This window comes from Shewanella phaeophyticola (assembly GCF_025398315.1).
Lineage (GTDB): Bacteria > Pseudomonadota > Gammaproteobacteria > Enterobacterales > Shewanellaceae > Shewanella > Shewanella phaeophyticola.
The window spans coordinates 865,071-1,095,756 of sequence record NZ_JAODOQ010000001.1; the positions used below are offsets into that span (position 1 = coordinate 865,071).

The following is a 230,686-nucleotide window of genomic DNA, read 5'->3' on the forward strand; positions in this document are numbered from 1 at the left end:
GTGGTGGTGATCTCGTCTTTAATATTGTCTTTTTCTTTTTTAGTGACTTTGCGGCTTTCTTGATCTTCTATTTCGGCCACTTTTTCATCTAGCGCTTCTTTAATGACTTGGCTTGGTAGAATCTTTTCTTCTTTGGTAACACAAATCAAATGGCGATTTTCAGCGCTATGAACTAATGCTTGGCCTTTTTTACCGAGGGCATTTGAAAAGCCAAACTTACTGATGTCTTGGCTTGAGCAAGGGGAGAACGTGAAGTCAGCTAAGGCCGTTTCTAATGTTTCGGTGTCGGTGGTGAACGGCTTATTGAAACGGTATAGAGTGAGATTTTTAAACCACATAGAAGACTCTCATTAATTATCAGGAAAATTCAGTTAACGCAGTTTACGGGATAGATGCAAAGCGGTAAACCTACAAAAAGCACCTATCAACATCTTGATAAAAACCATTCACCGTAGAATTCATCAAACTGTCACATTTGGTTTATGTCACGTCAAACCTTTATCACAACTGTATTTCAAGCGATGTTAATCACTTGTATCAAGCAAATATCAGCAAATCGTTAACTAATGAAATATTTCTGAAACATTCTCAGGGCAGAATTCCGCTCGTTCCGATACAACACTCCGTAATAACCATGACGATTAATTCGTCAAAAGGATGAAATGATGAATGCTTTTTGTAAAACTCTTTTAGCCTCTGCAATGGCAGCAACGCTTGTTTCAACGGCTTACGCAGCAGAACCCCTAAAGGTTTACGGCAAATTAAATGTTACCGCGCAGTCTAATGATGTTTCAGGTGAAACTGAAACGACTATTGAAAGTAATGCATCACGTTTTGGTGTCACTGGTGAGTTCGAATTAAGCACGTCTTTAGAGGCTTTTTACACCATCGAGTATGAGGTTAATACTGGCGACGAGGACAAAGAAAACTTCTTAGCTCGTAATCAGTTTGTGGGTTTAAAAGGTGATTTTGGTGCGGTTTCTGTGGGTCGCAATGACACTATGCTTAAGGTCTCTCAAGGTAAAGTTGACCAGTTTAATGATCTATCTGGTGATTTGAAAACCATGTTTAAAGGCGATAACCGCATGGCACAAACCGCAACTTACTACACACCTAAATTTGGTGATTTTCAAGCGGGTGTAACCTATGTTGCTTCAGGCGATTCAGACCAAATTGTTGGAGATAACAGCTCAGGTGAAGACGGTGTAAGTATGGCAGTTATGTATGGCGATGCTGGACTTAAAACGTCTTCAATCTATGCCGCAATTGCCTATGATTCAAAAGTAAAAGGTTACGATACTGCTCGTGCGACAGTGCAAGGTAAAGTAGCAGGATTAGTGCTGGGTGCGATGTACCAACAACAAGAAGCACTCGATAGTGGTATAAAAGATGATGGTTTCTTATTAAGCACGGCTTATGGCATCAATGATGTCACGTTAAAAGCTCAGTACTTAGACATGGAAAACAAAGGTGATTCATGGTCTGTGGGTGCCGATTACAAACTCGGTAAACCAACGAAGTTATTTGCTTTTTACACTGAAAATACATTTGATTCAAATGACCAAGATGATGCTTATGTTGGTATCGGTATCGAACATAAATTTTAAGGTTATCGGCTTTATTTTAAGCCACTAAATTAACCTACTTTTAAAAGGGCTTCGGCTTTTTTTGTTACTCTGCGTTAACAGCAATTAAGCTTTTATGACAAAAACTGTTTTTTAGTACCAATATTAGCGTTGGGGTCATGAAAGTGTAATAAAAGTGTCTAATAATACCCTTGTGGCAAATTAATATAGAAACTCAACATGACAGCTAGGATTTTAATAGTAGAAGATGAATCAGCAATTCGTGAGATGCTGACATTTGTGATGGATCAACATGGTTTTACGACAGCTGCTGCTGAAGATTTCGATTCAGCTATTGAGTTGCTTCAAGAACCGTACCCAGATTTAATTTTACTGGATTGGATGTTCCCTGGTGGCAGTGGTATCCAATTGGCAAAACGTTTAAAGCAAGACGAGTTTACCCGTCAAATCCCCATCATTATGCTTACCGCGCGTGGCGAAGAAGAAGATAAAGTTAAAGGCCTAGAAGTTGGCGCTGATGACTATATTACTAAACCTTTTTCGCCTAAAGAATTAGTGGCAAGGATAAAAGCCGTGTTGCGCAGAAGCGCACCCACACGCTTAGAAGAAACCATTGATGTGCAAGGACTACAGCTTGATCCCGTCAGTCATAGAGTGACGGTAGGCGAGGCTGTGCTTGAAATGGGACTGACTGAGTTTAGATTATTGCACTTTTTTATGACTCACCCAGAGCGTGTGTATAGCCGTGAGCAGTTACTCGATAATGTTTGGGGCACAAATGTCTATGTGGAAGATCGTACTGTTGATGTGCACATTAGGCGTTTACGCAAAGCGGTAGAACAAGGTGGGCACGATAAGTTAATTCAAACTGTTCGTGGTGCTGGTTACCGTTTCTCAACCAGAATGTAATACGTTTTGGCAATCATGAAGCTCTGTTTGTATAAACAGAGCTTTGCTCGTTGTTTGTTGCCTAGCCACAATAGTTAAATTAGGCTATCTTGTGGTTCCTCGTTATTCCTAATAATCAGTAACGACACTTAAGGTGTTGGCTGCGTTACTTTTCGCAATTAGGTTGCTTATGCTTAACTCGTATTCTGGATTCCGGTTATTTTTTCGTTTAGCGCTATTACTGACTTTATTTATGTGTGTGGGTGCTTTATTAGGTCATATTGCCGTCGTCACTTTATTGGGAATCATTGGTTTACTTGCTTGGCATTATCGTCAAATTACCCGGTTAAACTTTTGGTTGTGGAAAGACAAAAAGTTAACCCCGCCGCAAGGTCAGGGCAGTTGGGAAGGCGTTTTTAATGGTATTTATCGTTTGCAAGGTAAAAACCGGCGGCGTGTAGGACAGTTAGCGACGTTACTTGCTCGTTTTCGCCAAGGTGCAGAGGCATTGCCAGATGCTGCTGTCGTGCTCGATTCTGAACTTAACATTTTGTGGTGTAACAAACTGGCTCAACTCGTTTTAGGGTTTGTGTGGCCGCAAGATAGTGGGCAGCGAATTGATAACCTTATTCGACACCCAGACTTTTCTGATTATCTTAAAAGAGCCGATTTTAAAGAACCGCTTGAAATGCCGTCTCCTGTTTCAGATAAGCGCTTACTCGAAATTCGTTTGATGATTTATGGTGATAGGCAATTGTTAATGATTGCCCGTGATATTACTCGTATCCATCAATTAGAGGGGATGCGCAAAGACTTTGTGGCTAACGTATCGCATGAACTTAAAACACCTTTAACTGTGTTACAAGGTTATTTAGAGATTATGCAAAGCATGGAAGAAGACGACTCTCCAAATCAAAAGCCGTTGTCGTTAATGCAACAACAAACCCTCAGAATGCAATCGATGGTAGAGCAACTATTAGCCTTGTCGCGGATTGAAGATGCCGTTGATATTGATTTATCGAAAACCGTCAACATGAAGTTGATGATGGATATCTTAAAAGAAGAAGCTAAAGCCCTTGCTGGTGATGAATATACCTTAGCGTTTAATTGTGAGGCAGGCTTAAATGTCCATGGCAGTGAAATTCAGTTGAGAAGTGCATGTTCTAATTTAATCTCCAATGCACTGCGTTACACCGCTCCTGGCGGGGTGATTACAGTGATGTGGCGAAGTGTTGCGACCGGAGGGTTATTTTCAGTTAAAGATACTGGTGTTGGCATTGCGCCCCAGCATATTAACCGACTAACCGAGCGTTTTTATCGAGTTGACGATGCGCGCTCAAGTAAAACCGGTGGTACAGGATTAGGATTGGCGATAGCTAAACATGCGCTAAGCCATCATCACAGTGAGCTTAATGTGACCAGTGAGTATGGCAAGGGCAGTACATTCAGCTTTATTATTCCGCACCACTTACTTGATAGACAATAGTGATATCTAAAAAAAGCAGCTTGGCTGCTTTTTTTATTTCTGTGTTATTTTAAGTTTGTTTTATTTTTTCCCAAATAGGCATACCTTAAATTGTCATAAATGGATATTTACTGTCATAAAACACGGCATATTTTAGTCATTATCGAGATAAATAGTGCGTACTGGATAAGCTTTAAGCTCAAAGGTGTAATATTTTTTTGTTTAAGTTGTTGATTAATATGGTTGTAAGTGTGTTGTTTACTAATGAGACAGTTTTATTGCTGGTGTAATATAACTGTCATGTTCGCGTCATAGACTTGTCATCAATGAGGTCGATACTGACTACGTTTTAAAAACATTAGTAAGCATAATACTGGAGCAATACAATGAAACTGAAAAAACTTGTCGGCGCGATTACCCTAACAGCCGCTGGTGTATTCTCAGCAGCATCTATGGCTGCTATTGACCCAACTTTACCAGTGTACGAAAAAACAAGTGGTGTTTCTGGTAACTTGTCTTCTGTTGGTTCAGATACTTTAGCAAACATGATGACGTTATGGGCTGAAGAGTTTAAGCACATCTACCCTAACGTGAACATCCAAATTCAAGCCGCTGGTTCTTCAACTGCGCCTCCAGCACTTACTGAAGGTACTTCTCAGTTTGACTTCAATGAGCCGCAAAATGAAGCCTAACGAAATTGAAGCATTTGAAAAGCATTATGGCTACAAACCAACACCTGTTCGTGTTGCAATCGACGCATTAGCTGTTTTTGTTCATAAAGATAACCCTATCGATGGCTTAAGCCTTGAACAAGTTGACGGTATTTTCTCTTCTACACTTAAGTGTGGTGGTGATGATGTTTCACGTTGGGGTGATGTTGGTTTAGACGGTAACTGGAGTGCGAAAGATGTTCAGTTATACGGTCGTAACTCAGTTTCTGGTACTTATGGATACTTTAAAAAAGTAGCTCTTTGTAAAGGTGATTTCCGCTCTAACGTTAACGAGCAACCAGGTTCAGCTTCGGTTGTTCAGTCTGTATCACAATCTTTAAATGCTATTGGTTACTCAGGTATTGGTTACAAAACTGCTGGTGTTAAAGCGGTAGCTATCTCTAAGAAAGGTGATAAGTTTATTGCAGCAAACGCTGAAAATGCAGCTAACGGTACTTACCCATTATCACGTTACCTATATGTTTACGTGAACAAGCACCCAAATAAAGATCTAGCGCCTATGGACCGTGAATTTTTACGTTACATTCTTTCTCAGCAAGGTCAGCAGGTTGTGTTAAAAGATGGTTATGTTTCACTACCAACGACAGTGGTTAAAAAAGATTTAGAAAAATTAGGCGTTAAACTTTAACTCTCTAGTTTGTATAAGTTTTGTAAATCGTTTTCAAATTAAAAAGGCCTCTTTTGAGGCCTTTTTTGTGTCTGTTTTATACTGAAAAAAAGACAAAAAAAAGCAACCTAACATTGAGGTTGCTGCTATTGCTAAGGGCAATACTGTTGATAGATTATCTTTACTATCCAATAGGAGAATGATGATGAACAAAAAAACGCTACTAGCTACAAAAAATAAGTAATGCAAATTTGGTTCATATATTCAGACTAGGGTATTTGAATTAAGTTCAATATTATTTAAAAAAATATCAGTTATTTTTAAATAAATTTCTTTAGCGTGCTAATTTTGCTCTATGAATATCATGTTTTATTATACGATGATGTTGAAAAAGGCTAATTTATTCAAATTACTAAGAGGTGTATGTGGCAATTTCGTGGGATGTAAATCAAGATTATCATTCGAGCGCTAACACTGACTCATTATGTGTGTATCATCTGGATATTCAGTTAAAAGTTGATTTTGACTCTCAACAATTAACTGGAGAAGTGAGCTTGTCTTTCACTCGTAAGCAGAAGCAATCGACATTGATACTTGATTGCCGTGACTTGCTCATTGATAGCATTACTGATCTTGAAGGCAAGTTACTGGCATACCAATGTCGTGAGGTAAACCCTATTGTTGGGCAGCAATGTCTTATTGAGGTTGGGCTAACAATCACAGATGTAGTGGTTCATTATCGAACATCCTCTTCAGCTCAAGGCCTGCAATGGTTAACTCCAGAGCAAACATTAGGGAAGCAATGCCCTTATTTATTCAGTCAATCTCAGCCCATTAATGCCCGCAGTTGGCTACCGCTGCAAGACAGCCCCAAAGCGCGAGTTACCTTTAATGCAACTGTAAATGTACCACAGGGCTTCCGGGCAGTAATGAGTGCCAGCAATAATCCGCAAATGCCTGATGATGGGGTATTTTTGTTTTGTATGGACAAACCTATCCCAACTCATTTACTTGCCATAGCCGTGGGTGATTTAGCTTTTAAGGCAACAGATCCAAGAAGTGGTATATATACCGAGCCCGCGTTACTTGATGCCGCAGTACGTGAGTTTGAAGATACAGAAGCAATGATCCTGGTGGCTGAGTTTATGCATGGAGCCGTTACGACATGATTGTGTTGCCACCCAGTTTCCCGTTTGGCGGCATGGAGAACCCCATGCTAGCGTTTATGACACCAACCTTAATTGCAGGGGATAAAAGTTTAGTGTCGACGGTGGCGCACGAACTCGCACATTCCTGGACAGGTAATCTTGTCAGTAATGCAACTTGGCGAGATTTATGGCTAAACGAAGGGTTTACCACTTATTTTACCAATCGAATTGTTGAAGCGGTTTACGGTAAAGAACAGGCTGAATTAGAATGGGTGATTGAATATGGCCGACTTGTTGAAGAAATGCAGTCAATGCCTCTTGCTGAACAAACGTTACCTGCTAATGTGCAAGATCGCGATCCAAACTTAGCCTTTAATCGTTTCACTTACGACAAAGCTTCTATGTTTGTCCATGAGCTTGAAAGCCGATTAGGGCGAGCTGCCTTTGATATATTTTTACGCCAGTATGTTGAGCACTTTGCATTTAGTGCCATTACAACCGAATCATTTGTAAAATATGCTCAGCAAACCTTGTTAGTCGAACATGGGGATAAGCTCAGTGAAAATGAGCTTAATGAATGGATTTATGGACAAGGATTACCTGATTGGTTTGTGGCTCCAACCTCCACAAGTTTCGATAAAGTGGATGCTGCCTTGGAAGCATTTATTGGAGGCGCTCCCGCACATACGTTAGCGGTTACGCAATGGCGAGTGCATCATTGGCAATATTTTTTAAGCAAGCTTCCTTTAGTTGTCAGTCAATCGATGTTGCTAGATTTAGATGAGGCATTTCAATTAACGGGTCATCAAAATGCTGAAATTGCATGTGATTGGTACCGGGTAGCTATCCGCAATCATTTTGATCTGATTTTACCAGCGTTATCAATCTATTTATGCAAAATCGGCCGAGGGAAATTTGTTAGACCATTGTTTACTGAGCTACAAGTTGCAGGATATAAACAAGAGCTTGTCACGATTTACAATCAAGCCCGTCCCGGTTATCACCCATCATTACAAGTTAAATTAGATGCATTGTTACGGGTTGAGATTGGGTTAATAGGATAAAAACGAGATAAAAAAATGGCAGCCTATTGGCTGCCAAAATAACTCTTTACGGGTTGTTATCAACAGTGCGCTAGCGTGTTAATACTTCCCAATGGGGATGATGAACAATAAACATTAAAAACAGTAGCTGTAACTCAATCCTAACCTTAGTTGAAGTGAACCGTTGAGTTGCATAAAGTTAAGCTACGGGGGAGAAGCTTACTTATATCAACTCGCACTCACATCAACTGAATATAATCCGTTACACATTAAGCGTTACATATATTCAGACTGGGCTTTATTGGAAAAGTTCACCGTTGTGATTAAATTTTTTTAAATGATTAAAAAAAACGTTATTTTTGCTTTGAATTTAATCAATGAATGACGTTTGCTTCGCTTTTTATGCATTACTTTTTTGTGATTTAGCAAAGTTATATGATGATTATTAGATTAAATATTTGGTCGTTAATACCTGCAGAACTTTAGGGGCTGTTGATCTTTTAAGGTTATTTTTGCAGCGAATTGTTGGACATTTGTACAAGGCAGAGGCTTTGAGGTGTAGTTATTCTACATAAAAAGTCGATAACGCAGTAAAAGTGGCCAACAAACGCTGCCCGAAGGGGTCGGCTAAAAACGTTTTACTCTTTGTTGAATGATTCTTTGCAAATAAAGAGTTGCTTAGATTGCTAGGCATCAATCCATTCGCCTCGATTAACACGTTTTTAACTCGAACGAAATTCAACCAGCAAAGCTCAACAGGCTCTCGTGTTGATGAGTCATTTTGTGATGAAAAGCAAAAAAAAGGGCAACCTAATAGGTTGCCTAAGTCGTTCTTTACGGGATGTGATGAACAGTGCGCTAGCGTGTTAACACTCCCAAATAGGGATGATGAACAATGAATCTAAAACTGTGTAACAAGAGCAAAGATGGAGATGATATCTTTGTGTCTACAGGTGAATAACGTTGGATGAAAACGTTACAATCAACTGTGTCTTTCATGCTACATAAATTAAGACTCAGGTTTTTTTAAAAGTTCACGCAAATTGAAATTTTTTTAAAAATATAATCGAGTGGAGTAGCAACGCACTTTTAGGCATAAAAAAAGGCAACCAACTGATTGCCTATCGATCGACTTAGCGATCAAGGGGACTGCGCTAGAAGTCCCAGGGAGATGATGAACAATAAAAGTAATTTCACTGTTATATATTTTGAGTGCTGTTACGTAAAAAAGTTCAATATTTAGGATCTTTTTATGCATTTAATTTAAATTAATTGTTTATTCCTATTAAATTAATAGCTTACTTTTTCATGTTTTCAAGCTGGCTGCATACCTTCACAACCCTAAACCTAAGTGTAAAGACTAGCAGCCAAGCAGCTTTTCTATGGTAGCGCTCAACTCTTCAGGTTTGGTTGTTGATGCATATCGCTCAATAACATGGCCTTGCTTATCAACTAAAAATTTAGTGAAGTTCCATTTAATCGATTCGCTGCCTAATAATCCTTTTGCTGATTGCTTAAGGTGTTGGTATAGAGGATGACTATTGGCACCGTTCACTTCAATTTTGCTAAACAATGGGAAGGTCACACCGAAGTTAAGTTCACAAAATTGGCTGATTTCAGCGTCATCACCTTGTTCTTGCTTACCGAACTGATTGCACGGAAAGCCTAAAACGACCAAGCCTCGGTCTTTGTATTGTTGGTAAAGAGACTCTAGTGCTTGGTATTGCGGGGTAAATCCACACTTACTGGCAGTGTTAACAATCAACATGACCTTACCTTTGAACGTTTCCATGGCAACGTCATTGCCTTTAATATCTTTTACTGTGATTGGATAAATAGCATTGCTCATCAACGAACTCCTTAGTGTAAAATATTGACTATAATATAGATCTTAATAGTTGGCAATTAAGTTGCGTGCAATTTAATTTATCTATTTGCTTATCAATAACAATTTCAATATAGTTTGCGCTTATTTGGCTATAGAGAATTAGGGGCGGGCTTATGAATGATTTAAAGAACGAACTTAACTCTGATGAAATCGACTTAAACTCATCCCCACAAGCTGATGTTAGTCAAGTGGTGCTTCAACTCACTGAAGTTGAAGGAGAAGAGCAGGCCGAAGTGTTTAGCGAAATCCTTATCGATGCTGAACCCGGCACCATTGCACTATTACTCGAATCGTTACCACTTGATGAACGTTATGAACGTTGGCAACAAGTTGACGTAGAAGAGCGTGTCGATGTCCTTAACTTAATGCGTGCAGATCCTCGTTTAGGCATTTTAAAGAAAATGCCCGACGAGGAACTGGATTTACTCTTTTCGCAATTAAGCCCAGAAGATCTCATTGAGTGGAGTGACTCGTTACCCGACAATATCACCGATCGTGCTTTGGCACAGATGGGTGAGCGTCAACGTAAACACTTTGAGTTATATGATCAATATACTGAAAATGAAATTGGTCGTTATGCTGATCACCAAATGCTAGCATTGAATCCAACCTCTACGGTGGCGCAAGGGCAGCGATTTTTTAGACGTATCGATTTAGATTGTAATGACCACTTATTTTTAGTGGACAACAATGATAAATATTTAGGAACAGTGCGTCGTTACGATGTATTTAAGACTGCCGACATAAGCACTATTTTGCAATCATTAAAGTGGGATGACAGCCGTGTTATCTCCGCTGACTCGTCATTGATTGAAGCCGCAGAGGCTATTGAGCACAGTCGTGAACTTGAATTGCCCGTGGTCGATGAAGAGGGCATTTTGATTGGCCGTATGACACTTCGTACCGCGACGGCCTTAGTGCGTGAACATTATGAAGCGCAGTTAATGGCAACCGCCGGTATGGATGAGCATGATGACTTGTTCGCACCGATTATTGTTGGTGCCAAGCGCCGCGCAGTATGGCTAGGAATTAACTTACTCACGGCCTTTTTAGCGTCTGCTACGATTGGTATGTTTGAAAATGTATTATCTCAAGTGGTTGCGTTGGCGGTGTTGATGCCTATTGTCGCTTCGATGGGTGGTATTGCAGGGAGTCAATCATTAACGTTAATGATCCGTGGTATGGCGATGGGTCAAATCACTGCGGGTAACGTTATGTCGCTAATGAAAAACGAACTGGGTATTGGTGCGTTAAATGGCACGTTATGAGCTATAATTATCGGGATCATTGCAGGCTGGTGGTTTGGAGATAATGTGATGGGGATTGTGATTGCCTGCGCGATTTTGATCAACATGGCTGTTGCTGCTATTGCAGGGGTAATGGTGCCGATGATTTTGCAGCGTTTTAATCAGGATGCCGCATTATCGGGTTCTGTGATTTTAACCACGGTTACCGATGTTGTTGGTTTTTTCACTTTTTTAGGCTTAGCTTCAATACTTTATCTGTAAAAAGTGTCTTAGGCTTTACACTCAATTAACCATAACATGTGTTTTGATATAAAGAGGGTCTTGAATTACTCAAGGCCATTTTTTTGCAACAAAAAAGCAAGTTGCGAGCAACTTGCTTTTTAAACTTGATGAGAAAATCCTATTAGTTTATTTCCACTTAGCAGGTGCAAACTCCACTTCAGCGTTATCGTCAAAGTAACGGCGTTTAATATCACGACGACGTTGTTTTACTTTTTTCGATTTTGGTTTTCCCTTGATGTTATCGCCCCATGGCGCATCATCTTCATCAAATTCAAATGAGTGTGACATTTTCAACATTCCAGATAACTGTACCGCTGTTGGTACAACTTCTTTTTACCTAAAGTTAATAATAAGCTAAAGCAAAATATTTCATATTTGACGGTAAAAATTATTGCACGTTGTAATGACATTGATATGACAGCTCAATTTACGCCTTAGTATTTAATTCTTGTTCGTGTTGAAATTGTTTAAGGCACAAAGAAAGCTGTTGTTGCCATGGTTTACTCGATGCTATCGACTGAGATAAGATCGTGTCTAACACACTGAATTTAGGCCTGTTTACAGGCGATGGATATTGCTCTGACATGATTGATGGGGATTAAAGCAGAGCCGATATTGTGTTATTGCGAAGGAGAATGGGTGTTAACCTTAGTTTGGTTTGTCACTTTATCGACTCGATATCGCTCGGCATCGGGTCCGGTAATTCGGTTAAATTGAACGTCGAGTAGGTATAAATGTTCGGGGTAAACTTGATAAATATGGCCTCGGTCTAAAATGATGATATTACCCGTTTTATCCCACTTAAAGGTACCGCTACCGCTATATGGATGCGGGTCACTGCCTAGCCGAACTGTATGAATAATATAATGATTTGGCGATGTCAGCTCTATTGTGGTATCCATACCATCACAGCTAGGGCAAGGAAAGACGCCGTGATACACCCCTTGCCACTGCAACGTATTTCTACTGCTGGTGGCAATATCTTCAGCAGATGGGGCTGGTTGGCCGCATCCTAGTAATAACAAAATCACTATAAACGATACATTTTTCATCTAAATTCCCTTTAGATATAAAATTGTCGTGACGATTAGGGAGTCCGTTCAAATGCAGTTTATGGTTTTTACACTGTCATGATAAATTGCACTTTGTATTACCCGTAGCCTAGGTAGGACTGATAGTGTTTTCAAACTCTATCTAATAGATAGAGTTAAGCACAACTTTAGTTATATCACACATATTAAATGTGGGTAGTTATACTTTAGTTTGGATATTGAAAAACTGTTTTATTTCTTCAATTTGATCCATTGCATCTTGATAGCCCAAGTCGATTAATGTCGTGGTGTAGCTTTTTTCAAAGAGTAAATAAGACACGATACTTGAATCTGATTGTCTATTAATACCAAAAAACTTTAACAGGGTTTTGATTGCAAAAGGCATATCGTCATAAAACCGTGCGGCTATACGGCTTAAATCTTGACTAGGCTTAATCACTAACGTGTCTATGTGACGTAAATTTAATGAGTCTCTGTCTTCAGGGGTTATTTTAGATAATGTGTTATTCACTCTTTGTAGGCGTTCTAAATCGCTATTAAGCGTATCAGAGAAGATGGTATCTAATAAGTGGCCTGCAATGGTTGCTGTTTTTGGATGGTATTCAAACTCAATGGGAAAGTGTTTATGTGGGCTATCCAAATTAATCACAAATATTTTGCTAGCCCCTAAATGTATTGGGCTAGAAAGTGGAGACAATTGATGAACCGAGCCATCACCATAATAAGCCTGATTTAATTTAATCGATGGAAATACCATCGGAATTGCAGAGCTTGCGAGTAAGTGCTCTGTATTAAGGTGGCTACGAGAACCGATTCTTCTTGCTCGTTGCCAATCTTCAATTTGCTGGTTACCCTGAAAAAAACTGTACGAGCGTGAATTGTTGTAGCACGAGGCATCAACGCTAATCGCTTTTAGTGCATTGTTACTAATGTTTCGGTCAATTCGTTCAAAATCGATAAGATTATTAAGCAAATTTCGAAGGGGTTGGTTATCCAGTAGGCTACCGGCATCAGTATTGACTTTGTCATCTTGTAAGCCTTTAATAGCCATCCTGCCTAAATGTCTAAGCACTTGAGGTATATTGGCGTTATATACTTGTCTGGTTTCAAAGTGACGCCACACCCAATCAAGCTTTTTGACGGCTAAATGAAAACACGAAGCGTGGGTTGCTAAAGATGTGGCATTTATTGCCCCTGCTGAAGTGCCGCAAATGATATCAAAAGGAATATGATGGTTGCGTGGGTAAAATTGCACTAATGCCTTAAGCACACCAATTTGATATGCCGCTCGCGCGCCGCCCCCACCTAATACTAATGCTGTAGACACTGGTAATCTATATCCTTTATGTGTAGATAAGAAACCATATTAATATGAATTCTTTTTTTATTACACACCAGTAAGCAAAAAGTCCAATCGAACAATACTATATTACAGAGATATTTCATTTAAAGGGTAATACCAATTCCACTAATTATCTGGTCATTCAGCGGGAATTCTGTACCTTCTAGGCAAGTAATAGGATTGTAGGCATAGTTGCTCTCGGCAACTGCTCCTGCGTTGCTCTACCTCCTGCGTCCATGTAGTCGTCGGCAACTGCTCCTGCGTTGCTCTACCTCCTGCATCCATGCAGTCGTACGTCAAAATACTATTAAGCAGTATAGAAGGCACAGAAACCCGCCTTGCAGGAGACGCTCAGACAGTCCATTTCTTTGTTGCATTGCCTTAGAAGGGAATAACCATTATTTCAACAATGCGCCTCAAACTGAACAGTCTGAGCGACTCTGATTGGTCACATAATTAATGGAAATGGTATAATAAAAAACGCACTATAAAGTGCGTATTTTGGAGGTTTGTGAGCGCTGCTAAGGGGGATTAACCCTTGGCTGCAGTTGTTAAAAATTCAACAATCTGGTCGAATGGGATATCTTGTTTTTCACCGGTACGGCGGTTTTTATATTCAAATACCCCCGCATCGATATTACGATCGCCAATGACCACTACATGCGGTAAACCAACTAATTCCATATCAGCAAACATCACGCCTGGACGTTCTTTACGATCATCCAATAGTACTTCAACACCCGCTTCTGCTAAGTCTTGATATAGTTTTTCAGCAATGTCGGCAACGCGATGTGATTTGTGCATATTCATCGGTAAAATACCGACTGTGAACGGTGCGATTGCTTCTGGCCAAATAATGCCTCGGTCATCGTTGTTTTGCTCAATCGCAGCAGCAACAATACGGCTCACACCGACACCATAACAACCCATCAATAACACCTGAGCTTTACCGTTTTCATCTAACACAGTGGCATTCATGGCTTCTGAATAGTTGGTACCAAGCTGGAAGATATGACCCACTTCAATGCCACGCGCCATGGCATAAGTGCCTTGGCCGTCAGGTGTAGGTTCACCTTCTACAACATTACGAATGTCTGCAGCCGTCGCTAATGGTAAGTCACGTTCCCAATTAATGCCGAAATAATGTTTATCTTCAGTGTTCGCGCCAGCGACAAAGTCGCTCATTACTGCAACGCTATGATCGATAATAATTGGCATATTTAAGCCAACAGAGTACCTAATGAGCCAGAGCCTGCACCAACGGCATCACGAATTTCTGCTTCTGAAGCAAACTCGAGTGGTGAGGCAACAAAAGCAACTTTTTCAGCTTTGATTTCGTTTAGCTCATGATCGCCACGAACAACCACTGCCACTAAAGGTGCATCTTCTGTTGCACCTTTAACAATTAATGTTTTAACCGTTTGGGTAATCGCAACATCGAATTGTGTTACTAATTCGGCAATCGTTTTTGCATTAGGGGTATCCACTAACGTCATCTCTTGCGTTGCAGCTGCACGAGTTTGTGTTGGGATTGGCGCTTCAGCTTTTTCAATGTTAGCGGCGTAATCACTGCCTGTTGAATAAGCAATTAAATCTTCTCCACTGTTTGCTAGTACATGGAACTCATGCGACATGCTGCCACCAATTGAGCCGGTGTCTGCAAGAACAGGGCGGAACTCTAAACCCATGCGAGTTAGAATATTGCTGTATGCGGTATGCATCGCATGATAAGTGCTGTCCATGGTTTCTTGATCTAAATGGAAAGAGTAGGCATCTTTCATTAAGAATTCACGGGCACGCATCACCCCAAAACGTGGACGAACTTCGTCACGGAATTTGGTTTGTACTTGATAAAGGGTCAGCGGTAACTGTTTGTATGAGCTAAGTTCTTTACGCACCAAGTCAGTGATCACTTCTTCGTGGGTTGGCTCCAAAACGAAATCACGGTTATGACGGTCTTGAAAACGCAGTAATTCAGAGCCAAACTTTTCCCAACGACCCGTTTCAACCCACAAGTCAGCAGGTTGAACTAATGGCATAAGAATTTCAATGGCACCAGTTTTGTTCATTTCTTCACGAACAATAGCTTCTACTTTACGCAAAACACGTAAACCAGAGGGCAACCAGCTGTAAAGACCTGATGCGTTACGACGGATCATACCCGCGCGAAGCATTAACTGATGACTAACCACCTCTGCGTTTGCAGGGGTTTCTTTTTGTGTTGAAAGCAGGTACTTACTAACTCGCATTACCAATGTCCAAAATAGTAGCTATGAATGAGCGTCATTTTAGCACCTGCATCAATGATGTCACCTGCTAATTCGGTTCAAAATAAGGCTTTAGAGACTTTAATTGCACAGCGGGACTTATTTATCTCGTCTATCACCGATGACTCGAGCTGGATTCCCTGCAACAATGGCATATTCCGCTACATTTTTGGTGACAATGCAACCCATGCCGATGACGGCATGGTTGCCAATGGTGACACCGTCAACAATCCCTGCTTGTGCACCAATCCAAACATCCTCTCCAATAACCACCCCTTTAGAGTGTGAAGCTTGTTGATATATCGGAGTATCAGGAGACATACCATGATTAAACGCGTAGATAGTGACATTATTGGCGATACGCGTTTGATGACCAATGTGTATGCCATGACGACCGCCATCTAAGCTACAACCGTGATTTATAGCCACTTCATTGCCGAGTGTAATAGAGCCATGCATAAATACATCGGCACTGATCATGCATTGATTACCCATGGTGATGTCTCGACCTGGTTCGGCAAACAATCGCGCCTGCGGAGCGATGAAACACTGCTCACCGATGTGAATAGTCTCAAGAAGACGAAGTTGTTGTTGAATGTCATCTTGCCAAGGTTTTGCCCATTGCAGGTGTTTAGGCTTGAGAGAGAAATACAGCCAAGGCATCCAAGATAGTCGTTTTTTGTGCTGAGTTTGGTAATCGATTTCAGCCATTAAACTAATCCTTTAGCAATGCAACTGAAGTGGGCTTTAGATTCTATTACTTCAATGACGTTATCAGTAACGTGCCAAAAGATGTCTAAATCGTATAACGCAACTTGATATAGCTTAGGATCATCCTTGGCTTTTTTATAAGCAGGGCGTGGGTCTTGTGATAATACTCCTTTAATAAGCTCGGCTAACCCTTGATAGTGTTCTTGAACTTGATATTGGGCAATTTTTTCGGCTGCCAGTTTTGTGTAATTCACCGGTATCAGTATTGGCGCATCTTGGGCGATACCGCCTTTAGCATCGGTAATGGCATCAGAGAAAGGGATATAGGGTTTGATATCAATAATGGGAGTGCCATCTAACAAGTCCATACCAGAGATCTTTAAGCAGACTTTACCGTGGCGTTGCACAACACCATGAAGTTTGACCACAGATTGGCCAATACCGTTTGGTCTAAATGTTGAACGTGTAGCAAACACGCCTAGTTTTTCATTACCACCTAGACGAGGCGGGCGCACTGTGGTTTTCCAGCCTTGAGATAGGTTTTCATGAAAACAAAATAGCAACCATAAATGCGAATATTGTTCGATGCCTCTGACTGCATCGATATGATTAAATGCTGGCTCAAATTCAATATACCCAGTTGCATTGACAAGCCCTGGTTGGCGTGGGATACCAAATTTTTGCTTGTAAGGGGTTCTACAAATGGCGACCGCGTTTATTGTGTTGCTAAAAGACGCGTTAAGTGCAGGTTTTTCGTTATGAGTTTGAGCGGCATCTTGAGTCATGCAATACCTGAAAGAAGCTAACCAAAATTAAGAGAAGTCAATAATAACAGATGAGCCAAACGTAAGACTCACCTGTTTGGCAATCAGCTTACTGGTTATTGATTTTGTGCGGTTTTAATGGCTTGCCCAACACAAAGTGCACGGCTGTAGCAGCTGTTGTCTGGCTCGTTAATCATAAAGCAGCTTTTAACCACAAAACCATTAGCACCGAGGTCAGCTGCGGCTCGTCTTGCATTACTGCGCGCATCAGACATGTGAGGAGGTGCGTCTTTTTCTGTTTCTTGGCAAGCTTCGCCTTCAACTAAACCTAACACTTCAATATGACCTTTTGGTTGTACGTCGCCGTCGTATAACACCACATCACTTACTTTAAAGTATTCATTAATGGCTTTGCCGTCTAAATTACTTTTGAATACATAATCACTGGCACAAGCGCTCAATAGTAGTGCAATACTTGAAACAACCCATGCTTGTTTTACTGAAAAAGTCATAGCCGTAGCCTTTATATAATAAGTATTAATCTGCAAGTTGAGTTTACCTTGTATGATGACGATGATAAAGCGTTCAAATAACATAAAAAAAAGGGCTTACCTAAGTAAGCCCTTTGTTATTAATATTTGATTACATTGTTACCAATATTGTTATTCCATACCAGGAATTAAAAACTGGTCCATGCTTTTACCACTATCAACTTGGTTTTTGAATACCGTTGGCATGCGGCCTTGACCAGTCCATTGGATTAATTCACCGTCAACAGTGATTTGATATTTTGGTGGACGCGGTGCGCGTTTTGTCTTTGTTGCTTTAGGTGAAGATGTCACGTCACCTAAATCTTCAATAGATAAACCACTGTTTTCGATTTGAGCTAGAATTTCAGCAATGCGAGCATTACGTTCAGCATTAGCTTCAAGTTCTAATTTTTCTTCCTCTTCGCGGTCAGCAATAATTTTTTCTAACTTAGCTGCGGTGTCTCGTAAATCATCAAGAGATAATTCCTTAACTGCAGCTTTAAAGCGACGACCGTGGGTTAAAATATCTAAAAAGTCACTCATGTTGTTTAGTTTCCTAATGATTTTTTTTCATAAAATGAAAAGTGATAAAAGTTAAAATGTCCAACGTACAAGGTTAATTTCAGTATTGCATGTGGTTTATTTAGGTCGTTATTATATATTTTTCTGAGATTTAATCTCAATCGAATACCAATATAGCTTTAATTAATACTGAATATAAGCGTAATAATAGAAACTATTGCGCAATGGATCAAATTAAATTAACGATATAATAGATTATTTTAAATAATTGAGCGTATATTTCGTTATCTGCTTTATGACATGTTTAGTTAAATTGCCACAAACAAAGCTAAAAAAATCTAAACAAGCGTTTGAATGTGATTGACGTTAACGTTAACAGGCCGTAAAGTGAACCCATCTTGCATTGGCTATAGCCAGTGTGTTGTCCACATACATTGAAGGTGTAGGAAGGAAAACCTATGAAAGTATTGGTACCTGTTAAACGCGTAGTCGATGCCAATGTGAAAGTCAGGGTAAAAGCTGATAACACAAATGTTGATACGACAAACCTTAAAATGGCGTTAAACCCATTTTGTGAGATTGCAGTAGAAGAAGCCGTTCGTTTAAAAGAAGCTGGCATCGCGGCTGAAGTTGTTGTGGTGAGTGTGGGCGCTAAAGCGGTGCAAGAGCAATTAAGAACCGCGATGGCATTGGGAGCCGACCGCGCAATACATATCGAAACCGACGAGGATTTAGTTCCGTTGTCGATTGCCAAGCTATTAAAAGCGGTACAAGAAAAAGAGCAAGCACAACTGATTTTGTTTGGTAAGCAATCCATTGATGGCGATAACAACCAAACCGGCCAAATGCTTGCGGCATTAACCGATATGCCACAAGCAACATTTGCTTCAGAAGTGAAGTTAGATGGTGACAAGGCAACGGTAACACGTGAGATCGATGGTGGTTTACAAACGTTAAGCATGCCTTTACCGGCTATTGTTACTGTTGATTTACGCTTAAATGAGCCACGTTATGCATCATTGCCAAATATTATGAAAGCGAAACGTAAACCACTCGAAACCATAGCTGTAGCCGATTTAGGTGTGAGCTTAAAAGCACATCAAACCGTGTTAAAAGTGACTCCACCTGTGGATCGTAAAGCGGGCATTTTAGTGTCTTCAGTTGAAGAATTGGTTGAGAAGTTAAAAAACGAAGCGAAGGTGATCTAATATGGCCATTTTAGTATTAGCAGAACACGATAATGTCAGCTTAAAAACTGATACGGCAAAAGTGGTGAGTGCAGCAACAGCCATTGGTGGTGATGTACATGTACTGGTCGCCGGTCATGATTGCGCTGCCGCGGTAACTGCCGCACAAAGTCTAGCAGGTGTGAGTAAAGTGTTGGTTGCTGACAGCGCAGAATATAGCGCACAACTGGCCGAAAATGTATCAAAATTAGTTGTTGAACTTGCCGCGGATTATGAACATGTATTGGCCGCTGCGACCAGTGTAGGTAAAGATACTTTACCGCGCGTTGCTGCATTATTAGATGTATCACAAATTTCTGAAGTGATTGAAGTGCTGAGCAGCGACACTTTCGTTCGTCCAATTTACGCGGGTAACGCATTGGCAACTGTGCAAAGTTTAGATGCTAAAAAAGTCATGACAGTGCGCTCTAGTGCATTTGATGCTGCAGCTTCAACGGGCAGTGCAGAAGCCGTTAACCTTACTCTGTCTATTGCTGCGCGCACAGATTTTGTTTCACAAGCCTTAACTGAATCGGCTCGTCCCGAGCTAGGTAATGCGGGTATTATCGTATCAGGCGGCCGTGGTATGGGTAGCGGTGAGAACTTTGCTATTTTAGAACAGCTTGCCGATAAGTTAGGCGCAGCTGTGGGGGCATCTCGCGCGGCTGTTGATGCTGGCTTTGTACCCAACGATTTACAAGTCGGACAAACGGGTAAAATCGTTGCGCCAGACTTGTACATTGCGGTCGGTATTTCTGGTGCTATTCAGCATCTTGCGGGTATGAAGGACTCTAAGGTAATTGTTGCTATTAACAAAGATCCTGAAGCACCAATATTCCAGGTGGCTGACTATGGCTTAGTGGCTGATTTATTTGAGGCGGTTCCTGCATTAAACGGCCTAGTTTAAGGGCAGGTGTCTTGAAGGCTAAAACCCTTTGAGATAATTTGCTCACTCACTTGAAGGTTTCTACTTTGCTTAAGTAGAAACCTTTTTTATGGGCTATCACTTTGTGGAATGGCGCGTTTGCTGTTTTGGCCTCTTGGTTAGTGCCTATTTGATTTAAAATGTTAAACTAATGCAATGGAATTGTGGTTAACGTGGTGCTTTTGTTATTGAGACAGCATTTTTGCGTTTTTTTACTAGCACTGGATGCATCCATTTATGATTTTATATTGGCGCTTTTTGTGATGTGGTTTTTACAACAAGCAAAAGTAGAGGTGCATTGCATAAGAGTAAGGTTGAGTTGGGTGATGCCGATAATTCAACATTAAAGGATGCAATGCCGAAATAAATGAGCTTATCAACCTCATTTGTTGGGGCAGTTCTCGAAAGGGACTGCACTGTCATGGTGTTTTTATCGACATGATAAAAAATGATATTCATATAAAATGGGTATGACTGTGGAGTGCTACTAGTAATGTTAATGCATACATTTCCTGTGTATGTTTAGCCTTATTTCTAGTTTTTCTCCATTCGTATCCCACGAAGAAATAATTAAATTATGATAATAAGTTATGCCGATTCGGCACTGTCTGTTTTGCCACCTGTTGTGGCGATTACACTGGCCATATTAACCCGTAAAGTCCTGCTTTCTTTAGGGGTAGGCATTATTTTTGGGGCGTTACTATTGACCGATTTTTCATTGCTTAGCAGTGGTGAATATATTGCGACAACGGTGAGTCAGTTAGTGTGGAAAGATGCTGCACTGAATAGTTGGAACGTCTACATTTTGGGCTTTTTAATTGTATTAGGGATGATCACTGCATTAATTACCGTAAGTGGTTCTGCCCGTGCTTTTGCTGATTGGGCTAAATTGCGTATTCGCAATAAGCGCGACGCTAAGTTAATGACCATGTTTTTAGGCTGCGTGGTATTTATTGACGATTACTTTAATAGTTTGGTTGTGGGTTCTATTTCTCGTCCTATTACTGACCGTTACCATGTTTCTCGTGCAAAGCTTGCCTATATTCTTGATTCTACCGCAGCGCCAATATGCGTTATTTCTCCAGTATCGAGCTGGGGCGCTTACATTATTGCGTTAATTGGCGGTATTTTAACGGCGCACGGTTTTGCTGATACAGGTCATTTGAGCGTGTTTATACAAATGATCCCCATGAACTTTTACGCACTTATTTCGTTACTGTTACTTTTATGCGTGGCAACATTTAGCTTAGACGTTGCCACTTTACGTCAGCATGAGTTAAATGCGCTTCGTGGCGATTTATTTGACGAATCTAAAGGTCAACCGCCAGGGGCGACTTCTGACTTGCCTGAAGCTGATACAGGTAAAGTGGTTGGATTATTCTTACCTATCGCGATATTAGTGTTTGCGACTGTGTATTTTATGGTATCTAGCGGCGCAGATGCATTAGCGACAAGTGAGTTACCTTTTAGCGTATTAGGTGCATTTGAAAATACCGATGTCAGCTCATCACTCTTTTTGGGTTCTATTGTTGGTTTCATTGCTACTGTAGTGCTTGCTATTAAGCAGAAAGTGGCATGGTCGATGTTATTGCAAGGCATGAAGGTAGGGGCCTTTCGATGTTACCTGCGGTTTATATCTTATTGTTTGCTTGGACCATTGCTGGTGTGATTGGAGAGCTTGAAACTGGTAAGTATATGGCGAGTTTAGCCACTGATAATATTCCCTTTGCGCTATTACCCGCAGGGCTATTTTTATTAGCTGGCATAACGGCATTTTCGACCGGCACCAGCTGGGGGACGTTTGGGATTATGCTACCCATTGCCGCCGATATGGCAATGGGCAGTGACAGCACCATGATGTTACCTATGTTGGCCGCGGTTTTGTCTGGTGCGGTGTTTGGCGATCATTGTTCACCGATATCAGACACCACCATTTTGTCATCAACTGGCGCGAGTTGTCATCATATTGACCATGTTGTGACGCAATTACCTTATGCGCTAATCGCTGCGACTATCAGCCTAGTGGGTTATACCGTTTTAGGGTATACCGCATCGTTAGTGGCTGGACTAATAAGTTGTGCCGTGTTGTTTGTGTTGAGTATTGTGATACTGCATTTTTGGGCAAAAAAATAATCTAAAGCTTAGAGGCAAACCTCATAAACGTTACGTATTAAAAAATGCCGTATTCATAACGAATACGGCATTTTTGTTTGTTGTTAGCATGTTAAACCAGTTACTATAAGCTGTATAAAATGACCAACGATTAGGACACTAGATTTTGGCGCAACTGTACTTTTACTATTCGGCAATGAATGCCGGTAAATCGACTTCATTGCTGCAGTCTTCTTATAATTACCGTGAGCGCGGAATGCATACCTTGGTGATGACGGCGTCGATAGACAATCGTTATGGTGTCGGCAAAGTGTCATCACGTATTGGTATTGAAACGGATGCGCAGGTCTTTGGGAGTGATGATAATTTAATTAAACTCATTTCGACTTCTCATGATGAGCAAAAAATTCATTGCGTACTGGTCGATGAAAGTCAGTTTTTAAGTAAAGAGCAAGTGCGTCAGTTAACACATGTGGTCGATAACATGGATATTCCCGTGTTGTGTTATGGGCTGCGCAATGATTTCCAAGGCGAACTGTTCCCCGGCAGCCAATATTTATTGGCCTGGGCTGACAAATTAGTTGAGCTAAAAACAATTTGTCATTGTGGCCGTAAAGCTAACATGGTGGTAAGACTGGACTATGAAGGTAAGCCGATGCGAGAAGGTGAGCAGGTCGCCATTGGCGGTAATGAAAGTTATGAGTCAGTGTGTCGTAAGCATTTTAGAGAGTTTTTGTGGGATTAGGTCAACCTAACCTGATTGAATAAAAAAGCCGCGTCATGAAAGTGACGCGGCTTTTTGTTTGCATTTACCGATTAAAAATCAGCGTCTGCGAAATCAACAATATCAGCACTGCTAGATTCAATCTGTTTGCGTAAGCTGCGAGTTTGACTGCCCCAATAGCACATAAAGAACTGTGCTGTTTTAAGTTTAGCCTGGTAAAAGCCCACTTCTTCGGTTCCTGCTTTTAATGCGGCTAATGACGTTGCAGCAACACGAGTCCACATCCAGGCAAGGGCACAAATACCGAATAACTGCATATAAGCCATCGATGCCGCGCCAATTAAGTCGGGATTTTTACTGGCAGCTTGAACAATAAAGCCAGTGGCTTTTTCAAGATCGCCCGCCGCATCCATTAACCCCGCTAAATAAGGTTTCATCGCATCATTAGTTGCATGTTGCTGCACGAGCTCTTTGACCATATCGGACCATAGCGTTAATGCCGCGCCTTTATCTGCCAGCAATTTACGACCGACCAAATCAAGTGCTTGTACACCATTAGTGCCTTCATAAATCATCGCAATACGGATATCACGGACAAACTGCTCCATACCCCATTCATTAATATAACCATGGCCACCGTATACTTGCTGTGCATCGACACAGGCTTTAAAGCCCTGGTCAGTAACAAAACCTTTTACAATGGGAGTGAACAGTGCGGCAAGTGCAGAGGCTTGTTTCGCTCTAGCTGGATCGGTATGGCGCTCAGCTTCATCAAGCCATAATGCTTGTTGGCTGCATTAGCGCGCGGGTACCCTCGTTAAACGATTTTTGTGACAACAACATACGGCGAACATCACCATGCACAAGTAATGAGTCAGCAGCTTGCTCAGGCTGTTTTACACCGCTTAATGCACGGCCTTGAATGCGCTCTTTGGCATAGACTAATGCGTTTTGGTAAGCAATGTCTGACACACCTAAGCCTTGAATACCGACGCCTAAACGAGCCTGGTTCATCATAGTAAACATGGCTTTTAGGCCTTGATGTGGCGCGCCAACGAGCTCACCTATTGCACTGTCAAAATGCATCACACAGGTCGAGTTACCGTGAATGCCCATTTTGTGCTCTAAACCGGTAGCACTTAATGTGTTGGCTTCACCTAAGCTGCCATCGGCATTGACTAAAAACTTAGGTACGGCAAATAACGAAATCCCTTTCACGCCTTCAGGCGCATCAGGTAGGCGTGCTAATACTAAATGAATGATATTTTCTGCGAGATCGTGATCGCCAGATGAAATAAAGATTTTTTCACCACTGATGGCATACAGATCATCACCCGCAGGAACGGCTTTAGTGCGCAGTAGCGCTAAATCCGTCCCCGCATGAGATTCGGTTAAGTTCATGGTGCCAGTCCATTCACCGCTCACTAATTTGGCGAGGTACTTTTGTTTTAGTTCATCGCTACCATGTACGTGAATTGCCGAATATGCGCCATGGGTAAGCCCTGGGTACATGGCAAACGCCATGTTGGTTGCCGTTTTCATTTCGGTAGCAAACGTGCCAATCACTTCTGGTAAACCTTGGCCGCCGTACTCAGGGTCGCATGTTAATGTGGCGCAACCATCTTCTACATATTGTTTGTAAGCTTGCTTAAAGCCTTTGGGTGTAATAACTTTTCCGTCAACCAGTTTGCAGCCCTCTAAATCACCGCTGGCATTGAGTGGCAGCATAATGTCGGTGGTAAAGTCGGCAACGCCTTGCAAAATCGCGTCAGTGAGATCGGCATCTATTTCATCAAAACCACGTAAATCAGTTTGTTGATAGATGTTCAGCAATTCAGACAAAATGAATTGGTAATCACGCAGAGGAGCTTGGTAAATAGGCATAAGTCATTCCTTGGTTGGTTATTACTTTTACGGTTTGAGTGACCGAGGTAAACGTCACTGGTGCGATGTTTGTTTTGTTAGTCACCTAACATACCCAATTTCGAGTAAAAACTCAGTATTATTTTTACGTAAGCGTAAACTTATTTGTTGGGTGTTAATCTCACGATGGATTGACTGTGAACATTGATACCCATATTTAGTTGTAAAAGATCATATGTAAGTGAAAAATAAACTGTTTAAGTCGTGTCTAAATAACTTAAATGCGGCATAAAATAAGTGCGCAAGTTGGTTTATAAACTGGGGGGAGATATGAAGGTTAGGGGATATACTGCAGATTAAAATGATGCCATTTAGACAAAGCACTGCAATATATTCTTAAATAACGGCGCTATTTACTTGGATTGTCGACGTAAGGTTAATTTTAACATCAGCGGCTTCAATAAGTGTCGTTAAGGCGATTACCATGACTAAAATCGCAAATTCTTTCGCGTGAATCACCCCAAGCTGGCGGCCATTTCTGCAAACACGAGTCCTACCTCGCCACGAGGTACCATTGCTGAACCGACAATACACCTTTCTTGCCAATCAGAACTGGCTGTGAGTCCTGCTACAAACTTGGCTGACACGGCAATTAACGTTAATCCAAACAATAACAGTATCCCCATTAAGCTCAAATCTAACTGACTAATATCAAGACTAATTCCCACATAGACAAAAAAGATAGGGCTGAATAATTGCACTAATGGTTTAGCTGATTCTTCGAGTTTATGAGTAAAAGCAAAAGGGTTTTTGAGATACCGATTAAAGGGCGAGGTGAATTGTCTTGATAAGCCCATGCCTACGGCAAATCCACCTAAAATGGCTGGTGTGCCAAACCAGTGGGCTAACCAGGCAAATAGACAAATTAATGCCATAACGACCATGACTTCATAGCCCGGAATACTGGCTTTAAGGTGTAACCAACGGGTTAAATAAATAATGGTTCTCACTAACGGCGGACTTAACATAATAAAAGCAGCAATCATGGCAAATAACATCAAGGTTGAGCTAATAGAAAACTCACCTGATGAAGCAAAATTAAACAACACACTGAGTAAAATTACCCCGACGATATCGTCGATAACGGCAGCGCCAAGAATAATATGCCCAGCAACACTTTGTGTTTGATTATTTAAACTTAATACTCGCATTGAAATACCAATGCTGGTGGCCGTGAGAGCGCAGCCAAAAAATAGTGCGGTAAAGGGAGGGATAGCAAGCCAATACATGCTGGCAATACCGCAAGCCAATAACGGAATACCAATGCCTAATAACGCAACACGCATTGCTTTACGGCCAGAATGTGCCAAACGTTTGATTGAGGTTTCACAGCCGATATCAAACAGCAGTAATATTACACCTAGTTCGGCAATGATGGCTAAGGTGCTGTGCGGGGGCACCCAATTGAGCAATGACGAGTACAATAATAATCCCCGCGGTGACTTCTCCCACCACGCTCGGAAATCCTAATCTAGCACTCAACTCACCTAATAAACGGCTACGCAACAAGCATGGCGAAGAGTGACAGGACAAAGCTATCAATTGCCATCAAATTTCCTCTGAGTAGGGCAATATCTATTTGATTGCTTTGATCTAACAAAGTTGATGTTGATCAATTTTTGTATCGATACTTATGGATAAAGTTACGCTATTGGCTAAGCTAAAGATAGTTGTTAGCTCACGTTTTATTGAGAATGCTATTGCGTATGTTGCAGTCGTTAATGTTGAGGTTGTGGGTTATTTTTCCTTATATCGCGACGATATTGATATGTGAAAAAACTTTGGTTACAACATAAATCATTAACACGCCCATAAGGAGATTTAAATGAACAAATTGTTTGTTATTGCTCAAATGGAAAGAGCCCACACAGATGCTATTGCTCATGGGTTAACCTTAGCGAAGCAATTAAATAAACAAGCCGAAGTGTTTGCTTATACTTATGCTTATTTAAACGGTGCCGATCGAGATAACCCAAAAGTAGCGGGACTTGCTCAAAAAGCCTTGATGACTCAACGAGAAAAACAATTACATACCCATTTAGATACGCTCGATGCTGACAATGTACCGCTACATGTTATTTGGAGTAAATACCTTTTCGAGCATGCTTGCAGTCATGCCCATCGTCATGGCTTTGATTTAATGGTTAAAGCAGTACATCACGCAGACCATTATTTACCCACCGACTGGCAACTTATTCGTCATACTAAAATACCGTTATTATTACTCACAAACAATCCGCTCAATAATGGACAAACGACCTTAATCTCAATTGACCTTGGCACCAGTAACCCTGCGAAACAACGTCTTAATGATGCCGTTATCGCCCATGGAAAGCAGTTTGCTAAAGCGACGGGAACAAAGCTACATGTGGCTTATGTACTCAGAATTCCGCAAATTGTGCGCGATATGGATTTACTTGATATCAATGCTTTAGTGAAAAAGGCGTATGCGGAGCATAAACAAAAAATTGCTGAGATAGGTGTTGATGCAGATTGCATGCACATCATTACCGGTGAGCCTGAATTATGTTTATTTGAATTAGCCTGCCGCTTAAAAAGCCAATACTTTGTGGTCGGTGCAAGGCAGCGCCAAGGCTTGTTAGGGCGAATTATTGGTAATACTGCAGAAGCCATTTTAAGCCGGATGCGCAGTAATGTTTTGGTTATCCCAACAGAAGAATAACACTCATAAAGCCAGTAACAAAAAGCCCGGTAAAAACCGGGCTTATTGATCATAACTATTTATTCTTAAAACGTCATTTCGGGTACGTGTTCTGGCACCACTAATTTACCAGCTGTTTTTGTGACGATCTCTTCAACAGATACGCCAGGTGCGCGCTCTAAAAGATGGAATGCGCCGTCTTTAATTTCCATAAAGGCTAAATCGGTCATTACGCGTTTAATGCAACCATAACCAGTTAATGGCAGTTCACATTTGGGCAGTAATTTTGAATTACCATGCTTGTCTGCATGCATCATGGTGACAATAATATTGTCAGCGCCAGCGACTAAATCCATTGCGCCGCCCATACCTTTAATCAGTTTACCTGGGATCATCCATGAGGCGATAGAGCCGTTAACATCAACTTCAAATGCACCTAATACGGTGAGGTCTACGTGGCCGCCACGGATCATCGCAAAGCTTTCTGCAGATGAAAAGAATGACGCGCCAGCAACTGCGGTAACCGTTTGTTTGCCGGCGTTGATAAGGTCTGCATCAATTGTCTCTTCGGTAGGAAACTCGCCCATGCCGAGTAAACCGTTTTCAGATTGCAGCATCACTTGCATGCCTTGTGGAATATAGTTAGCCACAAGCGTAGGAATGCCGATACCTAAATTAACGTAAAAACCGTCTTGTAATTCTTTTGCTACGCGCTGGGCGAGTTGTTCTCTGGTCAGTGCCATGGTGTTGTCTCCCTTATTTCGCAGCTTTGACGGTACGTTGCTCGATACGTTTTTCAAAGCTGGCTTTGATAACGCGATCAACATAAATACCGGGTGTGTGGATGTGGTCTGGGTCGAGCTCGCCTGGCTCAACAATCTCTTCAGCCTCTACCACGGTGATTTTACCTGCGGTGGCCATCATTGGATTGAAGTTAGCGGCAGTTTTTCGAAACACCAAATTGCCCATAGTGTCGGCTTTCCAGGCGCGAACTAAGGCAAAATCTGCCGTTAATGATTCTTCTAATACGTAATGACGACCTTTAATTTCACGGGTTTCTTTGCCGTCAGCAATCGGGGTACCGTAACCTGTCGCGGTAAAAAAGGCTGGAATACCGGCACCGCCAGCACGAATTTTTTCAGCCAATGTGCCTTGTGGCGTGAGTATCACATTAAGCTCACCAGACAACATTTGTTGTTCAAAGGTGGCATTTTCGCCAACATAAGAGGCTATCATGGTCGAAATTTGATGTTGCTTAAGTAATAAACCTAAACCAAAATCATCAACACCAGCGTTGTTTGAAATGGCGGTTAAGCCTTTTACACCCAATTTTACCATGTGGTTAATTAAGCCTTCAGGAATACCACATAAACCAAATCCGCCGACCATAATGGTCATGTCGTCACTCAGTCCTGCTAGCGCTTCGTCATAGCTGTGGACGACTTTATTGAATCCTGCCATCTTGTTGTCCTTATTGTTATGTTCACAAGGAGGAGTGTTTTACCTCACCCCTGTGAGTATATGTGATTATGTTCTGATTGCATTTGCCACTTTAGACCCATTAGCGCGCCCCAACACGCGGCTAATGGTGTCGCCTGCAAGCGCAAGCTTTGTGAGATCAATACCGGTATCAATGCCCATGCCATGGAGCATGTAAACTAAATCTTCTGTGGCAAGATTGCCTGACGCACCTTTGGCATAGGGGCAGCCGCCTAAGCCTGCAACCGAGGTATCAAACACGCTGACACCGGTTTCAAGGCAGGCAAGTATGTTGGCTAACGCTTGGCCGTAGGTGTCGTGAAAATGTAAAGCTAACTTGTCTATGGGCACTACTTTAGCGACAGCTTCAAGCATTTGCCGTGCTTTAGTGGGCGTACCCACACCGATGGTGTCGCCTAATGAGATTTCGTAGCAGCCCATTTTATAAAGGATCTCAGAGACTCTGGCGACGTTACTCACCGAAATATCGCCTTCATATGGGCAACCGAGCACACAAGATACATACCCGCGCACTGCAAGCCCATGTTGTTTGGCGGCTTCCATTAACGGAGCAAAGCGCTCGATTGACTCATCAATTGAGCAGTTAATATTTTTCTGGCTAAAACTCTCTGATGCGGCGCCAAAAATAGCCACTTCATCGGCGCCAGCCGCTAATGCCAGTTCAAACCCTTTTAGGTTGGGGGTTAAGGCACTGTAAACCACACCCGCTTGGCGTTTAAGTTGCTGCAGTACCTCATGGGAGTCTGCCATTTGTGGCACCCATTTAGGTGACACGAAGCTGCCTGCTTCAATACGCTTAATGCCTGCATCGGCAAGTTGGGTGATTAGCGTGAGTTTGTCTGCAGTGGTCACCGGCACTTCGTTTTGTAAACCGTCACGGGCGCCGACTTCAAAAATGCTCACTTTAGTCGGTAACATTTACGCTTCCTCGACGTTAGCTTCAGAGGCTAATGGTTCAACGTTTAATAGTTGTGCACCGTCACTGACAAGCTCACCGCTTTGGAAGTAAAACTCGCTCACCACGCCATCAAACGGCGCTTCGATGGTGTATTCCATTTTCATGGCTTCCATCACTAATAAACCTTGGCTCGCCTTAACTTGTTCGCCTACTTCAACTAAATGGGTTACCACTGTGCCGTTCATTGGTGCTTTAAGCTTATCTGCATGGTTTACCACCTCTTCAGTCACTTGAGCCAATATGGCTTTAAAGTGATAACTGCCAGAAGGTAAAAATAGCGTAAAGTCGTCACCTTGGTGGCTCACAGGTACTTTGCTTTTGTGGCCATTAATTTCGGCTAAAAGTAAGTCTGCTTTGAGATCACCTGCTAGGTTTAGCACTTGCTCATGTATGCATAATTGATATTGCTCACCCACGGCGGTAATAACGAGATCGTGCTGTTGAGTGGCCGTTGCGGTATCAGTTAACAGCGACACATGGTGTACGCTTGAACTATTGAGTCTAAAGCCGCTCACGAGGCCTCAAGGTGAATATGGGTCGGCGCTGTTTATGGCCAGCGCTTTTGCCGCTTGTTTGCGAGACAACACTTGAAACAGTCCTGCTAGTGCTAATGCGGTATCGGCTTCAATGGCGGCATCACCAATTAAGGTGTCGCCATATCGTTCAATAAAGTCGGTGCAGAAGTCGGCAGCTGCAAAGGCTGGGTGCTCGGCAATATTGGCTAAAAACTCGATGTTATGTTTAAGGCCACTGATTTGGTATGACTCAAGCGCATGCACTAAACGTTGCAGGGCGCGAGGGCGTGACTCGTCCCATACAATCAGCTTGGCGATCATTGGGTCGTAAAAATTACTGATAACATCGTTTTCACGAATGCCTGAATCTATTCGTACGTGACGATTTTGCTCTGGTTCACGCAAAAAGTTTAGCTTACCGCTGGCGGGTAAAAATTCGTTTTGCGGATCTTCAGCGTAAATGCGTACTTCAAAAGAATGCCCATGGATACGCACTTCATCTTGGCGTAGCGGCAATTCGCCACCACTGGCGACCACTAACTGCCATTTCACCAAGTCTTGGCCAGTTACCATTTCGGTTACAGGGTGTTCGACCTGTAATCGGGTATTCATTTCCATAAAGTAAAAGCTGTTGTCGGTATCCAGTAAAAACTCAACCGTGCCTGCGCCAACATAATCAATGGCTTTAGCTGCTGCTACTGCGGCATTACCCATTTGGGCACGCAGTTCGTCTGATAAACCGGGTGCTGGCGCTTCTTCAACCACTTTTTGATGGCGACGTTGAATAGAGCAGTCACGGTCAGATAAATAAATGGCGTTGCTATGTGTGTCGGCAAATATTTGTAATTCGACATGGCGCGGTTGGCGTAAATAGCGCTCCATGAGTAGTTTGTCATTACCAAATGACGAGATGGCTTCACGGCGTGCAGACTTAATGGCTTCAAGTATTTCGCCTTCGTTTTCAACGATACGCATCCCTTTGCCACCGCCGCCGTAGGCCGCTTTAATTAACAAAGGAAAACCAACGGCTTTTGCTTCGGCAATTAAGGTTGCATCGGTTTGATCGTCACCGTGATAGCCAGGCACCAAGGGGACATTGGCTTTTGACATGATCTTTTTGGCGGCACTTTTACTGCCCATGGCATCAATGGCATCGCTACTTGGGCCAACAAAGGCAATACCATTTTGCTCACATTTGCGGGCGAATTCGGCATTTTCTGACAAAAAACCATAACCTGGGTGAATAGCTTCTGCGCCAGACTTTTTGGCTATTTCAATAATCAAGTCAGCTTTTAGGTATGAGTCAGCAGGGGCGCTGCCGCCTAGGTAATATGACTCATCAGCCATGGCGACATGACGGGCATCTTTGTCGGCATCAGAATAAAGGGCGATGGTGCGTACGCCCATGGTTTGGGCGGTTTTAATAATACGGCACGCAATTTCACCACGGTTAGCAATCAGTAATTTGGTAAACATTATTGGGCTCCTTGTGGATCAGATTTAGCGGTTTGCCATGCTGGCGGTCGTTTTTCAAAGAAGGCGTTAAGGCCTTCTTGACCTTCATCTGATACACGAATACGAGCAATTTGCTCGCTGGTAAAGTTGAGCGTTTCGTGGTCAATTACGCCGTTTTCTAAATACGCCACAAGATTTTTTGCCCATGCCATGCCTTGAGGGCTGTTGGCATTCAATGCAGCAATAAAAGGCGCTGCTGCGGCATCTAGGTCGTCGTTAATGGCGTGAATGACTTGATGGGTTAAGGCAACATCAGCACTAAAACGTTCAGCGGTGAGCATAAAGCGGCGTGATTGACGATTACCCATGGCACGAACCACATAAGGGCTGATTACAGCTGGGATCAGCCCGAGTTTGACTTCACTTAAGCAAAAACTGGCGCGAGTGGTGGCAATGGCAATATCGCAGCAGCAAATTAAGCCTAATGCACCACCAAACGCGGCACCTTGCACAAGGGCGATGGTCGGTTTGGGAAATTTGTCGAGTACGTGCATTAGCTTAGCAAGCTCATGGGCATCAGTGAGGTTTTGTTCAAAGTCCATTTGTGCTTGTTTGCGCATCCAATTGAGGTCGGCGCCAGCACTAAAGTTTTTGCCATTAGCACGTAATATCAACATATTACATTGATTGTTACTGGCAAAGCTTTCGATAGCTTGGATCATCTCGCTGATCATCACTTCATCAAAGGCATTGTGGACGTCAACGCGATTTAAAATAAGCTCTGCCACCCCTTGTTCAAGGCGGCATTCAATAAATTTATATGGGTTTGATAACATGATTTATGACTCCTTATTTGTTGAATTAACCGCACAATTACATGCGGAACACCCCAAAGTGGGTGTCTTCAATAGGAGCATTTAATGCTGCCGATAAGGCGAGCCCAACCACGTCGCGTGTTTGAGGCCGGATCAATAATGCCATCATCCCAAAGACGGGCACTGGCATGATACGGATGCCCCTCTTTTTCGTATTGCTCAACAATCGGCTTACGGAAAGCTTGTTCATCTTCTGCAGACCATTCAACGCCTTTACGGGCTAAACCATCGCGGCGCACTGTGGCTAATACACCCGCGGCCTGCTCACCACCCATGACCGAAATACGCGCATTTGGCCACATCCACATCATGGTGGGTTCAAACGCTCGGCCGCACATGCCGTAGTTGCCTGCACCATAACTGCCGCCAATAATCACGGTAAATTTAGGTACTTTAGCGCAAGACACCGCAGTCACCATTTTGGCGCCGTGTTTGGCAATGCCTTCGTGTTCATACTTTTTACCCACCATAAAGCCGGTGATATTTTGTAAAAACAGTAATGGAATTTTACGTTGGCAACACAGTTCAATAAAGTGAGCGCCTTTTTGCGCCGACTCAGAAAATAAAATACCGTTATTGGCGACAATGCCGACGGGGTAGCCATGAATGCGAGCAAAACCACACACGAGGGTTGCGCCATAGTTGGCTTTAAATTCGTCAAAGTCAGAGTCATCTACCACACGGGCAATGACTTCTTTTACATCAAACGGCTTTTTAAGATCGGTACCGACAATGCCATACAACTCATGGATGTCGAATTTTGGTGGTTTAACTGGGCTTAATAAGCTTTTGATTTCTTTTTGGTGATTAAGACGCAGTACTGCACGGCGAGCAAGCTCAAGGGCGTGTTCATCATTTTGGGCTAAATGATCGGCGACACCGGATATTTTGGTGTGTACTTCAGCGCCGCCAAGCTCTTCTGCACTGACTTCTTCACCCGTTGCGGCTTTGACAAGCGGTGAGTCAGCTAAAAAGATGGTGCCTTGTTCTTTAACAATAATTGACTCATCGGCCATAGCCGGTACATAGGCTCCGCCAGCGGTACATAAGCCCATTACCACGGCAATTTGCGGAATACCTTTGGCAGACATTTGGGCTTGGTTGTAAAAAATACGCCCGAAATGATCGCGGTCTGGAAAGACTTCATCTTGGCGAGGTAAGTTGGCTCCACCTGAGTCGACAAGGTAGATGCAGGGTAAATGACAACGGCTGGCAATGTCTTGTGCCCGTAAATGCTTTTTAACCGTAATAGGGTAGTAGGTGCCGCCTTTTACGGTGGCATCGTTGGCGATAATCATGCACTCAACGCCTCTGACGCGGCCAATACCAGCAACAACGCCCGCGGCGGGGACTTCTTCGTCATACACTTCAAAAGCGGCAAATTGCGATATTTCTAAAAAGGGTGAACCTGGATCAAGTAACTTTTCGACACGCTGACGTGGTAATAATTTGCCGCGCGACAGATGACGTTGAAGTGCAACATATCCGCCACCTTGCTCGATTTTTGCGAGCTTTTGTTGAAGGTCGTCGACGAGTAACGCCATGCTGTCTGACTTGGCTTTAAATTCGTCACTGCGAGGATTGATACGGCTGCTAAGTTGCGTCATTTCTATATCCTTGATGAAGCAAAAAATAGGGACGTGATTAGGGCGTCATAACATGCTGATATGCCGCCCTAAGGGGCAGGGTAGAGTTACTTTGACTCGTTAAAGAGTCTCGCGGCCAATGAGCATGCGGCGAATTTCTGAGGTACCTGCACCAATTTCGTAAAGCTTAGCGTCACGCAATAAACGGCCGGTGGCGTATTCGTTCACATAACCATTGCCGCCGAGTAATTGAATCGCATCTAAAGCCATTTTGGTGGCCAGCTCTGCACTGTATAAAATGGCGCCAGCAGCATCTTTGCGGGTGGTTTCGCCGCGATCACAAGATTTAGCTACGCTGTAAACATATGAGCGAGCAGCGTTCATACCTGTGTACATATCAGCCAGTTTGCCTTGTACTAATTGGAACTGGCCAATGGATTGCCCAAACTGTTCGCGCTCGTGAATATAAGGCACAACGATGTCCATGCAAGCAGACATAATGCCTAATGGCCACCAGACAACACTACACGTTCATAATCTAGCCCACTCATTAACACTTTTACGCCATTATTTAGGCCGCCTAAGATGTTTTCTTCTGGCACTTCACAGTCTTCAAATACTAACTCGCAGGTATTTGAGCCGCGCATCCCGAGTTTGTCGAGTTTTTGTGCCTGGCTAAATCCTTTAAATCCGCGCTCGACAATAAACGCCGTAATACCATGAGTGCCTTTTTCAAGATCGGTTTTGGCGTAAATCACATAGGTGTGTGCATCTGGCCATTGGTGATCCACATTTTATTGCCGTTAAGAATGTAGCGGTCGCCTTCTTTTCGGGCATGCAATTTCATAGATACAACGTCTGAACCCGCATTAGGCTCGCTCATGGCTAATGCACCAATGTGTTCACCACTCACAAGCTTAGGCAGGTATTTTGCCTTTTGCACGTCATTACCATTGCGGTTAATTTGGTTAACACATAGGTTTGAGTGCGCGCCGTAACTTAATCCAATAGACGCTGATGCGCGGGAGATTTCTTCCATTGCCACTACATGGGCTAGGTAGCCCATGTTAGCGCCGCCATATTGTTCATCCACGGTGACGCCGAGTAATCCCATTTCGCCAAGTGCTGGCCATAAGTGATTTGGAAACGCATTGTCGATATCGACCTGGGCAGCAATTGGGGCAATTTCGTTGGTGGAAAAACCACGAACGGCATCACGTAACATATCTACATCTTCACCTAAACCAAAGTTTAAGCTGGTATATAAGTCGCTCATTAGCTTGTGTCCTGTTGAATTTTTATTATTGTCTGTCAATCATGACTGCCAACGTTATAGGGTACGTTTTGGGCAGTGGGGTAACGCTCTGGCTGAATTGAGTCAGCCATGTTGTGATTACTTAATCTTTTTACTGTTATTATCTTCTAGTGCTGCTTTGCATTGCTGTTCGGCGGAATTGAGCTCCATTAACACCACTTTAATGTCGTCCATTTGTTGTTGAAGTGCTGATTTCTTCTCGTTAACTAAATCAAGCATGGTGTTGAGCTGAGTCGAACTGCTTTTATCGGCATCGTAAAGCTCAAACAACCGGCGGGTTTCTGCTAGTGAAAATCCAAGGCGCTTACCTCGTAAAATAAGCTTTAATCGAACGCGATCTTTTAAACTGTATATGCGGGTTTGTCCGCGACGCTTAGGTTTGATTAAGCCTTGGTCTTCGTAAAAACGAATGCTGCGGGTGGTGATATCAAATTCTTTTGATAAGTCACTAATTGAATATGTGGATTGTGGGCTATGGATTGCGCTCATCATGTCACCAAAATGGTTTCTTTTGATGCAAGATATATGAAGTTTACGTAAAGGTAAAGTTTGCGGGGCGTAATTTGACCATTAATTGCTGTTTGGAGTATGACATTACCTTGTCGAATGAAGACATATTATACCTTAACCAACTGTTATAGCGTACTTTTTTGTGTAAATGAATAAGGCCGCTTTTAAGCTTGTCAGGCAGTTGAAACCTAAGGTTTTTTTGAATATCTCATCGTCTATTATCCCTTTGTCTAATAGGGCTATTTAATTAATTCTGCTCATAATCATTGCAATACACGCTAATTAATGGAGAGCAATATGGCTGACTTAGGACTATCAATGCACGCACAATCGATAGCCGAGCCCGAAGTATTTTGGCAAAAAGCTGCAGAGGCCATCAGTTGGGACATTGCACCGAACACGGTGTTAGATGACAGTAACAAGCCTTTTTATCGCTGGTTTGCAGATGGCAAAATGAACACTTGTTTTAACGCTGTTGATCGTCATGTGCTTGCTGGTCGAGGTGAACAAACGGCTATCCATTATATTAGCCCAGTGACTCAAAATGAATATTCTATTAGCTATGACTCTGTATTAGCTCAAGTTAAACGTCTAGCGGGTTTAATGACATCATTGGGTGTGACGAAAGGCGACCGCGTCGTCATTTACATGCCTATGGTACCAGAAACCGCTTATGCCATGTTAGCGTGCGCGCGCATTGGCGCGATTCATTCTGTGGTATTTGGTGGCTTTGCCGCTAATGAATTATCAACCCGGATAAATGATGCAAAACCTAAGTTAATTTTATCTGCTTCTTGTGGTATTGAACCGTCGGGTGTGGTGCCGTACAAGCCTTTATTAGACGACGCATTATCTCAAGCTCAACATAAAGTGGATCATTGCATTATTTTAAATCGCACAGAGTATCAGGCCGAATTATATGCCCCAAGGGATCTTGATTGGTACAGTGCATTGGTTGATGCTCAGGATGTTGATTGTGTGTCATTAGATGCGACAGACCCTTTATACGTGCTGTATACCTCGGGTACAACAGGGCAGCCTAAAGGCGTTGTTCGAGATAATGGTGGTCATGCTGTTGCTTTAACATGGTCAATGAAACACATCTATGACGTTGGTGTAGGTGATGTGTTTTGGGCTGCATCCGATGTTGGGTGGGTAGTTGGGCATTCTTATATTGTCTACGAGCCATTGCTTGTGGGCGCAACCACAATTATGTATGAGGGGAAACCGATAGGTACTCCAGATGCAGGCGCTTTTTGGCGCATTATCGAACAAAAACAAGTGCGTAGCTTCTTTACTGCACCTACGGCTATCCGTGCGATTAAGCGAGAAGATCCTGAAGGTGAATTTATTAAACAGTTTGACCTATCGTGCCTTAAGCAAATGTATTTAGCGGGTGAGCGCTGCGATCCTGAAACGCTCAAATGGAGTCAGCAACAATTAGGTAAACCTGTTGTTGACCATTGGTGGCAAACCGAAACCGGCTGGCCTGTAGCAGCCAACTTGATGGGAACTAATCCTATTGAAATTAAAGCTGGTTCACCTGCTAGGGCGGTACCGGGTTATCAGGTAGAAATTTTAGATGCGATGGGCGAGCAAGTGGCCACAAATGAAAGTGGCAATGTGGTGATTAAGCAGCCCTTGCCACCAGGCACGCTCACGACACTATGGCAAAATGACAAACGTTATATTGACAGTTATTTATCTATGTACCCCGGTTATTATTTAACAGGGGATGCGGGTTACATCGATGAAGATGGCTATTTGTACATCATGAGCCGCATTGACGATATTATTAATGTCGCCGGTCATCGTCTATCAACGGGGCGCTTTGAAGAAGTATTGTGTCAGCATGACGCTGTTGCTGAAGCAGCGGTTATTGGCGTGCAAGATAAGCTTAAAGGCCAGGTACCACTAGGGTTAGTGGTGCTTAAAAACGGAGTAACGTTATCTGATGAAGTGCTTTATAAAGAGTTGCTTGCATTAGTGCGTCATGAAATCGATCCGGTAGCGTCGTTTAGATTAGTCAGTGCTATACAAAAACTGCCTAAAACACGTTCGGGTAAAATTTTGCGGGCGACCATGCGTAAAATTGCTGACAATCAAGATTACACCATGCCTGCCACGATTGAAGATCCGCAAACCTTGGATATTGTTTGCAATGCGCTGACTAAAATGGGTTACGCCAATGCGTTAACGTCGGAGTTAACCAAGTTATAAATCATTTTGTAACACAATAGAGCCACTGTTTATGTTAAAAAAAACCATAAAATCCTAGTGTTTTTATGGTTTTTTCAATTGTGACAAGATGTTATCTCAAATGAAATAGATTGAGCTTACTTTGTTAAAAACAGCGTTTCCGCATTTTGTTACTGGTAATTTAGTTACAAGAATCGTTATAATTGCCAACCAAATGGTTTCGCATTACGCGATTAATCTCTGTGACCTGTGGAAAAAATGCTATGAATAACCACACCCAACAATCTCACGTCGGCGTTATTGGCCTTGGTGTGATGGGCAAGAACCTTGCACTAAATATCGCAGATAACGGCTATCATGTAGCTGTTTTTGATTTAGATACTCAAAAAGTCAATGCTGCGGTATCTCAAGAAAAAAGTGAGCGTAAAGCCGATGCAACAGAACGCATGCAAGCTTGTAATAATCTTACAGAAATGCTCGCCAATTTAGTTGAACCTCGAGTCATCGTATTATCTGTTCCTGCAGGTGCCCCGGTTGATGGTGTATGTAAATCATTAATCGAAGCCGGTATCGAAGCACAAGACATTGTGATTGATACGGGTAACAGCTTATGGACTGACACCGTAGAACGTGAAGCCAAATACAAAGGGCAATTTACCTTTTTTAGTTCAGCGGTATCGGGTGGAGAAGTTGGAGCTCGCTTTGGGCCTTCATTAATGCCAAGTGGCGATGAAAATGCCTGGCGTTATGTTGAGCCGATTTGGAAAGCCATTGCCGCGAAAGTTGATCCGCAAACGGGTTTACCTATTGAGCGTTTTGAGCCGGGTAACCCGGTGACTGAAGGCGAACCTTGTACCACTTACATTGACTCTGCGGGTTCTGGTCACTATGTTAAAATGGTTCATAACGGCATTGAATATGCGGATATGCAGCTTATTTGTGAAGCCTATCATTTACTTAGCGAGGGTTTAGGTCTATCTGAACATGAGGTTGGTGCAATTTTCCAAGAATGGGATAAAGGCATACTCAACAGCTATTTAATGGGGATTAGTGCTGAAGTCTTGCAACAAGCCGACCCATTAACGGGTAAACCGTTAGTTAAAATGATTTTAGATAAAGCAGGCCAAAAAGGCACTGGTTTATGGACGGCGGTGAGCAGTTTACAAATTGGTTGCCCGGCGCCGACGATTGCTGAAGCCGTGTATGCGCGTGCAGTCAGTACCCAGAAAAACCTGCGTATGCAATTAAGTTCAAAGTTAGCTGGAATCCGCTCAAATGACCTTGAGCGATGCAGAAAAAGCGGAATTTATTGCAAACCTTGAAGATGCCCTCTATTGCGCCAAAGTGTGTTGTTATGCCCAAGGCTTCCAGCTAATGGCGATGACTGCAAAAGAGCAAAATTGGACGTTAGACTTTGCTGAAATCGCTAAGATTTGGCGTGCAGGTTGTATTATTAGAGCAACCTTCTTACAGTCAATCACTCAGGCTTATCAAGAAGATGCAAATCTTGCTAACTTGTTAATGGCAGATACCTTTAGCCAAGCTTTGTCGCAAAAGCACCTTCATTGGCGTAAAACCGTTGCGGCCTCTGTTATGCAAGGTATTCCTGCACCGTGCATTAGTTCGGCGATTGCTTATTATGATAGTTATCGCTGCGAGACATTACCGGCAAACTTGTTGCAAGGTCAACGAGACTTTTTTGGTTCGCACACCTTTGAGCGCACCGATAAGCCCGCAGGTGAGAAATACCATTTAGATTGGAGCGCCAAACAGCGCACATTATCTAAAGTGTAGGTGTTTTAGGTTTGAAAAAGGCGTCTCATTATTCATGAGACGCCTTTTTTTATTAATTTGATTCATTAGATGTAAAGCAGAGCCACATCAACGTAATGAAAAGAATAAGCCAATACTAAATAATACGCTGAATATCATGGTGAGCTTGGCTGTTTGACCTAGAATAGGGTTAAGTGCTTCGCCTGAGTTGTTATGAAACTCGCGGCTTAAGTTCCGCGCAATCACCAACGATACGCCAGACAACAATACCGGTAATCCATCGAGAGAACCTAATAAAAAGCCTGCGATGATGATACCGAAAGGCAAGTATACAAAGCTTTGATACAAGACTTTCGCTTGTTCTTCGCCTATTCGAACTGCAAGGGTATTTTTACCTGCTTTAGTGTCAGTTGAAATATCTCGGGTATTGTTAACCAGCATGATTGCCGCGTTAAAAAATCCAATCGCGCAGCCCAGTAACCAAGCAGTTAGGTTGGTAGTACCTGCTTGTAAATAGTAACTGCCTACTACGGCAACTAAGCCAAAGAAGACAAATGCGGCTATTTCACCCAAACCATGTGATGCCAGAGGGTAAGAGCCACCGCTATAACACAAGGCTCCTAGTATTGATGCGGCCGCGAGTATTGCAATTGGCCAACCACCATGGACGATAAGCAGCGAGCCCACAACTAACGCCGTGACTAGACAACCCAACATAGCATTGCGAACTTGATGTGGCGCTATCATGCCACTTTGGGTGACACGGGTTGGACCGATGCGCTCGGCGGTATCGATGCCATTTTTAAAATCAAAATAGTCGTTGGCTAAATTAACCGCAATTTGTAGCAAGACAGCACATAACATTGAAGTAAAAGCGATAACAAAACTAAATTGGTTTAAGCCAATCGCAAGCATGTTGCCTACCAGCAAAGGATCGATTGCTGCAGGTAGTGTTCGTGGACGAATAGCAAGAAACCAAGATTGCATTGAACTAGGTTGCATAATATTTTGATATAAAGTGTCGATTAGCCATGGCTAATATCATACCAAAAATTCAAAATAGCTGCTGATATGAATTTTTGCGTTGTATCACTATTTTATAAATTAATATCAGATGATGTTAATTCAAAACTTTATCAACGAATAAGCTAGAAAACCTCTAGTTAACTAGGGTAACCTTAAGTGTTAATTTATGCGTTCGAGAAGGTTATATGAGTCAGGTATTAAACGATTTATTGTCATTATTATCACTTGAAAAACTTGAGGATGGTCTGTTTCGTGGTCAAAGCCAAGATCTTGGTTTTGGTCATGTGTTTGGCGGTCAAGTGATGGGGCAAGCGTTAAGTGCCGCTAAGCAAACTGTCAGCGAAGATAGACATGTGCATTCTTTACACTCTTATTTCTTACGCGCTGGAGATGAAAAGTTACCGATTATTTATGATGTAGAAAATATGCGTGACGGTGGCAGTTTTAGCGCACGCCGCGTCAAGGCGATTCAAAAAGGCCGACCTATTTTTTATATGACTTGTTCGTTTCAAAAGCACGAAGAAGGTTTTGAGCATCAAGCTCAAATGCCTGATGTACCAGATCCTGATGGGTTATTGAATCAGCAAGAGTTAGCCGTAACCATGCGTGATAAAGTACCTAAGAAAATACTCGAAAAGTTTATGGCAGATTCGCCGATAGAAATGCGTCTTGTTAATCCTATTAACCCACTTGCACCCGGAACAAATGAACCAAAGCGATATGTTTGGATTCGGGCTAATGGTCAGTTACCAAACGATCATTGTATTCATGAATACTTATTAGCATACGCCTCTGATTTTAATTTTTTAGTGACCGCAGCTCAGCCGCATAGTGTTTCATTCCTAACCCCTGGGATGAAAATGGCAACGATTGACCATGCTATGTGGTTTCACCGCCAGTTTAATATGGACGAGTGGTTACTCTATAGCATTGAAAGCCCTAATGCGGGTGGCGGACGAGGCTTTGTTACTGGGCAGTTTTTTGATACGCAAGGACGTTTGGTTGCTTCGGCAACACAAGAAGGTTTGTTACGAATGACAGCTCAATGAGTATGAGGAAGTAAGGATACTATTATGATGTTATCAACATGGGTTAAAGTCAGTTTATTTGCACTCGTAAGCTTAGTGCTAAGTGCGTGTGTTACCGTTGAGGCGCCCAAGCCTGTGATTGTGAATGGTTACGCCGGTTATTTAGAAAAAATTGCTCTGCCACAAGGGTGTAAAATTAATATTTCGATTATCGATTTTAAAACACCTGGGCGTATTATTTCTCAAAAAAACTTTGATATTGCCCGTGCCCCAGTGCCGTTTAAATTCATTTTACCTGCTGAACTTATCGATAGTAGTGTAGATTATGGCGTGGTGGCGATGATCACTTTCAATGGCAAAGTCATTTTTCAGACTTACGATAAATACCGTGTGATCAATAATGGCAAATTCACCACTGAAGTATTGATGAAACGCGCTAAATAAGCACTTCCTCAATCTAGCTCACAAACTGGTATGCCCGTCATTGACCTATTCTTTTGGCGGGTAATAATCTGTTTTCTATCCTAATTTGCTGTTTAGGTTGTCCATGACAGAATTAACCCCGAGTTACCGTTCTCATGCGCAAACCCGTTTAATTTGGGCATTGTGTATTGCTTCTGTAGTGGTCTACATTAATTTGTACACCGTACAGGGGATGTTGCCGTCTATTGCTGAGCATTTTGATGTTTCGGGCGCTCAAGCCACATTGGTACTTTCTGTTACCAGTTTCACGCTTGCCTTCTCTTTATTGTTTTATGCCGTATTATCAGATCGAATTGGCCGTTTAGCGCCGATTGTGGTGAGCTTATGGCTATTGGCCGCGTCCAATGTGTTATTAATTTTTGCGCAAACATTTGATGAATTAGTTTGGGTTCGTTTGCTACAAGTAGCCTTACTTGCCGCCGTACCAGCGATTTCTATGGCGTATTTTAAAGAGCAATTAGCGCCTAGCTTTATGTTAAAAGCCGCTGCAGTGTATATTATGGCTAACAGTATGGGCGGCATTGCCGGACGGATTTTTGGCGGCTTAATGGCGCAAAATTTATCGTGGCAAACGTCGATGGGATTAGTATTTTTGGTGACATTAATTGGTGTCGCGTTGGTGACTTACTTATTGCCACGCAAAGAAATCAAACCTGCGGTGATAAAACAAAAGGTGTCGTTATTACGTAAAATAAAACAAGATTTTGATGGGTTTGTATTTCATTTCTCTGACCCACAAATGCGCTTAGCCTACATTGTGGGTGGTTTAGCGTTTATGATGATGGTGAATCAATTTAGTTTTATTCAGCTGCACATTATGGCCGAGCCATATGGATTAAGTCGATTTAATGCTACCTTGATTTTTTTATGTTATTCAAGCGGTACCTTTGCGTCATATTTGTCTGCTAAGTGGATTTTACGCTATGGTTCATTGCCATTGTTTAGAGTCGCTTTGTGTTTAATGCTCTGTGGAACTTTGCTGACATTAGTCGATACTTTGGTTGCGATTGTTATCGGTTTTTTAATCACCGCATGTGGTTTCTTCTTAACTCACAGTTGCTGTAACTCGTTTGTTGCTATGCGGGCAACCAGTCACCGTGCTAAAGCGACATCATTGTATTTATGCTGTTATTACCTAGGGGCTTCTTTAGGCGGCTCTTACCTTATGTTGTTTTGGCATGAGGCCGAGTGGAATGGCGTTGTGGTTGGTTCAATGAGTCTGTTGGCATTGTTGTTGGTGGCAATTTGGCGGTTAGGGATACATCAAAAGAGTACCGAAGCACTCATATTTGAAGACTGATGCATGGCTAATTATCGATAAATTGTTTACGGTCTAGGTCGTATTTGCGCATTTTGTCATACAAGGTTTTGCGCGGTAACTCGAGGTGTTCCATGGTCAATTTTATACTGCCTTTATTGTGATTTAACGCATCTTCTATTAATAAACGTTCAAAAAACTCTACTCTTTGCTGCAATGACATGCTGGTATGCATGGTGGTGTGGTTCTCTAAGTTACCGGCGAATGCAGCCTCTGCACCTAGTAATACGTAGCGTTCCGCTAAGTTGCGTAACTCTCGTACATTACCAGGCCAGTCGTGGGATGTGAGCACCATTGTTTGTTGGGCGGTTAAGGCAATTAATGCTTTGTGGTAGCGAGTAGAAGCAATTCGAGCAAAATGTAAAAATAGTATAGGAATATCTTCAAGGCGCTCTCTAAGTGGTGGGATTGCTATTGTCACTAAGTTTAAGCGGTAGAGTAAATCTTGCCTAAATAGGCCTTGTTCACATAACTGTTGCAGGTTTAACTTGGTGGCCGCAATGACACGAATGTCTAAATCAATAGGGGTGTTAGAGCCTAAGCGCTCTACTTTTCGGTCTTCGAGTACTCTTAGTAACTTAACTTGCAAAGACATCGGCGTGCTTTCGATTTCATCTAAAAACAGTGTCCCACCATTGGCGTATTCGAACTTACCAATGCGGCGTTTATCGATACCGGTAAATGCCCCTGATTCAGCCCCAAACAATTCACTTTCGATTAAATTCTCAGGAATAGCGCCACAATTTATGGCGACAAAATTGGCTTTATTTCGGTAGCTGTGATCATGTAAATAACGGGCAACAAGCTCTTTGCCTACGCCGGTTTCACCTTCTATCATGATGTCGGCAGGGGTGTCGAGTACTTGGTCGATTAGGTGGCGCATCTTTTTCACGCCTGGACTACTGCCAAGAATGCGAGATCCGGGGGCAATATGGGACTCAAGCTCACGCTTTAATTTACGGTTTTCTAAGGTTAATGCTCGTTTGTCTAGGGCGCGTTTTGTAACATCAAGAATGTGCTCATTATTAAAGGGCTTTTCAATAAAGTCATAAGCGCCTTTTTTTAGTGCATCAACGGCCATTGCGATGTCGCCAAAACCGGTTAACAGTACAACGGGTAAATCGTTATCTTTGTGCTTGAGTTGTTGTAATAGGCTTAATCCATCGAGTTGAGGCATATTTACGTCAGAAATAATGATGCCTGCCCAGCCTTGGGTAATGTGGCTTGCAATGACTTGTGGGTCGGTTATCGCTAATGCATTAATACTTTCTAGCTTAAATAATTGTTGTAATACTGTGCCGATATGCGGTTCATCATCAACAATAATGACTTGATAGTCATTGATGTCTTGTATTTGGGTCACGTTTACACTTCCTCACGTAAATAAAGCGGTAAAATAATATGGAAAATAGCGCCGCCTTGTTGTGCATTTTCAACCGTAATTGAGCCTTGCATCGATTCAATTATGCGTTGAGAGATTGATAACCCTAGCCCTAATCCTTGGCGTTCGCTGGTGGTGTAGTAGGGTTCAAAAATTTTACTCATTTGGCTTTGTCTCACGCCCGGACCACTGTCTTGAATACTAATGTTAACTTTAGTGTCGCAATACACTTCAATATGTAAGCGTCGGTCTTTTGATTGTTGCATAGCCACAATAGCATTACTCATCAAGTTAACCAGCACTTGTTGCAACCTCACACTGTCTCCCCATATTTGGCAGCTATCTTTAAGTAGAGCAAGTGACAGTTTAACGCCTTGTTTGTCCATTTCGGGCTGAACAATAGTCAGTGCTTGTTCAATGGATTGATTGATATCTGTTGCGTTATCTTTGCCCTGAGATTTGCGAGTAAAACTTTTAAATTGAGCAATAATATCGGCAAGCCTGTCGGTGAGTTCTATCATGATATTAATATTACTGCGGGCATCTTCAATCATATTACGCCCTATAAACGTTTGAGTGTTTTGGGCGTAACTTCTTAATGCCGCAAGTGGCTGATTCAGTTCATGGTTAATACTGGCTGATAAGCTACCAATCACGGTGAGCTTTGCCGCTTGAATTAACTCATCTTGGGTATCTTTGAGTTGGTTATTTGCCTGCTCTAACTCTAATGTTCTCTCTTTGACCCTTTGCTCTAGTTGATTTTGTGCCTGACGCATTCTGATAAAGTTGCGTCTTCGCTCCAAACTATACAATACAAATAATGCGAGCAAAGAATATAGTGTGGTTGCTAATAACAATATGGGGGGCAATGACTCATAAAGAGGAGTCATAGGTGCCAAAATATGCACATTCCAATTGGCATTAGGCATATTTTGATGGTGTTCTAGGTATTGTTCTTGGCCATCTATGGATGAAATTTGGTATACCTGTGGCTTATTTGACCCAGTTGATGCAAATTGCGGCACGAGATCAAGTTCACCAATGGGTCTATTGGCATAGCGTTTTGAGGCGTTGAGTGCGAAGCGTTTGGATTGTGACAGCGGGGTGAGTGAATTAAATCGCCAACTGCTCATACTCGATAAAAAAACAATGTTATCTGGGTCGCTGATCATAAATTCATATTGGCTAGCAATAGCAATGCCGCTGCTTTGCTGCTCAATTAAACTAATATCGACTTTGACAACAATAACACCTAATACCACGCCTTTATGATAAACCGGATTCGCAAAATAAAAACCACGTTTATTGGATGATGTACCTATTGCATAGTAGCGACCGAATCGAGCCCGATATAGCCTCGATAAAATAAGGTCTAAACGAATAGTCTTGATTGATAAATGAGTTTGGTTTATCCCAATTACTGGCAGCAATTGCCACTCCCATCGCATCCGTTAAGTAAATATCAGACGATTCGGTGACTTGCTGTAATTCTGATAAGTATAGATTCAGTTTATTGATTGCTTGCGGGTTTTGCTGGTCTAGCAAACTGTGTTCAAAAATGGGGTTTTGAGCCAGTACGGCCGGGATATTTTCGTAATGACCTAGAGCATCGTCAATAAAAATAACTAACTCATTTATTTGCTTTTCAGATTGATGGGCTATTGATTCGGTGCCTTGTTCAAGCCAGTACCAATGGGTCACTTTTAAGGTCAGTAATAAACCAATAATGACCATAACGCTAACAACAATTTTGCGCTTTTTGATAGTCGAGAATGAAAGCATGCATATTCCCAAGTGGCGATGTAATTATAAAGTAGAATTAAAACGAGCCTTAATATGTTAAGGCTCGTTTATAATACGCAAATTATCAAGCTAGTAGCCGTTTAATTTGTCGATGTATTCAGGTAAAAACAATGAAATTTGCGGAATATAAGTAATTAATATCAAGAAACCAAGCAATAAAACTAACCATGGTAAACATGACTGAATAACCCACCCCATGCTTTTCCCTGTAATCCCTGCTGTGACAAAAAGGTTGAGTCCTACGGGGGGCGTGAGCATGCCTATCTCCATATTAACCACCATAATGATGCCTAAATGGATTGGGTCAATGCCTAATTGGGTCGCGATAGGGAACAAAATAGGTGCCATGATGAGCAAAATCGCTGATGGCTCCATAAAGTTACCTGCAGCTAACAGCAATAAGTTAACAATGATTAAAAAGCCCCATGCAGGTAAGCCTAAGCTGACAATGGCTTCGGCAATGATGTGTGGAATACGTTCTGTGGTCAGTACGTGGGCAAACAACATTGCATTGGCAATGATGAATAACAACATAATGCTGACTTTAGCGCCATCACGCACCACATTACGAATTTCTTTGTCTGCTGGGGTTTTGATGACTGCAAGCAACATATAACCAATGTTACGCACAGAAGCCGCAATAATTGATTCACGCTGATTACGCCAAGCCACATTCTTAAGAGTGCCTATATCGCGATAACCAAATACCGCAATAAAATACGCGTACACACAAGCCACTGCAGCAGCTTCGGTAGGGCTCGCCACACCACCGTAGATTGACCCAAGCACAATGAGAATGAGCGCTAATCCACCCATTGCTTTGGCGCTTGATATTGACAGCGCTTTTATGCCCGGGAACGGCCGTGAAGGTAGCTTTTTAATGCGAGCAACGATATAAATCGCTAGCATCAAAATTAAGCCCATCATTAAGCCAGGAATAAGCCCTGCCATAAACATTCTCGCTGCCGATACTTCTGTGGCGGCGGCATAAACCAGCATCACAATAGAAGGCGGGATCAAAATACCTAAGGTGCCTGAGGTGGTAATCACGCCAGCAGCAAACTTTTCTGGGTAACCTGCTCTAACCATACCTACAATCACGATCGATCCAATGGCCGCCACTGTGGCTGGCGATGAACCCGAGACCGCTGCAAATAGCATGCAAGCCATGACTGATGCCATGGCTAAACCACCACGAATATGGCCGACACTGTCCATGGCAAAATCAATGATCCGCCTTGCGACGCCGCCTGTAGACAAAAATGCCGAAGACAGAATAAAAAATGGAATAGCCAGTAAGGTGTAATGCTCTGATGTTGATTCGTATAATTTTAATGCAATAGAAGCAAGTGAGTCATTAGAGAAGAGTAAGATTGTCAGCATGCTTGAAAAACCCAATGCAATAGCAATAGGCATACCGATCATCATGCAGATAAGTAGAGTGATAAATAATGTAGCAATAGTCATTATTTGGCGTCCTTATCATTTTCTTGTTTTTCTGATGATGTTGATTGTGCAGCTTCATCGATTAAGTGCATGCTATCTTTGGCTTCATCAGCAAGTTGAAAACCAACAGCTTGATTTTTTAATATGGCGATAAATAATTCTATAAAACGCCAAGTTAACATTGAAAAACCAATCAATAAGATGCTTTGAGATAACCAAATGGGTACCGCGCCATCTTCAACATCGATACGCCATGTTTCCCACGCATAATCAGGGTCTAACTGATGCACAAGCCATCCTGGTAAATCGATATCTTCCATTGGAATACCAATTTGGTACATTTGGCTTAAGTACTCCCAAGCGCCTTTTAAAAACAGTCCGCAGTAAACAAGGCAGCAAAGGCATGCAAAGATAGCGACTATTTTTTGCGGCTTACCTGATAGCTTTGATACAAAGGCATCCACGCCGATATGCGCACCTACTTTTACCCCATAAGACATACCAAACAACACAAACCAACCACATAGCGTAAGTGTTAACTCTTGGATCCATAAAAAGCCGGTGTTAAAGAAAAAACGCGCAATGACTTCGCCAAATACCAGCAAGGTCATCATCGTGATGAGTAAATTGAGAAGGCCTTCTTCAAAATAACCAAATAGTCTGGAAATCACGGTCATACTCCTTGTATAAGAAAGAGAGGGTACTGAACCCAATTGGACTCAGTACCGGATTAAGGATTAAGACTATTTAGTATTTGCAGCTTGTGCTGCATCAATCATATCTTTACCAATTTGATCTTCAAACTTCGCCCATACAGGTTTCATTGCGTTAACCCATTGCTGACGAGCTTCTGGTGTTAAGGTCACAAGCTGTGAACGGTTTGAGTCAAGAATGGCTTGTTTGTCTTCATTGCCTTTTTCTGCAGCAATTTTATTGCCAAGGGCAATCGCTTCATCAAGTGACGATTTAAAGACAGCACGTTTGTCTGCCGGTAAGCCTTTCCAGAAGGTATTTGATGTCACAACCATATAATCTAATACACCATGGTTACTTTCAGTGATGTGGCTTTGCACCTCGTAGAATTTCATCGAATAAGTATTTGACCAGGTGTTCTCTTGACCATCAATGGCGCGAGTTTGTAGCAAGGTAAATACTTCTGAAAATGGCTTCTTAACAGGGATAGCACCTACAGCATCAAATTGAGCGGCAATGACATCTGATGCCATGATGCGGAATTTTTTGCCGTTAGCATCTTTAGGTACATTAAGCGGGTCGTTAGCAGAGAACTGTTTCATACCATTATGAAGATAACCTAAACCCACAACACCTTTACGGTTCATTGCATTTAATAACTTTTGGCCAGATTTTGATTGTTGAAAACGGTCAACCGCATCCATGTCTTCGAACAAGAAAGGTAAATCAAAAATTTGCAGTTTTTTGGTGTAACGTTCAAATTTTGATAGTGATGGCGCAACAAACTGTACGTCGTTTAAAAGCAATGCCGCCAGTTCATTGTTGTCGCCAAATAATTGCGAGTTAGGGAATACGTTAACAACATATTCACCCGGTAAACGTTGTTCAATGAGTTCTTTGAATTTAAGTGCCATTTGACCTTTTGGGGTGTTTTCTGCAACAACGTGTGAAAATTTAATTTCTACAGGCTCAGCAAATACATTCAAGCTTGCTGTCAGTATTGAAGCTGCCGTGGCGAACTTTGCAATTGATTTTAATGTCTGTGTAAGGGTAGGGGTCGATTTTTTCATGAGGTTTAGCTTCCTTTTTTTAGTGTTATATATTCCTCACGGTGAAGACTCGTTCCAGAACAAGTACTTCATAAACGCGTTATGAGGATATATAGACTTAGCAAGCGGCGAGCTATAATGTTAATATTTGGTAACCTTATGATAGTTGTCAACTTTAATTTAAGTGTTCATATGTAGGCACCGTACTTTGTGTGAGATATCACACAAAGCAAATGTGCCTATGGGTGGAATGTCACACATTTATTGTTGGTGTTATGATGCTCTCATTTTGTAGGTATATTGCTTTTGTGAATTGATTTACTCGATAGGTGAGCCGTGCGAGATGTTGTTGAGCGAAATTGAGATGATATCGCGTAAAATCATTTTCTAATAGGTACAAAAAAACCACCAAGAGGTGGTTTTTTGTTTCGAATACATATCAATATGTACGAATACCAATTTAATGGTGGAGCTACACGGGATCGAACCGTGGACTCTCTTCACTGCCAGCGAAGCGCTCTCCCAGCTGAGCTATAGCCCCAAATTCTAGCTAATAAAAACTAAAACTTGAATAATATGGTATCCCATAGGGGATTCGAACCCCTGTTACCGCCGTGAAAGGGCGGTGTCCTAGGCCTCTAGACGAATGGGACACTTTTGATACGTTATACTCTGTATCGAGTGAATACTCATCAATGCCTGTAGGCTAAACATTAATGCTATCGAATCGTTAACTTTACAGTCAACCACTCAAGAAAAGTGGTATCCCATAGGGGATTCGAACCCCTGTTACCGCCGTGAAAGGGCGGTGTCCTAGGCCTCTAGACGAATGGGACGCCGGTCTTACGTTTAGACTCCGTAAGTGAGTGAATACTCATCAATGCCTGTAGGCTAAACATTGATGCTATCGAATCGTTAACTTTACAGTCAACCACTCAAGAAAAAGTGGTATCCCATAGGGGATTCGAACCCCTGTTACCGCCGTGAAAGGGCGGTGTCCTAGGCCTCTAGACGAATGGGACACTTTTGATACGTTATACTCTGTATCGAGTGAATACTCATCAATGCCTGTAGGCTAAACATTGGTGCTAATTGCTACAAACAACAAGGATTCGAACCCCTGTTACCGCCGACTCTTTATAAACCAAAGTGGGCGATGTCCTAAGCTCTATTTCTAGACGAATGGGACACTTTTGATACGTTATACTCTGTATCGAGTGAATACTCATCAATGCCTGTAAGCTAAACATTAATGCTATCGAATCGTTAACTTTACAGTCAACCACTCAAGAAAAAAGTGGTATCCCATAGGGGATTCGAACCCCTGTTACCGCCGTGAAAGGGCGGTGTCCTAGGCCTCTAGACGAATGGGACACTTTTGATACGTTATACTCTGTATCGAGTGAATACTCATCAATGCCTGTAGGCTAAACATTAATGCTATCGAATCGTTAACTTTACAGTCAACCACTCAAGAAAAGTGGTATCCCATAGGGGATTCGAACCCCTGTTACCGCCGTGAAAGGGCGGTGTCCTAGGCCTCTAGACGAATGGGACACTTTTGATACGTTATACTCTGTATCGAGTGAATACTCATCAATGCCTGTAGGCTAAACATTAATGCTATCGAATCGCTAACTTTACAGTCAACCACTCAAGAAAGTGGTATCCCATAGGGGATTCGAACCCCTGTTACCGCCGTGAAAGGGCGGTGTCCTAGGCCTCTAGACGAATGGGACGCCGGTCTTACGTTTAGACTCCGTAAGGGAGTGAATACTCATCAATGCCTGTAGGCTAAACATTGGTGCTAAATATCTAATTAAAGATAGTTAAGTAAGTGGTGGAGCTACACGGGATCGAACCGTGGACCTCTTCACTGCCAGCGAAGCGCTCTCCCAGCTGAGCTATAACCCCTTTCTTACTTAATGCTTTTGGATATGCAACCAGAATGAACTGATGTCATGTCTCAACTGCGAGGCGCATTCTATGCAGCATACCCAAAAGTGTCAACTCGTTTTTTAGGAATTTATTCTATCTGCTACAAAATCAATCGCTTTGGATATTCTTTGTGCAGATCTTTCTTTTCCAATTAGGAATAAGGTTAAATCTAATGCAGGAGACTGACCTGCACCAGTAACCGCGACGCGTAAAGGCATACCGACTTTACCCATACCTACATCAAGTTCAGTTGCCGTAGCCTCGATCACTTGGTGAATGCCTTCAACACTCCAGTCATTCAGCCCAGCTAATTTCTGATTGAACAGTGTTAATGGTTCTAATGCGACACCACGAAGATGTTTTTTCGCTTGAGCTTCATCAAACTGATCAAAGTCTTCATAGAAGTAACGACTAGAAGCGGCTAACTCTTTTAAAGTTTTAGCGCGTTCAGATAATGCAGTGACGATATCAGCAAGAGCAGGTAGCCATTGCTGGTATCAATTTTTTGATCATCCATATGCCACTGTAAGTGTGATGCAACATAAACTGGATCAAGTGATTTAATATAGTGTTGGTTCAACCAAACTAGCTTATCAGTATTAAATGCAGAAGCGGCTTTGTTAATATCATCTAATTTGAACAGTGTTTTTAACTCTTCCATTGAAAACACTTCTTGATCGCCATGTGACCAACCTAAACGCACAAGATAGTTTAGTAGTGCTTCTGGTAAATAACCGTCATCACGGTATTGCATTACCCCAACAGCACCATGGCGTTTAGATAATTTGGCACCATCATCACCTAAAATCATCGATACATGAGCGTATTCAGGAATTGGCGCGCCTAATGCTTTAAGAATATTGATTTGGCGTGGCGTGTTGTTGATATGATCTTCGCCACGTACAACACAAGTAATCCCCATATCCCAGTCATCAACAACCACACAGAAATTATAGGTTGGCACACCATCGGTACGCTTAATGATTAAATCGTCAAGCATATCATTTGAAATTTCGATACGGCCGCGGACGTGATCGTCAAATACTACGCTGCCTTCGATAGGATTTTTGAAACGAACAACAAAGGGTTCGTCAGTATCGCGTGGCGCCAAGTTGCGACAGCAGCCATCATACTTTTGTTGTAAACCCTGCGCCGCTTGTTCTTCACGCATGCTTTCTATGCGCTCACGTGAGCAATAACATTTATAGGCATTACCATTATTCAGCATTTGCTCAATGATTTCATTGTAACGATCAAAGCGTTTTGTTTGGTAATACGGGCCTTCGTCCCAGGTTAGTCCTAACCAGTTCATACCATCAAGAATGGCATCGCACGCTTCTTGAGTTGAGCGTTCAATGTCGGTGTCTTCAATGCGAAGCACAAACTCACCATTGTTAGCACGAGCGTGTAACCATGAATAAAGTGCAGTACGTGCACCACCTACATGAAGAAAACCAGTTGGACTTGGAGCAAAACGCGTCTTAGTAGTCATAATCGGACACTAACCTATTTATAAACGTCTAAATAAAGACAAACAAAAAAATGTGGTGCTATTCTAACAGCCAAACTCGGTAGTTGAAATGGTGCGCACTCAAACCTGAGACAGATTTTATTTTTTCTGTGCGGATAAACGTCAAAAATGACTTGTTGTAACTATCACTGCGATTAAACATTGTGATGTACAGTGAGGCGTAATAATGTCAGCAAATATTGTGTAAACGATGAAACTGAACTGGTTTTTATTTTTGATTATGATTAGGTCAATCTGTTGATTAACAAAGCGTCAAAGCGAACAATTTTAGGGCGACTAGCATTTTTTTAATTAAAAAGCGTTGACAGGTTTTACTTGCCCCCTATAATACGGCCCCACACAGCATGAGGTCGCTTAGCTCAGCTGGGAGAGCACCTCCCTTACAAGGAGGGGGGTCACTGGTTCGAGCCCAGTAGCGACCACCATATCTTCATTGATGAAGATATTCTTATGTTGATTACATCCCAGGTCGCTTAGCTCAGCTGGGAGAGCACCTCCCTTACAAGGAGGGGGTCACTGGTTCGAGCCCAGTAGCGACCACCATGTAATCTGATAAAATGATGTGTAGAGTCCCAGGTCGCTTAGCTCAGCTGGGAGAGCACCTCCCTTACAAGGAGGGGGTCACTGGTTCGAGCCCAGTAGCGACCACCATTTCTCATAAATGTATTGGACTCAATAGTAAAATATCCCAGGTCGCTTAGCTCAGCTGGGAGAGCACCTCCCTTACAAGGAGGGGGTCACTGGTTCGAGCCCAGTAGCGACCACCATATTTTACTGCTTTATAGATTGATATTCCCAGGTCGCTTAGCTCAGCTGGGAGAGCACCTCCCTTACAAGGAGGGGGTCACTGGTTCGAGCCCAGTAGCGACCACCATATCAATTTAATCTATCTGCGTTATATCCCAGGTCGCTTAGCTCAGCTGGGAGAGCACCTCCCTTACAAGGAGGGGGTCACTGGTTCGAGCCCAGTAGCGACCACCATATTCCTCGTTATAATATCTAATTTAATCCAACTGCAATCTTTCTTAGGCAACTGCAATCTTATTTGATTACTCAATTTTATTTAGAATGTTCTAATGTTTATTCTTGCAATCTCACTTTTTAACTTTCTTGATGTTCGGCCATAAAAAAGCCACTCAAATTGAATGGCTTGTATTAAAATCTGTAAATTACGGCATCAATCTAACCCTAAAAAACCACCGGTTTGATGAGCCCAAAGCTGTGAGTAAATGCCATTGGCTTTAATCAACTCCTGATGAGTGCCTTGTTCTACAATTTTACCCTGATCTAATACTATTAAGCGGTCCATTGCCGCAATCGTTGAGAGTCTATGCGCAATGGCAATAACGGTTTTACCTTCCATTAGCTCGTACAACGACTCTTGAATTGCCGCCTCTACTTCAGAATCGAGTGCTGATGTGGCCTCATCGAGTAACAATATTGGCGCGTTTTTAAGTAACACTCTGGCAATTGCGATACGTTGACGCTGACCACCAGACAGCTTAACACCACGCTCGCCGACCTGTGCATCTAAGCCCTTGTTACCAAAGGGATCGGTTAACGTATCGATAAAATCAAATGCCTGTGCTTGAGTGATAGCTGCCATTAAGCGTTCTTCGCTAGCGTGAGGGTCGCCATAGAGAATATTTTCGCGAATAGAGCGGTGCAATAACGATGTGTCTTGAGTGACCATACCGATATTGGCACGCAGAGAGTCTTGGGTGACATCGGTTAGGGGTTGATCATCAATAAGAATTTGCCCTTGTTCAACATCATGAAAACGCATTAGTAAATTAACTAATGTTGATTTGCCTGCGCCTGAGCGGCCGACTAATCCCACTTTTTCTCCAGGCTTAATGTGCAGATCTAATGAATCAATAACGCCTTTTTTCTCACCGTAATGAAAACTCACTTGGTTAAAGTCTATTTTACCTTGATCAACCACAATATCTTGGGCGTCTGGTTTATCTTCAATTGCAATGGGTTTTGATAAGGTATTCATCCCATCGGTAACGGTACCAATGTTTTCAAACAGTGAGCTAATTTCCCACATTATCCATTGAGACATACCGTTTAAACGCAATGCTAAACTCACGGCAATGGCAATAGCGCCAACGGTAATCGCGTTATCTGCCCAAAGCCAAATTGATACAGCAGCAATAGTGAATGCCAATAGATAATTAATGATTTGCACGGCAACGTTAATCACGGTCACTAAACGCATTTGGCCGTAAACCGTGTTTAAAAATAAACTCATACTGTCGCGGGCATAATCTGCTTCTTGCTTAGTGTGAGAGAATAATTTCACGGTAGAAATATTGGTATAGCTGTCGACAATTCGGCCTGTCATGCTTGAGCGGGCGTCTGCTTGTTTAGCAGAAATAGCCTTTAATTTAGGCACTAACTTCCACTGGATAGCAATGTAGGCGATAAGCCAAACTAGCATGGGTAACATTAAGCGTAAGTCGGCGCTGGCAATCATTATTAGCATTGAGGTGAAGTAGATTAAGATGTACATCAATACATCTAATAGCTTCATGACCGTTTCACGCACGGCTAATGAGGTTTGCATCACTTTTGTGGCAACTCGTCCTGCAAAGTCATCTTGATAAAAACTAATACTTTGTTTAAGCAGATAGCGATGCGCTTGCCAGCGAATGGCCATGGGATAATTTCCCAATAATGTTTGATGCACGATCGAAGCATGTAACCAAACAATAAACGGGATCACAACTAACACAATCACCGACATGCCAATAAGGGTAACGTGTTCGTCTTGCCATAAAGTTTGTGGATTTTTAGTGACTAACCAGTCGACTAACTTACCCATAAAGCCAAATAGTGACACCTCTAATATCGCCAACGTAGCCGTTAATATCGACATTACAATTAAAGGTTTGCCAAAGCCGCGAGTATAATGACGACAAAATGCGTACAAGGTTTTAGGTGGTTGCGTCGGCTCTTCTGGCGGCAAGGGTTGGGTTAAGGATTCAAAAAATTTAAACATCTAATACTCTAACATCAATAGTGAGATTTCTGCTTACTAGGATAACGTATATCAGTAAAATGTAATGCGTTAAATTGTTACTATTAATCTGCTGGTTGGCTCATCACGATTAGGTTCCGTTTTCCGCTAGTCGCAACGCAGTCATTTAGGTAGAGTTTGTTGGTACGTAAAAACGCACTTTTTAGCGCATATTGATTTTATGCTAAATGTTAACCTGTAAAGATACTGTCCTGAGGAGAACGAATGACGAGTGAGCAAATGTCAGTAGACTGCCACATAGCACCACAAGTGTGTCAGCAAGCTCGTTTGAGCCGCGACGCTCGTTTTGATGGCCAATTTTTTACTGGCGTACTGACTACCGGTATTTATTGCCGTTCAATTTGCCCCGCGCCAGCACCGCATGAAAAAAACGTCCGTTATTTTGACTCCGCGATTAAAGCCGCGAATGCCGGGTTGAGACCGTGTTTACGGTGTCGACCCGATAGCGCACCAAGCTCCAATGCTTGGCGAGGCACGCAGACCACTCTTAACCGAGCGTTAAGGTTAATTGAGCAAGGGTACCTTAATGGTGATAACGCGGCATCAGTGACCGATCTTGCTGAAAAATTAGGTATAACGAGCCGTTATTTGAGTCAATTGTTTAATCAACAATTAGGAACGTCGCCAAAACGTTTTGCTCAGTATCAGCAATTGATGTTTGCAAAACAGTTACTGCATCAAAGCTCACTTTCTGTAACCGACATCGCAATGGCAGCGGGTTTTAATAGTATTAGGCGGTTTAATGAGGTGTTTCAACAACACTTACAACTCTCGCCATCGGCTCTTCGTAAGCAGAGTCATACTGCTCAATCATCACAAGTTAACAGAGATAATCAATCCATGGCAGTGAATCCTATCACCTTGAGCCTAGCGTACCGGCCTCCTTTCAACTGGATAAAAATGCTACAGTTTTATGCGTTTCGTCAAGTGGAGCATATGGAGGTGATTAGTGATGACAGCTATATGCGTAGCTTTGCATTTGATGGTATTAATGGTGTTTTTGCTGCTAAGCACAATCACAAAAAGCCTCAATTAGATGTGAGCATTTATTTTGTGAATGCTCAAGACATTAAGCACTTGCATAACGTTGTAATAAAAATCCGTGCAATGTTCGACCTTGACGCGGATATGCAGGTCATTGAACAGGCTCTCACCTCAATAACGTCACTTGGGGCTAATATCGATGTCGGCCTTAGGATCCCAGGAACAGGCAACGTGTTTGAAGCGGCGTGCCGGGCTGTATTAGGCCAACAAGTGAGCGTGCAACAAGCTACTAAACTACTGAATACGCTTGTACAACATTATGGTGAACCGCTTAGTCTGAATGGTAAAACCTGGCGACTTTTTCCGACACCCACGGCGATTGCCCAAGCATCACTGGATGAATTAAAAATGCCTGGCGCACGTAAATTAGCTTTAAACGCGCTTGGTAAGTATGCTTCCCAATACCCTGAGTCAACTCCGCAAGATTGGCTGTCGGTTAAAGGGATTGGCTATGGATCGTGGCTTATGCACAAATGCGAGGACTCAGCGAGCCAGACGTGTTTTTAACTACAGATTTAGTGATAAAAAATAGGCTACACGCATTGCATCAATTGGCACAGCGTCCGATTGAGTCAACCAAGTCGTATCGCCAAATAGCCAAACACATTAGCCAGCAAGTTAGCCCTTGGGGCAGCTATTTAACGTTTCAGTTGTGGGATGAAAATCCCCTTACTTCAATACAAGAATAACACTATGTCTATACCTCAATTACAATCGTTTGTGTCCAGCCCTGTGGGATTATTGTCACTAAAAGCCTCTGAGCATGGCCTGACGCATTTGCAAGTTGAAGATTTAGCTCAACTTAACCCTGTTGTTTTGATTGAATCTTCAGTCAATCTCATGCCTGCGAAAAATGATGTGTGCTTACAGGCTACAACAACACATCAATGACGCTGCGGTGCAATTAACAGAGTATTTTGCCGGGATTAGGCAAACATTTGATATACCGTTAGCACCAAAAGGAACCGAATTTCAGCAACAAGTGTGGCAAGCTTTGCGCGAACTACCGTTTGGTCAGCATTGCAGCTATAGCGACATCGCCAATACGATTGGTAGGCCTAAAGCTGTGCGTGCGGTTGGGGCGGCCAATGGCGCCAATCCTATTGCGATTATCGTTCCATGTCATCGGGTGATAGGTAAAGGCGGTAAGCTCACGGGTTATGCTTATGGATTAGACATGAAACAATGGTTACTTAACTTAGAGACTACACAATAAAGTTAGGTAATTTATCTGACTGATGCGCTAAAGTGCGGTAAAATGTCCGATTGTTATCCCTTGTTGAGCGCATCTGATCCATGACACAAGCTTCATTAGCTACCACCTTTGCTGAATTTGGTCTGCACACTCCGTTGCTGACTAGATTGACCGAGCTTCAATATTTACAGCCTACTCCAGTACAAGCCCATACCATCCCAAGTATTTTATCTGGCCAAGATTTGCTGGCGGGTGCCAATACGGGCTCGGGTAAAACTGCGGCGTTTGCTTTACCTATATTGCAGCAGCTAATGGAGAGTAACCGTGGTTCAACTACTAAAGGCAACGTTGTTAGCGCCTTAGTATTAGTGCCTACGCGTGAGTTGGCTAAACAAGTTGCTGATAGTTTCAAATCTTATGCAGTGCATTTAAATGGTGGTATCAAAGTTGTAGCAGCTTTTGGTGGCGTGTCTGTTAACACTCAAATGCTGGCTTTACGTGGCGGTGCTGATGTTGTTGTTGCAACGCCAGGGCGTTTACTCGATTTAATATCATCCAATGCTGTTAAATTGTCTGCTGTTTCAACACTGGTTCTCGACGAAGCAGACAGAATGCTTAGCTTAGGGTTTACTGAAGAGCTCGCGCAGCTGATAGCCTTGTTACCGAAGAAAAAACAAACCTTATTGTTCTCTGCTACCTTCCCTGAAGAAGTGCGCCAACTAACTGAGACCTTACTCAATAACCCATTAGAAGTGCAGTTACAAAGCGCTGAGGCTAGCACGTTAGTGCAACGAGTCATGACGGTTAATCGAGAGAGAAAAACGGCGTTATTAACTCACTTACTTCAACAGTATCAATGGCGTCAGGTGTTGATTTTTGTGAGTGCAAAAAATGGCTGTAATCATTTAGCGCAAAAATTAGCTAAACGGGGTATTACAGCAGAGGTATTTCATGGTGATAAAGCACAAGGTGCTCGAAGCCGGGTACTTGAAAGCTTTAAAGCGGGTGAAATACAGGTGCTGATTGCCACCGACATTGCCGCCCGTGGTTTGGACATTGAAAAACTGCCTGTTGTAATTAATTTTGACTTACCACGCAGTCCAGCAGATTATATGCACCGCATTGGCCGAAGTGGCCGTGCAGGTGAGGTAGGTTTAGCATTGACCTTGTTATCACATGATGAGTATCATCACTTCTCTGTTATTGAGAAAAAGAATAAAATTCGTCTTGAACGTGAACAAGTTAGCGGATTTGAAGCCGATGACATTATGCCAGATAATGTCCTGGAACAGCCAAAGCCAATCGCGAAACCTGAAGGAATGGGAAAAAAAGCGTAAGAAATTACCCCCAGTTAATGTAGATATTTGGGCTAAAAAACCAGAGTAGTAGGTATTATGAAACATATTTTTTGGTTAGTAGATGGACAAATCGCAGGGCGAAGTGAGTCCAAATAAAGATGCATGGGACTTAGCTGAGTTAAAGCAAGCCGGATTTGGCGCTATAGCCTCATTAAATAATGGTGAAGGTTGTGACACTGTTGCCATGGCAGAATTGGGTTTTAAACATAAAGTCTTTAATTTACCTGATAATATCCCCCCTAAGCCGCAAGACCTAACCGTATGCGCCGAAATCTTACCGCAAGTATTAGCCTTTATTCGTGAGTGCGAAAGTGCCAATGTTCCTGTCTTATTACACTGTCGTTCAGGCATAAACCGAACTGAAATGGTCATGGCTTACTATATGATGGAAAACGGTGCAGCTCCGGTTCATGCCGTTAGCCAGGTACGAAATGCCAGTGGATTAGCATTTGATGCAGATGGTTGGGACCAATTTGTTTATGATGTACTTTACGAGTTACAGTCTGCTTCAAACTAAACCTGTATCTCGACAAGTAGATCTATAAAGGGAAACATCAAGATAGATAAATCAATTTTATCTATCTTGATGTTTCCCTTTATTTTTGTGTATTTTTATACTGGGCAGATATCTTCAATAGGCAATTGCTTATATTGTGATCTGCACAGGCTAAAGGCTCACTAAAGTTTGACGATAAATGCTATAGTAAAAAAATGACATCTTGTAAGGGGAAACGATGAGCCCGAAAATGAGCAAAGCGAATCAATCGCAAGGTTTATTGCTTTTTAGGTTGAACCACACTCAACAGTTTGCGCTTGGTACCTTAAAGATCCGTGAATTAGTTCCGTTTACACCGCTCACTAAAATCCCTCATTCTCATCCTGCTATTTTGGGGGCTTCGACCATTCGAGGCATGACCATTCCTGTTATTGATATGGCAGCCGCTATCGGCTTTAAGCCTGTTACAGAACAAGAACGCCAAGACTGTTACATTATCATTACTGACTGCCAACGTATGGTGATTGGTTTTTTGGTGCGTGCAATCGATAAAATCATTGAGTGTAATTGGCGTAATATTGAGGCGCCTTCAGATAATTTGGGCAAAAACGCTTTTTTAACCGGTGTGACTCGATTTGATGATCGTTTAGTACAATTGCTGGATGTGGAATTGTTGTTATCGAAAATATTCCCTGATGACCCAGTGACCAATCGTGCCATTTTGACCGATGTTCAACGCGAAATACTCAAGCCACTGCGAATATTACTGGTTGATGACTCGAAAGTGGCGCGTAAGCAGTTGTCTGACGCATTAGACTCGATCAATATCGGTTATCAAGTCACATCAGATGGCCGTGACGCCCTACAAATAATGCAAGATGCAGCACAACGAGGTGAGCCGATAGAGTTGCTGGTGAGCGACATTGAAATGCCTGGCTTAGATGGTTATGAGTTGGCATTTGAAGTGAAAAATAACCCTCAACTCGCCAATGCTTATATTATTTTGCATACCTCATTATCGAGCGAGATCAGTGTTAGCCAGGCTAAGCAAGTTGGAGCAAATGAAGCATTAACTAAGTTTGATGCCAAAGAGTTGATTGAAGCCATGTTGCGCGGCGCCCAACTTAACCACTAATGATGTTGTTTGAACGCCAGTAAAAAAGACAATACTTTCTGATGGTTTTTACTCTCAGCATGTTTAACAAGTTCTTTTCATCTTCTTAAGAAAGTCTCATTTGATGTGTATTAAAGCAGCAATAGCTGATTTTTTTTATTCATTTGAGTTCAGTACTAGACTTCTTATGTTCCATCCTGATATATAGCTACAATGCTTTTTTGTGCATCGCACTAAGTGATTACCTTGGCGTTATGCAGTAACGTTACTCTGAAAACAGATTATTTACCTTATGTTGAGTTACATTGTTAACAAGGATGCCAACAACATAAGTGTTTTGAGTAATATTGGTTAATTTGTATCTCTTTTATATTATGACGATAGTTGTTTTATAACGTATTACAGTTTTAACTACGGCATGACGTTAGAACATCACTAACAAACAAAAAGCCATTAATATAATAATCATAGGTTAAAAAATGAATCAAAAAACATCACTGCTAGCTCGAATCGCTAGTGGAAGCTTAGTGCTACAAATTATTGGCGGGATCATCTTGGGTGTGATTTTAGCCAGCGTTTCAACAACCGGTGCACACAGTGTGGCATTTTTAGGGTCGCTATTTGTCGGTGCGCTAAAAGCCATTGCACCTGTGCTGGTATTTGTATTGGTCGCATCATCAATTGCTAATCAAAAGAAAGACAGCCACACCAATATGCGTCCTATTATTGCTTTGTATCTTTTTGGTACATTTGCAGCGGCATTGACGGCAGTTATTTTCAGTTTCGCCTTCCCAACAACCTTATTGTTGGCAACCGGTATTGAAGGATCTAATCCGCCTCAAGGTATTACAGATAGTCCTTAATACCTTATTGTTTAAAATCGTTGATAATCCAGTTAATGCATTATTAACAGGAAATTACATTGGTATTTTAGTTTGGGGGGCAGGTTTAGGTATTACCATGCATCATGCTAGTGACAGCACTAAACAAATGTTGGCAGATTTAAGTGAGGCTGTATCTAACATTGTACGTTTTGTTATTCGCTTAGCACCAATCGGTATTTTTGGTTTAGTTGCTGCAACCTTTGCAGAAACCGGCTTTGAAGCACTTGCAGGATATGCTCAATTACTTGCCGTGTTAGTGGGCGCAATGTTGTTTATCGCCTTGGTGGTGAACCCAGTTATTGTTTATGTAAAAATTAAACGTAACCCATATCCGCTAGTACTTAAATGTCTACGCGAAAGCGGGGTAACGGCATTTTTTACTCGCTCAAGTGCGGCTAATATTCCGGTAAACATGGCGTTGTGTGAAGAGCTTAAGTTACACAAAGACACTTACTCTGTGTCTATTCCATTAGGTGCGACTATCAACATGGGTGGTGCAGCGATTACCATCACCATATTGACACTTGCAGCGGCTCATACCCTTAATATCCCCATCGATTTTATGACAGCACTGTTACTGAGTGTGGTTGCTTCTGTATCGGCTTGTGGTGCTTCGGGGGTCGCGGGTGGCTCATTATTATTAATCCCATTAGCCTGTAGTCTATTTGGTATTTCTAATGATGTTGCAATGCAAGTTGTGGCTGTTGGTTTCATTATTGGTGTGATTCAAGACTCAGCTGAAACAGCATTAAACAGTTCAACTGACGTTATCTTTACCGCTGCAGCATGTGAAGCGGCTGAGGCAAAAGAGGCGGCTCAAGCAAGTTAAATTGTGCGTCGCACAAAAAATGCCGACTTCATAGGATAACTATTTATGGTGCCGGCATTTTGGTTATTGGCTTATTGCTGTCTTGATTAGAATGGATGCTGACTAAAAAAAGTCATTTCTGCTTGGGTATATGGGTGTGTAATAGTTAATGATTGCGCGTGTAAATTGAGTCGTTTACTGGCATTAATTGTTGCTCCATCAGCATAAAATGCATCGCCTAAAATAGGGTGACCAAGTGCAAGCATGTGTACTCTGAGTTGATGAGTGCGGCCTGTATGCGGTTTGAGCTCCATCAGCGTTGTGCTGGCACGTTGTTCAAGTACACGGAAATAAGTCAGTGCCGCTTTACCTGTCTCGCTGAGCATTTGAAAAGGGGGTGTCAGGGTTTGACCCTAACGCAAAGTTTACTTTACCTTCTAATGCTTGCAGATGCCCTTGCACCTCAGCGATATAGACCTTTTTTGCCTGGCGATTTTGAAACTGAGTTTTTAGATGCGACTCCGCTTTTTTGGTGCGAGCAAAAATCATGATGCCTGACGTATCACAATCTAAGCGATGAATTAAAATGGCTTCAGGATAACGTTGCTGTAAACGAGTGATGGCGGTGTCGTGGGTGTCTGGTGAGCGTCCTGGATTTGATAATAATCCAGAAGGTTTATTCATCACAATAATATCACGGTCTTTATAACGGATGTCCAACCAAGGAATTGACGGCGGCTGATAAGTAAAGATGTGCATGGTGAGGTTGTCTCTTTAATAAACGCAGTTTTGCTTGATTGGTTACGCGCGCATACTAACAAAATTTTTTCAGTAACGAAAATAAGATAACGCCAACTCGGTCAATCCGCTGGGATAGCTAAGCGGAAACGACAATATGCGGCTTGCTTGCTCGCCTCAGCTTAACTTAAACGCTGGTTAGCCACAGGCGCAATGACATGCCCCAACTGCTGGTGGCTCCTGATGTCACAAAGCGGATTTGATTATGGCTATCAATGATGTATATCGAAGGTAATGCGGTTGCCCCCCATTGTTGGCTTAAATTGTGCTCATCTGTGGATTGATTGATAACTGCAAACTGGTAATCATTATGCTGCATAAACGCGTTTATGTCGTCATTTGAACCAGAGGCAACGGCCACCGAAATAACGCGATAATCTTGAGTGTTAGCTACGCTGTTGACCATAGGCGAGGTGACTTTGCATACCGGGCACCAAGTACCCCAAAAATACACTAAGGTGGCTTTATTGGTGTCAGTGTGTTGCCGAGCATTAAATAAAGACACCTCGCTCCCATTGACTAACTGGCTATTGATTGGAAACGCTAACCCAGTGTGCATGTCTCGCTGTAGATAGCTGGCAACGGCAAACAGTACTGCCGTTAATAGCAATACATCACGCAGTGTTATTAACCAAAAGCGAACCGACGTCAATTTTGCTGTAGCGATTTTTATAAACCCAGTTACCCAGATTGGCATACTATGCGCTGGCTTACCTTTGTTCATGTGGTAAGTATTGGCTGGGTGTTTTACGGCTGTATATTTTACTGTAAGCCATTAGCTGTGGGTAAAATGTTCTAAAGGCAATTTCGATTTCAACGTAAAGTTTATCCACATCACGGATCGCATGGTCAAATAGTTCTGGTTTAGATAATCGGCGGCTGACCCCTTGAATCGCCTGCTCTAAACCTTGTCGTGTTTGGTAACTGCTTAACCAATCTTGTTGAATGATTTTTGGGGCGATAGCTTGCAAGGTGGCGGGTAATTCTTCGGTAGTGTTAAGTTCTTGATACGCTTTTTGGCAAAAGATATTGAGATCTTGATGATGATACTCTTCCCAATAAAACGCTAAATAATGGTCAAACACTAAATCGATGAGTACAGGCGCGACTCGGCGAGATGATTTTGGAAACTGTTTAAGCAAATCAATAATAATTTCATGGCTATCGGTAATTTGATCGATTTGACGATGTAACCAAATGCCTTGTTGAAGGTGCTGAGGGTGATCTTCTATTTTGCCTTTGGCAAAATCACCGCACAAATTAGCCACTAAATGAGTATCACTAATATCTGCTAAATGTAAGTGTGCTAAAAAGTTCATATTTTGTGCTTCTAATTTTATTATTTTACAGTATGATACTAGCCGTTTGTAACAAAGCGTTACAAGCTGACAAGTTGTTAGGTTCAATCATAACGCTTTATACACAAATGTCATGGAGTAATGTGTGTAGTGTCGATTGTAGATACTTATCTGTATGAAATTGTGAATAATAAATGCTTAACTTAGGGATCAAGGATGATGAAAGATTGGCTAAAAAAATTATTGGGTAGGCCTATCGCAACCAAAAGAAACAAAGTGCAAATCGACATGCGCTATGAAGTTCATTCGTTTAAATCTGACGACGCACCAGTGCAAAATAGGGTGAACGAAGTCGATCACACCGACAGTTATAATCAAACTCACATAGAAAAGCCGACAAAGTAATCAGTAAACTTGATCTTAACCTGCGCTCGCCATAGACTAGCGGCCGTTTTTACTGTTGAGATTTTACTATGCGCGTTGCAGACTTTTCGTTCGACCTTCCTGATGAGCTTATTGCTCGCTATCCGACTGCACAACGTAATGCGTCGCGTCTACTGACCCTTAATGGTGTAGATGGACAGTTAGCCGATAAGCAGTTTACTGACTTACTCGAACTCATTAACCCAGGTGACTTGATGGTGTTTAATAACACCCGTGTGATCCCTGCGCGTTTATTTGGCCAAAAACCCACCGGTGGTAAGCTTGAAATTTTAGTTGAGCGTATGCTTGATGAGAAGCGTATTTTAGCTCACGTTCGCAGTTCAAAGTCACCTAAAGTGGATGCGTTAATCAATTTAGATGCCGGATATCAAATGAAGATGCTAGCGCGTCATGATGCCTTATTCGAGCTCGAGCTATTGAGTGATAACACGATTTTAGAAGTGTTAGAACAAGTCGGCCATATGCCACTGCCACCCTACATTGACCGTCCGGACGAGGATACTGATAAAGAACGTTATCAAACTGTCTATAACCAGACACCAGGTGCAGTAGCAGCCCCAACGGCAGGATTGCACTTTGACGATGAAATGTTAGCGGCCTTAAAAGATAAAGGCGTCAATGTTGCTTTTGTGACCTTACATGTAGGGGCAGGGACATTTCAGCCAGTACGTGTTGATAATGTACTTGAGCATAAAATGCATTCTGAATGGGCTGATGTTCCTCAAGATGTCGTTGACCTTATTGCGCAAACTAAAGCCAATGGTCACCGCGTTGTCGCTGTGGGTACTACGTCAGTTCGCTCACTAGAAAGTGCAGCACGCGCCTGTGGTGATTCGCCGTTAAGTGGTTTTAGCGGCGATACCGATATCTTCATTTATCCTGGATATCAGTTTAAGGTTGTTGATGCAATGGTCACTAATTTTCATTTACCGGAATCAACCTTAATCATGCTATTAAGTGCGTTTGCTGGCTATGACGAGGTCATGGCGGCATATCAACACGCGATTGCACAAAAATACCGCTTTTTTAGTTATGGCGATGCCATGTTTGTGACGAAAAAAGCCCCCTAATAGCCGAAATTGATTTACAATACCCGCCAACAAACGCCCGCAAACCGTGGGCGTTTTGATGTTTTAATGTGTTCTTAACCTTGAAGCATTAAAATTCGCCCTCATTACTATATAAACTAGACAAGTCAGACTGTTTATCTGGCAAGGTGATTTATGAAATTTGAATTAGACACAACAGATGGTCGTGCCCGTCGCGGACGTTTGATATTTGACCGTGGTACGGTAGAAACGCCAGCATTTATGCCCGTGGGAACCTACGGTACTGTAAAAGGGATGACCCCTGAAGAAGTGCGTGCTACAGGTGCAGACATTTTATTGGGTAATACTTTCCATTTATGGTTACGCCCAGGTGAAGAAATCATGCGTAAGCATGGTGACTTGCATGACTTTATGAATTGGCAACGTCCGATTTTAACTGATTCAGGTGGATTTCAGGTGTTTAGTTTAGGTGATATTCGTAAAATCACCGAAGAAGGGGTGCATTTCCGTTCACCCATCAATGGCGAAAAAATCTTTTTAGATCCAGAAAAGTCGATGCAAATTCAACACTCTCTTGGTTCTGATGTAGTGATGATTTTTGACGAATGCACGCCTTACCCTGCAACGCATGACGAAGCGCGTAAATCGATGCAAATGTCATTGCGTTGAGCCAAGCGCTCACGTGATGAGTTTGACCGCCTAGAAAATGCGAATTCGCTATTTGGTATTATTCAAGGTGGAGTTTACGAAGATTTGCGCGATGAAAGCGTAAAAGGGTTAGTAGACATTGGCTTTGATGGTTATGCCGTAGGTGGTTTAGCTGTTGGCGAGCCTAAAGAAGATATGCACCGCATTTTAGAACATGTTTGTCCTCAAATTCCTGCGGATAAACCGCGTTATTTAATGGGTGTGGGTAAACCAGAAGACTTAGTTGAAGGTGTACGTCGTGGCGTTGATATGTTCGACTGTGTCATGCCAACACGTAACGCTCGTAACGGCCATTTATTTACCAGCGAAGGGGTAATTAAAATCCGTAATGCTCGTCATCGTGATGACACTTCGCCATTAGATGCTAAGTGTGATTGTTATACCTGTAAAAACTATTCACGCGCTTATTTATACCATTTAGATCGTTGTAATGAGATTCTAGGTGCGCGTTTAAACACCATTCACAACCTACGTTACTACCAAATGTTAATGGAAGGTTTGCGCGGCGCAATTCAGACAGGTACATTAGACGCCTTTGTGAAGGAGTTCTATACCAGTCTTGGTCGTGAAGTACCTGAGTTAGTCGATTAATTTTAGCAAATAAGAAGAGAGAACTATGTTAATTTCAAATGCTTATGCAAGCCCAATGGGTGGCGCTGCCGGTGGCGAAACCATGCAGTTAATTTTTATGCTTGTCATGTTCGGGTTAATTTTTTACTTCATGATTTTTCGTCCTCAGTCAAAGCGTGTTAAAGAACACAAAAACTTGATGGCATCGATTTCAAAAGGTGATGAAGTATTAACCAGTGGTGGTATTTTAGGTAAAGTGACCAAAATCAGTGAAGAAAGTGATTACGTGTTACTTGCTATCAACGATAACAACCAAATTACCATTAAAAAGGACTACATCGCCGCGGTATTACCTAAAGGTTCTATCCAGTCGTTATAAGCCAAGAGGGCTATGGTGTGTTAAATAAATACCCAATGTGGAAAAACATCATGGTGGTGCTTATCATCGCCATTGGTGGTTTTTATGCCATACCGAACCTGTTTGGTGAAGACCATGCAGTGCAGATTGTGGCAACTCGTGGTGCTGAAGTAAATGCGTCAACTCAAGCCAATGTAGTGCAAATGTTAGAAGGCAAAGGTATTGCGATTAAGCGTGCTGAGCTTGAAAACGGACAATTGTTAGTTCGGGTACAAGATGCCGAACAACAATTATTGGCTAAAGAAGCCATTGCAGAACAACTTGGGCAAAAATTTACGGTAGCACTTAACCTTGCGCCTGCAACCCCTGAATGGCTTGAAGCTGTTGGTGGGTCGCCAATGAAGTTAGGTTTAGATTTACGTGGTGGTGTGCATTTCTTAATGGAAGTGGACATGGGCGAAGCGATCCGCAAAATGGAAGAAGCCAAAGTGGCTGATTTTCGTAGCCAACTGCGTGAAGAAAAAATCCGTTATGCAGGTGTTCGCAAAACCCCTAAAGGAATTGCGATTAAGTTTCGTGATGCTGACACGGTTAGCCAAGCTGAAAACTACTTAAAAACGCGCAGTAATGACATGGTCTATACCGATGCCAGCACTGATACCGAGTTTGTGTTATTAGCGACGATGAGTGATGTATACCTTAAGCAGATTAAGGAAGAAGCTTTACAGCAAAACATCACGACCATTCGTAATCGTGTGAACGAATTAGGTGTTGCCGAACCAGTAGTACAACGTCAAGGCGCAGAGCGCATTATTGTTGAACTACCAGGTGTGCAAGATACTGCTCGTGCAAAAGAGATTCTAGGTGCAACTGCATCAATTGAGTTTCGTATGGTTGACGATAAAGCTGACGTCAGTGCAGCTGCCGGTGGCCGTGTACCTGCTGGTGCTGAAGTTTACCAACGCCGTGAAGGTGGTATTGCGGTATTGAAAAAAGAAGTGATGTTAACCGGTGATCATATCACTGGCGCGCAACCTACTTTTGACGAATACAGCCGACCACAGGTAGCGATTAATCTTGACGCGAAAGGCGGCACGATTTTTTCGAACGTAACCAAAGACAATATTGGTAAACCAATGGCAACATTGTTTATCGAATATAAAGACAGCGGCCAACGTAATCCTGATGGCACCGTTAAAATGACCAAGATTGAAGAGGTTATTTCGGTTGCAACCATTCAAGCTCGTTTAGGCCGTAATTTTGTGATTACTGGTCTTGAGCATAGCGAAGCACAAAGCCTTGCGTTATTACTTCGTGCTGGTGCGCTTATTGCGCCGGTAACGATTGTAGAAGAACGCACAATTGTGTCCTAGCCTTGGTAAAGAGAACATTGAAAACGGTGTTCAAGCCATGGTTTGGGGCATGGTTGTTGTGCTTATCTTCATGATGATTTACTACCGTGCATTTGGCTTTATTGCCAACCTGGCATTGTTAGCAAACTTAATCATGGTTGTTGGCGTAATGTCGATGATCCCTGGCGCGGTGTTAACCTTGCCTGGTATTGCTGGAATGGTGTTAACTGTGGGTATGGCTGTTGACGGTAACGTACTTATTTTTGAACGTATTCGTGAAGAAATTTTAGGCGGGCGTAGCGTACAACAAGCGATTCATGAAGGTTATGGTAATGCGTTCTCAACCATTGCCGATGCTAACATCACCACCTTTATGACTGCGTTAATCCTGTTTGCTGTGGGTACCGGTGCGGTGAAAGGTTTTGCTGTTACCTTAATGATAGGTATCGCGACTTCGATGTTTACAGCCATTGTTGGCACACGCTCTATCGTGAATGCGATATGGGGTGGTAAGCGCGTTAAGTCATTGTCTATCTAAGGGAGAAGTTGGATATGTTTCAGATATTTTCAGTAAAGAAGACCGTCAACTTCCTTCGTCATGCAATGCCTATCAGTATTTTGTCGATGGTCTTGGTCATTGCCTCTTTTGTGTCGCTAGGCGTGCAGGGCATTAACTGGGGTCTAGACTTTACTGGTGGCACGGTTGTTGAAATGGAGTTTTCAGCTCCTGTCGACTTAAATGCATTACGTGCAACCATGACCGCTGACGAAGCCGATGGCGCAGTGGTACAGAACTTTGGTTCGAGCCGCGATGTGCTAGTGCGTTTACCTGTAAGAAGCGAGCTAAAAAGTGACGATCAAGTTGAGGCTGTATTAGCTGCGGCGCAGTCAATTGATGCTGGCGTTGTGCAAAAGCGTGTTGAATTTGTTGTACCACAGGTAGGGAAAGAATTAGCAGAGCAAGGCGGCCTCGCGGTTATTGTTGCCTTAATTTGTATTCTTATCTACGTGTCATTTCGTTTTGAATGGCGTTTGGCTGCAGGTTCCGTAGCGGCACTTGCTCACGACGTGATTGTGACATTAGGGGTGTTCTCGGTTTTACAGTTAGAGTTTGACTTAACTGTTTTAGCCGGGTTGTTAACGGTTGTCGGTTACTCACTTAACGATACCATCGTTGTGTATGACCGTATTCGTGAAAACTTCCTTAAAATGCGTAAAGGTACACCTGAAGAAATTGTGAATACCTCAATTACTCAAACCATGAGCCGTACGGTGATTACTACCGGTACGACCTTGATTACCGTGATTGCGTTGTTCCTGAAAGGTGGCACCATGATCCATGGCTTTGCAACAGCATTGTTACTGGGTATTTTTGTAGGTACATACTCATCGATTTATGTGGCCAGTTATTTAGCTGTTAAATTGGGTATTAACCGCGAGCATATGCTACCTGTAGAGATTGAAAAAGAAGGCGCAGATCAACCTTCAATGATGCCTTAAAACGCATTGTAGATAGCCTTAATAATAACCCCTAGCAACGCTGGGGGTTATTGTTTGGGAGATAGGCGTTTATTGAAACTATTGCTGTTGTTGCTGCTGTTGGATGTGTCGCTCACACGCATTAAGTACTATTGGGTACCATGGTGCATCGACATCAATAATCAATGCTTCCCAGCCATCAGTGCTGAGTATGTCTATTGAGGTGATTGTCAGTATCTTGGACATCTTAGCCTCAGCGTTAACCCTAAACGTGCCAATATCGGTATCAATACGGCTGATGTTAATACTCATTGCCAATGAATGATTGTTCATCTGTTGCAAATGCAGCCCTTTAGTTAACCCGCTTTTATTTGTACGACAGGAGCGGCTTTGTCAGCTTGAGGGGCATATACCCCAGTCCCCGTCATCGCGATATAGTTAATATTTTGGCTTATCATTTTACTGCCCACATCTTTTGAGGTTTCTGGGCGGCTAATTAAATAACCTTGAATGCAATCAATACCGAGTTTTTTAACTAGCTCAAATTGCGGTGCGATTTCGACACCTTCAGCCACAATTTTAAGATCGAGTGTTTTTCCTAAACTACTAATAGAATTTAAAATCTTTTCATATTTGGGGTTAATATTAGCTTGATCGATAAACAGCTTATCGATTTTAATGACATCAACAGGCAAATTGGCTAGGGTTGATAAAGAACTAAAACCAGTCCCAAAATCGTCGATGGCAATTAGCACACCTGACTCGCGAAGCTTTTCTAAGTCTGCAATTACTTTTTCTGAGGCTTCAATGAAACACGTTTCGGTGATTTCGAGTAATAAGGCTTTGGCAGGTAATCCCACTTTATTGATAGTATCCATCACCCAGTCATACAGTGGTATATGCGATAACTGTATTCCAGAGATATTGACTGAGATCCGCACTTTGTTCATACCAGCGTTGTACCAAGCCGCCATTTGACGACAAGCTTCTAATAAAATCCAATTTCCTAACTCTAAAATTAAGTTTGAATCTTCTGCAATAGGAATAAATTCGGCAGGAGGAATAGAACCTTCAATCGGATGGTGCCAACGTACGAGGCATTCAAAATAATCGATACTAAAATCGTTAACATTCACGATGGGTTGAAACGACAAACTAAAACTTTGACTTGCCATTGCTAGGCGCATTTCTTCGAGTAAATAATGATAGCGACGCATTTTATTGCCCATTTCAGGCGAATAAACGCGGTAAATACCTCTGCCATCGGTTTTCGCTCGGTACATAGCCACATCGGCCATTTGCAATAATGTATTAGGGTTTGCGGCACTGTCGGGATAAACTGCAATGCCAATACTGGCACCAATTTTAATTAATTTGTTGCCGAGTACAAAATCTCCTTCAATTTCTTGCAATACATTTTGTGCGACTTCGATAGCTAAATTGTCATCGTTAAGATTTTCAATAAAAATGGAAAACTCATCACCCCCAAGTCGCGACAAGTTTAACTCTAATCCTAACGAAGCAGCCAAGTGACTGAGTTTACGATTACGGACCACCGTTGTAAGGCGCTGGGCTACTTGAATCAATACTTCATCGCCAAAACTGTGGCCAAACGAGTCATTAACTTGTTTAAAGCCATCAAGATCAATAAATAACAGGGCTTGTCTTTTCTTTAATGCTTGTGCTTGCGCTAACTGTGATTGTAAATGATGCAAATAGGCATGGCGGTCAATCAGCCCAGTGAGTTTGTCTTGGTGTTGGCTAATAAAGTTTTTATGTTGTTGGTCATTTATTTGCTTGTTGAGCTCTATCAGTGCCAAGCTCAGTTTCGAAACGGTATTTTGTTGTTCAACATTAGGCTGGGTGATATTAAAGGCTGCTAATAGCTTATTAGTTTCGTTGTTGACCACTTCAAGTGAAGCATCTAGGTTTTTCTTTTGTCTGCGGGTGATATAAAAAGGCATGCCAATGGCAAATCCGCCTAATAACAATAATGGCAAATTACTAAATAACATCACGTTGCTAAGGATGTGATTTAGGCTAACCGCATTTAATTGAAACCCAGCTTTTGATAGTACGGCATAGGTGTTTTGCTCATCTTCGACAATATCGTAATTTAGTAGCCAATTAGCCCAATGGTTGTCTAATTGCACCACATCTCGTTGATCTAGTTGTTGTAAATTAACGTTGCTGTTGTCGCGATTAAACGCATGTAGGCTCTGACTCAGTGTTAATATCACTAAAAGGTATAATCCGACTAATAAACCGCAAGCAACTAAGATGACTTTGGATATTCGCATTATGTAAGCTCTTCATAGTCAGTAGATTAGTCGGAGGGTGAGAGCTGTATTGCCATGTTCTTAGCGATATTAAGCCTCAGTTTTATTGTGCAGTGTAGTGTAAATATTGTTGTTAAACAATTCTCTATACAATTGTTTAACAGAAATTATTGTTTTTCAAATAACCATATTTGATGATTTTAGAATGAGTATTGAGGTACCTTGTAGTATCACTTTGCTCATTTACAGGCTCTAGTTGCGGACATTTGCAATGCATATCACCGTTTGGGAAATCCCTACTTAGCGTGTTTATGCTAAGTTTAATGTAATGACATAATCTGCCTGGCCATTTTCTGTTGAAGTAAATTCTCCGTGTCCAATATAGCCTAGCAAGTTGTTTGTTCCTGATCCTTCTACAACTGTAAATTGACTTTGTGCGACACCATGAGCAAATGTGCCATTATGCAATAACACAATGGTGCCCGCGATTTCAGGCGTAGTGATTGTTAAGTGTTCAATACCCGTGAATGCAGCTTTAGTGTCTTGTTGGTGCGACATAATATATCTAATGTCTGCAGCACCAGAAACATCCCCCGAGTAGCTTTGGCTAATCTCAGCAATGGTTTGCTTACTACCGTCATTATGTTCAGCATAGGTTGACTCATTCCACGCTGTAATTTGAAATACACCTTTTAAGACAATTTTACTCATTTAGGATCCTGTTATTTATAAATAATCGTTAACTAAGGTAATCATTATTTATTAAAAATGTCCAATTTATAAACAGTGCTCGACAGATTTTGGTTGAGGCAGTAGGATGAAACAAATTTGCCAGCAAGAGCAATGCAGTAGGATAACGCATGCAACAACGAAAAGTATTACTAGCCGGTGGTAATTTATTACAGGCTCACACATGGAAAGGACTGCTGGAAACCAGCGGAATTGATGTTGATCTTAAAGGCGAAGCGTTGATTGGTGGCGTGGGCGGGCTGCCAATAGAAATGCAGACCGTTGAGCTGTGGGTTATGGACAGTCAGCTAGCTGCCGCTCAAGCCTTACTAGACTCTCTCGATATAGAACAACCTCAATGGCAATGTGTACAGTGCCATGAAATGAATGAAGGTAGTTTTGAATTATGCTGGCATTGCAGTGCACAAAAAAGTGAAATGCATAACGCGTAATGTGTCGTAAAACTGAATAATATCTCGAGAATAATCTCTTTAAACACTTGTATAAGTTTATTATTTTCTTAAACTATTTGATAAATATTTTTATCGGTTATGGCGTATTTACTTGCCACAACACCGTGGCGTTATCTCACTTTAAGGACTCGTTATGCAAGCATCCCCAGCCTTTGCCAGTCTCGTCGAATCTGTCATACCTCATATTAGGCTGTTGACCATCGAACAATATCAACAACAAGACCACTGGCAACTTATTGATGTACGTGAAGATAATGAGTGGCTACAAGGTCATTTACCCAACGCTAAGCATTTGAGCCGAGGCATTATTGAACGTGATATCGAGCAACGTTTTCCAGACAAAAGCGTACCTATTTTACTCTATTGTGGCGCAGGTCAGCGTGCAGCATTAGCCGCGTATAATTTACAAGTTATGGGCTACACCCAGGTTGCATCTATGATCGGTGGTTATCGCGCTTGGATCCAACATCAATTTCCTATTGTGCAAGACTGAGAAATCAATGCAATATTTTCCGCTGTTTGTTGATACCCAAGGGTTACGGGTTTTACTCGTAGGCGCTGGTGAGGTTGCTACACGTAAGCTCGATTTACTGGCACGTACCGATGCTGTTATCCATGTCATTGCCCCAGATATTGCCGCCGATATTGACACTTATTACCAACAAGGGCGCATTCGCTTATCACGTCGTGCAGTGACTCAAGATGATATTGCTGATATTGATCTTGTGTATTTAGCCACTGCAAATGAGCAGCTGAATATAGACTTTGCTGATATCGCCAATGAGCGTGGTATTTGGGTTAATGTTGTTGATAATCCTGGATATTGCCGGTTTATCACTCCATCGATTGTAGATCGTGGCCGTTTAGTTGTGGCAATTAGTACCGCTGGAGTCGCTCCAGTATTTGCTAGAACCATTCGCTCTCGATTAGAAACCATGTTGCCGGCATCGTTAGCACCATTGTTTGATTTTGTTGCCAGTAAACGCGAAGACGTTCAACAAACTCTGGCCAACGGTAAAGATCGTCGGCTGTTTTGGGAGCGTTTTTTTTACAGTAACCAAGACCGATTCGATAACCTCACCGAACAACGTTATGTTGATGCTTTTCAAGAAATGACTCGTCAAGGTGAAATACTGTTACTGACGGAGCATACACCTGCCAATTTATTACCGATTGCAGCAATGCCGTTACTGCAAAAGCTTGATGTTATTTTCAGTGATGATCCACTTAATAGTGAGACAAATGAGTTATTGCGCCGAGATGCTAATCGAACTCAGATCCCTAAACTCAGTGATATTGCGCATCAATATGAACAAGGCAATCGCATGTTAATAGTGGCTGCCCCAGATAAAATTGCTCAACTCATTGCCTATTTTCCAATGGCAAAGCATTTACGTCCAGGGGCGTTATAACTCATATCCGCTCTAGCAACTAACACGCCGAGTGTACTTTGTAGTAGACTCGGCTTTTTTATGTCTATCGAGATCCCTAATGGCCGCTAAAGCTACTGTATTTAAAGTTGCACTCCAAATTGCCGACATGGATCGTCACTATTACGCGGATCATGCGTTGACTCTGGCGCAACACCCTTCTGAAACAGATACACGTATGATGGTTCGTTTATTGGCTTTTGCATTGAATGCATCGGATACCTTGGTTTTTAGTAAAGGTTTGTGTGTTGATGATGAAGCTGAGCTGTGGGACAAAAGTTTAAGTGATGAAATTAACTTGTGGATTGAGTTTGGCCAGGCGGACGAAAAATGGTTACGTAAAGCCAGTGGTCGAGCTAAGCAAGTTATTTTATATACCTATGGTGGGCGTAGCGTGCCAATTTGGTGGCAGCAAAATCAGCAAGCATTAAGTCGGTATGATAACTTGTCGGTGGTTAACTTTCCTGAAGACGCCGTAAAGCAACTTGCGGTATTTGTGACTCGTAATATGGCGCTTCAAGTCAGTATCAGTGAAGGACAAGTGTGGCTATCTGACAATGAGAATAGTGTGTTAATAGAGCCAGAAAGCTTAAAGTTAGTGTAGCTAAATATTCATTCGTAGGGGTATTGAATATAAAGGTATGCCTGCGAGCGAAATGCTTATCATGTGAAAGTTAATTTAACCTTAACTTAGTAATTGTGAATAAATTTTAATCTTAAGGGTATTGTACTAATAAAATCTCAGGCAGATAATCGAAGCATGTTTTAAATAATGTAATTAAAATAACACATTGATAATTATCTTATTTTGTTTTGCAATGGTTGTGTGTTAAGGATGTTATTGTGAAAAAACTTACCCTTTATCCAGTAGAAAAAATTGATGAGTTAACCTCTCCAGAAGAACATGAAGATATCTCTTTGTTATCTTCTGCTATCAATATCTTTACCGATTTTAAAAAAGTCACCCCGTTGGTTATTGAATCAAACTCGTCCGCAGTTGAAGTGGAAAGTTTGATGCAAAAATCTCATGTGCGACTTAAATTAGTGATTAATAATAAGCATGAGTTTATAGGGTTAATCAGCTTTGAGTCGTTACATGATCAAGAGATTTTAAAACGCGTTGCCGAAGGTCATCAACGTGAACAGCTTAAAGTCACAGACTTTATGATTGCAAAAGACCAGTTAAAAGCCATTGATTATGAAGATTTAACTTATGCCAGAATTGGCGATGTGATTGAAACGTTAAAGTCTGCAGGCCAACAGCATTGCTTAGTGCTCGACAGAAAAAATCATGCGATTCGTGGGGTATTATCTGCTAATGATATTGCGCGCCGATTAAAGTTAGCGGTCGATGTGAGTACACCAAACTCATTTGCATCAATTTTTGAGGTGATCAGTAAAATTCAACAACCTGCGGTATTAAATACTGTTCAGCCACATTTTTAATATTCTCACTGAATGCGATATATAAAAATAGCCACATAATGTGGCTATTTTTCATTCAACGGTCATTGTTAACGGACAATTACTGGAAGCTTAAGCTCCAGGTATCAATATAACCTGTATCTCGGTTCGCATTATCAACCGCTTTGAGTGTCCACACGCCGCTAGACTCAACCCCCGTCATGTTTGCGCTGTAAGTTTGGTTAATATTGTCGGCTGAGCCTCCGGTATTGTTATGCAGCACCACTGTTTGACCACTTGGGCTGATCAATTGGACTTTCAAATCACCGATATAGGTGTGAATGACTCCGAGTGACACCGACACTGTGCCTGAATCACCTGTACGCGAGACAGTGATTGGGCTAGTGATCCCTGTGGTATTGTTATCTGGGATAGAGTAGTTATTAGTGTTGGTGTAGGTTGCTGCGCCGCCAGTGCCTGTACCACTTCCAGAGCCCGAAGCGGTATAGTTGGCCACTAAACTCACGCCACTAAATGCACTGTAACCTTGTACCATCACATAATAGGTTCCTGATTGGGCGGTAGTGATTGGGCATGATTCAGCGTTACCACTCTTCCATGGACGGCAATCGTAGCTACTGGTCGTCGGAGAGGCGCCATATTGCACGTATAAGTCTGCATCACCCGTACCGCCACTCATGGTAAAACTTAAGTTTGTGGCACCTGCTGGTACGTCTAATGAATAGTAAAGTTCATCATTTCTAGCACCTGCGAGGCCTGTCTTCGCGACTCCATTTTCAAGGTCGCTATCACCACTGCCGCTTCCTGGATCTGTTGAAGTCATGAACAAGACTCATCTAAGTAGGCTTTAGCCGCAGTTGCGTTTACCATACCAAAGCCTGTTTGATTATCACGTCCTGCCACATTTAAATCATCGGCAGTTGCATTAAGCGCAGCACGTACTTCTGCGGCACTACATTCAGGGTGATAACTCCACACTAATGTTGCTACACCCGACACGTGCGGCGTCGCCATTGACGTGCCGTTATAGTATTCATAATCTTGGTTGCCCAAGTTACTCACAGTGGCAGATTGGCCTATTTTAGCCTGAAGGGCTAAACCGGTTGCACGGTCTACCGACATTGATGGAATCGTGATTTCACTATTGGCATCGACTAAAAATGGGTTTTGTAAACCAGGTAAGGCACTATTACTGTACACAATGACTCCGCTTGCACCAGCAGTATTACAGGCTTTAACGGCGTTAATTTCTGGGTAGCTTGAACCTTGGTTTCCGACACGTTCCACTAAACAGATTTTATTGCTCATGTTGCCACAATTAAAGCTGGTGCCATTAACCGTACATTCAGCCAATGCTGCAGTCGCTGATGTATTGATAGGGTCGGCGGCGTAACTACTGCCAGATGGCGTTAAGCGGTTATGAGGTACGACGCCGCTGCTAAAATACGATTGCCCTGCAATGGTAATATCTGCAGTGCGGCCTTCGCCCACGGTCACTGTCGATAAAATAGCTTCACCAGGACCTGAAATTTCAACTTGATCGGTATATTGCGAAAAAGCAGCATGGTCGCGATTACTGTCGACAGCTGCTACAGACATGACGCTGTCGTATGATGCTGGGTAACTATAACTACTGTCGCCAGCATTACCAGCAGCAGCAATTAATAAGACGCCATTGTTATAATGACTATTTAATGCATTACGCTCGGTGGTAGTTGAGCCACTGCCGCCTAAGCTCATGGTGACGACATTTGCGTTGCCAGAGTTGACACAAGTATCGATAGCCGCAACCAGTGATGAAGAGTAACCCCAGCCAGCTTCATTAAACACTTTAACGACATGAATATTGGCATTTTGGTTTGGCATTACACCCACAACGCCTTCATTGTTAGCAATTGCCGCAATGGTGCCTGCCACGTGCGTTCCATGGGCATTATTATTGCCCGGCTGATACCAATTACCTGTGCCAGAATTGTTGGTTCCGGTGACATTGTTACCGCTTAAGTCGTTGTGACTGCGATCGTAGCCTGAGTCAATGATACAAATGCTGCGATTACCTGTTTGGCTGTCGCTAAGCACGGTTGCACCAACATAGGTTTGACCCCAAGGCGTCGTTTCAGCCATGAGTCGACGGGGTAAGTCTTCTTCAACGTATTCGACATCTTGACGAAGGCGCAGTGCTCTAATTGAGCTGCTATCTAGTTTAGTTGAATAACTATTGCTGCGGCCAATGCGTTTCATTTCACGTGCTTGAACACTATTAAGTGCTCTAAAGTGGCTATACACTTCATTAGTGCGCGGTTGGTAATCCATGCTGCTCGCTTCGCTAGCCTGGTTAACACTTTGGTTTGCCGCCAGATCATTGATGACTTGAGCGGCATTGTCGTTTCTAAACTTAACGATATAACGTTTGGGTAAGGGGGATTGTTGTTCAACTTGTTGATTAGTTGAAGAGAGTGACATTGGAGCAGGTGTTGCATTGACCTGAGTTGAAATCGCAAATGCGAGGACTGTCATGCTAAGCACGACAGTTTTATTCTGATTATTTTTCATTTTATCTTCCATGTTATCAGGGTTAATTTTTGTCTTTCTAATTATGTTTTAGCGCTAAACTCTGTTGTTTAGCAGAACAAAATGTAATCAAAAAATAACCATATGTAAATAAATTGTTAATAATTGTTGTTTTTGAACAAGTGATACAACCTATTGATTTTGAATTTACATTAGCCATTAGTGAATTAATATTCTTGCTTGGTTGGGTGTTTATTGTTCAAAAGTAGAGGGTTTTAAAGTGTTTTTTTGATGAAAGCGCTTTATGCTTGCGAGGAGGTTAAGCAAGGTTTATGCGGCCAAAAAATAATCATCTTAGTTTTGGGGTTTGTTAAGGATTATTGGCGGGTTTTGATAAAACTGATGCTCAGGAAGAGTTATCTGAGCAACAGTTTAGGAAATAAGCTGACTTAATACACTGAAATTTAACGCGCTGACATAAGGGTATTCAAACCACCTGCATCGTATGTATTGTTGTAACCTTGTTCAATTAATGAGGCTTGTGCGATGCTGCTACGACGACCGCTACGACAATACAGCACGACTTCAGTATCTTTACTTAGGTTAAGTTTGGCTAATTGCGGCACTATGGTGTCAAACGGAATATTAATCGCGCCTTTAATATGACCTGCGGCGAACTCTTCTGCGGTACGCACATCAATTAGCGTCGCGTTAGCATTTATTTTTTGCCATGCGATATCGGGTTGTTGCTCTCTTGCCATTGAAGGCATAGCGTACAAGGCTGACAACAGCATTAAGCACGTTAATATGGATTTTATGATGTTAATTAACACATTGAGTTCCTTTTTAATTTGGGCTCCAGCTAATGCTTATTTACTTAAGGCTATTTCTGCCGCAGTTTTAATGCCCATCTTTTTCATTATTATGGCAGCAGGACAAAAGCCTGTAAATGCGCTTTGTAATAGGTTAGCGCCAACAAATACAGTTAGCCAGATAAAATGTTGACTTACGGTTGCCATAAGCACTAAAGACAACAAAATCATAAAGCCTGCAAAGGCCATAATGCTTCTTTCTAATGACATATCGAGCTCCTTTGGGCTTGTGCCCAGTAAAATAACAATCATTGATTAATGTGTTTTAGCTGTCATCTTGGTCTTCATGACCGTGTAGTACAGCACTGGAATAACGATTAACGTTAAAATTGTTGAGATAAAAATCCCGAAAATTAAGCTGATGGCTAAGCCATTAAAAATGGGATCATCAATAATAAACATTGCACCTATCATGGCAGCTAAAGCCGTTAACATGATGGGTTTAGCACGAACAGCCCCAGAGTGAATGACGGCTTGTTCAAATGGCACGCCCGCTGCGGTTTGCTGGTTAATAAAATCGACCAGTAATATCGAGTTTCGGACAATAATCCCGGCAAGTGCAATCATCCCAATCATCGACGGCGCGGTAAATTGTGCTCCCAGTAATGCATGCCCTGGCATAACACCAATGATCGTTAATGGGATAGGCGCCATAATGATTAAGGGCACGATGTAGGATTTAAATTGCCCGACAACAAGAAGGTAAATGGCGATCATGCCAACGGCATAAGCGATGCCCATATCTCTAAAGGTTTCGTAGGTTATCTTCCATTCGCCATCCCATAAAATTGCCACATCGGTTAACCCGTCAGGCTGTTCTACAAAACGTTGAACGATAGGGTAGGCTAATTCGCCTTGTTCGGTTTCATGGTTAATTTGGCTGACCATGTCGAACATGCCATATAAAGGACTCCCGGTTGAGGCCGCCATATCCGCAACAACCATGATCATAGGTACCATGTTTTTATGCACTATTGGCGCATTGATGGTTTGTTGCTTCACTTGCACTAATTCTGTCAGGGCAATTTGTGCTCCGGTTTGGCTTGGTAAACGTAATTGCAGTACCTGTTGTAAATTGATCTTTGCCGCTTCTGCAGCTTGTAAACGGATTGGTGTTGGGTATTTACGCTCTTCAAGGTGCAAATAACTGGCATCGCTGCCATTTACGGCACTATTGATGGCATTAATGATGCTGCTATAAGACACGCCAAGTAAGCGAGCCTTATTGCGGTCAATAATCACTTGCCATTGCTGTTGTTGTGCCGGTAAAAAGATATCTACATCAACAACGTAATCGGTATTTTTAAAACGCTGTTGTAAATCGTTTGCGGCTTGTTCGCGCAAAGTTGTTGTTGGAGCATAGACTTCGGCAACAATTGGTGACCACACTGGTGAGTCAGGTGGCACCTCAACAATTTTAACGTTGGCTTTGTATTGCAAGGCAATACGTTGCAGAGGCTCTCGCACCGATGATGCTATCGAGTGGCTGTCGCGGTCACGGTGTTTTTTATCGACTAAGTTAACTTGAATGTCGCCTAATTCTTGGCTGCTTCTTAAAAAGTAATGTCTTACCAGGCCATTAAAGTTCATTGGAGCATGGGTGCCCGCATAGAGTTGAATATGTTCAATTTCTTCAACGGTTGTAAGGTATTGACTTAAATCTTCTAGTACACGCTGGGTTTGCTCAATGGGTGTGCCTTCAGGCATGTCTACCATCACCTGAAACTCAGATTTATTATCAAAGGGCAGCATTTTTAGCACTACCGCTTGAAATACTGGTAAGGCTACGGCGAATGCAATAAGCAACATAATGCCAAGCGCTAAGCCTTTACGTGCTTTTGATGCATGATCACCGATTAAAAATGGGCTCATTAATGTTGTAAAAAAGCGAGTTAGCGCTGTTTCTGGTTCGGTATGAGGTTCGCGATTACTGTGATGTTTATGCTCTTTGAGTAAATGGCCGCTTAACCAAGGCGTCATAATAAAGGCAATTAACAGCGAAATTAACATCCCCATGCTGGCATTAATGGGAATAGGGCTCATGTAAGGCCCCATTAGCCCGGATACAAATGCCATCGGCAACAATGCAGCAATAACCGTAAAGGTTGCTAAAATGGTGGAGCCGCCCACTTCATCAACTGCACCAGGAATAAGCTCAATCATGGGTTTATTGCTCAACGCCATATGTCGATGGATATTTTCAACCACCACAATGGCATCGTCGACCAAAATACCAATCGAAAAGATCAGCGCAAACAATGAAATTCGATTTAAGGTAAAACCCCACGCCCATGAGGCAAATAATGTAATTGCCAGTGTAATGATAATGGCGATACCCACTACCGCCGATTCGCGTACTCCCATTGTAAACAGCACTAACAGCACCACGGCAGAGGTAGCAAAGATCAATTTGAAAATGAGGGTATTAGATTTATCGCCGGCAGTTTGGCCATAGTTGCGTGAAATCGCGACATTAACATTGTCTGGGATCAGCACATTGTTGGACGCTGCAACTTTAGCCAATACGGCATCGGCTATATCAACTGCATTTTTACCCGCTTGCTTGCCTATCGCAATCGTCACCGCAGGGTAACTACCTTGTTGATTAACATGCCAAACGCTTTGTTTAGGTATATCGCTTTGTAATTGAATATCGGCAATGTCTGATAAATACACTACACCAGCAGCGCCTGTGGTGGTGTCCGAGTTAACTTTGATTAATAGGTTTTTGACATCATCAAGATTACGTAAAAATTGCCCAGTTTGCAGTTTGATTTCTTGATTGTATTGAGTCATTGACCCTAAGGCCGAGGTTTGATTATTGTCTTGCAATGCATCACTGATATCCGTAAATGTTATCGAATAACTGTTCATTTTGATTGGATCTAAACGCACGTTGAGCACTAACTCATGGCCACCTTGGCTATAAATCTCTCGAGTACCAGGAATGCGCTTTAATTCGGTTTCGAGTACTGATGAAACAGAGGTTAATTGCTCAGCTGTCATACTCGGGTCGTTTGACCATAAAGTCAGCCCTACAATTGGTACATCATCAATGCCACGAGGTTTGATCAGTGGTTCGCCTATTCCGGCAGCGTAGTTAAATTTATCGCTATTTGAATACAGCTGGTTATAGAGATTAACGACCGCTTCATCACGTGGAACGCCGACATCAAAAATAGCAATAATTAATGCCCCGTCAGGTTGCGAAAATGAGTACAGTGTATCAATGCCTTTAATTTCAGAAATAATTTGTTCAGCAGGTAAAGTGACTTGGTTTTCGACTTCTGTTGGTGTCGCACCAGGGTAAGGAATAAACACGTCGGCAAAAGTCACATCAATTTGTGGCTCTTCTTCTTTTGGGGTAATAATCACCGCAAAAATACCGAGTAGTAAGCCTAATATGGCTAATAACGGTGTGATCGCACTATTTTGAAAGGCACTGGCTATACGGCCCGAAATCCCTAAACGAGTTGAGCGTTCTGCAGGAGACATAAGTTACTCCCTCGCTTTAGCTGCACGGCTATGTATTAAATACTGCGCGGCGTCTAAGATTACTTCATCACCTGGCATTAAGCCTGATAATACTTCTACTTGTTGTTTTTGTTTGTCGATAAAACCAAGGCGAACTTGACTAAGTACGATTTTGTCAGCACTTTTTCGGTATATTGAACTGAGGTCGCCAACTTGATGAACCGTAGATAATGGGACAAATAAACTCGGCTGGCTGGTTTGTTCAACGATGACTTTTACCCATTGGCCAACCTGTACGTCAGTGTTATTAGGGTAAGTAAAATTAACCCGAACAGTATGGCTGTGGGTTAGCGGGTCAGCAAAGTTAAACGGATTAATGTCTGTCGCTGAAATCATCTGGCCGTTGGCCAGTAAAATGTTGACTTTGTCTAGCTGTTGCAAGGTGAATAAATCTTGCTGGGGTATTTGAAATACCACTCGAAGATGTTCAGTGTCGTAGCCAGAAAACAACGCCTGGCCATAAGAAATGGTTTCACCTTGTTCAACAAAACGTTGGGTCATTCGGCCACTAAAAGGGGCGCTTACAATGGTATAGTTTAGGTTTTCTTTAGCTTTAACGAGTTGCGCTTTAGCTGCGCTAACCGCTTGTGTCGATGTTTTGGCTTCGGCAGTTGCTTCATCCATCGCCCCTTTTGAAATAGCCCCTTTGGGAAACAATTCTTTATAACGAATAAATTGCGCCTGAGCTTCATTATTAATCGCTTCTGCTCTGGCGAGTTCAGCTTCTGCCCCTGCAAGCTCAGCGCCTTGTTCTTTATTGGTGATTTCCAATAGCGCACTACCTTGAGGAACTAAGTCATTAACGTCGTGATTGATATTGATGATACGCCCAGAGGTTTGTGCTGACACGGTCGCGGCTTTTGTTGCCTCCACTTTTGCGTCAAATACCCGCGGTTGAGCATAAGTGGTATATGCCAGTGTGACAGTGTCAAATTCAGGTTCGGCGGCAAACAGCGGTACTGAGGTTAAAGTACAAAATGCACAAAATAATAATACAGAAGCGAATAAGCGAGACATAATAACAGCACCTATAAAAAGTCTATAAGAAAATTCTAATGGACTTTGGTTTTTTACGCAATAGCGCTGTAGAAAAAACTTTATAAATTATAACTTTTAGGTATAAAAAAACCGCCCAAAGCAAGGCGGTTTTGTTAAAACAGGCTAACGTCATAAGATGACGTTTTGTGTACGACTTTTAACGCTATGAAGTTAAAGTTTAAAAGCTGTAGTTATACTGTAGTGAGTAATAAACTGCATTAGAGCGAGTTTGTGCTGAAATTTCACTGTCTAACCCGGTGACCATAGGTAAGATTGAGCTGTCTTCTAATACGGTTACATCTTCACCGCGAGACGAATGCAATACCAAAATCAACACTAGATTTACTGGTTAAATCGTAAGTTGCACCAGCGGTATACCAAGTACGATCTGAATCTGGAATTGATAACGAAGAGTGCTCATCTACAACACCTTCATCGCTGGCAATACCAGCTCGCAAAGTCCAATCTTCTGATAAGTTATAAGTCGCTCCTAAACTTAAGAACCAAGAGTCTTTCCAGTGGTATTCTTTTAAGTCAGCTTTTGCCACACCATTATCACCGTCAACAACTTCGATTCGGTCAAACTTACTCCAGTTGATCCACTGTGCAGTGTAGTGCAGAGCGAAGGAATCAGTTAGCTGGTGGAAACCGGCAAACTGAGCAATATCTGCAATAGGGATATCAATTTCGTTGTATTCAGAATAAGCATAATTTACATCACCTTTAGCGGTTAATGTAGGGCTTAAACGGTAACTTAAGCCAAAACGATTATCTTTATTCATTTCATATACAACACCCGCAATACCACCCAGTGCCCAACCATCGGCTTCAACATCAACAATACTGCCGATTTGTGAGTTTTCGGTTGTACGGGTTAAGGTGCCGCTGCCATAAACAGCATCAATGCCTAGACCTAAACTCCATTGCTCGTTAATACGATACGACACACTGGTGTTTAAGTTCACGGTAATGACTTCGGTGTTACCCAATAAGTCTACCGGCGTTGGTAATGCAACGTCGTTGCCACCCACAGTAGGGGTTCTGTCAGCCAATGACGTTAAATCTGTGCCGGTGCCATAGTTGCTGAATGCGGCAACACCAAAGGCTCCATTTATCATCGATTGGGTTAATATAATAAAAGTTGGGGATCACTTTTGATTCTGCGGCATCGTGCTCGCTGCCATAGTCAACATCCTGGCCACCGTATGAGCCAGTGACATCAGAAACTGACACATCGATGTCGGCATAAACCACACCTAAAGATAATGATGTTTCATCAAATAGAGCCATTGCAGCTGGGTTACGTGACAATACCGATGCATTGTCGGCAATCACAGCTTCACCAGCCATTGCACGCCCAATACCAGTAGCTGATTGGCTATTTAATTGAAAACCCGCAGCAGATGCTTGTGTACTGGCAAGTAATACCGCAGATGCTAATAAAGTCTTGTTGAACTTGTTCATTATATTTTCCCATTTATTATGCTCATGACGTACAAGTGTTAACTCATAGGATCACTCATGGCTTATAGTCTGGGGCATCTTAGGTAAGTGACCATCATGTAACAACTCCGACCAGATGTTAGTTCTTGTTAGTATTACGTTAATTTAGGTTTGCGTGAATGATGTAGGTGTTTGAAAGCATAGTGGTATATGTGATTTTTTATCAGTGTTAGCTCACTAAGCTCAATGAGTTAATGTTTATTAATAAGTTGTTTTTTAACCATAAGGCACGGAAAAGTCACGTAATGTGATATTAGGTCAAGAGCTGAGAATATCGTGATAAATAGCGCACATAACCTCATTTATTTTGAGGTTATGTGACAGTTGTAAGCTGAAGTTGTGTTTTCAGCTTACTCAAGGGTTCAGGTTTTATGACTTTAATGATTGACTAAAATCATCAAAGTCAGCCATTGTTTTAGTCGCTGGTGGTGATAACTTACTGACAACCACACCCACAACCGTGGCAAGAATAAAACCGGGGACGATTTCGTATAAATCAAAAATGCCACCACTTAATTGCTTCCACACCACAACCGTAATCGCACCGACAATAATGGTTAGCACTGCACCATTTCGGCTAAATCCACGCCAAAACAATGACATTAATACCACAGGACCAAATGCTGCTCCAAAACCAGCCCATGCATAGCTTACTAAGCCAAGTACGCTACTGTCTGGATTTAGCGCCACAATACCTGCAACTAATGCGATAGCGATAACACCAAAACGTCCAACAAGCATTAATTCTTTGTCGGTCGCTTTAGGGCGTAACCATTTAAGGTAAAAGTCTTCAGTAATCACGCTTGAGCAAACCAGTAATTGAGAGTCGATTGTACTCATAATGGCTGAGAGAATTGCCGCAATCAATATGCCACCAATCCATGGGTTGAATGCTACGTGCGCTAAGTTGATAAATACTGTTTCTGAGTTTTCGAGCGGCTCTGCGGCAAAATATAAACTGCCAGCGATGCCGGTTGCTAATGCACCTATTAATGCTAACACCATCCAACTCATGGCGATGCGACGTGACAATACAAGATCTTTTGGATTACCTATCGCCATAAAACGCGACAGAATATGCGGTTGACCAAAATAACCTAAGCCCCAAGCGAGCAAAGATACCAAGCCTAAGGTTGTGGTGTTCTCATTAATAAAAGACAGCATTGCAGGGTCTATTTGCTCTAACCCTGTTTGCGTGTCGGGTTGGCTGAAAATGGCGACTGGCACAATTAATAATGCCACTAGCATTAAACAACCTTGGAAAAAATCGATCCAGCTTACAGCAAAAAAGCCACCAACAAAGGTGTATGACACAATAATAAATGAACCAATGAGTAAGGCTAAGGTGTAATCAAGGCCAAAGACTTTCTCAAATAAAATGGCGCCACCGACCATGCCTGAAGAAGCGTAAAACGTGAAGAAGATGAGAATCGTGACCGCCGACACGAGTCTTAATAACCCATGGCTGTCGTTAAAACGATTTTCAAAGAAGTCAGGTAGTGTAAGAGCATTATCCGCCATTTGGGTATAAATACGCAAACGTTTGGCCACAAATAACCAGTTAAGCCACGCACCAAAAATGAGGCCAAAACCAATCCAAGCTTCACCTAAGCCACTGAGGTAAACCGCACCTGGCAGACCTAATAATAGCCATCCTGACATATCCGATGCACCCACACTTAGTGCCGTCACTGCAGGGCCCATTTTACGACCGCCAAGAATATAATCATCTACGGTGTCAGTTTTGCGGTAAGCCCAGTAACCTATGCCCATCATTAAAACGAGATAACCTACAAAAGTAATGATGATCGGTGTTTGAATTTCCATATCATGTCCTGTGAATTGTTTTTATGTCGCAATCCTAGCAGAACTTTGCGCTGGTTCACACTTTGATTTTTTTCATGATCAAAAAATCCGCTAATCAATGAAATAGCGGATTTCTGTAAATAACAGGTTTGATTAAATAAAGGTGTTTTCGACTTCTTTTTTGACAAAATCTAGATCAGAAGCGGGTTCGCCAACAAGTACCATATACGCATCTGCTGTTTGAAAACTCTTGCCTTTGTATTGGTTGTCAGCAAAAGCTTCTTCCAATACGACGCGGCTTTCTGCTGGTACAATAAACAATGTCACTTTATTACCTAATTCATCAGCCATCACCAAATGCAGTGACTTAACCCCTTGAAAATCACAATAAGAGGTATAAAACACGCGTCCTGGTTGCTTGATGAATTTTGAATCACTTAAGCCTTTTATGCTCGCAAGCTTAAAATTGACATCATTAAAGCCAATATCTTGCTCCATCACCAATGCTTTAGTTTCATGGTGTACGTGGGCTAATGAGTTTTCAGACAAATTAACCGGAGTAAAGCGCAGCAAGCTGAAACTAATCCCAACTACAAAGGCCACCGAGGCCGCCATGGCCATCATGTAGCGCCCACGTTTTTTGGTCTGCTGGTGCAGATTTAATTGCTGTCGTAATAATAATTTGTCTGCTAAATCTTCTGGTACATCAATATTTAATGCTTGAGTCAGCTTCTGGTCAAATACTTTTAGGTCTTTGACAAATTTAGCATCGTCTTCATTTTCAGCGAGGTGCGCTAAAAACTCGTCGGATTGATTATTGGGGTCGCCGTATGCTTGACGACGAAATTGTAGATCATCCATTTGATTGACCTCTTACCTCTGGTGTTTCTAATGCTTCTTTTAATTGGTTGCGAGCTCTAAACAAACGCGTCATGACCGTATTGCGGTTCAATTCGAGCATGTCGGCGATTTCATCGCCACTAAAGCCCCCAATCAGTTGCAATAACAACGGTTCTCGATATTCGATATCGAGTTTACCTATTTGGCGACGAAGCCAATATTGTTCTGTTTCATCTTCATTGCTTGAAGAATAAACATCTTCAAGTAAATCTTGTTCAACATCACTGTAGTCAAATTGTTTGCGCTCAAAACGTCTGGCATTTTCCCGTCGTAAGATGGTAATGAGCCACGCTTTTGCGGCTTTATCATCTTTTAAAGAGTCTAAAGCACGCCACGCTCGTAAGAACGTTTCTTGAGTGATATCTTCTGCAACATGTTTATCTCCGCATAGCCAAAAAGCGTAACGGAAAATGTCTGTATGAAGTGCCCTGACAAGGCTATCGTATCGTCGTTGTTTTGTTACCATGTCAGATAAGACCGCGACATCAGCCTTTTTCTTTCGTAGGGATCCAAGCATTTTTTAACTTTTTTGGTTAAACATGCTCAATAGCTTAAAAAGCCCTAGTGGTAATAGCAAGATAAATCACCCCAGCGGTCAATCTGAGCTGGGGTGATTGAGGTAAACCCTTTCAAAGATGGCGGGTTAAGGGTTTAACTCTGCGATAAGCGATTTCTTGTGGGATAGTGGTTGCTCTTTGTAAGCTAGAATGGCATCCATGAGTGATTTTTTATCCATAGCTTGCGGCTTACGACTGTATTTATCGGCTTGCAGCTTATGAATCGCGCTAGCCAGCGGGTCTGATAAGTCGCTAATTTGCCTGAGCGTCATAGGTTGGCCTAAACGCTCACTAAAATAGGCTTGTACAGCTGTCATTGCCGCGCTGCTGTCATTTCTATCACAAGCATGAATAATGGCATTTAAGCCTGTGGTGGCGGTTTTACGCGGTGTATTAGGCTTTGGTTGTGGATTGTATGAGTAACTTGCTGCTACTGCACGGCGCCATAGCACTATTGTCATTAGCCATAGTGTGGCAAATACTGCAGCGATGATAGGCCAATATTGCTGATTGCTAGCAGGGCTAAAACTATCCGCTGTGGGGATATTCGTTGTTGTTGCACTGCTACCCACAACGCTAATAGTACGTTCTGGTAATGTGGCAAATTGCTGCTTTTTAAGATGTGGGTTCCACCAGGGCACGCGGATTTCAGGTAAGGTGTAAGTGCCTGGTTTTGTAGGTACTATCGCCGTTGTTAAGCTGTATTGCGACACCACTTGATTGTCGCGCACAAAGGTTTGTCTTGTGGGCTTTTCAGGGTAAGCTTTTAGTCCTTCTGTTAACGGAATGTCAATGTCAGGTAAGCTTGTGTCATCAGTATTTGAAGCAATAAGGCTGATAGCGCGGGTAATTGGGCTGCCCACTTCAAATTCGCTAACATCTTCTGGCCAGGTTTCTTTTAACATCACAATGTCGCTGACCAGCCATTTGCCTTGATAACTTGGTGGTATGGAGTTGATTTGAATCACTTCACGTTCAGCTTCTGTTTGCATTGGGCGGCTTTCATTAAAACCAAACATGCCACCACGTCTTTGAGTTTCAATTAATACGTCACCGGAGAAACTTGCTCCGTTGATCACTAACTCGCCAGGTAAGTCAGCAATAATGCCGTAAGTCCGTTCTATTACCCGAAAGCGTCGACCATCTAGTATTTCTGTGCCGTCTTTATCTTCACCAATTTGTTTAATCTGCGCACCTTCAATGTCAGGCGCACTTAATACACCACGTTGCAGTTCGACTGCGAGGTACAGCTTAACTTTATAGGTAATGAGTTGGCCGACGTAAGCTTCAGATGCGTTAGTTTGCACTTTAATAAACACATTTTGTAGCTCATCAGCCTTAGTGCCTTGTGGTATCACATTTAAGTTAATGGGATTTGAGCTAACGCCTTTTATGTTAAAGGCTGGAATGGTCACCATGCCCATACTTTTAGGCGACAGTAATACCTGCCAACGGGTTTCACGTGTGGTATCAAAGTTAACCATTTTGGTGCTGCGACCAACACTGGTTCGGCCAACGATAAAATCTTGTAATAACACTGAAGTATCAAGGGCGCCGGCATTGAGGTCATCATCAGCCACAATATCGAGTACGAAGTATTCGCCTGCAACCACGGGGTTACGATCGACCGTTGCTTGCACTTGGCTAAGTGCAAAAGCGGGTGAGGCAATAATAAATAGCAATAGGCTACATAAAGTTCTGATTACCACTGTTCATTATCCTTAGTCGGTTGACTATTTTGACGACGTTTTTGATATTCAAGTTGCATTTTATTACGGATGAGCACCTGCGGATCTTCACTGACGGCGCGTAATGCCCGCTGCATGTCAGCAGGTAAATCATCTTGATTGACTTGTGTTGCTGAAACCACCTCAGAAGGCTCGCCTTGAGGTTGCTCTTCTGGCGTTGGTGAAGCTTTACTCGCACTCATTTGTTGCTGTTGATTAGCTTGTTCTTCTGCTGCTTCTGCCGCCGCTTGCATGCTTGCTTCATTACTTAATGGCTCATCGTTGTCATTTGGGGATTGCCCTGATTGCGATGATTGTTGTTCTGTATCAGCGTTCTCGTCAGTATTTGATGCAGATGGCTGTTGATCTTGCGGCGCATCGTCTTGTTGAGAGCCTGATTGTTGTTCTTGTTGTTCTTGTTGTTCTTGTTGTGCCTGCTCAGGTTCGCGATTGGGCGAACTATTTTGCTCACTGGTTTGATCTTGCCCCGATGATTGTTGGTTTTGCTGATCACTTTGGGGATTGTCTTGTGATTGTTGTCCGCTTTGCTGGTTATCTTGTTGCTCACTGCCTTGTTCTGATTGCGATTGATCAGAAGATGATGAGTTATTGTCCTGATTAGATTGGTCAGCATTAGTGTTTGAATCGTTTGATTGCTCACCGTCGCCAGACTGATCTTGATTTGACGAGGGTGACTGCTGCTGTTGCTCAAGGAGCTCTTTGGCTAACTCAAGGTTTTGCTCGGCACCAGCAAAGGGCGATTGCAATTCAATGGCTTGCTGATAGCGCTTAATCGCCTCTTGGTAATCTTTGAGCTGCATTAATGCATTACCTTGGTTGTAAAAGCCGTTGGCGCTGTTATCTTGCTCAAAACCTTCAAGTGCTTGCTGATAATCACCCGCTTTATAGTGTGCAGAGGCTTGCCATTGTGGATCTTTAAAAGTGTCAGCAGCTTGAGTAAAGTTGCCTTGTTCAAAGGCCGATTGTGCTTGTTGATCTTGAGTTTGCCATAAATCTTGCCAAAGCGATGCGTGTGCAGGTTGGCTATTTATTGCGTTTAGGCTCATCAACGCGCCAAGTAGAAAGAGTGGATTTAACACTAATGTTATTAAGCCCTGGCGAAAACTAACCAGCATAGGTAACACCAGCAATATGGCTAGGTATGGATCTAAATCTTGCCATGATTCACCCGCAAGCTCAGTTTCAGTGGCTTCGCCGTCGATGGCTAACCATTCGGTGAGCGTGCTTACATCACTGCCGTCAGTTTGAGTCGGAACCAGTATACCCTGATGTTGTTGAGCTAACTCTTGCAATAACGCGTAATCTGTTTTGGCGACCACGACTTCGTTGCTGTTGTCACGTAGCAATTGGCCATCACCTAAGCGAATAGGGGCACCTTGTTGGCTGCCAAATGCCATAATGGATAAGCGATAACGACTGTCTTTTAAGGTTTTAATAGCCTGATTAAATTGGCTATCTGACACTCCGTCGGTCATTAAAATAATATCACCACCAACATGTCCACCTTGTGCCAATAAATCTTCAGCCAGAGCGAGAGCAGAAGCCAGATTAGACCCTTTGGTCGGCATTATGTCTGGTGACAGTGTGGGCAGCAAATTTAAAATTGTTGCGCTGTCACGTGTCAGTGGGCTAATGGTATAGGCATCACCCGCGTAGGCAATGAGGCCGGTTTCACCTTCTTTTAGCTCTGACAATAAGTCTGTGGCTCTAAACCGGGCGTATGACAAACGGTTAGGGCTTAAATCGGTGGCGTACATCGACAATGACATGTCCATGATCAACACTCGGCCTTGCTCGGTGGCAAACACGGGTAAATTTTGCTTATTAACCGCAGGATCGGCTAAGGCTATCACCGCGATAATCCAGCACACAATTAACAACCATTTAGGTTGGCTTTTGTTGTCTGAATTTTGGTTGATCAATAACTGACTTAAATGCGGTGCTATGTATTGTTTCCAAGCTGATTGCTGGCTGTGTTTGCGCCAAAAAAACAAGCTGACTAACGCGACTGGCAGTAGGGCGAAAAGCCACTCTGGGCGAATAAAATGTAACATGATTAGTTAACTCCTTTGGTGATGCTTTTAGGAGCAAACAAGGTTGGCCATTGTAGCTGTAATACAATGAGTAAACTGATAAGCAGAGACATTAACAAAGGCCAGTAAAATAATTCACTTTTAGGGCGATAACTGAGCTGGTCGCGACTGACGGGTTCAAGCTTATCGATTTGTTGATAAATGCTGTCTAACTCTTCGGTGTTGCGCGCTCTAAAGTAATAGCCGTTAGTCATTTCAGCCAGTTTTTTCAATTGGGCTTCGTCTAAGTCCATTGACGGATTAACGCGTTCTTTACCAAATATTGTGCGTCGCTCAAATACTTCAGCACCAACGCCTATGGTGTATATGGTGATGTTACGCTTGGCGGCGATTTGCGCTGCCACTTCTGGTTCAATACTGCCAGCATTGTTTGAACCGTCAGTTAATAAAATTAATACACGGTTACTTTCGTCCACTTGATCGAAGCGTTTTACTGCCAAGGCAATTGCTTCACCAATGGCGGTTTGTTTGCCCACGAGACCAATTTGTGCGTCCGCTAGAAAAGTGGCTACAGAACGGCGGTCTTGGGTTAATGGGGCTTGCAGATAGGCGTGGTCGGCAAACAAAATTAGCCCAAGTCTGTCGCCTTTTCGGCGCTCAATAAAGTTGCTAAGCACATGCTGAATAAGGGTGAAACGATTGACTGTCTGCCCATTTATAACCATGTCTTCAATTTGCATACTGCCGGATAAGTCAACGGCCATCATTAAGTCGCGACCTTTAGAGGGCAACTCAATAGGCTCACCTAACCATTGGGGTCTGGCTATGGCGATTAATAAAAAGGTCCACATTAACCAATAACGCTTTCGGCTTTGTTTGTTTTTACGGGTATGCATTACCGTAGTGGCCGTCGCAATTCCCGGTATTTGCAAGTGTCCACCGACATTGCTAGTTTTGGTTTGTTTAATGAATAGTGGTAAAGGCAGTAATAGCAATAACCATGGCCAATATAAAGCTAACATTAGGCCTCCTGCACTTTGGTGGTGATTAATGTGTGGTCGCTAAAGGCTTGCGTGCTGGTTAACCAAGCCCTGGCTAACAATAATAATTGTTGTTTATCTTGAATGCTTAAGCCACTGGCCTGGTGGCGCTTAACCAACAACTTACCAATTTGTTGTTGGTGTCTGCTTGGTAAGCGCTCGTCTAACCAATCAAACCAAGGCTGACCATTTAATTTTGCCAGGTGTTGCCTCGGCAGGTAAGTCATTGCTGTGCGTTTGAGCAAGCTATTTATGTTTGCTGCAAAATCATCATCATTAATGTCGTATTGATTTAACAGGGCAAGCGCCATTCTTCTTGGCGCATGATGTTGATATTTTTTATACAGTTTAAAACTAAGCCAAGCCAGTAAGGTGATTACTAACGCAGCTATAATCCAATAACCCGGTGCAATGGGCATCGCACTAATGGGATCAGGCAATTTTATGTCTTGTAGCTGTGCTAATGGCTACAGCATTAACATCGGTTGTTATTGGCGGCATTGGCGAATTTGAGGTTGTCATTTAACGTAAAATATCCAATTGGGCACTGAGGGGTTTAGCGGCATCAATTAATCTTGGCTGCACTTTAATCAAATTCATTAAGTTAATAAATTGCTGTTGTTGTGATTGCTGATTGGCTAGCCATGCATCATAACTTTGGCGCGTTAACGTCAGTTGTTGTTGACCGTCTCGCACCGGTAGGGTGAACTGCTTAGGTAAGGCTAATGTACCTTGTCTAAGAGGGTCGGTGATCACAAAGGCGCCGATATCACAATGGCGTGACAGCTCAGTAAGCGGTGGCAGACATTGTTGGTTAATGTGTTGACCATCGCTAATAATCCAAATCATTGACCCCGGCTTAGCAATACGTTGTAAGCGTTGGCAGGCCTTAAACATGTGCTCAGGGTTTGACATCAATTGGTTTATTTGGCTTAGTTGCTGCTGGTGAACGTCAATTAACCCCGAGGTTAACTGCAAAATCCCTTGACGGCGGCTACGCGGCTTTAACTCTAAGTGATTGGTTTCACTGGCGATGAGTGCACCTAAACGGTCACCATGATTGATGGAATTCCAACCGAGCGTGGTAGCTAAGTGGGCAATTTGTACCGATTGCAATAATAATTGTGAGCCAAAATAAGCGCTGTGGCTCAAGTCAATAAGTAGCAAAATAGGGCGTTCGCGTTCTTCGACAAACAATTTTGTGTGTGCCACACCAGTGCGAGTCGTTACTCGCCAGTCAATGGTACGTACGTCATCGCCATTTTGGTAGTGACGTACTTCGGCAAACTCCATGCCGCGTCCTTTAATTAGGCTGCTTCTATGGCTCGATAAAGCCGCTTTAGCGCGAGATTGGCGGTCAGGCATCGCTCGCGACAAGCTTTGACAAGCAATGAGTTCTTGCTCGGTTAAATTCATACCATCGCTATAGAGTGGCAGTGACAGAGTATCGTGCATCATAGCGTTATCATACTTACTAATATCAACATGCAACTGCGCCTTTAAGGTACGGCAACTTGGCTAAGAATATGGTCGATAACCTGATCGGCGGTGACACCCTCTGCTTGTGCTTGATAACTCAGCAATAAACGATGGCGAAGCACATTTGGCGCTACGGCCTGGATATCTTCAGGTGACACAAAATCGCGTTCATATAACCATGCTCGGGCACGTGCGCATCGTTCTAATGAAATGGTTGCACGTGGGCTAACGCCATATTCTAACCATTTTGCAAGCTCGCTACTGTATCGAGCGGGCTGGCGAGTAGCCATAACGATTTCGACGATGTATTTTTCAAGAGGGTCGGCCAGGTATATTTCTAACGCTTGATCACGCGCTGCAAATACATCTGCTTGAGCTACTGGGTCAATGGTTGGTAATTGATGGGTTTGGGCTTCTTTTCGTGATTGACGCAAAATTTCGCATTCAGTTTCTGCACTGGGATAATCAAGATTTAAGTGCATCAAAAAACGATCTAGCTGCGCTTCTGGTAGCGGGTAAGTCCCTTCGTTTTCTAATGGGTTTTGTGTTGCCATCACTAAAAAGAGTTCCGGTAGTGGATAGCTGTTTTTTCCCACAGTGACTTGGCCTTCTGCCATTGCTTCTAATAGTGCTGATTGCACTTTAGCTGGTGCACGGTTGATTTCGTCTGCCAAAATAAGGTTATGGAAAATTGGTTCCGCTTCAAATTCAAATGTCCCTGTCTGCTGACGGTAAATATCAGTTCCGGTTAAATCGGCGGGCAACAAGTCTGGCGTAAATTGGATACGATGAAACTCGCCTTCAACACCATCACAAAGTGCTTTGACAGCACGGGTTTTGGCTAATCCTGGTGAGCCTTCAACTAATAAATGACCATTGGCGATAAGTGCAATTAATAGGTTTTCGGTTAATACGGGCTGACCTAATACAACAGTATCTAAATAGGCGCGCAGTGAGTGGAAACGACTTAACGGCATAGCTGTACTCAATTTATTTTGTTTGCATTGGGGTTATTGAAGCCTATGTTATGAATTCTATGGGTTTTTGGCTAGTAGGATTAACATATTTTAACTATTAATGAATCAGATAGTTGTAAACGCCTGTTTAAAACTATTCAATAAAAAGTTAGAATCAGATCACACTTTGATGGTCTGACCAGATAATCTGGCCAAAATAGAATACTTATCGGCTCTGCCTTGATGAGCTAACAATAATAGAAGGGTGACATATGAGTGATAGACAACAGGTAACGAATGCCCGGGGCGATCGTATTGCGATTGTGGCTGGTTTACGAACCCCATTTGCGAAACAAGCAACGGCTTTTCATGGCGTGAATGCATTGGATATGGGCAAAATGGTGGTAAATGAGTTACTGTCTCGCTCTGAAATTGATCCTAAACTAATTGAACAACTTGTATTTGGTAAAGTAGTACAAATAACTGCGGCGCCTAATATCGCGCGTGAAATTGTGTTAGGAACTGGGATGGACGTCAATACAGATGCTTATTCTGTCACTCGAGCTTGTGCTACTAGCTTCCAGTCTACCGTTAATGTTGCAGAATCAATTATGACCGGCAATATTGAAATTGGTTTAGCGGGTGGTTCTGATTCGTCTTCAGTCTTACCCATTGGAGTCTCGAGAAAACTGGCTCATGCCTTAGTCGATTTAAATAAAGCCCGCACCTTTAAAGATAAATTTGCGATTGCACGACGCTTAGGTCTAAAAGATTTATTGCCTGTACCGCCAGCCGTTGCAGAATACTCTACAGGTTTGTCTATGGGACAAACTGCTGAGCAGATGGCGAAGACTTACCATATTAGTCGTGCAGATCAAGATGCATTAGCTCATCGCTCACACACTTTGGCAACAGACGCTTGGAATGCTGGTTTCCTTCACGATGAAGTGATGACAGCCCATATTCCACCTTATAAGCAGTTTATCGATCGTGATAATAATATTCGTGAAAACTCCGTTTTAGAGTCTTATGCCAAATTACGTCCTGCCTTTGATCGTAAACACGGCACAGTAACCGCAGCCAACAGTACGCCGTTAACCGATGGGGCATCTGCGATTATTTTAATGAGCGAAAGCCGTGCAAAGGCATTAGGTTATCAACCTATTGGTTATATTAAGAGTTATGCCTTTACCGCCATTGATGTGTGGCAAGACATGCTGATGGGCACCTTCTTATGCGACTCCGTTAGCCCTTAAGCGCGCCGGTATGGAGTTAGAGGATTTAACTCTAATTGAAATGCATGAAGCATTTGCAGCGCAAACATTAGCGAACATGCAAATGTTTGGTTCGAAAAAGTTTGCTGAAGAAAAGTTGGGGCGTAACCGCGCGATTGGCGAAATTGATATGAGTAAGTTTAACGTGCTAGGTGGCTCGTTAGCTTATGGTCATCCATTTGCTGCAACCGGTACGCGTTTAATTACACAAGTGTGTCGTGAATTAAAACGTCGTGGCGGTGGTACTGGTTTGGCAACAGCTTGTGCCGCGGGTGGTTTAGGCGCAGCAATGATTTTAGAGGTGGAGTAATGAGCATGGAAAAAACATTTAATTTATCGCGCCGTGAAGATGGTATTGCCATTTTAACAATGGATGTTCCTGGCGAAACTATGAACACCTTAAAAGCCGAATTTGACCCAGAAATCACTGAGATTTTAACTGAGATTAAAGCTGACAATAGCATTAAAGGCTTAGTGATCACCTCTGGTAAGACGGACTCTTTTGTTGCTGGTGCGGATATTACCATGTTGGCAGCATGCAAAAGCGAAGCAGATGCGAAAACCCTGTCTCAACAAGGGCATGTGGTATTTTCCGAACTTGAAGGTTTGTCTATTCCCGTTGTCGCGGCGATTAATGGTGCGTGTTTAGGTGGCGGTTTAGAATTAGCATTGGCGTGTCATTTACGTGTATGCAGTGACGATAAAAAAACCATGCTTGGTGTGCCAGAAGTACAATTAGGTTTATTACCTGGTAGTGGTGGTACACAACGTCTTCCTCGTTTGGTAGGGATTGCAACAGCACTTGACATGATGCTCACAGGTAAGCAAGTCCGCCCTAAACAAGCGTTAAAAATGGGCTTGGTAAATGATGTGGTACCAAATTCAATTTTAATTGAAACCGCAGTTGAGTTAGCTAAAAAAGGCAAGCAAGCAGCTAAGCCTGTAAAGCAATCTAAAATTAATCAATTTTTAGAGTCTAGTTCATTTACCCGCGATATTATGTTCGACCAAGCTCGTAAGCAGGTGATGAAGAAAACCCAAGGTAATTATCCCGCACCGGCCAAGATTATTGATTGTGTTCGTCAAGGTATGAACAAAGGCATGATTAAAGGGCTCGAAGTGGAAGCTACTCATTTTGCTAACTTGGTGATGTCAAAAGAATCTGCTGCACTACGTAGCTTGTTCTTTGCTACCACAGAAATGAAGAAAGAAACCGGCGCGGAAGGGGCTTCACCGCGCAAGGTGAAAAAAGTGATGGTATTGGGCGGCGGTTTAATGGGCGGCGGTATTGCCTCTGTTACAACAACTAAGGCAAAAATTCCTGCCCGCGTTAAAGATATTTCAGAGCAAGGCTTAAGCAACGCATTATCGTACGCTTATAAGTTGTTAGATAAAGGTGTTAAGCGCCGTCATATGACGCCAGCGGCACGTGACAATATTATGTCTTTGATGACCACAACCACTGAATACACCGGCATTAAAGATGCTGATATTGTCGTTGAAGCAGTATTTGAAGATTTAGCACTTAAACATCAAATGGTGAAAGATGTTGAGCGTGAATGTGGTGAAAACACTATTTTTGCATCGAACACCTCTTCGCTACCGATTGGTCAAATTGCCGCAGCGGCAAGTCGTCCTGAAAATGTGATTGGTTTGCACTACTTCTCTCCGGTAGAAAAAATGCCGTTAGTGGAGGTGATTGCCCATAAAACGACGTCGCCAGAAACCATTGCGACGACAGTGGCCTTTGCACGCAAGCAGGGTAAAACCCCAATTGTTGTGCAAGACGGTGCCGGTTTTTATGTAAACCGTATTTTAGCTTTGTATATGAACGAAGCCGCTCAGTTGTTATTAGAAGGTCAACGTATTGAGCATTTAGATCGTGCATTGGTTACATTTGGCTTCCCTGTAGATCCTATGACATTACTTGATGAGGTCGGTATTGATGTGGGCGGTAAGATTTCACCTATTTTAGAAAAAGAGCTCGGTGAGCGCTTTAAGGCTCCAGCCGCTTTTGATAAGTTATTGGCTGATGATCGTAAAGGGCGTAAAAATGGTAAAGGGTTCTATCAATATGGATCTAAAGCCAAAAAAGACAAACTGGTCGATGAGTCTGTTTATAAAGTGCTCGACATTTTAATTGCCTCAGATAAAGAAGCAAAAGATGTCGCAGAGCGCTGTACTGTCCAAATGTTAAACGAAGCGGTTCGTTGTCTTGAAGAGGGCATTATTGCTTCAGCAAGAGATGGCGACATAGGGGCTATATTTGGTATTGGTTTCCCACCATTCTTAGGCGGGCTCCTTCCGTTATATTGACACCCTAGGAGCTAAGAATTTAGTTGATACATTAAATGGATATCAATCATTATACGGTGAGCGTTTTGCGCCGTGTGATACGTTGGTGAAAATGGCCAGCGATGATAGCCAGTTTTATAACAGCTAATTCGTGATTGTCGTTAATGAAACCGCTCATCATGGGCGGTTTTTTATTGCCTATAATTTTTGCTATTTACGACACCATAATAGCGCGCATAAAAAAACGGCAATGTGTTGCCGCATTATGGTTATCGTACGGCATTTATTTGCCTGATTTTTAATCGAACTGAACCTGTATTTAAGGTATAGTACGCACTCGTTAGGTGTGTAGATCATATTTACAGGCCAAATCAGAATGACACAAGGACTACGTGCTAAATAATTGAGTACATTATAGCTTTAATATTATGACACAGTATGGAAGAGCTTTCGGTACAGTAGAGGTAAGTTGTATGCAGTTAAGTTGGTTGGTAATTCTTGTGTTATCGAGTGCAAGTAGTTGTGTTGCGTTTGCCTTTGCAGCTTATAAGCAAGGATTAGCGGTTAAAAGATGGGGGTGCCTAGCACTTGTATTAGGGCCGCTGACTTATCCGTTGTTCAGTGCTCATAAGCGTCTTGCTGACATGAAGATGGCTCGACATGGTGGTTACCAGATAAAATGCTAATAAACTTAGCGGTTATAGATATAACAAAAAAGGAGCCTAGGCTCCTTTTTTTGGTATTGAGAAGTTTATTTCCACCAAGCTTTAGCTTGGATAACTTCTAAATGGTTCAAGCCTTCAGGCAGTTTCACTTTTTTACGAGCAGGTTTTGCTAAACCTAGGGCGATTTTTAGAGAAGTAAACATCGTATTCTCCTTAAGCTGTTTGAGTGTCTAGAACTTTGATAGCAGGAATACCAGCTGTTTGAGTCTCTAAAACTTTAATAGCAGGGATGCCAGCAGTTTGAGTCTCTAAAACTTTAATAGCAGGAATACCAGCAGTTTGAGTCTCTAAAACTTTAATGGCAGGAATACCAGCAGTTTGAGTATCTAAGACTTTAATTGCAGGGATGCCCGCAATTTGGGTGTCTAAAACTTTAATAGCAGGGATGCCCGCAATTTGGGTGTCTAAAACTTTAATAGCAGGGATGCCAGCAGTTTGGGTGTCTAAAACTTTGATAGCAGGGATGCCAGCAGTTTGAGTCTCTAAAACTTTAATAGCAGGGATGCCCGCAGTTTGAGTCTCTAAAACTTTAATAGCAGGGATGCCCGCAGTTTGAGTCTCTAAAACTTTAATAGCAGGCATACCAGCAGTTTGAGTCTCTAAAACTTTAATTGCAGGGATACCAGCAGTTTGAGTGTCTAGAACTTTAATGGCAGGGATGCCAGCAGTTTCAACATTATCAATCATTGCGAAACTACCAACAGATAATGCCGATAACACCGCCAGAGTAATTATTCCTTTGATCATTTTTATTCTCTCTTATTTATTATTCAAGCTCAGGGTTTAATATCAATATTATTTTGACTACTGAACATGAATTAGCATTTAACATGCCAAAAGTAAGAGAGAATGATTTATTTTTTCATTAGCGTTTGTGTTAAAGGCTCATGTTTTAGTTTATCGGCGGTTAGCATTGCTTCAAAATCCGTTTCTTTTATCGGTTTGCTATATATATATCCTTGAATTTCTTCACAATTTAGTGCCTTTAAAATGTTGAGCTGTGCTGTTTGCTCAACACCTTCGCCGACAACCGATAACCCCATGTTGTGGGCAATGGTGATAATTGAATCGACCATTTTAAGGTCGCGATCAGATTTATCGATATCGTCTACGAAAGTCTTGTCAATTTTTAAACAATTAATCGGGAAGCGTTTTAAATACGATAATGACGAATAACCAGTACCAAAATCGTCAAGTGCGAGGCTTACCCCCATTTTGGCGAGTTGCTGCATCACCTTAATGGCTTGTTCAGGGTTCTTGATTACAGTGCCTTCAGTGATTTCTAACTCTAAATGTTTTGCTGGCAATTTTGTCAGTCGTAAAATTGACTCTATTCGCTGTTGCAAATCTGCCAATGCAAATTGCTTAGACGATAAATTGACAGCGACGCGGCCTGTAAATAATCCTGAGTCCAACCACTTTTGCGCAGCAAAACAAGCTTTGCGTAGTACCACATCACCTATCTCGACAATTAAACCATTTTCTTCGGCAAGTGGAATAAACTCGTTAGGACTTCAATGATACCCAGCGTTGGGTGGTTTAAGCGAACCAGTGCTTCCATGCCCGTGAGGCGATCTTTTTTAACGTCAATTTTGGGTTGGTAGTAAACTTCAAACAAATCGTCTTTTAAGGCTTCTCTTATCAGGTTTTCAATTTCAAGTTGGCGTAATGCATTTTGGTTTAATGACTCTGAATAGAATTGATAACGGCTACCCCCTGCAGATTTCGCATGGTACATCGCAATGTCAGCTTTTCGCAGTAATGCCTGTTCATTTTGTTCATCTTCTGGGTACAACACAATCCCAATACTGATCCCTAAGACCAGTGATTCATTATTGATATTGAATGCTGGTTTTAAACAATTGATGACTTTTGTGGCTATCGCTGCGCAATTACCAATGTCTGGAAACTGGTCAACTAGCAATGCAAATTCATCTCCGCCTAATCGGTATAAGCTGGCATGTTCAGGTATTGCAAGTTGGATGCGCTCTGCAACTCCAATCAATAAATCATCGCCAATTTGATGGCCTAATGAATCATTAATGCGTTTGAAGTTATCTAGGTCAAGCACCATGAGGGTATGATGAATGTCTTTTTTTACCAAGTTACTTAAAGTGACTTGTAAGCTTGAGCGATTAGGTAAGCCTGTTAATAAATCATTGTTGGTCAGCTTTCTGAGCTCTTCTTCCTGTTGTTTACGGCGCGTAATATCCGAAAAAACCCCAACATAATGACTTGTTTCACCTTGTTCGTTGTAAATGGCATCAATGGTGAGTTCCATCAAGAAAAAGTCATCCGTGCCTTTGCTGGCTTCTACTTCACCGCTCCAGCTACCTTGTTGTTTTAAAATAGTCCTAATCTGTTCTGAATAACTTTCAGGGTAACGACTAAAACTAAGTGTTTCTTCTAGATACTTTTCTTGGGTTGATGCCGTGAGTTCACAGCAAGCTTCGTTGACTTCAACATATTGGTATTTTTCGTTTAAAATGAACATCCCTTCAGAAATGTTCTCAATTGCGCGCGCAAACAAACGTAACTGTTCTTCGGCTTGTTTGATATTATTGATGTCTTTGATCGTCCCTGTCATACGTAAAGGCTGATCTTTTTGATCTCGTTCAACTATCTTTGCTCGGTCTAATATCCAAATCCATTGTTGGTTGCGTGCTTTAACGCGATAGGCAATTTCAAAGTGGTCAGTGATGGCGTTAAAATGATCATTAAGTGCTTTTGCTACACGGTCTCTGTCTAAAGGGTGGATGTTGCTCTCTTCATCAGGGTTACCTGATCGACGGCCGTCTTGAGGGAAATCTAATGAGCCCCATATGTTCGAACGATAAATTTTACCGCTTTCAATATCCCAGTCCCACATTTCATCGCCACTGCCCCACAAGGATAATTTTAAACGTTCTTCACTCAAGGCGATTTGCTTTTGTGTTTGACGGCGTCTATTTAAAACATTAAAAAAAGTTATGACGAGAACTACACATAAAAAACCATATATAAATTTAGCTTTGTTAGAGAGCCACCAAGGAGGAGTGATATTTATTTTTAAGTTTTTTATATCAGTTTTTAAACCTGAAAGTTTATTTTTAGCATAAATCTTAAATGTATATTGATCTGCAGATAGGTTAGTGTATGTAACACTATTATTACCATTGGTAGAAAGCCAGTTTTTTTCTAAATCTTCAAGGTAATATAGGAAGTCAAAACTATGGTTGTTCTCCCCGATAACATTAAAGCTTAATGTGAAGGGGTAGTCTGAATGTTTTAATGTTATCTCTTCCAAACTATTTAATGGTTTAGGTAATATGTTTGACCCTACATCAATTGAACTGTTGAATAAAGATAAGTTAGTAAGTGAAATTTTCTTAGGTATGTCGTTTTGTATTGTGGACATTACTTGTATTGGGTTTATTAAACTAAGTCCGTCAATTCCACCTAGTAAGATTGAGTTGTTGTTTATGATTAATGATGATTGTGTGTTGTAATCTTTTAATACTCCATTATCTACTGTGAGTGTGTTGATGATGTTGCTAGATATATTTATTAAATAAATCTCACGGTTGGATGCAGCAACTAATATATCTCCAACAAAAGATAGTGAATATATTACCTTTTTTTGTTAAGCACTATTTTTGTGGAGTCATGCTTGTTTTTGTTTGTTGAAAATATTGCACTTCTCGTTCCAAAATAAATATTATTGCCTTTTAAAGCAAGGTTAAAAACCATATCTTCATTAAATATTGTTTTAGGTGTATTGTTTTCCCATAATATTAATCCAGCTTGTGAGGCAATCCAAAGTTGATCATCCACTTTCAACATGTCGTATATAGGGAAGTTAAAGTTTGTTTTTATTTTTTCGACTTCTTTACCATCCAAGGAAAAAGTTGTAATTTCACCTTTGAAATTAGATGAATATATTAAGTTTTCATTTTTATTATATTTTATGTTGATTATTAAATCATTAGATATCAACGTTTCCTTATTAGTTGTTAAGTCTTTTAAGAATACCCCTGACTTCGTACCTATAAAAATCTTGTTATTAATTGTTAGTATTGATTTGACACATGAGGAAAGGATGTTTTAATTTTTCTTATCAAATTCATGTTTTGATCATAATGATAAATATCACTGTCATCATTGAGCATGAAAAATGTATCGGTTGCCTTTGATAAAGACCAAATGTCTTTCTCTAGTATATTTATTTTTTTACCAAGTTATTTTTTTGTGTAATGGTAATAAATCCATCATTATAATTTGATATGTAAATGGTCTCATTGTTTTCAAATATAAAAGCTTTGGCAAACTTTACACCTTCGACTTGTAATTCACCTACTTTTTCCCAAGTGATATTTTTGTTGTTAATTTTAATTTTTATTATGTTGTTTTCTTGTAGCCCTAAAGCATATTCTGCGTTTTTTTGAGATGAAATATCTATAAATTTCAATGGAGATATTCGTTGTACATCATTATCAATTGAAAATATGCCATTATTAGTTGCTGCTATTATGTTGTTATTTAATAAGGCTATATCATTAGTTTCATTTAATAGTCTGGTTATAATTCCGTTGTAAACGCTTATTGTATGTCCTTCATAATTTCTAATGTAATATTTTTTTAAATTTTATTATGTTTTTAATTTCTTTTAGCTTATCACTTTTAAATTCTATTGATAATTTTTTACTTAAACTATCATAAGATAAAAATCTATTATTTAGACCAATTAGAATTTCGTTGCCTTGTTTTGATATAGACCAAATGGCCTGCTCGCCAATTTGAGCAGAAATGCTGTTTGGGTGAAATGATTCAGTTTCTTCATTAAATTCGACGAGTCCTTTGTCTGTGCCGACAAGTAGGGTGCCATTGTCATCAATCAGTAAATTGCGAATAAAGGAGCTTGGCAGTGATTTCCCATCATCTCCAGCATAAAATTGTTTAAATTCATTGCCGTCAAAACGATTTAGGCCGTTGATGGTTCCAACCCAAACGTAGCCTTCTTTATCTTCAACAATTGCCGTAACAGTATCTTGTGATAGTCCATCTGCTACGCCATAATTTGTGTGATTAAGAAGTAGATCAAAGTTTGATTCAGCGTTTTCCGTCTCTATGGCTGCAGCAAAGGGGCTGATAAAAATATACACACAGATAAACAGTAAAATTTTAGGCATAATTATTATACTTATTCTCGTTCGATGCCGCAAAGAAGTTGATGAATTGTCTACTTTTTCAGAAACCTGCGAGTTTGTCAAAAGCATGTTAATAAAAAAGAAGTGATTGGTAGATTAATGTGCAAATATTCTAATAATTTCATTAAAGAGTTACTTTTTTATCAGCAACTTATATAGCACTAAAGTTTTATATGGTACCGGGTTCCGTTTATGCTGTTTTTGACAATGTTTTAGCGGCAGCATGATAAATAGTGATGCTGTCACTCAATGGTTATCTTAAAACTGGAATTTGTCAGCTTGTTGCTTAAATGCTTTTAAATCGACGATCATGTTATCAGATCTCAAGCTTGCTTGGCTGTGATGTTGTTCACCACAACTGAATAATACTAAACGGTCACAGTCTCGACTGCGCATGTGAGCCACCATAAATTTAATTAAGTCTGCTCGAGTTAACTTCATGACTTCTGCAACAACGGTTTCACGTTGGTTAAATTGATAATCTCGATTCCCTAGACTGACCCAATAACGTTGGCTACGGGTTTTTAAATTGGTGTCATTTTCCATTATTTGGCTAATCATGCCTTGCTTGGTACTTTCCCACTGCTCATTGGTGATTTGCATAACGGCATAGTTAAAGTCAGCGATAAATTCATCAATGGCTTCTAGGAGCTGTCTAGGTCCAGTTGTAGGGGATTGCACATAAAAGATAATCCCAGGGTGCCGATTTAGCGGTAAATAACCGGTACCAACCATATAGCCGAGTTGTTGCTTAGTGCGTAACTCGTGAAAGAAGGTTGAAGACATGGTGTGATTTAACAAGCTGAACAGTGCCATGCGATCTGGTGTGGCCGCTCGCGATTGGTAATAAACAATGATGGCACTGTCTTGATGGGCAATGCTTTTTTCACGCAGTAGCGAGCCTCTTTTATCTAGATTGACTAACTCTCTTGAAGATTCTGCGCTTGGTTTGGTGACTAACGACAGTAAGTGTTTTAAGCGTTTACCCAGTTGCTGAGTTTCTTGTTCTAACCAATCACCGTAGACAAGCCCTTCAAGATAAACCTTTTTGTAAAATGAGCTCACGTGATTATGTAGATCACTAAGGGTGAGTTCTGCTAACTCCTCTGCCATTCTGGCTGGCTCAAAGCTTCTTTTTTGCAGGGTAACCGTTAAGCTGGTAAATAATTGTGAAATAGGTTTTGCTTGAGCTACGTTATTCCAGCTTCGCAAAATTTGCTTTTTAATCATGTTAAAGCGTTGTTCAGTAAAGTTACGTTCGCGCGCTTTATTGATAATTAGTGTTAATAGTTTTTCTTGATTGCCTGTAAAGCCTGTGAGGTGAAGGGTTATTCCACCTTGATGCGGGTAAATGTTGTAATTTAGCCCAGCCACTTCAGCCTGGTAGGTTGGTTCAGTGAGGTAATCGATTAGCATTTCAACGTAAAGTCGTGTTAATGCGGCTTGTCTCGGAGTCGAACTGGCTTGGTCTGAATCTAGTGACAAGTACAAGTGACCTTTTGGTACATTGAACTCATCATCCTTTTTGTGCCAAATACGATAACCTTCGCCTTCAGCGACTATCTTAGGCACAGCGCTGTTGCTTTTGTCTGATCGAGCCTGAGGGTGAGCGACAATAAATGGGTTTTTTTCAGGCAGTTTAAGTGCATCTCGAGTGGTTATCGCAGACCATTTCTCCAGTTGATGTGGCTGTAATGGCGTGACCTGATAAGGCGTGTCATACCATGCTGCTTGTTTATCTACTTGTGATTCTTTAGCCACAGTCATTAAGCGCATATTGTTTACTGACATCATGGACAATAATTGCTTGGTTTCATCCTCTTGCATTTCATCCATTCGGTAATCACCATAAATAATATCTTCGATATCATAATGATGCATGTTAATGCTGAGATGACTGGCTAAATCCAAAGTTTTTATTTGTTCCTGATACCTAAACGCGGTATCCAACAGGCTGGCGCGTTCTTGATAACGCCAAGCGCTAACGCCTTGCTGTTTGATGAGCTCAATATATTCAAATACACAGGTGACTACTTCATCTAACTCAATATAACCTTTATCGGTTAACTGAATACTGATTGAATAATCTTTAAAGTTATAACCATTAACTCCACCGCCAGCAGACAAGTTATTCGCTAAACCTTGCCGTTTCAGATACGACAACAAACTTCCAGGACTCTCATTACCGAGTAAATGGCTGATAAAAGTTAATGGTTTACGTTTATAAAATTGATCTATCTCGGGCAGAGCAAAACAAATACTGACCCGTTTTTGATCTTTGAGCGGCACGATTTTAATGTGTTTTTGTTGTTGTTCTTTGTTGAGTAAGGCTTCATTGGGATAGTGTTTACTTACATTTCGGTTTTCGATTGCCGAAAAGTACTGCGTTACAATGGTTTCTAATTCAGCTATTGGACGCGGCGCGACAACACATAGTGTCATGATGTTAGCGCTGTAGTGTTGTCGATAAAATGCTAAAAGCTCATCACGAATAGCGACCTGCTTACCTGCTAAAGTGGCCAAATTACCCACAGAGAATTTTGAGAAAGGGTGTTTAGGATTAACGGATTCTTTCTGCACCTGGTAAACCCGGCGAATGTCATCTTTGAGTTTTAAGCTAAATTCTGACTCAATAGCTTGTCTTTCACGGTCGACTAATTCTAAATCAAATTTAGGCGCGATAAAAAACTGACTAAAACGGTCTAAAGAGCCTTCTAACGCGTCGGCATTGATGCTGTAAAAAAAGTTAGTTTGTTCAGTGCCTGTCCATGCATTGTTGTTGCCGCCATGCTGATTGATGTAGGCGTGGTATTCGCCTGAATCTGGGTATTTATCGGTACCTAAAAACAACATATGCTCAAGAAAATGTGCCATTCCTGGCCGTTCAGCGGGATCGTCAAAATGACCAACGCTAACCGCCATAGACGCTGCGGCTTGGTTTGATTGCATATCTTCAACCAAAAGCACTCGTAATTGATTGCTTAACACTCGATATTGATATTGACGATGATCATTTTGGCTTTTATAAACTGCTGGATAATCAGGCAAAAGAAGGCTCCAGAAAACATAACTTGTTATATATTGATCTTCTTATGAGTTTTTAGCAAATAGCGAAGGCATGTTTTATGCTTTTATCGACTAAAGTTTAGTTCATTATCGACGATACTAGGGTTTGTTGTTGTGCTATTTAGCGCTACAATTGCCGAAGAACGATAATAAAAAATCCAGAGAGAAGTATGCAGTTATTTTTGATGCGACATGGTGAAGCTGGCTTTGATGCGCCGTCAGACCGAGAACGTAAACTAACCGAAACCGGTCGTATCCACAGCGGATACATGGCCAATTGGTTAACTAAGAGTGTGAGCCAACTCGATTTAGTGATTGTGAGCCCTTATTTACGTGCGCAGCAAACGTGGCAAGAAGTCAGTAGATACTTACCTGAACCTCGAAAGTTAGTTGTGCTTGATGATGTGACTCCATCAGGCGATCCTAAAAGAGCAGTAGACGTGGTACTTGCTTATGCTGAACAGTTTAAAGCAGACAATGTACTGGTTATTGCACACATGCCCATTTTAGGGTTTATGGTCAGTGAATTAGTGGCAGGTATTGAGCCGCCTTTATTTGCGACATCAGCAGTGGCACAAATTGATAAACACATGCATCAAAGCAGTTTTGTTGCTATGACAGCAGCTCATCAAGTGATGGCCGCACGGTAGTTATATAAGTTGTAAGGTAAGTATTTACTTACCTTACAATCAGCAACAGTTTAATAATTAAATTACCTTAACCACGCTTAACGCCTATGTGGCTGCTCACCAATATCAATTAATACCAATAACGCGGCATCGCCGCCCCATTCTTTAGGTGCTTGATGAAACGCTTTTACTTTAGGGTGCTGCGCTAACCATAATGGCAATTGCTGCTTCAAAATGCCTGTACCATAACCGTGCATCACACAACAACAAGTACTGCTTTGTTTAACACAGGCTTGAATAAGTGCTGCCAACTCAAGTTTGGCTTCAGATTGGCGCAGACCATGTAAATCAAGTAACAAATCGGGTGAATAGTCGCCACGTCTTAAACGTTTTAGCTCAAGTTTATCTGCACTGTCATTTATCCAGCGCATAGAGCCTTCGACCGGCAACAGTGGCTGATAAGTGTCCGAAAAATAGCTGTCAACATGGATTTGACGCTCTTTAAATTCGAATTGTTTTTTAGGTTTGACTGGCTGTTTAAAATGGTGGGTATCTTGCTTGAGAGGTTTGATACCGTCTATTAGTTGGCTAAACAGCAACTTGTCTGAGTTATTTTCGTCTTTCATGGCGGTATTGTATTGAATTCTAGGTCATCTTAATAGACATCAGTTACAATAGCGCAGAACAATTTTTTAGGAGTGTGTTTTGGATAAGATCTTTGTAGATGAAGCGGTCACTGAGTTACGTACTATAGGTGATATGTTGCGCTGGGCGGTTAGCCGTTTTAATGATGCCAATATTTATTATGGTCACGGTACTGACAATGCTTGGGACGAAGCCATTGCATTGGTTTTTCATGCTTTACACTTACCTGAAGAAATCGGTCAGCAAGTTATTTTAAGTAACCTGACTAGCAGTGAAAAACATAAAATTGTTGAGCTAATTATTCGTCGTGTACGCGAGCGCTTACCTGTACCGTATTTAACCCACAAAGCGCGTTTTGCCGGGCTTGATTTTTATGTTGATGAGCGTGTGTTAGTGCCGCGCTCACCGATTGCAGAAATGATTAATAATCAGTTTAGTCCTTGGTTATACAACAAACCTGTGCACCGTATTATGGATTTATGTGCGGGGAGTGCTTGTATTGCCATTGCGTGCGCTCATGCATTTGAAGATGCAGAAGTGGACGCGCTTGATATTAGTGAAGATGCATTAGAAGTTGCGCAAATTAACATTGAGTCACTTGATGTGATGGAGCGTGTTTTCCCAATCCAATCTGATTTATTCTCGGCGATCCCGAAAGAGCCACATTACGATTTAATCGTTTCTAACCCGCCGTATGTTGATGCTGAAGATATTGGTGACATGCCCGATGAGTATCACCACGAGCCAGCCATTGGTTTAGCCTCGAGCCGCGATGGTTTAGATTTAACTAAGCGCATTTTAGCCAATGCAGCTGATTACTTGACTGAAAATGGGGTGTTAGTGGTTGAAGTCGGTAATTCAATGGTGCATTTAATTGAGCAATTTCCTGATGTGCCGTTCACTTGGGTAGATTTTGAATTCGGCGGTGACGGTGTGTTTGTATTAACCCGTGATCAGCTAGTTGAAAATGAATCACTTTTCTCTGTATACAAAGATGCTGAATAATAGCGTAAGGTATTTTGCAGTAGATAGCATAAAACATAGAGGTAGTTAACGCGCATGTCTGGAAACAGTATTGGTCAAAACTTTGTAGTAACAACCTTTGGTGAAAGCCATGGTGTTGCATTGGGTTGTATTATTGATGGTTGCCCACCAGGGCTCGAATTAACCGTTGAAGACATGCAACATGATTTAGACAGACGACGTCCAGGTACATCGCGTTATACCACTGCTAGGCGTGAAGCCGATGAAGTGAAAATTTTATCAGGTGTGTTTGAAGGTAAGACCACAGGAACCTCAATTGGTTTATTGATTGAAAATACCGACCAACGCAGCCAAGACTATTCAGACATTAAAGACACCTTCCGCCCAGGCCATGCCGATTATACTTATCAGCAAAAATATGGCATGCGTGATTACCGTGGTGGTGGGCGTTCATCTGCGCGCGAAACTGCGATGCGTGTTGCAGCGGGCGCCGTGGCTAAAAAATACCTTAAGCAAGTGCATGGTATTGAAATTCATGGCTACCTTGCTCAACTAGGCCCCATAACTGCTGATACAATTGATTTAACCCAAATTGAACAAAATGCATTTTTCTTCCCTGATGCTACTAAGTTAGATGCATTAGATGAGTATATGCGTGGTTTACGAAAATCAGGCGACTCAATTGGCGCCAAAATTACCGTGGCAGCTACCGGTGTACCAGTGGGGTTAGGTGAGCCTGTATTTGATCGTTTAGATGCTGATATTGCTCATGCACTTATGGGTATTAATGCCGTTAAAGGTGTCGAGATAGGTGATGGTTTTGGTGTGGTTACCCAAAAAGGCTCTGAAGGTCGCGACTTAATGTCACCAGAGGGGTTTGCCTCTAATCATGCTGGTGGTGTATTAGGCGGTATTTCATCAGGTCAGCCTGTTGTGGCTCATATAGCGTTAAAGCCAACATCAAGTATCAGTGTACCGGGTCAAAGCATGACAGTGCAGGGTGATACGGTTGATATGATCACCAAAGGTCGACACGATCCTTGTGTGGGCATCCGTGCTGTACCAATTGCAGAAGCCATGTTGGCGATTGTATTAATGGATCATTTATTAAGACATCGCGCGCAAAACCAAGATGTTGTTCGTCATACGCCAGAGATTGGAATGCGTTAATGCCCTCAAGTCATCGCGCTGAACCAGATTTACGCTGGCTCGGCGCCTGTTATTTCTTTTTCTTTTCGATTCTCGGCATTATGATTCCCTATTTAGGGGTCTTTTTTGATAGTCGAGGCTTCAATGCCCAAGAGATTGGTTTTTTGCTGGCTATTTTAATGGCCACGCGCATTGTTGCACCTAATATTTGGGCGGCAGTGGCCGACCGAACAGGGATGCGCGCCGAGCTGATTAAGCTTGGTTCATTCGCTGCCGCAATAACGTACATTAGCTTTTTCTTTGATGGCAGCTTTTTATACCTCGCCGTTAGCTTGGCCATTTATACCTTTTTTTGGAACTCAATTCTGGCGCAGTTAGAAGTGATTACCTTAGAAACCTTAGGTGACAAAGCTGAGCGTTATGGCGCAATTCGTAGCTGGGGCAGTGTCGGCTATATTGTGTTAGTGATAAGTGGTGGTTTAGCCATTGATTATTGGGACTCTGAAGTGCTGCCATATATGGGCATGATATTATTTCTTGGGTTGTTTGCCTGTTCATTACCGTTACCGGCTAATCGCAATGTGGTTGTTAATCGTGCAGACAGGCCTAAATTAACGTTCGACGCATCGCTTATTTGGTTTATGTTATCGGCGATGTTGCTGCAGATGAGTGTTGAGCCTTTTTATGGTTTCTTCGTACTCTACTTAAAGCAATTTGGTTATTCAGAAACCATTGCTGGCATATTGGTTGCGCTTGGCGTATTTGCTGAAATTATTATCTTCTTTTATTCATCTCGGTTGATCCGCCGGTATGGTATTCGCGTTTTGCTGGTGGTGAGTATGTTACTGACAGCCGTTCGCTGGTTGTTGTTGGCTTTTGGCGTTGAGTCTCTTTTGTTGTTGATTCTCAGCCAAATCCTTCATGCATTTACCTTTGGCCTAGTGCACGCCGCGTCTATTCATTTTATTCATCGGCATTTTAATGTTAGTCATCGCAGTACGGGGCAGGCGTTGTATGCCAGCGTGAGTTTTGGTGTGGGCGGTGCTCTTGGTACATGGATAAGCGGCATGATTTGGGGCGATGGCAGCCAAACCATGTGGGTATGGGTCTTTGCTGCTAGCTGCGCCTTTTTATCTATGATTGCGGTTATGCTGATCCCCAATATTAATGGTGAAACCACCGCTAATGCAGTACAAGAGTAACATCTAGAAAAGTCGTAAGGAGTTATTGTGAAACGTTTTCGCTTAGGGATAATCATCAACCCATTGGCTGGATTAGGCGGTAGTGTTGGGTTAAAAGGCTCTGATGGCGTGGCGTTAGAAGCCATTGCCAAAGGTGCAACCCCTAAAGCTCAGATGCGCATGCAGCAGGCCTTAGCGGTGATATTACCTTTTGCTGACAATCTCGACATCATTACTGCATCGGGCGACATGGGTGCAAACTTGTGTCGACAAATGGGCTTTACTACCACTGAAGTTTATTACAGCGATAGCATCACCTCCTCGCAAGATACCCAACAAGCTGCGTCTTGCTTACTCGACCAACAAGTAGACTTGCTGCTGTTTGCCGGTGGCGATGGCACCGCACGTGATATTTATGCTGTGGTTGACGATAGTTTGCCCGTATTAGGTGTACCTGCGGGGGTTAAAATTCACTCTGGTGTTTACGGTATTACGCCACACGCTTCAGGCTTGGTGGTGAGTATGTTGTTGCAGGGTGAGCTGGTGAGTTTAATGTCGGCTGATGTGATGGACATTGATGAAGTCGCCTTTAGGCAAGGCAGCGTTAGAGCAAAACGGTTTGGTGAAATGACCGTGCCAGCAGAGCCGCGTTACATACAAGCAGTAAAAATGGGCGGCAAAGAAGTTGATGAACTAGTGTTAGCTGATATTGCAGCTGACATCATTGAATCAATGGACGATGAGTTATTTATTATGGGTTCGGGCAGTACCGTTGCTGCTGTGATGGAAGAGTTGGGGATAGACAATACTTTACTCGGTGTTGATGTTATTCAAGACAACATGTTAATTGCTCAAGATGTCAGCGCCAATCAATTGCTCGAATTGACCAAAGATATGCCTGCCGACAAGGTTAAGCTGGTGATTACCCTCATCGGTGGACAAGGGCACATATTAGGCCGCGGTAACCAGCAATTGTCACCAGAGCTGATAAAACGCATCCCAAAAGACAATATTTTAATCTTAGCCACAAAAACTAAGCTCAAAGCACTTGAAGGTAGGCCATTAATTGTGGATAGTGGCGACCCTGAATTAGACAAAGCACTCACTGGCTATTACAAAATAGTCACTGGCTACCACGATTACGTGATGTATCAAGTGGCCAACCCAGATTTGGTGGAGAACTAAACCATGTTAGAACAGTACGATGCAGCATTAGAGTCTTGGATTGAAGAAAGCGTAAATAACAGTGATGATGATGCATTGTTTGCCTGCGGTTACTTACAAGGTCATGTTGCTGTTGTGTTAGCCGAACTAGAAGTCGAAGCTGAGCAAGATTTAGCGGCACTCGATAAAAAACTATTAAGTTGTCTAGCCTTAGCAGATAAAGAATTAAATGCTCAAGACTACGCCCTCGTTGAAGCTGCTTGGCAGCAACTGCGTCAACGTATTGTTGCTCAAGCCGTTTAAGTGTGGAACAAACAAAGAGTGTTATGGCAAATCCGTCTTCACAAGTCACAATTGGGTTAGTTAACCCTAAAACACCGGTAAACGTTGGCGGTATTATGCGCGCTGCGGGCTGTTATGGTGTTAATCGTGTTTGTTACACCGGTAAGCGATATGAGTTAGCGGCTAAGTCGGGCGACGCTCAATATGATGTCGACACCAAAGATGCGGCTAAACGCATTCCGTTAGAGGGTGTTGAGTCCTTACTTGAAAGCGTGCCTCAAGGTGCAACAATCGTATGCGTTGACTTGGTGGTTGGCGCGACACCTTTGCCATTATTTACTCATCCCGACAATGCGTTTTATATCTTCGGACCTGAAGATGGCACGATCCCGCAGCAATTAATTGACGCCGCGGCTGACGTTGTTTATGTGCCGACAGTAGGCTGCATGAACCTTGCCGCATCGGTGAATGTGCTGCTTTATGATCGCCTCGCTAAGACAACTCAAATTAAAGCGGATGATGAGTTAATAAAACAAAGCCGTGACAATAATAACCGTACTAAAGTGAAGCATTGGTTGAAGTAAACTCGCTCAATATCATATTTATTTGAAAATGCCGGATGAGAAATCATCCGGTATTTTTTATGCTTCTCAATTTTTATTAGCCCGAATAACGTTAATAAGTGATGACTTCGCGAGAGTTTAACAGGGCTTAAACACGGCGCATGACTGAATGAATAATTGTTCTGATTCGACGTCATGCAGGTATCAAACTTTAATCGATTGAATAAAGGCCTGAACATAATGTAGTTTAAGCTAAGCTCTTATTATTTTAAGGAACTGCTAATGTCATTTCTCAGCCGGTTATCCCAATGGTTACCATTCGGTGACGTGCCAGAAATGGATGCTAAAAGTGTTTTTCAGCATCTTGAAGATAATAATATTCAAATAGTCGATGTGCGCACAACGTTGGAGTGGGATAAATCTCATATCAAAGGGTCGATTAACCTTCCTATTACCCATTATTCTGCGGATTCTGTTAGGCAAAAGCTGCTAAATAAAGACCATCTCACCATTGTCATTTGTCTCTCTGCCCACCGAAGTATTCCGGCCGTTAGAAAACTAAAGCAGTCTGGATTTAAAGAGGTGTATCAACTCAAAGGTGGCATGTTGAGTTGGTGGAAAGCGAAACTGCCGACATTATCAACCCTAAAAAAATAGAAAAAGGTTCATTAATATGACGTTACTCTTTTTACATGGTTCTGGCTGTACGCATGTTGTTTGGCAGCTCCAGCAACAGTTTTTTGAACATAGCATTGCGGTTGATTACCCCGGTCATCCAGATGGACAAGCATTGGCAAGTGTTGATGAATTAGTACAATGGTTAGCAGACTACATTACCCAGCATCAGTTGTTCGACGTGGTGTTAGTTGGACACTCTCTTGGCAGCGCCGTAGCAATGCAACTCGCTATCTCAGCAAAGGCAAAGATACAATTAAAGGCGTTAGTGCTTATTGGCGCGGGAGCTCGGCTCAAAGTAATGCCTCAACTGTTACAATCACTGTCTGAGCTTGCTGAGTTAAAACAGCCGTTCCCAGATTATTTACTGGCGGCAAATCAAAATATTGCCGAGCCATTACAAACACAAATCAACAATTCAATTATCAATAATGGTGTTAGCGTCATGCTGACTGATTTCACCATTTGCGATAAATTTGACGTTATCGAGCAACTGCCGAAAATTGATGTGCCGACGTTAATTATTGTGGGCGATGCAGATCAAATGACACCGATAAAATATGCCACATTTTTACAGCAGCAAATCCCCAATGCGCAAATCGCCATAATAGAGAAGGGCAGCCATATGGTGTTTGCTGAACAACCCGATAGTGTAAATCAATGCATCGAAACGTTTCTTAACACACTGGATTAAGCAATGGTCAGACATATGTTGAGTTTATTCATTTAGTTGGATTGTATGCGCTGAGCTAATTTTTTGAACAGAGAAAATGGTTGCGGGAGCAGGACTTGATAAAAAGAAAAATCGACGACCTTCAGCGTTTGCTTATAAAAAAGAGCTGTTTATAAAAAGCGGAAGTTTATAAAAAAGTTGAGCACGACGCGCTACCAACTGCTTTGGTATTAGTCTGATAATAATGGATTTTTTATGATTTATTTGGAGAGTACGTTGATATTGGATATTTGAGGTTTCAAAATGGTTGCGGGAGCAGGACTTGATAAAAAGCGACGACCTTCGACGATTGTTTATGAAAAGCTGAGCCCGGCGAGCTATCAATTGCTCCATCCCGCGACTGATTTTGATTTGTTTTATCTTTATTCTTGTTAAACAAGAATTGGTTGCGGGAGCAGGACTTGATAAAAAGCGACGACCTTCAGCGTTTGCTTATAATAAAGAGTAGTTTATAAAAAGCTGAGCCCGACGAGCTACCAATTACTTTGTGCACAGTAAGATTACACTGAAATTTTAGTAAGTAATTTGTATTGATATCAAGATCTGGATTGAATATGAAGAGTTAAATATATTGAATTGTCAAAATGGTTGCGGGAGCAGGACTTGAACCTACGACCTTCGGGTTATGAGCCCGACGAGCTACCAACTGCTCCATCCCGCGACTGATTTTGATCCGTTTATCTTTATTCTTGTTAAACAAGAAAGTGGTTGCGGGAGCAGGACTTGAACCTACGACCTTCGGGTTATGAGCCCGACGAGCTACCAACTGCTCCATCCCGCGTCCGATAAACGCTGCTAATTGTTTTAATTCTATTAACTAAGAATTGGTTGCGGGAGCAGGACTTGATAAAAAGCGACGACCTTCGACTCTTGTTTATAAAAAGCTGAGCCCGACGAGCTGTCAATTGTTCTGTTCCGCGTCCGATAAACGCTGCTAATTGTTTTAATTCTATTAACTAAGAATTGGTTGCGGGAGCAGGACTTGATAAAAAGCGACGACCTTCGACTCTTGTTTATAAAAAGCTGAGCCCGACGAGCTGTCAATTGTTCTGTTCCGCGTCCGATAAACGCTGCTAATTGTTTTAATTCTATTAACAAAGAATTGGTTGCAGGAGCAGGACTTGATAAAAAGCGACGACCTTCGACTCTTGTTTATAAAAAGCTGAGCCCGACGAGCTGTCAATTGTTCTGTTCCGCGTCCGATAAACGCTGCTAATTGTTTTAATTCTATTAACTAAGAATTGGTTGCAGGAGCAGGACTTGATAAAAAGCGACGACCTTCGACTCTTGTTTATAAAAAGCTGAGCCCGACGAGCTGTCAATTGTTCTGTTCCGCGTCCGATAAACGCTGCTAATTGTTTTAATTCTATTAACTAAGAATTGGTTGCGGGAGCAGGACTTGAACCTACGACCTTCGGGTTATGAGCCCGACGAGCTACCAACTGCTCCATCCCGCGTCCGATAAACGCTGTTAATTGTTTTAATTCTATTAACTAAGAATTGGTTGCGGGAGCAGGACTTGAACCTACGACCTTCGGGTTATGAGCCCGACGAGCTACCAACTGCTCCATCCCGCGTCCGATAAACGCTGCTTCGTTGAATTTAAGCTACATGCCTGCTGGCGTGTTTACTTGTCTGCTTCAAAGCGGGGCGAACTATAGCGATCCCCCTTAAAGTTTGCAAGCAAAATCTAATTAAACCTATTTGTTTGCTGGTTAATTAATCGCTCCTTGGTCTAAATTGCAGATATTGATCATTTAACTGGCAAATTGCGGAATTTATAGTCTCATTTCGATAAGTCGTTGGGGATATGTGTTTGAACAGGTATAATGCTGCACTGAATTTTGTGTAACGATGACTGACTAATACATGTTTAATTTTTTTGCTGCAGCCCCTAAGGGTTTTGAATATAGCCTAGCCTCTGAATTGAAAGATTTTGGCGCTACCGATGTTAAAGAAAGCGTTGCCGGTGTGTACTTTTCTGCACCGCTTGAACTGGCATATCGGATCACCCTCTGGACCCGCTTAGCGAGCCGTATCGTATTAGTTATTTATAAAGGTGCTTGTGAATCTGCCGAGCAACTTTATAACGCAGCATATTGCATCGATTGGCCGTCGCACTTTTCACATAAAAAAACCTTTAGTATCGACTTTCACGGTACCGGTGGGTTTATCAACAACACCCAGTTTGGCGCGTTAAAAATCAAAGATGCGGTCGTAGACCGTTTTCGTGATGACGGTTCAAGTCGCCCTGATGTTGAAAGGGTAAACCCTGACTTTAAAATTGATGCGCATTTTCGTAATGGCCAATTAACCATTTCGATGAACTTTTCTGGGGCATCGTTACATCAGCGTGGTTATCGTTCAACAACAGGCGAAGCACCGTTAAAAGAAAACCTTGCAGCTAATATGTTAGTGCGCAGTGGCTGGCAAGCTAATCAAACCACTATCCTCGACCCATTTTGTGGTAGTGGCACAGTATTAATTGAAGCAGCATTAATGGCTGCCGATATTGCCCCAGGTTTAAAGCGTGAAAAGTTTGGTTTTGAAAACTGGCAAAGTCATAACAAAGCAATGTGGCAAAACGTATTTGATGAAGCTCAAGCTCGTGCAACATTAGGTAAAACACGCTGCAAGCTTAAGTTTTATGGTTCTGATATTGAAGCGCACCTCGTCTCAATTGCTAAACGTAATGCTGAAAATGCTGGCGTAGCAGAATTTATTGAGTTTACCGTTTCTGATGCATTAGATGTTTCACCGCCTGTAAGCGAAGGCTTTTTAATTTCAAACCCGCCATACGGTGAGCGTCTAGGTAATGTGACTGAGCTTTTACAGCTTTATTACCAATTAGGTGACAAGTTTAAAAAAGAGTTTGGCGGTTGGAAAATTGCCATGCTGTGTAGCGACATTGAATTATTATCGTCGCTCAAGCTTAAAGCTGACAAGCAAATGAAAATGTTTAACGGTGCACTAGAGTGTGCTTTTAACATTTACACCTTACATGCTAAAAGCACTCGTCGTGAAGCCGTTGTGCTTCCTGACGGTGTTGATATTGCCGACATCGCTCCAGCGTTTGCAAACCGCATTAAAAAGAACGTAAAGCAACTTGAAAAATGGGCTAAAAAAGAACGTATCGACAGCTATCGTTTGTATGATGCCGACTTGCCAGAATATAACGTGGCCATCGATAAATATGTTGATTACGTGGTCATTCAAGAATATTCAGCGCCAGCCACAATCCCTGAGGCTGTCACTAAGCGCCGCATCAGCGACGTGTTATTGGCATTGCCAAGTGCATTAGGTATTCATCCTGATCGCGTGACGCTAAAAACCCGCGAGCGTCAAAAAGGCACAAGCCAGTATCAAAAATTAGATGAACGTAAAGTAGAAGTCATCACCGAAGAATACGGTGCTAAATTTAAGCTTAACTTAACCGGTTATTTAGACACTGGGCTGTTTTTAGATCACCGCGTAACGCGAAAGCTTGTGGGCGACAAATCTAAAGGTAAACGCGTACTTAATTTATTTGCTTATACGGGCTCTGCGTCAGTACATGCGGCAATTGGTGGTGCAAAGTCGGTTACCACTATCGACATGTCAAATACCTACATTAATTGGGCCAAAGAAAACTTCGCGCTAAATGGTTTGTCAGGTGCTCAGTATGACTTTATCCAGGCCGATTGTTTACAGTGGATAAAAGACAATAGTCATCAACAATTTGATTTGATTTTTATTGATCCACCGACATTCTCAAACTCAAAACGCATGGAAGATAGCTGGGATGTACAGCGCGACCACGCCGAAATGTTGTCTGGGTTAATTAAACTGCTTGCACCAAACGGTGAGTTAGTTTTTTCTAACAATAAACGTAAGTTTAAAATGGACATTGACGCGCTTAAACAAGCTGGAGTCGATGTCACTAACATTGACCACTTGTGTTTGCCACTCGATTACAAGCGCAACCCGCATATTCATAATGTGTGGTTACTGACCCATGCCAAATAATATTGTGCCTTATATTTTGTATCACACAGAGGGGTGCCATCTGTGTGAAATAGCCCAATCACTTATCGAACAAACTGATATTCAGTATCACCACGTCGACATCTGTGATGACGCAAGCTTAGCAGAGCGTTATGGCATTAGCATTCCTGTGTTAGTGCAAGATGGCCGTGAATTATTTTGGCCTTTTGATGCCACACAATTACAAGATTTTATAGGAGTTTAGATTGAGTCTGGTTCGGATAAATAATGGCTCATTAGCCTACGGTTACACTCCTTTACTGCACAATGCAGATTTTACTATTGAACCCGGCGAGCGCGTTTGTATTGTTGGTCGCAATGGTGCGGGTAAATCTAGCCTAATGAAAGTGTTATCAGGTGATGTATTACTCGATGATGGCGAATTTAACATTGCTAATGACGTCAACGTTAGCCGTTTACAACAAGATCCACCAAAAGCAGAAACAGGCTCGGTATATTCTTATATTGCTGCAGGTTTAAAAGAAATTGGTGAAGCATTAGAGAAGTACCATCAGTTATCGCACGATGTGGCCGAAGCTAATCCCGATGACATGGAACGCATGCTTAATCAAATGCAGCGTATTCAGGAAGTGTTAGACCACAACAATGGTTGGCAACTAGATTCGCGCATCATCCAAAACTGTCAATTATTGGGTCTAGATCCTGACAAACCACTAAATGAGTTATCAGGTGGTTGGCAGCGAAAAGTGGCCTTGGCGCGCGCTTTAGTCGTTGAGCCCGATTTATTACTGCTCGACGAACCCACCAACCACTTAGACATTGATACCATCGAATGGTTAGAACAATTCTTATTAAACTTTAAAGGCGCCATCGTATTTGTCAGTCACGACCGTGGCTTTATTCAACGTACGGCAACCCGAATCGTCGATCTCGACCGTGGCGTTGTTACCTCATGGCCTGGTAGCTATCAAGCGTATTTAGATGGTAAGCAAGAGTGGCTTCGTGTCGAAGCTGAAAAAAATGCCCATTTTGATAAAAAATTAGCAGACGAAGAAACCTGGATCCGCCAGGGTGTTAAAGCACGACGAACTCGTAACGAAGGTCGCGTAAGAGCGTTAAAAGCATTACGAGTCGAGCGAAGTGAACGACTGAATCGTCAGGGCAATGCCAAAATGGCCGTGTCTGATACTGAGCGTTCAGGTAAGTTGGTCTTTGATGTTAAAAATGTTAATTACAATCTGCCAGACAAAGACCTAGTTAAAAACTTTAGTACCACCGTTATGCGTGGTGATCGTATTGCATTAATTGGTCCTAATGGTTGTGGTAAGTCGACTTTAATTAAATTATTGATTGAAAAGCTACAACCCCAATCGGGTGAAATTAAAGTTGGTACCAAATTAGAAGTGGCTTACTTTGACCAATATCGCGAAGCTCTTGACCCTGAAAAAACCGTTGAAGAAAACGTCGGTGAAGGCAAAAGCACCGTGACGATTAATGGTCAAGACCGCCATATTTTAAGTTACTTACAAGATTTCTTGTTTTCGCCTATGCGTGCCCGCACACCGGTTAAAGCGCTTTCTGGTGGAGAAAAGAACCGATTATTACTCGCAAGGTTGTTATTGCGCCCTGCAAACTTGATTATTCTCGACGAACCGACAAACGACCTTGATATTGAGACCTTAGAGTTGTTAGAGTCTCTGCTCACCGATTTCGAAGGTACATTATTGATCGTCAGTCACGACAGAGCATTTATTGATAATACTGTCACCAGTAGCTGGTGGTTTGCAGGTAATGGTCATTGGTCTGAATATGTAGGTGGTTACCAGGATGCAATTTCTCAGGGTGCTAAATTTTATTCTGAGGAACCAGTTGCAACTAATGTTGTCCAATCGAAACCAGTAGTAGAAACAAAACCTGTAAAAGCACCTGAAAAGGCAGCAAAAAAACTCTCTTATAAATTACAAAAAGAGTTAGAAGCACTTCCAAGCCAAATGGAAAAGCTTGAACAAGAGATAGAAACATTACAGCAAACGGTAAGCCGTGCTGATTTCTACAATCAACCAACTGATACGGTTAATAAAGCTCTGCAAACATTAGCAGAGAAAGAACAGAATTTAGAGCTGTGCTTCCAACGCTGGGAAGAACTAGAGTCAATGAAGTAAAGCATAATAAAACAGGAATGGTTACATGAAGTTAAAGTTTGATAAAGCCTTATCATTAGTCGCAATTGGCGTATTAAGTGTTATTGGTTCGGCTCAAGCCGCGTCTGTATATGAAATTGTTAACATTGAAGATTACGATTTAAATGGCACCTTAGATGGTACTCGCAATGGCTATGCAATGGCCATCAACGACGAAAATGAGCTCGTTGGTATTTCTAAAGGTAAAAATAAGCTAACTACAGACGATGTCGATGACTCTGTGATTGATGTTGAAGATGGTATTTCAGAAGCAGAAACCATTACTTATTCTGTTTATTCAGAAATTGAAGCCAACAACTTTACTTTTATTGCCAGTGATAACGCTTCAGTAGGCTCTTGGGTGCCTGAGTTCTATAGTATTGCCGGTACATTTGACCCAGCCAATGAAGATTATGATGACGATGATGAATTGATTGTAAACGATGTTGATACTTACTTTTATGGTATTAACAATAATGGTGTAAAAGTGGGTGCTTACACAGGTGAAGAGCTCACTCTAGACTACGAAGGCACAAGTACTACTCAAGAGTACTTCTATTATCGCGAATTTGAACTGCGCGGTATAGCGATTAAAAATGGCGTTGAATATCCGTTATTGCCATCATTTACTACCTATGAACGAGATCAAACTTCCGACGTTGATGCCGCCACAGTTGAGGTAGGTGGTTGGTCGCTTGCCTCAAGAGTCAATAGTGACAACTTAGTTGTGGGTTACGGTAGTACCGAGCTTTCATCAGCCAGTGAAGATCGTATTGATAACTGTATTGAAGAAGCTGAAGATACCGATGATGATAACCCAATCCCTACCGATATTTGTGTGCAAATTCTGCAATACCCTGATGAAGATTCAGGCACTCGTTATATTCAATATCAAACCCGTGGCTTTGTGTGGGAACTTGATAATTTAGATGAAGACGGCTTACCTGAAAGAACCGAATTAGAGCTTGGTCTTACGCCAGATGACGATGATACACTCATTTATACTGCACAAGGTCTTGGTATTAACTCAAACGGTGATGTAGCCGGGCGTTCGCATGTATACCGTAATGGTGATGAAGATGATTTATATTTTGATGCCGCGTACTGGACCAGAGATGAAAATGGCGATTACGAATACAATTGGGTAGAAATGGAAGACGAAGTCTACTATTCAATTGCCTATGATATCAACGATTCAGGTATTTTAGTCGGTAGTTACACTAAATACATCGATGGTTATCTTCGTAGTAAGTTCTTTACTTTTGACACCAACAACCCTGAAGAAGGCATTACCACGCCTAACGATTTCCAAACATCGTTATCAGATTTAAGCAGTAAAGGTAAAGACATCAACAACCAAGGGCAAGTAGTGGGCTATATTGAGTCGACATACGACAAAGATACCCCACGTCCTAAAGTTGGTTTTTTATACGACATGAACACTGAAGAGTTTGTTGATTTGAATGATCAATTAACATGTGAATCAAAAGGTTTTTTGCGTAACACCGATGGCGATTGGGAGCGTAATACTGTCAGCGTACAAGATGGTACCGGTGAAATTTTAACCTACGAAAGTGATATCTCAATAGTAGAAGCGAACAGCATCAACGAAGATGGCATCATTGTGGGTACCGCGTTTATCCGTAAACCTGAATATCAATACGACACTAGTGGTGATTTAATTGTTGGTGAAAATGGTTTAGCACTATTTGAATTAGACGGTAATGGCGACCCTGTGACGTCATATTTACCTCGCATGGTTGTGCTTACACCTACGGGCGGTGAAGCTTGTTCATCTACAGATGCTGAAGATGATGACGCATACGAACGTCAAGGCGCAGCAAGTTTTGGTTGGTTATTTGCTCTGCCATTTTTATGGTTACGTCGTCGAGTTAAAAAGTAACAACAATTATCGCTAAACCTTGAGCTAAAAATATTTGTTTAAGAGCTCAAAAAAATCGAGGATGTCCTCGATTTTTTTTTAATTTATTTCTCAATACCTTAATAAAAAATCCATAAAACGGTCATTTTTTTGATTGATCTTGGCTAAAAAAGCGTCTATTTCTATATGCAAGGCTTCAGCTCCATCTCGTCAAACAGAAGCCTGTAATGGAAGAGGACACATGCATGAAAAGACAGAAAAGAGATCGTTTAGACAGAGCTTTTTCAAAAGGATTTCAGGCAGGAATAGGGGGCGTTCGAAGGAGGTTTGCCCCCACTCAAATCTGGACTCTCGGTCTCAGTGGCTTGGTGGATGGCGCGAAGGAGTAGATGGCCGCCTAAGTGGATTGTTTAACAAATAACAGTCAATAAAATGCCCTCAAGATGTTTATCCGAGGGCATTATTGTATTAAAGGCTAACCCTAACGCTTTAAATATATCGATTAGAACGTAGATGTATCGCTAAAAATACCCACTTTTAAATCGGTAGCTGAATAAATCTGACGGCCATCAACTTCCATAGTTGCATCGGCAATGCCCATTACCAGTTTACGATGGATCTTACGTTTAATATTCAACTTGTAGGTTACTTTTTTAGCATCTGGTAACACCTGGCCGGTAAACTTAACCTCACCTACACCCAGAGCACGACCTTTACCTTCAGCGCCTTCCCAGCCTAAATAAAAGCCGACTAACTGCCACATTGCATCTAAGCCTAAGCAGCCTGGCATCACAGGATCTGTTTTAAAGTGGCAATCAAAAAACCATAAATCAGGAGTAATATCGAGTTCGGCAACAATTTCACCTTTACCAAATTCACCGCCATCTTCATTGATAGTAATAATGCGGTCAATCATCAACATATTATCGACAGGTAAACGCGGTCTATTATGGCCTAAAAGATTTCCGTTTCCACAGGCGATAAGTTGTTCTTTAGTAAAACTGTTAGCTTTTTCCATTTAATCCTATACCACTCTAATTAACTTTATAATGCCAACAAGATAGCGAACACGTGTAAGCTAAACAACTCCGATCACTAAATAATACGTAACCTAGCTAACAATTTAGCAAAAAAGCTCAGCTCAATATCTTCATCATCTTGTCCCGCGAGTTTATCTAATCGTTGTTGTACTAAACCATAAAGGGTTTCTGGGGCAAAGTCATTGTCTTCATTGGCAACGCCAGCCGGCATTTGCATTAAAATTTCAACGGCTTTATCCATATGTTCAATGGCATGAACATGAAATAACCCCTTATTAACTGCTTCAATTACAGCGGGTTCTAAATTAAGCTGCAGCACATTGGCTTTAGGAATAATCACCCCTTGCTCACCCGTAAGACCTCGGCGTTGGCATAAGGTATAAAATCCTTCAATCTTTTCATTCACGCCACCAATGGCTTGTACATTGCCAAACTGATCTAACGCACCCGTTACCGCTAAGCTTTGCACAATCGGTTGTTCGGCAATGGCTGACATTAAACAGCAATACTCCGCTAATGATGCACTGTCACCATCAATTTCTTGGTATGACTGTTCAAACACAATGTTAGCATTCAGGTGCAGAGGAGCATCGCGGCCAAAAATACGATATAAACAAGCTGACAAAATCATCATACCTTTAGTATGGATATTACCGCCCAATTCAGATTTTCGTTCAATGTCGGCCACTTCACCGTCGCCATAGTGGACGGATGTAGTAATACGAGCAGGCTCACCATAGGTGTAATCACCAGTATCAATGACCGTTAGACCATTAATTTGACCCACCATAGCACCTTTAGTTGGCAGATTTATGAAGTTATCATCAAAACTCTGCGCTGAATAAACTTCAGAACTATTATGACGAAACTTAAGCTTTTCGAGAGCCTTAGCGATAGCAGCGCCATTCAATAACGACTTACCAGCATACGCTTTGGCTTGAGCTAATAATTGCTTCATTTCAAGCATACTCAAACTTAATCGTTGCTGATGCTCCACAAGTCGAGAGCTATACCAAAATAAAGGTAACAAGCTCGATGCGTCTAACTCCACAGCTTCATCTTTGGCTAATACATTGAGCCATTGAACGTAAGCTGATTCAGGGTGTTGAATTAAATCAACTTCGTTACTCATTTCTGCCAGTAATGGGAAATGACGGCTAAACTTGCGATCTTCAAGCCGCAGTTGACTGTATGACAATCCCGAACCCACCAAGATTATTTTACAATTAACCGGAATAGGGGCGAGTTCACTATTAATGCGGTAATGGCCATCATGAAGGATTTGCATCAGCAAATCCCAGAGGTTCTCACGTTGCCAAATTGATTCCAAACATATAAACACCATATGATTTGACGCCAACACCCCAGGCTTATACACACTGGCTTTGTCTGTTTTCATCATTCGGCCTATTAAATCCGCCCGACGAATGGTGCCCTGTAAATAACAAGACAATGACTCTTGTTTAGCAATAATCCCCACGTTTTGCGGTGGCAATGCCGACTGCCATTTAAACTGTATCTCAGCATCGTCAGACAACTTTTTCGTTGCGACTAAATAGTTATTAGATGGCGTATCTGCCTGAGATACTAATGCCTTGATAAATAAAGGTCTATCAACACCAGCGAAGTCACCAAGAAACAAATGTTGCGACTCGATTTTGGTCATTAATTTAAATGCATCTACAGCGCGTTCTTGACCAAGCAGTAAATGACTTAAAAAATAAGTCGATGTTGCAGTTTCTGGTAAATGATATTGAGGGGCAAGTTTGGCACTAGGCAGTAACGTTGGATTCATATAGTGATAATTTGGCCATGACAGCAAAAAATAATCATTCGATATTAGCATAAAGCACAGCAAAAGCCTCAGCACATTTACGAGATAGTATAATTAGGTATACCCTGTATTTGTCGATGTTTGGACTCAAAAAGCCACTTGTTGGTGACCCCGATGCACAAAATTAAAACAGGGCGATTAAATGCTATACATTTAGACATGTTTTTTAAATTTATGGTTTACAAGTAAACGAGTTACTTATATTATTCACGCCGTTCGGAGGGATGGCAGAGTGGTCGAATGCACCGGTCTTGAAAACCGGCAACGGTTTATCCCGTTCTAGGGTTCAAATCCCTATCCCTCCGCCACATTCTAAAGTGAAAAAGCCATTGATAATCAATGGCTTTTTTGCTTTCTAGCATTTGAAAAATCATATTCTCAGACCCAAAACGGATGACTGAGACATATGTACCTATTCAGAGCCACAAATTGTACCTATTACACCCGCATGGTATTGCCTGCTTATCTTAGTGATAAAGGCTTCGCTGCCGACATCAAAGTATCCTTGCTCACTAAACAGCGCTCAATCGCGATAGGCCGTAATCTTGTCGTTGCGGGCATCTTACGGCCATTAATCAGCAACTTAACACCACAATCACAGCCAGATGCGTTTAAAGCACTGGTGAATCAATTGATTAATGATGCCCGTGCAGGCTTTATTGGGGTAACTGATACGCTTGATGATAACGCTAAGCCAGTGCGGGAAATCATTCAGTTTATTCCCACTCGGCCAGCAAAATTAGCACATAATAATGCGACATATGACAATTATTCCTTACCAACAAACTTGGCATTCTCAAAAAGTTCGGATAGTAAAAAACAAACAAATTCAGTCGCTAACGTCACGTTAACGGATGCGCTAATTAAGTTTATAGCGTCTAAACAAAAGCAGTCTGTCTCAGTGTTAACGGTAAAGCAGCTAAATCAACGTATAGGCCACTTTATTGAAAGAACTCACCTAGATGATGTATTCGACATAACCAGCGCTGAGGCGATGGAATACAAGGATTGTTTACTTGAAGAGGGTAGAAGCCACAAAAGTAACAAAGACTACTTAGCTGCGGTGTCGCAGTTCTTCAAATGGTGCAAACTGATGCGCTACACCACCGCCAACCCGTTTGATGAAGTGAAACTGTCAAAGCCAAGTAACCAAGCTGGGCATGATTTAGCGCGTCAGCGCTGGCAACCAGAGCAACTAAAACACGTACTGCAATCACAAGACTTTATCGATAAGCATCCCGACTTTAAATGGATAACACTATTGATGCTCTATCACGGTTTGCGGCCTTCAGAGGCTTGTCAGCTACACAGCAATGATATAACCGTAATCGATGGTATCAGCGTCATTCACGTGACTAATGAAGGCATGAGCCAACAACTTAAGACTGCGCAGTCAAAGCGAACCGTTCCGCTACATCAAAAGCTAATTGAGCTCGGTTTTATTGATTTCGTTCAAACCATTACTGACCGAACATCAAAAAACAGTCAATTAACAAGCAACCCGTTATTTCATTACCAACCTAGTAGTGATGGCGTTTGGTCACATAAGTTCTGCCGTGAATTTGGCAAATTACTCGACCAACTTCACTTTGTTGCAGGTAAACGACCTACAGCCTATTCATTCCGTCACACCTTTATTGATGAGCTTAAACAACTGCAAATTGAAGAGTCGATGGTGGCACAGCTTGTTGGACACGTTTATCACAACATCACCTATGGACGATACGGCAAGCAATATGATGTGAAAACACTAAAACCAGTGGTGGATAAAGTTGAGTACGCGCTGAATTTGTTTCTGCCAATATAAAAGTGGGATTATATGAGAGGATTTTTGCTGAAAATATCAACTGTAGAGGGTTAATCATGACAACAATCAGTAAAACCTGAGTGACTTGATACGCCAAAATTTGCTCTCACAGAACCAATAATCAGCCTGAGAAATGATGAAACCTACCAGCGGCATCATTTCTCAGCAGCACTTATCAAATCCTACGGGCGTAAATCGATAATAAATCTTGTTGAGAAATCGATTTTTCACCTTTTTTCGCGTTAATTTCGCGTAACTTTTCACGTAAAGAAGGCAATTTAAACTGCTTCGCACTCAGTGAGTGCGAAGCCAAAGCAGCCCACTTATTAAGTGGGACTACAACGTAACCCGGTACGCTAGTATCCCACTTTTTGTTCCAAAAAGGTCGGATACTAGCTACGGGCAAAGGGAGTACCCCTTTGAACCCCAACAGCCACATGCTGCGCATGTGAAATAAGCTAAATGTAATATAAAAATATCTGTGAGTTTGAATGTCTTAAGTTATTTTTTATCATATTTTTAAATAAAATCTCGCTAAATTAGCCATTTAGGTAATTGATTTGTCACTTATACTAATTTAGCTTACAAAGCGGTAAGCAATTTTATCGATCAAGTACGTTTTTTATAAAACTGAACTTCCAGTACTTTTTCGCTGTTTTACATCAATAAGGCAAGGAGTTAATTATCTATTAATTCAATTGCTTATATGCTAAATTTATCGAGGTTCCGTTAAATGAATTTTATACGGAACTGCACTAACTATCGTTTTCGACCCAAATCGGGTATTAACTTACTCTCACTTCGATCGATTACCAAAAATTTAAAAGGGTTTTAGAATGCACCTGCACAATGTTCATATTAAAAACATCAAGCAAGCTAATGAAGACGATAGATTAGCTATATTTGTCGGTGCAGGTATATCAAAAAGCTCTGATACTGATTATTTAAGCCTGCCTTCGTGGAGTGATCTAATAACTGAACTAAAGTCAGATTTAGCGATAACTGAAGAGCTAGATTATTTAAAACTAGCTCAACTATATTATCTTGAGTTTGGAGAGCAGACATACAACCAAACATTGAAGAAATATTTTCCTGAAGACATCACCCCATCGAGTTTACATCGCACGATTTTGAAGGTAAGCCCTCGCGTAATAATAACTACGAACTGGGACTCCATCATTGAAAATGCAATAGAGCAGGAAGGCTATTTATACGATACGATATGCACGGACAAGGATTTAGTCAGTTCAACCAGTCCGAATAAATTTATTAAAATCCATGGTGATTTTAAAAATCACAATATAGTTTTCAAAGAAGATGACTACCTCAATTATTCAAGAAATTTCCCGCTAATAGAAAACAACATAAAGTCTATATTTTCAACACATACAGTTCTGTTTTTAGGGTATTCCTATAACGACATTAACCTTAAACACATAATGAAGTGGATGCAAAGTCATTCTAGTTCAGCTCCCCCGATGTATTTGGTAAATTTCAAAACAGACAAGCCTCAAGAAAGCTACTTGAGAAATCATGGGATCACCACATTAGTGCTAGATAGTGAAAGCTATTCTATTGATGAAATTCAGCATTTAGAGAAAAGATCAGCGCTAACTCAATCTTTTTTAACATATATTATGCAAGATGATAGAGCAGTAGACCCGAACGATGAGCAGGAAGTTATCAGTTTCATATACGAGCGTATACAGCATCTAAAACAGCTAAGCTCAATAACTCATAATCAAATACGGGGAGCGATAACAAACTGTGGGTTTCGTTACGATGACGATGGTTTAAGTATATTGGAGTTATTCAAGACCCAAGGGGTCCTGACTACGGACAACTGCAATACCACCCGATTGCTTCACGAAAAATTCTTGGAAATTCTATCCCGCATAGATTTGTTTTGTGAAGATGAAAAAGAGAAGTTTTACAGAAAAAATTCAAGACTTACGGACGTCCTTTCTATCTTAGCTCTAGCTAATATCAAGGGTGTTATTTTACCCAACGATAATGATAGCGGGAAAATAATGTACTTTGTGAACGAGAAAATAGGTTCAGCTCAAAACCTAGAACAGCAAGATAGGAAACACATATCTTTTTCAGAATATGAATGCAAAAGTAATGATTTTATAAAATTTTTGTCATCAGAATCTTATGAACGCTATAAATTTGGTGAAGATGAATTAGCATTTAAGAAAAATTCTGAACTTATTCTTGCCTGTAAAAGGCACAAAATATACTCAATGCTATTGATAGCGCTATTTAATAAAAACTCGATTTTATGGAGGCTAAAGTACTCTTTTTATAAAGAAAATAGAAAAGAATTTGAAAAGGAAACGGAAGTAGAGCTTCAAGATGAATTTTTTAAATTTCCAAAATCAGAGATAAAAAAGAATCAAGTCTTGTATGATTTTTTGGCCTTGCACTCTGTTCATCAAAAAGCAAATGAGTGTACAAAAAAGATACTTGAACTCACAAAAACCGTTGAAAGTATAAAAGCTGGAGGAATGAGTTTTAACAACAATGCAGATGAACCAACTTCCACACACATAAACCTATTAATGTTTGCGTTGAAAAATCACATAATGATTGATCAGCATGCCCCATACAAAGCGGTTATGAGAGACTTCGTCAAGATTTCCGTACTCCGTCAATCACTCAAAGAAATAGTAAAGCTCAATCAATATGAGTTTTACTCAGCCATCCAATTTTACTCATCAAAAGAGCTACAGTCAGAGCTTAGAGTATTTTCTAAAAATGAGGGTTCCAATCAACTTCGTCTAAACGCTAGTGATGAGTGTTCAGAATGGATTGTTTCTACCATTTTGCCAAACTTAACCGACCGGTTGATAAAAGATCGAAGTTTATCCGACGGTCATGAAACTAAATTTGCAAACAGCGTGCGATTACTTGCATTTCTTGATTTGAGTGACACTCATATTTCAAAAGTTATGAGTGAGTTTTCCCGATTAATTACGAGTAGTTCAACAACTATCGGGATTTACGAGGCAATAAATGAATTTTTAGCACACCAATATAGTTTATTTAAGCGGGAGATCGAAACTGACGTTTTGATAAATATATTAAACACAGTAATCGACAAAATCACTTCCCAAACAGCCCATGGTTGGGATCAGCATGCGATACTCAATGGATCTATAGGCAATTTATACGGTTATATTGGGGTAGTAAAAGGCGAATATACTGATAAGGACCGAGTCCGCCGGCTGGTGTCTGAACTTGAAACTTACAAACCAGAAGATCAGCGTAAGTTTTCGAGATCTCTGCTTTACAGCATCTTTAATATTTCGAACGCTAATGTTCGAAATATTATTAAGAAATTCATTGAAGGAGTCATTTCTCAGCCTAAAACAAAAGGCATAGATGATTGGGAGTTTGAATTTTGGTCAGTCGCAGTGGATTTTAAAGATTTTGAGACAGAGACTGTTAAGAAGCTAGATGAATATTTAGAACAGTTTCGTGATGGAAAATCGTTTTCATCACAGCTATATTCACTCAAAAGATTAACTCAGCATTTAATAAGTAAGAAAGGAATTGACGAGCTAGAAAGTTTAAATAAAGAGCTAGGTGATCTAATTGAGCGTTACAAACGTTGGCCAAACAGGTCATCAATTTGAGTAAACGTAGAAATAGAAGTGACATTAAAACTTAGATCATTTCCGTAGGGTTGGTTTAGTAAGATAAGAGACTATGACTTTCTTGACAACGTACTCGATAAATACTTAAATGTCATATACCGACTACGAATGTTCACTTTCTGAGATGTGATTTTTCGATTAGTCGTTGATTATAATGAATTTTAATTTTATTTTGTGGCTGGTTTCTTGGGTTCAAATCCCTATCCCTCCGCCACATTAAATACGAGAAAAGCCGTTGATTATCAACGGCTTTTTTTGTTTCTGGCGTTTGAGGGGCTCTCCATAAGGATTGACTCAGACAATGTATCTTTATAGAGCGCCAAATAACGTGTATTTCACACGTATCTGTTTAGCCAAGTCGCTACGCGATAAAGGCTTTCCTTTTGATGTAAAAGTGTCGTTGCTGACTCGAGATAGAGCAGAAGCGGTCATCCGTAATATTGATGTTGCCGGAACACTCAAAAAAATCATTAAGTCTATTGACCATAAAACCCGTATTAATGACTTTATTCGTTACGTTGATGAAGTGATTAACAGCCTCAGAAGCTCAGTTTGATGCTGATGATTCTGATATTACGTTCAACATCACGCCGAAACCTCATTCCATCCCAATCAGAGAGACTAAATTGTCTCAGCATCGTGAAACTACCGCTGTGGCGCAAGCAAAGCCTGTTATTGGGTTAAACGAAGCATTAAGCGCATTTATTATTTCAAAACAAAAATCAGCCATTAGGCCGCTCTCTATTAAGCAGCTTGAGCAGCGTACTCGACATTTTATTGATACCGTATCATCAAAATCAGCTCTTAAAACCAAGCTTAAAACTGATGATAAATGTGTGCATGACATCACCAGTGCTGATGCGATGACCTATCGCGATGCTTTACTGACTCAAGGCCGAAGCTACAAAAGCAATAAAGAATACTTAGCTGCCATATTTCAGTTCTTTAAGTGGTGCCAATTAATGAACTATTGCAACCACAACCCGTTTGAAAGCGTTACTGTCGGACAAAAACCAAAAGCTAAACCGAATCAAGCTAGAGACCGCTGGACGCACATTGAACTTAAACGCCTACTTCGCAGCTCATCATTCAAGGCTTCAACAACCGATTTCAAGTGGGTCACCCGTTTGATGCTTTATGGTGGTTTAAGGCTCTCAGAAGCCTGCCAGCTCAAACCAGCCGATATCAAGCTAATTGATGGCATACACTGCATTAGCGTTGATGACAGTGGTGCAGTACAACGATTAAAGAACCTCAATGCCAAACGTTATGTGCCCATTCACAAATACTTGCTTGAGCAAGGCTTTATTGCATTTGTTGAGCAAAGAAAATCAACTCATACTCAGCTGTTTGATTATAAACCTGTTGGCATCATTGAAGATTGGTCAAAAACCTACTGTAAACAGCTCGCTAAGCTTCAAACCGAAATCGGCATGCAAGCGAATAAGCGTCCAACCGCATACGGCCTAAGACACACGTTTATTGATGAAATGAAGCAGTTGGATATCAGCGAGCATATCGTGGCGCAAATCGTCGGTCACGCTAATCCCAACATCACTTTCAGTCGTTACGGCAAAGATGTAAACGTTGCTGCATTGCTGAAGGATATTGAGAGAATTGAATATCAAATTTGATGATCGGGTGTGGTTAATAAATAAACTTCAAACCTAAATTAACAATCTGTCTCGATTGGCAGTAACAGTGTCAGTTGAGGCACAAACACTGCCAAAGCTGTAATTATTTCGCTACAGCAGAGAGCGAAATATAATGGTATTGAAAATGGCTCGCAGTCAGTGAGTGCGAAGAAAAACTTATAAATCAAACAAGCGTTTCAAACATTGATTTTTTTATAAATTGTCTTAAATACTCTGCAACCCAGCACGAATCAGCTACAGGGTAGTGCGAAACAAACCTTTTCGCTCTCACTGAGAGCGAAATTAGTTCGTATAAAAGAGTGAGTAAGTAGTTTTAACTGTATCTCTATTTTGGGAGATATAGGGATTCTGCATGAAACCAGCTAAAACGTTTATGCCCCAATACGTGTTTGGAATATGGCCTGTGGCCACTAACGTCGTGGCGCTTCGCCCACACCAGACCAAGAGGAAATCAACGGCTGTTCCCTCTTGGATCTCCCAGCCGCCCCGCAACATTTTCAAACAGCGAAAAGGTCGCCATGGGGGGGAATCCAGCTTTTGACTTAGTTTTAGTGTTCTTCGGCCTTATTCGAAAATGCTAACGCTTCCGATAGGCCATCCTTGGCCAACGAAAGCTAGCCTGACGTCCTGTCAGGCTCACGCTATTTTCTTCAACGGTCTCAAGTTCAGAGTTGAATTACACCCGTTGAAAGTAAAGTATTAACTCATTTCTGCCCATTCCTTGTTAGATAAAATCCAATTTAAACTTTGCTCGAACATAGTTATCGCTAATTTATGAAAGCACCCTTTTGATATAAATTTATCTACGATTAACATCATAAAATCTTTGCGACAGCATACTGTGTTTTTACACAGTTATAATTCATTTGTGTTAAAACAACAGTGTTGTTTCTCGTTATGTAATTGCGAAAATTCTCGGTTTCACTTAAAAGACAATGCTATCCAATTGAATTAGCTTGTTTTTGTTAATATATCTGCTCTACATAACGAGTTTGTATTATTCTCAGTTATCTAAATTCTCGCTTTTGCCTAGACTAAAAGGTGATTGATTTGGGTTATTTAAGCTGATAAGTTACTAAAATTATTAATAATTAAAGCAGTATGGATGTTGAGTTTTGGTGAGCTTCTCAGGATGTTTATCGGAATTCTCGCTAATACGCTGTTACACGTCATGATTAAACGAACCATCGCTATTTTATTATTAGCCTTTGCAACTTATTGCTTCGGAGGGAATGTGCAAGAAGGAAAAGACGAATCACAAGAATTAATGGATGCAACTTTACTTCTTGCGGAAAAGCTATTAACTGAACACGGTGAATTTTTCCCTTACGGTGGTGCTATGACACCTGAAGGGAAAATTGTAAGCGTGGCAGCATATGATGACGACGAACACCCTCCATCAGCGGAAGTCATCGATATGTTGCAAAAAGCATTTCAAACCGCCGCAAAAAACAAAGAGTACAAAGCCACTACCTCGTTTACGATGTTAGAGTCCAGTTACCCAATGGCGAACCTTCTGATGCTATAGCTATCGCCTTAGATCACGAATCTGGTTATTCAGTTGTAGTTTTACTACCGTACGCTATAAATGGCGGCCAGCTTCAATATGGTGAAATTTCAGCACAAGCAGGCGAAGGTAATGTCTTCCAGTAGCAAGCAACGTGTAATCGGGTAGCCGGAGGTATCTAACCTCCAGCCCCCACACCACCCTGCATGCGGCTCCGCACAGGGCGGTTCATTTAGAACCCCTAACTAAACTTTCTGGTTAGGATAATGAACTGCGATCCATCCATCTCTTAGTGAATATAATCCTGCTTTCTTCAGATACTCATTACTCAGTGCTTGCTGTATCCCCGGTGTTTTAGAGCTACGCCAAGAGCCTTTACTTGTGATACCACAAGCAACAGCGGCTTGGATCCTGACGCCACGCTTAAGTAAATTTTGCACCTTAGTCCGTGGTTTTCGCCACTGACGCCAGTAGCACATACGTATGCGACGACGGATCCAATGGTCTAAATCGACACATCCTTGGTAAGCATTGGCTATGCCAAAGTAGTTGATCCAGCCTTGCATGTACTGCCGCACTTTAAACAATTGATATCCCATACTAACTCCCCAATTTCGGTTCGTCAGTCGTCTCATCTTTTGTTTGAAAATGCGTAATGTTTTAGCATGCCACTGGATCTTTCCTCGGTTAAATGTAAACCCAAGAAACTTGCTTTGACCGACCTTAACCACTTGGCTTTTCTGTTCATTAACGGCCAGTTTTAGCTTAGTGGCCAGATATTGAGTAATGCTCTTGAGTACCCGCTCTCCTGCTCGAATAGACTTTACCAAAATGATGAAGTCGTCCGCGTAGCGGGCGAATTTATGCCCTCGGCTTTCCAGCTCTTTATCCAGACTATCCAGCATAATGTTAGAGAGTAATGGCGAGAGTGAGCCGCCTTGAGGCACGCCTTCAAAGCTTGCTTCAAATTGGCCATTGACCATCACACCAGCTCGAAGGTATTTACCAATAAGCGCCAACAGACGCTTATCCTGCACCTTGCTTCTAAGTTGAGTCATCAAGAGATCATGATTAACTCGGTCAAAGAACTTAGACAGATCAACATCGACGGCAAATTTGCGTTTTTGTTTGATGATATCCCTTACTTGCAGTACCGCTTGTTTGGCATTTCTGTTCGGCCTAAAGCCAAAGCTGTTGGTCGAGAAGAATGGGTCAAACAGTGGCGTGAGTATTTGAGCAATGGCTTGCTGTATCACACGGTCAATGACGTTAGGGATCCCCAATTTGCGTTTACCGCCATCGGGTTTGTCGATCTCTACGCGCCTGACCGCTGAGGGTTGGTATTCACCTCGCTCTAATTGAGATTTATACTGTTGCCAGCCGCCTTGTTGCATCCAGAGCGGGAAGGCTTCGATGGTCATGCCATCGATGCCCGCCGCGCCTTTATTGGCTTTAACTTGACGCCAAGCTCGGTGTAGATTTTCAGGTTCGAGCAGTTGTTGGAATAAATCGCTGTTGAAGGCCGGTTGCATATCAATACGCTGCTGATAGTAATCGTCTGGCGACGTAGTGGGTATCGACAAGTTTGACAAGACTCCTCCTTCTTCTAAATGTTCAGGCCTTCACCATATCCCAACCATTACGATGGGCGTTGGGCTACTATGCCGTCTGCTGACTTCTGCTTAATCACATGCCAAGTTACCCCGTCATGCGCTATCGGTTTCCATCTGGTTCGCTCTTTTCAGTCGATGAAGTTGAAAAGCCAAGGCACTTATAAACCAGAGCCTTACTGGTTAATGACCGATCGCGTGTTAAACAGATCTCCCCAGATAAGAACATGAACTTTCTTTGCACTGCTGCATCATTTACGGTGGCCATTAGATCACGTGGTTTCGTCGTCTTGTGCCAACTCACCTCTAGCCTACGCCTCATATGATGTTCTTGTTCATCAGCTCGCAAATTTGCTAGCGGCTTCCTCCAGACCAAACCTTGCGATTAAGCCCTTGCCATTCGCTAGTAGTTAACGTTTAATAACAGTATGTTATTCTCTTTTAGAAAGAGTAGCGGTGATCTTCCTACAGAGGACTTTCACCTCATTAGTTCATGCCCATGCTGGGCGTACACAAGCGGCTGCTGTCGGACAGTCAAAAGCTCCGGCCAAAAAGCGGCCTCCACTTTTGCCTGCCGCAGAGCCGGGCGTTATGTGTCTTGAGTCCGAAGGAATAGAATGAGCGCTGGGTTGCCACTACTAATATTAAGCTTTCTCTCCATCATAATTTTGGTGGTTTGGTCTCGAAATGGTTCGAGCCAGCGAAATTTCCGCTTCATTGCTGCGGCAACAATTATTCTTTCGTTAATGGCCTCTTGGGCTGCACTTCTTACTTTCGGTGTATTTCACCCCGTAGGTTCATGGGGTATGGCTTTGGGGTTTATCATTTCAATCGGCGCATTTTTTGTGCCCATTGTTCACAATAGGCTTGGCCGCAATGAAAACACATAACAAGTTGCTGTTGTCGCCGCTTCGCGGCTGGGACGGTCTACACGCCGCTTCGCTCTGTTTCGGCCGCCCCAAAGCAAGGCGTTGAGGCTGTAGAATTTCTATTTTTATTGAAAAATAGCCATTTTTTAGGGTTCCAAATGCATTACCTAGTGTCTTAAAAGCGCTTAGGATTGATTTGAGGAGCTCTTTTTTTCATTGAATTTGACTGTTAGAGTTATTCTACAGTCTCGTTAGCCATTTCAAGGATTATGCACTCATGCAAGGCTCTAAAGATGTACTAGATTTACTTACTAAATTAAAAGATACACGTCTTAATTTGGCTATATTCTTAGTATCTAACTTGGTTCTTGTACTAATAAATCAGAAATTAATTACATTAAATTCAGTATCTGAAACAGTGCTCCAAGGTTTAGTTTTCGTGACAAGTATTCGGTTAGTTTATGCTGTTATCGGAGCCATTATAGATTTTTTTAATAATAAAAAATTTATAAAAAATAAAGAGGCTGAAACGGCGCTTAAATTAGAGCAAGACAAGATGGCTATAACTCAAGCCAGAGAAAAAATGCTATTTAATTTTAGAGAGCTGGATGTCTTTCAACTTTATATAATCCAAGAGCTTAAAAGACAAAATCATATAAGAATTCCCAAAGGGGCACCGTTATTTACTTTAAAGAATATGAATATTATTTACACTCCAGCGGTTAGTGACAAAACAGAAACAGCTTCATTAACTAACAAAGCAAGTGAATTGCTAAATGAAGCTGTGTGGGATGAATTTGATGATTTAAAATATGGTGCAGCAAAACGATTTTTTGTTGGACTTCAGCCAGAAGAAGTAAAATGCTTCATAGAATTCCTAGCAAATGACAATATAAAAACTACTAATAGTTACCGTGGTTCTACATCATATTATGATAGCTATTATGTATTTAAAAAGTATTCAGATACTACTTTATTCTCTCAACCTCAAAGAGGGACAGAGTATAAAATAGATTCTATAGCTAAAGATGTAATTTTTAGTATTTATGGTGAGCAGCCTGAAGCAGTAAATGGCTAACACATATGAGCCTTCCGCCAGTCAATAGGCGCGCCTAACTTATTTGACTGCTTTTGCAGTCAAATTAAAATCAATCAACAAATTCATCTACTTCGTCTGTCATTTAGCTGTCAAATCATCCTGTTCTTAGCAATAAAAGCAGGCAAACACATATAGAGGCTCTCTTAGTGCTATTTCTTTAAAAATAAGAATGCTGTCTGACGCTTTTATTCCTTTGAAATATAAGTGGCAGATAGAGCTAACACATTTTTGTCCAAAAGTGTGACAGGATAGCTTAGCAATAAGAAACTAAGCACAAATCAGTCGATCAAATTTTAGTAATACCACAGAGTCGGGAGTTGCTACTCTAATAGTGACGATTCAAAGAGAAGAATTGATGATGAAGAATACTAAACTCAATATATTGCTTTTAAAATGTGACGCAACGGCACCAGTTCCTGATGATTTAACTGCATGGCTTGATTCTCCTTCTGTCGGAAATGAAATTATTACTGGTCACGATGAGATATCTCTGAGTTCTGATGATGAATATCGTGCCGCTTTAAAGACAATCGAAGGATTGTTTGATGCAATACCTAATACCGCTGAATTGGAAAGTTTTTTATCTATTCTTGAAAATGACATGCAACAACACCCCGACAAATTAGTGCCGCTCACAGCAAGTATGCGTAGAAGTGCTGAAAGTTTAGTTGAAAGTGTAGAAATTGATTTTGGTGCTCAGTTATTAGACGAGGATGAATAAACTTGCCTAATATTAACCCGATTGTTGGGTTGTAGTGGTTCAGCAAATCTGGCCTACCATTTGTAGGTAATTGGGACACTAGAAGTTATCTGAAAACCTAACTTTGTTCGCTCTTTGTAACGCAGAAATGTTCACAAGTGTGTATGAAGCGAAAGATGTTGAGCCCCTATTGATGCATTAATAAATTAGGTCTTCAGGCTTTTGAATTTCACTTATACTGCTATCAAATACCATTTTCTGTTGGAGTTGCTCTATATGTTAAATGAAGCGTTTTCAGTATTGGTTGGTACAAGCATCGAGCACCTTAATCGCGACTCATATAGCGATATAGAGCTTATTCGGCAGGGGGTAACCGCTGACATGCTAGCTAATGCGATGACGTTTACGGGTTTATCTAGGCGTGAATTAGAAACAGTATTAGGGGTAAAATTAAGACTTTACGATAAGCTGTTGCCAGCCATCGCGACCGAGCGTGTGTTGATGCTCATCAGTACTATTCAAGCAGGAACAGAGTACTTTGGTACGCAAGATAGAATGCTTTTATGGCTAAAGACACCCAACCAGGCGTTTGCTAATCAACAACCGATAACGCTGCTAGATACCATTATCGGTTTGGACATGATTAATGCGACGATAATTAAGTTATCTTATGGCATGACAGCGTAACAACGCCGGTGACTTTACAGCGCCTTGACGACAATTTTAATTACCAAGCTCTATTCCACCCAACATTTTCAACGGCAAATGCCGTTAGCCTAATGACGATTTCCCCTACGGTGCGAATAGTATAGTTTAGTCAATAATCACTTTTGCTAACTTACGTTCAACCTCTACTGCACTTTTTGATTTCATCTATCAATTCATTGACGGCATTGAGCTCAATGCCTTTTGCATATAGCTCGGTATCTAACACCTTGATTTTGCCATTGATGATGGGGCTATATAAATGAAACTTATGACTAAGCAATTTAAAAGCATTGAGTTTATGTGTTAACTGCTTGATATGTTGCTGAAGTACATTATAGTGGTTTTTTACCATGCTCTGATTATCAGTGTGCTTATGTAAAGTACCGTCTGGCCTTTTGGGCTGCATATGAATTGGGGCTTGTAGACTGAATCGTTGTTCATATTGTGCGTTGCGACTTCTTTTAGGAGAAAGCCGTTTCACAAAGCGGTGTTTTTCTAATTGATACAAGTGGTTATGCATGCATTTTCGAAGAATGGCAGCATCTTCAGTCTCATACGTATAGATAAGGGCTTGTAACAAATATTCCGTAGTAAACACGACGGGGCAATGTTTATTAATAATGTCTATAAAATCAACTTGTGTCATTTTGAAGGATTCGAGTTGTGAGTAAATAAACCCAGGGATGCTAGCATCCCTGGGCGAGCGTTTAGCTAATAAGGCAGCGGCAAACTGATATTAGCTAAGTGATTAATCATCATAAAACACACTATAGTGTGTTTTAATTTAATCTACAAGATAAGAATGAAAAAAAAGATTGCGATTGAGTTTGGAAAAAAACTCGCAGAAAAAAGAAAAGAAAAAGACATACTTCAGAAAGACCTGTCACAGCAATGCGGCTTTAGCCTCAACTATATTGGTATCGTAGAGCGCGGTGAGAAAAGCATCAGCTTAGAGAAAGTGTATGTTATTGCAGCGATTCTTGAATGCTCAGTGCATGATTTAATCCCAGACGAGAAAGCGATCTTACTCGAGGTTGAATAGCTTGAGACACAAGATTGTTGAGTAAAGTGAAGGTTTATTTAACCTTAGAAGAGGCGATATGCTGCGTAATGCAGTTACGAGAATAATCTTATCGAAGCACGTCTAGAACAACTCTATGACAGTATTTTGCGGTATATCGATTATCAATGCTTTTTATGTATGATTCAAACTTGCAAAAGCCACTTAAGCACAAGATAAACGGCTAAGGTGGGTAAAGCTGCCAAATATAATTTTTGCCCATCAATATACAATGTCATTTAGCGATACTTTGTTTGTATTGAAAGTGATGACTGTAAAGTTGACTAAGTTACTGCATGCTATGACAGCTCAACAATGTCGGTAACGTTACTGTGTCATGACGAACCGTTAATACTTTCCCATCAGCCTTTTTCAGCATATTCAAAAAATAATTTACTCATAATATAAATTGTTGTCGATGATTTCAGTCATGTTAAACGTGTTCGCTATGACATTTAACACTGTGATTATGTAATGTTTTATTTTGTTCATGACGTTGTAATATTGACTTTTTAAAATGCTAGAGGTGTATAAGGTGCTGAAATATAACGATATATTTTTAATTTGATTGTTGTATATGTTCAATAATATGTTAATCTGTGCTTAAGAAAAAGCAGGCAAAGACCTGCGTAGGTTAAGCAATGAAAGATTTAACAGTCTCACATTATGTGAAGCAATATTTATCATCAAGAACACATGAGGTAGCTCCATCAACATTACGTTCTGAACGCTGTAAAGCATCAAAAATCATTAAGTTGATCGGACAACGTTATATTGATTCTGTCACACACAGTGACATCATTCAGCTGCGTCAAAAATTGCATAAAAGCTATGCAAACAAGTCGATCAACGAGTTTTATATCATTTTGCGTGCAATATTTAACAATGCATTTCGGGATGGTGTAATCGTTAGAAATCCAATGGATGGTGTTCAAAATCTATCAGTTTGCCACGCAGAGCCTAATCCTTTCTCTCGAGCTGAATTAACAGCGTTAGCACAAACAGAAGTGCTTTGTTTGTCAGGGAAAAATGCTTTTCAGTTATGCGCTCTAACTGGGCTTCGTATAAGTGAGTTGTTGGCAATAAGCTGGGAAGATATTGACTTTATTAATGCAAAACTCAAAGTCAAAATCGCGTTAGTTGATAAGCAATATAAAACTCCAAAAACCCCAGGTTCTCAACGTACAGTTGAGTTATGTGCTTCTGCTATTAGTATATTAACACAACAAAAACTGATAACTGGACATCGAAAAGCTAGAAAAATATCAGTGCTTCAACGCGACAATAAAACGAAAAAAATAGAAAATTTATCACTCGTTTTCTACAACACTCTGACAAATCAACCTTTCATTAGCGCAAAACAATTTAACAAAACGTTTTTCACCCCATTTTTAGCATCTGCAAAAGTGAAGCACCGCGGCGCAGGCCAACTTAGGCATACATTTGCAAGTCAAGCGCTCACTTCTGGTATATCTAAAGAGTGGATTGCAAGGCAGCTAGGGCACGAAAGTACTGCAATGATTGATATCCACTATGCCAGGTGGATGTGTGCGGATGCACCGGATTTTGTTAATAAAGTCGAACAACAATTCAGCGGTATTTTTACTCAAGTTAATACTCAAGAAGCAGATATTAAATCGACATTAATTCATCAAGGGGAATTGTCACCAAAGCAAAATACTGCGCCTCCCTCGGTCAGCGCTCAAACATCAGCACTAACGACCATTATCAACAATGACATTTCGCTCACATCGAGTCAGCTAAAAGCCTTTTTACAGCAACACCCGCAAGTATTGATGCAATGCATTAGCCAGTTACTTGGGCAGCCTGACAGGGAGGGAATGTGATGAGTCTTATATCGGTATTTTTCTCTATTTTTAATTGCACTATGAATAAAAACGGCCGAGCGATGGGTAATACAAGCCTGGCTCATTCACTGCGAATAAATGCACCTAAAGGTAACGTGCTACATCTCAATGAGCTAGAAAAAATATCGCATTCAGATAGTCATTATTTACCGGAATGGAATGAGGAATTAACTCAAAACAATCTCATTGCATTGCCGGATGGCAATATCGTTGCTTTAGATAGCTTGTCAGATGAGCAAAAACACAGTCTAAAAGAACGATTGCTAGGGGCCAGAGAAAGGCCGGGCTGATGAGAGTCGCAGAAAAGTAAAGTCCCATGCTAAAAATAAATTGAACAAATGGGTAAGCGATGGTGCGCTTTTGGGGAAGGCTGCAGAGTTCATCGTTCAAATTTTGTCAAGAGAAGACACTATCGATATCTGTCAGGCGCTAAATACTTTTGAGTCATTCGATATGACGCGAAAAGACCAGCGCGTAAAGCAACTGTTTAATTACTTAGAAACGCATAACAAACTCATTCCAGTGCCCCGCACGCGCAATGCCACTAAGTTTCAAGAAGTCTTATTTAAAATTCCAGCCGTGAATAATATCAGTGCAGAGCAGGTAAGCCATCTTGATATGATGGGGGCACTAAAGCAGTTTATCTCATCTCATTACCCTGACTACCCTATAGAAATGATGATATTACATGATGATGAACGGCTCACTAATGAAAATCATGTCGGTCATGTTCACGCATATATCTCTGGAATGAATTCCGTCACTGGTAACTATGATTTAAGGGTTGCACAAATTAAACGCATTAACGTTTATCTGCGAGAGAATGGTCAATCAGATGAGTGTCTAAATGAGTCTGGGCGCATGACAAAAAAGCAGAGCTCAAAAATTACTTATCATATGCAGAGAATGTTTAATGATTATATCAATAAACATCTTTTTGAACCTTGCGGTTTACGTGCAGAGTTCAATGATAAGACCCAAATTGATAATGAACGGCTCGCAAGAATGAAGAAAGAAAGCAAGAAATCAAAATCATCCAGAGAATTTCAATTTGCCACCCAAGTGATTGAGAAGGCCAAAGAAGCTGAAGTTACTTTATTAAAAACACAGCAGATGCAATCACATTGCAGATGAGCAACTGGCTAGCACAAAGCGCAAGTTAGCAAAAATAGAATCAAGGTTAATCATAGTGGATGAAAATATTGCTCAAAGGGAAGGCATGCTGGCTCAGATTGAGGGAAGAGAGAGAAAAGTTGCTTCTATAATGTTTTCGATGCTGGAAGGGCTTGCGTCTAGAACTTTTTTCAGGGCTCAAAAGCAGCCTGAATTAACTAAGAAATTCTTTACTCCTATCGTCTACAAATTTACTGAATATCTGCCAGCTTTTTTACAACCCGCATTTAAGAGGCTCGTTGAGGTACTTGAGGACACTGAATTAGCGAATAAATTGAAAGAAAAAAGTCATGATAAATTAAACAAAAAAGATGATGACTTATCAATGTAGATTGATTAAACCATTACCGTCACCTCATTTGCTCTAAATGACTAACGTGCTTACAGTCTAAACTAACTAAAAGGTGTCACCTTTGAGGTGGATTTTTTTACGTTTAAAGATAATCAAGACGGGTTATGTTTATGGTGAGGAATAACTGATTTTTATTGGTGGCAATTGAAATATTTGGTGGAGATGAGGATATGGATGAGTTCGAGAGATTGCGTGTTCAGTTGAGCAGATAGAGGAGCAGTAACGAGTTGGTTCTATATAAAAATTGATGTATAGGGGATGGCATTTGATTGATTTAATATTATTAATTTAGGGCTTCACAACAAATATTGGTATGGTCAATTTGGGCAGTGTTTGTGCCCCACTTGGCACGACCACTGCCAAATATGGCTCAGTTGCTGGTAAAACAAGCAAAACAAGAACAAAAGTGACGGTCAGCACTGGACGAGTTCCGAGAAACTGTAAATGTTTCACTACAGCAGAGGGCGAGCGGTTTTAGAGCCTAATATTTTTCGCTCTCTAGGAGAGTAAAAAACGTACAAAAAGTTGCTGTATTTAATTATTAGCTTTTTTATGCCCATAAAAATGCAATTAAGCGCGTACAGGAGTTGTTTTTTACCTTAATCGGCTAATTTATCACACCGTCAGTATGTTATTTGAGTATTGATAACAACAACGAAAAGCTTTCAAGATTAACCCATTTTTTAATGGGATTACAGTGAAACCCGGTACGTTTATCTCCCACTTTTTGTTCCAAAAAGATGGGAGATAAACTCGAGCAAGGGGAGCCCCCTTTGAACCCCAAATCCACATGCTGCGCATGTTAAAAATCTAAGTCGAAATCCATTGATACCAGTATTTTTATTTTTAAGTTTGACTTAGCTATAACCATTTTAAAATACAAACACAGTTCGTTTTTATACGTTAGCTATTTTATTATTTTACTTCTATAAGATAGCAAATGTAGGATGTTATTAATCAATTACTTGACCGCCCAGCTTTAGTAGACGACAAATACAAGAGCATATGAACAAGCCTCAAAAATCCGAGCGATGGGCTATGTATCGCCTCATTGCACCTGTGGTTGATTTCGCTAATTCCACTTTGGGATTTGAGGCATACTTCGAATTAAATCAAACGAGCTCTCATGGAACGTCTCAATCTGTCGACATAGCCCTCCTGCATGGACTTGAACCGCGAGTTATGATCGAGGCAAAGCGTATCGATCGCCGTATTGCCGCGGAGCAGATATCGAAGTATTTGCAACCGAACGTAAGGGGATTGGTTACATATGGAATCAATTGGGTGCTGTGTCTAAACGGAGTTAGCAAAACTATTTCATTATGCGGATCTGAAGAAATAACGGTATCTGTCGATAGTCTCAATGAGATTATCGCTTTCATCCGCGGTGAGGAGATTATCAAGTCGGGCTGGACTACTGAACAAAAGTACGTTGACCCAGTGGTCAAACCGGGGAAACTACACAAAGAAGCGAACGCTCGACGAGTATCCAACCAGATTAGCGTAGCTGAAGATGTGAATTCATTGCGGCGGGCGGTAGTCGATTTGTCATTCACTTCTGCGCTGGACAAGGTGTTTTTACAAGCTCTTTCGGAACAATTTGAGAAACAGTGCGGCATCCCTAAACATCTTCGCTGCGAAGTGCGAGCAAGCCGCATCGTTTTTTGATGACAGAGCAAATGCTAGGCGGGTTGCTAGAGTTGAACTTGGGAAACGGCAGCCAGATGTACTTGTACTTACAGAGTTGGTCACATTAGCACCTCATCTCGCCCTGATTGCGTCCGCTGCGCCACATGACAAGGGGTCCTCATATGAGGCGTTTTAGGCTAAGTGAAGAGTTACAGACGAAAGATTTTGGCAAATGTCTAGCTGAAGTATTGAGTGTTTGAGGCAGGATATTGAGGTTGTAGAACTTTATTCTTTAAGAAAAAACCTGTTTTATGGGTGCAAATGGATTATCTGCAGCCTTAAAAGCGCTTAGGAATGAATTTAGGTGTTTATTGTCACAGACTTAATTCTGCTACGTCGATACTAATTATTGAACCAATAAACAAATTCATTGACTCATTTACGCGCTTCATCTAAAGCTTTAAAAGCTTCACTAGGGCAACTAGGATGATGTTTTACCGTTCTAAATAGTGATTATAATTACTAGAATATAGCGTTTGAATAGAGAAATACTTACGTGCAATCACGGACAGTTAATGGTATTTCCATTAAGAAATTTAAAATATAGCTTGCATTTTAGTTGTAGGCGTGGTTTATTTTATATGTGTTATAGGATCTCTGGCCAAAGTACGTTTTGGCTCCCTTCGAGCGCCTAGGTACATCGGGTTTTCTTTGAACCAGATGTTTCCAATTAAATAATATTAATAATAATTTTTTTACGCCTTCAGTGCGAAATTTAGCCACTTCGGCTAATAAATTATTTTTTATTATTATTTAAGGAAACATAATTCATGAGAATACCAAATGACTTTATTCGTGCAATTATCGCTGTCATAACTGAAGAGGATTTTGGTTGTGAGTTAGCGGCTACTCGTTTGACACTGCTGTACATGAAAAACTCAAACATTTCAGATCTTGATACACTTTATAAAATTTATCGTGCTATCAATGTGTTGTTTATGAACCCTCACTTCACTGAATCTCAATTCCAAGTAAACTCAAAAATTAGTTTCAAAACGATTAATTGTCTATTAGGTGGTTATCAGAATATTCGTATGTTGCTGAATATTGAAGAGTTGCAAATAAATCTAGAGTTATCTAGTGACACACCAAATAATGTTATCGATTTCGCCTTGGAAAAAGAATAAGAAACAAATAGATAGAAAATTTAGTTTAATTGGTTAACAACTCACAGTAATTCAGTTATTTGTTGAATGATAATATCTAAAGGGGATTGAAATGGCATCACCAACGCAAAGTGAAGCTAACATTTTTAACGAAAAGTTTGATCGTTTTTGGTTAGCATATAAAGCGGTGACGAAAGGCGCTGAAATTACTTCTAAACAACTTGAATCGATGTTGATAGAGTTCGATTTGAGTCGAAAAGGAAAGGTGATCAACTACAAAGCTCTTAGTAGTTTGTTGATAAAAAAGGGGTTGTTATCACAAAAAAAGTGGATGAATGATGCTATTTCAAAATATTATAACAACTCATTACTACTAATCGAATCTGGTGAAATAAAACGTGCTGACGTTATTATTCAAATTTCAGAAACATTTGGAAGATCGATTAATGGCGTCAATAGTATTTTAAGAAATTCAAATAAAGCCAGTCGAATTAACTGTGCAACAAACGAATTGTTTTTATGCGTATTAAAGATGGTCAAATCAGGTTGTGATTGGGAACAGGCAAAATTAGCATGGGGACGATCAACCACTTCTCAACTGAAAAGCATGTTAGAAAATGAGCCATCTATAAAGTTAGACAAAGATTATTTTCTAAATACAGATATTAATTATCGTAATCTTGAAGTGGTGACAGCGCAAAATGCACACCTATGGGGTTGGATATACGCAGATGGTTCAGTTACATCAGGCCAAGAAGTCGTGGTTAGAATTTCTGAAAAAGACCGAGACTACCTAGAGGAGATGGCTCAGTCCTTGGTCATTGATGGCTCAAGAACTCCAATAATAAGCAAAGTTCCATCATGCAAATTGCAAGGTAGTTACAGTGATATTGATAAATTGCATTTAACAATATCACGTCAACACTTTACAAGATTTCTGATTGATAAATTAGGGATGCCTCAAAATAAAGAGACAAAATTTCACGGACTCCCTAAACAAATTAAACAGGCTACAGATGAGATTTTTTATTCATTTCTGCAAGGTTTTTTCGAAGGTGATGGATATTTTACCGAAGATTCAAAAAGGCCACAGATAGGTTTTTCTGTTAATGCTGAAATCGGCAACGATATAAAAGATCAAATTTATAAAAGACTTGGATTTAAGGGCTGTATCGTTAAAGACAAATCGATATATCGTCTTTCCTACGCGAGTAGGCCTTGTGCGTTGGTATTAATGTTAAAACTCTATTCAACAAATAATATCAGAATGGCTCGTAAATTCACTAGAGCTCAAAAGTTATGGGCTCGTCATTTAGGCGTAGATATTAGCCTAGTGGATGTTCTGAAGGAGTCAACACTAGATATACATCAACACTTGAGTAGGCAAATCAGAAGTCTTAATTGGACTGTTAAATTGATGAAAAAAGCAACTCAGGATACTTTTTGGGGTTCAATAAGCGAGTTTACGAAGAAAACGGAAATCAATCGTAAAGACATCAAACGGTTGATGAATGATAACAATAACCAAAATGAAATCGATGGTTGGGTGCTAATCAGTTTTGAATACCCGTTTCTAACTCACTTATAGTACAAATTTATTGACATTTATTAGCTTCAATAATAAAGTCAATCTTAGTTAGCAATTGCAGAATTTGAAGATGTAAAAATCTGCAACCAAATGAATTTAAACGACTATTTTAACTATTTAATTCGAGAGTCTGGGTTCAAATCCCTATCCCTCCGCCACATTCTAAAGTGAAAAAGCCATTGATAATCAATGGCTTTTTTGCTTTCTAGCATTTGAAAAATCATATTCTCAGACCCAAAACGGATGACTGAGACATATGTACCTATTCAGAGCCACAAATTGTACCTATTACACCCGCATGGTGTTGCCTGCTTATCTGCGTGATAAAGGCTTCTCTGCCGACATCAAAGTATCCCTGCTCACTAAACAGCGCTCAATCGCGATATGCCGTAACCTTGTCGTTGCGGGCATCTTGCGCCCATTAATCAGCAGTTTAACACCACAATCAATGCCGGATGTGTTTAAGGAACACGTTAATCAATTGATTAATGATGCCCGTGCAGGCTTTGTTGGGGTAACTGATACGCTTGATGATAAGGCTAAGCCAGTGCGGGAAATCATTCAGTTTATTCCCACTCGGCCAACGCAATTAGCCCATAATAGTGCGACATATGACAATTATCCCTCATCAACAAACTTGGTATTTTCAAAAAGTTCGGGTAGTAAAAAGCAAACAAATTCAGTCGCTAACGTCACATTAACGGATGCACTAATTAAGTTTATTAACTCCAAACAAAAGCAGTCTGTCTCAGTGTTAACGGTAAAGCAGCTTAATCAACGTATAGGCCACTTTATTGAAAGAACTCACCTAGATGATGTATTCGACATTACCAGCGCTGAGGCGATGGAATACAAGGATTGTTTGCTCGAAGAAGGTCGAAGCCATAAGAGTAATAAAGACTACTTAGCTGCGGTGTCGCAGTTCTTTAAATGGTGCAAACTGATGCGCTACACCACCGCAAACCCGTTTGATGAAGTGAAGCTATCAAAGCCAAGTGACCAAGCTGGGCATGATTTAGCGCGTCAGCGCTGGCAACCTGAGCAACTAAAACACGTACTGCAATCACAAGAATTTATCGATAAACACCCTGACTTTAAATGGATAACACTATTGATGCTGTATCAAGGTTTACGGCCTTCAGAGGCTTGTCAGCTACACAGCAATGATATAACCGTAATCGATGGTATCAGCGTCATTCACGTGACAAATGAAGGCATGAGCCAGCAACTCAAGACTGCACAGTCAAAACGAACCGTTCCGCTTCATCAAAAGCTAATTGAGCTCGGTTTTATTGATTTCGTTCAAACCATTAATGACCGAACATCAAAAACCAGTCAATTAACAAGCAGCCCGTTATTTCATTACCAACCTAGTAGTGATGGCGTTTGGTCACATAAGTTCTGCCGTGAGTTTGGCAAATTACTCGACCAGCTTAACTTTATCGCAGGTAAACGACCTACAGCCTATTCATTCCGTCACACCTTTATTGATGAACTGAAACAACTGCAAATAGAAGAATCGATGGTGGCACAAATCGTCGGGCACGTTCATCACAACATCACCTATGGACGATACGGCAAGCAATATGATGTGAAAACACTCAAACCCGTGGTAGATAAAGTCGAGTACGCGCTGAATTTGTTACAACCCATATAAAGCGTTTGAGTGGAAAGGGGTCAAGGGGAACACTTGCCGATGCGGTATTAGGCACGACATACCGCTTAGTCGGTCACTAGCGGTATCTTTTGTGCCAATTTACGCCCGTACGATTGAGGAAACTGATTTATATGAGCGATTTATTATTTTAATTGGCCACCGTAGGATGGCAAAATGACAAACGTCAGTAAATCCTGAGTGACTTTATACGCCAAAATTTGCTCTCACAGAACCAATAATCAGCCTGAGAAATGATGAAACCTACCAGCGGCATCATTTCTCAGCAGCACTTATCAAATCCTACGGGAGTAAATCGATAATAAATCTTGTTGAGAAATCGAATTCTCACCTTTTTTCGCGTTAATTTCGCGTAACTTTTCACGTAAAAAGTGCAATTTAAATCACTTCGCACTCAGTGAGTGCGAAGCAAAAACAGCCCACAATTATGTGGGACTACAACGTAACCCGGTACGCTCCTATCCCACTTTTTGTTCCAAAAAGATCGGATAGGAGCTACGGGCAAGGGGTGAACCCCTTAACCCCAACAGCCACATGCTGCGCATGTGAAAAAGCCAAAAGCGTGAAAGATAAAATCAGCTGGGACACTTTTATATGGTACGCACTGTTTTTATGTACAGTTATAATGGGATTTCATCGATTTACAACTAAAAAACGATTTAAAATCGTTCTTTAGTTGTATCGTATCAAAAATAGAAAAGCCGTAATTATCTGATTTTATTGGCTTTAATTTTTAGTGTGCTGAGCCAAAATTCTACTTTACGTGCAAGCTCGGTTTGTTTTTGTCTGTTAGACACAATTAATTTCTTTACTTCAATAAGATAGCAAATGTAGGATGATAATAATCAATAAGTTAAAGGGCGACTTTAATTTTCATTTGCCCTTCAATAAGCTGTTAGGGCTCCAAATGCCATCGTACTCAGACATATATGTAATCTCAGAAAAACGTGATCAAAAAACCGTTGAGGAATTTCTAAATGAATTTCTTCCTGAAAGAGATGAGACAGCCGATGAATATGAGTTTCCTCAATATTCGGAAAGCTCCGATGTTATATTTAGTACGGCTAAAGAAGCTCTTGTGAAATGTATCAACGAACGGGATATAGATTACCGAATATATTGGAGGGCATTGAATGAGGCAAAGCCTGAGCATGCTATGGTATTCTTTTTAGCTGATGGTCATGTAATCTACGGTGTTTCTACCGATGATGCTTATCCCAAATATGCCGCAGAGTTACTGCTAAAATTACAATCGTTCTTGGGTAGTGGTTTGGGATACATTGGCCATGAAGCCTCTCCTGATGCAGAGAGCTTAGAAGAATTTAAAAGAGAAATAGCTGTACATCAGCCCTAACAAACATAGCCAGGTCGACATTTATTCCGGCGCTCGTTTTTATGCCGGTCGCTACGCTGGCATTAAAAACAATCACCTACATAAATGCGCCTGCTATGGGCGTTAAACATTGACAACCTACTCGATAAATATTTAAATGTCATATATCGACTACGAATGTTCACTATCTGAGATGTGATTTTTCGATTAGTTATTGATTATAATGAATTTTAATTTTATTTTGTGTCTGTTTGCTTGGGTTCAAATCCCTATCCCTCCGCCACATTAAATACGAGAAAAGCCGTTGATTATCAACGGCTTTTTTTGTTTCTGGCGTTTGAGGGGCTCTCCATAAGGATTGACTCAGACAATGTATCTTTATCGAGCACCCAACAACGTATACTTTACCCCCTGTGTCAGGATAGTTGTCGCCTCAATTAATTTACAAATAAACAGGGAGCGGTAAGTTACAGCAAGTGAATTATCAAAGGCATTCAGGTCAATTTAAAGAAGCTATATTAAACAAGTTTAGTCAAAGTGGTTTGTCGGTTCGTAAGTTTGCAGAGCAAGAAGGCATTAATCTCTCAACCCTGTATAGTTGGCAAAAGCAATTTAATACCTCAGGGTTAAACGTGTCAAAAGTCAGTTCATCGGATAAGTGGTCAAGTGAAGAAAAGTTTTCAGTGGTATTGGAAACAGCCTCTCTGTCGGCAGTTGAGTTAAGTGAATATTGCCGAGCTAAGGGGTTATATCCTGAGCAAGTCAACGGATGGAAGCAAGCTTGCATTGCCGGTAATACAAGCACAACACTGACAAGTAAAGCCAAGACAACACCTGGACAAAAGACTGACAAAAAACGCATTAACGAGCTAGAACGTGAGTTACGTAGAAAGGATAAAGCGTTAGCGGAAGCGGCTGCTTTACTCGTACTCGGAAAAAAGTTCGATGCCTATTGGAAGGAAAAAGAGGAAGACTGATTTCGCTGACCGATAGGCAGAAGCACGCGCAGTGGGTCAGTACAGCAGTAGCATCAGGCGCGAGACAAGATAAGGCCTGTGACGTGATTGGATTATCAAGTAGAACCTTACAGCGTTGGCGAATAGGCGGTGAGATTAGCGCAGATAAAAGGCCAACCGCAATGAGGCCAGAGCCTGGAAATAAACTGAGTCATGCTGAAAGACAAGCCGTGATTGATGTGTGTAATAGTGAAGAGTTTGCCTCATTACCACCAAGCCAAATTGTCCCGATACTCGCCGATAGAGGTGAGTATATTGCTTCGGAGTCGAGTTTTTACCGTGTATTACATACTAAAAACATGCTGCACCACCGAGGCAAAGCTAAGCCGAGAAATGTTCATAAAAAGCCAACCAGTTATACGGCTAAAAAAGCGAACGAAGTGTGGAGTTGGGATATCAGTTACCTGCCTACAACGGTGATAGGAATACACTATTATCTGTACATGATTGAAGATATTTACAGTCGAAAAATCGTCGGTTGGGAAGTTCACTACAGCGAAACAGGTGAGCAAGCAGCAGCACTGCTAGAGCGTAGCGTTTGGGCAGAGAAATGCTTGAAGAAAGATGTCGTGTTGCACTCTGATAATGGCGCGCCCATGAAGAGCCTAACGATGCGAGCTAAGATGTACGATTTAGGCGTTGTGACCTCACGAAGTCGCCCAAGGGTGAGTAATGATAATCCGTACTCAGAATCACTGTTTAGAACGGTAAAGTATCATCCACGTTGGCCTAGCGAAGGTTTTAAGTCGTTAGATGAAGCGCGTAAATGGGTAAAAGAATTTGTTTATTGGTACAACAATGAGCATCGACATAGCAGGATTAAGTTTGTGACACCAAACCAGAGACATGATGGTCTTGATGTAGAGATACTGGCGAAGCGAAAAGTGTTGTATCAGACAAAAAGAAATGAACATCCAGAACGATGGTCAAAAGAAGAGCGAAACTGGCAGCCCATAGGGGCTGTGGAGTTAAATCCAGAGCAACACAAAGAAGCTGCTTAACAATTTAGGCGACAACTGTCTTGAAAAACGCCGTTTACACGTATCTGTTTATCCAAATATTTACGCGACAAGGGCTTCCCCTTTGACGTAAAAGTCTCCTTACTGACTCGTGACAGAGCAGAAGCGGTTATCCGCAACATTGAAGTTGCCGGAACACTCAAAAAAATCATCAAGTCTATTGACCATCAAACACGTATTAACGACTTTATTCGCTACGTCGATGAGGTCATTAACAATCTTAGAGCTCAGTTTGATGTTGATGATTCTGATATTACGTTCAACATCACGCAAAAAACTCATTCCATCCCAATCAGAGACACTAAGTTGTCGGAATATCGTGAAACCACCACTGTTGCGCAAGCAAAGCCTGTTATTGGGTTAAACGAAGCATTAAGTGCGTTTATTATCTCAAAACAAAAATCAGCCATTAGGCCGTTCTCTATCAAGCAGCTTGAGCAGCGTGCTCGGCATTTTATTGATACCGTATCATCAAAATCTACACCCAAAGCTGAGAGAAAATGCGTGCATGATATAACCAGTGCTGATGCGATGACCTATCGCGATGAGTTGCTGACTCAAGGCCGAAGCTACAAAAGCAATAAAGAGTACTTAGCTGCCATATTTCAGTTCTTTAAGTGGTGCCAATTAATGAATTACTGCACCAGCAACCCCTTTGAAAGCGTTACTGTCGGTCAAAAACCAAAAGCTAAACCGAATCAAGCTAGAGACCGCTGGACGCATACTGAGCTTAAACGCCTACTTAGCAGCTCATCATTTAAGGCTTCAACAACCGATTTCAAATGGGTCACCCGTTTGATGCTTTATGGTGGTTTAAGGCCTTCAGAAGCTTGCCAGCTCAAACCTGGAGATATCAAACTAATCGATGGCGTACACTGCATTAGCGTTGATGACAGCGGTACTGTACAACGATTAAAGAACCTCAACGCTAAACGTTATGTGCCCATTCACAAATACTTGCTTGAGCAAGGTTATATTGCGTTTGTTGAGCACAGAAAATCAACACATACCCAGCAGTTTGATTTTAAACCCGTTGGTATAAACGAAGATTGGTCAAAAACTTACTGTAAACAGCTCGCCAAGCTTCAAACCGACATCGGCATGCAAGCGAATAAGCGTCCAACCGCCTACGGCTTTAGGCACACGTTTATCGATGAAATGAAGCAACTGGATATCAGTGAGCATATTGTTGCTCAAATTGTCGGTCACGCTAATCCCAACATCACTTTCAGTCGTTACGGCAAAGATGTAAACGTTGCTGCATTGCTGAAGGATATTGAGAGAATTGAATATCAAATTTGATGATCGGGTGTGGTTAATAAATAAACTTTAAAGCTAAATTAACAATCTGTCTCGATTGGCAGTAACAGTGTCAGTTGAGGCACAAACACTGCCAAAGCTGTAATTATTTCGCTACAGCAGAGAGCGAAATATTAGGCTGTTGAAAATGGCTCGCAGTCGGTGAGTGCGAAGCAAAAACAGCCCACAATTATGTGGGACTAGTACGTAACCCGGTACGTTTATCTCCCACTTTTTGTTCCAAAAAGATGGGAGATAAACTCGGGCAAGGGGAATCCCTTTGAACCCCAAAGGCACATAATGCGCCTATTAAAAACAGGAACATTATAGGTGCAATCTACTGGTATTTTTTATTGTAAACAATTTAATATGTGCCAATTTTGAATTGAGTAATTCATTTTTCGAATTGTTGAACTATTTTTGGGGTATCACAAATCCAGTTTTAAATGTTACATGGCTATTAATTTAGCTTCACTAATCACCTTATTCTGTGATTCAGTTGCCTTCTTGATAACCTCCGCATACACGCGCTCTTTCTCTGCAGAACTTGCGCTCATAACAAAGGCTGAAAGCTTAGATGTGGTAACTTTATTTTTAGATGCATTTGTCGACATAGGTTTCTCACATAAAAACAGTCTAAGAAATAGGCTCAGGAGGTAAGTTTAGCAGCCTTACTAATTCAGCGCGAGTGTATTCCTTCTCAATATGATGCTCTACCGCTGTAATGTCGTCATGGTAAATTCGAGTACTACCATCGTTGTTTTTTATAAGTAAGTCTATCTTAATCGAAGCACCGTATTTGGTTTTGACTTGCCTAACGACTTTTTGTGAATTTAAGAATTGATCAATAAATATAGAGGGTAAAATACCACGGCCTTCAAGCTTTTCTCTTGCTTGTACAAATTCCCAAGCTAACTCAGGCTCTTGATACACAAAAATAATGAGTACTGCTCGATTTCGCATTAAGGAGCGATCAATATTTTTGCAGGCAATATCAAAGTTTGACAACGTCCCATCTAAAATAAAGCTTTGGTCATTATTGAAAATTCTGTCTAAAGTGCGTTCAACTATAAAACTGACTGCTTTTTGAAACAAATACGAGTTTTTACCTGTGTATTCTTGGAAGTAAACTCTTAGTTCATCAGGGTCAAGTCTTATAATTTCTGTTTCATCAAACACTTCAATAAACGCTTTTGACGCCTCAGTTTTACCTGCGCCAGGAGAACCACACATAAAGATAGAGACCGGCAGTTGATCGGCGGGATATTTGCCTAAATCGGTCAGTTCACGTGCTATACGAGTTCGATTTGCTTTTGCAAATATAATGGCTTGAGTTTCAATTTCAGTCTCTTGCTCTGTCATAGCCTGTGGTAACGTTTCTAGAATAAAACAGCATGATACCAGTCAATATAAATTGGGTATAAATATATCTGAGTTTTTAGACGTATGGGAATCGACAATGCCACCGCTATATTGGGGAGCAGCCTGCAACAATTTGGCCGTATTAAAGCCATGCAGTACCCTAGCGGCGAGCATGTGGCCTATCGTTTTGACGACAATGGTTATTTAGTCGAAGACTACCAACGTTTTACTGACGGTTCCGAGCAGTCACTGCGCATAATCGATGAGTACAGCGCCTTTGGCAGTATTAATCAACAAACGTTCAGTAACAATTATGTTCAACAATTTAGCCGTAATTTAGCCGGTTCACCAACGAGTATCTGTACCAGCTCTTCTGCTGGGTGCAGTACTATCGGGGTGCAATACTTAAATTATGATTATGATGGAATGGGTAACTTAGCCTTTCAACACAACGTGATTACCCAGTTCAAAGAAAGCTACAACTATGACGAGCTCATGCGGGTTGATGACTCAACTAAAACGTACAAAGGTATCACCTATGCTGCGGTTAATTATGATTATGACGCCGCAGGTAATATCCTTGTTAAAGGCGATTACGGTAGTCAATATCTCTACGGTAGTGTAGGCAAAGGTGCTGGCGGTAATGCAGGCTCTAACGCCATTAGGCAGTTTATCCGTGGTGGTACAAAAACCTTCACCTATGACAATAACGGTAACCGGCTCACGGGTGATGGCGTAACGTTAAGCTATAACGACCAAAACAAGCCGTTAACGGTAGACCGCAATAATGTAAAAAGTACATTCAGTTACGATGCGAATGGTAACCGCTATAAACAGGTTAAACAGCAAAATGGTAGTGTGGTATCGACCACGTATTATGTGGGCAGTTTTGAGCGTGAAGTGACCCTAAGCAGCACGGTAGATAAAACCTATATTGGTGACCACACCATTAAGATGAAAGCCCATGTGGGCAGCTTGGGTAATCAATCACCGTTCCAACATGTACTGCGCGACCACTTAGGCAGTGTCGATACATTGATGGATGCCAAAACCGGAGCAGTACTGCAGCACCGTGGTTATGATGTATTTGGTCGCCCAAGAGACATTGCATCTGGTAATGCGCTATTAAGTAGCTGGCAAGGCGTCACTAAAGGCTACACAGACCATGAGCATTTGGTTGACCAAGAGCTTATTCACATGAACGGGCGGATTTACGATTTCAACGTCGGTCGCTTTTTAAGTGTTGACCCGTTTTTGCAGTTCCCAGAGAATAGTCAAAGCGCTAACCCGTATTCGTATATTTTGAATAACCCGATGAGTGGGGTTGACCCGACTGGGTATAGATCTGAAGAATTAGACGAGGTTATATCAGGTAAGGCGTTTGAGAAGCTTGAGAAAGATGAAGGTGGGAATCTCTATGTGACAGCTGATGGGGATACTTATAAATTAACTTCAGTTTCAAATGGCGAGAAAAACTTTTCCATATCATTTGACGGTAATGGTGGCGGTACCGCGCAAGTTGGTAAAACTACAGGAACCATTAGCCTACATAAAGGAAATAGTAGTACCAATTCAGGAAAAGCTGCAGCTTCTGAATTGATAGGTAAAATTAATAAGGAACAATTAGGCTCTGATAGTAGTAATTCCCAAAAAATCTTTGATGAAGCATACCGGTTCTTCAAAGATTACATAAGTAATATGGGTGAAACAGTTGAGTTTAAAGATGCATATGCTGTGTCAATTCGTAATGCAGCAGATCACTCTGAAACCTATGCACCTATACCTTTCGATAATTTCGACGATGCTAACGAGTATGCAGAAAAAAAATACGGCGAAGGATATGAAAAAGTATGGGTTTTTGGATATCACTATGGAGGAAAGTCAACCATTTACAAGCCTGCGACTTTCTCAGGAGGAGGATATACGGGTGTTCAAAGAACTATAGCTACCCTTGCACATGAATCGAGACATTACAATCGTTATAACATCAGCCTCGCACGGCCGCATAACACGCTAATTGAACATAGAGTATTTGAACAGGTCTCCCTGCAAGCAGTAGACCGATATAATGCAAAGTTATCAGGAGAAAAAAATGAAATGTTGGACGGTAATTTTGCTTTTATTTTTCTGTACCTCATGTCTTGCAAAAGATAAAAGTATTGAAGAATGTGGCATTGACATACACAAGTCTTTTGAAGGAAAAGACAATAATTTTATAGAATTGTTAATTACTGTTGAGCCGATAAAACGTCAACAAACTTGTGAGCGCGTTGAAACCGTTTCAGTTTCTAACTATATAGATTCTGAGTGGGTAATGTTTCCTCTAAGTAAGGAAAAATCAACGTTATCTTTAAGATTCAATGTTAAAACAGCCAATAAAACGGCTATATATTTTATGCTAAGCCATAAGAATGGAGATCATTTATTTTTTGATGACAGTAATAACATTAAAGTTAACCTTTCTGATCTACTTTAATTGCGACTAGCATCGAAAGGACATTTAACGACACATCAATTGTTAAAAATATTTCGTCAATGTATAAGACATGGCCACAGCCATATATAGGCGCTCCCGGTGAGTCAAGATAATACTCTGCTCACCGAAGGCTTTTTGGCCTAAGTTTTCTGTACAACATTATTACTCTTATCGTTGCTTTTGATGCTACTCATTTACCGCTAGAAGCGGCTGTACTGCCCTGATGTTTATAAAGAGGCGGGCATGTTATTTGTTCAAGAAATGGGTGGCATTTTTTGTTCGCTTATTATCTGGTACTAGCTGGCAAGGTGTCACTAAGGGCTATACAAATCACGAGCATTTGATTGACCAAGAACTCATTCACATGAACGGGCGGATATACGATTTCAACGTCGGCCGTTTTTTAAGTGTTGACCCGTTTTTGCAGTTCCCAGAGAATAGCCAGAGCGCTAACCCGTATTCGTATATTTTGAATAACCCGATGAGTGGGGTTGACCCGACCGGGTATAGATCTGTTCGAAGTGGCAATGCATCTGCTTGGTAGCCACAAACGAGTTGATGGGAGACATGTATTCCTTCCATAAAACAGTTGAGGAGATGCAATATAATAAAGCGATGAAAGCGCTTAAAAAATCAACTTCAAATGGCGAGAAAAACGAAGAAAAATCTACGGATAATGGCTCAAAGAGTCATGAAGATGAGGGGAATGATGGTTCTAGTCTCAATGCAGGCGTAGAAGCATCAGGTGAGGGTAAATCTTCGGCTCATTTAGAGTTTGCTGGAAAAAATATATACCTGTCAGCAAACGGTAAAATTATGGTTTATATAAATAAGGATGATGTGCACATCTTTGAGCTTGACTTGGTCATTGATGAAGGGAAGAGTCATTCTTCTGCAAGTGATATGAATGACTCTTGGAATACTGAGGTGATGACGGATCAAGATGGAAATCGCTACCAAGGGATTGCAAACATTAGAGGGGCAACATTTAATCAAAAAATATCTGGTGATATTGATATAGTTGTGAATGCATGCACAAACTGCAACACAGTTCCTTTGGCGCCGGGAGCTAAGGCAAATGGGCCGCTAGGTGAAGCAACTGTATCAGGCAGTGATATGTGGTTACCCACTAGTAGGGTATTGTACAGAAATGATGTGGCTGGACATGAATTAGGTCACAACTTAGGGCTTAGAAACTGCTCTTCTTGCAACTCGATAATGACCAATAGCAGTAGATATAAAGACGTTAAAGCTACGTTACAAGATATCAAAACCTTATACAATGGCTATAGATAGGTGTTTTTTATGATGAGAATTATTATTATATTTTTTATTTCAATCATTCCCAGCTTGACGCTTGCCAATATTAACGAAAAGAGTTCGGTGTTAAGTAGGCTTGATGTTAATGGCTTGACTGGCGGTCTGTGTAGCTCTCAGACCGTTGATGATTGTGGCGGTAGCGAGGAAATAATTGCTAATAAATCTTATAAGCATTGGTGGGTCAAATTTAAACCAAGGGTAATATTTTCAAAATTTTGTTTGTCATATACTGACTGGCACTCCGCTTCTGATGATGAGTTCAGCAGAACTACCACATTCATGGTAGGAAGGGAGATTGGAGGCTCTTGTTCTAATTTAATACTCTACCTCCCACCAAAACTATTTCAAGGTATTAGTGTTGATGCGATGTCTTTTCTTATGGATAAAAAGGACGAAATTGAACTTAAAGTAAGGAATGGCATTCAGTTTTCAAACTGCCATCCTATCGATAAAATTGAGTATTCCGGAGTAAGAGTGCACTCTGCTTCAGTTAACTTAAGGGACTCAAGCGAGCCACTGTATGAGCTCAGAGTGGGGGTGGATAGTATCGATGAGCTATATTCAGTTACGTACTCTGTAAAAACTCATAAGGAGATATGTACACTATAACTATTAACAAATAATAACATGGCCACCCATTCTAACAAATAACATGGCCACCCATTCTAACTGGCTAAATATTCAACACTGAACTAGGCTTTATTACCCTTTTCAAATAACATGGCCACCCATTCTAACTGGCTAAATATTCAACACTGAACTAGGCTTTATTACCCTTTTCAAATGGTAATAGAAGATGGCCAGACCAAGACAAACTATCGTTAGTCTAGAAGATACGCCTTACTACCACTGCTGTTCCCGAGTAGTACGCAAGGCATTCTTATGTGGAATCGATAAATCTACTGGTAATAACTTTGAGCATCGGCGTGAGTGGGTTGATTCACGTATCCTTGAATTGGCGACCATCTTTGCTATTGATATTTGTGCCTATGCCGTGATGAGTAATCATTTACATGTGGTGCTAAAAGTCGATGCTGACAAAGCAAAAAAGTGGTCAGATAAAGAAGTGCTTATGCAGTGGCACAAAGGCTTTAAGGGCACGTTACTCACGCACAAGTACCTAAAAGAAGAAGAGCTTAACCAGTTTGAGCTTCAAACGGTTAATGAATGCATTACTGAATACCGTAAACGCTTAATTGATATCAGTTGGTTTATGCGCTCACTCAGTGAGCCTATAGCCAGAATGGCCAACAAAGAAGATAAATGTACAGGTCGCTTCTGGGAAGGGCGCTTTAAGTCTCAAGCTCTGCTTGATGAAGCCGCAGTTTTAGCCTGTATGGCTTATGTCGATTTAAACCCTGTCAGAGCCAAAATGGCTGCAACCCCTGAAACCTCGGATTACACCAGTATTCAGCGCCGTATCAATTCAGCAATGAAAGGCGAGCAACCACCAGAGCTATTACCGTTTGTGGGTAATGAAAGACTCAATATGCCTAACGGACTCATGTTCAGCGTGAAAGATTACATTGTACTGGTTGAAGATACCGGTCGGATAATTCGAGAAGATAAGCGTGGCGCCATTAGTTCAAGTAGCCAGGACATACTGAATAGACTCAACATCCCCGCAGATAATTGGCTTAAAATCACCACTGAATTTGGTGCATTATTTAAAGGTGCTGTAGGTGCACTGCCTGCCTTAACTGAATACTGTGAGCATTTAGACCGAAAACGACGACAAGGCGCTGCAAATTGTCAGCGCTGGCTGTGCGCTTAAGTCATCATCCCCAATCAAATTACAATTCACCTTATACTTGATTGATATCACAGGTCCTCTGCTGTGTTGAATTCTGCAAATGATGAATAAACCACTCATTTAACGATAATATTTTAGCTGTATCGATAAAGATTGATGAGTTGATCACATCGTTCGTAACCCTCGCCAAAGCCATGAAAACGAGTTATGTTATTTGTTCAAGAAATGGGTGGCTACGTATTTAAGTTGCTGTATCGATAAAGATTGATGAGTTGATCACATCGTTCGTAACCCTCGCCAAAGCCATGAAAACGAGTTATGTTATTTGTTCAAGAAATGGGTGGCTACGTATTTAAGTTATTTCTTATTTCATCAGATTCATAAATGCGCAGCAATAACTTCAATAAACGATGAGAATTACACTACATTCTATAACTTTGGGAATAACGCTAGAAAATTCTTTGAAATATATCTTTATTACAAATACCCTGACCAAGGAATGACTCAAGATACTTTAAAATTGTTCTTTGGCGAAGAAAATATTCCTGCTGTCCTTAGTGATAGGATTAATAACAAATAACATGGCCACCCATTCTAACTGGCTAAATATTCAACACTGAACTAGGCTTTATTACCCTTTTCAAATGGTAATAGAAGATGGCCAGACCAAGACAAACTATCGTTAGTCTAGAAGATACGCCTTACTACCACTGCTGTTCCCGAGTAGTACGCAAGGCATTCTTATGTGGAATCGATAAATCTACTGGTGAGAACTTTGAGCATCGGCGCGAGTGGGTTGATTCACGCATTCTTGAGTTAGCGACCATTTTTGCCATTGATATCTGTGCTTATGCCGTGATGAGCAATCACTTACATGTGGTTATAAAAGTCGATGCTGATAAAGCAAAACAGTGGTCAGATAAAGAAGTGCTCATTCAATGGCACAAAGGCTTTAAGGGCACGTTACTCACACACAAATACCTGAAAGAAGACCTTAACTCATTTGAGCTTCAAACGGTTAATGAATGCATTACTGAATACCGTAAGCGCTTAATTGATATCAGTTGGTTTATGCGCTCACTCAGTGAGCCCATCGCCAGAATGGCCAACAAAGAAGATAAATGTACAGGTCGCTTCTGGGAAGGGCGCTTTAAGTCTCAAGCTCTGCTTGATGAAGCCGCAGTTTTAGCCTGTATGGCTTATGTCGATTTAAACCCTGTCAGAGCCAAAATGGCTGCAACCCCTGAAACCTCGGATTACACCAGTATTCAGCGCCGTATCAATTCAGCAATGAAAGGCGAGCAACCACCAGAGCTATTACCGTTTGTGGGTAATGAAAGACTCAATATGCCTAACGGACTCATGTTCAGCGTGAAAGATTACATTGTACTGGTTGAAGATACCGGTCGGATAATTCGAGAAGATAAGCGTGGCGCCATTAGTTCAAGTAGCCAGGACATACTGAATAGACTCAACATCCCCGCAGATAATTGGCTTAAAATCACCACTGAATTTGGTGCATTATTTAAAGGTGCTGTAGGTGCACTGCCTGCCTTAACTGAATACTGTGAGCATTTAGACCGAAAACGACGACAAGGCGCTGCAAATTGTCAGCGCTGGCTGTGCGCTTAAGTCATCATCCCCAATCAAATTACAATTCACCTTATACTTGATTGATATCAAGAGTCCTCTGCTGTGTTGAATTCTGCAAATGATGAATAAACCACTCATTTAACGATAATATTTTAGCTGTATCGATAAAGATTGATGAGTTGATCACATCGTTCGTAACCCTCGCCAAAGCCATGAAAACGAGTTATGTTATTTGTTCAAAAAATGGGTGGCTACGTATTTGCCTATTAACTGAATACTGTGAGCATTTAGACCGAAAACGACGACAAGGCGCTGCAAATTGTCAGCGCTGGCTGTGCGCTTAAGTCATCATCCCCAATCAAATTACAATTCACCTTATACTTGATTGATATCAAGGTCCTCTGCTGTGTTGAATTCTGCAAATGATGAATAAACCACTCATTTAACGATAATATTTTAGCTGTATCGATAAAGATTGATGAGTTGATCACATCGTTCGTAACCCTCGCCAAAGCCATGAAAACGAGTTATGTTATTTGTTCAAAAAATGGGTGGCTACGTATTTGCCTAAAGCACACTAAAAAAATCAACAAAACTGCATGCTAAATAATAATCTAAACACCACTAAATAATTGAATCAAAATATAAACTCAGATATTGTTTATTCATTAATCAAAATAAATTTAAAAACGAGTAATTCTACAGGCTCGTTAGCCTCTTATGGAAATCTACCACTTTTTGTCATCAGAATACGCCCTTGACGCTCTAAAGAATCAAGAGATTAAGGTTTCTAAGTTCAATGATCTAAATGATCCTTTTGAACTTATGGCAATGTCGCTTGAAGATAAATTATCAAGAAAGGTGTTGGTCGAGTTAAAGGAAAAGCTTAATAAGAAACTTCGTCTTTTAAGTTGTAGTAAGTCTTGGTCAAGTCCGCTTTTATGGGGGCACTATGCAGATAAGCATAAGGGCATAGCCCTGAAGTTAGAAGTTCCTGATGATCACGCAGTTCCAGTAATCTACTCACCAGATAGGTCTTCAATTGACTTGCATCGCCTGATGAGAGACCGCGATGATAGTGCAAAACAAGAGCTGTTTAAGATGTTTGTTACGAAATACGAACAGTGATCTCTACGAAGAGGAAGTACGTGTACAGCTGGAAGCTATTGAAACCTTCGAGCGAAACGGGTTAAGTTTCTATCGGTTGGGAAGTGACATTAAAGTTAAAGGAATAGTTCTTGAGCCACTAAACACAACTACAAAAGACGAAATCACTAAAAATGTACCATTTAATGTACAAATTGAAGTTGAAACATCTAGGATTGCGTTTAAGTCATTTAATGTTGTTCATCAAATGCAATCGCCCACTTATCATATTTCGGGAAAAGGCTAACAAGGCCAGCCACAATCGCCAGCAAGCTGGCTGGACCTCCACTGCATTGCTTCATTTGTGCTTTATCGCTACGCTAGCACAAACAAAGCAATACAGCTCCGGCCTGTGCTGGCAGCGTTAGTAATCATGGATAGTATGAGATTAATTCTAATTATGGGACTCTTAAGTTTTCTATTTGGCGGTAAATCCAAAGCCGCTGATTTTGAGATTGCACCTTTAACTCAGGAACAGGCTGAATTTGTCGAGCTAAAATCAAAAGAGGCGATTAGCTTTATTTCTAAATATATTGGCGAGAAAGAGTCCTATGACGCCAATGATATAGATAAAACAATTGAACTTTGGCGTGCCAACAATTCAAATAATAAAAATGATGAAAACTTTGTAATTGAAACTCTCGGTTCATATTTTGGAAACCTAATGTCCAAAGATTTACCTGTTGAGTGGTTCATTTATGAGGATAAGCAAGGCACTGACTTTTGTGTGATCCATAAAGAAATATTCGTATACAGCTTCCCTTATTCTGCAATTTATAAAGCTGTGGTTGAAAAACGAATAGGTGCATTGGCTGATGTTCAGAATGCATTAAAAGACCAAATAGAAGAAAGTACAAACGATCCTGAAATAATGGAGCGCAAATGATTACTAACTAATAAGGATAGGCCGCGCGAAGCCGCGTCCTTATCCCAAGTGTTGAACAAGCCCGAATACGTGAGATGTGACTCTTTATTATGTAATTAACAGCTCGAGAAAACGCGCTGTTTGATGTGATTGTTAGCTAGCTACTTTTCAGTAGACAGCCAGTTCCCTTAGCCTCCTTGCTAATTAGTTAACTCGCTATATTTCAGTATCTTAAATTAACCCTCCACGGTATTCAGTTAAGCCATTATCCTTATTATCATTTTCAACATAAGTTCAGGGTATTAAGTTTGTCGGTCGTTTCACTATGCCCATAAAGCGCATTGGTTGCTGACAACAGGGGCAACGGCGCGTTGCTAATCTGCACTTTATCTCGGGAATGATTGGAAATACAGCCCCAGCAACCGCCAGCATCAGTTGTATTTGTAGCCTGAGTTTTTTGGCATTGCCTCTGAGTAATCCATAGTCTCTCACTCGTCGTAACCCTTTAGGCAACACATGCTGGAGCATCAACCAGAGAAATTCTGTGGCGGGTAAGGTTCGTACTTTTGTAGACTGAGTTTGACTGTCTTTATACTTAAAACTGACAAGCCCATCGGCTTCACTTTTGATGTTTTTGTCAGGCAGTACACCACGATAAAGATAGCGTGATAGATATTGCAGTGCAGGCAACCCTTTACCCACATGCTGGCAGTCAACCACCCATTTTTTCGGCAGTGAGGTTGGCAGTTTGAGATTCAGTTTTGCCAACTGTTCCAGCAAACGTGCGCGCCACACTTTAGCTAAATTGAAAGCGTTGAACAGGTATTTGCCCTTATTCTTTTTCCAGTGTTGTTGGGTTTTGTTGAAACTGCCCGCTGGAATAATAAAGTGAATATGCGGATGTAAATCTCGCCGCCGGCTGTGAGTATGCAGCACGCCAGTGAAACCAAAATCACCGGCAAGTTTTGGAGAGTTAAGCGCAAAGTCCTTGAGCACACTGGCAGCCACTGAAAACATGGCTGGATAGAGTGCTTCCGGTTGATATTTAGCCACCACACGCAGTTCATATGGCAAAGTAAATGTCACCATAAAGTAATCGACAGGTAACAGTTTAGCCTGTTGCTTCGCTAACCAATCTGCCGTGGTGTTGTACTGACATTGAGGACAACTGCGATGACCACATGACAGCGGGAAATCTGCTGTATGAGTGCACCCCTGACAAGCCCAGTGGCTAGCTCTTTGGGTGTGAGCGCGACAGCTCAGCATGGCATTAATGGCATGGCGCATTGATGTTGTTATTTGGCCATCATAAGCTTGATTAAACACATCAAGATGGTCACGTAAAATATCGATAAACTTCATATGTCACACTCCCACTTCAACACCAAATTATTAGTGAGCTGGTTAACCGACAAGGCCGTGTTCTTACGGGTAATTTGAGTGAGACGTGTATACCTTGCTGTGGTGTTTAGGCTGTTGTGACCGAGCAAGTGCTGTACTGAGCGTAAATCTAACCCTTGCTCTAGCAAATGAGTCGCATAGCTGTGACGTAAATTATGTGGACTGATAGATTTGTGAATGTTGCACTCAGAAATCACTTTTTTCATGGCCTTTTGAATACCGCCGCGATTCATCAGCGAGTCTGGTTTACCGTCTTTACCGGGAAATACATGCCGAGGATGGCGATGGGTTTGCCAGTAATACTAAGAATAATTAAGACACCCAAGATTGTTGGCTAAATATCGAGCACTCAACTACGCTTTATTTACCTTTCACAAACGGTAATTAAAGATGACCAGACCAAGACACACCCCAAAACGTGACCACCCACAATTAATGGCTATTCAGCAATGAAAGGCGAGCAGTCACCAGCGCTATTACTACTTTTTATTATGGGTGTTAGGATTTAACTTCTCAGCTTCACTATTAACTTCTCACAATTATCTTTGTTTCATCATGTATGTTTAAACAGTTTATAACGAGTACCACTTTGACTGTATGTAATGATATGTTGTAACATTCTTTTTAATTTTATTCCCCTAGGGCAAAACACGTGAAAAAGCACTTTATATGTTCACTATTAGTCATTTCTAATGGCGTATTAGCACAAGATAATGTTACTCAAACATCAGGCGTTCAAGATGACATTGAGCGTATTGAAGTGAAACGATTATGGCAGCCATACCGTGGTAATGTGCCATTGATTGATACCCCTCAAGCTGTCGATAGAATTAACGCCGATACCATAAAAAACGAGGGTATTACTCATTTTATGGATGCCTTGGATTTTTCGCCAAGTATCGTAAGACAAAATAATTCTGGTGGCATGTTTGACAGTTTTGCTGTGCGTGGTTTTTCTGGTGACGAAAATAACCCAACGGGTACTCTTGTTAATGGTTTTAACTCACGCGGTTATACTGGTAATAGAAACACGGCTAACATTGAAACCATTGAAGTGATGAAAGGCGCCTGGTTCTGCGTTATACGGACAAGGTGAGCCGGGCGGCACAGTGAATATCATTACCAAAAAGCCGCAATTTGAAGAGCAAGGCTACATTCAGGGAACAATAGGCAGTTACAATAAAAAACAAGCTGAGTTTGACCACACTAAAGGTCTTACTGATGATGTGGCTTACCGTATAAACGGCTTTTACGAAGATTCTGATACCTATCGAGATAACGTTGACATTGAAAGTTTAAATTTAAGCCCTTCTTTTTTGTGGAATATTTCAGATTTCACTAGCTTAAGCTATGAAATGGAGTTTGTGGAGCAGAGCAAAGCGTTAGACCGTGGTGTTTACGTGTTAGATAATGACTTTGATTCTGTCGACCCTGCTGATTTTTATGGCGACACTCGAGATGGTGCACATAAAGTGAAGGCGCTAGGCCATCAATTATTGTTAAATCATCAACTGAATAATCGTTGGTATTTGTTAGCGGGCTTGGCTTATCGAGACTCATCATTTAAAGGTACATCTTCTGATACTGAGCTGTCTGCTGGTCGTCAGTTGATTTATACCGACCCTGATTTGCTATCAAGACAAAGAAGGGAGCGAGATTATCAGGCAGAAGATGTATCTGCCCGTTTTGAAGTCAGTGGTGATGTAGCGCTTGGTGGTGTAAAAAATAATCTACTAATAGGATTAGATTATTACAACTTCCAATTAGATACAGATTACAGAGTGTGGCGAACCGCGTGGGGGTCGGGTGACTCTACCTATGCTATCGACCCTAACAATCCTGACTACACGATGGAACAGCCAGAAACCTCTCCAACCACGGTGACATCTGAAGATCAAACAGGCCTTGGCTTATATGCACAAGATTTAATTGAATTGACTGACAAGGCTAAGCTTTTAGTTGGTTTTAGGGTTGATTATTTTGAACAAGATATATTTGATGAGCTTGCCAATGAGTCTCAAGATCAAGACCAAACAGAGGTATCTTCTCGCTTTGGCTTTGTTTATGAACTGGCTGACAATATCAATATATATACCAGTTATGCAGAAGGTTTTAGACCAAACTCGGGTCTAGATTCAGATAGAAATGCTTTTGAACCAGAACAAACCGACTCTTTTGAAGTGGGTGTTAAGTGGCAAAACATTGCAGATAGATTTTCTGGTAGCTTAGCCCTTTATGATGCAAGTAAAACCAATATGTTAACTGCTGAGCCTAATACCGGGTTGTCAGCAACCCTAGGTGAAGTTGAAAGTCAGGGTGTTGAATTGCAATTGACAACTTTACTCACTGCAGATACCAGCCTTGATATTGCTTATGCATATACCGACGCGAGAACGGCGAAAGATTTAGTTGATAATGACTGGGGGTACCAATTCCTAAAGGGTCACGCTTAATTAATGTTGCTGAACATGTCGGCCATGTTTCGTTGCGACATTACACTGACATTATGGGTAAAGAAGCTTATTTGGGTGCAACAGTTAATTATGTCGGCGACCGTCTCGGTGAGACAACCGATCCTGATTATATTTTACCTTCATACACATTAGTTAACTTATCAGCAGCCGTAGATATTACTAGCAGAGTGAGTGTGATGCTTGATGTCAATAACGTATTTGATGAGGAATATTTTGAAAGCTCATACCACAAGTTATGGACGATGCCGGGTGAGCCGATTAATTTTAGTGCGAGTGTGAAGTACCAATTTTAATTGTTTAATATATTGCTGCTTTGACTTGCTATTACAGACTTAGCTTAAGGTTTTTACTGCACATTGACACTCGTCAACGTGCAGTGAAGCCTTTAAGTTTGTTGTTTTATTATCGACAGCGACACATTGATTGAGGTTAACTAAGTTGCTATTTTACTGGCGGCTTTTTTGTATTACTTTTGGCACTCATACACTCATACACTCATACACTCATACACTCATATCCTTAGCCCATAGTGGTATCTCAATATTTACTTAATACATTACTGACCTTATATGGCTTAGTGTTTATGGCGATTGTTGAGATCGCTGTATAGGGCTTTAATAGCGTTTCTTAACCAGGATATTTTAGGGTTTTGATTATTACGTTTATGCCAAATGAGGGTGAAGGGGATCATCAGTTTTGCTTGTAATGTGCTGTCGACAGGGATGGGCAGACACACCAAGTCGGGGTGCACTTTTTGGCAGTAATGTTGGCAATATTGCGGCGCTGTTGTGATCATCTCGTGGTCGGGTTGAGCGGTCATAAATAACGATTGCTCAAAGGTGGCCATGGTGAGCTCAATATTGCGTTTTAGACCCATTTCAATTAACACTTCATCCAATGCCCAGGTGTCACATTTTTCCCAGGTGATATTGATTTGTGGGTACTTTACAAAAGTCGAAATGTTCCACTCTTGTTGTAATGCAGGGTGATCTTTATGCAGATAAACCACCGGAAGATCGGTAAATAACACTTCGTAATTAATAAAGTAGGGCAGCAGTTCAATTGACTCTTTTTGATCTGGGGTGACTTTCGCGTCCAGTAAAGCCAATATCAACTTCTCCTCGGGTAATGGCTTCAATGGAGTCGTAATCCCAGTTATGCACTTTGACTTTGGCATCAGGGTATTTGTGGTAAATCTGTTGGCTTAACTGATTAAACATGGTTAGTAAGAGCGGCGATTCCATCGCAAGATTAAAGCGAATACCATTGGGGATTTCATCACCACGTTTTGCTAATAGTTGACTGCTTAACTGTAGCCAATCGGCTAACTCTTGCTCCATGCTAATAGCCAGCGAAGTTGGGCTAAATCCATGGGGCGTTTTAACAAACAGCGGGTCTTCAAACCATTCTCTTAATTTGCTCAGTGATTTACTCACCGTTGAGGGGGTTACATTGAGCTTTTTGGCTGTTTTAGACACACTCAATTCCTGCAACAGTAACTGCAAAGTAATAAGCAGGTTGAGATCAAGGCGTGCTAACGATTTCTTCATGGGTGTCACTCTGCAGTGGTGAAGGGATTAATAATATTAAAACCATGCTAATAACACCACCAATAAGCAAGATTAATATCAGCATATTCAATGCACTTACCCCTAACAAACCCAGCAACCAAATAAATAATGCTGAACTGCAAACCTGAATCACACCCAGTATTGAACTGGCCACGCCGACTCTGTAGCGGTAAGGGCTTAATGCTTGGCTCATCACCACACCAAAACCAATAGAAAAACTGGCACAAATAAGACTAAAACCGAATAAGTTCAACAATTGATAGCTCGGCTCTAATTGCGTGACCCCAAGTATGATTGCTGCAGTGACAAATAGTCCCTGAGAGACAATCATTAAGCTACGCTGGTGGAAAAAAGACAACGCAAATGGCATTGAAAACGAGGTTAACATACTTACCAGTGCGGTTAAGGCCATAGTGATTGAGTATTCACCGCGGCTAAAGCCCATGGTATTCATGATTAACATCGGAGATGTATTTACAAAAGTCAAAATTGCGGTCACGGCAATCGCACTGATGAACAATCTGCTTAAGAAAAATCGCTCATAAAAAGATTCAGTCGCGTCTATTTGCGTATCTGTTGTTGGAGCGGATCTGTTTGAATGTTCATTTGATAACATTAACGTTTTATTATGAGTTTCTTGTAACACAAACACAGATAACAAACACACCATTACTCCCATCCCCGCCATGGTAATAAACAAGCTTGCCCAGGAATAGCGAAGCATAATCAAGTGGCCAATCACAGGGGCAATGACCGGCATAATACAGGTAATGCCATTGACCATGGATAACACCTTTGCCCGCCGCTCGTCGTCTAATGTGTCGCGTAAAATAGCAAAGGCGACCACGTAACAACACCCTGCGCCAATGCCTTGAATAAAACGGACTATCAAAAAGGTTTGGCTATTATCGACTATACTTCCCATGGCTGAAGCGAGGGTAAAAATAATAGCCCCGGCTATGGCGATAGGTTTTCTGCCAATGTTGTCAGCTAATTTACCTGCAAACACCATGGTCGTCGCCATGCCAGCTAAATACACTGAAAAGGCAATATGCAATTGTGATTCACTCGCGCCTAAGTCTTTGGCTATTTGAGGCAAGCCGACTAAATAGAGATCGATTGCCGTTGGATAGAGCAAAACGAGCGCAAAGCTACACAGTATAAATCGGGTCATCACATCCTCACTTATTAGTTAACCTGAGCTCGAGATAATAAACGCCTTTAAAACAGCCTTTTGCCTGCTAACTGCGTTGAATTGACTTACAATAGGCTAGATTTACGCGTCAATTCGCCTTGTTAGCAAAACAAATGACAAGCTTGAAAGTGAGGTGGGGTAGTATGTTGATTTTAAATAGCACAAGTTCATCCCTTATCCCGAGTTCAGGTTAGTTAGCTAAGGATAAAGTGAAAGCATGGGATGCACGAGTGGCCATTTTGACAACAAGTATTTCCAATTACGACATAGGTATATTGAGCAAGGTTAGGGTATGCTCACTTAACCGATAATAATTATTTTGCTGTACCATCGTGAGCTAACTGATCGTTGCATTTGTATAAAACATGCGGATTTTAGCTCTTTTGTATTGGCAACTTAAATCATTGAAATTATTTAGCGATTTCTTCGGTCTTTATCGACGAGAGTTTTAGTATTTTTTGAACATCGGTTACATTATAACGTTAAGCATTGATATGGAGTTCTTATTGTTTATTGCAAGCAAACGTTCATGTTGCTTATGGCGGTAATTTAACTATCGTATAAATATTTTACTTACGCTTTAGTCATTTAGCGTAACGTGTATCGCGCAAGAGTATCTAACATACTCAATCACGTATAAGGTTTTAATAATGAAAATAATAAGCCGCTTGTATTTTGGCTTTGCAAGCTTACTGCTCATCATGGTTGGTATTACCTTGTTTGGTTTATTTAAAATCAGTGTTGCAGACAACAATTTAACCCATTTGTCTGAACAAACTGCAGTGGAGCAGCGCCAAGCCATTAATTTTAGAGGCAGTGTACATGATCGCGCCATTTCGATTCGAGATGCGGTATTAGTTAACGACCCGTCGCGTTCTCAACAGCATCAAAATGATATCATTCGCCTTAATGGATTTTATCAAACAGCGGCAAAAACCTTGGATAACATGTATGCCAATTTGCAACATAGCAACGAAGAAGTAAGGCTATTGCAAGCTATTCAAGATATTGAGGTAACCACATTAGATGCAACCGCTACCTTGCTTGAGATGATCAACAGTGCTCGTCAAACTGAAGCTGAGCAGCATTTATTAACCACCGTTTCACCTTTGTACAGTGAATGGCTTAAAAGAATTAATAATCTAATTGATTATCAAGAAACACAAATTCAGTTAGAAGTGTCTACCGCACGCGAGCAAACTTCCAGTTTTCAGTCGGTGATGTTAATTGTTACCGCTATTGCTTTATTGATTGGCTCTGTGGTTGCATTGAGCTCGGTAAAACGCTTAAAAAATATTATTGGTGGTGAACCTGAGTATGCCGCAGATGTGATACAACAAATTGCCGCAGGCGACCTTACGGTAACATTACAGGTGGATTCTTCGCAGAGCATTTTAAGTGCCGTACAGGATTTGAGCGTTAATTTGACTGAAATTACGCAAAACTCGATGCTTACCGCTAACAAGTTGATTGCTGCATCTAAAGCACTGTATCAAACCGCGCAACAAAACGAACACCTTATCAACAACCAAAAGCTCGCAACAGACAATGGCGCCGCTGCTATTAACCAAATGTCGAGCACAGTTAATGAAGTGGCTAACCACACCAATGATGCAGCTTTACTATCGCAAACTGCAACTAATGAGTTTAACGCTGGTCAGCTTGAGGTGACTCAAACGCAAAACGATATTGATGCACTTGCGGCTAAAGTCAGTGAGGCAGCCGATATTATTCATTTTTTGTCACAAGACAGCAAAGAAATTGGCACCGTATTAGATGTTATTCAAGGCATTGCAGAGCAAACAAACTTACTGGCTTTAAATGCTGCTATTGAAGCCGCGCGAGCAGGTGAACAAGGTAGAGGATTTGCCGTTGTTGCAGATGAAGTACGTAACCTTGCCCAGCGCACCCAAGAGTCCACACGACAAATTCAAGCGGTGATAGAAAGCATGAGTACCAGTTCAACCAAAGCTGTTACCGTGATGGATGAAGGGCAACAGCAAGCCACTAGCAGTGTTCAACAAGCTAAACGTGCCGGAGAGTCGTTAACGGCCATCAATGTATCGGTGATTAAAATCAGTGACATGAATACCCAAATTGCTACTGCAGCAGAGCAGCAATCGGTTGTAGCGGCAGAGATTAATCAAAACTTTGTTGAAATCACCAGTTCTGCATTGTTAGCTCAACAAGAGGCGAGCAAAATCACCGCGGCGAGCCATCAATTAGAAGATCTTGCACATACCTTAGAGCTAAACGTAAAGCAGTTTAAAACCTAAATCAGCGCAATGTTAAGTACATAGCAGTATAACGCTGACAAGCCGCCTAAGCCGTTTGTCAGCGTTAATCTGTAACAAAGCAGTCAATTGATTGCGATACGTTTACCAAAACCCAAGTAACTTCCACCAAAGCCCGCCAACAACGCCCCAAATGGTTAAGTTAACTACGCTCATAATAAAGCCCATAAACCACCAGTTTTCCATTGAGACATAACCTGACCCAAAAATAATGGGTGAGGTACCCGTAGCATAATGGGTTAATGACATCATTAATGACGATGCCCCAGCAAGCAGTAAACCTAGGTATAATGGTGGTGCACCTAATGCGATACCCGCGGCAAAAAATGCGGCAAACATGGCGGTAATGTGTGCGGTTGTGCTGGCAAAGAAATAGTGTGCGTAGAAGTAAACCACCACCAAAATGATGACCGACACCATCCAGCCGACACCCAACTGGGCAATATTGCTTTCAACCACCCCAGAAAACCAAGCCACTAAACCGAGTTTATTTAAAAAGGTTGCCATCATCACCAGTGCAGAAAACCACACTACCGTGTCCCAGGCCGTTTTTTCTTTAAGCACATCTTCCCAGCTGAGTACGCCGCTGATTAACAAAATTGATAACCCTAAGAACGCAACCGCAGTAGTATTGACCGCAAAGGCCGAACCCAAAATCATGGCGGGAACACCTGCCCATAAAATCAATAACAATCCAAATACACTGATCATGACTTTTTCAGCGTAAGACATTGGCCCCATGTCAGTCAGTTTATCTTTAGCAAACACGCTGGCGTCTGGAGTACGTTTAATTTCGGGAGGGTAAATCGCGTAAATAATTAACGGCATCAGCGCAATACACAATAAGCCGGGCAATAAAGCGGCCAATGCCCAGGTACTCCAGGTGATACTAATCTCTGCGCCCGTAGCATCGGCAATTAATTTAACGATTAATGGATTAGGCGCTGTGGCGGTAATGAACATCGCCGAGGTTATCGGGTTGGTGTGATAATTCACTAGGGCGAGGTAATGGCCAATTTTTCTTGCTGTGCCTTGTTCTGGTGATGAGCCAAAGCTGGAAGCAATAGATTTCATTATCGGGTGAATTACTCCACCACCACGGGCTGTATTGCTTGGCGTAACGGGAGCGATAACTAACTCTGACAACGCAAGCGCATAGCCTATACCAATAGTTTTTCGGCCAAACAAGGAGATAAAGTAATAGCCGATACGATTACCAAGACCGGTTTTAGCCAAGCCACGCGAGATAATAATAGCAATACCGATTAACCAAATTAATGAGTTAGAAAAACCACTTAGTGCATCTTTAATTGCTTCAGAAGGCTTGTCGTTGGTCACCCCCGTTAGTGCAACAAGCGTAATGGCTAATATTGCAATTGCCCCAATCGGCATCGCTTTACCGATAATAGCAACAACCGTGCCGACAAATAACGCCAGTAAATGCCATGCATTAGCTGATACGCCCTGAGGTGGCGCTACGATAAACCAAAGAAACAAAATTATTGCGATTGAAATTAAGCCTGGAATAACACGAATATCAGTACTCTTCATTACAGTATCCTTAGATGTGAAAAGACATCTTTATATGAAGCAAATAACGGCTTATGTGAGAAATCCCTTATGTAGAATAAACGCAATAAGTTGATACTAAGTCTTTGTTGTAACTGATTTTGTGAGGCAAATCTCATTGTCGAAAACTATAATGATTAACTGCAAAACTGTTTGTGGGCGAAATATTATTAGGCAGACATATTGGCGGAAAAGACCATTTTGCATGATATTTTTATGCTTTGAATTGGCCACATTTTAATTGAAAACAGTCAGTGCAAGCGTGTGCATCTTGCCATGAATAAAATGTTAAGCCGTTTATGTTATGTGACGGTTGGTAGGCGATTGTGTTTTATGTTTGTGGTGTGTACGTTCGTATTGACTGGGTTACAGGTCGAGGCCTGATAATACTGGTTAACGCTGTGTAAATTTGGGTGCTAAATTGTGTTCTCTCTATGGCGTTGTTTATTTGCATAATATACTAGGGTTTAAAGTTAAAGTTTATTATATACAGATGGTTATGTTGTTTTTTATGCTTTTATTATGGTTAATAAGTATATTCAAATTGACACTTATACCGACTTATTTAGCACTTATTGTTATATCGAATCTGTTCACTTGAGTGTATGCTCTAAGTTAAATTATTCGAACGTGCTTTAAGGTATATTGAAGCTTAAATGTTACTGCGCTCAAGGCTTGGTTTAATGTTAATGAAGACGATTAACATTAATGAAATAACCAAGGATTAAAGCTTAAGTTGCTTAAAGTTAAAGGTTTAACGCAATCGATGTGGATTCAAAAATCAATTACATTGGCGCCGAAAAGACGCGGATTTCATTTAATTACTGATGAAATCATTAAGCACATTCCCCAGCTAATCAACATTGAAGTGGGCTTAATGCAGGTGTTTATTCAACACACATCGGCCTCGCTAACGCTCAATGAAAATGCTGATCCTACAGTAAGAGGGGATATGGAGCGTCATTTTAATGTGCTGGCACCAGAAGGTGCTCCTTATTTTAAGCACACTTATGAAGGCTCAGATGACATGCCTGCGCACATTAAATCAACGCTGATTGGTGCTAGCCAAACGATCCCAATTACGGCAGGGCGGTTAAATTTGGGTACTTGGCAAGGACTATACTTATGCGAGCATCGTGATAGTGCATCCTCGCGAACAATTATAGTTACAATTCAGGGTGAATAATTAAATATTCGCTCAAACTCAATGTATCTGGGATAACATAATTGTCTGTTTTGTATGCACTCCTCACGTTAGTGGATGACTTTGCTTGTGTAAGTAAATGTAAAGATGCTAAATTCAGTCAGCTTATTGAAACGCTTAACATACGCGGTTTTATTGGACTGACTTTTGCCAGCAGCTTGCATATAAATGTTTTGTATATAAAAAGGCTCTAAAAGAATTTAAAAGAATAACGCATAATAAAATAGGTGGGTTAACGTGATATCTGTATATTTAGTTGACGATCATGAACTCGTGAGAACGGGGATCCGTCGTATTCTGGAAGACGAACGCGGTATCAAAGTCGTTGGCGAAGCGCCCGACGGTGAAACGGCTGTTCAATGGTCTCGTCAGAATGAAGCTGATGTTATTTTGATGGACATGAACATGCCGGGTATGGGGGGGCTAGAAGCAACCCGTAAAATTTTACGTTATCAACCCGAAGCCAAAATTATTGTATTAACAGTACAAACCGAAGACCCATTTCCAACTAAGGTGATGCAAGCGGGGGCGTCAGGTTATTTAACCAAAGGCTCAACCTCACCAGAAGTGCTACGTGCAATAACCCAAGTAGCACGCGGTCAGCGTTATTTATCACCTGAAATTGCTCAGCAAATGGCACTTAGCCAGTTTAATCATTCTGAAGAAAACCCATTTAGCACCTTGTCTGAGCGCGAACTACAGATAATGTTAATGATTACCAACGGCGAAAAAGTTAACGATATTTCTGAGAAGCTTAACTTAAGCCCAAAAACCGTTAATAGTTATCGCTATCGCTTATTTGCTAAATTAGGCATTGGTGGCGATGTTGAGTTGACCCGTTTAGCTATTCGTTACAAAATGCTCGATACAGGTTCATTTTAGTTGGGAATATCCCGCGTAACGCATTAAGTAGCTTTAATCATGTCTAGTGGTTTTAATGCCAAATCTTTTTTAAAAAATGTCACCAGCGCCCCGGGTGTATATCGAATGTACGATATACGCCAGCAAGTCATTTATGTTGGTAAAGCCAAAGACCTCAAAAAACGCCTAAGCTCATATTTTCGCGCTAACATCCCCAGTGTTAAAACCCAAGCCTTAGTCAGCCACATCGAACATATTGATGTGACGGTGACTCACAGTGAAACCGATGCGTTATTACTTGAAAACGACTACATCAAGCAGTACATGCCCAAATATAATGTGCTACTGCGCGACGATAAGTCATATCCGTATATTTTACTCAGTGGTCATAAACACCCAAGATTGGCTTATCACCGTGGGCAAAAGCGTGAAAAAGGTCATTACTTTGGCCTTATCCTAACGGCGGCGCGGTACGCGAAAGCTTGCACTTAATGCAAAAGCTGTTTCCAATCCGCCAATGTGATGACTTATATTACAAATCGCGCTCTCGCCCTTGCTTGCAGTATCAACTAGACCGCTGTAGCGCGCCTTGTGTTGGTATTGTCAGCGATGAAGAATACAGCGAACAAGTTAAACTGGCAGGGTTGTTTTTGCGTGGCAAAGACAAGCAGGTTATTAGGCAGCTGGTGGCCAAAATGGAAGCGGCTGCAATTGATATGCACTATGAGCAAGCGGCGCAATACCGAGATCAAATTACCGCCCTTAGGCGCGTGGCTGAGCAACAAGAAGTGTCAAACCATAAAGGTGATATGGATGTTATCGGGGTGGACTATGCCTCGGGTATTGCATGCTTTCACTTATTATTTATTCGTGACGGTAAAATCTTTGGCAGCCGCAGTTATTATCCTTCGGTGCCTGCAGAGACCGACATTGAAGAAGTACTGTCATCGTTCTTAGGGCAATTTTATCTCAACGCCGACATTCAACGCACCATTCCTAAAGAGGTGATACTCAGTCATCACTTTGATGGCTTAAAAGCCCTTGAGGAATCTATTGAGCATGCCCTTGATAAAAAGTTTGAGCTTAAAACCCAAGTGCGTGGCGATAGAGCGAACTTTTTACGCTTAGCCATGACCAATGCCAGCAATGCTGTCGCGACTCGGTTATCGCACAAAAATACCGTTGAACAACGCTTTCAATTATTGGAAGAGGCGCTGGAGCTTAACGAACCAATTAAGCGTATGGAATGTTTTGATATCAGTCATACCATGGGCGAGAGCACGGTAGCCTCTTGTGTAGTGTTTAATCGCGAAGAGTGCACATAAGGCTGATTACCGGCGCTACAATATTACCGGTATTACTGGCGGCGATGATTATGCAGCAATGGAACAAGCCATTAGCCGCCGTTTTGATAAAATCGACAATAATGGCAAAGTGCCTGACTTACTCTTTATTGATGGTGGTATAGGCCAGCTTAGAGTGGCGCAAACCATTGTGGATGAAAAGTGCACTCATATCGATAACGCTCCTCTCTTAATCTGTGTAACCAAAGGCGAGGGGCGTAAAGCCGGTTTAGAAACCTTTACCGTAGGTGGCAGCGAACAAACGTTTGAGATCCCAAGCGACTCGCCTGCATTTCATTTAATTTTACATATTCGAGATGAATCGCATCGCTTTGCGATTACTGGCCACCGTAACAAACGCCAAAAAACACGTAATACTTCAACGCTCGAGTCTATCGCGGGTGTTGGCTACTAAAAGGCGTAAAGCCCTATTGCAACATCTTGGCGGAATACAAGAAGTCAAAGGCGCAAGTATTGCTGAATTGGCTAAAGTGCCAGGAATTAGCTTAGAAATGGCACAAACAATTCACGATGCATTGCGAGGGGGCTAAAATTAAGGCAAGATTGGCGCTGCTTCTGACAAATTGGTTTTTTTATGCCGTTTAATGTACCTATTGCACTGACACTATTTCGTATTGCTCTATTACCCGTATTTGTAGTAATTTTTTACTTACCTTACACATGGGCACCGTTTTTAGCCGCATTTATTTTTTGGCTTGCTGCGCTAACCGATTGGTTAGATGGTTATGCCGCCCGTAAATTAGGTCAATTAACCCGGTTTGGTGCGTTTTTAGATCCCGTGGCAGACAAAGTCATGGTGTCGACTGCATTGGTGTTATTGGTTCAGCAAAATGACAATATGTATTTAACCTTAGCGTCGTTGTTTATGATTGGTCGTGAGATTGTGATTTCAGCTTTACGTGAATGGATGGCTGAAATAGGCAAACGCGGCGTAGTGGCTGTGTCTTGGATAGGTAAATACAAAACCGCAGCACAGATGGCTGCAATTGTTGGTTTGATTTGGAAACCAACCCCATTATTAACCGATCTGTCTTTTGCGTTGTTTTATATTGCCGCAGCATTAACGTTTTGGTCGATGATGAGTTATATTTCAGCAGCTTGGAAAGATTTAACCGCTGAATAGCATAATATTAGTTCAATAAGTTTATTTAGTGCGCAAACAGTCAAAATTGCTTAAATCAATAATTGACACACGAGGTTAATTCGGTAGAATGCCTCCCCGTAGACAAGTGATGAGTCAGCAGCAAGCCTTAGGGTGGAACGTTAACCATGATTGTTTACAAGATTAAAAATGCGACATTAGCTCAGTTGGGCAGGTTGAAAGACGATACCTTTCTAGCAGTGATAATACAGCATTGTAAAAGTTATATAGGCGACATTAGCTCAGTTGGTAGAGCGATACCTTGCCAAGGTATAGGTCATCGGTTCGAACCCGATATGTCGCTCCAATTTCTTATCTTATCCGATGGGTTTGAAGTTGGTTAAAGATGGCGCGATGGCAGAATGGCTATGCTGCGGATTGCAAATCCGTCGATCTCGGTTCGACTCCGGGTCGCGCCTCCACGAATTGCATTTAATGGTTATTTTAAGTAACGGTTAAAACAACACTTTGCCCGAGTGGTGGAATCGGTAGACACAAGGGATTTAAAATCCCTCGCTGAATAAGCGTGCCGGTTCAAGTCCGGCCTCGGGTACCATCCTTTACATACGTTAAGTATGGTGTAAAAAAGCCTCGACATTGGTCGGGGCTTTTTTACGTCTGTAATTTGGTGCCTTATACCATATATGAATCCTCTCTTATTGCAAGAGACAATAACGACAATTTCTGATACTCAATTGCTCCCATATATTCGGCTTTGGGTATCAGATTTACCCGCCATGATGGATATCCGCACCTAGTTATCATATCAATCGTGACGGCTTCAATGAGCCTTTGGTATAAACTGATTTGAACTAGGTGGCTATGAGCCTTCAATCATCATATTGTTTCTTTAGCAATTTGGTGAAAAGGTACCTCTATTGTAATTGTGATTTAACGCTAGTTAGACAGCTTGTACTTTGTATTTTTCTTGCTTAATGACCATGGCTCAAGCCATTCTCGCCATCTTATTAGCGAGCGCTACACAGGCTTTGTTGAATCCGGCTCTAGCTTCTAAGTTGACAGCCCAAACACTTAATCTGTCATCTTTATTTTTGGCATGCTTCAAAGCGCTTCTCGCGCCATTAATGAGCTGAGTTCGTAAGTAGGCATTTCCTCGTTTACTTATTCCTAATAAGCGAGCTTTATCACCTGTAGAGTGCTGTTTTGGTACTAGACCACACCAAGCAGCAAAATGACGGCCATTTTTAAAATTTTTACCGTCTCCAAGTGCCACCCAAAGAATACTTGAAATCAATGCACCAATCCCTGTCATGGTTTGAAGACTTTGACACTGTTCATTATCTCGAGCCTGCTTAACAAAAAGCTTATCGATGTTTTTTATTTTTTCATCCCAGGTGATGAGCTCGTTCATCAGCTCATCGAGCATCATTCGAACAAGAGAACTCAGCTCATTCTCTGAGTCTTCTAAGGCAAAAGGTAAGGCCTTTTTTAGAGAAGAAATCCCTCTGGGGATAACGACACCATACTCAGCCAATAAACCTCTGATTTGATTGCCTAGCGCCGTTCTTTGCTTCACATATCGCTCTCTTACTCGGTGTAACAGTTGCGCATCTTGTTGCTCAATACTCTTTGCCGGAACGATTCTCACATCTTCGCGTTGAGCGACATCGGCAAGTGCTTGTGCATCATTGAAATCATTTTTGTTGCCAATACGATGCTGCGCAACATATTGAGGTGCAATTATCATGACCGAATGTCCGAGTTGGCTAAAAACCCGACTCCAATAGTGGCAAGCACCGCAAGCTTCGATGGCAATGGTACAAGTCTCCTTATTGGCGAAGTAAGCGACCAATTTACTTCTAGGGAGCTTGACCTTTTTTAGTATTCGACCAGAGATATTTTTCTCTACAACATGAAAAATAGATTTGGCTGTATCTAAACCGACTGTTACGCTTGTCATAGAGACCTCTCTTACTGTTGTTGGTTGCTTTTTCATCAATCAATATGGCTCATTTGAAGCCGATTTGGTAGAGAGGGTTCATTCCATTAATCCGCATTAGAATTTGTTCTTTTAGTGAAAATGATCAGTGAGGTATTCGAGGCAGCCTTTTGAAGACATAGTCGTTCTCGACAACTGCTCCTGCGTTGCTCTACCTCCTGCATCCATGCAGTCGTCGGCAACTGCTCCTGCGTTGCTCTACCTCCTGCATCCATGCAGTCGTCGGCAACTGCTCCTGCGTTGCTCTACCTCCTGCATCCATGCAGTCGTACGTTAAGAAAGGCTAACAAAGAAGACCACTATGATATATTCGCCCTTCGGGGCTGTGTCACACCCCCATTACTGCTTCAAATGACTTTGATGTAGAGGACGACACCTACAGTCATTTTCATTGTATTAGGCCTAGCAACCTAAAATAGATCATATTTTAATAAGGATTGGTATTATTGTGAAAGCTAAAGTGAGTTTCAAATATGGCTAACGACCACAAACATCGACGTTATTGATGAGTCTGTGCGACCAACTTTAACAGTTGTGGTAAAAACTCATTGTCTAATTGGGCTATTTCAACTTGCTCAGTCAACACGTCACGCAATATTTTCTCGTCGGTTAACGGATTGGCTAAAACGACTCTAAAGACCGTGGTGTGCTGTCTGAAATACTGCGTAGGTTGAATACGTGTGCGGGACACAAATGACTTGCCTTGCTCACGCTGATGCTTTTGAATAAATTGGGTTAAGCCGTCGACAAGCTCATTGATTTGAGCGACTAGCGTCTCATTATTGTTCGCCACTGCACTGTTGAGTAACTGCTGAACAGTATTTGGGATAAAGCGATACGTTAATAAGCACAACTCAGGTTCGGTGACTAATTCAAACTCTGGGTGCTGCTTGATAATGGATGCAAAATAGCGGGCTTTTTCCAAACTGTTATTAATTAAAATCTCATAGCCGTCGCGGCCAATAATTTGCAGGCAAGCATGCACTAACATCGCCATACCTGGGCGTGAACCTTCAAGGGTATGACTGCCTAAGTCTTTTGAGCCGACTCGTAAGATATATTCTGCATGATGCACAATGGCTTGTGCCAGTTCTGGTTTTTTAAATAACACCATCCCTGCGCCCATAGGCACATACATTTGTTTATGGGCGTCAATCGTCACAGAGTCAGCTAACTCTATGCCTTTCAGTAAATGGCGGTATTTGTTAGATAACAGGCTTGCACCGCCCCAAGCTGCGTCAACGTGGAAGTGGCATTGTAACTCTGCAGCTAATTCTGCTAGCTCTGTTAACGGGTCGACATTACCGGTTTCTGTGGTGCCTGCAACGCCAACAATTGCCATCACCTTAATATTTTGCGCCGCTAATTTTTGAGCGGCTTGACGCATTGCCTCGACATCAACTTTATTGTTTTCATCTGTTGCGATGCTGATAATATTGTCGCGGCCAATGCCCAGTAAATCCGCGGTTTTGCCTAAAGAGTAATGTCCACGCTCGGACACTAAAATCGCTAAATCGTCAAAACCATAAAAACGCAGCGCTTTAGGCATACCTTCGCGGGTGATCCCTTTAAAGTCACCTTGTGGTTTGAGCAAACGGTTGCGGGCTATCCATAATGCGGTGATGTTTGCCACTGTGCCGCCTGAACAAAAAGCACCAAGGGAATGATTGGCACTGTGCATCCATTGATCATAAAAGTTGCCGTGCTGTTGGTACACTAAGTGATGCATCATGCCTAGCACCTGACGCTCAAGTGGGGTGAAAGCTTTTGATGTTTCAATTTTAACTAAGTTTTGATTAAGCCCAACCATCATTTTAGATAACGGCAACACAAAATAAGGTAGAGCAGAGGTCATATGACCAATAAAACTTGGCGCCGCGGTATGGACTGAGTGAGCCACCAAATTTTGCATAATTTCGTCAGCGTAATCAGAAACAAATGTAGGATCTATTGGAATTTGATAAGTATTAAAATCTGTTTCAATTTCAGATAGAGGCTTTTCTAAAGCGGCAATACTGTTGCCTAAAAATCCGGCTAAATCTTGAGATAACTTCTGCTCAATAATACTTAACGTCGAGGTAGCGTCTTCGGGCGCGGTAAAGATACGCAATAAACTGTCTGCTGAAGCCTGTGCTTGACGGGGAATTTTTGAGGTCATTTTAACTTGCCGTTGTGATGAATACTTCGTTCTATAGCCAATGACTCATGGATACAAATAACCATGATGCTTATGGGACGAAATGAGGGTGCTAACTTTACTTTAAGCCTTGCATTGCTTCAAGTATTTATCTTGTTTGCACTAAATTACAGTGTTAAAAAAACGCCTAACACAAGGGGAGTTAGGCGTTTTATGTTAACGGCGATATGGTTAAATCCGCTTAAGGGATAATGACCAAACAGCTGCAATGTTTTGCGCAGTGTGAGTGAGGTTTGTTTGCGCTTCTGTCAATACTTGCTCTAGCGGCTGTAATGACGGAATAATTGGAAATATCGCTTTCATTCCTTGCTGTAAAATGGCCTCTGCACCATCACCTAGGCAGCCTGCAATGCCGATGACAGGTACATTGTATCTTTTGGCAACATTGAGTACGCCCATTGGGGTTTTACCAAACACAGTTTGCGCATCAAGGCGACCTTCGCCGGTAATGACTAAATCAGCATCCTGGCAATGTTGTGCAAGCTGAACCGTTTCAGTCACAATGTCGACGCCAGGTTTTAAGGTTGCAGCGAGTAATGCCATAACCCCAAAGCCCATACCACCAGCAGCACCTGCACCCGCTTGATGTTCACAGCCGAGTTTAATATGCGGTGAAGCTTGACGGTTAATCACATTAGCAAAGTGAGCCAAAGCTTGATCGAGTTGCTCCACCATTAAGTGAGTTGCCCCTTTTTGAGGGCCAAAAATAGCGCTAGCCCCTCGAGGTCACATAATGGATTATCGACATCGCAAGCGACTTCAATTATACATTCACTGATGTAAGGATGAAGTAAATCAAGGTCGATATTATGCAGTGTTGCTAATGCCGCACCACCCAAAGCAATGTTGTGGCCATTCACATCAGTGAGCTTAGCCCCAAGTGCTTGTATCATACCAGCGCCAGCGTCATTGGTGGCACTGCCACCAAGGCCTAAAATGATATGTTTGATACCATTGTTAAGTGCATCTGCTATTAACTCACCCACACCATAGCTGGTGGTCAACAGAGGGTTACGTTGAGTTGTTGAGACTAAATGAAGCCCTGATGCCGCAGCCATTTCAATTACGGCTGTGCGGCGGCTATTTGCATCTGCCAGTCCAAGAATGCCGTAAAATGCTTCAACAGGTTCGCCTAATGGGCCTGTGACTTGGCATTCTACAATTTGTCCACCTGTGGCATCAACCATTGCTTGCACTGTGCCTTCACCACCATCGGCCATGGGCACTTTGCAATATTCTATATTAGGGAAAACCTGTTTAAATCCCTGTTCAATGGCGTTAGCAACCTCAAGTGCACTAAGGCTTTCTTTAAACGAGTCTGGTGCAATAACGATTTTCATAATAGTCTCTATTAAGGGTTACAGTAAAAATAAGCTGAGGATGTACACAACTATCATTGCGGTGACACCCTGGACTAAGGTTGCTGCAGTTTGTGCGCGATAAGCTTGTTTAACGCTCATGCGGCTAAATTGGGTCACAACCCAAAAGAAGCTGTCATTGGCGTGTGATACTGTCATTGCGCCAGCCCCAATCGCCATCACGGTCAGTACGCGACCCATTTCAGAATTTAGGCCAATATCACCGAGTAATGGTGCAACTAATGCTGAGGTTGCAACCAGTGCCACGGTTGAAGAACCCTGAGCTGACTTTAACGCACTGGCAACAATGAATGGCATAAATATACCCACACCTAATGCCGATAAGCTGCTACCTAAAAATGCGCCAATTTCAGTGGCTTTTAACACCGAACCAAATGCACCACCGGCACCGGTGATCAGTAAAATTGGTGCTGCAACGACAAGCCCCTGGCTGATACGTTCACTAAACTCGGCAATTTTTTTATCGCTTTTTAAAAGTGATAGCGACAATAGCAAACCAATCATTAAAGCGTTAACCGGTTGGCCTAAAAATACCAATACTGAGAATATACCTTCTTCGCCAAGTGGTTTAGAAGGGAAGTTGGCTATCGACCCTAGGCAAATAAGTAAAATTGGTACAAAAATAGGGGCAAATGCTTTGGTTGGACTTGGTAGTTTACCGTAAGCGTTTTTAAGGTCATCGAGTTGATCAAGTTGTTGATTTAACTCTTCTGCGCCTTCACCATCTGGTTCTTCATTTTTAAATCGGTTTGCCCATAACATGCCAGCAAATGCGGCGATTGCAGCAACAAATACACCCACTGCAATGACTAAACCTAACTGTGACTCTAGGCCTAAGTTACCCGCGGCGGCAATGGGCCTGGTGTTGGCGGTACAAAAGTATGGGTTGCATACAGGCCAGTCGCTAACGCAACACTCATTGCCACGTTAGACACTTTCATGCGGCTGGCCATTGATTGTTTGAGCGAGTTTAAAATCACAAAACCAGAGTCACAGAATACCGGAATAGACACCAGGTAGCCGATGATCGACATGGTTAACGTTGGAAAGCGTTGACCAAACAGTTTGATCACCACTTCTGCCATTGTGATCGCCGCGCCGCTTTTTTCTAAAATGGTGCCAATGATTGTCCCCAAGACAATCACTAAACCAATATAGCCTAAAATACCGCCAAAACCACCGGTGATGGTTTTCGCGATTTCTTGACTAGGCAAACCATAAGCAAAAGCCGCGATAAACGAGGCTAAGATCAATGTTAAGAAAGGGTGTAGTTTAAACTTAGAGGTGGCGACGACGATGAACGCAATTACGCCAAGTAGAATTAGTATTAGTCCCATATATTACTCGTTATTTATACCAATCACATTAATGCTTTATTGTGCTCTGGTTATCATAAGTTGTTCAATTTATGTCGGATTAATGTTTAAAGGGTTGGCCTTTAACACTAATGTTCGTCACTCAGAATGCTAAAAGCGTTAGGTTTGGCGAGAAGGTAAATCACTTTGTTTACGGCAAAGTGACTCAAGCTAACCACTGCAAGGTATATTGGTTTCCACTAATAAAGAACGTGCCTCTATTGGTAGCGCAATGATGCAGAGATTAGACTCACAAAAAGCCAAATATAACGATGCCTCCAAGCCTCCGTATTGATTAACTTAATTTGAATCCCCATTACATGATCAAGTCATTAGTACGGTTGGTATTATTATTGTTTGAAGGTAGAAAGTACTCAATAATAGTAAATCATTAAGCTTAAATAGCTTTGTTCGTTTGCACCAACTGAGTGGCTATTAGTATTGATTTGTTGTGCGTTTGCACAAAATTAAGCGTAGGCGAGTTATTCAGGCTGATGGATTAATTGACCTAGGTATAAACTGAGTAAGCCATTGAAATTATGTAAGTCTACATTAGTAATCGATTGTATTTTATCAAGGCGATAGCGCAGGGTGTTACGATGAATAAACAAACTTTTGGCACAAGCCTGTAAATCACCTAAATGTTCTAAGTATGCTGCTAAGGTTTTTTGCAGTTGTTGGTTGTTATCAGCTTCGATCAATTTTTGATACGGCACCTGCAAGGGCATTACCACGCCAATGATGGCGCAACCCTGAAAGCAGCACTTGTAAGCTGTAGTCTTGATATAAATATTTGCTCTTATTGGGGTGATATTTTTTACCTATGTCGAGTGTTTCTTCTCGCGGTGCGGTAAGAATATGTAATGCCTAAGTCACCGCTAAAATAATGCCCTAATGAGATATGCAAGCTCAGTTGCATATTAGCCGGTAAACGTTTGAGTAATTTATCTATGCGTTGGCTTTCAAGTTCAGGGTCAAATTGTTTACCGTCTAAAAAAGCGGGCTTTAAAATGACAAGCTGGGTTAATGATGTCATGGCGATTAGGTTATCGCGCATTGGATTTTGCAGTAAATACATCACTTGTTTGAGGGCTTGATTATCTTGCTGAAAAGACGGGTTATTGCTGTCTAATTCGATAATTGCAGCCACTCTTGGCATCGATAAATCAATGCCTAATTGTAATGCCCATTGTTTTAGCGAGGGGAGTTCTGCTTCGCTGGCCACAATAAACTGCGAGATAAACTCTTCTTTTTGTCGGTTTTGCCATTGGAGTTGTTCTTGAAGGTTTGCTTGTTCAACAATCATTTCGGCGGTCATTTTTAGTAACTCACCATAATGACTCAAGCTTTCTGGCTCACCTGTTATGCCTATCACGCCAACCACTTGCCCTTGATAATGTAACGGCAAATTAAGCCCAGGTTTAACGCCGTGCAGTGTTGAGGCTATGGCTTGACTAATTTCGACATTACGATTTTGACTGATGGCTAATAAAGCACCTTCATGAATGGAGCCAATTCGATGTTTTTCACCTGAACCAAGGATCACAGCTTGAGCGTTCATGACATTGATATTGTGGCCGATTATTTTCATGGTTCGGTCGACAATCTTGTTCGCAATATCCGTGTCTATTTGAAGCATAATGCCCTCGAGTATTCCTCTAATGATGTTATCAAGAGGTCGTTAATAATTAAGCTATTTTTGTCAACGCGACACCATACTAATCGTTTGTTTGATAATGGGTTATACCATAACAACAGCCGCAGAGCAGACGATGTGTTTTATGATAACGTATGTTGGATAGAGTGTAACAATCAATGTAAAAAAATATGCTGAGCGTAACGTGCAGGGCAGTGGAGAGGCAATAAAATGTGGGCACATCCTTTTGCCCAAATTTCAATCACAAGTCATTCAACTGTTAATGTAATGTTAATTGCAACTTGTTTGCAAGCTTTATGTATTGGCAGCTAAAAAATACCAGCATTTAACATGCTGGTATTTAATAACCGAAGTAGTACGCGATTACGCATTATTTTTTCTTGTGACGGTCACTAAAGACCGTTACAAGATGCAGCGACTATAAGCGATAAGTCATACTCAGCATCACCATATGTGCGGTGTAATCATGATCTACATTGCCAAAACTGACCACATTCCAGATGGTGTCTGCGCTGATGTCATTAGATGCGTCATTATCAAGATAGTTTTCCATTTGGTAGTCAACACGAACACTCATGTTGTCTGTAGCTTGATATTCACCATATAAGTTAAGGTTATGTACTTTTGCAAAATAGTCGCCGTAATCACCGGTTACCCCTTGGCTGACTTGAGTGGTACTGTCAGAGTCTGAGTAGGTGTAATCTAGGCCGAGCTTGAGTCGACTGTCCATTAAGTTTCTGTAGCTGATACCAGCGCCAATATAATCAATGGTGTCTTCAATATCAGCCTGCCAGTTTGCGACACTGAAACTTGAGCTACCCGATTGTTCAGACTCAATGGTTTGGTGGTTATAAAACGCATTCAGTGATACATCGGCATTAACGGCATAATGGACATTGACATCATAATAAGTGTCGGTTGACTCCGTTAAGCCAATTTCTGTGTCGGTGTAATCGTCTAGGGAGTAGCGAGCACCAAAGTCGACGGTTAAGTCTGTTAATGGCGTATGGCTAAATCGAGCTTCAATTTGACTGCGGTCACGATCGGCAAGATAGTAACGGCGTAATAGGGCATTTTGTTCAGTGGATGAGGTTTCAGATGCTTGATATTCTGAGCCATCGCGTTGGCTAAAGCTGCCTTTAAACCACATATTCCACTTGTCGAAACTGTTTACCCGCACACGAGCCCACAGGTTATTTTCGTCGGTGGTTTCTCGATCTTGGTAGCTGCGTTCATCCCGTTCAAAGTCGTAACCGGCATCCAGTTTAATTCCCTGAGAGATCCGGTAGTCAGCAGACAATTTTGCTCGTTGAGTGGTAAGGTCGTAAGGGGTGTTGTATTCAGCTTCACCAGTGACATCATTGATGCTGATTTGAGTCCATTGCTCTATTTGAGTTTTATTGTCTCTGTCGTTGTAATCATAACTACCACTGACTCGCCATTCACGGTTAAGTCGGGTCGTCGCTTTAAGGGTCATGCCAGTGATATCGACTTTGGCGTCGATACTTTCAGCCGGTAAATCATAACCATAACCTATGCTGGTGAGTGATTGATCTTGGGTCATTTGACCAATAAGTAAACGACCGCTTAAGTTGGTTTTAGCCAGATTATATTGACCTAATAAAGACACTGTATGCGCTTCGTTATCAGGATCTAATGACATATAGCCGCTTGTTTGAGCGCCAAAAGTTGGGTTAAAGGCACTGTCGAATCCTAGTTGGCTATTGTCATTTTTAAAGACTGAACCAGTATAATTAAGGCTAGTAAACCAGTTGTCGCCTTTAAGTTTAATGCCAGCATTTAGGATATCAGTGGTGTAATCAACGGGCTCGGCTAACATCATCGATTGGTTATAAATACTGCCTGATGTTGTTTTAGTGCCGGTTTTATCTTCACGTTGAAAATTCACATAAGTTGTTAATAGTGATTCGGTTTGGTACTCAACGCCCATGCCATAACGGTCACGGTTTAACGATAACTCTAATGGATTTAAGCTACTGTTGAGCATGGTCATGTCAGGGCTTGAGCCTGCTGTTACCCAATTATCTGGCAGCGTGAGGTAGTCGCTACCGATTTGTTGGTACGGGCTTAACGCACTGTTCGACTCATAATGGGCAAATGTGCGGTAATTGACATTGATGTTATACACACCTTGTTTACCCACATCGATGTCCATGCGGCCATTGTCCATCCCCAAATTATGGGCATTAACATTGGCTTGATAGCCTTTTTCGCCGCGGTAACGAATATCGGCATCAACTTTTCCTGTTACTTCATTACTGCTGTTAAATGCATTGGCTGAATAAATATCATCTTCACTGTTGTATGCAATACCTGCGCTAATGCTACCGGTCGTACCGGTTTCGACCACGCAGCGTTTGCATTTCCAGGCATCAAATTTTACCGAGTCTGTTTTTGCGTTGGCTAGGCCATAACCTTGTGCTAGCACGCCAAAACTGCAACTAGACAATAGGGCTAAGGTGATGAGGTTTATTTTTGTATTCATTTTGTTATCTCCTTAGCGCTGCAATAACTTGCCAGATGGATGGTTAGAACCATGCACTTGGCTATGACAGTTTAAGCAGCTTCGGCCACCGGTAAATGCATTGTCATTAACCGAAGAACCCATGCTGGTATTGCCTAAATAAGCACTGCTTGTATGACCGTCGCCTGAGTGACATTGCTGACATAATTGAGGAGCACGAGTTTTTAGCATTGCATCGTTTACTGAACCATGAGGATTATGGCAATTAACGCAATTCTCGGTCACGGGTGCATGCTCCCACAGCTTTGGCCACGTTTCTCGGCATGACAGCTATAACAGGTTTCATTGACGGTAGGTTGTACTAGGTCATCATCACTTAAGCTGCCATGTGGATTATGACAGTCACTACAAGTCATTTGGTTCCATTTCATGGGATGACTGCTGCGCTTGTTCATGTCAGCTTTTTGCTTAGTGTGACAGCTTGTACACACGTCCATCTCAGTTTGCTTTGATAATACTGGGTCGTGAGACGCATGTACATTATGACAAGAGGCACAGGCAACATCGCCACTGGCATGATGGCTGCTTTCCCATGACATACGCTTATCGTCAGTATGACAGCTCATACAAACACTGTTTTGTTTGTCTGCGGCTAGGGTTGAATCAGGCCAAAGGTAATCATTGGCTCTTTACCGCCTCGATTATGTGAACCTAATGAGCCATGGCATGCTTCACATTGCAGGCCGGCCATTGGGCTTTTTGATGAGTCGATTGAACCATGAACACCTTTAAAGAGATCCATGACTTTTTCTGATTTTTTATGGCACATTAAACAAGAATCTGCGCCTTTAGGGGAATATTTACCTTCAGCAAATTTTTTATCAAGCGTGGCTTCAACTTCTGCTGGGGTCATTTTTGCGTCCCATTTAGCCGCGTGTACTGGATTTGATAAAAATAAGGCAGATGCCGTAAGGCTAAGTAAGGCAAAGAGTAGAGTATTTATTTGATTTGTGGTCTTCATAAGTAGACTTCCTAATTTGTCCATTTTGATGATCAACAGTTTGATAAAGTAAGTCATAGCATGGGAGATAAGTCAGGCTTATCTCCCATTGAACAAATTAAAATTTAACTTCGGTGTGATTTTCAATGCTTGGTGCGTGGCAGTAGAAACACGTTTCAAGTTGCGCGGCATCATTGGCTTCTTGGTAACTACCGTTAACAATAGCACCTTGACTAGTTGCATGTTGAGCGATGTCGTCAAAGCCATGGCAAGATGCACAAGTAGCTGTAATCGGTGTGGTATATAGACCAGCAGAAGTAGCAAGTGCCCCTTTTAGTTTGAACGCATCAAGGTTGAAGTCGTCATGACATTGAGTACAGTCTTTAATAATGTCTTGTTCGCCATGCACACTGTGCAGTTTCATTTCAAGCGCGCCTTGGTTGCCGCCTGAAGCGTAAGTGCCGTCAGGAGTATGACAAGTCACACATCCATCAACACCCACAGTAACCTCACCGTTTAGTTCACGACCTAGTTGTTCTGTCATGATAAAGCCTGCGTGGTAACCTTTATGTAGCTCGAAGGTTTCACCGTGGCAGCTTTCACATGCACTGAAATTAACTGAGTCAATATGGCGGTAGCTCGGAGTATCACCAGATAATGTACCGTGTGCAAGTTCTGCTTTCATGCTGGTGGTGTCAACACCGTCTACACAGTCAACAGCTTCGGTACCATCGTTACACATTTCTAGGCCGATAAAGCTAAATGCGGTATCGGTATCACCACTACCAAAAGGCAGTGAGTCAATGTTGTAAACCAATTTGCCGTCAGTCACGCTAACGTCAGTTTGAAGTTCACCTCCATTAACGAGGTCTTTAGTGATTTTAGCTAATCCACTACCTGGGCTTGCGTTGTATCCCATAATTGGGAAGTTTGGCTCAACGTTGGTAATAGTTTCGATGCGTTGGATTTTACTGATTAAGCTGCTTGCATCAATGGCTGTGCCGCTAGAGTCAGTAATGGTAAGCGATAAGGTTGCTGACATGTCGGCATCCGTTGCTTTATTTGCAACAAGTGTTGCATCCATACCGTATAGGTTGATAAAGCTTTGTTTGTCGCTAAATGCTGAGATGTGTAATGTTTCTGTCCAGCTAGCATTATGACAGGCAACACAGTTTGAGTTATCAGCTTGTTGTGAGTGACCATCACCTGCTTCAAAGTCAATCTCAGTATGACAGCTGCTACAGGTTTCCATGGTAGGAATGCGTGACCAGTTTTCCCATTCTGCTAAGTCTTCAGATTCTACATGGCAATTAGTACAGTTGTCTTGCACAATGGCATAAGCTGCTTCTGCGCTTTTATCAAGATTGCTACCATACATTTTGGCGTCGTTGTGAACATTGTGGATCAGGTGGCCAAAGTCGACTTGTACTTTATCTTTTTCGACGGCCATTTCGTTAGTGTGACAACTGAGACAGGTGGTTAAATCGGTATAGCTGTGGTAAATGCTTTCGCCTTCAGCATGACAGGTATTACATGTGGCATCGCTGACAACGTTTTTAGTGTAAGTTGCGTCATTACCTTCACCGTCAAAGTCTTCGGTGATTTCAGCTCTAGGTGACGTGCTGATACCGTCAAGTAAGGTTGAAGCGCTAGAAATAACGTTGTAGCGTTGAGTTAGTTCTGGGTTGAAGTTTTCGACGTCGATGGTAAAGGTATATTTACCGTTACCTAAATCAGTAAATGCGTCTTGCGAACCAATATATTGCCATTGCGCAGCATTACCTGCACCAGATGCGCCAGCTGGAATAAGCTGAACCACTTTTTTAACTTCTAATTCTGTGAGACCAGCAATCGGTAAATCACTTTCGTTGGTGGCAAATACCGTTACGGTTGGTTTGCTGTCCTGATAAGTCACATCGGTAATATCAAGGTTTAATGTTTGGATTGTTTCAGCTGGTTCGCCACCAGGGTTACCTGCGTCGCCATCTTCACCGTCACTACCGCTGCCGCAACCTACCAGTGTCATTGATGCTGACATAGCAAGTAATAATGCAATTTTTGTGTGTTTTATATTCATCATATTGTCCCTGCAAAGGTCATCCATCTAACTTACTGGCAGTATGTTCTGCGATATTGATATCAGTTAAGTTGATGTAAATAATTTTCCCAACACTAAGACTACTTTACAATCAACAAGACGTCTGTAAGGCGAACGCAATAGTGTGATGATGATCAGGCTATTATTAAAGGTATATATTAAATAATGCTTTATGGTATATTAATTGTTCGTTATATAAAAAAGACCCTAATTTTTAATTGGGGTCTTTTTTAATATTTCTAGATTAATCAGATGTTAAATCTAAAACCCATGACTCTCTGTTAAGCGAGTGGGTGTGTGGCATGTTGAACACATTTCAGCTGAACGTGTGCGCACATCTTCTTCACTCATACCGTCAACAATACCGCCGTTAGATTCAATATGCGACTGCGTTGATTCGGTAATATATTGTTGGTGACACGTTAAACACGCACCAGTATCAGATGAAACCCAAACATCATCGCCAGTATCGGTGTCAGCAAAACGCCATACTCGGTCTTCAGAGCGGCCTAAGGTGAAACCATCTGAGGTGTGGCATGTCGCGCAATCTGTTTTTAATACTGTACCTGATTCAACACCAGCAACACTTAAATCGTGGCCTTCAGCACTGTGCGCTTTAAATGCAAAGCTGGTCGATTTTCTACCGCCTGGGTAAGTATCATCTGATCTTAGTGATTTATCAGGTGTATGACAGGTTTGACAGTTAACACCGTTATCATAGTGATACACTTCTTGGTTGTGACAACCTTGACAAGTTGTTGTATCAATGATGCTTCTGCGTTCAGCTGCTGTTTGGGTACTATCTACAGCATCTTCCCCCATAACAAACTGATAAGCATTGCTTTTGATTTCAACGGTGCGAACATCGTCAGTATCACATGAAGTTAATTGCACTTCAGGGCGACCATATCCGCCGTTGTTGTAACAGGCACTTACTGCTGACCAAAGTTCAAATGTTTTACCTACATAATCGCTTGGTAAGGTCACGTTGCTCCACACTAACGTCCAGCTGTTGTCTTCATTGGCAACACCTTCGCTGAGTCTTAGGCGTCTTTGGCTGTAACTTGCATCATTATAGGCTGGGTAATCGATGTCAGTGTCCCATGCCATGACAACACGGCTACTGGTGTCGATAAACTCGGCAGCAATCACATTGGCTGAAGCATCAGTAAATTGAACCTTGGTTGTGAATGCACCATCAGCCGTTACGCTGGTATCGCTAAAGACGACATTCATTGTTTGGGTTTCGTTATACGCGGTCATCACATCGCCGTGGGCTTCTTGTGCGCTGCGTGCATAGCCATCTTCAATATGACATGAAGTACATTGGGTGCTTAAGCCAACATGGTGCTCAGAGGCTGATTCTGTATGACAAGCAATACAGGCAGTATCGCTTAGGTTAGCGGTATATAATCCGGCATCTTGTGGTGCGTCAGTTCCTTCAACGTGACAAGCACTACAGTCCGCGGCGGGTTTTTGTGGATACATTACGTTGCCATAATCATGTAATCCACCACCATAGCCAATCACTTTATAAGGTGCGGCTTCTTCACCTGCAGCGGTATAAGTCACGCGGTCTTGGCCTTTGTGAATTGCATGGATCATATAAGTAAAGTCAACACTGTTACCTGTTTCAGGGTCGCCTGATGTGGCGGTATGGCACGACGCGCAGTTTTCTAAATCGATACGACGACCACCGTGTAACTCAAGACTGTCAGGTTGGTGACAGGTGTAACACGTCTCAATTGATACCACGTCACGAGAAGCGATATCTTCTGTTAACCCTGTTGATGGTTGGAAGTCATAATGAGCATTGGCAGTAACCAGAGGTTGTTTTAGCTCAAGAGTAATACGTTGAGTATTATCCTGATTGTAGGTGATGGTTAATGGTTCAGTAACCTGACTAATATTGGTTTGGAATGTATAGCTGTAGGTGCCATCTTCATTATCAACTAAGCAAGTTTCACAAGCTGATGCTACTTCTACTTCAGCTTGATATTGTTCTGATGGGGTAATGTTGGTTTCGTCATCTGGGATATAGCTTGTCGTCGGCTGTGTTAATACATTGATATACGACTGCCACTGATAGCCACGGTCAATTTCAGTATCATCGACAGTTTCGACAACAGGGGTCAATTGGGCAACACCAAAACGCAAGTCGTGATCTTTCGTTAACCCAAGTACCGCTACGCCATTGCCATTTTTTAGGCTGAAAGTAACATTCACACTACCTTCAGTGATGGTTGCATCGGTAAATGTGGCTTGTAATGTTGATGCGCTGTCAATATCAACACCGATGATGCCATCTGTACCATCTTCACCATCAGAGCCATCGCTGCCTCCACAGCCTGATAGTGCAAAAGCAAGAAGCCCTGCGCTTATTACCGCTTTTGTTGCGGGACGAACTGTCATTGTTTTCATCATGTATTCCCTGCATTTTTAGTTATCACGCATTTCACTAAGGGTTAACAGTGTGCGGATTTTATTCATTACTTATGTTAGCTAACCTTTGCAAGTTACTCATCGAATTATGTGTAGAGTTGTGACTAAGATCTGACTATTCATTTTGGTGTAATCAACTTTGACCGTTGAATAACACTAAATTCTGATATTGCGGAAGTTTTAACGTGTTCGGATGACATTTGCGTAAGTATTGTGCAACTAAACACTTGATTGCAAAGTTATCAAGATTAAGACTTGATCAAGCCAATGGGTTAGGGGATAATCGCCCCGTTCTGAAAAACAACGATGTTTATCAGAAGTCAATGGTGACCCTAGGATTCCCCCGCAATGATAACTTGTGAACTCGGCCAGGCTCGGAAGGGAGCAACCGCAGCAAGCGACTCGTGTGCCGGGGTGTCGGCTCTAGGGGAACCTCCAAATTTGATCACCATCAATATTTCACTAATACATTTCCATTTTCGCAAAAAGCAATCGCTTAACTCATTTGCACAAGTGTTTAATTTACTATATTAAACAATGGGCTACTTTTATGAAGCAACCCTGATAGTTTATATTTGTTGTGCTGCGGCTAACTCGGCTTCTTCTTGTAAGCGTTTTTGTAAATTGGCTTTTAAAAATTGACGAGACTTTTCGAGTGCATCATAAATCTCGGTTTTCATCATGTGTAATTCTTGGTAGTTTTCAAAAAAATACGTGTCGACTAAATGGCGAATATAGCGCACTGGTAATTGATTTAAGGTGACGCAGCATAAATCAGCAATGTACTCTTCTGGCAACTCTTCCATTAAGCCTTCATCTCTCAGTATTTCCATTAATAGAACTTCATAATAGTTACGAATATCTAAGTGCATTATTTGCTCCATTGAGATCAAATTGGTGATCGACGTTCTGTCGAATACTTTGCGTATATGTGTCAGCTAAATAAACGAGGTTATTTGCATAACCAAACCTCGTTTGCTGCAATGAGTAATTGACTATGTCGATGAGTTAACTCCGTTTCATTACGACTATAGCCTCCACCAATCACGGCTGCAAGGGGGATATCATGGCTTTTAGCAATAGACATCACTTGAGTATCTCTGGCTAAAACGCCCTGGTCAGAAATATTGAAGTAACCTAAATCGTCATCCTGATGGATATCTACCCCAGCGTCATAAATAATCAGATCAGGTTGATGCAGTCGAATAAGGTAGGGCAGGATTTGCTGAATATGTTCTAAGTATTCTTGGTCACTGCAGCCTTTATTTAAATCAATATCATGATCTGAGTCTTGCTTACGCGATGGAAAGTTTTGTGCGCAATGAATAGAGCAACTAATGATATCTGGATACTGTTGAGCCAACGTGGCAGTGCCATCTCCTTGGTGGACGTCACAGTCAAAGATTAACACTTTATCCGCTCGGCCGCTGTCGATAGCGGTTATAGCGGCAATAATTAAATCATTGAAAATACAAAATCCACTACCAAAATCGTAGTGAGCATGGTGATACCCTCCGGTTAAATGCACCGCTATACCATGTTCTAATGCTAATTGAGTGCAAAGTACTGTGCCATTAACAGCATGAAGGGTGCGATTGACTAGTTGTTCACTCCAGGGAAAGCCAATACGCCGTTGCGCTTTGTGATTTAACGTTCCGCTGATAAATCGCTTAACATACTCAGGACAATGAACGTCATGGAGCGTGTCGATGCTAATGGCACTGGGGATATGGCGTGATGCCTCGAACAATAATTGCTGCTCAATGGCATGTTCATACAGCAGTTGATATTTAGTTGTTGGAAATCGATGAGTGTGAGGTAACGCCAGCTGTGAATAGCTGGCGTGATACACTAAAAGGGATCGCAGCAGGCATTACAGTTGTTTAATTGCCCAGCCCATAAATTCTTTACGGGTTTTTTCATCTGCTTGTAACCACCAATATTGCAGCATTTGTTCTGCTTGAGCAGGATTAGCGTTATTGGCAGCAGGTGCCGTGCTTGCTGTTGGCGCTACACTGGTTGCCACGGCAATGTCCGATTTTACTGGTGCCTGGGTAATCACTTGCGGAGTATCTGTTGTGGCAGAAACAGATAAGTCTTCAAAATCTTGTTGCTGATTGGTTTTAAACAAATTACTGATGAATGTTTCTTCAGTAAAGTTAGTGTGTTCAACACTATAAGATACAGACCCATTATCTTTACGGCTAAGCTTTACTTGCGGCTTTTTAGCAAAGGTTTTTGGCTCCTTGATGACATTACCTTCAGCAGGTTTTAAATTGTATTGATAATCGCCATCTACGGCTAGCGTGACAATAAATGGGGTTGATTTAACAAATGATTGGCTGTCGCTAAATGAGTCATCGATGACATCGTGATAACGTATAGCAATTTTATGCGTACCATTGGAGAGTGTTAAATCTGATTGATGCCTAAACATATTTGTTTCAATGGCTTCACCGTCAAGCGCTAAATATTCGAAAGACATTGGAATAGTTAAATTTGCTGCAAATACAGAAGATGAAGTTAATAATGCTAACAGCGCACTAGTGGTGAATACAGATTTCATTGTTGCTCCTTAACGAGGGTAACTTTGACGAGGTCGTTCAAATAATTGAATACGCTCTTCAATATAACTAATTGCTTGTTTGCATTTTCCTAAGCGACGATGCATCAAAAGGATGTCATGTTGCAATTTAATTTTGTCATCACTATGACAGAATTCAAGATTTGCTTCCATTTGTTCAATTTTTTGTTCAAATTTTTGTGCCCAATTAAGGTGTTTATTGAGCTCAGCATATAATTGATGGCTGTTTTGCATCACATTACTGGCAATCCAACCAAATCCATTATCTTGAGCAGATTGCTGTTGTTTTTTAGCATAACGAGCACGATTACTGGCTTTGCGTTGTGCTTCGGCTTTTAAATTGATGTCAGTGGTTAATAGTGCTCTTTTTAAAGCAATGAAGCGGTCTTGGATCCTATCACAGCTCAATTGAATGACTTGACCACCGAGTTTAAGTGATAACTGTTTTTCAAGCTTTTGAATATCTTGCCGAAGCTGGGTAATACATGGGCTTAAAAAGCCACCTTGTTGGGCAAACAGTTGGCTATTAAAACGCTCTATTTGTTGTAATGTTTGTCGATGGTTAGGGGTAAAGTTTTGGTCATGCGCGAGTGCATCACGTTCAAGTTGCGTGAGTTGCTGCTTTAACATTGAAACCAATTGTTGGGTATTCATCCCCAAGCACTCCAAGTTAAGTGAACCGCAATAGACAATACCATAATAATAAAAATGGGCTTAATGAAAGGGATCCCAAAACGAATGGCGCTTCTGGCGCCAATATAAGAGCCTGCCATCATGCAAAAACCCATCCACAAACCTAACACCCATTGTACTTGTCCCATAGAGGCAAAAATAATTAACGCGGTGATATTACTCACAGACGTCATTACTCTGGCTAAACCACAGCTGTATAAAAGAGGCAGCTTATGGAGAGAGACAGAGGTGACGGTCCAAAATGCACCAATACCTGATCCTGCAAAGCCATCATAACTACCAAGTAACAAGCCTTGGCCGATTTGTTTATGTTTGGGCGAATGCTCAACGGGTAAATTGATATTGCCATCGCCCATGGCCTTAGGGCTCAATAAGGTATAAATGGCAATAGCAATAATCAATAACGGTAAGAGTTTATCTAACCATTTGGGATCAACCATAAATACCAAGAAACAGCCAGTGATTGAACCGATGAAAGTTGCAACAAAGCTGGCTTTCCATAATTTGGGGGTAAAAAGTTGCTGTTTATAAAAAGTGAAGCTTGAAGTGACAGAACCAAAACATGCTGCTAATTTATTGGTGCCTAAAGCAAGATGAGGCGGGATCCCAACTGTGAGTAACGCGGGAATAGATAATAAACCTCCGCCTCCTACGATGGCATCAATAAAGCCAGCAATGATGCCGATGACCGCTAATATAGCCCAGTGGCTAGGGTCTAATAATAAATCCAACTCAATACCTATTCTATTACACGTCTAAATGGAGGAAGGGCATCAATTAATGATTTGCCATAACGTTTGCTCACTAAGCGCCGGTCTAAAATTGTGACTCGGCCATAATCTTGCTCTTTACGTAATAAGCGACCACAACTTTGGACTAATTTACGCGATGCGTCAGGAATTGTCAGCTGTAAAAACGGATTGCCGCCTTTTACTTTTATATATTCTGCATGTGCCTGTTCAACAGGAGAGGTTGGCACAGCAAAGGGCAATTTAGTGATAATCAGGTTAGTTAAGTAGTCACCGGGTAAGTCGAGTCCTTCAGAAAAACTGCCTGTACCAAAAATAATACTGGGCAACCCGTCATCGCAACGCTGTTTATGTTTTTCTAAAATTTGTTGCCGTGGGATCTCGCCTTGTACAAATAGTTGATCTTTGGGAATTTTGCCTTCGACAAAATCGACAACCTTTTCCATTTGCCAATAAGATGCAAACAACACAAGGGTAGCCATTTCGCCATCGACTAATGCGATAATGTGTTCAGCAATTTCGGCGGTGTAATTGTCATCAGTCGGCTCAGTGGCCATTTGTGGAATAAATAATGTGGCGTTGTTCTCGTAATCAAAAGGTGACAATAAGGCTAAAAAACGACTGCCATCATTAATGCCTAAACCGACTTGATGAGCAAAGTGATTAAAGTTGTTTAATGCCCGTAATGTTGCACTGCAAAGTACCACGCCAGCCGCTTTTTGCCACAACATTGACTCCAACATAAAACCAACTTCAATGGGAGATGAACAAAATAAGTAGTCTTGTTGCTTACCAGTGATCAGCTCTGCCCAGCGAGCCATTGGCGCCCCTTTTTTACTGTCTTCTTTGGCCATCATTTTCCACAGCTTATGTAAATTATCTAGACGCTGTAAAATAAAGCCTGTTTCAGACAATAAGCCTTCAGATTGATGCTTGGGCACTTCACCATCTTTAATGGCTTCACTTAATACTGACACCACTTTATTAAATTGTTTTACCGCAGAGCCGGATGCCGTCGCTAAATTTTCAGCTTGAATTAGCAACGCTTGAGGTAACTGGCCGTGTTCAAAGCGCAAACGGCTTTCAGGATTGGCAAATAACTGTGGTTGGGTGTCGCAATAATGCGCCACTTGTGTCAGTAAGTTGGTTAAATCGCTGATGTGATCAAGCATGGCTTGCACGGGGGCAATAATATTATTGGTTTTAAGCTGATTTTGCAGTTTTGAGCAGGTCTTTGAAGCTTTTTCTAGCCAATCACAGGCGCCACGTAACGTTGCCTGCGCACTGGAAAAGTCCCTCGCAACTATGGGTAAGTGATGTGCTTCGTCTATCACATAAAACATGTCTTCAGGTTCGGGTAAAATCACCCCACCGCCTAACTCTAAATCGGCAAACAATAAACTATGGTTAGCAATGAGTACATCCCAGGTGTCTACGTCTTCACGTGCTTTGTGAAATGGACAATTGTGATGGGCTGACACTTGACGATGACAGCTGTGTTTATCACAACAAATTTGTTGCCATAAAAAATCCGGGATAGGTTGTTGCAGGGTATCAATTTCACCGTTCCAACGTTTCTGATGAAAATCTTGATGCAGTTTTTGTAATTCATTGATCTGGCTTTGATCGGGTTTAGTTTGCCACATTGCCATTTGCGAGCTGTCTTGAGTGCCGAGCATGGCTTCAAGTTTAGCTAAACACACATAGCGTTGGCGGCCTTTAACCAAGCCAAATTTAAAATCGACGCCAGACTGTTGTAAAAAAAACGGCAAGTCTTTATGCAAGAGTTGTTCTTGCAGGGCTACGGTAGCCGTTGCAATACACACCTTCTTTTTGCTCGCTATGGCTAAAGGAATGGTTCCAAGAATGTATGATAATGATTTACCAATCCCAGTACCTGCTTCAACCACAATAATGCGTCGGTCTTTGTCATATTCACCCGCCAGAGTTTTTGATATCTCGGCTACCATATAGTTTTGTTCGCGACGAGATCGAAATTGCGGCATTGCATTGGCAATTTCTTTATAAATAGTGCGAATTTGACTTTTTATCGTATCCGGTAGCATAGAAGTATGATTTCTGCGTGGTCTGAATTATGCTGTACATAATAACAGTGAATTAGCATGCTACGAAGTAATAAATAAAATTGAATCATTTAGCGACGCAAATTAAACCACAGATGAGTACCGAAGAAACACCACCAGAATTGCAAGTCATTAAAGGCAAGGTGTTGACGCGTCATGCGATTTATCGCCATGGCCAGTTGGTACTGCAATATTTTATTAAAACAGCTAGTGATCCTGTTTTAGCCGAATTACATCACAGTGAAGTGATTTGTTTTTGTCGCCAACAGGATGTTGATATCTTAGCCAATAAAGTTGATTTCTCTTTGAAGGTTGAAGCTATCGCATTAATGAGCTTTGCCCACGAACCTGTGAGTGCGTTGTATTTAAAATCTAACACACAATTAAAATTACTTAGCCGCATCGCAAATGATTTAGGTATTACATTGTTTGAAGCTGACATCAGGGCTGAACAACGTTACTTAATTGAACGATTTATCGCATTAGATTTCGAATGCATTGGTCATTTCCTGCCTCAACCCCACACAGAAACATTACCTAATCTTTTCATTCATCGTGCAAGGCAGTGGGTGGGAGAACCTACGGATGCCGATGTGACACTGAGTGTTATTTCATTGGATTTTGAATGCAGCTTTGATGGCGAGTTATATTCAGTTGGTTTATATGGTGATCAATATCAATGTGTATTTATGGTGGGTGAACCACAGCAAAATTGCCATGATTTTATTGTGTGGGTAAAGGATGAACTTGACCTTATTCTTCATCTTATTGCCTGGTTTAAGCAGTACGACCCAGATATTATTATCGGTTGGGCTGTGGTGACATTTGACTTAGCTTTACTTTATCGACGTTGTGTTTTACATGGTATTCCTTTAATGATTGGCCGTGGTGGTACTGAACTGACCTGGAAGGTTGTTGATAAATTTAGGCTCGAAACACTGTCTTTACCGGGACGCGTGGTGCTTGATGGCATTGATTGGTTAAAAGCCGCATTTTATCAATTTGATAGTTTCTCTCTGGAGTTTGTTTCAAGACAATTGCTCGAAGAAGGCAAGGCGATTGAGCATGTTGAAAATCGCGGTCAAGAAATTACATCATTATTTAATAACGATAAAAACGCACTGGCTTTTTATAACATTACCGACAGCCGCTTAGTGTGGGACATTTTTGAAAAGACTCAGCTGATAGATTTTGCTATTGAGCGAGCCAAATTAACCGGCCTTGAATTTGGCCGTGTCGGTGCATCAATTGCTGCATTTTACCATTTATATTTACCGCACTTACACCGTGGTGGATTTGTTGCTCCAGCACATCCTGCTAGCCAAGGGTTAGAAAGCCCAGGTGGTTATGTCATGTCGTCAATTCCTGGGTATTACAAAGACGTGTTAGTGCTTGATTTTAAGAGCCTGTACCCTTCAATTATTCGTACATTTCTTATTGACCCTAAAGGCTTGGTAGAAGGATTGCAATTAGCTAAGCAGGGCAAGCTTACCGCAACTGTACCGGGCTATTTAGGGGCTCACTTTGCCCGCGATAACACTATTTTACCCAATTTAGTGGCTAAGTTAGCAGCTCAAAGAGAAATCGCTAAAGCCGAAAATAATGCGCCATTATCTCAGGCGATTAAAATTATTATGAACTCATTATATGGGGTATTAGGCTCGCGAGGTTGCGTGTTTCATGATGCCAAATTGGCCAGCTCAATTACCATGCGCGGTCATCAAATTATGAAACTCACAAAGCAATGGATAGAAGGTGCGGGTTATCAAGTGATTTATGGTGATACCGATTCAACATTTGTGTGGCTTGGTGATAACCATGCGATTAAAGATATTAATGCGTTAGGTCAGCAATTAGCAACGAGTATTACGACACGCTGGACACAATGGTGTGAGCAAGAATATCAACTCAACAGTCACCTCGAACTTGAGTTTGAAACTCACTTTGACCAATTCATTATGCCGACATTAAGAGGGTCTGAAGAGGGGAGTAAAAAACGCTATGTTGGAGCTTCATTAGGGGCTGACAGTAAGCTTAAGTTGACCTTTAAAGGCATGGAGCAAGTCAGAAGTGATTGGAGTCCGATTGCTCGAAAAATGCAATACGTCTTATATGAAATGTTTTTTAAAGGTGAAGATGTTATCGATTATCTACGCCAAGAATTAGATGCAATTAAACAAGGTGACAGAGATGCTGAGCTGATATTTAAAAAGCGACTCCGTAGGCACGTAGAAGACTATACAGCTAAATCATCTCCTCATGTCAAAGCGGCAAAACAGTTAGCGCAAATAAAAGGTACAAATAAAGTGACCCGAAGAGGTCAACAAATCAAGTATGTGATAACCACCACAGGCGCGCAACCTATCGAGGCACATCCAACCAATATTGATTATGAGTATTACATCAATAGGCAAATTCAACCGATAGCCGAACCCATTTTGCAACTCTGTGGTCAGCGATTTGATGCTCTGGTCAATGACCAACTGTCACTTATTTAACATTGCTAAATTAATTTTGAGTGACGTAATCCCTTTTAGGTAGATGTTAAATATTGAACTAACCATTTATTAACCGCTTAACAAATCCAACAACATTCCATGCCTCATGCAAGCACGTCATGGGCAAAACTTCACTCATCAGGTTAGTTTCGGCTAGCTAACATTCAAATATTTAACATTTTAAGTCTTTCCGTTGTTTAACATAATTTAACATTCTGTTATCGCATTCGTTTCAAAAAAAACACCTAGCACATAAAATCATGCTGCAAAACAGGATGTTAAGAAATTTATTTTTTACATTCATTTTTTATGTAAATAAAACTAAAGTTCTATAAAGTGATGTTTTTTAGGCTTTTTTAGAATGGTTGTTCATTTTTGTGAACAAGAATGGATATTACATTTGATTAACTTTTGTGCTTATGGCATTTCAAATGTTGATTAGTTGTATTAAATGTGATTTTATTGCATCTGTAATTGAGCGTTTGTAATGATTTCCTGTTGCACTCTCTCATTGTACTAACACCTAAGATAAGGTTGTTAGAATTATAAGAAAGAATTTAAGTCCAGGGAGATAGACAATGCATAAGAATATCCTAGCCAAGTCAGTGCGTTTAGCATTGATCGGTGGTGCTGCTGCAACAGCATTCACTGCACCAGCTGTTTTTGCTGCTGATGAAGATGGCGCAAAAGTTGAACGTATCGAGGTTACTGGTTCGCGTATTAAGCGTTCTGACCTTGAAGGCGCTTCACCTATTACCACAATTACTACTGAAGATATGAAGATGGAAGGTAACTTTACAGTTGCTGACGCACTTCGTAACAGTAACTTGAACTCTTTCGGTTCATTCTCTGAGCGTTCAGGTAGTTCTGCACAGTCTCAAGCAACGATTAACTTACGTGGTGCTGGTTCAAGCCGTACGTTGGTTCTTATCGATGGTAAGCGTTTCCCAGGTTCACCAACACTAGGTGGTGCATCTGCTAACTTAAACGCTATCCCAATGGCTGCTGTAGAGCGTATCGACATTTTAACTGACGGTGCATCTTCTACTTACGGTTCTGACGCGATTGCTGGTGTTGTAAACATCATCATGAAAAAGAACTACCAAGGTATTGAGTTCAACGTTGGTGGCGGTTCACGTGACCAAGATGGCGGCTTAACAAGTAAAGAATTCTCGGTTGTTGCTGGTTATCAAATGGATAAAGGTAACATTACTTTCTCGTTTGACCACCAAGACCGTAAAGGTATCTCAGACGCTGACCGTTCATACACCGCTGCAAGTATGACTGACTTCAATGGCGATGGTGTTATCCAAGCCTATGAAGAAACTGCAGGTTGGAGTATTTATGGTGCAACCGTAGCCGCTCCTGACTTCTCTTCTACTCAAGCATCACTGTTATGTGATGATTTAGAAGCTGAATATGGTTCAAACGTTTTCCAAACTGTTGCTGCTGACAACGATTGGAGCGCAGGCTCAACTTATTGTATGTATGCATATGCTAACGTTTCTTACAACAAAGCATCTGTAGACCGTAACACTGTATACGTTGACGCTAACTATGAAGTTGCAGAGGACGTAGAATGGTTTGGTCGTGTAATGGTTACTCAAAACCAATCATTTGGTCGTTATGCTCCTCCAGCTGCAGGTTGGAATAACATGGCTGCTGATAACGCACACAACCCATATGGTGAAGAAACTTATGGTTATTTCCGTTGGGTTGGTATTGGTACTCGTGATGGTGTTGTAGATGACTACAACCAAGATTACTTAACGGGTCTACGCGGTACTATCAGCGCATTAAACGATGCAGAATGGGAAGTTTATTACCACCACAATATCGCTGACAACAAGTCAGTGGGTGAATACTACTTAAGCTACTCTGGTCTTGCTTACAACCAAGCAAATGATATTGATTTAGGCTCAGAAGCTGGTATCAATAACATGAAGGCAACTACTTTAACTACCGGTCGTGCAACATTCGACCAGTGGAGTGCCGGTATTGGTTTTGATGCATTTGAATTACCTGGTGGCGCTGTTGCTCACTATGTAGGTATGGAATACTTTGACCAAGATTTCAGCGAAGTTTATGACGCACAGTCAGAAGCGGGTCTAATTGGTGGTAGTGCGGGTAACTCTGCAGGTGGCGACCGTCAAGTATGGGCTGCCTTCTACGAAGCAGTATTACCATTAACTGACGATGTTGAGTTAAACCTTGCAGCGCGTTACGATGATTACAGCGACTTTGGTGACAACCTAGCGCCTAAAGCATCTGTTCGTTGGCAAGCGCTTGATAATGTAGTTGTACGTGCTTCTTATTCTGAAGCGTTCCGTGCTCCTTCATTAAGCCAGTTATATGCAGCAACTACATTTAGTGCTGAAACAGGTACCGATTACCCATTCTGTACATCTGCAGGTACTTCTGAAGCAGATTGTAGCTCTAAGCAATACGATACTTACATCAGTGCTAACAGCGACTTATGATCCTGAAACATCTGAGTACATCAACCTTGGTGTTGCATGGGATATCGTAGATGACATCGGTGTTAAGGTTGACTACTTCAACTTGAACATTGATGACGTAATCAGTCAGCGTACAATTACCAACGTTATGCGTGGTGTTGCAGCTGGTACTCTTGAAGAAACCGATACATTCTATGTAACACGTGCTCCAGATGGAGCTGATGGTACATTAGGTCGTGCACTAGAAATCGGTACTGGTTATGGTAACGGTGATAAACTTGAAATTACTGGTGTTGACGTTTCTTTAAATGCCAAGTTTGAAACCGCAATTGGTGACATTGGCTTTAACTGGAACAACAGCTTTGTTCTAGAATACATCCAAGAAGTTGAAGGTGGTGCTGCAGCTGAAGATATTGCTGGTTGGAATGGTTTACCAGACTATAAGTCTAACTTCACTACTAACTACATGTTAGGTGACCATAGCTTCTCTTGGAACATGAACTACACGTCTTCTACTTACGAAGATGATGACACGGGTCACTTAGATTCGTGGTTAATTCATAACCTAAGCTATGTATACGATGCAGGTAACTACGGTTCAATCTTATTAGGTATCAACAACCTAACAGATGAAGATCCAGTATTAACCTCTACTGGTATCTACGACAACGCTGACCTATATAACAACTATGGTCGCGAATACCGTGCAAGCTATACTCTAAAGTTCTAAACACTAGTCACCATTTGCTAGTTATTTAGACTAATAAGGCTCCTTCGGGAGCCTTTTTATTTAATCAACATTAATAAAACAGTGAATTTGAAGTGAGTGATGTATATGAATAACCATTGGAGTGAATATTGGCAGCAAGGGCATACAACCTCTTTTGGCGAGGCATTATCAGGTAACTATGAGGGGGTATTAAAGTCGATATGGCAACCTACGTTTGCGGGGTTGCAGGATGGCTTTATGGCGGTGGATATAGGCACAGGTAATGGTTCGTTACCCCTATTAATACGTGAGGCATTAAACGGCGCTAATATTAAAGGCGAGGTGGTTGGAGTCGATTTAGCTGACGTTAAATTAACTGATAAAGCCCAGACTCAACAATCTAATATTGCCATTAAACTACTATCAAATGAAGCAAGTGAATCTTTGCCTTTCGCAACTGGCACCGTTGATTTATATACCTCGCAATTTGGTTTTGAGTACTCAAATATTGATTTGTCATTGAAAGAGGCCTCAAGAGTGCTTAAAGACAATGGACAATTTTGCTTGGTTTTTCACCATGCCAATTCGATGATCATTAATCGAAATCGTAAAATTCTACGCTTAGTTGAACAACCTCAGGCTGAAGAGTTAGTGACCTGTTTAAGTAATATTGCTATAGCAATGGGCAATGTTTCATCACCTAATGATATAGTAAGGATTAAACAGGATCCCAACTGTGAAAAAATTCGTGCAGAAATCAACCGACTGATAAAACATTTAGTTTTATTTGACGAGAAAGCCGCACAAGACTGCCAACTTATGATGTTTGTGGCGCAATTTTTTAAAGATGGACTATTTTGGCTCATAGCAAAAAAGCAACAATTTATCGAATTCATTAAATTACAGATGGATACATTGAAGTTAAGACTAACTGAACTATTAAATGCTTCTTTTGATGAGGATAAACTAGGTCATTTCATTAGTCATTTTAGCCAAAATTTACTTTCTTTAAACGAGCTCAAAGTGTTAAAAAATGAACAAAATGAAGTGCTAGGTTGGTATTTAAGTGCTCAAAAAAATATCTTATAGAATAGTTTTATAATAAATAATCAAAAAAACATAAGTTATTTTTTGATTAAGATCATGATTTTAAATAAGTAAAATTTTACCCATAGCACTAAATTACTACAGATTTATGTTGAAGATGTCTATTAATTCACCTTTCATTTACATTCCTCGTCTTAACAGCTCTTTCCACTAGTTTTTACGCTTTGCAAATGTTGACACAGGTCAACATTTTGTGAAATGATGCCAACGGGTCTGCGCCTTAACCGGCGTAGAAAAGGGAAGAAAAACTAACAATCACAAGAAAAAGACATACTTAGTAGAATTAACATTGGTAACAAATTTGTATCATCGTAATTTGTGCTTAAGTTGATCTTTTTAATTCACTTCAAATTGGTTGGGAACTATGTCCAAGGTAAGCAATAGAACAAAAATCGCTACTGCACTTGTTGGCGCACTGGCTTTAGCTGGTAGCAACTTCGTTGTTGCAGATCCTCTAGCTGACGTTCAAAAAGCGGATAGTAGCCTTCATGCTGCATCAGCTGCGTCACAACAGAAAGTCGACAAATATTTTGACCAAGCACAAGACATGCTTTTTGAGTATGGCAGCGTTGCTGATGAGCGTGAGTCATTAAAATCATATAATGACTACGTTGCAGGCTTGGTCGCTGATCAACAGAAAACACTTGATTCAATTCAGACAGACATCAATGGCGTTGATAAATTACGTCAAGGTGTTGTGCCTTTAATGTTTAAAATGGTTGACGCTTTAGATCAGTTTGTAAATTTAGATCTTCCTTTCAACACTGAAGTTCGTAAAAATCGTGTTGAAAACTTGAAGAACATCCTAAATACAGCAGAGGTTACTCTTGCTGAAAAGTACCGTTTGATCCTTGATGCATACAGCATTGAACGTGAGTACGGTAGCTTCGTTGCAGTTCACACCGGTAAGCTAGACTTAGACGGTAAAGAAGTATTAGTAGACTTCTTTAACCTAGGTCGTGTTGCACTATATGCGCAAAGCTTAGATCAAAAAACAGCATGGATGTACGACGCTGACGCTAAAACTTGGAACAAGTTAGAAGACAGCTATTTACGTGACATCACTAAAGGTATTCGCATTGCTCGTAAGCAAGGCGCATTAGACCTATTCGGACTACCAATTCCTGCTGCGGAGACTGCACAATAATGAAGAAGTTAATTACATCAGCTCTAGTGGCTGCAACTTTCTCTTTAACAGCCGGTATGGTTTCAGCTGCAGATGCACCTAAAACTATTGATCAGCTGTTGCAACAAGTTAAAGTTGACCGTGCTAACGAAGGCAAAACCAACGCTAAGCGCGAAAGAGAATTCCAAGCAGAACGTGGCGATAAAGCTGCCTTACTTAAGCGTGAAAAAAACGCTTTAGCAGCAGAAAAGCAACGTGGTAAAGACCTAAACCAAGCTTTCTTAGATAACGAGCGTAAAATTGCTCAGTTAGAAGAAGACTTAAAAACCGCTCAAGGTGACTTAGGTGAAATGTTCGGTGTTGTTAAAGGTGAAGCTGGCGATTTCGCTGGTAAACTTGCGGCATCAAACATCAGCGCTCAATTCCCTGGCCGTGATGCATTCATTGCAGAATTAGGTGCTCGTAAATCATTACCAAAAATTGAAGAGCTAGAACAATTCTGGGAAGCTCAATTATTTGAAATGGTTCAATCAGGCAAAGTGGTTAAGTTTGACGGTGCTGTTACTGCAATTGACGGTAACGTAGTTAATACTGCAATTCACCGTGTTGATCCTTTCAACTTAACAGCTGAAGGCAAATATGTTGTTTATAAGCCTGAGCTAAACTTGATTCAGCAATTATCACAACAACCAGAAGGTTACCAAGTCAGTGCAGTTGCTAAATGGGAAGGCACTACCTCAGGTGTTGCTCCTTTTTATGTTGACCCTGCTCGTGGTGTGTTATTGAACATCTTCACTAACAAAGCAAGTCTTGAAGATCGTTTAGAAGCGGGTGGTACAATTGGTTATATCATTCTTGCGCTATTAGCATTAGGTGCATTAATTGCGCTTGAGCGTTTAGTCACGCTTACTATCATTGGTGGTAAAGTTAACAGCCAACGTAAGAACATTGATAACCCAGGCAACAATGCTTTAGGTCGCATCTTAAAAGTTTACCAATCTAATAAAGACGTAGACGTTGAAACCTTAGAGTTAAAACTTGACGAAGCAATTCTTAAAGAAACGCCAGCTTTGGAAGCGCGTATTTCAATCATTAAAGTTATCGCAGCTATCGCACCTATGATGGGTCTGTTAGGTACTGTAACGGGTATGATTGCAACCTTCCAATCTATTCAGTTGTTTGGTACTGGTGACCCTAAACTGATGGCTGGTGGTATTTCTATGGCTCTTATTACAACGGTTCAAGGTCTAATCGCCGCTCTACCGTTAATGTTATTACATGCTGTAGTTGTTGCTCGTAGCAAATCTATCGTTCAAGTTCTTGAAGAGCAAAGTGCTGGTATTATCGCAGAACATGCTGAGAAGAGGGCTGACTAATGATGCTAATCCTGATGGACGTATGGGATTCCGTCAGGGGCTTCATGGCCTCCGGAGGCGATGTCCTCTGGTTGGTTGCAGCAGTGCTATTTCTAATGTGGGTGTTAATGCTTGAGCGTTATTGGTATCTTAACTGGATATCACCAAAACAACATCAAGCAGTAATCGCCTCATGGGAATCAAGAGAAGAGACGACTTCTTGGCATGCTCACCGTATCCGTGAAGCTTGGGTATCCCAAGCGAAGCAAGATTTGAATGCACGTATGCTGTTAATTAAAACCCTAGTAGCAATCTGTCCAATGATTGGTTTATTAGGTACCGTTACCGGTATGATTTCAGTATTCGATGTGATGGCAGTTCAGGGGACGAGTAATGCTCGTTTAATGGCGGCTGGTATCTCTATGGCTACAATGCCAACTATGGCAGGAATGGTTGCAGCTCTATCAGGTGTTTTCTTTAGCACCCGTTTAGACTCAAAAATGAGAATCAGTTTAGAAAAGCTAAAAGACAGCATGCCTCACCACTAGAGAGAGATTGAACATGGCACGTAAGAAGCATTCCAATATGGAAGAGGAAGCGCAAATTGATATGACCCCGATGCTAGACATCGTGTTTATCATGCTGATCTTCTTCATTGTAACGACATCGTTTGTTAAGCCATCTGGCTTAGACTACAACAAGCCTAAAGCTTCACAGGCTACGTCTAAACCTTCGGCAAACATCTTTATTGGCATCAGTAAGTCTGGTGTCATTATGATGGAAAACCGTCAGGTTGATATCGAACGTGTAACTGCAAACGTAGAACGTATGTTAGCAGAAGCACCAGAAGCAGCTGTACTGATTCAAGCAGACAAAGACACTACACATGGTTTAGTCGTTAAAGTCCTTGATAACGTAAAAGCTGCGGGTATTGACAAAATTTCAGTATCAGCGGGGAATGAGTAATATGCTAAGAGCACTCGTATCAATAATCATTGGTGCCACAGTGACTTTTGGGCTGTTTGCTTTCATGGCATTCTTGGTCGGCGGTGGCGCACAGCGCAACGCCGAGTCTGAGGATACCCCTGTTATTGAAATTACGATGGATAAACAGGATTCGAAGGCACAGAAAAAACCAAGGGTTACACCTAAGCCACCTCCACCACCGGAGCAGCCACCGAAGCCGGATACTACTCCGCCTGACTCATCATCTAATATTGACACCAACTTGGCGTTTAATATGGGTGGAATTGAAGCTGGCGGCCAAGTACAGGCTTTAAGCTAGGCAACATGATGACCCGTGATGGTGACGCTACGCCTATCGTTCGTATTGAGCCACAGTATCCAATTGCTGCTGCTCGTGATGGTAAAGAGGGTTGGGTTCAACTTACCTTTACGATTAACGAACTGGGTGGTGTTGAAGACGTATCTGTTATCAAGGCTGAACCTAAGCGTTTATTCGATCGTGAAGCGATTCGCGCATTGAAAAAGTGGAAATATAAGCCAAAGATTGTTGATGGTAAGCCATTAAAACAACCTGGCATGACTGTACAACTTGATTTTACTTTAGAGAAAGGAGGTAGATAATGCGTAAAGTTACTAGTATCGCTACTGCGTTATTACTTTCAGTCTGTTCAAGTGCAATGTTGTCTAGTTCAGCTTTGGCTGCTGAAAAGTGTGAGATTGACAAGCGTCAATCTCGCGCAGTAGGTACCACTGCAGCTAAAAAAGTTCAAAAATCTTTTGAAGCCTATACAGAAGGTAATTTAGATCAAGCGATTTCAATATTGCTTGAAGCTAATACTAAAAACGATTTCGACAAAGCTTATGTCGATCGTATGTTAGGTAACTTCTATGCCGAAAAAGGTCAAATGGGCACAGCAATCAAATATTTAAAGACTGCTGTTGATGCTGACATTCTTGGTGGTACCGATCACGCTGCAACAATGCGTTTGTATGCTGATTTGTTACTACAAGAGAAAAAGTTCAAAGAAGCGATTCCATACTATTACAAGTGGATGGAGTTTACCTGTAAGTCTGATTCTCAAATGTATCGACGTATTGGTATTGCTCACACTGAGTTAAAAGAGTGGAATAAAGTACTACAAGTAGCTGATAAAGGGTTATCTTTAGCTGACGCACCTGATAAAGGTCTGTATCAGATGAAGCTAACTGCTTACTTTAACCAGAAAAAGTACAAAGAAGCCGTTAACGTATTAGAAGTTATGGTGCCTTTGTTCCAAGACGATAAGCGCTTATGGGTACAGTTGGCTCAGTTTTACTTAATGACTGAAGATTATGATAAGTCATTAGCAACTTATGACCTTGCCTATAAAAATGGCTTTTTAGAGACAGACGGTAACATTACTCGTCTTGCTCAATTGTTAGCGCAAAAAGGTTCTCCTTATAAAGCAGCTACCATTTTTGAAAAGCACATGAAGTCTGGTCTTATTGCTGAAAACGAGAAGAGCTACAGTACTCTTGCTGGTTTTTATCATAATGCTAAAGAGCTAAAAGAAGCTGCCTCCTATTATGGTAAGGCTGCTGCGGTTAGCAACAAGGGTGAGTTGTTCTTAAAGCAAGGTCGTATTCTAGCTTTAGATCAAAAATTCAATGATGCTATTCCTGTGCTTAAAAAAGCACTTGATGCAGGAATTGATAACCCTGGTGAAGCTCAATTCGAGTTAGCTTTAGCATACTTAAGTTTGAAAAAGTACAAGTCAGCTTATAACCGTGCAGTGCTTGCTGCCAACGATAAGAAGACTGAACGTAGTGCAAGAAGCTATATTTCTTATATTAAAGAAAAAGCGCGTATTCACAACGTCACGCTTTAACTGCTTAAAGCATGTAAAAAAAGCCCCTTTTTAGGGGCTTTTTTATTGCTCTTTATCAATAGATTTTTAAGCGTTAAATGTTAAATTGTTAATTTATGTGTATTTGAATAAGTTTAGTTTCATGTATGGCTTGGCATCGATACAATATAAGTATCGTGTTTTGGTTTCTGTTTGTTACCAATGATTAACGTCAGGCATGTGTACTGACTACTCAAAGTTAATGAGCTTGTGCTGTGTTAAGGAATAATAACAATGAATAAAACTTTTTTGGCACTGTCTGTGTCATTATTATTAGCGACTCAGGGGTGTTCTGATAGCGCTAAAACATCTGAGCCAGTCAATTCAGCTCAAGCTTCTGTAGTGCAAGCTGTAGAGCAAACGACCTCAGAGAAGTATCTCGCAATGGTTGATGCTTTTTTTAATGAACAACTAAAGCTAGAACCCATATACGCCACTTTTGTGGGTGTAAATGAATATAACGACCAATTTGGTGGTTCATTAACTGAAGAGTACTTAAAGCAACGTCATGAACTCAACAGTCGCTACTTCAGTCAAGCAAAATCCATTGATGTAGATCAGCTCTCTGCATCGCTAAAATTAAGCTATGACATGTTTATTTATGATCGCAATATGGCGTTGATTGGCGAATCCTATCCTGAACATTTTTTACCGATTAACCAGTTCTACAGCACTGTATTTACTATGGTGCAACTTGGTACTGGTGAAAGTGCACAGCCTTTTAAAACGGTTGAAGATTATCAACATTGGTTATCTCGTTTACGTGGTTTCATTAAATGGACTGAATTAGCCCAACAGCGTATGGATGAAGGTATTGCCAGCAAAGTCGTTCTGCCTAAAGTGTTGGTGGAACGGATCATTCCTCAATTAGATGCTCAGCTCGTCGACTCGGCTCAAAATAGCTTATTTTATTCCCCAATCAATTTATTGCCAGACAGTTTTACTGCAGAGCAAAAAGCCGAGCTTACACAACAATATACTGCGATTATTGACTCCGAATTATTACCCGCATTAAAAGGGTTACGTGATTATATTCAACAAGTGTACTTACCTCAGTCACGAGCATCTGACGGGTGGTGGGGATTACCCAATGGCAAAGATTGGTACCAACATCTTGCTAATAGTCATACCACAACCACACTTCCAGTAGATGAAATTCATCAAATAGGTCTGTCTGAAGTGGCTCGTATTTTATCTGAAATGGATAAAGTCAGAGAGCAAGTTGGCTTTAAAGGTGATTTGACAGCTTTTTTTGCATCGCTCTCGTCTGAACCGCAATATTTCTTCACCGATAAACAAGATTTGATTGATGGTTATATGACCATTAAAGATAAGATCAATGCAGTATTACCGCAATATTTCGATGTTATGCCAAAAGCTGATTACATCGTCAAACCGGTTGAAGCATTTAGAGAAAAATCGGCGGCTGGGGCATCTTATGAAAGCCCTGCGGTTGACGGTTCCCGTCCAGGTATTTTCTATATCAACACCTATAATTTAAAAGCTCAACCTAAATGGGGCATGACAACGCTATCATTACATGAAGCGGCTCCGGGTCATCACTTCCAGATTGCGATTAAGCAAGAGTTAACCGATGTGCCTGAGTTCCAACGTTTTCAAGGCTATACCGCTTTTGAAGAAGGTTGGGCTTTGTATGCTGAATACTTAGGTATTGAAATGGGTGTATTCAATGACCCGTACCAATACTTTGGTAAGCTTTCTGATGAAATGCTGCGCGCAATGCGTCTGGTTGTCGATACCGGTCTGCATGCTAAAGGTTGGAGTCGTGAACAAGCGATTCAATATATGAAAGATAACTCACCTATGGCGGAGTCTGATATCGTTGCCGAAGTAGAGCGCTACATGGCGATACCGGGTCAAGCTTTGTCGTACAAAGTGAGCCAGTTAACCATTTTACGCTTACGCGCAGATGCTGAAAAAGCCTTGGGTGATAAGTTTGATTTAAAAGGCTTCCACGATCAGCTATTAACGACAGGTTCATTACCGATGGCTGTTATGGAAGATAAAATTGCAGATTGGATAAAAACTGAGTTGGCTAAATAACTGTAGTAGGCAGTATGTCATCTTAGTGTCATTATGTTAGTGTTATTTTTTAATTTATAAATATTCGTTTAGGAGCCGTCATATGGTACAAGCAACAGCAAGACATTTACTGGTTAGCACGCAAGAGCAATGCGAAACGTTAAAACAACAAATCGAAGCAGGTGCTGATTTTGCTGATGTTGCAAAAGCGAATTCTTCTTGTCCTTCTGGTGCGCAAGGTGGTGAGTTAGGTTCATTTGGCTCTGGTATGATGGTTAAAGAGTTTGATGAAGTCGTGTTCAGTGCGCCGTTAAACGTAGTACAAGGCTCGGTAAAAACGCAATTTGGTTATCACTTACTTGAAGTGACTAGTCGTGGTTAATGTGTAAAGCATTGACTGTTTAAATGGCAGCTTAGGCTGCCATTTTTTTATCCTTTTATTTAATCCGTTTAAAAAGTAATACCAATTCCACTAATTATCTGGTCATTCAGCGGGAATTCTGTGCCTTCTAGGCAAGTAATAGGATTGTAGGCATAGTTGCTCTACGTCAAAATACTATTAAGCAGCATAGAAGGCACAGAAACCCGCCTTGCAGGAGGCGCTCAGACAGTCCATTTCTTTGTTGCATTGCCTTAGAAGGGAATAACCATTATTTCAACAATGCGCCTCAAACTGAACAGTCTGAGCGACTCTGATTGGTCACATAATTAATGGAAATGGTATAATGATCCGATGATGAAAACCATACTTTATAGTGACAGGTTGCAGCTACGGGACTTAACGTCTGCTGATTGGCCTAATTTTTTGCGCCTACACCTAGATAAGGACGTTCAGCAATATATACGGCCTGTCGATGCTGAAGACAACCTAAAAAAGAACTTCGTTCAACGCAATAGACCTTATCAATTTGAAAGCGGTCAATGGTTATCATTGGTTATTGAGCGTCTCGATAATCAGCAATTTGTTGGGTTGATTGGGTTTCGATGTGACGATTTAGCGTTAAAGCGGGCTGAGGTCGGTTATCTGATTGCTCCTGAGCAGCAAGGTAATGGTTACGCAACTGAGAGTTTACGCGCCGTTATTGACTGGGGGGCGTTGCAATTTGAAATGCATAAATATATTGCTATTTGTTGCTATGAAAACCTAGCGTCACGTAAAGTGCTCGAAAACGTTGGCTTTGTGCAAGAGGGGACGTTGAGACAAAATACCTGCATCAACCAGCAATGGTTTGACGATTGTTACTTCGGTTTATTAACTTCGCAACGAATGTAACCTTTTAGTTAACACATTTCAGAATATAAAAATATTTACTCTTTAGACTGTTTTCTATTGGACATTTGTCACATAATACGTAATACAAGTGAAAACTATTCTCGTTAGCAGCTTAAACTTTGATCTAGATTCGAGTTTAACTTGCAAAGCTCAGATAAAATTTCAGACGTTATTAATGTTGTTGAAGGTAGTGCTACATGAAACTGAGTGAACTCAAACCCGGAGATCGCGCAATCATCTCTCAAATAGGTCAATTAACGTTACCACAAACCGTAAAGCGTAAGTTGTTATCAATGGGCATCACTCCCAACACGCATTTTTCTTTTATCCGCCGAGCACCAATGGGCACAGGTGTTGAACTTAACTTACGTGGTAGTAAGTTATGCATGCGTCGCGATTTAGCCGATATCATTGAGGTAGTAATAACGAATGACTAAACAATTCCATTGCGTCACCGTCGGTAATCCTAATGCCGGTAAATCAACCCTTTTTAATGCATTAACTGGTTCAAGCCAGCAAGTGGGTAATTGGTCTGGCGTGACTGTCGAGAAAAAAACCGGTAAATTTAGCTATTCAGGCAACGATATTTTATTAACCGATTTACCCGGTATTTATGATTTGCTTCCAGCTGGCAACAGCTGTGATTGTTCGTTAGATGAACAAATTGCACAAAACTACTTAGCGAATCAACAGGTCGATGCGATTATTAACTTAGTTGATGCCACAAACGTAGAGCGTCATCTTTACCTGACCACGCAGCTACGCGAGCTAGGTATACCCGTTATAGTGGTGATTAACAAAATTGATGCGGCTAAAAGGCTCGGGATCACTATTGATGTCGAGCAGATGTCAGCGCGTTTAGGTTGCCCTGTGATTGCGATTTGCTCTCGTCGTCAAGCAGATGTTGAACAGGTTCAATCTAACATTCTTACATTATTGCAAAGCAATACCGCGACAGAGCCTCTTACGTTGCAATACCCTGCAGACATTGAAGCCAGTATTAAAGCGTTACAGCTTCAAAATGGCAATCAAGGTCTTGGCGCATTAAGTCGCGGGCAAGCATTATCTATTCTAGCCAATTGCCATGGCAATGCATGTGGTACAAGTGAAGTACAACTGCATGACACTGTACAGCAATGCACTCAACGTGCAGAGCAAAACGGTGATGATATCGAAATTATGATTGCGACTACGCGTTATGATTTTGTACAACAAGCATTTGAAGCTGCAGTTAATCAAGGTAAACACATCAGTGTGTCAGACCGATTAGATAATGCGGTTCTGCATCCTGTTCTGGGTATTCCTGTGTTCTTGTTCGTTATGTACTTGATGTTCTTATTCAGTATCAACGTGGGTAATTCGTTTATCGACTTTTTCGATATTACTGCAGGAGCAATATTTGTTGACCACTTTGGGGCGTTATTGGTCTCTATGGGCTCTCCCGATTGGCTAGTGACTATTTTAGCCGGTGGTGTAGGGCAAGGTATTCAAACGGTTGCGACATTTATTCCTGTTGTAGCCGCATTATTTTTAGCATTATCAGTGTTAGAAGCATCAGGTTATATGGCTCGTGCAGCCTTTGTGGTTGACGGTTTAATGCGCCGTATTGGGTTACCTGGTAAAGCATTCGTCCCTATGATTGTCGGTTTTGGCTGTTCTGTACCAGCGATTATGGCGACCAGAACTCTAGGCAGTGAACGCGAGCGTATTGTGACTGGCATGATGGCCACCTTTATGTCATGCAGTGCTCGTTTACCTGTTTACGCGTTATTCGCTGCAGCGTTTTTCCCACAGTCAGGACAAAACTTAGTCTTTTTACTTTATATTATCGGTATTTTGGCTGCTATTGGGATCGGTTTGTTATTGCGTAAAACGGTATTGCCTGGCACAAGTAGTGCAGTGGTTATGGAACTGCCTAGTTATGAAATGCCTAAAGCCAAAGCGGTATTTTCTCGAACCACTAAGCGAACCAAAAGTTTTATTAAAGGTGCCGGTAAAACCATTATTATCGTTGTTACCCTGCTTAACTTTGTTAATGCAATTGGTACCGATGGCTCTTTTGGTCACGAAGACAGTAAAGAGTCGCTATTGAGTGTGGCTAGTCAACAAGTTACACCATTATTTGCGCCAATGGGTATTGAGCAAGACAACTGGGCTGCGACGGTGGGGATTATTACTGGTATTTTCGCGAAAGAAGCCGTAGTGGGTACATTAAACAGTTTGTACAGCAGCAGCGAAGGCGATGAAGAAGAAATGCTAACAATATGGGAGAGTGTCAAGGTCGGCTTAGCTACCATACCCACTAACTTGTTAGGTATTGAACCTGATGACCCTTTGTCGATTGCCATTGCCAGTATTACTGACTTAGACGAGGCTGCTGTTGAGTTGTCGGTTGATTCATCAACATTCAGTGCTCTACAGACAGGCTTTAAGAGTCAGTTAGCCGCTTTCTCTTATCTACTGTTCATTTTATTGTATACCCCTTGTGTGGCTGCTATGGGCGCATTAGTGAATGAGTTTGGTGCTAAATGGGCGCGATTTGCCGCAGTTTGGACTTTTTCTTTAGCATATGGTTCAGCTACGGTGATTTATCAAGGCGCCACTTTCTCACAGCATCCATTACAATCGGCAAGTTGGATTGGCTTTTTTGCTGTTGCTTTAGTTGGTTTCTACATGTGGTTGAGCAAAAAAGGCAGACAAGCACAGCAAATTATTCCTGGTATTCGTATTGTCACAGAATAGTCTTTGTTGATCTGAATGATTCTTTTAAAACCCAGCATTGCTGGGTTTTTTGTTTATATTCCTGGTAAATACCCTCACAGCACGAGTTTGTTTACGCTAATTGGCATTTTTTGTTTATCTGACTAACTTTTTCGATACTAGTAGTTGTAACTACTGAAGATCTGTAGGATCATCTGTTTTTTATTCATATTGCCATTGTGTGCCAAGAGGAATTCCATGAGTCATGTGGACACCGAAGTACGTCCTAGTAACTTCATTCGTAATATCATAGACGAAGACCTAAGTAGCGGTAAGCACAACCATGTTCATACTCGTTTCCCGCCAGAACCTAACGGTTTTTTGCATATTGGACACGCTAAGTCTATTTGCTTAAATTTTGGTATTGCGAAAGATTACCAAGGTCAATGTAACTTACGTTTTGATGATACTAACCCTGAAAAAGAAGACATCAACTATGTGAAGTCTATTCAGGAAGATGTGCATTGGTTAGGCTTCGAATGGGCTGGCGATATACGTTATTCATCGAATTATTTTGATCAATTGCATCAATATGCTGTTGAACTTATTAGCAAAGGGCTTGCTTATGTTTGTTTTTTAAATAGCGAACAAACTCGTGAGTACCGTGGCACTTTAAAAGAGCCAGGTAAAAATAGCCCTTACCGTGACACCACCCCTGAAGAAAACCTCGCTCTGTTTGAAAAAATGCGTAAAGGTGAATTCAAAGAGGGTGAATGTGCATTGCGTGCAAAAATTGATATGGCATCACCCTTTATGTGTATGCGTGATCCGGTGATATACCGTATCCGTTTTGCACACCATCACCAAACCGGTGACAAGTGGTGTATTTACCCAATGTACGATTTTACTCATTGTATCTCTGATGCGATTGAAAACATTACTCACTCAATTTGTACGTTAGAGTTCCAAGATAACCGTCGTTTGTACGATTGGGTGTTAGATCATTTAGATGATTTCCAAACTCCAAACCGCACTCGTCAATATGAGTTTTCTCGTTTAAATCTTGAATACACATTGATGTCAAAACGTAAGCTAAATGATTTAGTGACCCGCAAATTAGTCGACGGCTGGGATGACCCACGTATGCCAACCATTGCAGGTTTACGTCGTCGCGGTTATACACCAGCTTCTATCCGTGAGTTTTGCTTACGTATTGGTGTCACTAAGCAAGAAAACTTAGTTGAAGTCGGCATGTTAGATGCGTGTATTCGTGAAGAGTTAAATGAACATGCACCTCGTGCAATGGCCGTGTTAAGACCCATCAAAGTGGTTATTGAAAACTATCCAAATGCACAGCCAGAAACTATCACGGCACCAGCGCACCCAAATAATCAAGCAATGGGTACCCGTGAACTGTCTTTTGGTCGTGAATTATTTATTGATGTTGAAGACTTCAAAGAAGAAGCCAATAAGCACTTTAAACGTCTTGTGTTAGGTAAAGAAGTTCGTTTACGTAATGCTTATATCATTAAAGCTGAACGCTGTGACAAAGATGCTGATGGTAATGTGACGACAATCTACTGTACCTATGATGCAGATACGTTAGGCAAAAATCCTGCTGATGGACGCAAAGTAAAAGGCGTTATCCATTGGGTGGAAGCGAGCACAGCCAAACCTGCCGAGTTCCGTCTGTATGACCGTTTATTTACAGATGTAAACCCTGCAGCATTTGACACCGTAGATGAAGTGATTAACCCACAGTCGTTAGTGGTTGTTCAAGGTTTAGTTGAGCCTAGTTTGGTTAATGCTCCTGCTGAAAAAGCATATCAGTTTGAGCGTGAAGGTTACTTCTGTGCAGACAGCAAAGATTCGTCTGCTGAACATTTAGTCTTTAATTTAACCGTACCACTACGTGATACTTTCTCTTAGTGTTTACCGTTAAATAACCCAATAAAAAAGGCGCTCAAAGCGCCTTTTTTATTGTATTGAAACCACCTATTGCAACATTGAGCCAAAGCCAACGCTCCATAAAATAACACTGCTTGCCATCAGTGCAACTAGCAACACCAATCCTGCCGTGACAACTGAACTTGCGTAAATAAAGCCTTTTTCTTCAGGTATGTTCATGATGATTGGCACACCTGCGTATAGAAGGTAGACCGAATAAGTTAAGCCAATTAACCCCACAACCATAATAAACCACAATACAGGGTATAACGCGGCTAATCCCACCATAAATAAAGGGGTAGCAGTGTAAGCTGCCAGTTCTAATGCTTGAGTGTAGGTTGGGTCTGCATCAAATGTTTTACCCATCCAATAGGCTAAGTAGGCCAATGCCATTACCCCAAATATTAAGCCAAAGTACATGCCAATCGACATAAACATGGCGCTTTTAGGTGTTAAAAACAGCAATTCGCCAGCCCCTGGATGCCACCCAATGTGCGCGGTAGCAAAATAAGAGCAGATGGCCGGGATGAGCGCGATAAGTAATACATGACTTAAGCTGCTTTTCAGCGCTTCATGGTTTTTTTCAATTGTTTGCCACTCTTGTTTCGGATGAGTGTATAGCCCCATTAAGTGATTCAGTACCATTATAATTATCCTTGTTTAGCATTTCTCAACCTAGCTCGCCAAACAATAGACGAACTGACTACAGCTTTTAATCAATCGCCTTCATCAGTTCACAGTACTTTACAATGAACGGTTAGCAGACTCCTTGCTAACAAGTTATTGCTCAGTGCTCACCTCATCCCAACAGGAGGTGTTTAAAGGAGATTGACCTTACTTTTTCAGTTTAGCACAAACCTGAAATTTCGTTTGACGACATGCAATATTCTGATATTGAAATTTACTATCTGAATATTGGACATTTATTGAACATAAATGTTAATTCGTCAAGTTGTAGTACGTTTGAGCTTTAGAAAAGATCAGCCAAACGGTAAAATAACGACAGATGTTTTATAAAGGGTCTTTAGTAACATGCAGCAAATACTTGAACCAATTAATCACTTTTTAGGTTGTGAAACACCAGATGACTGGGTCAATTTTGCCAAGCAGCCAGCGCAACTGAATGCATTATTAATTGATCACTGTAATTGTGAACTTAAAGCGGCACAAACTGCAATGATGATGATCCGCAAGTATGCCATTGATAAATCGAGTGCAGCTATTTTATTAGCGTGGTAAAGCCGTATGAAACGTTCGTTTATAATAAAGAACGCGATGCTAATGTGTTTTTGAATCGAGATATCAAAAAAAATGACATTACAAGCGAGCTTGTTGCCAGCCAGTCACTATCAATTAGTGTGGACTTAATGACTAAAATGGTTCGCTTAATTAAAGAAGAGTTTCATCATTTTGAGCAAGTCTTACAAATCATGACCTCGCGTGGGATAGAATACAATAATATGAGAGCAGGGCGCTATGCCAAACAATTAATCACTCATGTTCGTACTCATGAACCCTCAACGATCATCGATAAATTAATTATTGGTGCATTTATTGAAGCGCGCTCATGTGAACGCTTTGCCAAATTAGCCCCGCACCTAGATGATGAACTTAATAAGTTTTATGTGTCTCTACTTCGTTCTGAAGCTCGACATTATCAAGATTATCTTGCTTTAGCACAAGATATAGCAGGTGAAGATATTAGCGACCGAATTGCCTATTTCAGGCAGCAAGAAGCCGCATTGATATTGTCTGAAGATAATGAGTTTCGGTTTCACAGCGGGACTCCAGTGTAGAGTCCAAATGTAGATAAACGGTAGTATTTACAACGTTAGGTTGCTAAAAAAGGCCTTTGTTCTAGCTCACAACCTTGTGGTGTAACCGATAACACGCTGCCCTGAGTGTACCAATCTCCTACAACGACACGTTGTTTATTGCCGTTAAGTTGATGAATATCGGGGCGATGGGTATGACCATGGATCATACGTTGGCAGTTAGTTTTAGTAAGGAGTTCATCCACGGCTGTAGGTTCAACGTCCATGATTTCATAATGCTTTTGCTGATTACCCTGGACACTTTTTTGTCTAATTTTTGCTGCAATGTTTAAGCGGGTTTGTTTAGGCAGTATATGTGCGTAGATCCATCTCACCATCGCAATGCTACGAAAACGTCTAAAGCGCTGATAAGCTTCATCAAGTGTACAAAGACTGTCGCCGTGTAAAATCACTGTGCGCATGCCATATAAATCGATACAGTGTACTTCAGGTAAAATTTGCATGCCCGCTCGTTTGCAAAACGCGCGACCGATCATAAAATCACGATTGCCATGAATGAAATACACCGGCATTTTAGCGGAAACGACTTTTATTGCTTTGGCAATTTCATTGGTAAATGGCTCTGCAATATCATCGCCCATCCACACTTCGAATAAATCCCCAATAATATAAAGTGCCTCGGCATCGTCTAAACCGTTCGCGAGAAAGTCTACAAAAGCATGGGTGATATCTGGACGATCTGCACTTAAGTGCAAATCGCCCACAAAGACAGTGCGGCGCAAAATTATGCTTTTACACTAACATTGTTGATAATAACAGCTTCTAATGGCACATCTTGGTGCATGCCACGGTTGCCAGTGGCAACGGCTTTAATTTTTTCAACCACATCTAAGCCTTCAACGACCTCACCAAATACACAGTAACCCCAGCCTTGGCTTGTTTCTGATTTAAAATCAAGGAAAGTGTTGTCGTTGATGTTAATAAAAAACTGAGCTGTTGCAGAGTGCGGATCAGAAGTACGAGCCATCGCAACGGTGCCTTTACGGTTTGATAAACCGTTGTTTGCTTCGTTTTTCACAGCTTCGTTACTACGCTTTTGCCCCATATCTTCGGTAAAACCACCACCTTGGATCATAAAACCGTCAATTACACGGTGAAAAATGGTGCTGTCATAAAAGCCGTCTTCAACATATTTCATGAAGTTAGCCACAGTCAAAGGAGCTTTTTCTGCATCAAGTTGTAAAGTAATGTCGCCAAAATTTGTGTGTAAAGTAACCATTCGTATTCACCTAGAAAAAATAATTTGCGCGATTCTAACTTATCTTAGTTGCGGCATAAAGTGCAGTGTTCAAAACAGGTGACAACATGGTAGACTCACGACTAACATTTACCATAATAATTTAGTGTAAAAGAGAACTTTCGATGTTGAAGATTTACAATAGTATTAGTCGTGAAAAACAAGAATTTAAACCAATAAATCCTGGCAAAATTGGCATGTACGTATGTGGCGTGACAATTTACGATTTATGTCATATTGGTCACGGACGTACTTTTGTATCGTTTGACATGATAGTCCGTTACTTACGTTACATAGGTTACGAGGTTAACTTTCAACGTAACATTACTGATGTAGATGACAAAATTATTAAGCGTGCAGCTGAAAACAACGAGTCATGTGAAGCGCTAACAGAGCGTTTGACCGCTGAAATGCACCGCGACTTTGATTCGTTAAACATGTTACGCCCCGATTTTGAGCCTCGAGCAACCTTGCATATGCCTGAAATTATCGACATGGTACAACTACTTCTTGACCGCGGTCATGCCTATGTCGCACCTGATGGTGATGTGTTGTTCAGCGTGGCGTCATACAAAGATTATGGTCGCTTATCAGGCCAGAACCTTGACCAGTTGCAAGCCGGCGCCCGAGTTGAAGTTGATCAAAGCAAGCAAAACCCAATGGATT

At 41.5% G+C, this 230,686-nt stretch carries 152 protein-coding genes, 23 tRNA genes, 1 other RNA gene, 36 pseudogenes and 1 riboswitch (2 of these 213 only partly in view); of the genes and pseudogenes, 114 read left to right on the top strand and 98 right to left on the bottom strand.

Annotated elements, in window-relative coordinates:
- Positions 1-338: the 5' portion of a recombination-associated protein RdgC gene (gene rdgC / locus N4T56_RS04070; protein WP_261732324.1), read on the bottom strand. Its footprint begins 586 nt before the window's first position; only the first 338 of its 924 coding nucleotides appear in the window; the start codon lies at positions 336-338; the stop codon falls past the left edge of the window.
- A 324-nt stretch (positions 339-662) separates the two neighbouring features.
- Between rdgC and N4T56_RS04075 the strand changes: the two genes are divergently transcribed.
- From N4T56_RS04075 to N4T56_RS04095, 5 genes and pseudogenes are all read left to right on the top strand, one after another.
- On the top strand, positions 663-1,607 hold the full coding sequence (locus N4T56_RS04075) for a porin (RefSeq protein ID WP_261732325.1): 945 nt from the start codon (positions 663-665) through the stop codon (positions 1,605-1,607).
- A 198-nt stretch (positions 1,608-1,805) separates the two neighbouring features.
- Positions 1,806-2,495 (top strand): phosphate regulon transcriptional regulator PhoB, encoded by a 690-nt coding sequence (gene phoB / locus N4T56_RS04080; RefSeq protein WP_261732326.1) that lies wholly within the window; start codon positions 1,806-1,808, stop codon positions 2,493-2,495.
- Between the two features lie 169 nt (positions 2,496-2,664).
- Positions 2,665-3,960 carry a phosphate regulon sensor histidine kinase PhoR gene (phoR, locus tag N4T56_RS04085; RefSeq protein WP_261732327.1) on the top strand — a complete coding sequence of 432 codons (1,296 nt, stop codon included), beginning with the start codon at positions 2,665-2,667 and terminating at the stop codon, positions 3,958-3,960.
- Between the two features lie 365 nt (positions 3,961-4,325).
- Positions 4,326-5,298: pseudogene (locus tag N4T56_RS04090) on the top strand (PstS family phosphate ABC transporter substrate-binding protein).
- A 404-nt stretch (positions 5,299-5,702) separates the two neighbouring features.
- Positions 5,703-7,489 (top strand): annotated as a pseudogene (locus N4T56_RS04095) (M1 family metallopeptidase).
- A gap of 1,339 nt (positions 7,490-8,828) precedes the next feature.
- Here N4T56_RS04095 and N4T56_RS04105 read toward each other — a convergent pair.
- Positions 8,829-9,317, bottom strand: a complete 489-nt coding sequence (locus tag N4T56_RS04105) for a glutathione peroxidase (RefSeq protein WP_261732328.1) — start codon at positions 9,315-9,317, stop codon at positions 8,829-8,831.
- A gap of 152 nt (positions 9,318-9,469) precedes the next feature.
- On the opposite strand from N4T56_RS04105, the pseudogene N4T56_RS04110 reads away from it, so the two are divergent.
- Positions 9,470-10,864, top strand: a pseudogene (locus N4T56_RS04110) (magnesium transporter).
- Between the two features lie 147 nt (positions 10,865-11,011).
- Here the strand turns inward: N4T56_RS04110 and N4T56_RS04115 are convergent.
- The 8 genes and pseudogenes from N4T56_RS04115 to N4T56_RS04150 form a co-directional block, all read right to left on the bottom strand.
- Positions 11,012-11,173, bottom strand: a complete 162-nt coding sequence (locus N4T56_RS04115; protein ID WP_188921197.1) for a small highly charged protein — start codon at positions 11,171-11,173, stop codon at positions 11,012-11,014.
- Between the two features lie 332 nt (positions 11,174-11,505).
- On the bottom strand, positions 11,506-11,937 hold the full coding sequence (locus tag N4T56_RS04120) for a copper resistance protein NlpE (protein ID WP_261732329.1): 432 nt from the start codon (positions 11,935-11,937) through the stop codon (positions 11,506-11,508).
- 199 nt (positions 11,938-12,136) lie between these two features.
- Positions 12,137-13,264, bottom strand: coding sequence for a patatin-like phospholipase family protein (locus N4T56_RS04125; RefSeq protein WP_261732330.1), 1,128 nt, complete (start codon positions 13,262-13,264; stop codon positions 12,137-12,139).
- 546 nt (positions 13,265-13,810) lie between these two features.
- Positions 13,811-15,528: pseudogene (locus N4T56_RS04130) on the bottom strand (proline--tRNA ligase).
- Between the two features lie 117 nt (positions 15,529-15,645).
- On the bottom strand, positions 15,646-16,257 hold the full coding sequence (locus tag N4T56_RS04135; protein WP_261732331.1) for an acyltransferase: 612 nt from the start codon (positions 16,255-16,257) through the stop codon (positions 15,646-15,648).
- A complete protein-coding gene (gene tsaA / locus N4T56_RS04140; RefSeq protein ID WP_261732332.1) occupies positions 16,257-17,042 on the bottom strand; it encodes a tRNA (N6-threonylcarbamoyladenosine(37)-N6)-methyltransferase TrmO in 786 nt (261 codons plus the stop codon). Before tsaA ends, N4T56_RS04135 begins: the two co-directional genes overlap by 1 nt.
- Before the next feature lie 95 nt (positions 17,043-17,137).
- Positions 17,138-17,533, bottom strand: a complete 396-nt coding sequence (gene rcsF / locus N4T56_RS04145) for an Rcs stress response system protein RcsF (RefSeq protein WP_261732333.1) — start codon at positions 17,531-17,533, stop codon at positions 17,138-17,140.
- 150 nt (positions 17,534-17,683) lie between these two features.
- Positions 17,684-18,094 carry an H-NS histone family protein gene (locus tag N4T56_RS04150; protein WP_238102923.1) on the bottom strand — a complete coding sequence of 137 codons (411 nt, stop codon included), beginning with the start codon at positions 18,092-18,094 and terminating at the stop codon, positions 17,684-17,686.
- A 437-nt stretch (positions 18,095-18,531) separates the two neighbouring features.
- On the opposite strand from N4T56_RS04150, the gene N4T56_RS04155 reads away from it, so the two are divergent.
- From N4T56_RS04155 to N4T56_RS04170, 4 genes and pseudogenes are all read left to right on the top strand, one after another.
- A complete protein-coding gene (locus tag N4T56_RS04155) occupies positions 18,532-19,281 on the top strand; it encodes an electron transfer flavoprotein subunit beta/FixA family protein (protein WP_261732334.1) in 750 nt (249 codons plus the stop codon).
- 1 nt (position 19,282) lies between these two features.
- Positions 19,283-20,206: an electron transfer flavoprotein subunit alpha/FixB family protein gene (locus tag N4T56_RS04160; RefSeq protein ID WP_261732335.1), complete on the top strand. Its 924-nt coding sequence runs from the start codon at positions 19,283-19,285 to the stop codon at positions 20,204-20,206.
- A gap of 298 nt (positions 20,207-20,504) precedes the next feature.
- Positions 20,505-20,719: riboswitch (Lysine riboswitch) on the top strand.
- A 79-nt stretch (positions 20,720-20,798) separates the two neighbouring features.
- Positions 20,799-22,357 (top strand): annotated as a pseudogene (locus tag N4T56_RS04165) (Na+/H+ antiporter NhaC family protein).
- Between the two features lie 145 nt (positions 22,358-22,502).
- Complete coding sequence (locus tag N4T56_RS04170) at positions 22,503-23,081, top strand: thymidine kinase (protein WP_261732336.1); 579 nt, start codon at positions 22,503-22,505, stop codon at positions 23,079-23,081.
- Between the two features lie 71 nt (positions 23,082-23,152).
- On the opposite strand, the pseudogene N4T56_RS04175 reads toward N4T56_RS04170, so the two are convergent.
- Together N4T56_RS04175 and N4T56_RS04180 are read right to left on the bottom strand one after the other, a co-directional pair.
- Positions 23,153-24,944: pseudogene (locus N4T56_RS04175) on the bottom strand (acyl-CoA dehydrogenase C-terminal domain-containing protein).
- Between the two features lie 494 nt (positions 24,945-25,438).
- A complete protein-coding gene (locus tag N4T56_RS04180; RefSeq protein WP_261732337.1) occupies positions 25,439-26,407 on the bottom strand; it encodes a cation:proton antiporter in 969 nt (322 codons plus the stop codon).
- Between the two features lie 401 nt (positions 26,408-26,808).
- Here N4T56_RS04180 and N4T56_RS04185 point away from each other — a divergent pair, with 401 nt between their 5' ends.
- The gene (locus N4T56_RS04185; RefSeq protein WP_261732338.1) at positions 26,809-27,666 is read left to right on the top strand and encodes a universal stress protein; all 858 of its coding nucleotides are present in this window, start codon (positions 26,809-26,811) and stop codon (positions 27,664-27,666) included.
- Between the two features lie 65 nt (positions 27,667-27,731).
- On the opposite strand, the gene N4T56_RS04190 is transcribed toward N4T56_RS04185, so the two are convergent.
- From N4T56_RS04190 to N4T56_RS04225, 8 genes and pseudogenes are all read right to left on the bottom strand, one after another.
- Positions 27,732-28,388, bottom strand: coding sequence for a 3-oxoacid CoA-transferase subunit B (locus tag N4T56_RS04190; RefSeq protein ID WP_261732339.1), 657 nt, complete (start codon positions 28,386-28,388; stop codon positions 27,732-27,734).
- Between the two features lie 13 nt (positions 28,389-28,401).
- Positions 28,402-29,106 (bottom strand): CoA transferase subunit A, encoded by a 705-nt coding sequence (locus N4T56_RS04195; protein ID WP_261732340.1) that lies wholly within the window; start codon positions 29,104-29,106, stop codon positions 28,402-28,404.
- A 66-nt stretch (positions 29,107-29,172) separates the two neighbouring features.
- Positions 29,173-30,063, bottom strand: coding sequence for a hydroxymethylglutaryl-CoA lyase (locus N4T56_RS04200; RefSeq protein ID WP_261732341.1), 891 nt, complete (start codon positions 30,061-30,063; stop codon positions 29,173-29,175).
- Positions 30,064-32,094 (bottom strand): annotated as a pseudogene (locus N4T56_RS04205) (acetyl/propionyl/methylcrotonyl-CoA carboxylase subunit alpha).
- A complete protein-coding gene (locus N4T56_RS04210) occupies positions 32,094-32,909 on the bottom strand; it encodes an enoyl-CoA hydratase-related protein (protein WP_261732342.1) in 816 nt (271 codons plus the stop codon). The pseudogene N4T56_RS04205 and the gene N4T56_RS04210 overlap by 1 nt, the downstream one beginning before the upstream one ends.
- Positions 32,910-32,946: 37 nt before the next feature.
- A pseudogene (locus N4T56_RS04215) lies at positions 32,947-34,555 on the bottom strand (carboxyl transferase domain-containing protein).
- A gap of 86 nt (positions 34,556-34,641) precedes the next feature.
- Positions 34,642-35,810, bottom strand: a pseudogene (locus N4T56_RS04220) (isovaleryl-CoA dehydrogenase).
- A gap of 117 nt (positions 35,811-35,927) precedes the next feature.
- Complete coding sequence (locus N4T56_RS04225) at positions 35,928-36,338, bottom strand: MerR family transcriptional regulator (protein WP_261734748.1); 411 nt, start codon at positions 36,336-36,338, stop codon at positions 35,928-35,930.
- A 318-nt stretch (positions 36,339-36,656) separates the two neighbouring features.
- Between N4T56_RS04225 and N4T56_RS04230 the strand changes: the two genes are divergently transcribed.
- Together N4T56_RS04230 and gndA are read left to right on the top strand one after the other, a co-directional pair.
- The gene (locus tag N4T56_RS04230; RefSeq protein ID WP_261732343.1) at positions 36,657-38,579 is read left to right on the top strand and encodes a propionyl-CoA synthetase; all 1,923 of its coding nucleotides are present in this window, start codon (positions 36,657-36,659) and stop codon (positions 38,577-38,579) included.
- A 242-nt stretch (positions 38,580-38,821) separates the two neighbouring features.
- Positions 38,822-40,352 (top strand): annotated as a pseudogene (gndA, locus tag N4T56_RS04235) (NADP-dependent phosphogluconate dehydrogenase).
- 87 nt (positions 40,353-40,439) lie between these two features.
- Here the strand turns inward: gndA and N4T56_RS04240 are convergent.
- On the bottom strand, positions 40,440-41,333 hold the full coding sequence (locus tag N4T56_RS04240) for a 1,4-dihydroxy-2-naphthoate polyprenyltransferase (RefSeq protein ID WP_261732344.1): 894 nt from the start codon (positions 41,331-41,333) through the stop codon (positions 40,440-40,442).
- 209 nt (positions 41,334-41,542) lie between these two features.
- Here N4T56_RS04240 and tesB point away from each other — a divergent pair, with 209 nt between their 5' ends.
- The 3 genes from tesB (at position 41,543) to N4T56_RS04255 (ending at position 44,168) form a co-directional block, all read left to right on the top strand.
- Entirely contained in the window at positions 41,543-42,406 is an 864-nt protein-coding gene (tesB, locus tag N4T56_RS04245) for an acyl-CoA thioesterase II (protein WP_261732345.1), read from the top strand.
- 27 nt (positions 42,407-42,433) lie between these two features.
- Positions 42,434-42,829 (top strand): YbaY family lipoprotein, encoded by a 396-nt coding sequence (locus N4T56_RS04250; protein WP_390904108.1) that lies wholly within the window; start codon positions 42,434-42,436, stop codon positions 42,827-42,829.
- 103 nt (positions 42,830-42,932) lie between these two features.
- The gene (locus N4T56_RS04255) at positions 42,933-44,168 is read left to right on the top strand and encodes an MFS transporter (protein ID WP_261732347.1); all 1,236 of its coding nucleotides are present in this window, start codon (positions 42,933-42,935) and stop codon (positions 44,166-44,168) included.
- Positions 44,169-44,175: 7 nt separating this feature from the next.
- Here the strand turns inward: N4T56_RS04255 and N4T56_RS04260 are convergent, their stop codons facing one another.
- The 14 genes and pseudogenes from N4T56_RS04260 to gltX all read right to left on the bottom strand — a co-directional run bounded on the left by N4T56_RS04260 (position 44,176) and on the right by gltX (position 53,988).
- A complete protein-coding gene (locus tag N4T56_RS04260) occupies positions 44,176-45,549 on the bottom strand; it encodes a sigma-54-dependent transcriptional regulator (RefSeq protein ID WP_261732348.1) in 1,374 nt (457 codons plus the stop codon).
- A 2-nt stretch (positions 45,550-45,551) separates the two neighbouring features.
- A pseudogene (locus N4T56_RS04265) lies at positions 45,552-47,349 on the bottom strand (ATP-binding protein).
- Positions 47,350-47,439: 90 nt separating this feature from the next.
- Complete coding sequence (locus N4T56_RS04270) at positions 47,440-48,837, bottom strand: TRAP transporter large permease (RefSeq protein ID WP_261732349.1); 1,398 nt, start codon at positions 48,835-48,837, stop codon at positions 47,440-47,442.
- On the bottom strand, positions 48,837-49,493 hold the full coding sequence (locus tag N4T56_RS04275) for a TRAP transporter small permease (protein WP_261732350.1): 657 nt from the start codon (positions 49,491-49,493) through the stop codon (positions 48,837-48,839). The genes N4T56_RS04270 and N4T56_RS04275 overlap by 1 nt, the downstream gene beginning before the upstream one ends.
- Before the next feature lie 66 nt (positions 49,494-49,559).
- Positions 49,560-50,579: a TRAP transporter substrate-binding protein gene (locus N4T56_RS04280; protein WP_261732351.1), complete on the bottom strand. Its 1,020-nt coding sequence runs from the start codon at positions 50,577-50,579 to the stop codon at positions 49,560-49,562.
- 443 nt (positions 50,580-51,022) lie between these two features.
- Positions 51,023-51,099, bottom strand: a tRNA-Ala gene (locus N4T56_RS04285).
- 36 nt (positions 51,100-51,135) lie between these two features.
- A tRNA-Glu gene (locus N4T56_RS04290) sits at positions 51,136-51,211 on the bottom strand.
- A gap of 107 nt (positions 51,212-51,318) precedes the next feature.
- A tRNA-Glu gene (locus N4T56_RS04295) sits at positions 51,319-51,394 on the bottom strand.
- A gap of 110 nt (positions 51,395-51,504) precedes the next feature.
- Positions 51,505-51,580: transfer RNA gene (locus tag N4T56_RS04300), tRNA-Glu, on the bottom strand.
- A gap of 276 nt (positions 51,581-51,856) precedes the next feature.
- Positions 51,857-51,932 (bottom strand) — tRNA-Glu (locus tag N4T56_RS04305).
- A gap of 107 nt (positions 51,933-52,039) precedes the next feature.
- Positions 52,040-52,115: transfer RNA gene (locus N4T56_RS04310), tRNA-Glu, on the bottom strand.
- A 106-nt stretch (positions 52,116-52,221) separates the two neighbouring features.
- Positions 52,222-52,297: transfer RNA gene (locus N4T56_RS04315), tRNA-Glu, on the bottom strand.
- Positions 52,298-52,396: 99 nt separating this feature from the next.
- Positions 52,397-52,472 (bottom strand) — tRNA-Ala (locus N4T56_RS04320).
- Positions 52,473-52,576: 104 nt separating this feature from the next.
- A pseudogene (gltX, locus tag N4T56_RS04325) lies at positions 52,577-53,988 on the bottom strand (glutamate--tRNA ligase).
- Positions 53,989-54,375: 387 nt separating this feature from the next.
- Between gltX and N4T56_RS04330 the strand changes: the two are divergent.
- The 6 genes from N4T56_RS04330 (at position 54,376) to N4T56_RS04355 (ending at position 55,008) form a co-directional block, all read left to right on the top strand.
- Positions 54,376-54,452 (top strand) — tRNA-Val (locus tag N4T56_RS04330).
- 42 nt (positions 54,453-54,494) lie between these two features.
- Positions 54,495-54,570: transfer RNA gene (locus N4T56_RS04335), tRNA-Val, on the top strand.
- 32 nt (positions 54,571-54,602) lie between these two features.
- Positions 54,603-54,678: transfer RNA gene (locus tag N4T56_RS04340), tRNA-Val, on the top strand.
- A 40-nt stretch (positions 54,679-54,718) separates the two neighbouring features.
- Positions 54,719-54,794, top strand: a tRNA-Val gene (locus N4T56_RS04345).
- Positions 54,795-54,825: 31 nt separating this feature from the next.
- Positions 54,826-54,901 (top strand) — tRNA-Val (locus N4T56_RS04350).
- Positions 54,902-54,932: 31 nt separating this feature from the next.
- Positions 54,933-55,008: transfer RNA gene (locus N4T56_RS04355), tRNA-Val, on the top strand.
- 196 nt (positions 55,009-55,204) lie between these two features.
- Here N4T56_RS04355 and N4T56_RS04360 read toward each other — a convergent pair.
- Entirely contained in the window at positions 55,205-57,034 is a 1,830-nt protein-coding gene (locus tag N4T56_RS04360) for an ABC transporter ATP-binding protein (protein WP_261732352.1), read from the bottom strand.
- Positions 57,035-57,277: 243 nt separating this feature from the next.
- On the opposite strand from N4T56_RS04360, the gene N4T56_RS04365 reads away from it, so the two are divergent.
- From N4T56_RS04365 to sstT, 7 genes and pseudogenes are all read left to right on the top strand, one after another.
- Positions 57,278-58,624 carry a bifunctional transcriptional activator/DNA repair enzyme AdaA gene (locus N4T56_RS04365; protein ID WP_315903003.1) on the top strand — a complete coding sequence of 449 codons (1,347 nt, stop codon included), beginning with the start codon at positions 57,278-57,280 and terminating at the stop codon, positions 58,622-58,624.
- Positions 58,615-58,806 carry a hypothetical protein gene (locus N4T56_RS22365; RefSeq protein WP_315903004.1) on the top strand — a complete coding sequence of 64 codons (192 nt, stop codon included), beginning with the start codon at positions 58,615-58,617 and terminating at the stop codon, positions 58,804-58,806. The genes N4T56_RS04365 and N4T56_RS22365 overlap by 10 nt, the downstream gene beginning before the upstream one ends.
- Positions 58,807-58,810: 4 nt before the next feature.
- Positions 58,811-59,333: pseudogene (locus tag N4T56_RS22370) on the top strand (methylated-DNA--[protein]-cysteine S-methyltransferase).
- Between the two features lie 80 nt (positions 59,334-59,413).
- A pseudogene (locus tag N4T56_RS04380) lies at positions 59,414-60,698 on the top strand (DEAD/DEAH box helicase).
- A gap of 8 nt (positions 60,699-60,706) precedes the next feature.
- Positions 60,707-61,187 (top strand): annotated as a pseudogene (locus N4T56_RS04385) (protein-tyrosine phosphatase family protein).
- A 217-nt stretch (positions 61,188-61,404) separates the two neighbouring features.
- Positions 61,405-62,301 carry a chemotaxis protein CheV gene (locus N4T56_RS04390; RefSeq protein ID WP_261732354.1) on the top strand — a complete coding sequence of 299 codons (897 nt, stop codon included), beginning with the start codon at positions 61,405-61,407 and terminating at the stop codon, positions 62,299-62,301.
- A 458-nt stretch (positions 62,302-62,759) separates the two neighbouring features.
- Positions 62,760-63,993 (top strand): annotated as a pseudogene (gene sstT / locus N4T56_RS04395) (serine/threonine transporter SstT).
- An 86-nt stretch (positions 63,994-64,079) separates the two neighbouring features.
- On the opposite strand, the pseudogene N4T56_RS04400 reads toward sstT, so the two are convergent.
- The 3 genes and pseudogenes from N4T56_RS04400 to N4T56_RS04410 form a co-directional block, all read right to left on the bottom strand.
- A pseudogene (locus tag N4T56_RS04400) lies at positions 64,080-64,731 on the bottom strand (RluA family pseudouridine synthase).
- Between the two features lie 166 nt (positions 64,732-64,897).
- Positions 64,898-65,467 carry a protein disulfide oxidoreductase gene (locus N4T56_RS04405; protein WP_261732355.1) on the bottom strand — a complete coding sequence of 190 codons (570 nt, stop codon included), beginning with the start codon at positions 65,465-65,467 and terminating at the stop codon, positions 64,898-64,900.
- Between the two features lie 13 nt (positions 65,468-65,480).
- Complete coding sequence (locus N4T56_RS04410; RefSeq protein ID WP_261732356.1) at positions 65,481-66,089, bottom strand: acyl carrier protein phosphodiesterase; 609 nt, start codon at positions 66,087-66,089, stop codon at positions 65,481-65,483.
- A gap of 195 nt (positions 66,090-66,284) precedes the next feature.
- Here N4T56_RS04410 and N4T56_RS04415 point away from each other — a divergent pair, with 195 nt between their 5' ends.
- From N4T56_RS04415 to secF, 6 genes and pseudogenes are all read left to right on the top strand, one after another.
- Positions 66,285-66,473: a hypothetical protein gene (locus N4T56_RS04415; protein ID WP_261732357.1), complete on the top strand. Its 189-nt coding sequence runs from the start codon at positions 66,285-66,287 to the stop codon at positions 66,471-66,473.
- Positions 66,474-66,541: 68 nt separating this feature from the next.
- Positions 66,542-67,582, top strand: a complete 1,041-nt coding sequence (queA, locus tag N4T56_RS04420) for a tRNA preQ1(34) S-adenosylmethionine ribosyltransferase-isomerase QueA (RefSeq protein WP_261732358.1) — start codon at positions 66,542-66,544, stop codon at positions 67,580-67,582.
- 153 nt (positions 67,583-67,735) lie between these two features.
- Positions 67,736-68,860: pseudogene (gene tgt / locus N4T56_RS04425) on the top strand (tRNA guanosine(34) transglycosylase Tgt).
- A gap of 25 nt (positions 68,861-68,885) precedes the next feature.
- A complete protein-coding gene (yajC, locus tag N4T56_RS04430) occupies positions 68,886-69,218 on the top strand; it encodes a preprotein translocase subunit YajC (protein WP_160055628.1) in 333 nt (110 codons plus the stop codon).
- Positions 69,219-69,235: 17 nt separating this feature from the next.
- Positions 69,236-71,087 (top strand): annotated as a pseudogene (secD, locus tag N4T56_RS04435) (protein translocase subunit SecD).
- A 14-nt stretch (positions 71,088-71,101) separates the two neighbouring features.
- Entirely contained in the window at positions 71,102-72,049 is a 948-nt protein-coding gene (gene secF / locus N4T56_RS04440) for a protein translocase subunit SecF (protein ID WP_261732359.1), read from the top strand.
- Positions 72,050-72,127: 78 nt separating this feature from the next.
- Here the strand turns inward: secF and N4T56_RS04445 are convergent, their stop codons facing one another.
- The 3 genes from N4T56_RS04445 to N4T56_RS04455 all read right to left on the bottom strand — a co-directional run bounded on the left by N4T56_RS04445 (position 72,128) and on the right by N4T56_RS04455 (position 75,018).
- Positions 72,128-72,370, bottom strand: coding sequence for a hypothetical protein (locus N4T56_RS04445; protein WP_261732360.1), 243 nt, complete (start codon positions 72,368-72,370; stop codon positions 72,128-72,130).
- Between the two features lie 14 nt (positions 72,371-72,384).
- Positions 72,385-74,328, bottom strand: coding sequence for a putative bifunctional diguanylate cyclase/phosphodiesterase (locus tag N4T56_RS04450; protein ID WP_261732361.1), 1,944 nt, complete (start codon positions 74,326-74,328; stop codon positions 72,385-72,387).
- 288 nt (positions 74,329-74,616) lie between these two features.
- On the bottom strand, positions 74,617-75,018 hold the full coding sequence (locus tag N4T56_RS04455; RefSeq protein WP_261732362.1) for a DUF3224 domain-containing protein: 402 nt from the start codon (positions 75,016-75,018) through the stop codon (positions 74,617-74,619).
- A gap of 149 nt (positions 75,019-75,167) precedes the next feature.
- On the opposite strand from N4T56_RS04455, the gene N4T56_RS04460 reads away from it, so the two are divergent.
- From N4T56_RS04460 to N4T56_RS04480, 5 genes are all read left to right on the top strand, one after another.
- On the top strand, positions 75,168-75,488 hold the full coding sequence (locus N4T56_RS04460) for a putative signal transducing protein (protein WP_261732363.1): 321 nt from the start codon (positions 75,168-75,170) through the stop codon (positions 75,486-75,488).
- Positions 75,489-75,642: 154 nt separating this feature from the next.
- The gene (locus tag N4T56_RS04465; protein WP_261732364.1) at positions 75,643-76,002 is read left to right on the top strand and encodes a rhodanese-like domain-containing protein; all 360 of its coding nucleotides are present in this window, start codon (positions 75,643-75,645) and stop codon (positions 76,000-76,002) included.
- A gap of 7 nt (positions 76,003-76,009) precedes the next feature.
- Complete coding sequence (locus tag N4T56_RS04470; protein ID WP_261732365.1) at positions 76,010-76,921, top strand: precorrin-2 dehydrogenase/sirohydrochlorin ferrochelatase family protein; 912 nt, start codon at positions 76,010-76,012, stop codon at positions 76,919-76,921.
- Positions 76,922-77,000: 79 nt separating this feature from the next.
- A complete protein-coding gene (locus N4T56_RS04475) occupies positions 77,001-77,543 on the top strand; it encodes a YaeQ family protein (RefSeq protein WP_261732366.1) in 543 nt (180 codons plus the stop codon).
- Between the two features lie 239 nt (positions 77,544-77,782).
- A complete protein-coding gene (locus tag N4T56_RS04480; RefSeq protein ID WP_261732367.1) occupies positions 77,783-78,385 on the top strand; it encodes a CBS domain-containing protein in 603 nt (200 codons plus the stop codon).
- A 79-nt stretch (positions 78,386-78,464) separates the two neighbouring features.
- Here N4T56_RS04480 and N4T56_RS04485 read toward each other — a convergent pair.
- The 15 genes and pseudogenes from N4T56_RS04485 to N4T56_RS04555 all read right to left on the bottom strand — a co-directional run bounded on the left by N4T56_RS04485 (position 78,465) and on the right by N4T56_RS04555 (position 98,362).
- Positions 78,465-80,917 (bottom strand): annotated as a pseudogene (locus N4T56_RS04485) (S8 family serine peptidase).
- A 422-nt stretch (positions 80,918-81,339) separates the two neighbouring features.
- The gene (locus N4T56_RS04490) at positions 81,340-81,708 is read right to left on the bottom strand and encodes a rhodanese-like domain-containing protein (RefSeq protein ID WP_261732368.1); all 369 of its coding nucleotides are present in this window, start codon (positions 81,706-81,708) and stop codon (positions 81,340-81,342) included.
- A 36-nt stretch (positions 81,709-81,744) separates the two neighbouring features.
- Positions 81,745-81,957 (bottom strand): YgaP family membrane protein, encoded by a 213-nt coding sequence (locus N4T56_RS04495; RefSeq protein ID WP_261732369.1) that lies wholly within the window; start codon positions 81,955-81,957, stop codon positions 81,745-81,747.
- Between the two features lie 45 nt (positions 81,958-82,002).
- Complete coding sequence (locus tag N4T56_RS04500) at positions 82,003-85,242, bottom strand: efflux RND transporter permease subunit (RefSeq protein WP_261732370.1); 3,240 nt, start codon at positions 85,240-85,242, stop codon at positions 82,003-82,005.
- 3 nt (positions 85,243-85,245) lie between these two features.
- Positions 85,246-86,298 carry an efflux RND transporter periplasmic adaptor subunit gene (locus N4T56_RS04505; RefSeq protein WP_261732371.1) on the bottom strand — a complete coding sequence of 351 codons (1,053 nt, stop codon included), beginning with the start codon at positions 86,296-86,298 and terminating at the stop codon, positions 85,246-85,248.
- Positions 86,299-86,497: 199 nt separating this feature from the next.
- Positions 86,498-87,783 (bottom strand): annotated as a pseudogene (locus N4T56_RS04510) (OmpP1/FadL family transporter).
- A 408-nt stretch (positions 87,784-88,191) separates the two neighbouring features.
- Positions 88,192-89,649: a sodium/proline symporter PutP gene (putP, locus tag N4T56_RS04515; protein WP_261732372.1), complete on the bottom strand. Its 1,458-nt coding sequence runs from the start codon at positions 89,647-89,649 to the stop codon at positions 88,192-88,194.
- 132 nt (positions 89,650-89,781) lie between these two features.
- The gene (locus tag N4T56_RS04520) at positions 89,782-90,489 is read right to left on the bottom strand and encodes a DUF3379 domain-containing protein (RefSeq protein ID WP_261732373.1); all 708 of its coding nucleotides are present in this window, start codon (positions 90,487-90,489) and stop codon (positions 89,782-89,784) included.
- Positions 90,482-91,045, bottom strand: a complete 564-nt coding sequence (locus N4T56_RS04525) for a sigma-70 family RNA polymerase sigma factor (protein ID WP_261732374.1) — start codon at positions 91,043-91,045, stop codon at positions 90,482-90,484. The genes N4T56_RS04520 and N4T56_RS04525 overlap by 8 nt, the downstream gene beginning before the upstream one ends.
- A 126-nt stretch (positions 91,046-91,171) precedes the next feature.
- Positions 91,172-92,794: a BatD family protein gene (locus N4T56_RS04530; RefSeq protein WP_261732375.1), complete on the bottom strand. Its 1,623-nt coding sequence runs from the start codon at positions 92,792-92,794 to the stop codon at positions 91,172-91,174.
- Positions 92,788-94,887, bottom strand: coding sequence for a VWA domain-containing protein (locus N4T56_RS04535; protein ID WP_390904005.1), 2,100 nt, complete (start codon positions 94,885-94,887; stop codon positions 92,788-92,790). The genes N4T56_RS04530 and N4T56_RS04535 overlap by 7 nt, the downstream gene beginning before the upstream one ends.
- Positions 94,888-94,889: 2 nt before the next feature.
- Positions 94,890-95,888 carry a vWA domain-containing protein gene (locus N4T56_RS04540; RefSeq protein ID WP_261732376.1) on the bottom strand — a complete coding sequence of 333 codons (999 nt, stop codon included), beginning with the start codon at positions 95,886-95,888 and terminating at the stop codon, positions 94,890-94,892.
- Positions 95,888-96,346, bottom strand: coding sequence for a DUF4381 domain-containing protein (locus N4T56_RS04545; protein ID WP_261732377.1), 459 nt, complete (start codon positions 96,344-96,346; stop codon positions 95,888-95,890). The genes N4T56_RS04540 and N4T56_RS04545 overlap by 1 nt, the downstream gene beginning before the upstream one ends.
- 82 nt (positions 96,347-96,428) lie before the next feature.
- Positions 96,429-97,364, bottom strand: a complete 936-nt coding sequence (locus tag N4T56_RS04550) for a DUF58 domain-containing protein (protein WP_261732378.1) — start codon at positions 97,362-97,364, stop codon at positions 96,429-96,431.
- 41 nt (positions 97,365-97,405) lie between these two features.
- A complete protein-coding gene (locus N4T56_RS04555) occupies positions 97,406-98,362 on the bottom strand; it encodes an AAA family ATPase (protein WP_261732379.1) in 957 nt (318 codons plus the stop codon).
- A gap of 251 nt (positions 98,363-98,613) precedes the next feature.
- Here N4T56_RS04555 and fadI point away from each other — a divergent pair.
- Positions 98,614-99,925 (top strand): annotated as a pseudogene (fadI, locus tag N4T56_RS04560) (acetyl-CoA C-acyltransferase FadI).
- A 5-nt stretch (positions 99,926-99,930) separates the two neighbouring features.
- Positions 99,931-102,058, top strand: a pseudogene (gene fadJ / locus N4T56_RS04565) (fatty acid oxidation complex subunit alpha FadJ).
- Between the two features lie 730 nt (positions 102,059-102,788).
- Here fadJ and N4T56_RS04570 read toward each other — a convergent pair.
- The 5 genes and pseudogenes from N4T56_RS04570 to N4T56_RS04590 all read right to left on the bottom strand — a co-directional run bounded on the left by N4T56_RS04570 (position 102,789) and on the right by N4T56_RS04590 (position 110,869).
- Positions 102,789-103,382, bottom strand: a complete 594-nt coding sequence (locus N4T56_RS04570) for a hypothetical protein (RefSeq protein ID WP_261732380.1) — start codon at positions 103,380-103,382, stop codon at positions 102,789-102,791.
- A gap of 107 nt (positions 103,383-103,489) precedes the next feature.
- A pseudogene (locus N4T56_RS22920) lies at positions 103,490-106,574 on the bottom strand (EAL domain-containing protein); the annotation flags it as partial.
- A gap of 262 nt (positions 106,575-106,836) precedes the next feature.
- Complete coding sequence (locus tag N4T56_RS04580; RefSeq protein ID WP_261732381.1) at positions 106,837-107,082, bottom strand: hypothetical protein; 246 nt, start codon at positions 107,080-107,082, stop codon at positions 106,837-106,839.
- A 154-nt stretch (positions 107,083-107,236) separates the two neighbouring features.
- Positions 107,237-107,803, bottom strand: coding sequence for a ligand-binding sensor domain-containing protein (locus tag N4T56_RS04585; RefSeq protein ID WP_261732382.1), 567 nt, complete (start codon positions 107,801-107,803; stop codon positions 107,237-107,239).
- Positions 107,804-108,079: 276 nt separating this feature from the next.
- Positions 108,080-110,869 (bottom strand): insulinase family protein, encoded by a 2,790-nt coding sequence (locus tag N4T56_RS04590; RefSeq protein WP_261732383.1) that lies wholly within the window; start codon positions 110,867-110,869, stop codon positions 108,080-108,082.
- A gap of 188 nt (positions 110,870-111,057) precedes the next feature.
- On the opposite strand from N4T56_RS04590, the gene sixA reads away from it, so the two are divergent.
- On the top strand, positions 111,058-111,537 hold the full coding sequence (gene sixA, locus N4T56_RS04595) for a phosphohistidine phosphatase SixA (RefSeq protein WP_261732384.1): 480 nt from the start codon (positions 111,058-111,060) through the stop codon (positions 111,535-111,537).
- A 77-nt stretch (positions 111,538-111,614) separates the two neighbouring features.
- Here sixA and smrB read toward each other — a convergent pair whose 3' ends face one another.
- Complete coding sequence (gene smrB / locus N4T56_RS04600; RefSeq protein ID WP_261732385.1) at positions 111,615-112,142, bottom strand: endonuclease SmrB; 528 nt, start codon at positions 112,140-112,142, stop codon at positions 111,615-111,617.
- 79 nt (positions 112,143-112,221) lie between these two features.
- On the opposite strand from smrB, the gene prmB reads away from it, so the two are divergent.
- The 8 genes from prmB (at position 112,222) to N4T56_RS04640 (ending at position 118,853) form a co-directional block, all read left to right on the top strand.
- Positions 112,222-113,166: a 50S ribosomal protein L3 N(5)-glutamine methyltransferase gene (gene prmB, locus N4T56_RS04605; RefSeq protein ID WP_261732386.1), complete on the top strand. Its 945-nt coding sequence runs from the start codon at positions 112,222-112,224 to the stop codon at positions 113,164-113,166.
- A gap of 54 nt (positions 113,167-113,220) precedes the next feature.
- On the top strand, positions 113,221-114,315 hold the full coding sequence (gene aroC, locus N4T56_RS04610) for a chorismate synthase (RefSeq protein ID WP_261732387.1): 1,095 nt from the start codon (positions 113,221-113,223) through the stop codon (positions 114,313-114,315).
- Positions 114,315-115,496, top strand: a complete 1,182-nt coding sequence (locus tag N4T56_RS04615; protein ID WP_261732388.1) for an MFS transporter — start codon at positions 114,315-114,317, stop codon at positions 115,494-115,496. The genes aroC and N4T56_RS04615 overlap by 1 nt, the downstream gene beginning before the upstream one ends.
- Before the next feature lie 27 nt (positions 115,497-115,523).
- On the top strand, positions 115,524-116,660 hold the full coding sequence (locus N4T56_RS04620; protein ID WP_261732389.1) for an ATP-NAD kinase family protein: 1,137 nt from the start codon (positions 115,524-115,526) through the stop codon (positions 116,658-116,660).
- 3 nt (positions 116,661-116,663) lie between these two features.
- Entirely contained in the window at positions 116,664-116,942 is a 279-nt protein-coding gene (locus N4T56_RS04625) for a YfcL family protein (RefSeq protein ID WP_261732390.1), read from the top strand.
- 23 nt (positions 116,943-116,965) lie between these two features.
- Complete coding sequence (locus N4T56_RS04630; protein ID WP_261732391.1) at positions 116,966-117,505, top strand: RNA methyltransferase; 540 nt, start codon at positions 116,966-116,968, stop codon at positions 117,503-117,505.
- Positions 117,506-117,766: 261 nt separating this feature from the next.
- On the top strand, positions 117,767-118,141 hold the full coding sequence (locus N4T56_RS04635; RefSeq protein ID WP_261732392.1) for a rhodanese-like domain-containing protein: 375 nt from the start codon (positions 117,767-117,769) through the stop codon (positions 118,139-118,141).
- Positions 118,142-118,157: 16 nt separating this feature from the next.
- Positions 118,158-118,853: an alpha/beta fold hydrolase gene (locus N4T56_RS04640; protein WP_261732393.1), complete on the top strand. Its 696-nt coding sequence runs from the start codon at positions 118,158-118,160 to the stop codon at positions 118,851-118,853.
- A gap of 283 nt (positions 118,854-119,136) precedes the next feature.
- On the opposite strand, the gene N4T56_RS04645 is transcribed toward N4T56_RS04640, so the two are convergent.
- From N4T56_RS04645 to N4T56_RS04665, 5 genes are all read right to left on the bottom strand, one after another.
- Positions 119,137-119,231: transfer RNA gene (locus N4T56_RS04645), tRNA-OTHER, on the bottom strand.
- Positions 119,232-119,477: 246 nt separating this feature from the next.
- Positions 119,478-119,553, bottom strand: a tRNA-Met gene (locus tag N4T56_RS04650).
- Between the two features lie 44 nt (positions 119,554-119,597).
- Positions 119,598-119,673, bottom strand: a tRNA-Met gene (locus N4T56_RS04655).
- A 600-nt stretch (positions 119,674-120,273) separates the two neighbouring features.
- A tRNA-Met gene (locus tag N4T56_RS04660) sits at positions 120,274-120,349 on the bottom strand.
- Between the two features lie 44 nt (positions 120,350-120,393).
- Positions 120,394-120,469, bottom strand: a tRNA-Met gene (locus N4T56_RS04665).
- A gap of 292 nt (positions 120,470-120,761) precedes the next feature.
- On the opposite strand from N4T56_RS04665, the gene rlmKL reads away from it, so the two are divergent.
- The 5 genes and pseudogenes from rlmKL to rmf all read left to right on the top strand — a co-directional run bounded on the left by rlmKL (position 120,762) and on the right by rmf (position 127,359).
- Positions 120,762-122,897 carry a bifunctional 23S rRNA (guanine(2069)-N(7))-methyltransferase RlmK/23S rRNA (guanine(2445)-N(2))-methyltransferase RlmL gene (gene rlmKL, locus N4T56_RS04670; RefSeq protein ID WP_261732394.1) on the top strand — a complete coding sequence of 712 codons (2,136 nt, stop codon included), beginning with the start codon at positions 120,762-120,764 and terminating at the stop codon, positions 122,895-122,897.
- Positions 122,887-123,120, top strand: coding sequence for a glutaredoxin family protein (locus N4T56_RS04675; RefSeq protein WP_261732395.1), 234 nt, complete (start codon positions 122,887-122,889; stop codon positions 123,118-123,120). The genes rlmKL and N4T56_RS04675 overlap by 11 nt, the downstream gene beginning before the upstream one ends.
- Before the next feature lies 1 nt (position 123,121).
- On the top strand, positions 123,122-125,038 hold the full coding sequence (locus tag N4T56_RS04680; RefSeq protein ID WP_261732396.1) for an ABC transporter ATP-binding protein: 1,917 nt from the start codon (positions 123,122-123,124) through the stop codon (positions 125,036-125,038).
- A 25-nt stretch (positions 125,039-125,063) separates the two neighbouring features.
- Complete coding sequence (locus N4T56_RS04685; RefSeq protein WP_261732397.1) at positions 125,064-126,959, top strand: DUF3466 family protein; 1,896 nt, start codon at positions 125,064-125,066, stop codon at positions 126,957-126,959.
- Positions 126,960-127,183: 224 nt separating this feature from the next.
- Positions 127,184-127,359, top strand: a pseudogene (rmf, locus tag N4T56_RS04690) (ribosome modulation factor).
- Between the two features lie 81 nt (positions 127,360-127,440).
- Here rmf and fabA read toward each other — a convergent pair.
- Complete coding sequence (fabA, locus tag N4T56_RS04695) at positions 127,441-127,956, bottom strand: bifunctional 3-hydroxydecanoyl-ACP dehydratase/trans-2-decenoyl-ACP isomerase (RefSeq protein WP_261732398.1); 516 nt, start codon at positions 127,954-127,956, stop codon at positions 127,441-127,443.
- Between the two features lie 77 nt (positions 127,957-128,033).
- On the bottom strand, positions 128,034-129,773 hold the full coding sequence (locus N4T56_RS04700) for a S16 family serine protease (protein ID WP_261734750.1): 1,740 nt from the start codon (positions 129,771-129,773) through the stop codon (positions 128,034-128,036).
- Positions 129,774-130,030: 257 nt separating this feature from the next.
- Here N4T56_RS04700 and N4T56_RS04705 point away from each other — a divergent pair.
- Positions 130,031-130,120, top strand: a tRNA-Ser gene (locus N4T56_RS04705).
- Between the two features lie 98 nt (positions 130,121-130,218).
- Positions 130,219-131,619 carry a site-specific integrase gene (locus N4T56_RS04710; protein ID WP_261732399.1) on the top strand — a complete coding sequence of 467 codons (1,401 nt, stop codon included), beginning with the start codon at positions 130,219-130,221 and terminating at the stop codon, positions 131,617-131,619.
- A gap of 175 nt (positions 131,620-131,794) precedes the next feature.
- On the opposite strand, the gene N4T56_RS04715 is transcribed toward N4T56_RS04710, so the two are convergent.
- A complete protein-coding gene (locus N4T56_RS04715; protein ID WP_261732400.1) occupies positions 131,795-132,025 on the bottom strand; it encodes a hypothetical protein in 231 nt (76 codons plus the stop codon).
- A 430-nt stretch (positions 132,026-132,455) separates the two neighbouring features.
- Here N4T56_RS04715 and N4T56_RS04720 point away from each other — a divergent pair, with 430 nt between their 5' ends.
- From N4T56_RS04720 to N4T56_RS04735, 4 genes are all read left to right on the top strand, one after another.
- The gene (locus N4T56_RS04720) at positions 132,456-135,260 is read left to right on the top strand and encodes an SIR2 family protein (protein WP_261732401.1); all 2,805 of its coding nucleotides are present in this window, start codon (positions 132,456-132,458) and stop codon (positions 135,258-135,260) included.
- Between the two features lie 322 nt (positions 135,261-135,582).
- Positions 135,583-135,837, top strand: coding sequence for a hypothetical protein (locus N4T56_RS04725; protein WP_261732402.1), 255 nt, complete (start codon positions 135,583-135,585; stop codon positions 135,835-135,837).
- 70 nt (positions 135,838-135,907) lie between these two features.
- Complete coding sequence (locus N4T56_RS04730) at positions 135,908-136,915, top strand: tyrosine-type recombinase/integrase (protein ID WP_261732403.1); 1,008 nt, start codon at positions 135,908-135,910, stop codon at positions 136,913-136,915.
- A 1,126-nt stretch (positions 136,916-138,041) separates the two neighbouring features.
- Complete coding sequence (locus N4T56_RS04735; protein ID WP_261732404.1) at positions 138,042-138,464, top strand: hypothetical protein; 423 nt, start codon at positions 138,042-138,044, stop codon at positions 138,462-138,464.
- A 224-nt stretch (positions 138,465-138,688) separates the two neighbouring features.
- Here the strand turns inward: N4T56_RS04735 and ltrA are convergent, their stop codons facing one another.
- Positions 138,689-140,035 (bottom strand): group II intron reverse transcriptase/maturase, encoded by a 1,347-nt coding sequence (ltrA, locus tag N4T56_RS04740; RefSeq protein WP_261732405.1) that lies wholly within the window; start codon positions 140,033-140,035, stop codon positions 138,689-138,691.
- A gap of 635 nt (positions 140,036-140,670) precedes the next feature.
- Between ltrA and N4T56_RS04745 the strand changes: the two genes are divergently transcribed.
- From N4T56_RS04745 to N4T56_RS04760, 4 genes are all read left to right on the top strand, one after another.
- On the top strand, positions 140,671-140,943 hold the full coding sequence (locus N4T56_RS04745) for a hypothetical protein (protein WP_261732406.1): 273 nt from the start codon (positions 140,671-140,673) through the stop codon (positions 140,941-140,943).
- Positions 140,944-141,199: 256 nt separating this feature from the next.
- Positions 141,200-142,000, top strand: a complete 801-nt coding sequence (locus N4T56_RS04750; RefSeq protein ID WP_261732407.1) for a hypothetical protein — start codon at positions 141,200-141,202, stop codon at positions 141,998-142,000.
- 376 nt (positions 142,001-142,376) lie between these two features.
- On the top strand, positions 142,377-142,742 hold the full coding sequence (locus N4T56_RS04755) for a transcriptional regulator (RefSeq protein ID WP_261732408.1): 366 nt from the start codon (positions 142,377-142,379) through the stop codon (positions 142,740-142,742).
- Between the two features lie 255 nt (positions 142,743-142,997).
- Positions 142,998-143,408: an antitoxin Xre/MbcA/ParS toxin-binding domain-containing protein gene (locus N4T56_RS04760; protein ID WP_188739078.1), complete on the top strand. Its 411-nt coding sequence runs from the start codon at positions 142,998-143,000 to the stop codon at positions 143,406-143,408.
- A gap of 157 nt (positions 143,409-143,565) precedes the next feature.
- On the opposite strand, the gene N4T56_RS04765 is transcribed toward N4T56_RS04760, so the two are convergent.
- The gene (locus N4T56_RS04765; protein ID WP_188739077.1) at positions 143,566-144,075 is read right to left on the bottom strand and encodes a hypothetical protein; all 510 of its coding nucleotides are present in this window, start codon (positions 144,073-144,075) and stop codon (positions 143,566-143,568) included.
- Between the two features lie 156 nt (positions 144,076-144,231).
- Here N4T56_RS04765 and N4T56_RS04770 point away from each other — a divergent pair, with 156 nt between their 5' ends.
- The 12 genes from N4T56_RS04770 to N4T56_RS04825 all read left to right on the top strand — a co-directional run bounded on the left by N4T56_RS04770 (position 144,232) and on the right by N4T56_RS04825 (position 158,610).
- Positions 144,232-144,471 carry a helix-turn-helix domain-containing protein gene (locus N4T56_RS04770; RefSeq protein ID WP_188739076.1) on the top strand — a complete coding sequence of 80 codons (240 nt, stop codon included), beginning with the start codon at positions 144,232-144,234 and terminating at the stop codon, positions 144,469-144,471.
- A 659-nt stretch (positions 144,472-145,130) separates the two neighbouring features.
- Positions 145,131-146,336: a tyrosine-type recombinase/integrase gene (locus N4T56_RS04775; protein ID WP_261732409.1), complete on the top strand. Its 1,206-nt coding sequence runs from the start codon at positions 145,131-145,133 to the stop codon at positions 146,334-146,336.
- The gene (locus N4T56_RS04780; RefSeq protein ID WP_261732410.1) at positions 146,336-146,647 is read left to right on the top strand and encodes a hypothetical protein; all 312 of its coding nucleotides are present in this window, start codon (positions 146,336-146,338) and stop codon (positions 146,645-146,647) included. Before N4T56_RS04775 ends, N4T56_RS04780 begins: the two co-directional genes overlap by 1 nt.
- A gap of 40 nt (positions 146,648-146,687) precedes the next feature.
- Entirely contained in the window at positions 146,688-147,491 is an 804-nt protein-coding gene (locus N4T56_RS04785; protein ID WP_261732411.1) for a hypothetical protein, read from the top strand.
- A gap of 55 nt (positions 147,492-147,546) precedes the next feature.
- Entirely contained in the window at positions 147,547-147,861 is a 315-nt protein-coding gene (locus N4T56_RS04790; protein ID WP_261732412.1) for a hypothetical protein, read from the top strand.
- A gap of 1,026 nt (positions 147,862-148,887) precedes the next feature.
- Positions 148,888-149,550 carry a hypothetical protein gene (locus N4T56_RS04795; protein ID WP_261732413.1) on the top strand — a complete coding sequence of 221 codons (663 nt, stop codon included), beginning with the start codon at positions 148,888-148,890 and terminating at the stop codon, positions 149,548-149,550.
- A gap of 791 nt (positions 149,551-150,341) precedes the next feature.
- Positions 150,342-150,698 carry a hypothetical protein gene (locus N4T56_RS04800; RefSeq protein WP_261732414.1) on the top strand — a complete coding sequence of 119 codons (357 nt, stop codon included), beginning with the start codon at positions 150,342-150,344 and terminating at the stop codon, positions 150,696-150,698.
- A gap of 91 nt (positions 150,699-150,789) precedes the next feature.
- The gene (locus tag N4T56_RS04805) at positions 150,790-152,265 is read left to right on the top strand and encodes an LAGLIDADG family homing endonuclease (RefSeq protein WP_261732415.1); all 1,476 of its coding nucleotides are present in this window, start codon (positions 150,790-150,792) and stop codon (positions 152,263-152,265) included.
- 256 nt (positions 152,266-152,521) lie between these two features.
- Complete coding sequence (locus tag N4T56_RS04810; protein ID WP_261732416.1) at positions 152,522-153,922, top strand: site-specific integrase; 1,401 nt, start codon at positions 152,522-152,524, stop codon at positions 153,920-153,922.
- 925 nt (positions 153,923-154,847) lie between these two features.
- Entirely contained in the window at positions 154,848-155,294 is a 447-nt protein-coding gene (locus N4T56_RS04815; RefSeq protein WP_261732417.1) for a hypothetical protein, read from the top strand.
- A gap of 455 nt (positions 155,295-155,749) precedes the next feature.
- A protein-coding gene (locus N4T56_RS04820; protein ID WP_261732418.1) for an IS3 family transposase occupies positions 155,750-157,290 on the top strand; the annotation gives its coding sequence in 2 pieces (ribosomal slippage) (positions 155,750-156,215 and positions 156,215-157,290; 1,542 coding nt in all).
- A gap of 324 nt (positions 157,291-157,614) precedes the next feature.
- Entirely contained in the window at positions 157,615-158,610 is a 996-nt protein-coding gene (locus N4T56_RS04825; protein WP_261732419.1) for a tyrosine-type recombinase/integrase, read from the top strand.
- Between the two features lie 633 nt (positions 158,611-159,243).
- Here N4T56_RS04825 and N4T56_RS04830 read toward each other — a convergent pair.
- Complete coding sequence (locus tag N4T56_RS04830; RefSeq protein WP_261732420.1) at positions 159,244-159,969, bottom strand: zeta toxin family protein; 726 nt, start codon at positions 159,967-159,969, stop codon at positions 159,244-159,246.
- Between the two features lie 84 nt (positions 159,970-160,053).
- Here N4T56_RS04830 and N4T56_RS04835 point away from each other — a divergent pair, with 84 nt between their 5' ends.
- From N4T56_RS04835 to N4T56_RS04875, 9 genes are all read left to right on the top strand, one after another.
- Positions 160,054-162,123, top strand: coding sequence for an RHS repeat domain-containing protein (locus tag N4T56_RS04835; protein ID WP_261732421.1), 2,070 nt, complete (start codon positions 160,054-160,056; stop codon positions 162,121-162,123).
- Positions 162,062-162,445 carry a hypothetical protein gene (locus tag N4T56_RS04840; RefSeq protein ID WP_261732422.1) on the top strand — a complete coding sequence of 128 codons (384 nt, stop codon included), beginning with the start codon at positions 162,062-162,064 and terminating at the stop codon, positions 162,443-162,445. Before N4T56_RS04835 ends, N4T56_RS04840 begins: the two co-directional genes overlap by 62 nt.
- Positions 162,446-162,668: 223 nt before the next feature.
- Positions 162,669-162,989: an RHS repeat domain-containing protein gene (locus N4T56_RS04845; protein WP_261732423.1), complete on the top strand. Its 321-nt coding sequence runs from the start codon at positions 162,669-162,671 to the stop codon at positions 162,987-162,989.
- A gap of 53 nt (positions 162,990-163,042) precedes the next feature.
- Positions 163,043-163,741 (top strand): hypothetical protein, encoded by a 699-nt coding sequence (locus tag N4T56_RS04850; protein ID WP_261732424.1) that lies wholly within the window; start codon positions 163,043-163,045, stop codon positions 163,739-163,741.
- 9 nt (positions 163,742-163,750) lie between these two features.
- On the top strand, positions 163,751-164,374 hold the full coding sequence (locus tag N4T56_RS04855) for a hypothetical protein (protein WP_261732425.1): 624 nt from the start codon (positions 163,751-163,753) through the stop codon (positions 164,372-164,374).
- A 187-nt stretch (positions 164,375-164,561) separates the two neighbouring features.
- A complete protein-coding gene (locus N4T56_RS04860) occupies positions 164,562-165,539 on the top strand; it encodes a transposase (RefSeq protein WP_261732426.1) in 978 nt (325 codons plus the stop codon).
- A 636-nt stretch (positions 165,540-166,175) separates the two neighbouring features.
- Positions 166,176-167,150, top strand: coding sequence for a transposase (locus N4T56_RS04865; protein ID WP_261732427.1), 975 nt, complete (start codon positions 166,176-166,178; stop codon positions 167,148-167,150).
- Between the two features lie 699 nt (positions 167,151-167,849).
- Positions 167,850-168,239, top strand: a complete 390-nt coding sequence (locus N4T56_RS04870; protein WP_261732428.1) for a hypothetical protein — start codon at positions 167,850-167,852, stop codon at positions 168,237-168,239.
- A 370-nt stretch (positions 168,240-168,609) separates the two neighbouring features.
- Positions 168,610-169,143, top strand: coding sequence for a DUF3806 domain-containing protein (locus N4T56_RS04875; RefSeq protein WP_261732429.1), 534 nt, complete (start codon positions 168,610-168,612; stop codon positions 169,141-169,143).
- A gap of 273 nt (positions 169,144-169,416) precedes the next feature.
- Here N4T56_RS04875 and N4T56_RS04880 read toward each other — a convergent pair whose 3' ends face one another.
- Both N4T56_RS04880 and N4T56_RS04885 read right to left on the bottom strand, forming a co-directional pair.
- Positions 169,417-170,484: an IS91 family transposase gene (locus N4T56_RS04880; protein WP_261732430.1), complete on the bottom strand. Its 1,068-nt coding sequence runs from the start codon at positions 170,482-170,484 to the stop codon at positions 169,417-169,419.
- A pseudogene (locus N4T56_RS04885) lies at positions 170,481-170,795 on the bottom strand (tyrosine-type recombinase/integrase); the annotation flags it as partial. The pseudogene N4T56_RS04885 and the gene N4T56_RS04880, both read right to left, overlap by 4 nt.
- 380 nt (positions 170,796-171,175) lie before the next feature.
- Here N4T56_RS04885 and N4T56_RS04890 point away from each other — a divergent pair.
- Positions 171,176-173,290: pseudogene (locus N4T56_RS04890) on the top strand (TonB-dependent siderophore receptor).
- A 281-nt stretch (positions 173,291-173,571) separates the two neighbouring features.
- On the opposite strand, the gene N4T56_RS22375 reads toward N4T56_RS04890, so the two are convergent.
- The 3 genes from N4T56_RS22375 to N4T56_RS04900 are packed head-to-tail and all read right to left on the bottom strand — an operon-like array spanning position 173,572 to position 175,742.
- Positions 173,572-174,105 carry a LysR substrate-binding domain-containing protein gene (locus N4T56_RS22375; protein WP_315903005.1) on the bottom strand — a complete coding sequence of 178 codons (534 nt, stop codon included), beginning with the start codon at positions 174,103-174,105 and terminating at the stop codon, positions 173,572-173,574.
- Positions 174,056-174,547: a LysR family transcriptional regulator gene (locus tag N4T56_RS22380; protein ID WP_315903006.1), complete on the bottom strand. Its 492-nt coding sequence runs from the start codon at positions 174,545-174,547 to the stop codon at positions 174,056-174,058. The genes N4T56_RS22375 and N4T56_RS22380 overlap by 50 nt, the downstream gene beginning before the upstream one ends.
- Positions 174,522-175,742: an MFS transporter gene (locus tag N4T56_RS04900; protein ID WP_261732431.1), complete on the bottom strand. Its 1,221-nt coding sequence runs from the start codon at positions 175,740-175,742 to the stop codon at positions 174,522-174,524. The genes N4T56_RS22380 and N4T56_RS04900 overlap by 26 nt, the downstream gene beginning before the upstream one ends.
- 671 nt (positions 175,743-176,413) lie before the next feature.
- Between N4T56_RS04900 and N4T56_RS04905 the strand changes: the two genes are divergently transcribed.
- Entirely contained in the window at positions 176,414-178,039 is a 1,626-nt protein-coding gene (locus N4T56_RS04905; RefSeq protein WP_261732432.1) for a methyl-accepting chemotaxis protein, read from the top strand.
- Positions 178,040-178,141: 102 nt separating this feature from the next.
- Here N4T56_RS04905 and N4T56_RS04910 read toward each other — a convergent pair whose 3' ends face one another.
- A complete protein-coding gene (locus N4T56_RS04910) occupies positions 178,142-179,608 on the bottom strand; it encodes an anion permease (RefSeq protein WP_261732433.1) in 1,467 nt (488 codons plus the stop codon).
- Between the two features lie 784 nt (positions 179,609-180,392).
- On the opposite strand from N4T56_RS04910, the gene N4T56_RS04915 reads away from it, so the two are divergent.
- The 7 genes and pseudogenes from N4T56_RS04915 to N4T56_RS04945 all read left to right on the top strand — a co-directional run bounded on the left by N4T56_RS04915 (position 180,393) and on the right by N4T56_RS04945 (position 184,752).
- Positions 180,393-180,812, top strand: coding sequence for a secondary thiamine-phosphate synthase enzyme YjbQ (locus N4T56_RS04915; protein ID WP_261732434.1), 420 nt, complete (start codon positions 180,393-180,395; stop codon positions 180,810-180,812).
- Between the two features lie 255 nt (positions 180,813-181,067).
- Positions 181,068-181,712, top strand: a complete 645-nt coding sequence (uvrY, locus tag N4T56_RS04920; protein WP_261732435.1) for a UvrY/SirA/GacA family response regulator transcription factor — start codon at positions 181,068-181,070, stop codon at positions 181,710-181,712.
- Between the two features lie 39 nt (positions 181,713-181,751).
- A pseudogene (gene uvrC, locus N4T56_RS04925) lies at positions 181,752-183,585 on the top strand (excinuclease ABC subunit UvrC).
- A 44-nt stretch (positions 183,586-183,629) separates the two neighbouring features.
- Positions 183,630-184,178, top strand: coding sequence for a CDP-diacylglycerol--glycerol-3-phosphate 3-phosphatidyltransferase (gene pgsA, locus N4T56_RS04930; RefSeq protein ID WP_188922540.1), 549 nt, complete (start codon positions 183,630-183,632; stop codon positions 184,176-184,178).
- A 249-nt stretch (positions 184,179-184,427) separates the two neighbouring features.
- Positions 184,428-184,503 (top strand) — tRNA-Gly (locus N4T56_RS04935).
- A gap of 41 nt (positions 184,504-184,544) precedes the next feature.
- Positions 184,545-184,618 (top strand) — tRNA-Cys (locus N4T56_RS04940).
- A 48-nt stretch (positions 184,619-184,666) separates the two neighbouring features.
- A tRNA-Leu gene (locus N4T56_RS04945) sits at positions 184,667-184,752 on the top strand.
- 390 nt (positions 184,753-185,142) lie between these two features.
- On the opposite strand, the gene N4T56_RS04950 is transcribed toward N4T56_RS04945, so the two are convergent.
- The 9 genes and pseudogenes from N4T56_RS04950 to N4T56_RS04990 form a co-directional block, all read right to left on the bottom strand.
- On the bottom strand, positions 185,143-186,117 hold the full coding sequence (locus tag N4T56_RS04950) for an IS110 family transposase (protein ID WP_261732436.1): 975 nt from the start codon (positions 186,115-186,117) through the stop codon (positions 185,143-185,145).
- 538 nt (positions 186,118-186,655) lie between these two features.
- On the bottom strand, positions 186,656-188,314 hold the full coding sequence (panP, locus tag N4T56_RS04955; protein ID WP_261732437.1) for a pyridoxal-dependent aspartate 1-decarboxylase PanP: 1,659 nt from the start codon (positions 188,312-188,314) through the stop codon (positions 186,656-186,658).
- 210 nt (positions 188,315-188,524) lie between these two features.
- A pseudogene (locus N4T56_RS04960) lies at positions 188,525-189,693 on the bottom strand (glycerate kinase).
- A gap of 18 nt (positions 189,694-189,711) precedes the next feature.
- A pseudogene (locus N4T56_RS04965) lies at positions 189,712-191,069 on the bottom strand (GntP family permease).
- A gap of 500 nt (positions 191,070-191,569) precedes the next feature.
- Positions 191,570-192,726, bottom strand: a pseudogene (locus N4T56_RS04970) (sugar diacid recognition domain-containing protein).
- A gap of 436 nt (positions 192,727-193,162) precedes the next feature.
- Positions 193,163-195,250: an MtrB/PioB family decaheme-associated outer membrane protein gene (locus N4T56_RS04975; RefSeq protein ID WP_261732438.1), complete on the bottom strand. Its 2,088-nt coding sequence runs from the start codon at positions 195,248-195,250 to the stop codon at positions 193,163-193,165.
- 12 nt (positions 195,251-195,262) lie between these two features.
- Positions 195,263-196,250: pseudogene (locus tag N4T56_RS04980) on the bottom strand (DmsE family decaheme c-type cytochrome).
- Positions 196,251-196,347: 97 nt separating this feature from the next.
- The gene (locus N4T56_RS04985) at positions 196,348-198,309 is read right to left on the bottom strand and encodes an OmcA/MtrC family decaheme c-type cytochrome (protein ID WP_261732439.1); all 1,962 of its coding nucleotides are present in this window, start codon (positions 198,307-198,309) and stop codon (positions 196,348-196,350) included.
- A 279-nt stretch (positions 198,310-198,588) separates the two neighbouring features.
- Positions 198,589-200,751, bottom strand: coding sequence for an OmcA/MtrC family decaheme c-type cytochrome (locus N4T56_RS04990; RefSeq protein WP_261732440.1), 2,163 nt, complete (start codon positions 200,749-200,751; stop codon positions 198,589-198,591).
- Between the two features lie 350 nt (positions 200,752-201,101).
- Between N4T56_RS04990 and ffs the strand changes: the two genes are divergently transcribed.
- An RNA gene (gene ffs, locus N4T56_RS04995) (signal recognition particle sRNA small type) lies at positions 201,102-201,199 on the top strand.
- A gap of 139 nt (positions 201,200-201,338) precedes the next feature.
- Here the strand turns inward: ffs and N4T56_RS05000 are convergent.
- From N4T56_RS05000 to dinG, 6 genes are all read right to left on the bottom strand, one after another.
- The gene (locus N4T56_RS05000; RefSeq protein WP_188919247.1) at positions 201,339-201,641 is read right to left on the bottom strand and encodes a late competence development ComFB family protein; all 303 of its coding nucleotides are present in this window, start codon (positions 201,639-201,641) and stop codon (positions 201,339-201,341) included.
- An 80-nt stretch (positions 201,642-201,721) separates the two neighbouring features.
- The gene (locus tag N4T56_RS05005) at positions 201,722-202,621 is read right to left on the bottom strand and encodes a histone deacetylase family protein (RefSeq protein ID WP_261732441.1); all 900 of its coding nucleotides are present in this window, start codon (positions 202,619-202,621) and stop codon (positions 201,722-201,724) included.
- A gap of 21 nt (positions 202,622-202,642) precedes the next feature.
- On the bottom strand, positions 202,643-203,335 hold the full coding sequence (locus N4T56_RS05010) for a DUF2057 domain-containing protein (RefSeq protein WP_261732442.1): 693 nt from the start codon (positions 203,333-203,335) through the stop codon (positions 202,643-202,645).
- A gap of 9 nt (positions 203,336-203,344) precedes the next feature.
- Complete coding sequence (locus tag N4T56_RS05015) at positions 203,345-204,007, bottom strand: primosomal replication protein (protein ID WP_261732443.1); 663 nt, start codon at positions 204,005-204,007, stop codon at positions 203,345-203,347.
- Entirely contained in the window at positions 204,004-204,777 is a 774-nt protein-coding gene (locus N4T56_RS05020; RefSeq protein WP_261732444.1) for a TSUP family transporter, read from the bottom strand. Before N4T56_RS05020 ends, N4T56_RS05015 begins: the two co-directional genes overlap by 4 nt.
- An 8-nt stretch (positions 204,778-204,785) precedes the next feature.
- Positions 204,786-206,861: an ATP-dependent DNA helicase DinG gene (dinG, locus tag N4T56_RS05025; RefSeq protein WP_261732445.1), complete on the bottom strand. Its 2,076-nt coding sequence runs from the start codon at positions 206,859-206,861 to the stop codon at positions 204,786-204,788.
- A gap of 113 nt (positions 206,862-206,974) precedes the next feature.
- On the opposite strand from dinG, the gene N4T56_RS05030 reads away from it, so the two are divergent.
- The 15 genes and pseudogenes from N4T56_RS05030 to glnS all read left to right on the top strand — a co-directional run bounded on the left by N4T56_RS05030 (position 206,975) and on the right by glnS (position 226,930).
- Positions 206,975-209,377, top strand: coding sequence for a DNA polymerase II (locus N4T56_RS05030; RefSeq protein WP_261732446.1), 2,403 nt, complete (start codon positions 206,975-206,977; stop codon positions 209,375-209,377).
- 578 nt (positions 209,378-209,955) lie between these two features.
- Positions 209,956-212,566, top strand: a pseudogene (locus N4T56_RS05035) (TonB-dependent receptor).
- A 105-nt stretch (positions 212,567-212,671) separates the two neighbouring features.
- Complete coding sequence (locus N4T56_RS05040; RefSeq protein ID WP_261732447.1) at positions 212,672-213,634, top strand: class I SAM-dependent methyltransferase; 963 nt, start codon at positions 212,672-212,674, stop codon at positions 213,632-213,634.
- 382 nt (positions 213,635-214,016) lie between these two features.
- A complete protein-coding gene (locus tag N4T56_RS05045; RefSeq protein WP_261732448.1) occupies positions 214,017-214,799 on the top strand; it encodes a DUF3450 domain-containing protein in 783 nt (260 codons plus the stop codon).
- Positions 214,799-216,154: a MotA/TolQ/ExbB proton channel family protein gene (locus N4T56_RS05050; RefSeq protein WP_261732449.1), complete on the top strand. Its 1,356-nt coding sequence runs from the start codon at positions 214,799-214,801 to the stop codon at positions 216,152-216,154. The genes N4T56_RS05045 and N4T56_RS05050 overlap by 1 nt, the downstream gene beginning before the upstream one ends.
- A complete protein-coding gene (locus N4T56_RS05055; RefSeq protein ID WP_188919228.1) occupies positions 216,154-216,681 on the top strand; it encodes a MotA/TolQ/ExbB proton channel family protein in 528 nt (175 codons plus the stop codon). The genes N4T56_RS05050 and N4T56_RS05055 overlap by 1 nt, the downstream gene beginning before the upstream one ends.
- A gap of 13 nt (positions 216,682-216,694) precedes the next feature.
- Positions 216,695-217,099 (top strand): ExbD/TolR family protein, encoded by a 405-nt coding sequence (locus N4T56_RS05060; RefSeq protein ID WP_188924962.1) that lies wholly within the window; start codon positions 216,695-216,697, stop codon positions 217,097-217,099.
- A gap of 1 nt (position 217,100) precedes the next feature.
- Positions 217,101-217,720: pseudogene (locus tag N4T56_RS05065) on the top strand (energy transducer TonB).
- Positions 217,720-218,967, top strand: a complete 1,248-nt coding sequence (locus tag N4T56_RS05070) for a tetratricopeptide repeat protein (RefSeq protein WP_261732450.1) — start codon at positions 217,720-217,722, stop codon at positions 218,965-218,967. Before N4T56_RS05065 ends, N4T56_RS05070 begins: the two are co-directional and overlap by 1 nt.
- Positions 218,968-219,219: 252 nt before the next feature.
- Entirely contained in the window at positions 219,220-221,049 is a 1,830-nt protein-coding gene (locus N4T56_RS05075; protein ID WP_261732451.1) for a DUF885 domain-containing protein, read from the top strand.
- Between the two features lie 82 nt (positions 221,050-221,131).
- Positions 221,132-221,410 (top strand): peptidylprolyl isomerase, encoded by a 279-nt coding sequence (locus N4T56_RS05080; RefSeq protein WP_390904011.1) that lies wholly within the window; start codon positions 221,132-221,134, stop codon positions 221,408-221,410.
- A gap of 351 nt (positions 221,411-221,761) precedes the next feature.
- Positions 221,762-222,301: a GNAT family N-acetyltransferase gene (locus N4T56_RS05085; protein WP_261732452.1), complete on the top strand. Its 540-nt coding sequence runs from the start codon at positions 221,762-221,764 to the stop codon at positions 222,299-222,301.
- A gap of 197 nt (positions 222,302-222,498) precedes the next feature.
- Positions 222,499-222,738, top strand: a complete 240-nt coding sequence (locus tag N4T56_RS05090; protein ID WP_188919219.1) for a FeoA family protein — start codon at positions 222,499-222,501, stop codon at positions 222,736-222,738.
- Positions 222,731-225,043: a Fe(2+) transporter permease subunit FeoB gene (gene feoB, locus N4T56_RS05095; RefSeq protein WP_261732453.1), complete on the top strand. Its 2,313-nt coding sequence runs from the start codon at positions 222,731-222,733 to the stop codon at positions 225,041-225,043. The genes N4T56_RS05090 and feoB overlap by 8 nt, the downstream gene beginning before the upstream one ends.
- Before the next feature lie 216 nt (positions 225,044-225,259).
- A complete protein-coding gene (gene glnS, locus N4T56_RS05100) occupies positions 225,260-226,930 on the top strand; it encodes a glutamine--tRNA ligase (RefSeq protein ID WP_261732454.1) in 1,671 nt (556 codons plus the stop codon).
- Positions 226,931-226,996: 66 nt separating this feature from the next.
- On the opposite strand, the gene N4T56_RS05105 is transcribed toward glnS, so the two are convergent.
- Positions 226,997-227,593, bottom strand: coding sequence for a Yip1 family protein (locus N4T56_RS05105; protein WP_261732455.1), 597 nt, complete (start codon positions 227,591-227,593; stop codon positions 226,997-226,999).
- A gap of 387 nt (positions 227,594-227,980) precedes the next feature.
- Here N4T56_RS05105 and miaE point away from each other — a divergent pair.
- A pseudogene (miaE, locus tag N4T56_RS05110) lies at positions 227,981-228,744 on the top strand (tRNA isopentenyl-2-thiomethyl-A-37 hydroxylase MiaE).
- Positions 228,745-228,779: 35 nt separating this feature from the next.
- On the opposite strand, the gene N4T56_RS05115 reads toward miaE, so the two are convergent.
- Positions 228,780-229,505 (bottom strand): UDP-2,3-diacylglucosamine diphosphatase, encoded by a 726-nt coding sequence (locus tag N4T56_RS05115; RefSeq protein WP_261732456.1) that lies wholly within the window; start codon positions 229,503-229,505, stop codon positions 228,780-228,782.
- A 2-nt stretch (positions 229,506-229,507) separates the two neighbouring features.
- The gene (locus N4T56_RS05120) at positions 229,508-230,002 is read right to left on the bottom strand and encodes a peptidylprolyl isomerase (protein WP_261732457.1); all 495 of its coding nucleotides are present in this window, start codon (positions 230,000-230,002) and stop codon (positions 229,508-229,510) included.
- A gap of 143 nt (positions 230,003-230,145) precedes the next feature.
- On the opposite strand from N4T56_RS05120, the pseudogene cysS reads away from it, so the two are divergent.
- A pseudogene (gene cysS, locus N4T56_RS05125) lies at positions 230,146-230,686 on the top strand (cysteine--tRNA ligase); it runs 840 nt beyond the window's last position.

Coding starts and splice junctions, on each gene's coding strand:
- N4T56_RS04075 (WP_261732325.1), top strand. CDS start 663: ATGATGAATGCTTTTTGTAAAACTCTTTTAGCCTCTGCAATGGCAGCA.
- phoB (WP_261732326.1), top strand. CDS start 1,806: ATGACAGCTAGGATTTTAATAGTAGAAGATGAATCAGCAATTCGTGAG.
- phoR (WP_261732327.1), top strand. CDS start 2,665: ATGCTTAACTCGTATTCTGGATTCCGGTTATTTTTTCGTTTAGCGCTA.
- N4T56_RS04105 (WP_261732328.1), bottom strand. CDS start 9,317: ATGAGCAATGCTATTTATCCAATCACAGTAAAAGATATTAAAGGCAAT.
- N4T56_RS04115 (WP_188921197.1), bottom strand. CDS start 11,173: ATGTCACACTCATTTGAATTTGATGAAGATGATGCGCCATGGGGCGAT.
- N4T56_RS04120 (WP_261732329.1), bottom strand. CDS start 11,937: ATGAAAAATGTATCGTTTATAGTGATTTTGTTATTACTAGGATGCGGC.
- N4T56_RS04135 (WP_261732331.1), bottom strand. CDS start 16,257: ATGGCTGAAATCGATTACCAAACTCAGCACAAAAAACGACTATCTTGG.
- tsaA (WP_261732332.1), bottom strand. CDS start 17,042: ATGACTCAAGATGCCGCTCAAACTCATAACGAAAAACCTGCACTTAAC.
- rcsF (WP_261732333.1), bottom strand. CDS start 17,533: ATGACTTTTTCAGTAAAACAAGCATGGGTTGTTTCAAGTATTGCACTA.
- N4T56_RS04150 (WP_238102923.1), bottom strand. CDS start 18,094: ATGAGTGACTTTTTAGATATTTTAACCCACGGTCGTCGCTTTAAAGCT.
- N4T56_RS04155 (WP_261732334.1), top strand. CDS start 18,532: ATGAAAGTATTGGTACCTGTTAAACGCGTAGTCGATGCCAATGTGAAA.
- N4T56_RS04160 (WP_261732335.1), top strand. CDS start 19,283: ATGGCCATTTTAGTATTAGCAGAACACGATAATGTCAGCTTAAAAACT.
- N4T56_RS04185 (WP_261732338.1), top strand. CDS start 26,809: ATGAACAAATTGTTTGTTATTGCTCAAATGGAAAGAGCCCACACAGAT.
- N4T56_RS04190 (WP_261732339.1), bottom strand. CDS start 28,388: ATGGCACTGACCAGAGAACAACTCGCCCAGCGCGTAGCAAAAGAATTA.
- N4T56_RS04195 (WP_261732340.1), bottom strand. CDS start 29,106: ATGGCAGGATTCAATAAAGTCGTCCACAGCTATGACGAAGCGCTAGCA.
- N4T56_RS04200 (WP_261732341.1), bottom strand. CDS start 30,063: ATGTTACCGACTAAAGTGAGCATTTTTGAAGTCGGCGCCCGTGACGGT.
- N4T56_RS04210 (WP_261732342.1), bottom strand. CDS start 32,909: ATGTTATCAAACCCATATAAATTTATTGAATGCCGCCTTGAACAAGGG.
- N4T56_RS04225 (WP_261734748.1), bottom strand. CDS start 36,338: ATGAGCGCAATCCATAGCCCACAATCCACATATTCAATTAGTGACTTA.
- N4T56_RS04230 (WP_261732343.1), top strand. CDS start 36,657: ATGGCTGACTTAGGACTATCAATGCACGCACAATCGATAGCCGAGCCC.
- N4T56_RS04240 (WP_261732344.1), bottom strand. CDS start 41,333: ATGCAACCTAGTTCAATGCAATCTTGGTTTCTTGCTATTCGTCCACGA.
- tesB (WP_261732345.1), top strand. CDS start 41,543: ATGAGTCAGGTATTAAACGATTTATTGTCATTATTATCACTTGAAAAA.
- N4T56_RS04250 (WP_390904108.1), top strand. CDS start 42,434: ATGTTATCAACATGGGTTAAAGTCAGTTTATTTGCACTCGTAAGCTTA.
- N4T56_RS04255 (WP_261732347.1), top strand. CDS start 42,933: ATGACAGAATTAACCCCGAGTTACCGTTCTCATGCGCAAACCCGTTTA.
- N4T56_RS04270 (WP_261732349.1), bottom strand. CDS start 48,837: ATGACTATTGCTACATTATTTATCACTCTACTTATCTGCATGATGATC.
- N4T56_RS04275 (WP_261732350.1), bottom strand. CDS start 49,493: ATGACCGTGATTTCCAGACTATTTGGTTATTTTGAAGAAGGCCTTCTC.
- N4T56_RS04280 (WP_261732351.1), bottom strand. CDS start 50,579: ATGAAAAAATCGACCCCTACCCTTACACAGACATTAAAATCAATTGCA.
- N4T56_RS04360 (WP_261732352.1), bottom strand. CDS start 57,034: ATGTTTAAATTTTTTGAATCCTTAACCCAACCCTTGCCGCCAGAAGAG.
- N4T56_RS04365 (WP_315903003.1), top strand. CDS start 57,278: ATGACGAGTGAGCAAATGTCAGTAGACTGCCACATAGCACCACAAGTG.
- N4T56_RS04390 (WP_261732354.1), top strand. CDS start 61,405: ATGAGCCCGAAAATGAGCAAAGCGAATCAATCGCAAGGTTTATTGCTT.
- N4T56_RS04405 (WP_261732355.1), bottom strand. CDS start 65,467: ATGCCAATCTGGGTAACTGGGTTTATAAAAATCGCTACAGCAAAATTG.
- N4T56_RS04410 (WP_261732356.1), bottom strand. CDS start 66,089: ATGAACTTTTTAGCACACTTACATTTAGCAGATATTAGTGATACTCAT.
- N4T56_RS04415 (WP_261732357.1), top strand. CDS start 66,285: ATGATGAAAGATTGGCTAAAAAAATTATTGGGTAGGCCTATCGCAACC.
- queA (WP_261732358.1), top strand. CDS start 66,542: ATGCGCGTTGCAGACTTTTCGTTCGACCTTCCTGATGAGCTTATTGCT.
- yajC (WP_160055628.1), top strand. CDS start 68,886: ATGTTAATTTCAAATGCTTATGCAAGCCCAATGGGTGGCGCTGCCGGT.
- secF (WP_261732359.1), top strand. CDS start 71,102: ATGTTTCAGATATTTTCAGTAAAGAAGACCGTCAACTTCCTTCGTCAT.
- N4T56_RS04450 (WP_261732361.1), bottom strand. CDS start 74,328: ATGCGAATATCCAAAGTCATCTTAGTTGCTTGCGGTTTATTAGTCGGA.
- N4T56_RS04455 (WP_261732362.1), bottom strand. CDS start 75,018: ATGAGTAAAATTGTCTTAAAAGGTGTATTTCAAATTACAGCGTGGAAT.
- N4T56_RS04460 (WP_261732363.1), top strand. CDS start 75,168: ATGCAACAACGAAAAGTATTACTAGCCGGTGGTAATTTATTACAGGCT.
- N4T56_RS04465 (WP_261732364.1), top strand. CDS start 75,643: ATGCAAGCATCCCCAGCCTTTGCCAGTCTCGTCGAATCTGTCATACCT.
- N4T56_RS04470 (WP_261732365.1), top strand. CDS start 76,010: ATGCAATATTTTCCGCTGTTTGTTGATACCCAAGGGTTACGGGTTTTA.
- N4T56_RS04475 (WP_261732366.1), top strand. CDS start 77,001: ATGGCCGCTAAAGCTACTGTATTTAAAGTTGCACTCCAAATTGCCGAC.
- N4T56_RS04495 (WP_261732369.1), bottom strand. CDS start 81,957: ATGTCATTAGAAAGAAGCATTATGGCCTTTGCAGGCTTTATGATTTTG.
- N4T56_RS04500 (WP_261732370.1), bottom strand. CDS start 85,242: ATGTCTCCTGCAGAACGCTCAACTCGTTTAGGGATTTCGGGCCGTATA.
- N4T56_RS04505 (WP_261732371.1), bottom strand. CDS start 86,298: ATGTCTCGCTTATTCGCTTCTGTATTATTATTTTGTGCATTTTGTACT.
- putP (WP_261732372.1), bottom strand. CDS start 89,649: ATGGAAATTCAAACACCGATCATCATTACTTTTGTAGGTTATCTCGTT.
- N4T56_RS04520 (WP_261732373.1), bottom strand. CDS start 90,489: ATGGATGATCTACAATTTCGTCGTCAAGCATACGGCGACCCCAATAAT.
- N4T56_RS04525 (WP_261732374.1), bottom strand. CDS start 91,045: ATGCTTGGATCCCTACGAAAGAAAAAGGCTGATGTCGCGGTCTTATCT.
- N4T56_RS04535 (WP_390904005.1), bottom strand. CDS start 94,887: ATGTTACATTTTATTCGCCCAGAGTGGCTTTTCGCCCTACTGCCAGTC.
- N4T56_RS04540 (WP_261732376.1), bottom strand. CDS start 95,888: ATGTTAGCTTTATATTGGCCATGGTTATTGCTATTACTGCCTTTACCA.
- N4T56_RS04550 (WP_261732378.1), bottom strand. CDS start 97,364: ATGATGCACGATACTCTGTCACTGCCACTCTATAGCGATGGTATGAAT.
- N4T56_RS04555 (WP_261732379.1), bottom strand. CDS start 98,362: ATGCCGTTAAGTCGTTTCCACTCACTGCGCGCCTATTTAGATACTGTT.
- N4T56_RS04570 (WP_261732380.1), bottom strand. CDS start 103,382: ATGATCAAAGGAATAATTACTCTGGCGGTGTTATCGGCATTATCTGTT.
- N4T56_RS04585 (WP_261732382.1), bottom strand. CDS start 107,803: ATGCCTAAAATTTTACTGTTTATCTGTGTGTATATTTTTATCAGCCCC.
- sixA (WP_261732384.1), top strand. CDS start 111,058: ATGCAGTTATTTTTGATGCGACATGGTGAAGCTGGCTTTGATGCGCCG.
- smrB (WP_261732385.1), bottom strand. CDS start 112,142: ATGAAAGACGAAAATAACTCAGACAAGTTGCTGTTTAGCCAACTAATA.
- aroC (WP_261732387.1), top strand. CDS start 113,221: ATGTCTGGAAACAGTATTGGTCAAAACTTTGTAGTAACAACCTTTGGT.
- N4T56_RS04615 (WP_261732388.1), top strand. CDS start 114,315: ATGCCCTCAAGTCATCGCGCTGAACCAGATTTACGCTGGCTCGGCGCC.
- N4T56_RS04625 (WP_261732390.1), top strand. CDS start 116,664: ATGTTAGAACAGTACGATGCAGCATTAGAGTCTTGGATTGAAGAAAGC.
- N4T56_RS04630 (WP_261732391.1), top strand. CDS start 116,966: ATGGCAAATCCGTCTTCACAAGTCACAATTGGGTTAGTTAACCCTAAA.
- N4T56_RS04635 (WP_261732392.1), top strand. CDS start 117,767: ATGTCATTTCTCAGCCGGTTATCCCAATGGTTACCATTCGGTGACGTG.
- N4T56_RS04640 (WP_261732393.1), top strand. CDS start 118,158: ATGACGTTACTCTTTTTACATGGTTCTGGCTGTACGCATGTTGTTTGG.
- rlmKL (WP_261732394.1), top strand. CDS start 120,762: ATGTTTAATTTTTTTGCTGCAGCCCCTAAGGGTTTTGAATATAGCCTA.
- N4T56_RS04675 (WP_261732395.1), top strand. CDS start 122,887: ATGCCAAATAATATTGTGCCTTATATTTTGTATCACACAGAGGGGTGC.
- N4T56_RS04685 (WP_261732397.1), top strand. CDS start 125,064: ATGAAGTTAAAGTTTGATAAAGCCTTATCATTAGTCGCAATTGGCGTA.
- fabA (WP_261732398.1), bottom strand. CDS start 127,956: ATGGAAAAAGCTAACAGTTTTACTAAAGAACAACTTATCGCCTGTGGA.
- N4T56_RS04700 (WP_261734750.1), bottom strand. CDS start 129,773: ATGAATCCAACGTTACTGCCTAGTGCCAAACTTGCCCCTCAATATCAT.
- N4T56_RS04710 (WP_261732399.1), top strand. CDS start 130,219: ATGTACCTATTCAGAGCCACAAATTGTACCTATTACACCCGCATGGTA.
- N4T56_RS04720 (WP_261732401.1), top strand. CDS start 132,456: ATGCACCTGCACAATGTTCATATTAAAAACATCAAGCAAGCTAATGAA.
- N4T56_RS04725 (WP_261732402.1), top strand. CDS start 135,583: ATGTATCTTTATAGAGCGCCAAATAACGTGTATTTCACACGTATCTGT.
- N4T56_RS04735 (WP_261732404.1), top strand. CDS start 138,042: ATGTTGAGTTTTGGTGAGCTTCTCAGGATGTTTATCGGAATTCTCGCT.
- N4T56_RS04745 (WP_261732406.1), top strand. CDS start 140,671: ATGAGCGCTGGGTTGCCACTACTAATATTAAGCTTTCTCTCCATCATA.
- N4T56_RS04750 (WP_261732407.1), top strand. CDS start 141,200: ATGCAAGGCTCTAAAGATGTACTAGATTTACTTACTAAATTAAAAGAT.
- N4T56_RS04755 (WP_261732408.1), top strand. CDS start 142,377: ATGATGAAGAATACTAAACTCAATATATTGCTTTTAAAATGTGACGCA.
- N4T56_RS04760 (WP_188739078.1), top strand. CDS start 142,998: ATGTTAAATGAAGCGTTTTCAGTATTGGTTGGTACAAGCATCGAGCAC.
- N4T56_RS04765 (WP_188739077.1), bottom strand. CDS start 144,075: ATGACACAAGTTGATTTTATAGACATTATTAATAAACATTGCCCCGTC.
- N4T56_RS04770 (WP_188739076.1), top strand. CDS start 144,232: ATGAAAAAAAAGATTGCGATTGAGTTTGGAAAAAAACTCGCAGAAAAA.
- N4T56_RS04775 (WP_261732409.1), top strand. CDS start 145,131: ATGAAAGATTTAACAGTCTCACATTATGTGAAGCAATATTTATCATCA.
- N4T56_RS04780 (WP_261732410.1), top strand. CDS start 146,336: ATGAGTCTTATATCGGTATTTTTCTCTATTTTTAATTGCACTATGAAT.
- N4T56_RS04795 (WP_261732413.1), top strand. CDS start 148,888: ATGAACAAGCCTCAAAAATCCGAGCGATGGGCTATGTATCGCCTCATT.
- N4T56_RS04800 (WP_261732414.1), top strand. CDS start 150,342: ATGAGAATACCAAATGACTTTATTCGTGCAATTATCGCTGTCATAACT.
- N4T56_RS04805 (WP_261732415.1), top strand. CDS start 150,790: ATGGCATCACCAACGCAAAGTGAAGCTAACATTTTTAACGAAAAGTTT.
- N4T56_RS04810 (WP_261732416.1), top strand. CDS start 152,522: ATGTACCTATTCAGAGCCACAAATTGTACCTATTACACCCGCATGGTG.
- N4T56_RS04815 (WP_261732417.1), top strand. CDS start 154,848: ATGCCATCGTACTCAGACATATATGTAATCTCAGAAAAACGTGATCAA.
- N4T56_RS04830 (WP_261732420.1), bottom strand. CDS start 159,969: ATGACAGAGCAAGAGACTGAAATTGAAACTCAAGCCATTATATTTGCA.
- N4T56_RS04835 (WP_261732421.1), top strand. CDS start 160,054: ATGGGAATCGACAATGCCACCGCTATATTGGGGAGCAGCCTGCAACAA.
- N4T56_RS04840 (WP_261732422.1), top strand. CDS start 162,062: ATGAAATGTTGGACGGTAATTTTGCTTTTATTTTTCTGTACCTCATGT.
- N4T56_RS04845 (WP_261732423.1), top strand. CDS start 162,669: ATGTTTATAAAGAGGCGGGCATGTTATTTGTTCAAGAAATGGGTGGCA.
- N4T56_RS04850 (WP_261732424.1), top strand. CDS start 163,043: ATGCAATATAATAAAGCGATGAAAGCGCTTAAAAAATCAACTTCAAAT.
- N4T56_RS04855 (WP_261732425.1), top strand. CDS start 163,751: ATGATGAGAATTATTATTATATTTTTTATTTCAATCATTCCCAGCTTG.
- N4T56_RS04860 (WP_261732426.1), top strand. CDS start 164,562: ATGGCCAGACCAAGACAAACTATCGTTAGTCTAGAAGATACGCCTTAC.
- N4T56_RS04865 (WP_261732427.1), top strand. CDS start 166,176: ATGGCCAGACCAAGACAAACTATCGTTAGTCTAGAAGATACGCCTTAC.
- N4T56_RS04880 (WP_261732430.1), bottom strand. CDS start 170,484: ATGAAGTTTATCGATATTTTACGTGACCATCTTGATGTGTTTAATCAA.
- N4T56_RS22380 (WP_315903006.1), bottom strand. CDS start 174,547: ATGAAGAAATCGTTAGCACGCCTTGATCTCAACCTGCTTATTACTTTG.
- N4T56_RS04900 (WP_261732431.1), bottom strand. CDS start 175,742: ATGACCCGATTTATACTGTGTAGCTTTGCGCTCGTTTTGCTCTATCCA.
- N4T56_RS04905 (WP_261732432.1), top strand. CDS start 176,414: ATGAAAATAATAAGCCGCTTGTATTTTGGCTTTGCAAGCTTACTGCTC.
- N4T56_RS04910 (WP_261732433.1), bottom strand. CDS start 179,608: ATGAAGAGTACTGATATTCGTGTTATTCCAGGCTTAATTTCAATCGCA.
- N4T56_RS04915 (WP_261732434.1), top strand. CDS start 180,393: ATGTGGATTCAAAAATCAATTACATTGGCGCCGAAAAGACGCGGATTT.
- pgsA (WP_188922540.1), top strand. CDS start 183,630: ATGCCGTTTAATGTACCTATTGCACTGACACTATTTCGTATTGCTCTA.
- N4T56_RS04950 (WP_261732436.1), bottom strand. CDS start 186,117: ATGACAAGCGTAACAGTCGGTTTAGATACAGCCAAATCTATTTTTCAT.
- panP (WP_261732437.1), bottom strand. CDS start 188,314: ATGACCTCAAAAATTCCCCGTCAAGCACAGGCTTCAGCAGACAGTTTA.
- N4T56_RS04975 (WP_261732438.1), bottom strand. CDS start 195,250: ATGAATACAAAAATAAACCTCATCACCTTAGCCCTATTGTCTAGTTGC.
- N4T56_RS04985 (WP_261732439.1), bottom strand. CDS start 198,309: ATGATGAATATAAAACACACAAAAATTGCATTATTACTTGCTATGTCA.
- N4T56_RS04990 (WP_261732440.1), bottom strand. CDS start 200,751: ATGATGAAAACAATGACAGTTCGTCCCGCAACAAAAGCGGTAATAAGC.
- N4T56_RS05000 (WP_188919247.1), bottom strand. CDS start 201,641: ATGCACTTAGATATTCGTAACTATTATGAAGTTCTATTAATGGAAATA.
- N4T56_RS05010 (WP_261732442.1), bottom strand. CDS start 203,335: ATGAAATCTGTATTCACCACTAGTGCGCTGTTAGCATTATTAACTTCA.
- N4T56_RS05015 (WP_261732443.1), bottom strand. CDS start 204,007: ATGAATACCCAACAATTGGTTTCAATGTTAAAGCAGCAACTCACGCAA.
- dinG (WP_261732445.1), bottom strand. CDS start 206,861: ATGCTACCGGATACGATAAAAAGTCAAATTCGCACTATTTATAAAGAA.
- N4T56_RS05030 (WP_261732446.1), top strand. CDS start 206,975: ATGAGTACCGAAGAAACACCACCAGAATTGCAAGTCATTAAAGGCAAG.
- N4T56_RS05040 (WP_261732447.1), top strand. CDS start 212,672: ATGAATAACCATTGGAGTGAATATTGGCAGCAAGGGCATACAACCTCT.
- N4T56_RS05045 (WP_261732448.1), top strand. CDS start 214,017: ATGTCCAAGGTAAGCAATAGAACAAAAATCGCTACTGCACTTGTTGGC.
- N4T56_RS05050 (WP_261732449.1), top strand. CDS start 214,799: ATGAAGAAGTTAATTACATCAGCTCTAGTGGCTGCAACTTTCTCTTTA.
- N4T56_RS05055 (WP_188919228.1), top strand. CDS start 216,154: ATGATGCTAATCCTGATGGACGTATGGGATTCCGTCAGGGGCTTCATG.
- N4T56_RS05060 (WP_188924962.1), top strand. CDS start 216,695: ATGGCACGTAAGAAGCATTCCAATATGGAAGAGGAAGCGCAAATTGAT.
- N4T56_RS05070 (WP_261732450.1), top strand. CDS start 217,720: ATGCGTAAAGTTACTAGTATCGCTACTGCGTTATTACTTTCAGTCTGT.
- N4T56_RS05075 (WP_261732451.1), top strand. CDS start 219,220: ATGAATAAAACTTTTTTGGCACTGTCTGTGTCATTATTATTAGCGACT.
- N4T56_RS05080 (WP_390904011.1), top strand. CDS start 221,132: ATGGTACAAGCAACAGCAAGACATTTACTGGTTAGCACGCAAGAGCAA.
- N4T56_RS05085 (WP_261732452.1), top strand. CDS start 221,762: ATGATGAAAACCATACTTTATAGTGACAGGTTGCAGCTACGGGACTTA.
- N4T56_RS05090 (WP_188919219.1), top strand. CDS start 222,499: ATGAAACTGAGTGAACTCAAACCCGGAGATCGCGCAATCATCTCTCAA.
- feoB (WP_261732453.1), top strand. CDS start 222,731: ATGACTAAACAATTCCATTGCGTCACCGTCGGTAATCCTAATGCCGGT.
- glnS (WP_261732454.1), top strand. CDS start 225,260: ATGAGTCATGTGGACACCGAAGTACGTCCTAGTAACTTCATTCGTAAT.
- N4T56_RS05105 (WP_261732455.1), bottom strand. CDS start 227,593: ATGGTACTGAATCACTTAATGGGGCTATACACTCATCCGAAACAAGAG.
- N4T56_RS05120 (WP_261732457.1), bottom strand. CDS start 230,002: ATGGTTACTTTACACACAAATTTTGGCGACATTACTTTACAACTTGAT.